Genomic DNA, 228,312 nt, shown 5'->3' with positions numbered 1-228,312 from the left:
CTCAACCGGTGGCAGCAGCGCCTCGAGGTCGCCGATCTTCACCTGCACCATATGCGCCGAGTAGCCCTGCTGGATCACGCCGGAGATCAAGGTGCCCACGCGTGCGGAGAATTCCCCGACAACCTGTGCGTCCTCGGCTTCGCGCAGTCGCTGCATGATGACCTGGCGTGCGGTCGAGGCGGCAATGCGGCCAAAACCGTGTGGAGTGTCATCGAATTCGCCGAGCAGAACACCAGCGTTGTCGCGGTCCTCCACCATGATGGCTACATGGCCGGTGCTGCGCTCAATGTGGGCGCGAGCCCCCGGCATAGCGCCTTCGGTCTTGTTGTAGGCCAGCAGCAACGCCGACTCGATGGTCGGAATCAGGACATCCATGGGGATGTCGCGGTCTTTTTCCAGAATGCGCAGTGCGTTGAGATCAATATCCACGCTTAGCCCTCCAAATCTTCAGAATCAACGGTGTCTAATAGTGCGTCATCGAAGTTCAGTTCTGGATCGACAACAGCTTTACGGATATTTTCAAAAGCATGGAGGGCCGGGTCAAGAACCTTGGACTTCATGCCTTTTTTGGCCGGCTCGCGGTGCTCGGCAACCAGGACATCAGCATCGTTGACTTCAAGCAGGCGTCCGCGCAGCTTGGTTCCATCGCTGAGCGAGATTTTGACCATGCGGTTGATGGCTCGCACCCAGTGGCGATGCGCCGTCAGCGGGCGGGAGAGGCCAGGCGAGCTCACTTCAAGTTCATATGGATCTGCGGATGCGTAGGCAGCATCTTTGTCCAGTGCATTGGAGATGGTGGTGGTTACTTCACCGAGTTCATCGAGATTCACCGAATCGCGGCCGTCGGCCTTGTCGACGATGATCTGAACGATCATCTGCTTGCCGGAAGGGCGCAAAGCGACTTCTTCTAAGAGAAGCCCGTGGGATTCTACTTCCTTGGAAAGCAATGCAGTCAGTCGCTGCGCTTCCTGTTCGGTATCGGCCGGCATTCCGGTCATGGATATCCTCCCACGCTATTCGATGTTGTCCTTTAAGCGTATAGTGCCTTTCGCTCGTTGAGAACTGCCAAACCGTCTCAGGTGAAAGAACTCACGCACTTTTTCTTTCACTGGTGGCGCGCAACACCACTATTGCCTGAAATCACCGGCCGATCATGGCATGATCGAATCGCTATGGCTGAAAATTCTCCTCATAATTCCCGCCGCAGGAAGACAACAGCGCACCGCGCACCGGGCTGGATCGCTCCTGCACTGGCGGGAGCAGTGGCGGTTGCCGTGACGTGGGGAATCGGCAGTACCTTGTTCCATGGCGCATTGGTCGATCACGGGCTGCCGGAACAAGTCAAAGATGCATCCGACGACGAACGCACCATGTGGGTTCAAGGCGCCACGTTGGCCGATCTGGCTGCGCGGGCCAACAAGCTGGCCGAACTGGCCCAAGGCCAGGAATCCGAAGCGCTCGCGATCCTGGGAACCTCCTTGTCCCAGGGCGCTGCCCTGCTTGGCGAATTGCAATTCGAAGAAGAGTCTCCCGCGCCGGTTGCGCAAAGCTACTCCCCCGAACTGGTTGAAGCCCTGGTGCAGGACGTAGCGAATTTCTCCGCTTCGATGCCCGCTTTTGAGGATCCGTCCATGGAACGCAATGAGTTGCTCGCGCAGATCGCGTTCCAAACGAACTTTGACGCGCGCGATGCCCTGGAAGCCCTCGACGAGAAAGACGCTCCCAATCTCGCCAAGCCGCTGAGCAGTTCAGCAGACGAGGGCAATTCCGATCAGGTCGGCTGCTTGCCTTCCCCGGATTTGCTTGATCCGGCCGGCAAGGCCGGTGAACCGGACGACTTTGAACCGGTCGCCGTTGCCCGCGCATTGGATCGTGGCTACGCATTGGACTTTGTCCTCCAGCTGCACGCGGCACGTGGCACGTCCTCGCAAGTTGACGGAATTGAAGAACAACGCACCGCGCTGGGCAAGCAGCTAAACAGCCTGCGATCGGTGGTCGACCAGAAATGCGGCGATCTGCGCCAGCCAGCCTATGCCCTGCCCGAAAACGGGCTGGAGGACCTGGACAAAGTCGTTGCCAACGCGCAAGAAGACTTTGACCGGGCTCTGGTCACCGCAGCGGGCAACGCCGATGGAGAAGCTGGGAAGCGCATCGCAACACTGGCGTATGAGGTACTCAGCGGCCCCTCGGCTGCCACTTCGGATCAGCGCATCCTGGAATCCGGAACGGGCGTTAACTGACCCTGTGAGCATGCGGGATTCCTTTCACGCTGGCACTGACGTCCGTATTACAAAATAATCACAACGGTATTTTTCTGCTTCATACGTCGAGGAATGAACAGGATTAAATCCGAACAAATTCGACCACCGGCGTGACGGAATATCGAAGGTGAACCACCAAGCCAACCTACGATTTTCCACTCCACCCAGGCCCGCATTCCGCGTCGAATAGGACGGCGCATTGCCGGTTCATGCGAAAAATAAAAATTACGCAAATTCTCTCCAGACATTCGCCCCTCGCAATTCATCCAATAAACAGCTATGGTGAAATCAAGTGCCGGAGGTTCGAGATTTGACTCCCCCATTTAGCCAGGGAGAAAAAGTCCGTATCGAGGCATCAGCATGGGGATCCAGACACTCGTTACAACTTCGTACACAGGAGGATGGATAATGCCAGGTCGATTTGTGCGATCAAGAATTGCGCAACAAGTCAGCGAAATCATCAGTTCGAGGCAAGGTCGCGCCCAGCTCAGCGCTCACGGTTGGGTACAGGGAATGCCTATCGTCATCGCGCAGCAAGACGAACAGCTCAGCGATGTCATGTCCCTCGTCGCCGCGCACCAGCCACCGGTACTGGTTGCCACCACCGATCCAGAGAATGGCGACCTGTGGTTCATGTATGTGTCCATTGGCTGCACTGACCTGCAAGTTGTTGATCCGCTGCCGCAGAACACCAGCATTGGGGAGCTGTACCGCTCGGCATCGCGGTCGAGTTTCTTGACATTCCGCATTGACCAGATGACAGCCAGCTCGGTAGTCCATGCCATTGAGCCACAGCACGTGAGGCACCACGCAGGTTATACGACCGTCGAGGCCTCTACCTCGCCCACCGTCTAGAGCGGGCGCTTTCCCGGCTCACTGTCCGGCAAAAATCATGTCTGCACCGAGCTTGACGATTAGCGCGCTGACTACGACGACAAATACGATGCGAATAAATGCACTGCCCTTGGAGATGGCCATGCGTGCTCCAAGGTAGCCACCGATCATGTTCATCACGCCCATGGCCACTCCCAGGCCGACCAGCACATGTCCGGTAGGGACGAACAACAGCAAGGCGCCGAGATTCGTGCACAAGTTGACGATTTTGGCCTTTGCAGAGGATTGCAAGAAGTTGTAGCCAAGAACTGTCACCATGGCAATGATCAGGAAAGAGCCGGTGCCCGGGCCAACCATGCCGTCATAGCCACCGATAATCAGGCCGATCAAGATAGCCCTGAGATAGTGCTGGTGCCCGGTGTAGCGAAGGCGGGAAAGCTCTCCGGCTTTTGGCTTAAAAATCGTGAATAGCAGAACCGCAATCAACGCGGCGATAATGATCGGCTTGATTGCTTCAGAAGGCAGCAATGTAGCCAGGGCCGCCCCGCCAAAAGCACCGATTAGTGCTGTCAGCGCCATCGGTATCGCGGTTTTCAAGTCCGGGCTGGTCCGCCGGTAGTAGGTAATGGCACTGGTAGTGGTGCCAAAGATCGACCCCAGTTTATTGGTGGCCAGCGCTTGAACCGGGGTAATTCCGGGAAAAAGAAGCAGCGCGGGCAATTGAATTAGGCCTCCGCCGCCAACTACCGCGTCGATCCATCCCGCCCCCAAGGCTGCCAGTAAAAGCAGGGCCAAGGGCCAGAAGGATACGGGTTCACCGTTGACGGACAGGAATTCCACTATCTCTTGCACCGCGCTACTCCCCTATTCAGTTATTTTCAAGGCGCTCAGGCAGTCAGCTCTTCAACAACATCCTCGACCTTGACGTCGCGGCGTTCGCCGGTGGCTCGGTCCTTGACCTCAACCACGCCATCAGCCAAGCCACGGCCAACAACCACGATGGTTGGAATGCCGATCAGCTCGGCATCCGAGAACTTCACGCCCGCCGAAAGCTTTGGACGGTCGTCAAGGATGACATCCTGGCCCGAAGCTTCAAGTTCGGCAGCCAGCTTTTCAGCGGCCTCGAGCATCTCTGCCCCCTTGCCGGTGACAACAATGTGCACGTCGGCCGGCGCGATCTGCTTAGGCCAGGCCAGACCGTTCTCATCGTGGTAAGCCTCAGCCAGGGCAGCCACAGCGCGGGTGACACCGATGCCGTAGGAACCCATGGTGACAACCTGCAGCTTGCCGTTCTGGTCCAGCACCTTCAGATCCAGTGCCTTGGCATACTTGCGGCCAAGCTGGAAGATGTGTCCCATTTCGATACCGCGCTCGGTGCGCAGCGGGCCGGAGCCATCCGGTGCCGGATCGCCTTCGAGGACGTTGACCGCTTCGATGGTTCCATCAAAAGCGAAGTCGCGCCTGGCTACCAGGCCAAAGACGTGCTTGCCGTGCTCGTTGGCGCCGGTGATCCAGGTGCTGCCGGAAACCACGCGTGGATCAACCAGGTAGGTGATTCCGCCTTCAGTTTCCTTGCCCAGCAGCTGCTGGTCCAGTCCAAGAGCTGGGCCCAGGTAACCGGTGACGATCTCCGGGTGGCTCTTGAGGTCTTCTGCGGTGGCCTGCTCAACGGAAACCTCGCCGTTGATGCCCAGGGCGACACCGATGGTTGCTTCCAGACGCTTCTCGTCCACCTGGCGGTCGCCTGGCACGCCAAGAACGACCAAGTGGCGGTTGCCCTCTGGATCGATGACAGCCAGCACCACGTTCTTCAGGGTGTCCTTGGCTTCCCATGCACGATCCTGGCGGGGGCGCAGCTCATTGGCGGCCGCAACCAGGGTATCGATGGTCGGGGTGTTAGGCGTCTCGACGACTTCGAAGGCAGGAGCCGCTGTGTAGTCGATGGCGTCCGGCACCACAGTGGTGACAGCTTCAACGTTGGCCGCGTAGCCACCGGGCGAGCGGACAAAGGTGTCCTCGCCGATGGCGGTTGGGTGCAAGAACTCTTCGGACTTCGAACCGCCCATGGCACCTGCCTGGGCGAAAACAGGAACAACTTCCAGGCCAAGGCGCTGGAAAATCTTCAGGTAGGCACCGCGGTGAGCCATGTAGGCCTCGTCCAGTCCGGCATCATCAATGTTGAAGGAGTAGGAGTCCTTCATGATGAATTCGCGGCCGCGCAGCAGGCCCGCGCGCGGGCGAGCTTCGTCGCGGTACTTGTTCTGGATCTGGTAGAGGTATACCGGCAGGTCCTTGTAGGAGTTGTACAGGTCCTTGACCAGAAGGGTGAACATTTCCTCGTGGGTCGGTGCCAAGAGGTAGTCGGCTTCTTTGCGGTCCTTCAGACGGAACAGGCCATCACCGTACTCAGTCCAACGGCCGGTCTGCTCATATGGTTCGCGCGGCAGCAGCGCAGGGAAATGCACTTCCTGGCCGCCGATGGCGTTCATTTCCTCGCGCACAATAGCTTCAACGCGCGCAAGGACTTTCAAACCCAGCGGCAACCAGGTGTAGATGCCCGGGGCCGCACGGCGGATATAACCGGCGCGTACCAACAGCTTGTGGCTGGCGACTTCGGCGTCAACCGGATCTTCACGCAAGGTGCGCAAGAAGGTAGTGGAAAGCTTCAAAACCACTCGGGGGCGTCCTATTCCGTCCGTCGACGACCGAAAAGTATTTTCGGTGTCGACTAGCTATGCAAAATCAATGGGTTTTCGGCCGTAAAGTCGACCGATTCCAATGCTACCGCTTCGGGCCACTTCCCAATAAATTCAAGGGCTGCGAGCTAGCTCGTGTTGCGAAAAGCGCCAATAGGAATCAGGACCTGCACGATCCAAAAAACGGTTTTTCCCAGCCAGAAGGCAATCGCCGGCCGCACTACCGCGATTCACGGTGAGGATGGCAGATCTCGGCGAACGCGTCCACCGACACACAGGGGCAGTGAAGTGGCCAGGAAAGCCGAAAGGCTCCCGCCGGTCCCTTGAGGAAACCGGAGAGAGCCAAACGTATGGGGAGTTCCTACTTAGCTGCCGACTTAACTTCAGCAACAGCCTTGTTCAATTCACCCGTGAGCTTGTCCAGCACTTCTGCCTCAGATGTGTCTCCGCCACCTGAGTAAACGACCATCACAGCATTAGCCCCGACCAGGCCCTGCATCTGGTAAGAACCGCCCGGGACCTCGGTACCGTTAACGGTCATGCTGGTCTGGGTGGCAATGGTGGTATCGGCATCAGAGCTGGCGTCAAGGACCTTGGCCGAAGCTGAAATCTCCTGGCCCGACATGGACATCGTGAACTTGTCGCAGCCCTGCAAATCCTTGCTTTCGGCCATGGACTTTGCTTGCTCAAGCTTGGCTGAATCCTCGTAGCCGAGCACCGAGTACGTCGTGGACTCCATGCCCTCGCCGGGGACGATCGCGACAGCCATGTTGGTGCCTTCAAGATCCTGTGTCCCCTGCTGTGCCACGAATTCGGCGCACTTTTCCGGGCTGATGTTCATTTGCTCAATCAATTTCTTCGATTCAGGCAATGACGCCTTAATCGTGTCGCCATCCAGAACCTGCGCCTTGGAGTTATCGCCCACTAGCGACTTGACCACCGCAGAGACCTGTTCAGCGGTCAGCGCCGCGGTTTCAGTCGACTGTTCTTGCGCAGCACCCGAACCGTCGGAGCTACCCGAAGATTCGTTACCCGAGCTGCCGCAACCGCTCAAAGCGAGTGCTGCCGCCATCGGCAGCACCCAGAAAGCTTGCTTCTTCATGGTGTAATCCTCACGTTGATGGTGAAAAGCCATCTCTAGTATTACACAACACGTTCGAAATAAAACCACATACCGGAACTATTGCGCCGCTTTGATTTCATCAAACGCTTGATCTGCAAGCTCCACTGCCTGAGTCGCCAATTCTGCAGGTTGCATCGACCCCGTTTGCAAGGTGACTAGAACAAAATTGTTTCCGTCCAACGCTTGAACGGCGACCGAACTCAATGTTTGCCCACCACCGGCATCCATGATGGTCGACATGCTCAACGATCTCTCGGCTTTGACAGCCAGCGGCAAGATCTGGCGCTGGGCCTTGACTTCTTGTCCGCCCTGTTCAATGGTGACAGTTTCGCAGTCCTCAAGATCATCCAGTGCCAGTGCATCGTGCACGTTTTTTCGCGTGGCTTCGTCAGTCAACGAAAAAATCTGCACGACTTTACCCATTTGCTCGGAGCTGCTCGTCGAAGTGGCAGCCACTGAGCCGGTCAGGTCAGTGACCGTATATTTGGCGTTAAGTTCTGCGCATTTCTCCGGCTTGATTCCGTCAGGCACCTTGGCGTTCTTGGCTGCGGAAAGCTGCGGTTGCATCTGTTCGTTGCCGATCACCTGCGCCGCGGGGTCGCCTTCAAGCAATTTGGAGGCGATGTTTTCGACTTGCGCTGCGTCTAGTGTTTTACCCGTAGCCGGTTCATCAGCATTACCTTGCTGGTCCGATGGGCTCGTGGACTCGGATGAATTCGGCACCTGATCAGATGAGCCGGCGGAGCAACCAGCCAGGGCGAGCGATGTCGCCAGCGGCAATGCCCAAAATACCAATCGCTTGGTCATGAAGTTTTCCTTTGTTGTCCTTGCAGAGAAAGTTGAGAGCACGCCGCTAATTTCTCTAGGTCAGCTCGCTCAGCAATTCGTTGATCGTCGCTGCTGCGCCGTGGACTTGCTGCTGTGTTTGCCCTTGAGACGTGGGTTGCTGGATGCCGATCAACACGTTAGACCTGGCGGCACGAACCATGAGCTGTTGCTGGGTGGTTTTCCCGTCACTGCTGGTAACCACGTAGCTTTCATCTTGTTCGGCTTCAGAGTCCATTGGCTGCTTTGCCAGATGGTAGGCGAGAGATTCATTGCCCGAGGTGACAGAGTAGCGACAGCATTGCTCATTGGCCGAGGCATTTGCGTCCCACTGCTTTTTCAAAACTTGTGGATCTTTGTAGATGGCCACTGTGAGATAGCGGTCCTCGAATTCGATGGCGCCCATCGTGGAATTCTGCAGTTGGTCCGCTACTGGCTCAGCAAAGGCAACTCCGCATCTACTCGGGTTGACTTTGACGCTTTCAATCCATTCTTGGGCCTTCGGGATAGTGGCCCGCAACTTCTTATCGGTGATGACCGCGGCGTTTGCATCTGTTTTAGAGAAGTCTTCAAGGATTTTCTGCAATTGGTCAGCGTTGATCTTCACTGGCCCTTGAGGAGTCGGTTCAGGTGCAGGTTGAGCAGCGCTGCAGCTTGCCAATGTCATCGTTGCTAGGCAAAAAGCAACGGCCAGATACGACTTGAAACCATTGGCTTGGGGCACAAAATTTCCTATCCCATTTAGCTTTACTCTCTAGAGTCTAGAAGATCATCGACAAATACGACGAGATTGCGACCAAAGTGGTCCTGCGCGTCCGCAAGTACAAGCTGCCGTTGCCTAGAACAAGATCGTTGCAAAGGTGCCAACCTGCTCAAACCCAATACGTTGATAGGTCTTCAAAGCAGGCACATTAAAATCATTCACGTACAAGCTGGCTATCGGCGCGAATTGCATGGCGTAATCCACCGTTGCGCTCATATACCCAGAGGCTAAGCCGACCCCCCGGTATTTGGGATTAACCCACACACCCTGGATCTGGACAACTTCGTCAGTCACGGTGCCCAAATCGGCTTTGAAGACGACCTCGCCGTTGTCATCGCAGTCGATGAGGGTATGTGCGTCGCGGATCAGTTGTCTGACTCGGCTTCGATAAAAACTTCCACCGTTTTCCAATGGGGAATAACCCAGTTCTTCTTCAAACATGGCGGCACTGGCTGGGAGCACCAGATCGAATTCGTGAATTCGCGCAGGACGAAGATTGTTGCGCCGGATTCCAGCGGGCTGCTGCGAAATAGTCAGCAGAGGTTGGTTCTCCCGGACATCGAAGATCTCTTGCGGGCCCTCGAGTAGTACCTCATGCATGGCCAGCACAGATTGCGCCGGACCAAAGACGGAGGCGAAGCGCTGCCGAGATTCCAAGGCATACTGCGCATATTTTTTAGCCTCGTCCTCGGTCATGAGGGTAGGCGCCACATTGGCACCTACCCAACATGCCGATTCGAGGCCGGCGTCACCATCGAGCCCGACGATACGGGCGTAGCCATCCGGCGCAGCTGAACGGTGCAAGTTCACCTGAGAACGGGTGAAAATATTAGCGACGGGGTCGCGGTCGAGCAGCTCGATGAGCGCCGTCGTGTCACGGCGGTTCAGAGTCCGCGGCACCCTTTTGTCGCTTCGCCGGCTGTCTTTAGCTGACGGAGACCACGGGAGAACCCGAGGCAGGATTCTCGTCATCGTTCAGTCCCATTTCGTCAGCCAAACGGTTGGCTTCTTCAATCAGCGTCTCAACAATCTGGTCTTCTGGCACTGTCTTGATGACTTCGCCCTTGACAAAAATCTGGCCCTTGCCATTGCCAGAAGCCACTCCAAGATCAGCGTCGCGGGCCTCGCCAGGCCCGTTAACAACGCAGCCCATAACGGCCACACGCAATGGAGCCTTCATGCCTTCAAGGCCCTCGGTGACCTGTTCAGCCAAGGTGTAAACGTCTACCTGGGCGCGTCCGCAGGATGGGCAAGAGACGATGTCCAGCTTGCGAGGACGCAGATTCAGCGATTCAAGAATCTGGTTACCGACTTTAACTTCCTCAACCGGAGGAGCGGAAAGCGAAACGCGAATCGTGTCGCCGATGCCTTTGGAAAGTAGCGCACCGAAAGCCGTGGCGGACTTGATGGTTCCCTGGAACGCCGGACCTGCTTCGGTCACGCCCAGGTGCAGTGGCCAGTCGCCGCGCTCAGCCAGCAGTTCGTAGGCACGAACCATGATGACCGGGTCGTTGTGCTTCACCGAGATCTTGAAGTCGTGGAAACCGTGCTCCTCAAACAGCGATGCTTCCCAAACTGCCGATTCGACCAATGCCTCAGGCGTCGCCTTGCCGTACTTCTGCAGCAAACGCCGGTCCAGCGAACCCGCATTAACACCGATTCGAATCGAGGTGCCGTGATCCTTGGCCGCCTGGGCGATTTCCTTGACCTGGTCATCGAACTGGCGGATATTGCCCGGATTCACTCGAACGGCGCCGCATCCGGCTTCAATGGCCGCAAAGACGTACTTTGGTTGGAAGTGGATATCGGCAATGACTGGGATCTGAGACTTCATCGCAATAATGCTCAGAGCCTCCGCATCCTTGTCGGTGGGGCAAGCTACACGCACGATGTCACAACCGGCAGCAGTCAGCTCAGCGATTTGCTGCAGCGTCGCGTTGATGTCGTGAGTCTTGGTGGTGGTCATCGACTGGACCGAAATCGGCGATTCAGAGCCGACCCCGACCGACCCGACCTGGAATTGGCGAGTCTTGCGACGTGGTGCGAGTACCGGCGGTGGGCCTGCCGGCATACCTAGGCTGACCGAAGTCAATGGACGCCTCCGAATAAATTGTGGGTAAATCTCTTAGTCCAAGTATGTCACCGTATCGAGGTGAGCGGGTACTCATGCGAGAAAGGCCACGGGGTCGCCGTGGCCTTTCTCGCAACTTCAAAGCCGTTCAGCCATTAAGCGCCTAGTTGGCTTCAGCAATTTCCTTGATGCTGTTGAGCACCGTAGTAACCTGCTCAACGACTTCAGCGTCGTCCTTCGGGTGCAGCTCGGCGAAGCGAACGACCGAGTTCGGAATGGCCAGCTTGACGTCTTCCAGAACCTTCGCACCTGCGATGTTCAGTGCCTTGCGAGCCTCGTTCTGAGCCCATACGCCACCATACTGGCCGAATGCGGTGCCAACAACAACGGTTGGCATACCCGAAACCGCACCAGCTCCGAACGGGCGGGACAGCCAATCAATTGCGTTCTTCAATACAGCTGGCATGGTGCCGTTGTACTCCGGGGTGACCAGCATCAGCGCGTCTGCCTCGGCTGCTGCGTCGCGCAATGCCTGGGCGGCAGCTGGAACGCCACCCTCAACGTCGGTGTCCTCGTTGTAAAAAGGGATGTTCTCCAGGCCACTGAATACGGAAACTTCCATGCCTTCAGGGGCGTTATGCGAGGTTGCTTCTGCCAACTGCTGGTTGGTCGAACCGTTACGCAGGGATCCGACGAGGGTGAGGACCTTAGTGGCCATGGGATGTACTCCTAAATCAGAAAATCAAAACAAGCTGACGCTTCATCTATTTTCAACTATCGGTGATTCCCATCAATTCCGCGAATTAAAGTGATCTAGAACACGATTGCCAATATCCTCTACTCCTGCCCCGGTTTTCTCCGAAGTTGCTTGGTGATGGATCGGCTGGATTTCGCATTCAGCCGTCTGCGTTGCGACCCTCTGGTTGGCTTGGTGGCCTTTCGCTGCGGAGCATCCGCGGCAAGTCCCTGGTCGACAAGTCGTCCCAGCTTCTCCATCGCAATCTGCCGGTTTCGCCACTGGGACCGTTCTTCCGAAGCCGTCACCACTATGGATCCGGCGACTAGTCGAGCTGCATACTTGTCGAGCAGCCGCTGACGCTGCCATGCAGATAGCGAGCGCGATGCACTGATGGACCAAGATAGTTCGACCCTGGAATCCGAAGTATTCACGTGTTGGCCACCGGGACCTGAGGAACGGGTGAAGTGCCAGGCAAGCTCGGCGGAAGGAATGCTCAAGCTGTCGTTGACGTGCAGATCCATAATTCTCCCTCCCGGATCCGTGGCGCCTGTCACGTGATCATTTCAAAAAAATTCTTAAATTGATAAGCTCCCGCCCTTCTGCGAAAGAAGAGCGGGAGCTTAGCTCGCTGACGCGCTAGGCCGAGAATTCCTGAAGCAACCCGATGACCGGGTTCCATTCTGTGATATTGGCCTGAGCAATCGCACCGACCTTGTTGAACGGATCATTGGCCAGCAGCTCGTTCAACACGGCTTCAGATTCAGCGGCAATGATCAACAACGCGCCATCGGTAGCAGGAGTCGGTCCCGATGCCAGGACTCGGGCCGGGCCCTCGTTGACGAATCCTACGAGGTACTCGCGGTGCGCCGGACGGTGTTCATTACGCAGCTCAACTGAGTCCTCGGCGTAAACGTATTCAACAGCAAAAACAGTCATGGCTACAGCTTATTTCCCTAGGGTCAGAACAGTTGTATTGGCTTAAAGATGTCTGCGTATATTAAGAGGCCGCCCATAACCAACATGGCCACCACAACAACGTAAGTCAGTGGCAACAGCTTGACCGTGTCCACAGGCTTAACTTTTTTCAGCTTGAAGATCCGGGCAAACATTCGTTTGATGCCATCGTAGAGGGCGCCAATCACATGTCCGCCATCCAATGGCAGCAGCGGAATCAAGTTGAATGCGAACAAGGCGAGGTTCAATCCCCCGACCAGTGAAAGCAAGGTCGCGAATTTATCGCCAACAGAAATGGAATCTTCGGCGCTGATTTCCCCGGCAATTCGTCCCACGCCAACAATTGACACAGGACCATTTGGATCACGCTGGCTATCGCCAAACGCTGCCTGGGCCACATCCACCATGCGCTGCGGCAGGTGCAGTATGACGTTTCCAATGGTCAGCAACTGGTTGCCAATAACTCCAGGCACGGCGCTCAGCGGCTGCGTCAGGTCCTGCTGCAACGAGCTCATCCCAACAAACCCGACCTTGGTCATGATGTAATTGCCCTGGTCGTCGGTGAGCACATAGCCATTTTCATCGGTAGCTGGCCGATCAGTAAGGTACGGGGTCAACGTGGTGGTGCGTTTTTGACCGTCTCGCTGGTAATCGAGCGTAATCGATTGCCCCGGGTTCACCCGGATTACGTCGGTCAGCTTGTTCCACTCGCCCTGCTCTACGGCATTGCCGTTGATGGCAGTGATGGTATCGCCTGGGCGCAGTCCAGCTTCATAGGCCGGCGCAGGAACATCCTTGTCCGTGCATTCGGTCTGCTCGGCATTCTGCGCGCTGGCGATGCACTGATACACCTCGGAAACGGTTGTCGTCGGTGTAGCCTGCCCGAAGCTGGTGAGAACAATGGCAATGACAACAAAACCGATCACCAAGTTCATTAACGGTCCGCCAAGCATGATGATCACGCGTTTGTAGACCGGAAGCTGGTAGAACAGGCGGCCTTCATCGCTCGGCCGGACATTTTCATTGGCTTGGGAACGAGCGTCATCGACCATCTGCCCGAAGACTTTTTGGAACAGGCCCGGCTTCTTGGCTGGCTGCTCGTCTGCGGCCTCCGGGCGTGGTGGATACATGCCCACCATCGAGATGTAGCCGCCCAGCGGTAGCGCCTTGATCCCGTATTGGGTTTCCCCTCGCTTGAAAGAAACCAGTGTCTTGCCAAAGCCGATCATGTACTGCGGTACTCGCAACTTGAAGAGCTTTGCCGGGACAAGGTGCCCAATTTCGTGCAGCGCGATGGAAAGGCCCACGGCGACCACCATGAAAAGAACGCCGGCAATGAACAGAATTACGCTCATGCTTTTGCCTCCACAATCTTCGCAGCGTGCGCCCTCGCCCAGCGGTCGGTTTCCAGAACCGTCTCGACGCTGAGTGCAGCGTTCACCGGAGTGTAGTCATCGAGCACGTGCTCGATAGTTTCGACGATGTCGTTGAATCGAATCTTTCCATCGTGGAAGGCTTCCACGGCAACTTCGTTGGATGCGTTGTAGACGGCCATGTGGGTACCCGAAGCCGCAGCGGCTTGCTTCGCCAATTTGACTGCCGAGAACACTTCTTCGTCCAAAGGCTCGAAAGTCCAGTTGGAGGACTTGGAGAAATCACAGGCCTTGGCGGCGCCAGCAACGCGATGCGGCCAATTGATGCCCAAGGCAATCGGCAGGCGCATATCTGGCGGAGATGCCTGGGCAATCACCGAGCCGTCAATGAATTCCACCATGGAATGAATGATTGATTGGCGGTGAACCACCGGCTCTATTCGCTCCAACGGAACGTCGAAGAGCAGATGCGCTTCGATTACTTCCAATGCCTTGTTGACCATGGTCGCTGAGTTCGTCGTGACCATGCGGCCCATATCCCAGGTGGGGTGCGCTAGAGCCTGGGCAGGGGTCACCTCGCGCAATTGATCATAGGTGTAACCAAAGAAAGGTCCCCCCGATGCGGTCACCAATAATTTGGATACTTCCTCTGGCGTACCTGAGCGAAGGGCCTGAGCCAAGGCCGAGTGTTCAGAATCAACGGGGGAAATTTGCCCGGGCGCAGCGATCTGCTTGACGACCTGCCCGCCGATAATCAAGGATTCCTTGTTGGCCAGAGCCAGCAAGTGTCCAGCTTCCAACGCGGCAATGGTAGGAGCCAGCCCGATGGCACCGGTGATGCCATTGAGCACCACGTCTGCTTCGCTGAACGCGGCAACTGTTGTCGCCGCCTGCGCCCCCGCCACCAGCTCTGGCTCGTAGCCGCTGACCGAGGCTTGGCTGGCTGCACGTTTTATGGCGGCGGCAAGTTCATCCACAGAGTCACTGGCACATCCAACCAATGCCGGGCGGTATTTGACCGCTTGCTGCGCGAGCAATTCCAAGTTGTATCCGCCAGAAAGGGCGGCCACCGAGAATTTTTCCGGCGCCTGGCTAATGACGTCCAAGCCTTGGGTGCCGATTGATCCTGTAGAACCGATCAGGGAGATCCTGCGGGGGTGTCCGGCCGGGGTAAAAGTTTTTTGGAAGCTCACCCATCCATTATGGTTCGTCTAACTGTGAGCGCCCAAAGCGCGCCACGCCCTGTGCATGGCACGGCGCGCTCTGCGGCAAAACTACAGCCCCAAGCTGCGGGCAATGAGCATCTGCTGGACCTGGGTTGTCCCTTCTCCGATTTCCAGGATCTTGGAGTCGCGGTAATGACGGGCCACCAGGGATTCGTTCATGAATCCATATCCGCCAAAGATCTGCGTCGCGTCGCGGGCATTGTCCATGGCAGCTTCGCTGGCAATCAGTTTGGCGTGGGCGGCCTCAATTTTGAAGTCCTTCCCAGCGAGCATTTTGGCAGCGGCTGCATAGTAGGCCAAGCGCGCGGTATGTGCACGAGAAGCCATGCGGGCAATCATGAATGAAACACCCTGGTTCTTGCCAATGGCAGTGCCAAAGGTCGTGCGCGTCTTGGCATACTTGACGGCTTCATCCAGGCAGCCTTGCGCCGCGCCGGTAGCTAACGCGGCAATGGCGATGCGTCCCTCGTCCAGGATTTCAAGGAAGTAGGCATAACCGCGTCCGCGCTCTCCCAAAAGATTCTCCTCGGGTACCCGCGCAGAATTAAAACTCAACGGATGGGTATCGCTGGCGCGCCAGCCCACCTTGTCGTAGGCCTTCTCGGCGGTAAACCCCTCGGTTCCGGTAGGCACGATGATGGCCGAGATTTCCTTCTTCCCCGTCGCCTCATCGACCCCCGTGACGGCCGTAGCCGTGACATGCGAAGTGATATCGGTGCCGGAGTTGGTGATGAATTCTTTTGCTCCGTCAATCACCCACTGTCCATCTTCCAGCTTTGCTTTGGTGAGCGCAGCCGAGGCATCCGAGCCGGCGCCCGGTTCGGTAAGTCCAAATCCAGCAATGCGTTCGCCGGTGGCCAGCGGCGCTAGCCACTGCCGTTTTTGAGCTTCGCTGCCAAATCGGTAAATGGGCATGGCGCCAAGAGAAACGCCGGCTTCCAGGGTGATGGCTACGGACTGGTCAACCTTGCCCAGTTCTTCCAACGCGAGCGCCAGGTGGAAATAGTCGCCTCCTGAGCCGCCATATTCCTCGGAGATCGGCAAGCCGAAAAGCCCCATCTGCCCCATTTGCTTGACGATGTCATAGGGAAAGGAATGATTGGCATCATTGGCAGCGCTTTGTGGCGCGACTACTTCTTGAGCGAATTCTCGGACCATGTTGACCAGGTCTTGGTACTGTTCATCGAGTTCGAGGTTAATCATCAGGCTCTCTCTTCGTTGAGGGACGGACCGATATCGAATTATTGGATCTGCAATATGTCGATATTGGACTTTTTCTGAGACCAGCGCGCGAGCGTCTTGGAAGCAAGAGTCACGGCGCGTATGGTTAATTATTATTAACTGATTACCGCCTACTGGTGCGTAAACAGCTTCATTTTTGACAGTAGTGGCACCCGTCACACTTGTCCAGAGTTCAACTTGGCAATCGTAAGGAGATGATGGTGATGGCGAGCAGGTACCAGCCACTCAACGAGCCAACTGACCGCGAACGCGCCAAGGCAGAACGGCGTGATGCTCTGTTAAGGGAAGCCACCAGGCTCTTCGCCCAGCACGGCTATGCAGGGGTGTCCCTGGAAGACCTCGGCGCGGCCTGCGGCATATCCGGTCCAGCGGTCTACCGGCACTTTGCTGGCAAGCAGGCAGTGCTTATCGCTTTGCTGGTTGACATGTCCAAGGACATCTATGCCGGTGGCCAAAAGGCCTGCGAAGCGGGTGGGTCACCGCTTGAGGTCCTCTCGCGCCTAGTTGATTTCCATACCGACTTTTCCCTTTCGCGCCCGGATATCCTGCAGGTCCAAGACCGCGATCTCAAGTCGCTGCCGAAAGCCGAATTGTTGTTGGTCCGCAAGCTCCAGAACTCCTACATCGAGTTATGGACCAATGAACTGGCGAAATTGCATCCGGCCGGTAGCAAGCAGTCCCACCGTTTCCGGGCCCACGCAGTCTTCGGTTTGCTCAACTCAACCGCTCACTCGGCGCACTCGCCCAGAACCAAAAAATCAGGCTTGAAACCACTATTGTCGAATATGGCACTCGCCGCGTTGACTTCCCCGGTAGTGTAGATCCCAAGCCATTGTTCCGCAGCGTTCCGAAACCGGCATGCTGACCCACCCGATTGAAAGGCCTTTATCGTGCAGCTACGTGAAGTCCGCCCTTCCGACTTGGACGCATTCTTCGCTCACCAGCAAGAACCCGAGGCGAACCTCATGGCCGCTTATCAGGCGCGTAACCCAGCCGACCGCGCGGTATTCGACCACCACTGGAACTCGATCTTGAACGATCCGACCGTTCTGGTTCGCACCATCGAGCACGAAGGCGACGTGGTGGGTTCCATCTTGGTATTTGACGGTGAAACCCCAGAGATCAATTTCTGGACTTCCACCAAGTACTGGGGCAAGGGAATTACCACCAGCGCTGTGGATGCCTTCTTGGCCGAGTACACCAAGCGCCCGCTGACGGCACACGTTGTCCAGGACAATCTGGGATCCATCAAGGTCCTGGAACGCCGCGGATTCAAGACCATCGGCACCGAGCAAATCTTCTCAAACGCCCGTGCCGAAGTAGTGACCGAAAACGTAATGCAGCTGGACTAGAACTTACGCTCTATTCAGCCTGAGACCGCAGGAGCTGGCCCATGAGGGCCGGCTCCTGCGGTCGTTTACCCGTGATTATTGCCGAGGTCCGTAATACCCCTTGCCGCGGTCAATGTCTTCACGTGCTTTGCGCAATGCTTTCGACGTTTCCGGGTCACGGCTTTCCAACTCGTCGGCCTTTCGATCGAGTCCCCTGAATGCGCCGATGATAAAAGGAAACGCGCACAGCACAATCAACGCTGCGACGATGAAAATGGAAGCTAAATCCATAAAATCTCCCGGAGAGTCAGTGCGGTCCAAGGCAAAACTACTCAAAAAACAGGCAAGGAGCCAGAAATAATCCCGGCTCCTTGCTTGCATGCACGTAGTTACTTGCTGTTATTCAGCAAGCGCCATGCCGCGCGGCGTTCAGCCTGTATATGTGGATCAGGCACCGGAGCGGCGGCAAGCAATCGCTTGGTGTAGTCATGGGATGGCGCATGGAGGACGGTCTCAACCATTCCCTGTTCCACGGCCTTTCCAGATTGCATCACGACAATGGCATCAGCCAGCATGTCCACCACGGCCAAGTCGTGGCTGACAAACAGGCAAGCAAAATTAAAGTCCCGTTGCAGATCCTGGAGCATTTCCAGCACCAATGCCTGTACCGAAACATCCAGCGCGCTGGTTGGCTCGTCGGCAATCAGCAATTCTGGATTCAAGGTCAACGCGCGGGCAATGCACACGCGCTGACGCTGGCCCCCGGAAAGTTCGTGCGGGTAGCGATTGATGACGTTGCGAGGCAGCTTAACCGCATCGAGCAATTCCTCGGCACGCTTGATGCGAGATGCCTTAGTTCCCACCTTGTGCACCACCATTGGCTCGGTGATGCATTCGCCAATCGGGAAGCGGGGGTTGAGCGAAGCAGCGGGGTCCTGGAAGATAACGCCGATCTGCTTGCGCACTGCGCGCGCCTGCCTAGTAGACAACTTAGGGAGGTTCTGCCCCTTGACCGCCAAAGTCCCTTCAGCCACCGGCAACAGGCCGAGTACAGCCTTGGCGATGGTCGACTTGCCGGATCCGGATTCTCCCACGATGCCCAGAACTTCGCCCTTGGCAACATCAAAGCTCACGTTCTCCACGGCGCGGAAAACTGTTCCGCGCATGTCATATTCCAGCACCAGGTTCTTGGCTTCCAGCACCAGTTCACGTCCGGCCGGTGCCGTCGCCGTGCTGTGCGGAGCATGCTCGGCGATATCGATGGGAGCCGATAGACGCGGTACGGCAGCCAGAAGCCGCTGTGTGTATTCATGCCGCGGGTGTAACAAGACCTGGTCCACAGTCCCGGTCTCCACCAGGTTGCCCTGGAACATCACGGCGACTTCATCGGCCATGTCAGCAACTACACCCATATTGTGGGTGATCAACAGGATCCCTGTATTCAGCCGGTCCTTCAATTCACGAAGCAGATCTAGGATCTCGGCCTGCACTGTTACGTCCAGTGCGGTAGTGGGCTCATCAGCAATGATCACCTTGGGATCACAGGAGATGGCCATGGCAATCACGATGCGCTGGCGCTGGCCGCCGGAGAACTGGTGCGGATACTGCTTGATCCGCTTGGCTGGTTCGGGAATGCCTACCATATCCAGGAGCTCGATAGCCCGGTCGGTGGCTTCTTTGCCGTAGGCAATGTCATGGAGTTCCAAGGCCTCGGTTAGCTGGCGTTCAATGGTCAATACCGGGTTCAGCGCCGTCATCGGTTCCTGGAACACCATCGCGATGTCGGTGGCGCGCATCTTGCGGATCTTGCCCTCATCCAGGCCGACCACGTTGATGTTTCCGACCTTGGCGGAGCCTGCGATGGTTGCATTATCAGGCAGCAGCCCCATTGCGGCCGTGGAGGTCACGGACTTGCCGGAACCGGACTCGCCGACCAATGCGACCACCTGGCCGGGACGCACTGTCAAGGACAGGCCCTTGACCGCGTGAACATCGGGACCGGAAGTTTCAAAGGTGACGTTGAGGTTTTCGAAGCTCAGTGCGTAGCCTTCTGAGCCCTGGTTTTCAGTTGGTGCTACGTGGCTCATGGCTTCTCCTTGCGAGTTGGCAGGGCAAATAATCCGGCGCGACGGCGACGCTTCTTGCCCAGCTGACGAGGGTCAAAGGCATCGCGCAGGCCATCGCCGAGGAAGTTGACGGCCAAGGCGATCATCACAATGATCATGCCCGGCCACCAGAACAGCCATGGACGAGTGGTAAAGGCGTTCTGGTACTGGCTAATCAGCAAGCCTAGGGAGGACTCTGGAGCCTTGACCCCGAAGCCGAGGTAGGACAGCGAGGATTCGAGAAGGATGGCGCCGGCAATGGCAAAGGTCGCGTTGACCACGATCACGCCCATGGTGTTTGGAATTAGGTGCTTGAAGATGACGCGGCTGGTTTTTGAGCCCATGGCCTGTGCAGCAGCGACATACTCGCGTTCGCGCAGGCTGAGGATTTCACCACGCACCAGACGAGCCAAACCGGTCCACGTCACCAGTCCAAGGACCAGAGCCAGCGTGATGATCGATCCAGTGGAAGCGCCGGCAATCTTTCCCAGCACTGCGGCAAGCACCAGCAGCGGGATCACGATAAACAGGTCGGTGATGCGCATTAGAACTTCGTCGACCCAGCCACGGAAGTAGCCTGCCACAGCACCGATAATCGTGCCCAGCACGGTTGACACCACGCCCACGACAACACCGATGATGATGGACTTCTGAGTGCCGTTCATAACGAGGGCAAAATAGTCCTTGCCCACGGAGTCTTGGCCAAAGGGGTGCTCACCCCATCGAATGCCTTCTCCCCCAAGCCAGGTTGGAACCAGGCTCATGGTCGGCTTGCCGCCGTTGACGACGAGTCCGGCTTCATAGAAGGACTGATGCCACCAACCCGGCAGGGGGCCCCAACCGATGGAGCTGAAGGCAAAGATGGTAATGAAGACCAGAATGACGGCTGACACCATCGCCGGCTTGTGGCCCATGAATCGTTCAAGAACGATGCGGCCCTGGCTCTTGGAGGTCTCGTCTGCCCGAGCCAGCTTGGCATCTTCCACCTCGGCGACCGAGGTCAGGTTCTCCGGTAGTTGCTCATTGGGATTTTTGTTCGTGGTGCTCATCGATATTCCTTAGGGTTGCAGACATGAATGTTTTGCATTGCTTCATGCCTCCTAAACGCGGATACGCGGGTCAAGCATGGCGTATACGATATCCGCCAGCAGATTGAACAGAATTGCAGCACTGCCGGTCACGAGGAAGAACGCCATCACCGGCGCCGGGTCGACATGGTCCAGACCGGTTGAGAACATTTCGCCCATGCCTTTCCACCCGAAGACGCGTTCGGTGATGACCGCACCGCCAATCAGGCCGGCGAAGTCGAAGGCGGCGATGGTGGCGATGGGAATCATCGCGTTTCGGAAAGCGTGACGGAAAATCACGGTGCGTTCGGACAGTCCCTTGGAGCGAGCCGTACGAATGTAGTCCTGGCGCTGCACTTCGAGCATCGAGGAACGTGTGTAGCGGGAGTAGCTGGCCAGGGAAATGACGGCCAAGATGATAGTCGGCATTAACAGCTGGGTGGCATTGTCCAGGAAGTGATCCCAGAAGCCGCCCTCAAAGTTTGCGGTCGAAGAGCCAATCGTGGCGATCGGGCGTCCCTTGAGATCAAGGAATCCAGGCCATGCCCTGAACAAGTGGTCCATTACGGTCAGCATTGCACCGACGACTGCGGTGAGGATGGATACCGTCATGGCGGCCTTGCGCAGGCGGCCTCCCATGAACCGCCCAACCGCGCCGGGGATGACCACAGCGAGGATCAAGCCGATCAATAGCACCCAGGCGTTCGGGGTCGCGAGCATCCAGAACGTTGCGTAATACGCGGCCAAGACCAGGGCGACGGAAATCAGTGCCGGATAAAGCACTCTCTTTTCCTTCAGGCCAACGCTCATGGCGGTGGCGCTCAAGGCGACCAAAGCGGTCAGTATGACGATCACCGCCGGGCCCATTTGCGGGAAACGATAGAAGTTCAGCCATACGCTGTACTGCAAAAGAAGCGGGATGAAGACGGCAGCGATAACAAAGGTCAGCAGGCGGCGCTTGGCCGAACCGCCAAGGAACATTTGAAGGAGCACAGCAATAACGAGGCCAACAACGATGGACGTCCCCACCGATATCTGCGGATCAGCCAACCAGTCGTTGTAGCTAATTGCAAGGTATTCCTTGAGCAATACTGCTGCCCAGAAAACCGGGAGCGAGAAAAACAGGAAGGTCATGAACGTGATCAGGTAATCCAGGCCCGAATACTGGCGGATCGCGGTGAGCACACCAATGGCAATACCCAGGATCGCTGCAATGACGGTCGCCAGCACCACGAGGCGCAATGTGGAAGATGCCGCGTTGGCAAGCAATCCGGAAACTTCAACACCGTTGATGTTCTGGCCGAGGTCGCATTGGCCGATGAAGCACTTGCTCACACCGGTCAGCCAATCCCAATACCGCCCGTACCACGGTTGATCCAGGTTCATATACTGGGTGCGCTGGGCCATCAGGTACTCTCGGTTATCCGCGTTACTTTCGCGAAGGTCCTTGAGCGGGTCGCCAGCATTGATCACCAACACGTAAAGCAAGAGCGAGGCAGCTAACAGCACGGCGAGTGCCGATCCCAGTCTCTTAGCAATAAATTTCCACACGGTTCTTATGTCCTACTTTCATCTCACGGTTGCGAGCAGACCCTGTAGATTCGGGGCCAATGAACACACTGCGGGGCCCGACTCTTGATCGGGCCCCGCAAGTGATCACTCACGTTGAGCAACTTTTCGCCTAGGGGCGATTACTCGGCACGTGCCCACTGCTCCGCGTTCCAGACGATCTGGTCCTGCGTTGCGGTATGGCGGACATTTTGAATATCTGAACCCGAAGCGCTCAGCCCAGGGTGCGCGAAGACTGGAATGCCAAAGAGGTCATCCCACAGCAGCTTCTCGATCTTCTTGGTCTGCTCTGCGTGGACCGCTGGATCCAGCGAATTAGTCAAGGTGTCCCAGGCTGCGTCTACTTCCTTGTTCGAGTACTTGCCGAAGTTCTGCGGCTTACCCGTTGCGTAGATGTTCTCGCCGGAGCTGATCTGTCCCGAACCAGCCCATGCGAACAGTGCTACTTCGTAGTCGCCTCGATCCTGAGCGCCGTTAGGCGAGAAGAAGTCAGCGGAGCCTTCATCGGAGATCTTGAATCCAGCTTCGTCGCAAGAGGACTTGATGGCGGCGACTTCGTTGGCGCGGCGCTCGTTCGGTGCCGAGTAGCCAATGCGGATCTCGGTGCCGACGGCATCTTGCTCTTCGAGGATCTTTTTGGCGCCTTCGATGTCGACCTGATCGTAACGTCCGTCATAGGCCGAATCAACTACTTCCTGGTAGTTATCCTGGAACGGGAAGACTTCGCGAGCGTTCATCACGATGGCGTCCGGGTTCAGCGGCTTAATCAGGTTGTCAACGATCTGCTGGCGTGGAACACACATGGCGAAGGCCTTGCGTAGTTCCAGATTGGTCATGGCGTTGCCTTCGGCGAAGTTGAAGTCCAGGTGTTCCCAGGTCAGGGTGTCACCCTTTTGGATGTTGATGGCCGAACCCAAATTCTCCAGCTGGGCCAAGGTATCAACCGTTGGCTGCGGGTTAATGACGTCAACGTCCTTGTTCTGCAATGCCTGTACCATGCCTGCATCTTCGAGGAATCGGAAAGTCAATTCCTTTGTTGCAGGAGGGGTGCCATAGTAGTTTTCATTGGCTACCAAAGTCACCGATTCTCCGGCCTTCCAGCTACCCAACTTGTAGGGGCCAGAAACTGGGCTGATCTTCTCATCTGGAAGCTTGCCCGGATCAGTCACCCAGCCTTCGTTCCAGAACTTCGCTGCCTTCTTCAGCTTGTCAGAATCGCCGTCGCGTACAGCCTTGACGAATTCCTCCGTGCTCAGGCCGCCTTCCGTGGCGACAACGTGAGCGGGCTGGAGCATCCATGACTGCAGCGCCCAGTCCGGGTCCGACTCAGCAAACTCAACTGTGAATTCCTTGCCATCCCAATCGCCCTGTGGGCCCTCTGGAACGGTGTCACCCAAGTCAACTGATACGGAGTTGAACAGCGGCTTGTCCTTGGAACCTTCGTTGAGGTTCAGATTCTGTACTGCCCATGCCAGAACCGAGTCTGCGACGGTGATTGGTGTTCCGTCCGACCACTTGGCGTCCTCATTGATCGTGTACTTGATCGTCAGTGGGTCTTCGCTGACCTTTTCGTAGCTGCCCAGGGCTTCGTTCTGGTACAGCGTGCCATCGGTGCCGAAGTAGCTAAAGCCAGCGAACATGCGGTCCACAATGGACGAGTTGTAAGTGGAGTAGGTGTTTGGAGTGAAGCCGTTGTAGCTGATGAACTCCGGTGCGCCAACGGTCACGTTGATGGTGCCGTCCTTGGTGGTGACATCGCCGAGATCAGCCTTGCCGCTGTTGACTGCTTCAGCTGAACCGTTGCCCGATCCTTCACTTTGCGAAGTATTGCTGTCGGAATTGCTTCCACCTGGGGCACATGCAGACAGTGCCAATGCCAGGGCAGCGCCCGCAACTACTGCTTTCGAAACGCGCTGAAACCGCATTTCGCCTCCTTGAGATCGTGATGATACGAGTTGTGAATCGGTGTGATTCCTTGTGGACCAAATCACATGACCGATCCATTGAGGAATACACTAACCCGAATTTTCTGGCTTGGATAGAGAAAGACTCGTTTCACATCTCCCCGCTTGAACTGTTCTTGAGAGCCATTTGCAACGAGCTTGTTACCGACGAGTTGATGCGACGCGCGCCACATCCGCGAGATTTCAAGGGTTTCTTTCAGATTGGGAAAAATCAATCAGAACGCGTGCGTTACGACTATGTTTCAAGGATGGTTTTATAACAGTTTTGCAACGTTTGCTTCAGTTTGAAAAAATCTGAAATATTCGTTGAATATGACGAAGCCTGAAGTTCCCGAAAACGAAAATGGGCCGTCGAAACCTTCCGGTTTCGACGGCCCATCAAGGCGTTCTGTGAATCTGGCTAGATCAGGGAAGCACCTGGAATCGCACCCAGCAGGTTGCGGGTGTATTCGCTCTTGGGAGCATTGAAAATCTCGTCGGCAGTTCCCTGCTCGACGATCTTTCCATGTTCCATCACGCAGACATTGTCCGCGATCTGGCGAACTACTGCCAGGTCATGGGTGATGAACAGGTAGGTCAGTCCCATATCCCGCTGCAGTTCATCCAGAAGCTCCAGGACCTGCGCCTGGACCAAGACGTCCAACGCAGATACTGCCTCGTCGCAGACGATCATCTCAGGCTGCAAAGCCAGTGCACGGGCGATGGCAATACGCTGGCGCTGGCCACCGGAGAGCTCATTCGGGAATCTGTGCATGGTCGAAGCCGGCATGGATACCTGCTCCAGCAGTTCCTTGACCTTCTTCTGGCGCGACGCGCTGTTGCCAATCCCGTGGATTCGCAGAGGCTCCTCGATCGTTCGATAAATAGAATACATCGGATCTAGCGAACCATAAGGATCCTGGAAGATCGGCTGCACGCGGCGACGGTACTTGAACAATTTCTTTTCGCTCAAATTCCCGATCTGTTCGCCGTCGAAGACGATCTCACCCTCGGTCTTGTCCAAGAGATTCAGCACCATCTGGGCGATGGTGGACTTTCCGGAACCGGATTCGCCCACCACTGCCGTCGTGGTGCCCTTCGGAATTTCGAAGGATACGTTGTCCACCGCGGTGAACTTGTCCTTCTTGCCGAAGCCCTTGCGGATGTCATAGACCTTGGTCAGGTTGCTCACCTTCAGCAGGGGCTCGGCCCGGCCCGGAACGATTTGGTCAACAATGGCCTCATGCTTGTCGCCACGCTGTGCAGACAAGGACGGAGCAGAGTTGATCAGCCGTTTGGTGTATGGATGCTGCGGGTTGCGCAGGATATCCAGCGCCGGGCCGTATTCAACGACGCGACCCTTGTACATCACTACAACTTTTTCCGCGCGCTCGGCAGCAAGCCCGAGGTCATGGGTGATCAACAGGACCGCGGTGCCCAGCTCGGTGGTCATCGTATCCAGATGATCCAGAATCTGCTGCTGGACGGTTACGTCCAAGGCACTGGTGGGCTCATCGGCAATCAGCAGGCGCGGACGGCATGCCAGTCCAATAGCGATCAGTGCACGCTGGCGCATGCCACCGGAGAACTCGTGCGGGTATTGTCCTGCGCGAACCTCCGGGTTGGGCAAGCCTGCATCAGCCAGGACCTGGGCGACGCGTTCTTTGGGGTTATCCCCCGCAAGGCCGTTGGCCTTCAGAGTTTCCTTAACCTGGAAGCCAATCTTCCACACCGGGTTCAAGTTGGACATTGGATCTTGGGGAACCATGCCAATGTGATTGCCGCGCAGTTCAACGAATCGTTTTTCGCTGGCGTGCGAAATGTCCTCGCCATCGAACAGGATCTGGCCTGAAGAAACCGAACCGTTGCCGGCCAGCAGACCGATAGCGGCCAGTGCCGAGGTTGACTTGCCGGAACCGGACTCGCCCACAATGGCCACGGTCTCCCCTGGCATCACGGTGAAGTTTGCATCGCGCACAGCGTGTACTGGTCCATCAGGAGTGGAGAAGGTAATCGCCAAGTCCTTGATTTCCAGCAACGGCTTCGGTGTTGCAGTTTCAGTCATCGTCTAGGCTCCCTTCCGGGCCTTGGGATCCAGTGCGTCTCGCACTGCATCGCCGAGCATGATGAAGCTCAAGACTGTCACCGACAGGAACAGGGCAGGCCACATCAGCATCATCGGGTTATTGCGAAGCTGGGTCTGCGCGGATGAAATATCGTTGCCCCAGCTCATCACGTTGCCAGGCAATCCGACACCGAGGAAGGACAGCGTCGCTTCGGCAACGATGTACACGCCCAGGTTCACGGTCGCCACAACAATGATCGGTGCCAGCGAGTTTGGAATAACGTGCTTGAGCAGCGAATTGAACTTGGACAGCCCCAAAGCGCGCGATGCTTTCACATAATCGGCGCTCCGCGCTTCGATCACAGCACCACGGGTAATTCGAGCCAGCTGCGGCCAGCCGAAAATCGCCAGCGTGATAATAACGGTCCACACGCTTCGGTAGTCTCGGAATGCAGGAAGCTGCATCACGATGATGGCTCCGAGGATCAGTGGCAGCGCGAAGAAGATATCGCCCAAACGTGCCAGAACGGCATCAATCCATCCGCCATAGAAGCCGGCCAGCGCACCCAGCGCGCCGCCGACGATGACAACGATCAGAGTGGTGAAGATGCCAACCAGCAGCGATGCGCGCGTGCCGTAGATGACGCGTGAATAGATATCGCAGCCCTGGAGGTTGAAGCCCATGATATGCCCGGCCCGGCCAGGTTCATTCGAGTTTTCAAGGGCGCAATAGGTTGGGTCCTGGGAGCTGAACAGCTGCGGGAAAGCCGCGACGACAATGATCGCAAGAATCAGGATCGCGGAAATGATGAACAGCGGCTGCTTGCGCAGTGAACGCCAAGCCTCGGCCCACATGGACAGCGGCTTGCCGGTTTCCTTGACGGAGTCGACGGCCTGCAGCGGCGTCTCGTCCAAGGGAGCGACAAAATGCTCGATCTTGTACTTGGAAACTTTGCCGGCGCGGACCTTGCTGATGGGCAGGCCGTCTTCCGGATTAAAATTCTGGTTCTCAGGCATAACGGATCCTTGGGTCAAGCAGTGCGTACAGCATATCCACGATCAGGTTGGCGACGACGAAGACGATCACCAGAACACCGACGATGGCGACAACGGTCGGGGTTTCGCCCTTCTGAATTGCCTGGTACAGCAGGTGTCCAACACCGGGCACGTTGAAAATGCCTTCGGTGACAATTGCGCCACCCATCAGCGAGCCGAGGTCCGCTCCGAGGAATGTCACGACAGGAATCAGCGAGTTGCGAAGGATGTGCACGGTGACAACGCGATTGCGGCTCAAGCCCTTGGCAGTGGCGGTTCGCACAAAATCGGCAGTTTTGTTCTCAATGACCGAGGTTCGGGTCAAGCGGACCACGTAGGCCAGCGAAACCAGGCCTAGCACGAGGGCCGGCAAGAAGAGTTCGCCCCAGGTTGCCGCGCCGGAAACGGTGGGCTTGGCCCATTCCAGTTTCACGCCAACAACGAACTGCAGAACGAAGCCGAGCACGAAGGTTGGCACAGCGATCACGATCAGCGAAGCAACCAGAATGGTCGAGTCGAACCACTTGCCCTTGCGCATACCAGCGATGACACCGAAGATGATGCCGAAAATGCCTTCAATCAGCAGGGCCAGAATCGCAAGGCGTGCGGTGACTGGGAAGGCGCGGCCCAGCAGGGCGCTGACTTCCTGACCGGAGAACGAGGTTCCAAGATCGAAGGTCACCAGGTTCTTCAGGTACAGGCCATACTGAACCCAGAATGGCTTGTCCAAATTGTATTGGGCTTCGAGGGCTGCACGAGTCGCATCGGACATCGGCTTGCCACCGGAGAGCGCGGCGATAGGATCACCGGGCGTGGCAAAAACCAAGAAGTACACCAGCAGTGTTGCACCGATAAATACCGGGATCAGCTGGGCAATTCTCTTGAGCATGAAACTTAACATGCGTGCACCTCACCTCGAGATGCTGGACGGCACTTGGCCATTATTTCCCTCTTCCCGTCGATAAGTATCTCGACGTTTATTTTTGGGAGGCAGATCAAACATGCCAAAGGGAGACCCTTTGTACCTTGGGTCTCCCTTGACATGCCTTTCAGCCAATTTCGGACTTGAACAGTCCGAATGCTGAAATTACTTACTTACCAGTGATTTCGTTGTAGATCGGAACGCCGTTCCAACCGAACTCAACGTTGGCGACGTTCTCGCTCCAACCACCCTGGACTGCTTGGTACCACAGCGGGATGGCAGGAAGATCCTTGAACAGGATCTCCTGGGATTCGTTGAAGATCTTTGCGCCCTCAGCTGGGTCGGTTGCAGCAAGGCCCTTGGCCAGCGACTCGTCAAATTCCTTGCTGGAGTACTTGCCATCGTTCGAACCTGCACCAGTGCCAAACAGCGGGCCCAGGAAGTTGTAGAGCGATGGGTAGTCGGCCTGCCAGCCCGTGCGGAAGGCACCGGTCATGGTGTAGGCGGTAACCTTGGCGCGCAGTTCCTTGAAGGAGCTGAACGACTTTGCGGTTGCGTTGATGCCAAGGTTGTTCTTCAGCTGGTTGACAATTGCCTCAACGAATTCCTTGTTGCCGGCGCCATCAACGTTGTAGCCGATGGAGAATTCCTTGTCAGCGTCCCACTTGCTGATCTTGTCAGCGTCAGCCCAGAGCTTCTTGGCTTCGGCATCGTCGAATTCGAGGACTTCGCTGCCAGGCAGCTTGTCGTCGTAGCCTTCGAGCACTGGAGCGGTGAAGTCCTTGGCGATAACCTTGCCGCCCTGGTACACCTTGTCGATGATCAGCTGGCGGTCAATTGCACGCGAGATCGCTGCACGGCGAAGGTTGCCCTCTTCGTCCTGCTTGAAGTGATCCAGGTAGCCGGGAATGGTGATGGTCGCGTTACCAGCGTATGGCGAGTTGACCGAGCGGTCGCCCAGGTCAGACTGGTAGGAAGCAAGCTGGCTCGGTGGAATCTGGTCCAGCACATCCAGGTTGCCGGAAACCAGGTCCTGGTAAGCCGAGTCGGTGGACTGGTAGACCTTGAAGTCGATGCCGCCGTTCGCAGCCTTGCGTGGGCCGTCGTACTTCTCGTTGACGTCCATCTTCAGGTTGACGTCGTGGTTCCATTCGGTCAGCTTGTACGGACCATTGCCAACTGGCTTTTCGCCGAAGGCCTTGGGATCCTCGAAGGCTGCCTCTGGCAACGGCATGAAGGCGGTGTAGCCCAGACGCAGCGGGAAGTCGGATTCCGGCTGGGAAAGCTCGACGGTGAAGGTGGTGTCATCAACAACCTTCAGGCCTTCCATCTTGTCTTCCTTGGACTTCTCGGCGTTGACCTTGTCGAAGCCCTTGATGGACTCGAAGAAGTAGGAGTTCAGCTGAGCGTTCTTGGCTGCGGCACCGAAGTTCCAGGCATCCACGAACGAAGCAGCGGTTACTGGGGATCCATCGGAGAAAGTCTGGCCCGACTTGATCTTGATGGTGTAGTTCTGGGAATCCTTGGTCTCGATGGACTCTGCGAGTTCATTGACCGGAGCGCCCTTTGCGTCATAGCTGACCAGGCCCGTGAAGAGCAGGTCCATAACGCGACCGCCACCAACTTCGTTGGTGTTGGCCGGCAGTAGGCCGTTTTGTGGTTCGGTGGTGTTTGCGGTGACGACGTACGAGCCGTCTGCTTCGCCGCCTGCGGAATCATCCGAACCGCCGCCACAAGCCGACAGGGTCAGTGCCAAGGCTGCTGATAGAACGACAGCCTTAGATGCGTGCGAGTATCGCATCCTATTTCTCCTCAACATAAGGTTGCTGCTTCTGCATTTCGCAGAGCCGTGCAGGCAAGCGTGAGCTGTAGCACGTAGTGAATGAGATTACATCAAATATTGCGAAACAACCAATGAATATTCATGAAAGCAATGCTTGAAATCCATTTTGTCATTCGTTCAAAATTATTCTTAGCTAGTCAAAATCTCTGGTTTCTCAAATAAAAATATTCATCAATCCTGGGTCCTCCAAAACCGAACCGACACCTGCGAGGAACTCGCTTGCTTCTTTGCCGTCAACGACTCTGTGGTCAAATGACAAAGCCAAAGTCATGGTATGGCGAAGAGCTACTCCATCCTGGTACTCCCAAGGGCGCCGCTTCACCTGGCCCAGGGCCAAGATCCCGGCCTGCCCAGGCGGCAGGATTGGCGTTCCAGCATCCACGCCAAAAACACCGACGTTCGTGATTGAGAAGGTGCCGCCCGACAACTGGGCAGGAGCAAGAGTTCCGGCACGCCCCTGGGCAATAATCCCGCTCAACGCCGTGGCCAATTGAGGCAGCGGCAAGTCCTGGGCATTTTTCACCACGGGAACCAGCAGACCCCGGTCAGTAGCTACCGCCATTCCCAAATTCACCGAACCGAATTCGATAATTTCGTCGGCTTTCTCGTCCCACGTTGAATTCAACGCTGGATAGGTACGCAACAAGCGGGTCACGACCAGGGCCGCCAGCGTCGTGATATTCAGCTTGATGTCCTTCAACAGGGGATGGGAACGCAACCGCTCAACCAGGGCCATGGATTCCGTGACATCCACAGTCAAGAATTCGGTGGCATGCGGGGCGGTAAAGGCCGACTGCACCATCGCCTTGGCTGTGGCACGACGCACCGCAGTGATCTTTACATGCTTGTCCCCTATGCCGCCCGGCTGGACCGGGGCAACAGGTGCGGCAGGTGACGCTGCGGCCGTTGGCCCATTCCCGGCATCAATCGCCTGCTGGACATCGCGGCGTAGCACTAGCCCGTCTTCGCCGCTGCCGGTGAGCGTCGAAATATCCACACCGTGATCACGGGCGAGCTTGCGGACCGGCGGAGTGCATCGGGTCACCGCCTGGCGCTGTTCGTCATGGTGTTCGACCACAGCTGCACCCGAGGCGCGCACCGAGCGGGACTTTCGCTGGGGCCGGGCTCCAGTTGCCGCCGGTGCGCCATAGCCGACGAGAGTAGGCGTGCGCTCCCCCGCGCCGGGTTGCGGTGCTGGATCTTTTCCCTGCGCTGGCTCATCACCGCCAAAGGTGACCAGCGGGCCGCCAACCTGGACGACCTGGCCTTGGGCGGCATGAATCTGCTGGACTACCCCGGCATAAGGCGAAGGCAGTTCAACTACAGCCTTGGCAGTTTCCACCTCGGCGATCACCTGGTTCAGCGCCACATGCTCGCCGACCTTGATTTTCCAGTTCAACACCTCGGATTCGGTCAGCCCCTCGCCAAGATCCGGAAGCTTAAAAGTTTGATCCGTCATCACTGGGCAGCTCCTTCGCTTGCCTCATGGTGTCGCATCACGGTATCCACCGCGTGCATCACTCGATCCAGGTCGGGTAAATGGTGGCTTTCAAGCCGTGAGGGCGGATAGGGAACATCGAACCCTGTCACGCGCAGCGGCGCATGTTCCAAGTAGTCGAAGCAGCGCTCGGTGATCTCGGCACATATTTCCGCGCCCAAACCGCTGGTGCGGCTGGCCTCATGGACCACGACGAGCTTCCCGGTGCGCTGCACCGACTGCGCGACAGTGTCGATATCCAGCGGGTCCAGGCTGCGCAGATCAATGACCTCCAGGCTGATGCCTTCATCTTCGGCAGCCAGGGCCGCATCGATCAGCGTGTAGGTGGTTGGGCCATAGCCGACCATGGTGACATCAGTACCGGAGCGGATGATCTTCGCCTTAGGCGAGGCATCGGGCTGAACGACGCCCAGTTCCGCCTCGGTCTTCTCGTGGTAACGGCGCTTTGGCTCAAAGAAAATCACCGGGTCATCGCAGGTGATCGCCTGGCGCAGCATCGCGTAAGCATCTTCAACGCTGGAGGGTGCAAACACGCGAAGCCCGGCGGTGTGCGCGAAGTAGGCTTCTGGCGACTCGGAATGGTGCTCCGGAGAACCGATGCCACCGCCGTACGGGATGCGGACGGTCACCGGCATCTTCACCCGCCCGCGGGACCGGTAGTGCAACTTGGCCAGCTGCGAGACCAGCTGGTCAAAAGCGGGATAGGTGAATCCATCAAATTGGATCTCGACCACCGGGCGGTAGCCGCGATAGGCCAGGCCGATGGCCGTGCCGACGATTCCTGATTCGGCCAGCGGGGTATCGACGACTCGATGCTCCCCGAATTCGGCCTTCAGCCCGTCGGTCACGCGGAAGACTCCGCCAAGTGTTCCGATGTCTTCACCAAGCAGGATGACCTTCTCGTCCTCGCTCAGGGCATCATGCAGCGACTTGTTCAGCGCTTTGAGCATGGTGGTAGCCACGGCTATTCACCACCCTCGAAGTCGGCCAGGTAATCGAGGTAGTTCTTCGCTGCCCGCTCGGTGGGTTCGTGCGGCTGGGCATAAACGTTGGAGAACAGTTCTTCCACCTTCGGATCTTCCATCGTGGTGATCGCGGCACGCAGCTTGGCGGCCATGTCATCGGCCGCGTTCTGGGCGCGCTGCTCATAGGACTGCACATCGGCGCCCATTTCGTGCAGGTATTTCACCAAGCGGTCGATCGGGTCCTTGGCTTTCCATTCTTCGAGCTGCTCGGCCTTGCGGTAGCGGGTGGGGTCATCGGCGGTGGTGTGCGAACCCATGCGGTAGGTGACAGCTTCGATGAACGTTGGCCCCAGGCCGTGCCGGGCGTGGGCCAGGGCCGCCTTGGTTGCCGCGTACACTGCGAGGATGTCGTTGCCATCAACCCGCCAGGTCTTCAGCCCGAAGCCGTGGGCCCGGTCAGCGATATGGGTGCGGCTTTGCAGTGCCACCGGTTCCGAGATCGCCCACTGGTTGTTCTGGCAGAAGAACAGGACCGGTGCCTGGTAGCTGGCCGCAAAAACCATCGCCTCATTAACGTCGCCCTGGCTGGTGGCGCCATCGCCAAAGTAGGCCACGGAGACTTGCTCGCCTCCATCGAATTTGATGCCCATGCCATAGCCGGCCGCATGCAGGGCCTGCGAACCGATGACAATTTGCTGGCAGGCGATATTCACTTCATTCGGATCCCAGCCGCTGGCCTGGGCTCCGCGCCAAACGCTGAGCAGGTCCTCGGCCTGGACTCCCCTGGCCCACGCCACCCCATGCTCGCGATAGGAAGGGAAAATGAAATCATCGTCTTCGGTAGCCCGCACCGATCCGATTTGCGCGGCCTCCTGGCCAAGCAATGGCGCCCAGAGGCCCAATTGCCCCTGGCGCTGCAGGGCGGTGGCCTCATTGTCCATGCGCCGAAGCACGACCATGTCGCGCAGAAAATCTGCAAGGTCCGCTTCCTTGAGGTCCTTGAGATAGTGGTCAAGTTCTTCGTCCGGAATTCGTTTCCCGTCGACGTTCAGCAGCTGGTGCGTTGGTAGGCTTCCAGCGGCTACGTCCATGTGCTGTGTGGACACGATCGGCATCCTTACTCTCACGTAGTCTGTGGCAGAATTCTTCGTCGAACCCCGCTTAATGTGATGCTACTCACGCAACGCAAGACGCACAATGGTGATTCGAAAATTAGCGCAAAACGCCCTATTTATACCCTCGATCCAGTGCTAACGTGCTCATTATGCACCTCTTGGACATCACAGACCGGCGAATCCTGCTCGCCATGGCCAGCGCTAAAAAACGCACCGGCTCGGCCATCGCCACGGCCCTGAACCTGGGGCGCAATACGGTGCAATCGCGGATGACCCGATTGGAGAACGAAATCCTGGAATCCCCGGACCGCCGGATTCCGCCAGCCGCCCTGGGCTACGGGCTGCTGTCATTTATCGAGCTTCACGTTGACCAGCGATACCTCGAAGAAATCTCGGCCAAGCTGGCCGCCATCCCCGAAGTCCTCGAAGCCCACGGGCTGACCGGCAATGCCGATATTCTGGTGCGCGTGGCAGCCAAGGATGCCGAGCAGCTCTTCAGGGTCCACGGCCAGCTCTTGCATATCGATGGGGTGAACCGCGCGGATTCAGCGCTGGCCATGGCACAACTGGTCCCCTACCGGACCACCGCCCTGCTGCGGCATTCGCTGAAATCCCCCGCCCAGTAAAAGCCAATGGCAAAGCCCTGGGGACCAACGGTAGCTGGTCCCCAAGGCTTTGCCTCTTCAGTTCTTGCCTGCCGCCCCTAGTGGTCGACGGCCTTTTCCGCACCGACCCCGGTCAGCGAGCGGACTTCCATTTCTGCCTGCTTGGCTGCATCCTCGGTGCCCCGATCGGTCACCGAGCCCAACCAGCCCAGGAAGAAGGCCAGCGGAATCGAAACGATGCCCGGGTTGGCCAGCGGGAAGATCGACATGTCGATGCTCGGGATCATCGCGGTCTCCGATCCGGAGAACACCGGCGAGAAGATGATCAGAAGCAGCGCGGAGCCCAAGCCGCCGTACATCGACCAGACGGCACCGCGGGTCTTGAAGCCCTTCCAGAACAGCGAGTACAGGATGGTTGGCAGGTTGGCCGAGGCGGCGACCGCGAAGGCCAGTGCCACCAGGAAGGCCACATTCTGGCCCTGGGCGCCGATGCCGCCGGCGATGGCGAAGACGCCGATCACCAGCACGGTGCGCCGGGCCACCTTCATTTCCTTCTCGGGAGTGGACTTGCCCTTGGCGATCACCGAAGCGTACACGTCGTGGGCGAAGGATGCCGCTGCGGTGATGGTCAGGCCGGCGACCACCGCGAGGATGGTTGCGAAGGCCACCGCCGAGATCAGCCCCAGCAACACGGTGCCGCCCAATTCATAGGCCAGCAGCGGAGCAGCCGAGTTCACCCCGCCCGGTGCGGCGGTGATCTTCTCCGGGCCGATCAGCGCGCCGGCGCCGAAGCCCAGCACCAGGGTGAACAGGTAGAAGGCGCCGATCAGCCAGATCGCCCAGACCACCGACTTGCGGGCTTCCTTGGCGGTGGGCACCGTGTAGAAGCGCATCAGCACGTGGGGCAGGCCGGCGGTGCCCAGCACCAGGGCCAGGGCCAGCGAGATGAAGTCCAGCTTGGAGGTTTCGGACTTGCCGTACTTCTGGCCGGGATTCAGGATCTCCGGGTTGCCGGCCACCTCGGCGGCCTTGCCCAGCAGTTCGGAGAAGTTGAAGCCGAAGATCGCCAGGGTCCAGACGGTCATGATCAGCGCACCGGCGATCAGCAGGCAAGCCTTGATGATCTGCACCCAGGTGGTGCCCTTCATGCCGCCGACCAGCACGTAGAGGATCATCAGCGCGCCGACGATCACGATCACCAGCGACTGGCCGAGCTTCTCGTCAATGCCCAGCAGCAGCGACACCAGCGCGCCGGCACCCGCCATCTGCGCCAGCAGGTAGAACACGCAGACTGCCAGGGTGGAAATGGCCGCGGCGATGCGCACCGGGCGCTGCTTGAGCCGGAAGGAAAGCACGTCGGCCATGGTGAACTTGCCGGTATTGCGCAGCAGCTCGGCGACCAGCAGCAGGGCCACCAGCCAGGCGACCAGGAAGCCAATGGAGTAGAGGAAGCCGTCATAGCCGTTGATGGCGATGGCACCGACAATGCCGAGGAAGGATGCCGCCGAAAGGTAGTCGCCGGCGATGGCGGTGCCGTTCTGCGTTCCGGTGAAGGAACGGCCACCGGCATAGTAGTCGGCCGCGGTCTTGTTGTTTTTCGAAGCACGCAGCACGATCACCAGGGTGATGCCCACGAAGGCGATGAAGATGCCGATATTCACCAGCGGGTTGCCGACCTGGGTCGACTCTGCGGCGGCCTGGGCCGCAATCGAGAGCTGATTCATTTATTTCACTCCCTTTTGCTCTAGGCGTTCGCGGATGGCGGTGGCCTTCGGGTCCAGCTTCTTGTTGGAGAAGCTGACGTAGGCTGCGGTAATCAGGAAGGTCGAGACAAACTGCAGCAGCCCAAGGAGGATGCCCATGTTGATATTGCCCAAAACCTTGATCGACATGAAGTCATGGAAGTAGTCGGCCAGCAAGACGTAGGCGAAATACCAGACGAGGAAGAAGATGGCCATCGGGAAAACGAAACTGCGGTGGGTTCGGCGCAGCTCCTGGAATTCCCCGGATTGGCTCTCCGTAACAAAATCGACGTCTTCGGTGACGTCGCGTTCCGGGTTGGCACTCATTGATGCCCTCCTTGAGCGAGTTAATGATGTGATCGAGCACACATCTGTTGCGTGACTAAGTTCACTATTGGCGAAGAATTCTTCCGCGACTAGGGGTATCCGGAGGCTCGTGGCTCAACGGGGCGAATTCTGCGCTCAACGGCGCACTGGGCGGCGTTGAGCGGTCGGCCCGAATCAGGGCCCTAAGATGGGAGCATGTCCCCAGCGCTGCAAGCCACCCTGATCGCGGCCATCGTGGTGCTTGGCATAGCCGTCGTCGGCTATTTCGGTTTCAGGATCTCGCGTTCGACCCGGGAGATGGGCACCGATGCCGAAGAAGCCACCTACAAGACGTTGCACCACATGTCGGTGGCGGTCCCGCACCTGGAGCGCGGGCTCACCGAAGAAGGCGCGGCCAAGAGCGCCAAGGCACTGCGCCGGCTGCTGAACTGCCAGGTGCTGCTGATCAGCGATACCTCGCGGACCCTGGCCGCAGATGCCGGGATCGAGTTCACCGCGCAGCTCGAAGAGGACGCCTCCGAGGCGTCGGCCAGCACCCTGGCCAGCGGCAAAACCCAGGTCAGGCATTCGGCGGGAATGGATATCGTGGCCGCGCCCATCACCGTGGGAGACCAGAGCGTGGGCACCGTGGTGGCCCTGTCCGTGCGGGCCGGGGCGGGCTTTGTGCGCGCGGTATCCGAGGTGGCGGTTTTTGTCTCCGCACAGGTCTCCACCGCGCAGCTCGATGAGTCCAAGGCGATGCTGCTCGAAGCCCAGATGCGGGCCCTTCGCGCGCAGATCTCCCCGCATTTCATCTACAACTCGTTGAACGCCATCGCCTCCTTCATCAATACCGACCCGGCCCGCGCCCGCGAATTGGTGATCGAGTTCGCCGATTTCACCCGCTACTCCTTCCGGCGCCGCGGGGAATTCACCACCGTGGCCGAAGAGCTTGAAGCGATCGACCGGTACCTGCTGCTGGAGAAGGCCCGCTTCGGCGACCGCATCAAGGTGTCCTTGCAGATTGCGCCCGAGGTGCTGCCGACCCAGATTCCCTTTTTGGCCCTCCAGCCGCTGGTGGAAAATGCGGTGCGCCATGGCCTGGAGGCGCGTCCCGATGGCGGCGTCATCTCGATTACCGCCACCGAGGATGGCCTGCATGCGGTGATTTCGGTGGAGGATGATGGCATGGGCATGGATCCCGAGCAGCTGGCCAGCGTCCTGGCGGGCACCACCACCACCATGCATGTGGGGCTGCGCAATGTCGACCTGCGCCTGCGCCAGCTCTACGGGAACTCCAACGGGCTGGTGATCGAGACCGCTCCGGGGGCCGGAACGCTAATCACCCTGCGTGTTCCCAAATTCCGCGCGCCAGACACCAGCGGCCCGGATATCTAGACAAGCCGGGGAAACGGTAGAATTTTTGCATGATCAATGTGGTGGTGGCCGATGATGAACTCCCTGCAGTAGAAGAGATCTCCTTTCTGCTGAGCCAAGATTCGCGGATTGGCAAAATCCACCGGGCCACTTCCGGGGCCGCGGCCCTGAAGGCGCTGGAAGAAAATGATGTTGATGCGCTGTTCCTGGACATCCACATGCCCGCGCTCTCCGGCCTGGACATCGCCCGGGTCATTTCCCGCTTCACCCATCCGCCGCTGATTGTTTTTGTCACCGCCGACGAGGACCAGGCCCTGCAGGCTTTCGAGCTGGCCGCCATCGACTACGTGCTCAAGCCCATTCGCCCGCAGCGCCTGGCCGAATCCGTGCGCCGCATCTGCGAGCTGGTGGAAGAAACCCCCGCCAAGCCGGAAATGATCACCGTCGACCAGGGCGGCATCACCAAGCTGATCCCGCGCAGCGATATCGCCTACGTGCAGGCCCAGGGCGACTACGCCCGGCTGCACACCCAGGATTCGAGCTACCTGATCCGCGTGCCGCTCAACGACCTGGAACAGCAGTGGGGAGAATCCGGCTTTGTCCGCATCCACCGCTCCTATTTGGTGTGCATGGACAAAATCGAAACGGTCCGCCTGCAGACCGGCAAGGCTGCCGTGGTCGTCCACGGCGCGGAACTGCCAATTTCCCGGCGCGCCCTGCCCTACCTGCGCGAGCGCCTGGCCGCCAACCGCGTTCGCCCGCTGTAGGAACCCGGGCCCCAAGTGCACTCCCCCGATGCCGGCCAGCAGCGCCGGCCCCCAGAGCCTCCCGGGCGTTTTGCCCAGCAGCGTCCGCAACGCGTGCGCGTGCAAGCGCCGCAGGACGCGTCGCTGGCGCCCCCGAGCCAGCGCCCAGAGCATACCGCCGAAGAGTTCTACGTCCGCCAGCTGATCCGTTCCCAGTTGCGCCTGGCTTGTGCGGTGGCCGCCGGGCTTCTGGCCCTGCTGGTGGGCATCTGCTCGCTGCTGGTGCTCTGGCCGGTGGTCTCGAATATCCAGCTGTTCAGCATTCCCCTGCCATGGTGGGTTTTGGGGGTGGGCATGTACCCGCTGATCATTGTCGCCGGCATGCTGTACAACCGGGCGGCGGCACGCAACGAGCGGCGCTACCGGAGCATCAGCCGTGGATAGCCTGCTTTCTGTTTCCGCGCTAGTCGTTGTCTGCCTGGCCACGATGCTGATCGCCTTTCATGGACTGCGCCTCTCGCGCACCACCTCCGACTTCTACGTGGCTTCGCGCACCGTGCGCCCGTGGTGGAACGCCTCGGCCATTGGCGGCGAATACCTCTCCGCGGCCTCCTTCCTCGGGGTGGCCGGGCTCATCGTGCTCTCGGGGCAATCCGGGTTGTGGTTCCCGATCGGCTACACCGCCGGCTACCTGATGCTGCTGCTCTTCGTGGCCGCGCCCTTGCGCCGCTCCCGCGCCTACACGATCCCGGATTTTGCGCAGATACGCTTCGAGAATTCCCCCGTGCTGCGCAAGCTGACCACCTATCTCGTGGTGGTGATCTGCTGGCTGTACATCGTCCCGCAGATGCATGGGGCCGCGCTCACCCTGTCGATCGCCACCGGTCTTCCCGGCTGGGTCGGTCCGGTCGTGGTGGCGGCGGTCGTCTGCGTGACGGTGCTTTCGGGCGGCATGCGGTCGGTGACCTTTGTCCAGGCCTTCCAATACTGGTTCAAGCTCGCCGCCCTGGTGGTGCCAACGATTTTCCTCTTGGTGCGCGCCATCCCCGAACAGTCCGCCGGCGAACGCGCCCAGAATCTTTTCGCGCAGCTGGAATCGGTCACGACCATGAACCTGTACGAGACCGTGTCGATTATTCTCGCGCTGCTCTTCGGCACCTTGGGCCTGCCCCATGTGCTGGTGCGCTTCTACACCAACCCCACCGGCCAGACCGCGCGCACCACCACGGTGATCGTGCTCTGCCTGCTCTCCGTGTTCTACCTTTTGCCCACCACCTTGGGCGTGCTGGGGATCTTGTATACCCCGGAGCTCGGTGCCAGCAATGAAACCGATGCCACCATCTTGCTCTTGCCGGCCCGGCTCTTTGACGGCTTCCTCGCCGACGCGCTGACCGCCATCGTGGTCGGCGGCGCCTTTGCCGCATTCCTGTCCACCACCTCGGGCCTGGTGGTATCGCTGGCCGGTGCGATCTCCCAGGAGTTCTTCTCTGGAACGGTGCGCGGATTCCGGATTTCCACGGTGCTGGCCACCGCCCTGCCTGTGCTGATCGCGGTGCTCACCAGCTCGCTGGCCCTGGCCGGGGCCATCGGCAATGTTTTCGCCTTCACCGCCTCGACGATCTGCCCGCTGCTGCTGCTGGGGATTTGGTGGCGTTCGCTCACTGCCCGGGGCGCCATCGCGGGCCTTTTGGTGGGGGCGATCACCTGCGGCACGTCCCTGGCGATCGGGATCTTCCTGCCCGCGATGGATCACTGGTGGATCCACCTCTTGCGCCAGCCGGCCGCGTGGAGCGTGCCGCTGGCCTTTGCCGTGATGGTCGCGGTCTCGCGCGGCACCCAAAGGGCGGTTCCAGGCAACGTGGACCGGGTTATGGCGTTGCTGCATGTACCCGATCGCGAGGCGAAGTTCTAGGCTGGGCCCGATTGGCCAGCAGCCCCAGCAGCACCCCGCTGAGCACCAGGGCCATGCCGCCCAGGCTTTGGATGCCAAGGCTCTCGGCGGCGAGCAAGGTTCCCAGGATCACCCCGGCCACCGGGTTCAGCAGCCCCAGCAGCCCCACCGTGCCCGAAGGAAGATGGCGCAGGCCGCTGAACCAGGCCAGGAACGCTATCGCCGTGGCAACCACGCTCAGGTAGCCGAATCCCAGCACCGCCTGCCTGTCCAGGGCCGGCGGCGGTCCCTGGATCAGCCAGGCGAAGGGCAGGAGCAGCAGCCCGCCGGCGACCAGCTGCCAGGCGGTGGTATCCACGATCGGCTGCCCGCTGGACCATTTTTTGGCCAGGATGAAGCCCACGCTCGAGATGCCCATGGCGGTGAGCGACAAGAGAATTCCGAGCATGCTGATTTTGCTTTGCCCGTCGAAGACCATGATGGCCACGCCCAAAAAGCCCAATGCGGCTCCGATCAGTGGCCAGCGTTTGGGCCGCTCCCCCAGCAGCGGCCAGGCCAGGAGCATCAGCACCCCTGCGGAAACAGCCATGGTGGTTGCCGCAATGCTGGAGGGCAGCAGCTGCGCCACCGCGTAGACCAGTGCGAAGAAGGCGCCAATGTTCAAGGTGCCAAGCACCAGGGATTTCCACCACCAGCTGCCTCGCGGAAGCCGGCGGCAGATCAGCAGCAGGATGAGACCTGCGGGCAGCGCCCGGAAAACCCCGCCCCATAGTGCCGCATCGCCAGGCAGATACTCCCGGGTGACGTAGTAGGTTGATCCCCATGCGACGGGGGCGATGGCGGTGAGGGCCAGCCTGCCCAGCGGGAGGCGAAGAGCGCGCCCGGGCATTAAATTAGTTTCCATGGAAACTATATTAGCTTCCGTGGAAACTATAATAAAGGCATGGAGCATTTAGACCACGTCGCACGCATCCAGCAGCAGTGGGCCGCCGAGCGCCCCGATCTGGATCCACGGCCCCAGGGAATCATCGGCAGGCTGCATCGGCTGGCAATTTTCCTGCGGGAAGAAGTCTGCGCCGTGTATGCAGAGCATGGGCTGACCGAGGCCGAGTTCGATGTCCTGGCGACCCTGCGCCGCAGCGGAGCGCCCTATTCGCTGGCACCTGGCGAGCTGGCCGCCCAGACCATGGTCACCTCGGGAGCCACCACCAAGCGGCTGGATCGGCTGGTTTCGGCCGGCTACGTCTCGCGCCACAGCGAGGATGGCGATCAGCGCCGGCGGCGCATCTCGCTAAGCCCCGAGGGCAAGAAGAAGATTGATGAGGTGATGACCGACCACCTGGCCAATGAGGCCCGCCTGATCGCCCAGCTTTCGGCCGCGGAGCAATCCGCGCTCGAAGGCGCCCTGAAGAGCTGGCTGAGGCACTACGAGCCGCCGCAAGGCTGACCGGCAGGGTGTTGCGCCTGCGGCACACGCACAAAGGGCGGGCAGGAAATATTTCCTGCCCGCCCTCGCGGCTAGAATCCAGCGAACCTTGCGGCGCGCTAGTCGATGGAAGCCATCAGCTCGACCACGCGATCGAGGAAGGCGTCGACCTGGGACTCCTCGTATCCATCGGTGCCCTGGGCCGAGCGGAACTCGACGCGGCGCACAGCATCCACGGCCATCGGCACATCATTTTCGAAGTAGTCGATGAGCTGGTCGCAGAGCCGATCGACATCTTCAACGTTGTAGCTTGAGGCATTGGTGCGCGACGGGCGGCGGAAGCGCTCGCCCTTGGCACGGTGCAGCCGGCCTCGCAGAATAGCGGCCAGGCGCCCGACCTGCTGCAGCCAGACTTCCTCGCCCTGGTGGGAGATGAGGTCATCGCGTTCCCGCTTGGCGAAAACATCCTCGAGGCGATCCAGCGCACCGTCAACTTCGCGGGCCTGGTAGCCGCCCTTCTGCGGGGCGAAGGTCGTTCGGCGGATCAGGTGGCTGGTAACCACGCTGTCGTCGTTTCCCCCGTCGTTAAAGGTTGCCCGGGCCCGGCTGAGGAACGCATCGACCTGCTTTGCGTTGTAGCCGAATTCCGAATCCGGTACGCGGGAAAACGGAGCATCTTGCTGCTGCGACACGACAGTTCCTTTTTCTCTAGAGAGATGTCAGTGGCGTGCCGCCCGACGGCGGCACCCCATCCATTCTATTTGCTCGAGCCCCACTTGGCTCAATGGCCACACCAGCGGCGGTGCCGTTGGCAGATCACAAGACCGCAACGCTCCAGGCCAGCAGGTGCGAAATCAGGTATCCCAGGGGGATCACGAAGAGCACCGAATCCAATCGATCCATGATTCCGCCGTGGCCCGGGAGCAGGTTGCTCATGTCCTTGATGCCCAATTCACGCTTCACCATCGACTCCGCGAAGTCGCCGGTGGTGGCCGCAATGGTGGTGAACAAGGCCAGGATGACACCGGTCCACCAAGGCATGTCGAGCCAGAACACCATGGCGCATGCGCCGATGGCCATGGAACCGGCCATCGAGCCGCCAAAGCCCTCCCAGGACTTCTTGGGCGAGATCTTCGGCGCCATCGGGTGCTTGCCGATCAGCACTCCCACGATGTACCCGAAGGTATCGTTGGCCACTGCCAGCAGCAGGATCGTGGCAATCAGCCACTGGCCGTTCTCCCCTTCGAGCATCAGCAGCGCGAAGGACAAGAGCAACGGGATCCAGCTGATGATGAAGACGCTGCTCATCACCGAGGCGACCGCGCCCTTGAGCCCCTCCATGAGCCTGAAGAGCAGGGCGACGAGGATGCAGGCCACAAAGCTGAAGCCCAGGGCCTCGACATCACCGAGCACGGCGCTGACCGGAAGCAGCAGCGAGGCCAGGTACAACGGCACCTGGGGAACCGCGGTTTTGGCGTGGGTCGTGGCCCGGGCAACTTCCCAGCAGCCGATGCCGCTGAGCGCAACGACCGCAAAGACCAGCAGCGGCTCGTAAAGGAACAATCCCGCGAGCACCACACCGAGCAGCACCACACCCACGCCGATAGCTGCCGGCAGGTTGCGTCCTGCGCGCGAGGCCTTGGGCTCCGGGTTGCCGATCAAAAGCTCGGGCGGGATCGCCGCTTCTTGCGCATCGGGCTCGCCGGTCTCAGCCAGGTCCTCGGAATCGCTGTGCGGCGGCGCCGGATTCGAGCGCACCGAGTCGGCTTCGAAAACTATTCTGGCGCGCCGCTTGGCATGGGCGGCATGAGCCTTGTCTTCGGCCTCATGCTCCGTGACAGCGGCGGGCTGGAGCTTGGCAACGCCGGGCTTCGATGCTCCTGCCGAATCCGATGCAGGCTCGTTGCCGCCGGTCGTGGCCAGCTCCTGGCCGGCGTCGCGACGGGTCTTGCCAGCGCGCTTTAAGGCCTTGGCCTCGGCTTCACGCAGTGCACGAGCCTCACGCCGAGTCATCGGCTGGAGATTACCGGATGCCACTGAGGGCACCGCCGAAGCGTTGCCCTCAGTGTTCTCTGTCGAGCCTGGCATTAGACGTCCAGCAGCTCGGCTTCTTTTTTCTTCACGATCTCGTCGACTGAATCAACGTGCTTCTTGGTCAGCGCGTCGAGGTCCTTTTCTGCACGGGTGCCTTCGTCTTCGCCGATTTCGCCATCCTTGACCAGCTTGTCGATGGCGTCCTTGGCCTTGCGACGGTGGTTGCGCAGCGCAACTCGTGCGTCCTCGCCCTTGGCCTTGGCCAGCTTGACGTATTCCTTGCGGCGTTCCTCGGTCAAGACCGGAAGGGTCACGCGGATCATCTTGCCGTCGGAGGAAGGGTTGGCACCAACCTCGGGATCGCCCAGCGCCTTTTCGATTTCACGCATGGCGGTGACGTCAAATGGGGTGATGGTGATGGTGCGTGCTTCGGGAACAGCGAAGGATGCCAGCTGCTGCAGCGGGGTTGGCGAACCGTAGTAGTCGACCATGACCTTCGAGTACATGCCCGGGTGGGCGCGACCGGTACGAATCGTCGCGAAGTCCTCCTTGGCGGCGTCAATGGTGCGTTCCATCTTTTCGGCGGTTTCCGCCAGCGTTTCCTCAATCACCGGTACTCCTCAAGTACTTCATCTGTGCTTCCGCAACGGGAAATTAAATCTACTTCAATCCTAGGCCACGATCACCGATTAAACGGTGACGGTGGTGCCGATCCGCTCGCCGCGAATAGCCGCGGCGACGTTTCCTTCGCCTTCCATGCCGAAGACGAGCATGTCCAGCTTGTTGTCCTGGCACATGGTCATGGCGGTCTGGTCCATCACGCGGATGTTCTTCAGCAGGGCCTCGTTGTAGGTCAGGGTGTCCAGCTTGGTTGCGGTTGGATCGGTCTTCGGGTCGGCGGTGTATACGCCGTCAACACCCGACTTTGCCATCAGCACCTCGTCGGCGTCCACTTCCAGCGCACGCTGAGCGGCGACGGTATCGGTGGAGAAGTAAGGCAAGCCGGCGCCTGCACCGAAGATGACAACGCGGTCCTTCTCCATGTGGCGGATGGCCCGGCGCGGAATGTAGTTCTCGGCAACCTGTGCCATGGCGATGGCCGACTGCACGCGGGTTTCAACGCCGCACTGCTCCAGGAAGTCCTGCAGGGCCAGGCAGTTCATGACCGTGCCGAGCATGCCCATGTAGTCGGCGCGGGAGCGGTCCATGCCTGCGGCTGACAGCTCGGCGCCGCGGAAGAAGTTGCCGCCGCCAACAACGATGGCTACTTCTACTTCGCCTACGGTCTGGGCGATCTGCTGGGCAACGCCACGCACGGTGTCCGGGTCAACGCCGACCTTGCCACCGCCGAACACCTCACCGGAGAGCTTGAGCAGGACGCGACGACGTTTGGTTTCTGGGGTGGCTGGCATAAGTTGTCTTACTCCTGGAGGTCGGAATCAAGCTGGGGGTAGTACGTCCCGGTTCCCAAGTTATCTTGTGATCCGGGCTCAAGAAAAGGGAGGCGAGCCACCGAGTTATTTCTCGGTGCCCACCTCCCTTTGATCCTGGGCACTCAGATTCCTCTGAGCGCGTGCCGCTTAGTGCGTGTTATTCAGTGCCTGAAGCTTTAAAGCTTAGGCGCCGACGCGGAAGCGAGCGAAAGCAACTGGCTTGGTGCCAGCTTCTTCGAAGACCTTGGCAACGGACTTCTTGGCATCCTTGGCGAAAGCCTGGTCAACCAGGACGATCTCCTTGAAGAAGCCGGTCAGGCGGCCTTCAACGATCTTGGCCAAGGCAGCTTCTGGCTTGCCCTCTGCGCGAGCGGTTTCGTCAGCGATACGGCGCTCGTCGGCGACCTTATCTGCTGGAACCTCTTCGCGGGACAGGTAGGTTGGAGCCATTGCAGCGGTGTGCACAGCAACGTCGTGCGCAACGGTTGCAGCAGCTTCGCTGTCTGCATCCACAGCCATCAGAACGCCAACCTGCGCTGGCAGGTCCTTGCTGGTCTTGTGCAGGTAAGCGGCAACCTTGGCACCCTCGATGCGGGCAACGCGGCGGACAACGATCTTCTCGCCGAGGATTGCGCCCTCTTCGATGACGGTGTCGCCGATGGTCTTGCCGTCCAGCTCGTAAGCCAGCAGTGCTTCTGCATCTGCAGCGCCGGAAGCCACAGCGGCATCCAGGACCTTGGCAGCCAGAGCGATGAACTTCTCGTTCTTTGCGACGAAGTCGGTCTCGCAGTTGATCTCGACCATGACGCCGACGTTGCCTTCGACCTTGGCAGCAACCAGGCCTTCAGCGGTCGAACGGCCTTCGCGCTTGGTAGCGCCCTTCAGGCCCTTGACGCGAATGATCTCGATGGCCTTCTCGGCGTCGCCGTTGGCCTCGTCCAGAGCCTTCTTAACGTCCATCATGCCGGCGCCAGTGCGCTCGCGCAGTGCCTTGATATCAGCAGCGGTGTAGTTTGCCACGTGCAATCCCATTCAGCTAGGAGTTTCAAGTTTGATTTGCTTGTGGGACGGGTCGGTTCTCCGGCCCGTCCCACAAGACTTGGCGGAGCTTGCCTCAATCAACACGCTAGTGCCCCGAGGCAAACTCCTAGAGTCACGCAGGTGACTACTTGGCTTCGCCAGCCTCGGTTGCAGCTTCCTCAGCAGGAGCCTCAGCCTTGGCCTTTTCGCCCTCAAGCAGTTCGCGCTCCCACTCAGCCATTGGCTCAGCGGCACCCTCGGTCTTGCCTGCAGCCTTGTTGTTCTTGGCGATGAGGCCTTCGGCCACAGCGTCAGCAACAACGCGGGTCAGCAGGTTGACGGAGCGGATAGCGTCGTCGTTGCCTGGGATTGGGTAGGTAACCTCGTCTGGATCGCAGTTGGTGTCCAGGATGGCCACAACTGGGATGCCCAGCTTCTGGGCTTCGTCGATAGCCAAGTGTTCCTTCTTGGTGTCAACGATCCAGATAGCGGAAGGGGTGCGGGTCAAGTTGCGGATACCACCGAGGTTGTTCTGCAGCTTGGTCAGCTCGCGCTTGAGCAGCAGCAGTTCCTTCTTGGTGTGACCGGAGCCAGCAACGTCCTCGAAGTTGATCTCTTCCAGTTCCTTCATGCGCTGAACGCGCTTGGAGACGGTCTGGAAGTTGGTCAGCATACCGCCGAGCCAGCGCTGGTTCACGTATGGCTGGCCAACGCGGTTAGCCTGCTCAGCAATGGATTCCTGAGCCTGCTTCTTGGTACCAACGAACAGTACGGTGCCGCCGTGAGCAACAGTCTGCTTCACGAACTCGTAAGCGCGGTCGATGAACGACAGCGACTGCTGCAGGTCGATGATGTAGATGCCGTTGCGCTCGGTGAAGATGAAGCGCTTCATCTTTGGGTTCCAGCGACGGGTCTGGTGGCCGAAGTGGACGCCGCTGTCAAGCAGCTCTCGCATGGTTACGACTGGCATGTCGCAACTCCTTTCAGCAGTGGCGGACCGGGCACACGTGCGCCCGCGGTAACTGCTCTTGTTTGTTCGGGTTGATGCAGATAGCCATTGTGGTTACCCGCCCTAGTATGAGAGCCGAAGATGCTTGGCATCTCGCCGTCAGTCCACCGATTCTCTCGGACCACTGGAACCTCGGGCCACAGCCCTAGTTGGCCATGGAACCTCATACGCGAAGTCAATCTCTTGCCTGCTGAATCCAATTTTGGACACACCTATGACAGGAAACTGCTGTTTAAAGTGTACTACACCCCGCGCTTCGCACAGCACGCAGAACCGTGATCTGGAGCCCATCGGATTACCCACATTTCGGCTCGACTTCTTATCCACCCGGTGGACGACGCCGGACGCTGAATAGATGAAAACCCAAGCCGCATTAAAACAAGCCAAATTCCTGTTGCTCGCCATCAGCCTCGCGCTCGCTGCCAGCGGTGCCTCACTGCCAGAACAACTCCCGCCACTGCCTCATGCTTCGCTCGCAACAGCCAACGGCTGGCGGTGGCCGCTAGCGGGTGAGCCAAAGATCACTGAACCCTTCGATAAGCCAGCGGAAAATTGGCTGCCCGGACATCGTGGCGTTGATCTGGCGGCAAGCGATGGCGACAAGGTTTTTGCTCCACAGCGAGGGCAGGTCACCTTCGCATCAACTGTGGTGGATCGCCCCGTGATGGTTATCGATCATGGGAACGGATTCAAAACCAGCCTCGAACCGGTTCAGGCAATCGCCAAAGCGGGCGATTGGGTTGATGCCGGAGCGCAGGTAGGCACCGTGTCCACCGGGGCCCACTGCTCGGCGCGATGCATCCACTGGGGTGTGCGCTTGAATGGCGAATACATTGATCCGGTCCTGCTCATTCGCGATATGCGACCGTCAATCCTGTTGCCGCTGCACCCATAGGCAGCAGTGTTCCTGCTGTTTTCCTTGACGAGCGCCGTACGATGGAAGGAATCTGGGCAGAGGCGAGGAGGAGTCGGGCGGGCCATGAAAAAAGCGCTGATCCTCACCGGGTGCGCCATCGCCTTGCTCCTTGGCGTTATCTACGGCTTGTGGCAAGACGGGGACAAACCTGATTTCGGGATGATTGCCTGGATTCTTTTTGGCCTGGCACTGGTAGCCGGCTTCACCCGCAGGCTCATCGTTGCACGCCGCGCTGGCAAACTTCGCGAAGGCTTCGAACCGCTGCGCGATGCCAGCACGACTTTTGAGAATATGGCTATGGGCAGAGCCCCAGACGCCCGCCCTGATTTTTTCCCAAACCAGGGCCAGCGCCTTCCCAAAGATCACGGGGACTGAAATGCAAATCGCCCGACAACTCGTTGACACGAATTATCGGGCGACTTTCATCAGTAGGGAGTATGGGACTTGAACCCATGACCAAGGGATTATGAGTCCCCTGCTCTAACCAACTGAGCTAACTCCCCACATGTGTTCGCAACGCATTGCTACAACCACACTCGAAATATTCTAGGGCATTACTAGCCCAAACACCGATTTGGCTCACCGCAACCGGTCGCACGCGTCAGTGCGTTGAGACTTCTTCGCCTCGATAAAGCGCTTCGAAGGAGTTCATGGTTTTCTTTTGCGCGTGGTTCAGCACCTTGCGGTGTCCGGCCTCGCCGAACTTCATGCGCTGCGCCTCATCCATGGACAGAACCCTGTCCAGCTTCTCCGCCAGGTCCTGCCGATCCCCTGGCTTGAACATGTAGCCGTTGACACCTTCATCAACAAGATGCGGCAGGGCCATCGCGTTGGCCAAGACAACAGGCTTGGAAGCCGAGAGCGCTTCAAGTGTCACCAGCGACTGCAGTTCAGCGGTGCCTGGCTGGCAGAAAACGTCGCAGCGCAGGTAAGCCTGGCGCAGCTCTTCATCACTGACGTGACCAAGGAAGCGCACCCGGTCGCGAATCTTGAGCTCATCAGCGATCTTTTCAAGGATGCCCCGCTGCTCGCCACCGCCAACGATCTCGATGATTGCATTGGGCACTTCGCGCATCAGGGGCAATGCCTCGATCAGTTCGTTAATATTCTTCTCAACCGCTAGCCGCCCAGCGAAAAGGATCGTTGGAAAATCATTCTTCATGATCTCCTCCCCCGGGGCCAGCTCATAATTGCCGACTTCAATGCCGTTGGACAGGGGCAGAACATTCATCAGCTTCGCCCGTTCGCGCATTGCTTTGGCGGCCAGGGGAGTCGGCGTGGTGACTGCATTGGCCCGGCCGAAAATCTTGCCCATGTCCTTCCAGGAATTATGGGCCACGATGCGCTTGAACCAGCGCGGGAAAGGCAGGAATGGATCAAGATTCTCCGGCATGAAGTGATTGGTCGCCACCGAGCGGACCTTGTTTTTTCGAGCCCAGCCGATGGCGCGCTGGCCGATCATGTAGTGGCTTTGCGCGTGGATAACATCCGGCTTGATCTCGGAAAGCAGCTTGTCGATCTGCTTGTTCACTTCCCATGGGAAGGCGATTCGGAAATACTCGTGGGTTGGCACCGAATGGGATTCCAACCGGTGCACGATGGCCTCGTCCCGGATTTCCGTGAAGGTTTTGCCCTTGTTTCCGCGTACCGCAAGCACGTGCACCCGGTGACCACGTGCATGCATCTCGGTGGCGAGACGGTAGCAAAATATCGCTGCGCCATTCACATCCGGAGGATAGGTGTCAGCTGCAATGACAATGGTCAGTGGTTTTTCCTTGGCCACGGGCATCCTTAGTCGTTCACAAGAATTTGGGTTTGATGAAAAGTCTGGATCTTCAGTCTATTTCGACTCTGGCAGTTGTTTATCAGCTTCAGCCCGGTTGCGCCGCTCGATAACGTCCGGGTGGTGGCGGGACAAGGCAGCTACACCCACAATGGCAAGAGCCGCGGCAACGAGCATCAGCACCGTGACAAGCACTGGGACATCGGGGCGCAATTCGCCGAGGATACTGGCCCCAATAGCAATGCCGATGATCGGGTCAATAACGGTCAAGCCCGCAATCACCAATTCGGGAGGCCCCTTTGAGTAGGCCTTTTGAACAAAATAAGAACCGAGAAGACCTGCTACGACAACAGCTAAACCTGCGATCCATGGCAACTGCAGGAAGCTGCTGTTGCCAATTCCCAGAACCGCGATGGCGATGGTTCGCACCAGGACTGCGACGAATCCAAAGAGCACGCCTGCGCCCACGATAAAGAAGATTGCGCCGAGCTTTCGATGGAAGAGGATCGTGGCCAATCCCACGATTGCCACCACCCCAGCGAGGATCATTTCGATCAGGTGCGATTGCTCTTCGGTGACTGCATGATTGCTATTGGTTGCGGTCACTGCCAGAAGAACGAATCCGACTGAACCAAGCATGCAGCTGATGATCGCCATCACCGTAGGGCGATTCATCGTAATGCCCGTTTCCCTGGCATTGACCATCGCTGTAATGACCAGAGCGATGGCACCAATTGGCTGCACCACCGTCAGTGGCGCGCTGGCCAAGGCGAAGACGTTCAATGCCATGCCCAGGATCATCAGAAGCAGTCCGCCCATCCAGCCCTTATTGGTGGCGAGCTTTCCAGCGTTCTTGAGGGTCAGTTCCAGCCCATCAACGGAATTGCGAACCGCGATGGATTGGAAGTGGGCGCCAAACGCAAGACAAAAGGCACTGCATAGTGCCGCTGCAATAGCGATCCAGACCATGTCAGTGCCTTTCTAGCCTAAATTCTTCGTACATGACGGGGCAGCTCAGTTCCAGTAGACTCCGTAGCGCTGCTCCGCCAGCCGATAACTCAGGAGCGCTTGAATAGGGCGCGAATAACTGCACCCAGTGCCAGCGTTGAACCTGCCATCACAAGGTACGGTCGTGCCTGTTCTAGGCGTTGGCCATTGGCTCTGTCAGCCTCCGATTGATCTTCGGAAGACGAAGACGCAGGTCGGACGAATCCACGAGCCTTGGCGGCCGCACCGGAAACTTTGTCTCCGGCGCTTTGCGTAAAGGAGCGTACTTTATCGATCTTGGCCAGAGGCGCCTGAACGCTCTCGCCAAGGTTGTCGCGCAGCGCCTGAATCTGGCGGCGACGACGACGGGTCCGGAGGATCAGTTCGTCAGCACTTGGTGCCGGCGGCTTTGGTTCCTTCTTCTTGTCGCTTTCTTCGGCATCTTCAGGCTTCTTCTTCAGCGGTTCATCGAGCGTGCTGACGTCGAACTCGCTACCATCCTTGAGCACGCCCAAGTCATGGCGAATACCTCTAATGGCTGCTTCTGGCTTAAGCGGCAGCGCCTTCTTGACCTTGGCGTATCCAACCAAGCCCAAAATGGCTGCGACTAGCAGGAAGAAGCCAGCAACGATCAACGCCGCAGCCCATCCAGGCAGCCAAATAGCCAAAACATTTACCAAGGTCACTACGACGGCAATAACAAAAAGCGAAACTACGACGAGTGCAGCACCAGCGAGTGCTGCTGCCATGCCAAGGCTGATTCCCTTGCCCTTGAGTACAGTTGTCGCGAGCTTGATTTCATCCGAGAGCTGTTGCGGAACAAGCTCCTTGAGTCCTTCAACCTGCGCCTTAGCACTCTTGACGCTCGACTTCAGGCTTTCGTCAGCTTGCGTCGATTCAGCTTCAGTCATGGTTTCTCCATATTCTCGATCGCGCAGCAACCGGTGTATCTCACGCTAACACCCCGGCTACCTCAATCGACTCAGTCTTCAGGCGTAAAACCCACAGCCCGAACTCATGCTATGGGTGTAACTGTTAACGATTCGAAAGTCTATCGTCTAATCACCTGAGGTTATAGGAGATCCAGCCTGTGACGGGATTTCAGTTTAAATACGTCAGCCGCACTCAACGCGGGGAAAACAAAAAACTTCCCAGCTACCTAAGTAACTGGGAAGTTTTTTCTTGGCTCCTCCAACTGGACTTGAACCAGTAACCCTTCGATTAACAGTCGAATGCTCTGCCAATTGAGCTATGGAGGAATGCAACGAGTAATACTTTAGCACTGGCCAAGTCAGGTTTTCAAATCGGGAGGCTGCCGGATCGCAGGGCCTGAATTATCGCCAATTTTCCGCGCTTTAAGCTGTCTGAACCCACTTTCATACGGGTTGAATCAAGAATTTATTTCCTGTGATCTGACGCATACTTCGCGAGTTCCAGCAATTGTTGTGCAGAGCGTTCCCACGAGTAGTGCTCAGCGCGTTGAACTGCACGGTGAGAGTACTCCATCCAGGTGGCAGACTCATCCAACGTGCGCACCTGTTCAGCGAATCCTCTCGCATCATCTGGCGAGGCATAGAGCGCCGCGTCTTCGGCAACTTCCCTGAAGATCGGCATGTCGGTGACAACCACAGGAGTTCCCATGCTCATGGCTTCCACCAGTGGCAGCCCATACCCTTCTTCGCGCGAGAGCGTGACCAACGCGGTGCACTCGCTGAGCAACTGCTCATACTCATGGTCGCTAACCCCATCGTGGAATACGACAGCCGCCCCATTTGGAATCAGTTCCATTAGCTCCTGGCGACGCGGTTCTTTGATGCCGCTGAGCAAGTGCAGCTCGTGCTCCGGCAGGTAGGCCATGGCCCGCACCAAAGTCTCGACGTTCTTGTATTCCATGAAGGACCCCATATAGAGCAGGGTTTTCTTGGGTTTCGCGCTTGGATCCCGCCGTGCGAAGTCTCCTGTCGGCGCATTGGACACCAGGCCGATGCGCTGCCTGGTCAAGCGATGCTTGCGCATGAGCCCAGCAGTCGTATTCGAGACGGTTGCCACCGCGTCGGCTCGATTCAGCAGCAGCCGTTGCGGCCAGTAGACCTGGTGGAAAAGGAACCATCCGATACGGATCGGCATCGGCAGGAATTTTGGCGCGTGCGGATGCGCGTAGTAAATCAGGTCATGAAGGGTCAAGATAACCGGGAATTTTCGGCCCAGGGTCCCCATGGTTTGCATCGGCGAAAACACCACGTCGGCATCCAGCTTGTTGATCTGCAAGGCGACAAATGGCTCAAGGACACTGGTCGGAGCCGAGATCTTCAGGTAGGGCACATCGGGAAGCATGGCCAGCTGGCGGGTGTCATTAATGAGCATGGTGACATCAGCCAACTTGCTGGTGGCCGCAATCAGCCCAGCCGTATAGCGGCTGATTCCGTCATGGTGGGTAATGCGGGTGTATCGTGCGTCGATAACAAGTTTCACGTGCGCAGTTGCCTTAGGTTTCTCGGATCCAATAGCTTCCAGCCTAGCTGTTCGATGCGTCGCGCAGGATCACAAAACCGAGCACCGCGAGCATACTCGCAATCACCCAGGCAGCCAGCGCAGCTTGTGTTCCTGCGGCGGTTCCCAAGGCCCCGCCGAGCATGCTGCCAACGGGAACTGCGCCGAAAGTCAAGAGGCGGCGAGCGCTGAGCACCCGTCCCAGCACGTGTTCGGGCACAATTTCAACCAGCCATGACGAAGCCGAGACGTTGAGGATCAGAGCAGCACTCCCCCACCCCAGCGCATGGACACCCAGCAATCCGATGCTCCACGCGTCGCTCGTAAATGCAGCGGCCAGCACCATCGAGGCCAGCGCTATTTGGGCAAGTCCGGTGCGCAGCAGCAGGGCCGGTGATGAAAACTTTCCGCTGATCCTGGTAGCCACGAGCGCTCCAATGAGCCCGCCCGCACCCGAGATCGAGGCATAAAGCCCGAACCCCGCTTCGCCATAGCCGAGGTCGTTGATGACAAAGATCGCCTCCACGGATGACCCGATGGCCAGGCCGAGATTAGACAAGGCCACGGCGACAGTGGCGGCGAGCAGTTGCCGGTTCGCGGCCAGGTAGCGAAGGCCGGCCAGCATTGAGCTGGAACGGGCGCTTTTGCACGGAACCGGATCGGCCCTTTGGTTCTCGCGATAGTCGCGAATTCTCCACGCCATCATCAACGCCAAGGCGCACAGGGCCGCGGCGGCACTGAGCAGCGCTGGCGCACCAAATAGGGCAAAGCCGGTACCGGCGAGCGCTGGAATAATCACCGTCATGCTTTGGTCCGCGGCGCTGAGCCGGGCGATGAGCTTGCTGATGCCCAGGGGCCGCGATTCGGAGTCGTCGCCGATCATTCTGGGCACTGCCGAAGTTTGCGCCGTCTCCGAAAAGACGTTGCAGATTCCCAACAGCGTGCACAGCACCAGCCCCATGGCGATGTTCAAGGCGCCGCTCATTGCGAGCACTGCGAGACATGCCAGGACAGCAAGTTTTCCCGCCATGCCGATGCGCAATACCTTCAGCGCCGAGCTTGTATCAACAAGGTGCCCGGCCGGGATGCTGGCAAAAACGAAGGCGAGCGATCCGAGCGTGTTCAGCAGGCCCATCTGCATGGCTGTTGCGCCCAAGGTTCCGACAAAGAGCAGGTCAATGGTGATGTCGGTCAGCGTGCGCCCAGCAGCATCGGTGGTATTCGAGCCCACCAGATAACGCTGGCTCTGCACATGCCGTTCGGGCTCATCCATTGCGGCTAGTTCTCCCTTGCTCTAACTGCTTGAGCATATAGAATTGCCCGCCATTTGCAATCGAACGATTAGCGTTACTTCACAAAGTGGCAAACCAGAGGATTCTACTCCACTTTGCCGCGCTCGCCATAAAAATTTGAACCTTCAAACTTCAGGTCAGCAGGCAATCTACCACAAGAGGCGCAGGGCGCACCGCAAAATGTCTAAAAAATCTCGTCCACTCAAAAGTTGAGTTTCTCGGCTTGCATTAACTAATTGCTTTGTGTTGTTAATAGATTCTTGTTAGGTGAGCCTGACCAAATATCTATTGACTCTATCTGAGGAGCATGCTCTTGGGTGCCTCACTACCTACCCTGCAAATCCCTGATGTCCCCCTCCCGCTCTACGACGACGCGCTGCTCTGCGCAGACACCGCAGGCGCGTACGAAGAGGCTTCACATCGCGCGGTGTCCCTCGTTGCCGACAAGTTCGCAACCGTCAACGCCCCCACTACCGGGCCGAGCCCGCAGCAGATGGCGGCCAAGATCGACCACGTCGATCTGCGCTCGCCATTGGGTTCAACGGAACAGTCCTTCAGCGAACTCAATGACCTCTACCTCAACGACGCGGTCTACTTCCACGACACGAAGTACGCGGCTCACCTGAACTGCCCCGTTGCCATCCCCGCGGTCGTTGCCGAAAACTTCGTCACCAGCGTCAATACGTCGATGGACACCTTCGACCAGAGCGCCGGCGCCACCCTGATCGAACGCAAACTGATCGGCTTCACTGCCGAGCTCATTGGTTTTGATCCTGGCAAGGCCGACGGGATCTTCACATCCGGTGGCACCCAGTCAAACCTGCAGGCCATGCTCATCGCGCGGAACACTGCGACGGCCCAGCTCCAGGGTTCCCTGCCCGAACGCCTGGCCAAGCTGCGGATCTACTGCTCCGAAGACGCGCACTTCTCGATCCGCAACGCCGCGATGCTTCTGGGAATGGGCTACGAAGCGGCTGTTGCCATCCCTACCGATGCCCAGCACCGCATGGATGCCCAGGCGCTGCGCAGCCGCCTTGCCGAAGACCTCAACGCGGGCCTTGTCCCCATGGCCATATCGGCCACCAGCGGCACCACCGATTTCGGCGCCATCGATCCGCTGAACCAGCTGCGGGCCATCGCCACCGAGGTCGGGGCCTGGCTGCATGTTGATGCGGCCTACGGCTGCGGATTGCTCGTCTCGAACCGGCACCGCCACCGCCTTGATGGAATTGAGCAGGCTGACTCGGTCACCGTGGACTACCACAAGTCCTTCTTCCAGCCCATCGGCTCCAGCGCCCTGGTCGTCCGTTCAGGTTCAAACTTCGAGTCCATCGCGCACTACGCCGAATACCTGAACCCGGCCGCCGAAGCCGCCGCCACCCCCAATCAGGTATCAAAATCCCTGCAGACCACGCGCCGATTCGACGCGCTGAAATTGTGGGTCACGCTGCGCACGCTCGGGGCCTCGCGGCTGGGCGAAATGTTCGACCAGGTCATCGCGCTGGCCGAAGATGCGCAACAAGAAGTGGCGATGCGCGCCCAGCTCCATTTGGTGGCAGATGTCCAGCTAAGCACCCTGGTCTTCTCATTCGAGGATCCAGAGCACCGCCTGGAGCTGGCCGAGCATAATGCCCTGGCCAACCAGATCCGCCACCGCCTGTACTCCAGTGGCGAAGCAATGATCGCGGCCACCACGGTGGCCGGAAAGCGCCTGCTCAAGCTCACCCTGCTCAACCCGAACACAACGCTGGCCGACATCAGCGAAATCCTCGATGCCATCTGCCGCATCGGAACCGAAATTCTTGCCGAACGCACCACCGGAGACAAAAAATGAATCAACCTAGCGAGCACTTCGACGTCATCGCCATCGGGGCCGGGCCCTTCAACCTGGGTTTTGCCGCCTTGACCGAGGGCATCGAGGACCTGAAGGTAGCGGTCCTCGACGCCGCTGAAAAGTTCGTCTGGCACCCGGGGATGATGCTTCCCGGAACGCATCTGCAGGTCCCTTTCATGGCGGACCTGGTCACCCTGGCCGACCCCACCAACAAGTATTCGTTCCTGAATTACTTGAAGCGCCAGCAGCGCATCTACCCGTTTTACATCCGCGAAGACTTCTACGCGCTGCGCCAGGAGTACTCCAACTACTTGGCCTGGGCCGCCGAAAGCATTCAGAGCGTGCGTTTTGGGCACCGGGTGCTCGAGGTCGAATACCGCGAGGGCCTGTACCATCTCTCGGTGCTCACCGAGGCCGGGATGGGCCACTTCACCGCGCAGAAACTGGTGCTTGGCACCGGCACCCAGCCCTACCTCCCGCCGGTGATCAGCGACGAGGCCATGAACACCGGCAAGGTGGTGCATTCGAGCAACTACCTCTTCGGGCGCGATGCGCTCTTGGCATCGAGCGAAGCCACCCGGGCCAAGGCCATCTGCGTTCTAGGCAGCGGGCAAAGCGCCGCTGAAATCTTCCTGGATCTGCTGCGCAACCTGGAGGAGGAAGACCACCTGATCTGGGCCACCCGCTCGGAACGCTACTTCCCGCTGGAATACACCAAGCTCACCTTGGAAATGACGTCGCCAGAATATATCGACCACTTCCACGCCCTGCCGATGGCCAAGCGCGACGAGCTCTCCGCCGAGCAAAAGGGCCTGTACAAGGGCATTAATGCGGACTTGATCAACGAGATCCACGAGGAACTCTACGAACGCAGCATCAGCCAGGCCGCCAACGTCCACCTGCGCACCGGTTGCGCGGCCACCAGCATCACCGCTGCAGACCAGGGCATCTCGGTCAGCCTGCGCCATGACCGCACCGGGCAGGACTTGGATTTCGTGGTCGATGATCTGGTGATGGCCACCGGTTACCGGGCAGGTGTTCCGGACTTCCTCGGCGGCATCGCCCAGCGCATCGACTACCTGGCCGATGGCCGGTTCAACGTGGACCGCGAATACTCGATCGGCCTGGGCCAGGACATCTTCGTGCAGAACGCCGAACTGCATACCCACGGCTTCACCGCACCGGACCTCGGCATGGGCGCCTACCGCAATTCGGTGATCATCAACCGGATTGCCGGGCGCGAAATCTACCCCGTTGAAGAACGCATCGCCTTCCAGGAATTCGGCGCCGCGGAACTGACCGGACTGCCTACCGCCGCCCCTGCCACCTCGCATGCCTAAGGACACACACTTTATGAGCACCTTTACCTTCCGTTCTGTCGAATTGCCCCAGGACACCGCCTTGCTGCACTCCTGGATCGCCACCGAGCACGCCGCTTTCTGGGGCATGCCCACCGCGACCGAAACAGAAATTGCCGCCGAATACAGCTCGTTGCTGGCCACCGAAGACTATGAAGTCCTCCTCGGACTCGATGGCTCCGGGGCCGCCCGTTTCCTTCTCGAGCTGTACAACCCGGCCGCCTCGCCACTGGCCGGGGCCTACAACTACGTCCGCGGTGATCGCGGCCTGCATTTCCTGGCCCCAGCCAGTGATCACCCGCAGCCAGGATTCACCCTTGAAGCGATGACCGCCGCGGTGAATCATGCATTCGCCCGGCCCGGCATCGAGCGGATTATCGTTGAACCAGATCTGCGCAACAAGGCCATCCATGCGCTCAACGCCCGCGTCGGTTTCACCCCAATCCGCCCCATTGAGCTTGCCGAGCACGATGGATCGATCAAGCAGGCGCTGCTCTCGATCTGCACCCGCAATGATTTCGAGACAGCGACCGGCCAACGCCTTGAGCCCTGCTTCCTCTCCCCCGAGCGCTGGGACATCGCCAATCGCCATGTGCTGGCCAAAGCCCTGGGCGAGTTCTCCCACGAACGCTTGCTGGAGCCCGCCGATCTTGGCGAGGGCAGCTACTTGGTGCAGAAGGATGGACACCGCTATCTCTTTGCCGCACGCCAGTTCCAGCTCAATCACTGGCTGGTGGAGCCAGGCAGCCTGGAGCACCAGGAACTTATCGATGGGCACTGGCAGCCTGCAGAAGTGGATGCCATCGACTTCGTGACACGCTTCTATCGCGAGCTGACCCTCTCCGAGACGCAGTTGCCCACCTACTTGGAAGAACTGTCTTCTACGCTCTCCAGCCATTGCTACAAGCAGGTTCATGCCACTCACGACTCCGCCGCCCTGGCGCAGTTCCCAGGCACCGCGGCACAGTCCTTCCAGCTCGTCGAATCCTCCATGACCGAAGGCCATCCGTGCTTCGTGGCGAATAATGGCCGCATGGGTGTGGGCCGCAGCGACTACCTGCGGTATGCGCCGGAAACCGGTGCGGCCCTGAACCTCGGGTGGGCGGCCGCGCACAAATCCCGTGCCCAGTTCGACTCCATCGACACCCTGGATTACGATTCGCTGCTTGGCAGCCAGCTGGGCGCCGGCGAACGCGAACAGCTGGAGCTGGCGCTGGACCGGTCGTTGTTCGGCACTGGCTACCGCGCCGAGGACTACCTGTTCATCCCGGTGCACCCATGGCAATGGGAAAACCGCCTGTCCATCACCTTCGCCAACGACATTGCCCGCAAGCAGCTGATCTGGCTTGGCACCAGCGGCGACGAGTACCAGGCCCAGCAGTCGATCCGCACCTTCTTCAATCTTTCCGATCCGACGCGCCACTACGTCAAGACCGCGATGTCCATATTGAATATGGGCTTCATGCGCGGCTTGAGCGCTGAATACATGAAGGTCACTCCAGCCATCAACCAGTGGCTGGGCGAGCTGTTCGAGAGCGATCCGGTGCTCTCTACCCAGCCGGTTGCCCTGCTGCGGGAAATTGCTGCCGTTGGCTACCGCAATCCGCAGTTCGAAGCGGCGACCGACAAGAGCGCAGCGCAACGCAAAATGCTCGCGGCCCTCTGGCGCGAGTCGCCGATCAACCTGCTGGAAGAGGGCCAGACCCTGGCCACCATGGCCAGCCTCTTGCATGTGGATTCACAGGGCAAGTCCTTCGCCGCGGCGCTGATCCGGCGCAGCGGTTTGGACCCTGCCCAATGGCTGGCCCAATACTTCGACGCCTATCTGGTGCCTTTGGTGCACTGCTTGGCCGCTTACGACCTGGTCTTCATGCCGCACGGCGAGAACGTGATCATGATCCTGGAAAACGGCGCGGTGAAGAAGGTGCTGCTCAAGGATCTGGGCGAAGAAATTGCGGTGCTTTCCGACCGGGTTCAGTTGCCAGAAGAAATCCGCCGGGTGCGCACCGGTGGAGATCCGGTGCTCTCGGTCTTCACCGACGTATTCGATTCCTTCTTCCGCTTCCTGGCACCGCTGCTGGATGTCGAAGGCATCCTGCCCGAAGAAGACTTCTGGAAGATCGTGGTTGAACGACTGCTGGATTACCGTGCCGAGCATCCTGAATTTGCGCAGCGCTTTGACGAGCTGGGGCTCTTTGAAAAATCGTTCCCGCTCTCTTGCCTGAACCGGTTGCAGCTTCGCAACAACCAGCAAATGCTGGACCTGACCGACCAGTCCGGCGGCTTGCTCTACGCCGGCGACCTGGAGAACCCGTTGGCGTTTGCGGTGCTGGCCGCCAACTAGCGCTCATCAAAATTTGCATCGCGTCGCACAGTATTCGTGCGGCGCGATGCTTTTTGCGCTCCCGACCTTACACAAGCCTCAAGCGCAGTTCCTCGACTGCCTCGCCCTCCAGCTGCTGCAGGAATGCTGGCCTGCCTGCCATAACCATCACCAGATCCAGTAGCGGGCCGCGCACCACAGCTCCGTGCCCGGCAGTGAAGGAGTCGTCCGTGGCGATGAGCTTGAGGCCTTTGATCAAGGTTTTGCTGTTAACGGCAAAATCCTGTGTGGAATAGAACCGGGCAACTTCATGAACCGCGGCAGGGTCTGGTTCCAGATTCAGGCCCAGCGCGACGGCAACGTCCTGGCCGTGGACCACGATTTCTCCCAGCAAACCCGGCACCGAATTGAAAACCGCCCTGGATTGATTGCAAGATCTATTGAAGTTTTCCAGGGTTTGTTTTGCCGAGGTTCCCCAATATTTTTTCAAGAGCCGATCGTTGTGCCGATCAGCATTGAATCCGCTGAGCAGCATATTCAGCAGCCATTGGCCAGTCCCGGTTGAACCTGCCGCTGCGAGGTGCGCGGCTACATGGCGAACGCTCCAATCCTGGCTCAACGTTGTGGTTTGCCACTGGTCCGGGTCGAGGTCCTTCAAGAGCAGCGAAAGCCTTTGGCGCTCGCTTCTCACCAATTCCCAAAGCTGTGTGGATTGCATGCGGCGGCTTTCTCCTCGGTGGTTGCCTGTTTCCTACCCTACCGACCTAGTTGTTCTTGCAGCGCTTTTGATTTGCGCTTGTCACGCCGTTCTTTGGAAACGCGCACCAGGCCTCTGCAAAAAAATTTTCGGTACTAAGTGTTGCTAAATACCGCTACTTAGTTCTACTATCTACTTGTACTCAATAACACTAAGTAGATAGGAGGTTCGCAATGGCATCACAAATGACCGAGATGCTCAAAGGAACCCTGGAAGGGATCGTCTTGGCCATCTTGGCCGAACGTCCGGCCTACGGCTACGAGATCACCACCGGATTGCGGGATCGCGGTTTCACAGATCTCGCTGAAGGAACCATTTATGCGCTCCTGGTGCGCATTGAGCAGAAGAAATTGGTTTCAGTTGAAAAAGTGCCCTCCGAAAAGGGGCCGCCACGCAAGGTCTTCACCTTGAACGACACCGGACAACAGCAGCTCTCCGACTTTTGGGCTACCTGGAACGTACTAGTCTCCCGCATCAATGCCCTGCCCCAACCCGACAGCAACGACGAAAGCAAAAAATCATGACCGCCAAATGGATTGAAAACATCACCGGCTCCCTCGAGCAAAAGAAGCAGTACAAGGCACAGAGCACTCGCCTCAAATCATTGCCCCAGCCCTACGCCAAGGCCGCCCTCGGCATCCATCGATACCTGCTGGCCCAAAGCGGGATCACCGATGGGGACACCATGGTCACGATGTTCACCGACCTCGCCGACCTATTTGAACAGGCGGCCGCAAATGGCACCGCCCTGCGTGAAATCACAGGCAGCGATCCTGCTGATTTTGCCGACGATTTCGCATCTGCCTACGGCGGCCAGCGCTGGACCGACAAGGAACGCAAGCGCCTGGCAGAAACCATCAACGAAGCCGAACAAGACACCTGAGGTGAATGATCATGAACGCAACCCTCGCTAAGAGTCCCGCTGTCGAGGTCCATGGAATGGCCAAATCATTCAAGGACCACCAAGTCCTCGACGGAGTTGAATTTTCCGTCCCAGCGGGCAGCATTTTTGCCTTGCTAGGTTCCAACGGCGCCGGGAAAACCACACTTGTGCGCATTCTCGCGACCCTGCTTCCCGCAGATTCAGGGTCGATCAAGGTCTGCGGGAACGATGTTTCCCAATCCCCGGGGAAAGTACGCAAGTCCATCAGCCTGACCGGACAGTTCGCAGCGGTCGATGACGTTCTTACAGGTCGCGAAAACCTCACCCTCATCGCCCGGCTGCGTCGGGTAGCAGACGCGACGGCCGCCGCCGACGCGCTGCTGGAACGCTTTGGCCTCGCCGAAGCCTCGAACCGACCCGCTGGCACCTACTCGGGTGGCATGCGGCGAAGGCTGGATATTGCCATGAGCCTTATCGGCTCCCCCGATCTCATCCTCCTCGATGAGCCAACCACCGGGCTGGATCCGCAGGCACGTCGCGAAACCTGGGAATCCATCCGCAACTTGGCGGCGGGCGGAACAACCATCCTGCTCACCACGCAATACCTCGATGAAGCCGAGGCCCTGGCGGACTGGATTGCAATCCTGCACGAGGGATCGATCATCCATCAAGGAACGCTCCCCCAGCTTCAGGCATTGCTACCGCCAGCGCCAACGGAGCTGATCACCAAAAAACCCACGCTTGAGGAGATTTTCCTCGAGCTCATCAGCCGCGCACCGCGGCCAGAGCGGAGCGAATCATGAGCATCGCGTCCTTGCACGAAACCCGAATTCTCACCGGCCGCTCAATGCGACACATCTTGCGCAGCCCCGACACCATCATCACCACCGCGGTGACACCGGTTGCCATGCTGCTGCTGTTTGCCTACGTCTTCGGCGGTGCTATAAATACGCAAACCACCGGGCCCTATGTGAATTACCTGCTGCCTGGAATCCTGATTATCACGATCGCCTCAGGTGTTGCCTACACTTCTTACCGGCTATTTCTGGACGTGCGTGACGGGCTGGTGCAGCGCCTGCGCGCCATGCCCATCTCGCGCTCAAGCGTCCTGTGGAGCCATGTGGCTACGTCCTTGATATCCAATTTGGTCTCGATGGCTTTGGTGCTGGCCGTAGCTCTCATCATGGGGTTTCGCACGAGCGCCTCGTTCGCCCAGTGGCTGGCGGTCATTGGATTGCTGTGCCTTGTCACCTTGTCGATGACTTGGATTGCAGTCCTTGCTGGGCTCAGTGCAAAATCCGTTGATGGAGCAAGCGCCTTCAGCTATCCGCTCATCTTCCTGCCCTTTATCTCATCAGCATTCGTGCCCACCGATTCCATGCCAGCTCCGGTGGCATGGTTTGCCGAGCATCAGCCGATCACCGCAATCGTCGAGTCCCTCAGAGCCCTGTTGGCGCAGGAGCCAGTGGGAACCAATCTCCCGATCGCCTTGGCTTGGCTCGTTGCCATCGCGCTGCTGAGCTGGGGCGCAGCGACCCGTGCCTTTCGAACCAAAATCTCCAGCTAGGGCAATTCAATAACCGGCGGAACGCCAACCCGCCGGCCGAGGGCGCAGTAGAAACCGCTGAATGGGGCAATGCTGTGCACAGCGGCTCATACCGAACATTGCCGCTCGCATCGGGCCGGTGTGCTTTCCCATGGCCGGCGGTCCCCGTACAGGCCGCAGGGCCCGAAGGCCTGGTGGATCTAGGCGCGAGGCAGGGTCAGAATTTCTGCGCCGGTTTCGGTGATGGCGATGGTGTGTTCGGTATGCGCGGTCCGGCATCCGGTGGAGCTGCGCAATGTCCACCCATCCTTGTCCATGATGAGCTTGTCGGTATTCGTCATGACCCATGGCTCCAATGCCAGCAACAGCCCGGCACGCAACTTGTAGCCTCGGCCAGGGCGGCCGTCGTTGGAAACATGCGGGTCCTGGTGCATGGTCGAACCAATGCCATGACCGCCGAATTCGAGGTTCACCTTGTAGCCAGCGGCTTTGAGCACCGCCCCCATTGCATAAGAAAGATCGCCGATCTTTGCCTCCGGAGAAGCCGCTGCAATGCCTGCCGCCAGTGCGCGCTGGGTGGTTTCGATCAGTTTCCGGTCTTCGGCAGTTCCCTCGGAACCCACCACAAAGCTGATCGCTGCATCCGCTGCAAATCCGCGCAGCTTGATGGCCAAGTCCAAGCTCAGCAGGTCTCCCTCCGCCAAGGCGTAGTCGCGGGGCAGGCCGTGCAGCACGGCATCATTGACTCCGGTGCAGATATAGTGCCCGAACGGGCCGTTGCCGAAGGAGGGAGCGTAATCGACGTAGCAGGACTCTGCGCCTGCTTCCAGGATCATCTCCTTGGTCCAGGCATCAATCTCCAACAGGTTCGTACCGGCCTTGACCCGCTGCTTGAGCGTCGCAAGTATGGTTCCGACCAGCGCCCCGGTATCGCGGGCCCGGTCAACTTCTGCAGGTGTGAGAATTTCAATCATGCCAATAACTATACCGGTCATATAGTACCGGTACTATAATTTTCTTATGGTCAGATTACCGCTCACCGCCAAAGAACTTGAACAAGGGAAGGTCCTTGGGTCCATCCTGCGACGCGCGCGCGGCGAACGCACCATCCTCGATGTTGCCCTGGAAGCCGGCCTCTCCCCTGAAACCCTGCGGAAAATCGAAACCGGCCGGGTAGCCACCCCGGCGTTTTCCACCATTGCCGCAGTGGCGGCCGTGCTGAATCTGTCGCTCGATAGCATCTGGTCATCGCTCAACCAGCCGAGCGAAATCAATCCCCCTTCGCCTCGTTCCGGGCAGCTCGCTCACCGCTAGGGCAGGAATAACCTCCCGAAACTACTTGTTGGCTCAAGTATGAAGAATATCGGATTCTTGTCCTTCGGTCACTGGACCGACCATCCCCAGTCCGGCACGCGCAGCGCCTCGGACGCGCTGCTGCAGGCCATCGACCTCGCGGTCGCCGCCGAAGAGCTCGGCGCGGATGGGGCCTATTTCCGGGTGCACCATTTCGCTCAGCAATATGCCTCGCCGTTCCCGCTATTAGCCGCCATCGGCGCCCGGACCAATCGCATTGAAATTGGCACCGGCGTGATCGACATGCGCTACGAGAATCCCCTGTATATGGCCGAGGACGCCGGATCAGCAGACCTGATTTCCAATCGCCGTCTGCAGCTGGGCATCAGCCGAGGCTCGCCCGAGCAGGTCATCGACGGGTGGCGCCACTTCGGATTCGAGCCGGAAGACGGCGAATCCGATGCGGATATGGGCCGACGCCACACAGAGCGCCTGCTCGAAGTCCTCTCCGGCGAAGGGTTCGCCCAGCCAAGCCCCAATCCGATGTTCCCCAATCCGCCGGGCCTGTTGCGCATCGAACCGCATTCGGAGACTTTGCGCGATCGGATCTGGTGGGGTTCGGGATCCAACGCCACCGCCGTCTGGGCTGCCAAACTGGGCATGAACCTGCAAAGCTCCACGTTGAAGGATGACGAATCCGGAAAGCCCTTCCATGTCCAGCAGGCGGAGCAGATCCAGCTCTACCGCGATGCCTGGAAAGAAGCCGGCCACGAGCGCGAACCACGCGTCTCGGTGAGCCGAAGCATCTTTGCGCTCACCGACGAGCGGGACTGGCAGTACTTTGGCCGCGACCGCTACAGCTCGGATCAGATCGGCAATATCGATGAGAAAACCCGTGCGGTCTTCGGAAAGTCCTATGCCGGCGAACCTGATGAACTGGCCAAGAAGCTGGCCGAAGATGAAGCCATCGCTGCGGCCGACACCTTATTGCTGACCGTTCCCAACCAACTGGGTGTCGAGTACAACGCCCACGTCATCGAGTCGATCCTCACCCACGTCGCCCCGAAACTCGGCTGGCGCTAAATACGGTAATAGTTACGCCGTTTCGCCGGGCTATTAAGCCAGCTGGTCGCTGGTCACTAGGCTAGGGCCATAGGAACTGAACTTTAAGACTAGGAATAGAGAGAAATTCATGAGCAACCCATTGAAGGTCGCCTTCATCAAGGCCAGCTGGCACGCAGATATCGTCGATCAGGCACTAGCCGGATTCACCGCAGACATGGACGCCTCCGGGACCGAGTACACCATCGAAACCATCAGCGTTCCAGGTGCCTACGAAATGCCATTGCAGGCGCAGCGCCTGGCCAAGACCGGAAAATATGATGCGATTGTCGCTGCGGCGCTGGTCGTCGATGGCGGCATCTACCGCCACGATTTTGTTGCCCAAGCAGTGGTCGACGGACTGATGCGCGTTCAGCTGGATACCGATGTGCCAACCTTCTCGGTCAGCCTGACCCCGCACCACTTCCACTCCAACGATGAGCACCAGAACTTCTACTTCGAGCACTTCCTCAAGAAGGGCGCCGAAGCAGCTCGCGCTGTTCGAGCCGTAGCCGCCATTCAGTTCTAGGCTCCGGCAGACCACCGCCAGGCGTGTTGACCAGCCCCAATAACCAGGGCGATCAGCACGCCTGAGGTGTATCCCAGCTACCACGCAGCGCGCGGGCTCAGTCGAGCCGCCGCTTCCTGCAACGTCACCGGAATCGGCCTGATCGATGCAATGGCGCCAATGCCGATGTCCTGCACGTCGCGGCAGCCCCTGCCCAATGTTCCGGCGAGCGCCACCACCGGAACCACATTCAGTGATGCTCTTCGTGCAGTTTTGGCCGGCACTTTGCCCTTGGGCGTTTGAACATCGATCGCATCCTTGGCGGTAATCACCAGGTCGACCCCGGATGGGCCCGAGTCCAAGTTCGCTTCAAATCGGGGCATGAGGATCGCGCTGATCACATCGTTTTCGGATGCATTAAAAGCCCAGGCCCCATAACCCGTTATCGGGGCATGGGGCCTGAGTTGCGTGCGCTGCTTACGCTGGGTTATTTAGTCGCCCAAAGCACCGATTCGTCGTTGAAGGACATGGTTTCGGTCATTCTGATCTTGGCGTCAGCCACGGCTTCTGCGGGGACGTCAAAGACCACCTGGTAGCTGGCTTTGCCGCCCTTGGACAGCGTAGGCGCATCCGTTGCCGGCTTGGCCGGCACCACCATGGCGGTGCTGGTGTCATAAATGCTCGCGTCTGAACCAACAAGTTCCGGGTTCAAGTCCAACCAGGCATCGCCTTCTTCATCGCCGTTGTAGACGACGGAAATATCGACGAGCACGTATTGGCCCTTCGCCTTCTCATTGAACTCATTGACCTTGGCAATCGCCTTGCCAGCATCCAGGTTCACCGTGCTGACGTTGACCGAGTAGTCGCCGACCGTCGCGGCCTCGCCGAGGGCAAGAACCTGGGATTCGTCCTCGGCCTGTTCTACCACTTCAGCCGGAGCGGCAACTTCACCATCGGCAGCATCCTCGATGCCACTGGTGACCTCGTCGATGGCCTTGACATAGAAGGACTGGGTGACAAACACCAAAACAATGGCAACAATGGCGATAACGCTTGAAGCGATTCCCAGTCCCTTGCTGCCTTTGCGCTTGAGCGCGATGACCAGGGATACGAGGCCCAAGACGAGTGCGACAACGCCCAGGATGGCTGCAACGTTGTTGACGATCGGGACCCAGCACAAGACGAGCGCAACAATTGCGATCACCAGGGCCGCGATGCCCAGGCCTCGTCCAGCGGTGGACTTCGGGGATGGAGACGGAATCGGAGTTCCGGGATCCATCGGTGTATGGATGCTCATGAGTGCTTCCTTCGAGTGACGGCAGAACACAACGCTCTGCGATGACGATTGACCTAAACGGATGACAGCCCCAGGTGCAACCGGAGCCTTTATTGACTCTTCAATGATCATGTCAATCGATACCGACAGTTTGGCTTGCTGCAATATTCGCTGCGGATGGATGCGCAGGCTTCCACAAGCCAGGCCAGCGGATAATGGCCAAGTCCTAAACCATCGAATTCGCTGAAGATCTTTCCTGGCTGGGCAAGCCTCTTTCCCAAAACCAGTGCCCGCATTACAGAATGCTGATATGCTCCCACCTGCTGAACGCTTCCAAGGTCGCGATACCCTGCGCTACGTGCGCCTCATGCTGCTCGTCGTTCCCCTGCTTTTGGTGGTGGCCATCGTCATTTACGGAATCGTCAACCAGCGGATCGAAGACTCGCTCAGCTCCTACTACTTGGGCCCAGCGCGAGACCTGTTTGTCGCCATGCTCGTGACTACCGGAGCATTGCTGGTGGTGTACAGCGGCGAAGCCCTGGAGGACTATGCGCTGAATCTGGCCGGGTTCTACGCCATGTTTGTCGCGCTGGTTCCCACCAGGCTGGGCGAAACCCTGGCCACGCTTGCACCGGCCGAACAGGGCAAGTTGATCCTTTCGGTCCGCGTAGCCATCGTTGCCGTATTGATCGTTAGCGCCGCATTCGTCTGGCTGGGCATCAGAACTAGCAACTGGCCGCACAAAGCGCTCATGCACAGCGCGTTGACCAGGGCCTTGGGATGGATCAGCACCGGCCTGCTCGCGGTCTTCATCCTGCTATTGATCTGGCGTGCCTTCGAAGGAAAAACCTTCGCCTGGGTTCATGCCAGCGCTGCGTTCTTGTTGATCTTCTCCATGGGCATCGCCATTGCCAGCCATCTGGGCCACGCGCCAATGTGCCATCAAGACACCAGCGGCGGTTCCCCGAACCGCTATCGGATCATCCTGGGACTGATGGCGCTGGGCTTGGTCGCCTGGCCGATTCTGCTTGTCGCTGGCGTTGACGAAGCCCTGTTCATCGTCGAGTGGTTCCAGATCGGGCTATTCGCCTACTTCTGGTACCTGGAGTCCCGGCGGCTCTGGAACCCTGTTGCCTAAAAAGAACCAAGCGGCCCGGTTCGATTGTCGAACCGGGCCGCTATGAACAGGCACCCCGCTAGGCGCGATCGGCTAGTTGCCCAGTAGCATGCCAAGCTCAACCGCATTCGGTGGATTGGCGCCAGCGCGCGAGCAGGTAATGCCCGCAGCCCGGATGGCATATGAAACAACCTCGCGAGCTTGATCCAAAGTCAAGGCATTCAAGACAGGCCTTGCCTCGGCCCCAGGACCGCCCAACACGACTACGCCGCCAGTGCGAACACCGAATGAGCTACCACCTCGGCATTCTCCGCAGCACCGTCGAACGCGTCCTGACCCGCTACCGAATGCCCAAGCTGGCGCATCTGGACCAGACCACTGGGCTGCCGGTGTGCAAGCCGATCAGCGTGCGGTACGAGAAGTAGGCACCGGGCGAGCTGGTGCATGTGGACATCAAGAAACTGGGCCGCATCCCAGAAGGCGGAGGCTGGCGTGCCCATGGGCGCGGATCTGTCCAAGGCCGCCAGGCCAGCAACGCGCGGAACCGCGCGGCACGCCAGGGCGCCGCGGCATCATGAGGCTACTTGTACCTGCATCACGCGGTCGATGACTATTCGAGGTTGGCCCATTCCGAGATCCTCAATGACGAGAAGGAGGAAACCGTGGCTGGGTTCTGGGAACGAGCCCGAGGTTTCTTTGCGGCAGCGGGCATTGCGGTGACCGAGGTGATGACCGATAACGGTGCCTGCTACCGTTCCACGGCGTTCGCTCAGGCGCTGGGGCTGGATGTGAAGCACCGGCGCACCAGGCCGTACAGACGGCAGATCAACGGAAAAGTTGAAAGGTTCAATCGGACGTTGGTGTAGGGATGGGCGTGCACGAGGTCTTATGGCAGAGAGGAAGCCAGGGCTGCAGCCTACAGCACCTGGCTTCATCACTATAATCATCATCGACCCCACGCCGGGATCGGTGGTCTTATTCCGTCAGATCGTGTTTGCAACCTCACGGGGAACTACACCTAAATCTCAAAGGCCCGGATCACCCTGTCACTGAGCAAGACCTGGTAAGGCATCTCCTTCAACGTTTCAGCATCAACATCGATACCACGGCTTCGGGCTGCTGCAGCAATCCCTTCCCACGGATGCTCCCCGGGCTTTTCGGGATCATCAACCCTCACCAGATCAAGAATTTCACTAATCAGCGCATCCGACGATTGTCTCCACCTAGCAGGCCCGGGCCCATGGGATATGGCAGTGAATCCACGGCCCAGATCCAAACTGATCATCGACCCATCGCTCATCAAAATGCACTGCGTGATCTTCACGCTGATGCTTGGCCGCGAATTATCCGTCGGGGTGTCATCCAGGTCGCACAGCGCTGCAATCGAGGTTGCCTTCAGGTTGCTGGCCATTTCCCCCGACAGAGCAGGAAAGGCATCAGATTCGTGATCGCCGTGCAGAGGAGCGTAATGGAACCCCTTTTCGTCATAATCACTCATAGCGAAGGCGTGCAACTCAGATCCACCTCCGCCGAGTAGTCATACCCAAGTGGATCAACTTGACCACTCAGGTCCACATCGACTCGGCCCCTCCAACCAATTTTGCCAGTGGTCACGCAAGGTTCATGAGGTGTTGCCCAGCGACCAGTTCCGCTACCAGGTTCATAAGTGCCGGATGCGGATTTCTGGTTGAGCCACCCACACCCATAAACACTAGAACAAGCCCAAGCCTGAAGCGTCGCAGTCACTTTGGCAGTCGATGGGCAAGACCCGGAGTCAACAACCCAATAACCATGAACAGATGCCTCCCCATTAGTCACATGCGGGTAATCGGCACGGCCACCATAATGGCAGCTTCCCGACGTCCACATGGGAGAAATCTCCGGCATCGTGGACTTGAATAGGGCTTCTTTCGGAGAGCCTGCGTCTCTAGGCGCAGGTGCAAAATGGAAGCCCGGGGAGTTCACGAATTCTTCATAAGCTTCCGTGCCTTCGGAAAGTCCAGAAGGAAACTCCTGAGCAATCTCTTGATCCGAAAGTATGGCCGATTTGCTGGGTGCTTCCAATGCATTGGAGGGCATGGCGCCAACTAGCAACAGGCTCAACACGGCGCAAGTCGATAGCACTGAACGACTTATTCTTACTGGAATATTTCTCATCGCTCCCCTACGTACGGTAGAAGTCGCAGGTGCTTGCCTTGCCACAAATTTTGCGCAAGAGCACTGCGGGGCAGCCCTGCAGGTGCAATGCTGACTAGCACTTAATCTCATGGATTTACCTACTGGGCTACTTAACATCCTGCTCCGAAATATTTGCATGTCAAGTATTTGACACCATCCGGTATGAATCAAAGATGCTCCCCGCTGAATGACATGATGAGTGGCAGCGACCCTTGGAATAGGAATAGTCCAGTTCGCGTCCCCAAAAGGTGGCTTGAACTCCAATGGTGGCCCAGGCATACGCCCAGGCCACCATTTTCAATGTTCTTCTGTTTCCCTAGTACCACTCGAAGGCGATCATTTCCAACGGCTTCTCCGGCTCCGACAACAACCAAACCAACTCCTTCTGCACATCCATCTCAGCCTCCTCCAACAAACCAATGGCCGTTAGCTCAGTCCACGAATAGTCCTTCGCCAGCATCTCAGGAACCAGTGCAGCTAACAACTCCCGCTGCGCCTCATTGAACTGACCCGCAATGTACAGACCCTGGACTTTGCCGAGAAAAGGCACGTCCCCAGGTGTGCCTGGAACGAGATCAAGCTGCATTAGCGGCCGCATACCTACGAGCTGCTGCGCCTGCTTCCACGCATTGCGTATTGAGTCCAGACTTGGATTGCCTGAGTCAACGAACTCATCGATCACTACTTCAAATCATCGTGCTGCTCGGCCAACCAAAACCAATCCTCTGCAGATGGCCACAAATGCGCCAGACTCGGCGCATTGGTCCAGTCGTTGCCCCAATGCACTGGCAAGAAATCATTCATCCAGTCAGGAAGTACCGGGTGCGGAAGTCCACGGCCGCCTGCCTTTATGGAAGTTGCCCAGACACGCCCTTTCTCCCCCGACCACTGGGCAAATATGCTCATCCGGGCTCATCCGTGAACCCGTTGAATCTTAAATGAAAATTGTTTTCTCTCGGGACATCGGTGATCTTAAATGAAAAATCTTAAATGAAAAAGGCCCCGATCCTCGCAATGAGAACCGGGGCACTGATGAGCTCCTCCAACTGGACTTGAACCAGTAACCCTTCGATTAACAGTCGAATGCTCTGCCAATTGAGCTATGGAGGATTGCAACGAGATATAACTTTACCGAAGATTTCCGCTAATGCAAAATCGATCCCCTAGCTGCCCCGCAGGATCCTCCGGCGCATCTCCAGCTCCATCAATTCCCTATTGATCTGGGCATATTCCTCGCCTTCCGGCTCCATCTCGGCGCGCTGCAAGCGCCCGATCAGCTCTGCTTTCCGGTGTGTGATTTGAAGCTCAATCAGGCCATTGATGATGTCGGCGCAATAGCGGTTCAGGCTGTGCTCATCAGAGGCCGGAATGCTGGTCACCGCCAGTTCCGAAACGAAGCTGCGCAACTGCTCTGGCACCTCATCGCGGATCACCTCGACCCACGAGGTGGCAGAAGCGCCAGCGCTCGAAGCGGCAACAATTCCGTCATGCACCGCGGCGTGCGCCGGGGCCATGAAACGGGCCTCATAAAATGCCTGCCACTGCTCATCCTGCAAGCGCTGCGGCTGCTGGATCACCACTTCCAGTGCCTGGCGCTCCAGGCGCATCACCGGATCGCGATGATCCGGACGTTCAAAAGCTGGTGCGGCCACGGGTTGTTCAGCGCCCTGCGCCGGGGCCGGCAGTTGCTGCTCGGCATTCTTCGGCAGCCGGGCGCGCTTGATCGACGCCCCCACCGACCGGTTGACGTCCTCGTTGTTCATGCCGAGCCAGCCCGCCAATTCACGGGCATAGGCCGGGCGGATGGCCGAGTCCTTGATCTGGGCGACGATCGGAGCGGTTTGGCGCAGCGCCTGCACGCGGCCCTCCACCGTGTTGAGGTTGAACTTCTTCAGCTCGGCCCGGATCGCGAATTCGAACAGCGGGCGCTTGAGCTCGATCAGCTCGCGCACCGCCTCGTCCCCGCGATGCAGGCGCAGGTCGCAGGGATCAGCCCCGCTGGGCTCCACGCAGACATAGGTCTGGGCGATGAAGCGCTGGTCTTCCTCGAAGGCGCGCAGGGCCGCCTTCTGCCCGGCGGCATCGCCGTCGAAGGTGAAAATCACTTCTCCCCCGGTGCCGTCATCCTGCAGCAGCCGGCGGGCGATCTTGATGTGGTCGGTGCCAAAGGCGGTGCCGCAGGTGGCCACCGCGGTGGTGATCCCTGCCAGGTGGCAGGCCATCACGTCGGTGTACCCTTCCACCACCACGATCTGCCGGCTCTTGGAAATATGCTTCTTGGCCAGATCCAGACCGTAGAGCACCTGCGACTTCTTGTAGAGCCCGGTTTCCGGGGTGTTCAGGTACTTCGGGCCCTGGTCGTCGTCGTAGAGCTTGCGGGCGCCGAAACCGATGGTTGCCCCGGACAGATCGCGGATCGGCCACATGACCCGGCCGCGGAAACGGTCGTAGATCCCGCGATTGCCCTCGGAAAACATGCCGGTCAGCTTCAGCTCGTCATCGGCAAAGCCCTTGGAGCGCAGGTGCTTGAGCAGTGCGTCCCATCCCTTGGGCGCGTAGCCGACGGAGAACTGGGCGGTCACTTCCGGGTCGAAGCCGCGGCCGGCCAGGAACTCGCGTCCGGCGGCCCCTTCGTCGGTGGCCAGCTGGGCGCGGAAGAACTCCTCGGCCACCTTGTGGGCATCGACCAGGCGCTGGCGCTTGCCATAGTCTTCGCGGCGCGGGCCCGGTCCCCCGTCCTCATAATGCAGCTCGTAGTTGATCCGGGCCGCGAGCAGTTCCACGGTCTCGGTGAACGAGGAGTGGTCCATCTTCTGGATGAAGGCGATCACGTCGCCGGATTCGCCGCAGCCGAAGCAGTGGAAGGTGCCCAGCTGCGGGCGGATGTGGAAGGAAGGGCTGCGCTCGTCATGGAAAGGGCACAGGCCCTTGTACGAGCCGATGCCCGCGGATTTGAGCGTGACATAGGATTCGACGACCTCGCGCAGGTCGGTGCGGTTGCGCACCTCGTCGATATCTTCGCGCTTGATCAGCCCTGCCATGATTCCCTTCTAGAACAGTTGTGCTTCAGGGGCTTCGCCCTTGACCAGATATGAATGCCACTCGGTCGCCGAGACGTCGGTGAGCGAGGCGACCTGGTCGATCACCACGCGCAGCTGGGCTGCCTCATCGGCGGCGTCCTCCCAGTCCGCGGCGAAGATCGGCTCCAGGTTGTCCCGGCCGGTCTCCACCAGCAGCTCAACCAGCTCGGCCAGCAGCGTGCGCTGGTCCAGATACAGCGGCTGGCGCACCTCGGAGGTCATCACATAGCTGGCGGCAATGCCCTTCATCACCGCGATTTCATGCTCGGTCTGCTCGGGCACGATCAGGCTCGCGTTGTAGCGGGTCAGCTTGCCGGTGCCATAGCGGGCGCGGGTGGCATCCATGGCCGCAGCCGCAAAGCGGCCGATGAACTGGCTGGTCATGTCCTTCAGCCCGGCCATCGAACGGCGCGACCCGTCAAAGTGCGACACCCATTCGTCGCTGGCTTCCAGCCGGCGCAAGGCCGCCTCGATATCAGCCTCGCCGGTGGCCGGCAGGTACCAGTCCTTCGTGACCTGCAGGGCCCGTTCGCGCTGCAGATCCTGCTTCAGCCAGCGCAGCTGCAGCTGGCCGCCGACAATTGCGTCTTCCACGTCGTGCACGGAGTAGGAGATGTCATCGGCCAGGTCCATGACCTGGCCTTCCATGCAGACCACTCCGGCTCTCGCCTCCGGGACATTGCGCAGCCAGTTGAAGATCGGGGCATCGTCCTGGTACACGCCGAACTTCTTGGTCTTCTTGCCGTTGACCTCGGGCGCATCGGCCTTGAGCCATGGGTATTTGCAGGCCGCATCCAGCGAGGCGCGCGAGAGATTCAGCCCGGCCGAATGCCCGTTGTGCCTGAAGGTCTTGGTTTCCAGCCGGGTGAGCAGGCGCAGGGTCTGGGCGTTGCCCTCGAATCCGCCGATATCCGCAGCGATTTTGTCCAGCGCCTTTTCCCCGTTGTGGCCAAAGGGCGGGTGGCCCAGATCGTGGGCCAGGCAGGCGGTATCCACGACATCCGGATCGCAGCCCAGGGCCGCCCCGAGCTCGCGGCCCACCTGGGCCACTTCCAGCGAGTGGGTGAGCCGGTTGCGCACAAAGTCGTTCTGGTTGGGAGCCACCACCTGGGTTTTGGCGCTCAGCCGGCGCAGCGCCGAGGAGTGCAGCACCCGGGCGCGGTCGCGCTCAAAGGCGGTGCGGTAGGACTTCTTGGCTGGCTCGGGCACCCACCGTTGCGTATCGGCTTCGGCATATCCGGGGATCTGAGTCATGATACCTAGTCTAGTGACATTTTAGGGTGCTCGGCGGTTATCCACTTCGAGCGCTTAGCCTCCGGAAATATCCAGCTCAGCGGCCTTGATCATTTCGCGGTGGGCCTCGCTCATTTCGCGGTTGTCCAGCCATCCGTCGGGCACATGGGTTTTCTTCGGATGGCCGGCTCGCCCGCGGGTGCCTTCGGCAGCCTCGCCGGGGTACGGCAAATCCAGGTCCAGCTGGTCAAGCAGTTCGCGCAGCACCGCCAAGGATGGCACCTGGGCCAGCTGCGAGCGGATTTCCCCGCCGACCGGGTAGCCCTTGAAGTACCAGGCGATGTGCTTGCGGATATCGCGCATCCCCTTGCCCTCGTCCTCGAAGAACTCGCTGAGCAGCTCGCCGTGGCGGTACACGGTGTCGGCCACCTTGCGCACGCCGGGGCGGAAGCGGTCCGCGCGGCCTTCGAAGGCCGCCTGCAGGTCGCCGAAAATCCACGGGCGGCCCTGGCAGCCGCGGCCGACCATGACCCCGGCGGCTCCGGTCTGCTCGACCATGCTGATCGCATCTTCGGCACTGAAAATATCGCCGTTGCCCAGCACCGGCAGGTCGTCCATGGCCTCACGCAGGGTGGTGATGGCCTCCCAATCCGAGTGGCCGGCGTAGTACTGGCCCGCGGTGCGGGCGTGCAGGGTCACTGCCGCGGCCCCGTGATCGCGGGCGATCTTGGCGGACTCCAGGTAGGTCAGGTGGTCCTTGTCGATTCCGGTGCGGACCTTCACGGTCAGCGGGATATCGCCCTTGGCCGCCTCGGAGGTCGCTGCCTCGATGATCGAGGTGAACAGGTCGGTCTTCCAGGGCAGGGCCGAGCCTCCGCCCTTGCGGGTCACCTTGGGGACCGGGCAGCCGAAGTTCAAGTCCACGTGATCGGCCAGGTTCTCGTCAACCACCATGCGCACCGCGGCGCGCACGGTGCCCGGGTCCACGCCGTAGATCTGGATCGAGCGGATCTCTTCGTCGGGGTCGTGCGAGATGATGCGCAGGGATTCCGGGTTGCGTTCCACCAGGGCGCGGGCGGTGACCATTTCGGTGACGAACAGCCCGCCGCCGTATTCGCGGCACAGCCGGCGGAAGGCGCGGTTGGTCACCCCGGCCATGGGTGCAAGAACCACCGGGGTATCGATGGTGAGCTTGCCCAGCTGCAAGGGCGGCAGCTTCAAGGTGGGGGTGTTATTCGGCGCATCAGTCAGGGTCGTCACCTGTCCATTATCGCGCATGCAGGCAAATCGGTAACTGAGATCTTGATCAAATCGTGCCCTGCAGCATCTGGCTTCTGCCCTGCTGCAGGCGGAAAATAGGGCAATGACAAGTAATTTTTCGGTCGCCAGGGTGGCGCTTGTCGCGGTAGCCGCCACCTGTGTGGCCTTGGTTATAGCCGCGTTGCTGGTGGTTGCCCTGCGGCCTTCGGCGCCCTTGCACGAAGAATCAACCCCCGAAGGCGTGGTGCAGCGCTACCTGCTGGCCTATGAGGCCGGGGACCTGGCCGCCGTGCGGGATTACACCGTGGACGGCGAATCCCGCCAGCTGTGCAATCCCGAGTCCCTGGGCAGCGGGCAGCTGGACATCCAGCTGGTCCGCTCCACGGCCAGCGGCTCCCGGGCCAGCGTCCATGCCAGGATCGAAGGCGGCGATTCCACGATTCTTCCGCTGCTCGATGGCTCCAGCTACGAGGATGTGTTCGAGCTGCGCATGGCCCAGGACCGGTGGCTGATCGAGCGCATGCCCTGGCAGGTCGGGCTGTGCACCGAAAAGGAGCTGGGATACTGATGGGCTCCGCGACTTCGGCCAGCAAGGCACCGGCCACCAGCGTGCTGCGCCCGCTGATCATGCACGGCCTGCTGTTTGTGCTGCTGATGCTATTCCCGGCGGGCCTGTCCACGCTGCTGGAGGCGCTGTTCAACGGGTTTGACGGCGAACGGGTTTCCGCCCAGCAGCTGGCGGTGGCCTACTCCTACACCCTGGTCGCCGGGCCGCTGGCCTGGCTGCTGTGGCGGGCGATCCGCAGGACATTGGCCCGGCCTTCAGCCGCCGACTCCGCGATCTGGTCCCTGCAAGCCTCCGGGGTCTACCTGGTTTCACTCATCGCTGCCAGCTGCTCGGTCCTGGGCCTGCTGGCCGGGCTGGTCAACCGGGCGCCGGAGGGCGCCTGGCAATCCTCGCTGGGCACCGCGCTGGGCTGGGGTGCCCTCTGCGCCTGGCAGCACCGGCAGCTGGCCGCCCCGAAAACCGCGCCGCAGCAGCTGGGGCAGCTGGCCGGCACGCTGGGCAATGCCTTCAGCATGCTGCTGTTCGCCCTGTCGCTGGTCTGGGCGCTGCGCGTCGCGGTGCTGATCCTGATCCGCCCGGACACCACGCTGGCCGGCCCTTCCGATCTGGATCGGCTGCTTGCCGCGGTCATCTGGCTGGCCGGTTCCGCGGCCCTGTGGTTCTGGCACTGGAAGTTGCGCCGCGTGCAGGAGCAGGCCGATGGCTTCAGTTCCCTGGCCTTTGTGGTGCTGGCCATCGCGGCCCCCGCGGCCGCCTGTTTGCTGGCCACCGCGGCGCTGGTGTCCTGGGCCCTGCCGCTGCCCTGGGATCCGGCGGCCCAAGCCGAAGAATTCCGGGCCGAGGTCCCGTTGCAGGGCGCGATCATGCTGGCAGCCGGGCTCATCTGGCTCTACCACCAGCTTCAGCTGCGCTCCGGGATGCATGTGGCCGCCACGGCCAGCGCGGCCCGGTTGGCGGTCAGCGGCATCAGCCTGGCGCTGCTGGCCACCGGACTGGGCATGGTGATCAACGCGTTGCTGGCATCCATCTCCGCCCTTCCGGGCAGCAATGCATCGGCCGAGGTGCTCGGCGAGGGCCTGGGCCTGCTGCTGGTCGGCGCCGTCAGCTGGTTCGCGTTCTTCCGCCCGCTGCAACCGGCCTGGCCTGCCTCGCGCGGCGCCTACCTGGTGCTGTTCTTCGGGGCCAGCTCGGTGGTGGCGCTGATTGCGCTGCTGGTGCTGGGTTACCGGATCTTCGCCTACTTCCTGGAACCGGGCACCGGCTACGGGACAATGCTCGATGCCGTGCGCGGACCGCTGGGCTGGCTGGTGTCCACCGCCGCGGTCGCCGCCTACCACTATGCGCTGTGGCGTTCGGGCAGGTCGCAGCGGGCCGAGTCCGCCGCGCAGGATCCGGCCCGATCGCACGCGACGCCACAGCTGCGGACACTGGTGCTGCTCGCCCCGGCCGGATCTGAACGCCTCTTCACGCAGCTCAGGGCCCTCGGGGACCTGAAGGTGCAATGGATCCGCGCCGCCGGCCCGGCACTGGATGACGAGGCCGACGCGGCCGTGTTCGCACGGATCGTTGAACGCCTGGCCACCGAGCCGAGCTCCTTCTTGGCCATCGCCGGATCGGACGGAGCCGTCCAATTCACCGAGCTGGCCTAGGCCTGCTGCCATGTCTACAAGGCAACCTGATCGCCCGCCCTTCAGAACGCGCATCGCCGCACTGCTGGTGGACTACGCGCTGATCCTCGGATGGATGGCGCTGCTTGGCGGTGCGAGCCTGATCCTGGCCCGGGCCACCGGCAGCTTCTACAACTGGCTTGAGCTCGGCGCAATCGGCGCACAGCTGCTGGGTTTTGCCGTATTGGTCCTGCCGGTGGGCATCTACCTGTTCTCCACCGAAGCATCACCGCACCAAGCTACGGTGGGCAAGCGACTGCGCAGGCTGAAGGTCATCGATGCGGGCACCGGCGGCCGGCCGGCCCGTGGACAGGTTCTGGTGCGCACCATCATCAAGCTGCTGCCCTGGGAATTGGCCCATTTCTCGATATGGCACAGTGCGGCACTGGCCGCTGACGGCGCGCAGCAGTGGCCCGGCTGGCTGCTGGCGGTCACCGTGGCCGCCAATCTCCTGCCGGTGGCCTATATCTTGATGGCCGGACTGCAGCGCCATGGCCGAGGTCCGCACGATCTGGCCGCCGGAACCCGGGTGGTTCAGGTTGAAGCAGGCTAGGGCAGCAGGCCCAGCAGCACCCCGCCGGCGGCGGCCATCACGACTACTATCCAAGGGGCCGTTTTCCAGGCCGTCAGCAGCACCAGGCACAGCAGCGCCAGCATGAAGGAAGCCGCCGAGGTGATGGCCGAGGTGAAGACCGGATCATAGAGTGCAGCGGCGAGCACGCCCACCACCGCGGCATTCGCCCCGCGCATCGCCGCGCGTGCCCTGGGCCAGCTGCTGATCCGGTTCCAGAAGGGCAGCACCCCCAGCAGCAGCAGGAAGCCAGGCAGGAAGACCGCCAGCAGCGCCAGGGCCGATCCCAGCAGCCCGCCCGGGCCGGACTCGGCCAGCACCCCCAGGAAGGCGGCGAAGGTGAACAGCGGTCCGGGCACCGCCTGGGCCGCCCCATAGCCGGTGAGGAACTGCTGTTCGCTGACCCATCCGGGTTCCACCAGCGCGCTTTGCAGCAGCGGCAGCACCACATGCCCGCCGCCGAAGACCAGCGCGCCCGAGCGGTAGAAGGCGTCGAGGAAGGCGAGCAGATCGGAGCCGGTAGCCAGGGCCAGCATCGGCAGGCCCACCAGCAGCAGGGCAAAGGCGCACAGGCACGTGATGCCCAGCGCCCGGCTGACCGGCAGGCTGAGCCCTGCCCCGGCGGCCCCATCCTTCTCGCGGCAGAAGCAGTACCCCGCCACCGCGCCGAAGGCAATCGCCGCGATCTGCCCGAGGGAACCGGCCAGCAGCAACGCCGAACCGGCCGCGACCACCGCGATCGAAGCCCTGGTCCGATCCGGTGCCAGGGACTTGGCCATGCCCATCACCGCCTGGGCGATAATGGCCACCGCCACGATCTTCAGCCCGGTGAGCAGGCCGGTGCCCAGCTGCCCGGTGAACAGCGACGCCCCGTAGGCGAAGACCGCCAGCAGCACCGCGGAGGGAAGGGTGAAGGCCAGGAATGCGGCCAGCGCCCCGCGCAGCCCGGCACGATGCAGGCCCAGACCGAAGCCGACCTGGCTGGAGGCGGGTCCGGGAAGGAACTGGCTCAGCGCCACCAATTGCGCATACTGCTGGTCATCGAGCCAGCGGCGGCGGTCGACAAGTTCTGCGCGGAAGTACCCCAGATGGGCGATCGGCCCGCCGAAGGAGGTCACCCCGAGCTTGAGGAAGACCCGGAAGACTTCGCTCGCCGATCCCTGGGTGAGGTGCTGTGGTTCCATGGATTCCAGCATAGGGGCAGCAGGAAAACGGCAGGTAAACGCGTGACCTGCCGCGAACTCTCAGTTCAGGGCCGGGGTTTTTTCCCTGCTCCCTGCCGTCGACTTTCGGTGGCCTGCCAGCGAAGCCAGGGCCACGGCCAGCAGCGTCAGGATCGTGCCCATGACGGTCGCCGGGGAAACCGAGGAACCTGCGGCCGGGGCGAGGACATCGAGCAGCAGCGATCCGATCAGCTGCCCGCCCACGGCCGCCAGGCTGGTGACCAGCACGCCCAGGCGCTTGATCGCCATGACGGTGATGCCCACAAACAGGCAGCCCAGCAGCCCGCCGCTGTAGTACCACCAGTGCGCCGGAAAGGGGTTCAGCCCGATCCCTGCCGGCAGGCGCAGCAGCATCAGCGCCACCAGCACGACAAAGCCGGTGGCGAAGTTCACCAGTGCCGCCGCGGCGGCCGTGCCGTAGGCCGCTGCCTGCACCCCGTTGGAGGCCGATTGGAAGCCCATGAGCACGCCCACCACCGCCGAAAAGATCATCGGCAGCAGCAGGGCCAAGAGGTCGGTGCCGGCACCGCGCGGACTGGCCGCCCAGATCACCCCGGCGATGGTCAGCACGGCGCCAAGCAGGCGCAGTGCGCTGATCTTGCGCGGCGGCGCCCCGCCAAAGCCGATCCGGTCCAGGGCCATGGATCCGATGCACTGCCCGGTGACCAGGCAGACGGTGAACAGCGCCACGCCAACCAGCGCAATCGCGGTGGCCTGGCTGAACACGACCAGCGCGCCCACGACTCCCGCCGCCAGGTACCAGCGCGGGAAATCACCCCGGGCCAGCGCGCCGGGCACCTGTGCCACCGAAGCGCGCACCGGCGGGCTCAGCAGCGCCAGCAGGACCAGGGCCGCCAGGCCCACCCCGAAGCTGATGGTGGATGCGGTGATCGCATCCCCGAGCGCCGCGCCCAGCGCCCCGTTGATGCGCGATTGGGTCGACAGCAGCAGGCCGGCGGCGATGGAGAGCAGCACGAAGAAGAACGTGCCGCCGGTGCGCCGCTGCGCTGCGGTGCCGGGTTTCGGAAGGGTGCTGGGTTTCACGCAAGCTGCTTTCGTGCCGGAGGGCGGAAGGGGCCGGGAGGAGGCAAAAGCGGGACCCGGCGAACCGGGTCCCGCTTGGGCTGGCACTACTTGGCTGCGTCGCTGGCCAGGATGTGCGTGGTCGAAATGACCGTGGCCTGCTCGACGCCGGCCAAGGCATCAATCAGCGACGCCAGGATGAACATCGAGGAGTCCACCTCCAGCTTCACCGGGTACTGGTGGATCAGCATCGCGACCATATCGCGCACCGCCTCGGCCACCTCGTCATCGCTGAAGGCCGGGTTGTGGCCCACCAGCACATCCGAGGGGGCGTCTTCGCGGGCCGGGACATAGCTGACCGCAAAGGCCAGCGGAACCCCGCCCTGGCTCTTGGGCTTATCGCGCAGCACCAGCGCCGCCTGGGCGCCGGTGTGCTCGTCGAGCAGCATGCGCTGGGCCGAACCCACCGTCATCTTGGCCGGATCCCACTGCTCATGGACCTTGTTGTAGAAGTCCATGACCAGCTTGGTCAGCTCGACGCTGCCCGTGGACAGCTCCTCGATCACCCGGTCGTTGGTGTCGAACACCGGCTCGGCCAAGGCGCCGGGCTCCAGGATGACATCGCGCGAGACCTGGATTTCGCCCAGGCCCAGTGCCTTGCAGAAGCCGGCTGCCGCGGTGGCCGGGTCGCCCGGGGTCACCGTGTAGCGGGCCTTGAGCTGCTGGGCCTGATCGGCCGGAATCTGCTGGCGCAGCTTGGCGACCAGCGCGGTGCCCACGCCACTGCGGCGCTGCTCGGCGGCTACCTCGACATACAGCCACAGGCGCTGCGGGTGCAGCGAAGAAGCGAAGACCACGCCGGCGCCGATGGCCACGCCATCAACGCTGGCCACCAGCGTGCGGGAGAACGGCGCATCGCTATTCTCCCGCAGCATGGTGCGATCCTGGTGGGCCTGCGGCGAGCGCGGATCGCCAAAAACCTGCAGCAGCTCCAGGTCGTCCCCGGAGCGCCAATCGCGGAATTCCAGTTCGTTCATCGGGCTCTAGGCTCCGTTCAGGCGCTCGGAAAGGTAGGTGGTGACCTGGTCCAGGGACACGCGTTCCTGGGCCATCGTGTCGCGCTCGCGGATGGTCACTGCCTGGTCTTCGAGGGTGTCGAAGTCCACGGTGATGCAGAATGGGGTGCCGATCTCATCCTGGCGGCGGTAGCGGCGGCCGATGGCGCCGGCATCATCGAAGTCGATGTTCCAGCGCTTGCGCAGCTCGTTGGCCAGGTCCTTGGCCTTCGGCGAGAGGTTCTCGTTGCGCGAGAGCGGCAGCACGGCGGCCTTGACCGGAGCCAGGCGCGGATCGAGCTTGAGCACGGTGCGCTTGTCCACGCCGCCCTTGGTGTTCGGTGCCTCGTCCTCGGTGTAGGCATCGACCAGGAAGGCCATCATGGAACGGGTCAGGCCGAAGGAAGGCTCGATCACGTATGGGGTATAGCGCTCGCCGGTGGCCTGGTTGAAGTAGGACAGCTCGGCGCCCGAAGCCTTGGCATGGCTGGACAGGTCGTAGTCGGTGCGGTTGGCAACGCCCATGAGCTCGCCCCACTCCGAACCCTGGAAGCCGAAGCGGTACTCGAAGTCGATGGTGCCGGCCGAGTAGTGCGCGCGCTCGTCTTCTGGCACGTCGAACTGGCGCAGGTTTTCTTCCTTGATGCCCAGGTCCAGGAACCATGCCCAGCAATCCTTGACCCACTGGTCGAAGAACTTCGGCGCATCTTCCGGCGCGGTGAAGAACTCGATTTCCATCTGCTCGAACTCGCGGGTGCGGAAGATGAAGTTGCCCGGGGTGATCTCGTTGCGGAAGGCCTTGCCAACCTGGCCGATGCCGAATGGCGGCTTCTTGCGGCTCGCGGTGAGCACGTTGGCGAAGTTCACGAAGATGCCCTGCGCGGTTTCTGGGCGCATGAAGGCCAGGCCCGCTTCAGAATCCACTGGACCCAGGAAGGTCTTCATCAGACCGGAGAACATCTGGGGTTCGGTGAACTGGCCCTTGGTTCCGCAATCCGGGCAAGCGATCTCGCTCATGCCGTCCTTGGCCGGACGGCCCTTCTTTGCTTCAAAGGCCTCGATCAGGTGATCCTGGCGGTGGCGCTTGTGGCACTGGATGCACTCGACCAGCGGGTCGGTGAAGGTCGCAACGTGTCCGGATGCTTCCCAGACAGCCTTTGGCAGGATGATCGACGAGTCCAGGCCAACCATGTCTTCGCGGCCGCGAACGAAGTTCTGCCACCACTCGCGCTTGATGTTTTCCTTCAGCTCGGTGCCCAGGGGTCCGTAATCCCATGCGGAACGGGAACCACCGTAAATCTCACCAGCCTGGAAAACGAAGCCTCGACGCTTTGCGAGGGAAATTACCTGATCTAGCTTGGACTGTGGCGCCATATCAACTCCAATGGAAATTACGAGGCCGCTGGTTGCGGTCCGTAGAAAAATACATACCGTTCAAGGGTATCGTTTCCACGGCTCTGAGACTAAGCGGATGCGGGTAACGCGAAAGTGAACTTCCCCGCTCTTCGCTGCATCATGGCACCTTCCTCTCCCAGATAGGGAAGAATGGAAGCCATGAGTGCCAATGAAGCTTTTGACCTAGAAATCCGCGACGAATCCATCCGCTTGGGCCAGCTGCTTAAACTGGCATCCCTCGCCGAGGACGGAATCCATGCCAAGGAGCTCATTTCTGAGGGCATCGTCACTGTTAATGGCAAGGTCGACACCCGCCGCGGAGCTCAGATTCGCCCGGGCGACGTCGTCTGCGTCAATGGCGAGTGCGTGAAGGTCGCGTCGCAGCAGTAGTCACTTCTGCCCGAGAACGACCTTCTTGAGAAACGCGTTAACGTCTTCAAGTTCTTCCATGCTGACCGAGTGCCCGATCTGCGGATAGGTTTCGCTGGTCAGCTCGGCGTGCTTGGACACCCATCCAAGGGTGTATTCAATCTTGTCCCGGGTGATCACCGGATCTGCCAGATCCCTGCCCCAGAACAGTGGAATGGGATTGCGTTGCACTACTGCGTCGTCGAAAATCTCTAGATCGCGCGGTTCAACGGCAAAACCGGAAAGTCCCACCACCGCGGTGATAGCGTCGCGCTGGAATCGGGCCAACGAAGTTGCCATCGCCATGCCTTGCGAGAACCCCAGCAGCGTCACCGACGAATGTTGCTTGCTCAGAGGTTCCAGCAGCGCCCATAGCGCCACCACGCTTTGTGAGACTGCCTCGGCCGAGTAATCAATTTCTTGGGTCAGCGGGAACCAGCAGTATCCCGGACCGGTTTGCAAGGGTGCGCGCACCGATAGATAAGTGAACTCTTCCGGAAGGTATTGCGAGAGCCCCATCAGATCTTGTTCATTTGATCCGTACCCGTGCAGGAACACCAGAAGTGGCGTGCCCAATCGAGAATCGTCGTTGCGGGAAATGATGGCGACCGGCGCGGTCTCGGATGAAGTCATGTGCTCAAGATTAGCGAATACCGCAGTCGGCGGTCGGCCGCATTGCCCAGTAATCACCGGCAGATGAAAGAATTTTCCTTTCAACGAACATTGTGAACGACGTTTTTCATTCGGGCAGCATTGAACTTGTTGGCTGAATTGCGCGCACAAAGAGCGCGCGAGATTCGCGGCGACTGAAAAATCTTGTCACTCTGGATATGTTGATGGTTTCTAAGCCGGCGTCTGGTCAATTCAGTAGGAACTGACTGAAAAAAAATTTTCATTCCCGGACGCAGCAGGTGTCCTCTATGCCGAAGAAGACGGCCAGAAGTCGCGTTGGGCTTAGGCAATCAGCATCGATGCTGTCACCGTTCCGTGCTTATGGGTGGTTTGAAATTCCGTAGTGACAGAAAATTTTTGTCACTCAACGATTCACAGATGATCCGTGCCGGTCAGGCAGAGTCAGCTAGTGGGTCCGGTTCTACCGGATAGCCGAGAACTCTCCTGATGTCTGAGTTCAATTGAACCTGTGGGATAGAGCGCGGATCAGGTCTCTGCGGGCAATGATCGTTCACGTGATCCAAGCTCTCCACAACATCAACGCTCTCTGGAGTAACAATTACATGCAGCCCATGTGGCGTTAGCCAAGATCTAGTTCCATCGGGCCGAGCCTGAATTTTCCAACCTAATGCATGCTTGAACATTTGATGCTGCTTGCACAACAGGTGCATATTGTCTCGATCGGTTTTGCCACCATGGGCCCAATCGTCAATATGATCCATTTCTGAACGGTCAGCACTGCGACGGCAGCCGGGGAAACAACAGTGAACATCCCTGTGCCGAAGCAAATCCTTCATTCCCTGAGTGGGTTTGTACTTTTTGCGTTCAACATCAATAACTGCGCCTGTCCACGGGTCAGTCAGCACGCGTTGGAAAGACGGCGCATCCTGAGCCAATTGCAGCGCCAGGCCTGCAGGGATAGGTCCTACGCCTTCCAAATCAGCAAGGGCTCTGGTGGGATCTACCAACATGTCCAGCGCCGGAATAGTAATCGACAAACGCGGCTTCAGTGGAGTTCCTTCGCTGCCTGGCCAACCGTTGATCAATGCGTCAGCGTACAAATCCGCCATCAGCTGATCGCTGGTGCGCTCGTCATCGGGGTCATTAACCTGGTCCGCCGCCCAGCGAAGCGTACTGGCTATTGACTTGATTACGTCTGCACGGTGATTGAGCTTGATGGTGCCCATTCCGCTGTCATCATCTATCCAGTACGAGACTTTGCGCGAAGCTTCTGATTTCCTGTGGCGTTCTTCAGCTGACTCCGGGTTCATCCGATCGTGAAACCGCCGGGCCCTTTGATAAATGGAATCATCACTAGCCGTTTTAGCAGCGGGCAGCAGGATGTGCTCCATGATCTCGATTTGTTCTGGAGTGAGATCCTGGGCGCTTTTTACCAAGAAGCGAGCGGCTTTCAAGGTAATCTCCCCAGCAGCTAACGCCATCAGGGTGTCTTTGCAGACGTAGCGCAATCCCTTTGCATAGAACATTCGCTTGCTAACCATCTGCGGAGTTTCCCTCAAGGCGATGGCTGCTTCAGCAATGAAGTTGGAGTTGATCATCTGCTCATCGCCGGGGTCGACACGATAGTATCCGGCGCTGCGCTCAGCTTCGCGAGCCTCCTCAGGCGAGTCGGATCGCAATTCAGCAAGGGTGTCGGAGAATCCTTCACCAATCTGTTCAACTGTGTCAGCCAGCAAAGTGGCAGTAAGCCCTTCAAGATGGCTGTGCATCCGCTGAATCTTCTTCAACCGACCCAGGGCATCGGCAGCCCCGGAAACCGGGCCGGCATCAAAAAGCTCGGCCGCTGTATTCATCATCGGTCCATTAAACAGTTGATGCTCAATATGGCTCGCAAAGAATGAATCCGCGTGCGATTCCTTGCGTGCGCCCGGAGGCAGCAACGGCAGACGATGTTCATCGTCATATTCTTCTGTAAATTCTGGATTTCCCATATTTAATTTTCCCGCCAGGCACCGACAGTTTGGCCCTGATTATCACGGAATGTGGACAGAGATCAGAAATTTTTTTCTTGAATTTCTCGTCATGAATTCGGGCGTTGCCACGGCTAGCCAGTCGGCAGGTCTCCAGTGCCCAGTCATGTGTGATTGCGAAATGGTAAATCTTTCACCCATCGAGTGTTCGAAGCTACTTTTCATGTTTGGCTAGTAATAAGATGCAATTAATCACGCCAATGAATTTTCCTCAGCAGAGTGCTGGGTATCTACGAATGAAGGTGCAACGAAAAATAGTGAGATCCTCAACGATTTCGATGAGTCGATTCCTGATGATGGGATCAATTTTGGATATATCGAGGACGAGTTTTCCACAGGATCCAATTTTATTGATATGTCCTTCTCAGTGATGCCGATACTCCTGGGTTTGTTTGTGGTGGTCTTCGTCGCCGCGGTGATATTCACCGTCTACGTTCAGACGCGAAATTACCGCAAGATCAAAAGCGCTGGAATGGATCCGATTACTTTCGAATCCGACCTGAAGACTAAATTGGCTCAATCCAGCCTGTTGGCACCCAAGCAGTCCCTGGAAGCTAAATTGGAGGAGCTCTCCGGCCTCCGGTCCCGTGGAGTGATTACAGCCGAAGAATACGCGCAGGCTCGCCAGGATCTACTCAGGGACTGGCGCGACGGGTGAAGTAGATCATCCCGGAGGCTGATTGACGGACAGTTACCATAGGGTAACAATGTAGATTGTGCCTAAAGATCTAGACCTTGAAACTCCCGATTCCACAACAGAGACACTTCATCCATGGCGTCGCTTCGTCGCTTTGGGCGACTCTTTCACCGAAGGAATCGGTGACCCCGATCCATCAAATCCCGGCCGGCATTTGGGCTGGGCCGACCGTCTGGCCCAGGAGCTGAGCAGCACGGTTCCGGACTTTTCCTATGCAAATCTGGCGATCCGCGGCCGGTTGATCGGGCAGATCGTCTCGGAGCAGGTTGCTCCGGCCATTGATTTGAAGCCGGATCTGATTTCACTGTGTGCAGGCGGCAATGACGTGCTGCGCCCGGGCGGGGATCCGGACAAGATCGCCGATATTCTCGACGGAGCGGTGGCCGAGCTGAGCGCGACGGGTGCGACGCTGCTGATCGTCACCGGTCCGGATATTCGCGATACGCCGGTGCTGGGCAGCATCCGCGGCAAGGTGGCGATCTACAACGAGAATATCCGCACCGTGGCAGCGCGCTATGACGCGATCGTGGCCGACATGTGGGCTTTGCGCGAACTGCACCAGTCGCAGATGTGGGCACCGGATCGCCTGCACTTCTCCCCCTTGGGCCATCAGCGGATTGCGGCCATGGCCCTGGATTCCCTGAACGTGCCCCACTCGATCGACACCGAGGTGGCACCCGTGGCGGATGTTCGAAGCTGGCGGGAGGCGCGGATCGAAGACCTGCAGTGGGCACGCGAGCACCTGGCTCCGTGGGTCTTGCGCCGGTTGCGCCATCAGTCCTCGGGCGACGGAATCACCCCGAAGCGCCCTTCTGCGGTGCCGTTCACCGCGCCAAAACCCAACGATTCCCTGGGCGCCGGCGACAGCGCGCAGTAGTAGCACTGCAGCAGCACTGTGGCAGTACAGCATGAAGGGACAGCGTCCACCGAAAACTGGTGGGGCTGTCCCTTCGCGGTGCTGATCTAGCGGCTGAAAACCAGGCCGCGCAAAACGCCTTCGAGCTGGCTTGCATCGGTGAGGAAGCCATCGTGGCCGATCGGCGAATCGATGTAGTGCACCGGCGTGGGGGTGGCCAGGGAAGCGGCCAGCTGTTCGGATTGCTCCGGGAAGTACAACCGGTCCGAGCTCACCGCGGCCACCACCACATTGACCTTTTCAAGCCGAGCCAGTGCGACGCCCAGCGATTCGTAGCCACGAGCCACGTCATGGCTCATCAGCGCCTCGGTGAGCAGCAGGTAGCTGTTGGCATCAAAACGATTCACCAGCTTGGCCGCCTGGTGATCCAGGTAGCTTTCCACCTGGTAGCGCCCGCGCGAGCCGTCGAACTGGCCGGCAGGCTGCTCGCCGGGCTGCGCGGCCCGGCCAAAGCGGGCCTGGAGCTCGGCCTCGGAACGATAGGTGATGTGCGCCAGGCGCCGGGCCAGGCCCAGGCCTTCATCCGGCCGCGCACCGCTGGAGTAGTAATCGCCGCCGTTGAAGTTCGGATCCAGCCGGATGGACTGGGTCTGCACCTGGGCAAAAGCGATTTGTTCCGCGGTGGCCTGGGCGCACGAGGCCATCACCACCAGGTTCTTGACCTGTTCGGGGAACTCGACGGCGTATTCCAAGGCGCGCGCCCCGCCCATCGACCCGCCAATCACCGCATGCCAGGAGGTGATGCCCAGCAATTGTGCGAGGCGCGCTTCGAGGCGCACCGCGTCCTTGATGGTGACAAAGGGGAAGCGCGATCCATAGGGCACGCCATGCTCGTCGGGCGACGACGGGCCGGTGGAACCATTGCAGCCGCCGATCATGTTCACGGCGAGAACGAAGTACTTGCTGGTATCGATGGTGGCCCCGGGGCCGACAAACCCGTCCCACCAGCCGGCGCTGCGCGAATCGCCCTGGGCGACGTGGGCGTCGCCGGTCAGCGCATGCATCACCAGCACGGCGTTGGAGCCGTCGGCATCGAGGGTGCCCCAGCTTTCGTAGGCCAGCTCTACCTGTGGCAGGTAGCCGCCGAATTCGAAGTGGTGCCCGCCGACGGCCCTGCGGCGCATCATGCCGTCCCGGCCCTCGGCGAGCTGTGGTTCTTCGGTGGTTGCAATGGATGCCATGCCTAGAGGGTTTCCTGCAATTCCTTGTTAGCCCCGGCCGAGTCGCCCAGGGCGGCAACAGCATTGAAGCCCAGTTCCAGGTCGGCCAGGATGTCCTTGATATTTTCCAGACCCACGCTGATCCGGACCAGTCCCGGGCTCACCCCGGCGGCGATCTGGTCGGCCTCGGACAGCTGCGCATGGGTGGTGGAGGCCGGGTGGATGGCCAGCGAGCGGACATCGCCGATGTTGGCCACGTGGGAGTGCAGCTCAAGCGCGTCCACAAACGCCTGGCCGGCCGCCGCGCCGCCAGCCAGTTCGAAGGCGATGATCGAGCCGGCACCGTGATCGCTGTACTTCTTGGCGCGCTCGAACCATGGCGAGGAGGCCAGGCCGGCATAGGCGACCTTCTGCACCTCGGCGCGGGCCTCGAGCCAGCTGGCGGCCTCGCGCGCATTTTCGCCATGGCGCTCGATGCGCAGGGACAGGGTTTCCAGCCCCTGGGCGATCAGGAAGGCGTTGAATGGGGAGACCGAGGCGCCCAGGTCGCGCAGCAGCTGCACGCGCGCCTTGAGGATGTAGGCCAAGTTGGCACCGAGAATGCCGTTCACGCCCAGATCGCGGGCGAATACCAGGGAATTGTAGGACTCGTCCGGGGTGTTGAAGCCCGGGAAGCGCTCCGGGTCCTGGGCGAAGTCGAAGTTGCCCGAGTCCACGATCACCCCGGCGATCGCATTGCCGTGCCCGCCCAGGAACTTGGTGGCCGAGTGGATGACGATGTCGGCGCCGAATTCGATCGGGCGAATCAGGTACGGGGTGGCCAGGGTGTTGTCCACCAGCAGCGGCACGCCATTTTCGTGGGCGATCTTGGCGACTTCCTCGATATCCAGCACGTCCTGGCGCGGGTTGGAAATGGTTTCGCCGAAGAAGGCCTTGGTGTTCGGGCGGACCGCGTCGCGCCAGTCCTGCAGGTTATCCGGGTCGGCCACGAAGGTGACCTCGATGCCCAGGCGCTTGAGCGTGTGCTTGAGCAGGTTCTGGGTTCCGCCGTAGAGGCTGGGGCTGGCCACCAGGTGGTCGCCGGCCTCGGCCAGGTTCAGGATCGCGAAGGTGGTGGCTGCCTGGCCCGAGGAGAGCAGCAGGGCACCTACGCCGCCTTCCAGATCGGCGATCCGGGTTTCCACCGCGTCGGTGGTCGGGTTGCCGATGCGGGTGTAGATCGGTTCCAGCTCCTGCAGCGCGAAGCGCGCGGCAGCGCTCTGCGCGGTCGGGAAGACAAAGGAAGTGGTCTGGAAGATCGGCAAGGCCCGCGCTCCGGTGGCGGGATCCGGGGTCTGCCCGGAGTGGATCTGACGGGTTTCAAATGACCAGTTGCTGCTCATGGTTTCCTCCAAAATAGTTCATGCGACTTTGGGGGTAGACCACTGAGAAGACACCGAGAGGAAAGACCTCGCCACGAAGCCTTCCAGGGTTACCCGCGCTTGTCCCCAGCTGCCTTGTGCACCTGGGGGCCAGGTCTTCACCCGGGGCACCCCACCGCGGTTGGAGGGTTGCCGCCCAGTAAGCCGGGGCTTGTTACTGGGACTCATGACCTGTTTCCAGTGTGCCCGAAAACCGAAGATTTTTGCAATGCGGGCACTGCAAAATGGTCTCAATCGGTCATATTTCACATCCATGGCGCTTTTGCCGCAGGGAATTCGATTCCGCCAAAAATCTTAGGGTCGCCTAAGTAGAGACTGCGGTCACATGTTGTCATGATGGGCACATGATGAGGCTAGATCACGTTAGTTATGCCTGTGGCCCGGATGGGCTGCTGCCAACCGCGCAAAGAATCTCCGAGTCGCTCGGCCTGGAATTCGTCAAGGGAGGCGTGCATTCCAGGTTCGGGACACGCAATGTCATCTTCCCGCTCAAGCATGGCCAGTACCTCGAAGTGGTCGAGGTGCTCAACCACCCGGCCAGCGACAAGGCCCCCTTCGGCCAGGCGGTGCGGGCCCGTTCGGAGCTCGGCGGCGGCTGGATGGGCTGGTGCGTTTCGGTGGACGATCTATCCAGCGCCGAAGACCGCCTGGGCCGCAAGTCGGTTCCGGGCAACCGCAAATTCCCCGACGGCCGAGAGCTGACCTGGCAGCAGATCGGCATCAAGGGCCTGATCGCCGACCCGCAGTGCCCCTACCTGATCTCCTGGGACGAGGAAGCCAAGGACCTGCATCCTTCCAAGGCCCTGGAGCCCACCGGGGAGATCAGCGGGATCTCGATCGCCGGGTCGCGCGATCGGGTCCTGGAATGGCTGGGCCAGCCCCAGAACGTGCACCTCGGCGCGGTGACCATGGACTACCAGGCGCCCAATGGCACCCCGGGCATCTTGTCGGTGACCTTTGAAACGCAGAACGGTCCTGTGGTGTTGTAGTACGTCGGCAGGCGGGGACAATGGCGTCCCCGCCTGCCATTTTTTATGCGCTGGCATCAAGGCGCTTGCCCAGGACCAGGACGTGCTGGTCTTCAAATCCCAGCCGCTCGTAAAAGCCGCGCACCGCGGCATTTTCCTCGCGCACCATCAGCTGCACCTTGGGCACGCCGCACTGCGTGAGCCAATCACTGGCGGCCTGGACCATCTGGGCGCCCAGTCCGCTGCCCTGCCGCCGCGGGTCCACTGCCACATAATAGAGCCAGCCGCGGTGCCCATCATGTCCGACCATCGCGGTGGCGATCACCTGTGAACCCTCGCTCGCCGCCAGCACCGTCGAGGTAGAGGTTTCCAAGGCTCGAAGGGTATCGGCGCAGGGGTCGTTCCACGGCCGGGTCAGCTCGGTGGCGTCCCAGAGCGCAACGGCTTCGGGAATCTGCTGCGCAGCCAGCACTGAAATCTTCATTCCTGCAGTGTATCCGCGCTAGGCGCCGATCCCGATCGCCGGGCCGATCAGGGCATATCCGACAAAGCCGATGGCGTCGAGCATAAAGTGCGCGATCACCAGCGGCATCACCCGCCCGTACTTGTGGTAGACCCAGCCGAAGACCACGCCCATGAGCATATTGCCGATCATCGGCCCCGCGCCCTGGTACAGGTGGTAGCTGCCGCGGATCACCGCCGAGGCAATGATCGTGGTCCACAACCCCAGGTTCAGCTTCTTCGCATAGCTGAACAGGAAGCCGAGCATCAGCACTTCTTCAAGCACCGCATGGCGCACCGCGGAGAGCAGCAGCACCGGCACACTCCACCAGTAGTCCCCCAGGTTGGCCGCGGAAATCGCGGTGGTGATGCCCAGCCCCCGGCCTGCCGCGTAGACGCCCAGGGTGCCAAGCCCCATGGCCAGAAACAGCCCGGCGCCGAACAAGGCGTCCTTGCCCGGGGCGCGCAGGTCAAAACCGATCTCCCGCACTCCCCGCCCGGTGCTGCGTTTCATCAGGTACAGGGCCAGCAGCACCGGAACCAGCGCAAAGACGATGTCCAGCAGCTGATAGGAGAAGTCGAAAAATTCGCGGGTGCTCAACGGGTTGTTCAGCGAGGTCGTCTGCTCGCGCAGCGGCGCCCTGGTGGCCTTGTCGGCAAAACTCAGGATCGAATAGATCGCGCTTTGCCCCAGGGACAGGGCCAGCACCAGGGCGATCTCGAATTTCAGGATCTTGGCATTCACGTTCTCGATCATAGGCTGATCAGGCTGTGCGCGGGCTGAGGTAGCCTGAAGACAGCGAATTAAAGGAGCATCAGTGAGCCGTCCTGCCACCATGGAAGAACTGTCCATTGCCCGCCAGCTATGTCCCGAGCTGTCCTGGGAAAATGCCGGAGTCAACGAGGGCGGGCAGTTCCACAAGGTGGTGATCGCCAACCCGCATTCGGTGATCCGCATGGCACGCACCGAAGAAGCCACCGGGCAGATGCCGCGCTCGGTGAAGCTGCTGCAGCGGCTCGAAGGCCAGCTGGATTACCGGATTCCGGTGGCCACTTCCCGGATCCTGCAGGTCGGCGGCCTGGGCTCGGTGGCGATGTCCTTCATCCCGGGCAGTGCCCATGAGCCGCATTACGGGGATCCGAAGGTCTTGGGGAAGCTGGTCAACGATTTGGCGGCCATTAGCCTGGAACCGATCAGCGAATACCTGGCGGCGCCCTTTGCCTTCCGCGGCCCGTGGACCGATGAACGCCAGCAGCGGTGTTTCGACGCCTTGCCCGATCCACTGCGTGGCGCGGCTACAACCCTGTGGGCCCAGCTTGATTCGCTGGCCCAGGTGCCGCCGGGGCTGGTCCACGGCGATCTGGCCGGGCACAATATGCACTGGGTTGCCCAGGAGCTGGTCGGCATCCTGGACTGGGATCTGGCTGCCGCCTGGGATCCGGCGCTGAACACCGCCTACCTGAGCCTGTGGCATGGCCTGGAGATGGCCGATCTGATCGCGCCGACTCCCGACGAAGCCCATCGGGCGAAGATCTGGCTTGGGCTGATGAGCCTGGAGCGGCTCTCCGATACCCTGTCGCGCACCGACAATCCCAGAATCGACAAGCTCATGCGCAAGATCGGGCCGCGGATTTTGAACGCCGCGCAGGCTGCCGGGAACTGATGCCCGATCATTGGCACCCCTCCCTCGGGGACAGCAAAGGCCCATCCAAGCTCGATGCTCGGATGGGCCTTGGCAAGCATCACCAGTGATGCAAAAGGCGATTAGCCCAGGGCTGCGATAGCTGCATCGTAGTCTGGCTCGGTGGTGATTTCCGGAACGACCTGGGTGTAGGCCACCTTTCCGGTCTCATCCAGGACGATTACCGAACGGGCCAGCAGGCCAGCGAGCGGGCCGTCGATCTGGGTGACGCCGTAGTCCGAACCGAAGTCCGAACGGAAGACCGAAGCGGCGGTGACGTTCTCGATGTCCTCGGCACCGCAGAAGCGGCCCAGCGCGAATGGCAGGTCAGCGGATACGCACACAACGGTGGTGTTCTCCAGGCCGGCAGCCAGTTCGTTGAAGCGGCGAACGCTGGCAGCGCATACGCCGGTATCAACCGATGGGAAGATGTTCAGGACAACGCGGCGGCCAGCCAGCGACTCGCTGGTGACATCAGCAAGGCCGGTGTCGGTGAGGGTGAATGATGGTGCCTGCGAGCCTACGGCTGGCAGTTCACCAATGGTCTGTACGGGAGTTCCCTTAAAAGCAGTATTAGCCATGGTTCTTGTTTATCACGAATGCCTATTTGACTGCCAGATTTTCCGTGAACCGGCATGAACAAGTCGAAGGCTGGCAGCTCATGGAATACTTGCGACCATGAGTTTGAGCAAGGACTACGATTCCTATGCAGCGAAGATGCGCAACATGACCCTAACGGGGACGGATCTTGAGACTGCAGCACGTTTTGTAGATATGTTGTGTCCACGTGGCTCAAGAATCCTGGACATCGGTTGCGGCATCGGCAATACGGTCAACGCCCTACGCCAAAGAGGTCACCAAGCATTCGGAATTGATCCGACACCACAGGTTCTCAAGGTGGCTGGTGAACTCTTTAACGATGCATGGTTTACCCAACTGGCCGTTGATGAACTGCAAGCCGAGGTCAGGCATGCACACGGCCTACCGATCAGTTTTGACGCCATTGTGCTCGCCGGTAACGTACCCGCATTCTTGTCCACCAAAGAGTTTCGCAAGCTGTCCGCCATTGCTCAAGAGCTGCTCAACGACACTGGAGTTATGGTCATCGGATCCACCGCACGGGCACGAGGTGGAACAGTCGATCAAGACGACCTGTTCGCTGATTCACGATTGCAACTCGTTGGTCGGTTCTCCGATTGGCATCTTTCGCCATTTGATTCGACAGCCGAATGGTCCGTCAGTATCTATGCCCAAGATCAGAAGCGAACCGGTTTCAAGGCACCGGATGGAATCTTCGTCTTGCCTGCCTGACCGAGCTACTTGTCATTAGGATCGATACCATTGATGATGTGCGTTTGATAGACAAGTGGTTCGATGACAGTGACTGGCCACGAAATCCCGAGTTGGATACTTTTCGAGACGCGGTCTGGGAACTGAAGCAAGATGGCCAGCTCCGAGGATGGTTGACGACTTCAGTAAGTATTATGCGCTCATTCCCCATTTTCTGGGAGAAGCAAGAACAGATGTGGTGGCAAACGCACTGGATAGATGGCCAGCACGATTTCGTTGAAGAAGACTACGGCCCAGGCTGGTACACAGCCAATGAACTACGCGATGGCTACGTATTGGTGATCGATCCAAAAACGCAAGTCGAAGCAAGTTTTGAAGCAAATCTCATGGCGGGCGCTGAACGCGACCGCCTGTGGAAGATTCTGGGCCATGGCTCTATAGGCTAGGACCTTCCAAACCAGATCGACAATAGTCTGCGGAACTACACTCCGACGTCTATTTGGAAAAACAGGTGCCTAGGCAGTTTCGGCACCGCAGCGCCAATCCGGAGAGTAGAAGCCAACGCCATCGATCATCTGATATCCCTGCAAAGCGGGATACCAAGCGATCTACATCGGTTGCAAGAAGTCGTTCAATGCGGACATTGTTTCAAACCAATGTTCGCTCTCCCCCGACGACATTTCTTCCTGACTGTCAGAAATCCTCAAGAACACCAGCCAATAGCCATTAATTTGTCTTAAAAGTTCTGCCTGCTCTGCTTCAACCCAATCAATCGTGCGTTCCCGTCGTCCGCTTTGAGTGGGCAGCCCATCGACATCTAAGACAATGTAATGATCTGCGAACCTACTTTTTGCAGCATAGCCCATGAACCCGGCCTGCCCTTTGCCAATATTTTTAGCGAGGGACCCCAGTCTTCGGGGCCGAGAGCCGAAGCTTCGATTTCTTGTAAGCGACGAAGATAAGCTTCCTCGCTTTGAGCGAAGATATTGCGCCTATTTGTTTTTTGGCCACATTCCGATCATTGTCCGTTTCAGGTGAAATGCCACTATTATCTACATCTCAAATTTGGCGAGCGCCAAAGTCGTAGTAGAACTGATCGCGGAAAATATTCGAGCAGAGATCTACGGTAAATAACGCGTAACAATCACTATGCACTTCCAAAAATTGGTTGCAACCCTCTGGCCTACATCTCAGCTAACCAGCTCCCCAGCCCGGTAGACACTATGGGTCAGGTTCATTCCCGGACGGTAGGCCAGATGCGCAGCTGCCGGCGCATCAAGAACATGCAGGTCAGCGCGCTTGCCCACCTCGATGGAGCCCACCTGGTCGGCGATGCCCAGTGCGAGCGCTCCGCCGTAGGTGGCGGCCTCGATGGCCTCGGCCAGGGACAGGTTCATTTGCAACACCGCGGTGGCCACGCAGAAGTTCATGTTGCTGGTGTAGCTGGTTCCGGGATTGCAATTGCTGGCCAGCGCGATGCCCACCCCGGCATCCAGCAGCTCGCGCCCTGGCGCCAGCGGCTGCCGGGTCGACAAGTCGCAGGCCGGCAGGCAGGTGGCGACGGTCCCGGGCTTTCCGGAACGAGTCGTGCGGTCCCAATCGGCCCAGCTTCCGGCGAGCGCCTGGATATCCGAGTCCTCAAGGTAATTGACGTGGTCCACCGAATGGCTGCCGAATTCCACGGCAAGCTTCACTCCCGGGCCTGGGCCCAGCTGGTTTCCGTGGACCTTGGTTGCCAGATTCCGATCTTGCGCTGCTTGCAGAACGCGGCGGGTCTGGTCTTCATTGAAGGCACCGCGCTCGCAGAAGATATCAACAAAGTCGATGTCCTGTGCGACGGCCTCAAGCATGGGGCCGGAGACAAGGTCGGTATATTCATCGGCATCAGCGCCAGCGGGAACCAGATGGGCGCCGAGGAAGGTCAGGGTATCGACAATGGGTGCGCCCAGGCGCGCATGGCGGCTTTCCTCCGATAGTTCCAGGCCATAACCGGTCTTGGTTTCCATCCATGTGGTCCCCATGGACAGGGCCTCGGCGCGGCGGGCGGCAACAAGGCCAGTCAGTTCCTCATCGCTGAGGCTCCTGGTGGCCGAGGTGGTCACCGCGATTCCGCCGGCTGCATAGGATTGGCCGGCCATGCGGGCAACAAACTCTTCGGCGCGGTCGCCCCCGAAAATCAGGTGGCTGTGCGAGTCGACCCAGCCTGGCAGCACGGTGCGGCCCGACAGGTCGTGAACGGTATCGGCCGCTGGTGCATCGGCTGCCACGCCGATCCATTCGATCCGGTCCTCGCGGATCAGCATGGCGGCATGCTCCAGCACGCTGCCCGCGGCATCAACGGTGACCAGTTGCCCGATATTCGTCAGCAATGTCGTACCCATATGGCGACCTCTCTTGTTCAGCGCAGCCCGTTGCGAGGGCATCGCAAAATCCGTGGATGTTCTCCTTTGACGAGCCTACTGGCCCGAGCCTCGGCTGCGGCCTCTGCGATGGCCATTGAGATCCGGGATTTCAGACAGAATGAGGGCCCCGGGGATCCGGGGCCCTCGCTGCAGCTGCGGTTTCGGCTAGCCCTTGGTGGCACCCGCCAGCAGTCCACGCACGAAGTAGCGCTGCAAGGCGAAGAAGACCACCAGCGGAATGATCATCGAGATGAACGCACCGGCGGTGAGCAGCTCCCAGGATTGCCCATAGGTTCCCGAGAGATCCTGGAGCGCCTTGGTGATCGGCAGTCCCCCGCCCGAGGTGAACACCGTTGCCACCAGCAGGTCATTCCACACCCAGAGGAACTGGAAGATGCCGAAAGAAGCGATCGCCGGCATCGACAGCGGCAGGACGATCTTCGAGAAGATCTTTCCGTGACCTGCACCGTCCACGCGAGCCGCCTCGATCACCTCGTCGGGGATCTCCGAGATGAAGTTGTGCAGCATGAAAATCGCCAAGGGCAGCGCGAAGATCGTATGCGCGATCCACACCTTCGCATAGGCGCCATCCAATCCGTTGACGCCCAGCCCCGGCAGGATATACAGCCCGCCGATTTTCACGCCGTCCGAGAACAGCTGGAGCAGCGGAACCAGGGCCATCTGGATCGGAACAATCTGCAGGGCAAAAACCAGGACGAACAGCGTATTGCGCCCCTTGAAATTGATCCAGGCAAAGGCGTAGGCGGCCAGGCTGGCGATGATGATCGGGACGATCGCCGCTGGAATGGTGATGACCAGCGAATTCAAAAACGCCTTGGACAGCGGAAGGCTGTCGCCCGAGGAGAAGGCCTGTGCGTAGTTCTCCAGCGTGAATGACGGGTTGGACAGGGCCGTCCACCAGCCCGAGGTCTTGATGTCATCAGCCTGCCTGAAGGAGGAGACAAAGAGGCCGAAAGTGGGGATGGTCCACACCGCGGCAATGATGAATGCCGCAATGGTGGCCCCGCGGGATGTGGTCGCCTTGCGCAGCTTCCCGCTGGTTTTTTCGGTAGCCGCCAAGAGGCGGCGAGAGGATTCGCCAACGGCGCTCATCGGATGCCCCTTTGCTTCTTATGCTGGCTCACGTTGTAGATGATGATCGGCAGCACCAGGATGAACAGGATGACCGCCAGGGCCGAGCTGTAGCCGGTGCGAGCCCCGAGCTGGAACTGGCGCACCATTTCGAAGGCGAGGACCGTTGTATCCGAGCGGCCGCCGGTCATTGATGAAACGATGTCGAAGACCTTGAGCGAGGCAATGGAAATGGTGGTCAAGACGACGACTACGGAGGATCGAATCCCTGGCAGCGTGACGTTGGCAAAGCGCTGCCACGGGCTGGCCCCATCGAGGGCTGCCGCTTCCAGCTGCTCGGCCGGCACGCCCTTGATGGCCGCGGAGAGAATGACCATGGCGAACCCTGCCTGGGTCCAGATCAGGATGATGACCAGGAACAGGGTGTTCCATGGTTCGAGCCCGAGCCAGTCGACCGGCTTGGCGCCGAAGGCCGTGATGACCGCGTTGAGCACGCCAATCTGATCGCCCTGGCGTGTGTCGTAGAAGAACTTGAAGATGATCGATGCGCCAACGAAGGAAATCGCCATGGGCATGAACACCATCAGCTTGAAGAATTTCTCGCCGCGGCTCTTGTCGATGAACACCGCATAGGCCAAGCCAATGATGGTGGAAATAATGGGCGCCACCAGCACCCACACCAGGGTATTGAGCAGGGCGGTCACCCCGTCAGGGCTGGTGAACACCCAGGCGAAGTTCCCCAGGCCGACGAATCCTGATCCATCATTGGCCATGAACGCGGCGATCGCGGTTTTCACCGTGGGGTAGATCAAGCCGATGGCCAGCAATAACAGCGCAGGAACCAGGAAACCGGAGAGCTGCAGCAGCGAGCCGGCGCCCTCGCGGGAACGACGGTCGGCTAAAAACAGCACGGCGCCGAGCGCTGCGGCGATCGCCGCCACCCACATGACCGAGTTGTACAGGCCCAGGATCAGCAAGATGGCCACTGGAACTACCACTGCGGCGGCAAAACGCACCACGGTGAATCCGCGTCCGCCCTTGGTGGCTGTCTCGACAAAGGCAAGGATCGCCGCAATCAGGATTGCGAAGGCAATCAAGACGATCGGCACCTGGACTAGCGGCGGCACGCCCGCCAGCCACTGGAAAAATTGGGACATGGCTTCAGGCTCCTACAATCCCGCCAACGGCCGGGAGTCCCGGCCGTTGGCGACGAACAAGGCAGTGACTAGGAGTCATAACCGGACTGGATATTTTCAAGCACTTCCTTGGTTGGCTTGCCATCGATCCAATCAACCAGGCCCTTCCAGAAGGAGTCGGAACCGACGCTCTTGGGCATCAGATCAGAACCGTCAAAGCGGAAGGTGGTGTTCGGGTCCTGCAGCAGTTCGACGGCGGAGCGCAACAGGTCGCTGCTGGCGTTCTTCGGATCAAGGCCGGAGTTGGCCGAAATCACGCCACCGAGTCCGACGCGGCTGTTGGCCCAATCCGCGCTGGCCAGGTATTCCTGGACCTTGGCGGTGTCTTCATCGTTGGAGAAGGCGGCAACAAATTCGCCGCCGCCCACGACGGACACGGGATCATCGGCCTTGGCCGGCGGGGCGACAAAGGCCCAGACATCTCCGTCAGGGGCGACGGTGGCCTTCTTGCCATCGGCATTCTTGGAGTCAAGCACATAGCCTTCGAGGAAGGAAGCCTGGTGGGTCAGCGGGCAGGTTCCCTTGGCAACGGCCGTTCCCATGTCGCCGAAGGCGGTGGCGTTGATCGACTTCACGCCTCCATAGCCGGCGTTGACTTGCTGGGGATCGAGCAGGATTTTTCCAACGGAGTCAAAGGCGCTGGTGATCTCCGGGGAGGTGAATTCCAGTTCGCCGGACACCCACTTGTCGTAGGCCTCGGTTCCGGATTGGCGCAGCACGGCGTCTTCAATCCAGTCCGTGCCCGGCCACCCCGAGGCCTCGCCGGATGCGAATCCGGCGCACCAGGCAGGCTCGCTGGTCTTCTTCGAGATCTCGGTGCCGAGGTCGGTCATTTCGTCCCAGGTCTTCGGAACGCTCACGCCCCACTGCTCGAACTGCTTGGGCGAGTACCAGATGTAGCCCTTGACGCTGGCCATCAGGGGAACGCCGTACTGCACGCCATCGACCTTGCCGTAGTTCTGCCAGTCTTCGGACCAGTTCTGCTGAAGCTGGGCCTGCACGGCTTCAGGAAGCTTCTGGACCTTGCCCTGGGCCACGGTGGCCTGCAGCAGCCCGGGCTGCGGGAAGACCGCCAGATCCGGGGTGTCGCCGCCCTGGACCTTGATGCCGATCTGCGATTCGAAGTTCTTGTCGCCGGTGTAGCGGATCTTGATGTCGTTGTCCTCGGACCACTTGGCCCAGGATTTTTCAAGAAGTTCCGCTTCGATGCCGGTGACCGGGCCGTAGATGTCGACGACGCCGTCCGCCTTGCCTACCTGGGCTTCGCCGCCGCCGGAGGCGTTGGGGTCATTGGGGTCCGCCCCGCCGGAGCAGCCGGCCAGGAGCATGCTGATTGCTGCCACCGAGATCACCGGCGCGAACTTCAGCCCGCGTTTTGCTTTCTTCATGTTGCCCTCCACGTTGAGTGGTGCCCTGCCAGTTCAGATGGCCCGGCACGAATGATCCCCTCAATAGTGACGCAGGTCATCGACGCGCGTCAACAGTTGGCGGAGAACCACTCGGAGAAATTGCCGGATCCGCTCAGTGCGGGGCTGGGCCCGAGCTGTCCCGGACCACCATCAGCGGGGCGATCAGCTCCTGCACCGCCGCCTGGGCACGCCCCTCGATTTTTTGCACCAGGGCATTCACCGCCGCATGGGAAATGCGCTCCCCCGGAGGGGCAACGGTGGTCAGCGCCGGAGCGACCATCTCTGCCGAACGATCCCCCACGCCCAGCGCTATCACGGAGAGGTCCCCGGGAATCCGCAGCGAAGCCATGCCCGCGGCGTTGACAAAACCTGCGGTGGCAAATTCCTTCAGGGCGAGCACTGCCGTGGGCCGCTGATCCATTTTCAGGTACGCGTCCAGGGCCTGGCGGCCGCCTCGGGCATTGTTCTCCACCGGGACTTCCTGCAGGATCATGCCGCGCCCGCGCACCGCATCCGAGATCGCCCGGGCCGTGCGGATGGCCGGGCCATTTCCGGCCATCTGGTCTTCGACCGACACGTTGATGTACATGATCGACTGGTGCCCGAGGCTGGCCAGGTAATCCACCGCGATACGCCCGGCCTCGGCAAAATCATTATCGACGTAGGACAGGTCGTCGCTGTCATCGGGGCGGCCGATGGATGCGAAGGGGATGCTGGCACGGCGCAGGACGTCAAAGCGCGGATCGTTGATCGACACTTCCATGAGCAGCACCCCGGCCACCAGCTTCTGGCCGACCAGGCTTTCCAAGCCCATCACGTCGGTCATCGGGTTGGACCACAAGAGCATGTGATAGCCCAGTGCGCGGGCACGCTCCATGGCCGCGGTGACGTACTCGAATTCGGTGGAGGAATAGCCGTCCACGCTGGTGGGAAAGTGCAGGGCCAGGATGCCGCGGCGCGACCCGGCCAGGCCCTGGGCAAAGGCATCCGGGGTGTAATTCAGCTCCCGCATGGCCGCCAGGACCTTGGCCTTGGTCGCATCGGATATCGTGCGCCGGCCGCTGATCACGTAGGACACGGTACTGGGAGATACGCCGGCCAAGCGCGCCACATCATCCCTGGTAGCCATGAGTCCTCCGCCGTTGGTAGTGCCGAAACGTAATTCCTATTGAAACACGCCGTCAGGCAACTTCCCCGGTCAGCGGCTGGCGACGAACGCTTGAACGCAGGCCTCGATATCCTGTGCCGAGTGGGCTGCGGAGAGCTGCACGCGGATGCGGGCGGCCCCCTTGGGAACCACCGGGTAGCTGAAGGCGGTGACGAAGACGCCGCGTTCGAGCATATTCGCTGCCACTTCGGCCGCCTTGATGGCATCGCCGAACATCACCGGGATGATGGCGTGCTCGCCCTTCAGCAGCTCGAAGCCTTCCTCGCTCATCCGGCGGCGGAAGTGCGCCGCGTTCTCGAAGAGCTTGTCGCGCAGGTCCCCGGAGCCCGCCACCAGTTCCAGCGCCTTGAGGGTTGCGGCCACGATCGACGGGGCCAGCGAGTTGGAGAACAGGTAGGGGCGGGCCTTCTGGCGCAGCATCGCCACGATTTCGCCGCGTCCCGAGACGTAGCCGCCCGAGGCGCCGCCCAGGGCCTTGCCGAAGGTTCCGGTGTAGATGTCCACGCGGTCCGAAACGCCGGCATGCTCCGGGGTGCCGGCACCGGTGGCGCCCATGAAGCCCACGGCGTGGGAGTCATCGACCATCACCAGCGCGTTGTACTTGTCGGCCAGATCGCAGATGGCCTCGAGCGGAGCCAGGTAGCCGTCCATGGAGAACACGCCGTCGGTGACGATGATGGTGCGGCGGGCGCCCGCCCCGTCGTTCAGCTGAGCGGCGGCCTGCAGCTGGGTTTCCAAATCCGCCATGTCCTGGTTGGCGTAGCGGAAGCGGGCGGCCTTGGACAACCGGATGCCGTCGATGATCGAGGCGTGGTTCAGCGCGTCGGAGATGATGGCATCTTCCTTGCCGAACAGCGACTCGAAAACGCCGCCATTGGCATCGAAGCAGCTGGAGAACAGGATGGTGTCCTCGGTGCCCAGGAACTTTGAGAGCTTGGCCTCCAGTTCCAGGTGCGCATCCTGGGTGCCGCAGATGAAGCGGACCGAGGCCATGCCGAAGCCGCGCTCGTCCATGGCGGTCTTGGCGGCGTCGATGATCTGCTGGTTATCGGCCAGGCCAAGGTAATTGTTGGCGCAGAAGTTCAACACCTGGCGCGCTTCGGCGCCCAGCGAGCCGGCCATGATGGAGGCGGACTGCGCGGAGTCGATGTGGCGTTCGGCCTTGAACAGCCCGGAGGCCTTCAGCTCGTCGAGCTCGGCGGCCAGCTGGTCTTTGAGGTCGGTATACATGGGGGTTGCTCCTTGTTGGTGCGGGGAATTCCTAGTCTGCGAAAACGGTCCAGTCGAGCACGACCTTGCCGCCGTGGCCGCTGCGGGCGGCTTCGAAGCCCTGCTGCCATTCAGTGGCCGGAAGGAAGTCGGTGACTACCGAGGAGATGCGCTCGCGCATCTCCTCCGAGGAGGTGAGCATGGCGCTCATGGCGTACCAGGTTTCGAACATTTCGCGGCCGTAGATGCCGCGCAGGGTGAGCATGTGGGTGACGACCTTGCCCCAGTTGATATCGATCGAGGTGCTGGGCAGTCCAAGCATGCAGATCTTGCCGCCGTGGTTCATGTTTTCGATCATTTCCGGCAGGGCGGTCTTGTGGCCGGACATTTCCATGCCGTAGTCGAAGCCCTCGACCATGCCCAGCTGCTGCTGGGCTTCCTTGATCCGGGTGGTGGCCACGTTCACGGCCAGGTCGATGCCCATGGACTGCGCCAGTTCCAGGCGCTGTTCGGAGACGTCCGTGATGGCGATGTTGCGGGCACCGACGTGGCGAGCCACGGCGGCGGCCATCAGGCCGATGGGGCCGGCCCCGGTGATCAGCACGTCTTCGCCGACCATGGGGAACTGCAAGGCGGTGTGCACGGCGTTGCCGAACGGGTCGAAGATGGCGCCGAGCAGCGGGGTGATGCGCTCATCGCGATGGATGTAGACGTTGCTTTCGGGGATCGATACATATTCGGCGAAGGCGCCATCACGCTGGACGCCGACGGAATCAACGTTGATGCACATCTGCTTGCGGCCAGCACGGCAGTTGCGGCACATTCCGCACACCACATGGCCTTCGCCGGAGACCCGGTCCCCCACCTTGACGCCGTGCACGAAGTCGCCGATCTCCACGACTTCGCCGTAGAACTCGTGCCCGGGAACCAGCGGGGTGTTGATCATGGCCTTGGCGGCATCGTCATAGGCCTCGATGTGCAGGTCGGTGCCGCAGATGCCGGCAGTCATGACACGGATTTTTACATCGTGCACGCCTACTTCTGGTTCTGGGCGGTCCACCAGTTCCAGCCCAGCGTGCGGCCCGGACTTGTACAGTGCTTTCATGAGTGATCCTTTTCAGATGGCCGTCGGGTTCACACGCGACGGACTGTGTTGCTTCCAGTGTCGCACCGCACTCCCGGGGAAAACATATTAGAAGAAGCACGATTTGCTGATCTATTGATTTAGCATTTACTTCATGGACTTACATCAGCTGCGGATCCTGCGCGAACTTGCGGATCTGGGGAGCGTCAATGCCGTGGCCAAGGCGCTGTTCGTCTCCCCCTCGGCCGTCTCCCAGCACTTGGCCCAGTTGCAGCGCGGGTTCCCAGCACCCCTGACCCGAAAGGAAGGCCGGCGCCTGGTGCTCACTTCCGAGGGCAAGCTGCTTGCCTCCGCAGCCGCATCGGTGGCCTCGACGCTGGCCGAAGCCTCGGCAAGAATACGCACCGTGGAGCAGGACAAGAATGTGCCCATCAACGTCGCCGGCTTCCACTCCATCGGGCAGACCATTTTTGCGCCGCTGCTATCCCTGCCCGAAGGCCAACTGCCGCCCCTGCATTTTTCCGATGAGGATGTTTCGCAGCAGGATTTCCCGGCACTGACCTCGACCTACGATTTGGTCCTGGCCCACCGCATGCCGCATACCGCACCGTGGCCCGAAGAGCGCATCACGGTGATCCCGCTGGCCTTCGAACCGCTGGATATCGCCATCCACAAGGATCACCCGTTGGCCGAATTCGATGAGCTCTCCCCCGAGCAGGTCATCGATGAACGCTGGGTCGTTTCCCGCTCCGGATATTCGCCGGCCGATGTCCTGGAAACCATCGCCGCGCTGGCAGGGAAGGCTCCGCAAATCGAGCACCGGGTGAACGACTATGCAACAGCTGGCGCGCTCGTCGAAGCCAGCGATTGCCTGGGGATATTGCCTCGATTCACGGCGCGGAAAACCCTGGATGAATCGGTGACTTTACGACCAATTAAAGGCATTAACTCCGGTCGACAAATCGACCTTTTATTGAGGGCAGAACACTTGCACCGAAAGACCGTCAATGACGTCATCGAGGCAATCAGAAGCACCGTAAAACGCTTGGTCATCAGCTGATTCCGACATTAGGGAAAACGGGATTTTTGCCGGTCCGTGTATCCGGGAACTCAAAATATTTGAAAACTCGGAGTTACTGTCAGTTTTCGAAGTCCTCATGACTTTTGTGCATAGTTCTCGGCACTGCGCTGAGCCGCACGCAAAGGACCTCGTAGGGCAACAAAAGCACAGCCTAGTTCTGATTGGAGCGTATCGGTATGATCGCGATATGAATTCATCGCGTGAGATTCTGCCTTCAACGGTCCGCATGTTTCCAGACTATGCAGACACAGTGCTGTGGTTTAACGAGCCTATTGACTATGCCACCGCCCGACTATCTGCTGCGCTGACTCACGAACTCTCGCGGTGGGAACAGTCTTACTATGACGGTTTGAACCGAGATTATGAGTGGAAATCTCCAGGTTTGGCCCGTCAGTTCGGTGTTGCGGGTGAACGATTAGCACAGCGTGTCGCTGATGAACTTGGTGATGGGTTTGAAATTGAATTGGTCGCAAGCGTAGGTGATATGCCGGACCGCAAGTTTCGGTCAAACGGGCCCGCTCTTAACCCTCAAGCTGCACAAGTGTTTGATGCTTTAGCCATCGAGATCAAAGCACTAGAAGAAGAGGTGGCGCATGCGCTGGAGGCAACACGGCGTGGAGAAAGCACTGGGTGGTACGCCTATGCGCCACGATCCAATACCGTATTTACACCTCGACAACCAAAAGATTGATAATCGGCTATTAAGCACAATGAGCCAGCATTCAAGTTGGCGATAGGCGGTGTCGCGCTCGGGGTTGGCTCCTTGGACACAAAGTGCGGGTTACAGCGACGCTATTGTCGGGTATCCAGGCACAACGAAACGAAGCCACCTTGGCGACGAAATGCAAGACGGCCTCCGGGCTGTTCTGGAGCACGGAAACAATAAACGTTAACCTGGTTGCTGGCAGTCGCGAACGTCTCAAGTTCGCCAACATCAAGCAACTACCGGAGTCGGGAATGTTCGCCGCGGAACTAGCCGCGCTGGATCCAGGTATCCTGGCCGTTGCAATCGATGTTGAAGGCAATGTGGATCTCACTGGCATTGAGTCTATGCCCTGTCTTGTTCATCTGCTGATTCATGGATCTGAGAACGCCGAATCAAGAACAATTTCTTGTCTCGTAGAGTGCCCATGCGGAGCCAATTTATGGATGAAGCCGCGCTAAACTGGCAGCGTTGCACGCAAATTCCCTGAGTCCACCAATCCGCAACCCAACAGACTGAGCCCAACGAACACATGAACAGTACCCCAAAGTTCGGGCGCACGTCAGCCCTGCCACTCATCGCCCTGGTTGTTATCTCATCACTAGCCATCGTTGGGGACGAAGCCGCCTCCATGTCCATGGTGCTCACCGCTGTCGACCAAGGCCAAACCTGGATGGTTACGTGGTTCTCCCTCAGCCTGGCCATCCCGGCGATGATTCTGGCCCCCTTTGGAGGGGCAATTGTCGATCGCTACGACCCCCGGAAGATCTGGGTCGTCTGCCTGGCACTGCAAAGCCTCTGCATCGGCATCGCTGCGCTGCAAGATGACTTCTGGTCCCGTCTAGCACTGTTAGCAGCATCAAATGTCATCAACATCCTCTCCAGCAGCGCCGCATTCGCCTTGCTGCCCAAGTTGACCGGCCCTATCCGCATCGAACGGGCCAACTCCTTAATGGCCATTGGATCGTCCTTGGCCTACTTGGTTGGGCCCGCACTATCTGCCTGGCTATTCGGCATAGTCGGTGCATCGTTGATGCTGGGTGTGAATGCCGGAACCACCGCGGTGCTCGCCGCCACGGCCCTGGTCCTGGTGCTGCGCGTGGAACGCCCTGAATCCGCCGAACCCGACTCTTGGAACATCTTTAATGGCGTGCGCGATGGCTGGCGTGCCATACGATCCTCCCCCATTGTCGCTGCCACGATGCCGCTGCTGATCCTCATTATGATCAGTACCTCCATTGAAGCCGTCGCGGGCGTATTCTGGCTAAGGCAAATCTCGGGAAGCGACACGCTCTACGGTTTGGTCCTGTCCTGCTGGGCCGTGGGATCGATCATCGGTGCCTATCTGGCCGGCACCAAGCGCCTCGCTCCACGCACCATGCTACTCATCGTGGGTGGCGGGCTATGCATGGCACTGGCGATATTGGCCGAAGGCCTGGCCCCGATCGCCAACATCATCGGCATTGCCTTCGTCATCGGCGGCATGGGCAACGGAACGCACAACGTCGGGGTCCGAAACATGATCTTCCAACAGATCCCCCAAGCCCACACGGGCAGCGCCTGGGCCTACTATCGGATGCTCACTAGCACTTCCGTGGCCATAGGCTACATCGTCGGCACCCCACGTACACCGGGAGATGCTCAAAGCATGGTGATTGTCGCCGGAGTCTGTGCGCTGGTCGGTGTCCTGGTCGCCTTTGTCGCCCTGCGTTTACTCCGGCTCCACAGAAGAATCCCCACGTCACATGTAACGCCCGCCCCGAGAGACGATGCCGATCAGTCCGCGGTAGTTTCCAACTAACCAAAAGCCTCGTTTTCCATGAAAAACACGAGAGCTAGTTCGCAGGAAATCCTGATTGCCGTCATCGAAGGCAATTCGAAAACACTGTCCCACAGAGCGTTCCCATGTGAACCGAAATTCATATCGGGCACCAGCAGGATCTTCCGCAAATCGCCAACGATTCACAAAATGACCGGCAACAAGCCAGCCTAAACCGCATACAGACTGATTATCATGGCCTCATGGCCGAACGCATTATGTATATTCAACTCAAGACTGGATACAACACAGATCGTGGACCAGCATGGATTAGTCGTGTCCGGTTCTCCAAATCTTGGAGGACAGCGTACTTCCACGATCTTGCTCTGCGTCAAGTCTCGGGACTTTTTGATGCAAATTTCGTTGACCCCGCTACTGGCGACGAGTATTGGGTGTCTGGCCCGAAAAGAGATCGTACCGACGGTCGCTACACTAACCAGCAGCCGTCCGTCGATGATGATGTGATTGATGAATACGAGGCGTTTCTCGCTGGTGCTCCATTGCCAGGAAAAGAAAAAGGCTGAACGAAAACAAGACTTCCAATGAGCTTTACCGAATCGGAACGGGGTAAATTGCCTGTTCCGCAATTTGCTGCCAAGGGTCTAACCCTGAAAGAGGACTCAGGCAGACACACCTGGGAGTAACCGATCGTGCCGGTAGAGTTCCCCATAGCGCGAGTTGGTCGCAATTGCACTTACATAACCGGGGGAACCATGAAAACGCCTAACCACGCCAGAAGCGGAGCGGGACATCGACCTCATTCGGCTGGCGCCAACGCGCTCACGCTAAAAACCAAGTCCAGGGCAGTCGCAGCAGTGATAGCACTGGCGATGGTGCTGGCCGGGTGCGCTCAGCAGCCCGCAACCGGAAGTTCCGACCCGGTCCCCGTGGAAACATCAACTACTTCCTCAATATCAGCAGAGGCCGATTCCCAGGCAACTGGAACAGCGACGATATCCCCGCCCTCGACATCAGTCGAGCCGGGGGTGCAGCTAATGGAGCAAGGCCAGTTCTGGGACATCATTAGCCGCTCGCTGGAAGTCTCAGATGGAAGCATCGAACGCCAAGCGGCTGAGCTGGAGGACATCCTTGCGGACTTGCCACCTGTACAGGTCGCATCCTTCAACGCAAGGTTCGTTTCTAAGAATCTAGAGCTCTACTCGTGGGAGTTGTGGGGTGCTGCCTATGTGCTCTACGGCGGGTGTTCCGACGACTGCTTCGAGTACCTCCGCAGCTGGGTGGTCGGCCAGGGCCAAGACTACTTCAAGGCCGTGCAGCGGGATCCGCATACGTTGGACAATGGTCGTCTAAGCTTCGCTTTCGAGAGCGATGAAGCGGAGTGGCTATCCTACGTCGGTGAGGATGCGTACCTGAGAGCCAGTGATGGCCGGGATCTGTACGAGGACTACCCGCAGAGCCCATCGACCATTGCAGTCGGTGAGCCTTCGGGGACGGCATGGGACGAAGAAACAGTCGAGAGTCTCTATCCGGATCTCTCGCCCCTTCCATGATTCGATGAATGTAGGGAGCTGATTGCCGCGCGATCCAGACGTGCCGCAATTCACCGCATTCAGCAGCAAGGGATAGGCGTTCAGATCGTCCTGCAGAGAGTTCCTCGTGCGTAAAACGTTGCCGATACGTTCCTAAGTCGCACGGCCTCCACGGGCATTTTCGGAAATTTAGAACGAGAGAAGTACCATTTTGGTTGGTTCAACTAGTACTACCGACCAAACTGGATACTATGACGTCTACCGAAGATTCTGTACTTGAATTGACTCGAATGATGCGCGAGTACGAAGCAGCAAATAACTCACGCGTACTCGATCGAGTGCTTGCACATATCTCGCCAGAGGCTAGCTATTGGTTCTCCGATGGATCCTATTACGGGCACGAGGAAATCCGAGTTGCACTGCAGAATACCTTCGATACGATCCAGAATGAGGTTTATTCAATCCATGATTTGGCTTGGGTAACAGTGAAGAGTGATATTGCTGTCTGCCGATACCATTTTTCGTGGATCGGACTAATAAACGGTCAACCGCGATCTGGAACCGGTAGAGGGACTAACGTTCTCGTCAGGCACAAGTCTGGTTGGCTTATAGAGCACGAGCAACTGACATCCGACGGATAGAGACCTGTAGATCGTTCCCTAACGGATAGCTCGGCGCAGGTCTACGGATCTTGGACAGGAATGCTAGGGACTTCACGGACCCAAAAAGTTTGTTGCTCTTTTCAATATCCGTGGATAGTGAGTGGATGATGAACGAAGCAATAAACTAGACAAATGCTTCCTGACACCACGGCGCGATTGCGCTTTCGACAGATGGATCAAACAGACTTAGATGACATAGCTGCCATGCTCGGAGACCCAGCTGTAATGACCTACTACCCTGCTCCCAAGACTCGCAATGAGGCGAGCAATTGGATCGCTTGGAATGAGGAAAACTACGCCGAATATGGATTCGGCTTGTGGATTGTTGAAACACTGGCGGGCGAGTTCCTTGGTGATTGCGGACTTACCTGGCAGGAAGTCAATGACCACTTAGAACTCGAAGTCGGATATCACATGAAAAATGAAGTCCAAGGCCACGGCTTCGCAACCGAAGCCGCTAATGCTTGTAAAGAATTCGCAAGAGACGTGCTGCAAGCGAAGACGCTAGTTGCAATTATTCACCCCGAGAATATCGCTTCTCAACGCGTTGCCGAGAAGCTAGGCATGAAACATGTAGAAGATGACTTTGGTGGATCTATTGCTGTTCGAACAGTGATGGGAATGGAGCTTTAACGCCAGACACCGTCTTGGAAACGATGCCTGTAGTTAAATTCAATAACGCTCGTTTTTGTCTTTTCCGTTTACCGCCTAGTGGGAGGATACGATGAAATTCGTTAGGGTTTCTTTTCCGAGGCCTTTTCCACGCGCAGTCAATACATTATTGTGAGGTTCAAATGCCGTCTGAAATCCGTGCGAGATGCGCGTCCTGTAGGGTTGCTTTACGTCAGGGAGACGATAAGGCTTGGTTCGGACCAGCTGGATACTCGCTTTGCTCAAAGTGCCGTTTCCAGGACGCCAGGTATGAAGCAAAAGAAACGCGATAACGTTGTTTGCACTCGCGGAAAACTGGTCCATTAGTCTAGGCCGAGTTCTTTTGGCCGGCTGAAACTGCGAGTGTGGCTGGATCATGGGTTGACCTATCGCTCCAGACGATCATGCGACCTTTTACCGTTACAAGTAAATGCGCTGAAGAGTCATAATCGATCAATAATGCATTATCGAGAGGACTGTCTTGCTATTGCATCTAGAGGTACGGATATGAGTGCAAAAGCGGCACCCTTGGATTCGAAGAGCTGCTTTCGCCCATGAAATGACGCGCAATCGGGGCTACACCCCGACCGCGAGCAGTTGCCCATCAGCCCACTTTTCTGGGCGAAAAGGCTGGTTTCAGTTGAGCCGTCGAGGACTCCTGCGCCATGGCGCCTACAGCATTCAACGATCCAGGAGGAATGCCGCGCGCTGGAGCGGAGATATCGGTGGCACAAGAATCATAGCGAAGGACACTGGCCAGAACCTGGCCGTCGTCCGGCCACGGGACGGCCGCAACGGCTAGTCCCAAATCTTTCGGCCTGCGGGCGTTGCTGTCAGTAATTTTGCATCGGTAGACGTTGCGGCCGGTGTTTCACTCTTGGTACTCGGCTCTAACTGTTAACGGGCGAATCAAGCAGGAAGAACTGCAACAGTTAGCCATGGCCGCGTGGCTTTGAACGACATAAAAGCGAATTTGAGCTTGACCTGAAATGCAAGGCAACGCACACAAACGGGGCGTCCTCCAATTGCAATTCATTGGATGGGCCAAGCCAGAGATGATGCCCGCAGCTGGCTAAGCATGCGGGCAGCATTCTGGTCGGTGTTATGAAATCAGCCGTTGAAGGTGTCCGGATTTGGACCAGTACGGCCATCGCGGTCCAGGGCATCGATGTTTGCCAGTTCATCGCTGGTCAGTTCGAAACCGAACAGATCCAGGTTGGCGATGATCCGGGATTCGGTCACCGACTTCGGAATGATCACGCGACCCTGCTGCAGGTGCCAGCGCAGGATGACCTGGGCTGCAGTGACCTCGTGCGCGTTGGCAATTGCCTCGATGGTTTCATCGGTGAGCATGGCACCCTGGGCCAGCGGGCTCCACGCTTCGGTGACGATGCCATGTCCGGTGTTCGCGGCAATGACTTCGCGGTTCTGCAAAGCGGGGTGGAGTTCAACCTGGTTCACGGCCGGGACGATGCTTCCCCCGGCGGTCAGCTTGTCCAGGTGCTCTGGCTGGAAGTTCGAAACGCCGATGGCGCGGATCTTCTTGTCGGCGTACAACTTCTCCAGTGCCTTCCAAGTCTCAACATAGAGATCCTTTTCCGGAGCTGGCCAGTGAATCAGGAACAGATCCAGGTAGTCCAGGCCCAAACGCTGCAAGCTCGCCTCGAACGCTTCCAAGGTTTGCTCGTAGCCCATGTCCGCGATCCAGATCTTGGAAGTGATGAACAGGTCTTCGCGGGCAACACCGGACTGGGCAAGTGCTTTGCCCACGCCTTCTTCATTGCCGTAGATCGCAGCGGTATCGATGCTGCGGTACCCGGCCTTAAGGGCTGAGGCCACGGCGGCGGTGGTTTCCTCGTTGGGAACCTGGAAGACTCCGAAACCGACCTGCGGCATTTCAACGCCATTGTTCAGGGTGATGGTGGGAATTGCGGTAGTCATATCTAACTCCTTGAAATTGTTGGTGGTTTGGAAAATCTTTGAGCCTAGCTGGCCGGAGCCAATTCGGGCGCAGTGGCCGACTTCTTGGCCAGGGACATGGCGACCAATACCAGCAGCAATGCGGCGACGGTAATGGCGGCACCGATCCAGATGGGCGAGGTGTAGCCCAGGCCTGCGGCGATGCCCAGTCCACCGGCCCATGCGCCCAGTGCGTTGCCGACGTTGAAGGCACCGATGTTGGCACCTGACGCCAAGGTCGGGGCCGAACCAGCGAATTGCATGATGCGGCTTTGCAGGCCTGGAACGGTGCCGAAGCCGAATCCGCCCATGAGGAACAAGGCCACAATGGTGGCAACCGGGCTGCTTGCCAGTGCTCCGAAGGCGATCAGCACTACCAGGAGGGCTGCGATGAAGAACAGCAGGGTGCGGTCGATGCTCTTGTCGGCCATGCGGCCACCGAGCCAGTTGCCCACGAACAGGCCCACGCCGAAGAGCATCAGCAGCCATGGAACGGTGGACTCATTGAATCCGGTGACCTCGGTCAGGGTGTAGGCGATGTAGGTGAAGGCGCCAAACATTCCGCCGTAGCCAAGGATGGTGACACCCAGGGAGAGCCAAACCTGCAGGGAGGTAAAGGCGCCGAGTTCTTTGCGCAGCGAGATACCTTCTGCGGCGTGCTTGATGACTGGTACCAGCACGAGGATGCCGATCAGGGCAAGGACTCCAATGCCGGAGATGGCCCAGAACGTCGAGCGCCAGCCGGCGTGCTGTCCGAGCAGGGTTCCAAATGGAACGCCCAAGACGTTGGCGGCGGTCAGGCCGGTGAACATGATAGCGATGGCGCCGGCCTTCTTGTTGGCTGGGACCAGATCGGATGCCACGACCGAGCCGATGCCGAAGAAGGCACCGTGGCACAGGGCGGCGACAACGCGGCCGATCATGGCCACTTCATAGGTCGAGGCCATGGCGGTGAGCGAGTTGCCGAGAATGAACAGAACCAGCAAGCCAACCAGCACTGGCTTACGTGGAAGACGGACAGTGGCTGCGGTCAGCCCAAGAGCCCCGACCACAACGCTCAGTGCGTATCCGGAAATGAGCCAGCCAGCGGCTGCCTCGCTGACAGCGAAGTCGGTGGCCACATCTGGCAACAGGCCCATGATGACGAACTCAGTAAGCCCAATGCCAAAGGCACCGATGGCCAACGCAATAAGACCGAGCGGCATAGCGTTACTCCTGATAGACTAGATAAATTAGTTGCACACGCTTGTTATTGCGCGATGGATACTATCGTTGCACACGCAACTAACCAGCGCAAGCAAGTATTTTTGGAGGAACCCATGGGAATCGCAGATGATGCTGTCGAAATCCGTGCTCGTGGATGGCGCACTTTGGCGTCATTGCACGGATTAATCGATGCCGCACTAGAAAAGGACCTGACCGCCCAGGTCGGACTTTCTGTGGTCGAGTACACATTATTGGACGCCTTGAACCGGCAGGACGGCTGGCACATGCGCATGGCGCAGCTGGCCCGCGCCACCGCACTGAGCCCCAGCGCAACGACGCGCCTGGTCACGAGGCTCGAAGATCGCAATCTGCTCTCGCGCGTGCTGTGCGCGGATGACCGCAGGGGCATCTACACCGAACTCACCGCCACTGGGCACGAGCTGTATCAAAAGGCCAAGCCCATCCACGATGCCACGCTGGAACGCGTGTTGAAGCAGGCCGAGGAGCAGCCCGAACTGGCGCCGCTGGCCCGCATTCTCCACGAGTTCTCGGCCGCTTAGCCAATCGATGATTCTGCAGGAAGGATCAAACTTGCCGCGTCCAAAATTCTCCGCCGTGCTCTTTGATTGCGATGGCGTACTGGTGGATTCCGAGTCCATCACGAACGCAGTGCTCCGGGAGATGCTCATTGAATTGGGATGGGACATCAGCCAGGAAGAATGCATCAGCATCTTCATCGGCAAGGCCCTCAAGGACCAGTGGGATCCCATCCTTGCACATACCGGTGTGCGGATTGACGAGCAGTGGATTGCCGGGTTCAGGCAACGCCGCGATGTGGCCTTGCGCGAAAACTTGCAAGCCGTGCCCGGTGCCTTGGAAGCCGTCAAGCAGATATCTGCCGCCTACGGCGAAAAGATCGCCTGCGCCACGGGAGCCGACCGGGCCAAGGTCGAGATGCAGCTATCGATAGCCCAGATGGCGCCATTCTTCGGCAACCGGGTCTATAGCGGCATGGAGTATGCCCAGAGCAAGCCTGCGCCCGATGTCTATCTGGCAGCTGCTTCTGGCCTGGATATTGATCCGAGCCAAGCAGCAGTTGTCGAAGATACGGTCACCGGAGTGAGCGCCGGAGTTGCGGCAGGAGCTACGGTCTTCGGTTATTGCCCTGGTGGACCCATCAGCAGCACCGAGGAAAAGCTCTTGGCGGCAGGCGCTGCTGAAGTATTTACCAACATGGATCAGCTACCGGGCCTTCTCACGTAAAAATAGCTGAGGCCAGGGCCATTTGGTGCCACAAGCGATGCAGCTCAGCCCCAGGGATCCAAGGTGAATTCCTTGCCTAGCGGACCGCGCCCGGCCAACCACGCAACCAGTTCGGTACGCGCTTCCGGGTTCGCCAAGCGTTCGGGAACCGTGGCCAGCAGGTTGCCCAGATCCCACATTGTGTATTCTTCGGGCCACTGGCTTGGCGAGTATCCCAGCCCAAGATCTACAAGATGCATCTGGACTTCGCGCAGGCGATGAGCTGGACAACCACCAACTCCGTAGTGCCCGCCGCCCATGAAATCGGCGTTAGGCCAGTGAGCCTGCTCGCTTTGCTCAAGAAGACCGTCTAAACGACGAACGCTCGATTCAAGATCCGCCAAGATTTCAGATGCTGCATTCCGCGCACCGTCCTCAATTTCTTGGCGACGCTGTTCTGCACCGTTGGCGTATTTGGGAACGTCTTCGCCGTTCAAGGCTCCTTCCAGACGCCGTGCATGTGCATCGGCATTTCTCGCAAGATGCGTCAGCACATGGCCTACGGACCATCCAGGCAATTTGCTGCCCTGTTGCATGCTCTCGTCGCTGAGACCAACCACATGCTCCAATAGCTCCGCGTGGGATTCGAGGCATAAACGTGCAGCCACGCTCGGATTCTTCTCAAGATCCATAGTGGTCCTCTCGCTGGCCGAGACACTCAATACTCGGGTGATTGAGTTCAGCTTACGGTCTGTGGCAGCTCAAGTGGTGCTCTTTCAAAGCTACTCGGAGGAGGCAAGGAGAACTTCCAGGGTCTCCCGCCCAACAATGCCCAGGAGATCATCGGTGCCAAGATTTGCGGTGAGCATGGCATACCGCAGTGCCCAACCGCGCGCTCGTTTCCACGCTGGGCTGCCGACTGCGATGCCATAGCTCTCGAAGGCTCGGCTAATGCCAGTGGGGGTGAAATGCATCCAGAACATGCCCAGATCCGAAGCGGGGTCGCCAACGCATAGATCCCCGTAATCAACCAGGGAGACTGCGGGATGCGGCAGCTCGTCGCCAACAATGGTGTTGTGCGGATGCGGATCACCATGCAGCCACACTGGAGCGCCCTGATAGTCTTCTGCCTCCACGGCTTCCTCCCACAGCGCTAGGGCGCCGGGCCGCAACGACGAATCCAAGTTCGAAATTTGCTCGCGAGTCCGTGCATCCAATAGCGCCAACGCACAACCTCGAAAGCCGCTTCGTGGTTCCGGCAAACTTGAAGGTTGATGAAGAGCTCGCAGCAGTCCAGAAAATTCTTCCGCGTATCCATCGCGGTCCTGCCGCTTGAACCGAGCCGCACTGGTACCAGGAACGTAGCGGCAAATCGAAAAGGTATAGGGGTAGATGGACGTGGGCTGCCCTTCAAAGATCGCCAGGCCAAGATCAATCCCGCAGTCCTTTGCCATTTGCGGCAGCCAGCGGCGTTCCTTGATGCCAATCTCCTCCCCCAGCTGTCGTCGGGGCAAACGAATCATCAGGGAATCCCCGAGGCGATAGACCTCGTTGTCCCACCCGGTAGCGAGGTATTTGACCTCTTCATGAGCCCACTGTGGCGCTTGTGCGGCGATCAGCTGGCGGACCATTGCCAAATCGATGTCGACTTCAGCGTCGGGCATGACGGACTTCTTAGCTGATGGCTGGCTCATCGCTCAATACTAATCTTCCGCATTGAGCTGACCGCAATTTAGCCCATTGAATCGGAATCCGTGAAGCGCCGCACCTGGTGTCACGAATTGAAGCGGGCCAGAACTCTGATGGCAAGATGACAATCAAACCCACTTGAATCCGTGAGGAAGCAGACCGCTATGCATGCACTTCCCGTTGTTCGCTATGCAGACCTGTCGGCTCAGCCCTGGAAGAACGGCAAGGGAGTGTCGCGCACCGTCCTCAGCGATTCGGATGCCTTTGGTGCGTGGTCCTGGAAAGTCAGCGTTGCTGAAATTTCCCAGGCCCAGCCCTACAGCCAATATCCGGGAATCCAGCGGATTCAGGTGGCCTTAGGTCCTGGCGAGATCGACTTGACCGTTAGTGGCCAGACGCGTCGTCTCCGAGCCGGTGAACAAGCAGCGTTTGCCGGCGACGACGAGGTTGCAGTTGTACCCCTGGGCTCTGGCTTCCTGGCCCTGAACTTGATGTTCCTCGGCGAAAAATGGGAGGCCAGCGTTTCCACGTTGGACTCGACTACCGGGAATTCGCCACGCAACGAAGTGAGAATCCTCGTGGCATTGGACAATACCTGTCGAATTGGAAATGCGGAACTGACACGCTTGGATGCACTCATGATTCCTAGAGATACCCCTGTAACCGCTGTGGGGCGTTTTCATCTTGCAACTTTGATCCCTCGGGGCACGGACACCAAATAGTTGAAACAAGGCATGCCGAGAACGCCGCGGTTTTTCCTGCTGCTGAAACCGCCAGTGATTGACTCTGCCGCTACACTGCCCACAGGTGCCCTTCGTCTGGCCGATGCGCCTTTCTGCTCTTGCCCGCGGCTCATGGCAACGCCTGCTTTCGTCTAGACTCGGGGCATGAATTCACTGTCAAGCAGCGAGCAGATCCTCGCCACACTTCTATTCGACAAGTTCGACCAGCTTTTCGAAACCGTCAAAGAAATTCCAGACGAATTGATCAACAGCTGCTTGCCGATGGAAGGCAGCAACTCGCCGGTACAGATTCTGTTGCACTGTTGCGGCATGATGCGTCGCTGGTCCTCAACGGTGAATCTCGGCATCGCAGTCCCCCGCGATCGGGATGCAGAGTTCAGCGCAAAAATGGACAAGCCCGGAGCCCTGGCGTTGGCTTCCGAGACCAGAACAGCATTCGCCGCAGATATTTCGCGCACCGAAATGCAGCAAGCTCCCGCCGTTTTGCCGCCGGGACGGGAGGCCGAGTATTGGATGTCCACCTGCGAAGGCGTCCTCCAGCATGTGTACGAAGAGCTCTGCCAGCATTTGGGCCATCTGGAAATTACTCGCGATTTCTTGTGCCGCCCTGCTCAATGAAATCGTGAACGGCGACGTCAGATTTTCAGGTCATCCCAGTCGAAGCCGGTCGTTTCGCCGCTCTCCCAATCTTGGCGGAGATTGGCGTAGGCGACCGATGCCACTCTTGTGCCTTCATCGGCGGGCCAGCTCATCCGGTAGTGGGCTTCCTTGAGGAAGCCAGCCTTCAGGAACACCTTGCGCATCGCAATATTGTCTTCTCTGGTTTGGCCCTCGAATCTCACGGCTTCCGGCTTGTTGTTGAAGACCATGGCACTTAATTCCTTCATTATCACGACACCCAGTCCTTGTCCCCGGAAGGCCTCGGCCAAGCGCAGGTCAAACATTGGCGTGTCGTCTTCCAAGTCTTCTAGAACTGCCATTCCCAGGCATTGACCATCGCCAATGATCCAGAATCCTTGGCTCTCGCTGTTCCAATATCTTCCGCCATCGACCAATTCTCTGAGTTCCGGCTTTGTCCAGTCCCGGCGAACATGAAACGGGAACTTGTTGCTCGATAAGAACGCGATATTCATGGCGCAAGCCCATGCAAACTATGTCAATTGCGGTCTGCCTGGACATTAGTATGGTTGCCATCGCAAACTGCCAGATACCCGCTGTCATTCCAGTCTTCTTTTAATGACTCCAAAACCTCTCGCGTCGAAACGACCTGCGCAAAGCCATCTCCGTGAAGATTTGTCGCTGTCACCTGCATCAAGGCGGCAGCTGGAATGACGGTGCCATCGGGCCCTGCCAGATCGAAAGTGCGTGTGGCATCCAGAGGAACAATCACATCAAACCCGAGGTTTCCGCCCATGCGGGCGGTCGTCTCCACACATAAATTGGTTTGGATTCCGCAGACTACAATCTGCTTGATCTGCTGCGATACAAGCCAACTTTTCAGATCTGGCGAACCATAAAATGATGAGTTCACTGTTTTAGTCACCAGCAAATCAGCTCTGACCGCTTGCACCGATTCGTGAAGATCATTGCCGGCTCCGTCCACGAACAAGGGCGAATTCGGATCCCGGCTATCGTGCCTGACGACCACTATCGGCATGTGCCTTGAAGACCATTCCGCAAGAAGCCGATCAACGTTGTTCTCGCATTCTGGGTAGTTGGTCGTCGGCCCCCATGAGGCGTCGTAAAAACCCTGCTGCATGTCGACCACGATTAAAGCCGTCTTGTTGTTTGCAATCATGCTTCTACTTCATCATCGAAAGAAGGAGGCAACCAGTGGCATGAATGACATGGTTCGATAAGATTACGCCATGACCATCGTGGGAATTCTTGTGGGCCCGGGACGCCGCGCCTTTGATATCGAAGTTGCGCGCGAAGTTTACGATGACCGCTCGGATCGGGGGCTGCCCCAGCCGGAGGTCCGCATCCTCGCGGCCAGAGCCATCACCGATCTTGATCCGCTCCATTCGATGCGGCGCACCCACGCACTCTCCTCGGCAGACCAGCTCGACATCCTCGTAGTCCCGGGCTGCGTCGACCCGCTCGCAGCCCCTAGAGCCGAGGAACTCTCCGCCGTAGCACGAGCAGCGGCTGCCGGAGCGCTTGTTGCCTCGTTGTGCACCGGAGCATTCACGCTGGCCGCCGCTGGCCTGCTTGACGGACGGGCAGCGACGACCCACTGGCGCTTCGCCGAAGAGCTTGCCCTGCGGCATCCGAAAGTCGAGGTCCGGTCCCGGGATTTGTACTGTGGCGGGGACAAGGTTTGGACATCTGCCGGTGTCACGGCAGGAGTTGATCTCCTGTTGCATTTGCTCCGGCTGGATTGGGGATCCAGCGCCGCGGAAACGGTCGCGAAGGCAATGGTCACCCCTGTATGCAGGCCGGGAACGCAAGCCCAATATGCGGATACCAGCCTCCCCATCAAGGCTTTGCCGTCCGTCGAGCAACTGCATTTGATGGTCAGCAAGGACCTCCGGCGGCCTTGGAACATCAAGGAACTCGCAGCTGCCTGCACCATGTCCCCGCGCACCTTTCACCGCTGGTTCGCCGCCAATCTCGGAACAACGCCTCTTGCTTGGCTCAACGACCTTCGCGTCCGCGAGGCCCAGCGTCTCCTGGAGCAAACGGATCTGTCCGTGAGCGCCATTGCCCGCGAGGTCGGCTTCGCTTCTGATGATCTGCTGCGCAAGCATTTCACCGCCCGGCTGGGGGTCGCACCTACGCACCACTCAGCAACGTTCCGCCGACAACGTCCTTGATCATCGGGGTTGTCCCCTGCCAAGCCATTTTCGCCAGTGCAGGCGGTCTCGGCTCGCCGGACAGCGCTTGGCCGGCAAGCTCTCGACCGGCACTGCCCCCTAGGCAAGTTGCTCCCATGGTTCGATGCGCCCGTTCATGATCTGGGCCGCCGAGCGAAAGCAACTCTTGCTGCTGTGCCAAGCAGGTCAGATCGTGGGCCACCACGCTTGGGCACTTCAATCCGCGTGTGGGTGTCCGGGAAGAATATGCCGTATCAGACAGGGAGCAGCAAGCAGCCGATGATTGGATCGGCACGAGGTGAAAGGATGGATTATTCGATCCCCACCACGAAAGCATGGATTCAATGGCACCCGTTCCCATCACCCGCTACGCGCAGCTGGCAGCTCAACCTTGGAAGAACGGACAAGGAATCACGCGCACGCTCTGCAGCGACAGCACTGGAATCGATGACAGCTGGACCTGGAAGATCAGCATTGCCGAAATCACCGGCACCCAGCCATACAGCCGGTACCCGGGAGTGCGGCGCGGGCAAGTGGCGCTCGGCCCTGGCTCCGTTGACCTGGTGGTCAATGGCCGCAATGTCCTGCTGCCGGTCGAAGGCACCATCGTCTTCGAAGGCGAAGACGATGTATCTGCCACTCCCGCCAGCGAAGGCTTCCTGGACCTGAACGTCATGGGGCAGCGCGGCAAGTGGGAGCCATCGGTGGAAATCGTGGACTCTCCGGCCGCCAGCTTCCGCGAATCGAGGATCCAGGTGCTGGTGGCACTGGAGGATTCCTGCTCAATCGGCGGACAGCCGTTGGCCCGGCTGGATTCAGTTTTCCTCTCAAGCCCGGAAGAGCAGCAATTTTCTGGACGATTTGTGCTGGCCACCGTCGCGAGGCACTAGGAGGCCAGGCGGGCAGGCACGTGCAGCACCGGGCAGCGCACGGATAAAACGCAGATGGCCCGCACTCGGCATGAGTGCGGGCCATCAGCGTGGTATTCAGCGAAGGGCTAGAGGCCCAGCTTCTCCAACACGATCTCGCGAACGCGGCCGGCGTCGGCCTGTCCGCGGGTAGCCTTCATGACAGGGCCCATCAGCGCACCGATGGCCTGCATCTTGCCGCCCTTGATCTTCTCGACCACATCAGGCATGGCGGCCATGGCGTCATCCACGGCCTTGCCCAGTGCGTCGTCGTCGTTCACAACTGCCAGGCTGCGCTTCTCAACGATTTCGCTCGGGGTGCCTTCGCCGTCAATGACGAACTCCAGGACCTGGCGGGCGATCTTGTCGTTGATCTTCTTGCCCTCGATCAGCGAGTTCAGCTCCACGATGGTCGCAGCGCTCACGCCCAGATCGGCGATGTCCTTCTCCGCGGCCTTCGCCAGGCGGGCGATCTCGCCCATCCACCACTTGCGGGCTACCGCTGCGGTGGCACCGGCGGCAATGGTTGCTTCGATCTCGTCGAGCACGCCGGCGTTGACCACGTCGCGGAATTCCTTGTCCGCGTAGCCCCACTCGGCCTTCAGGCGCTTGCGGCGCTCTGCTGGCGGTTCCGGCAGGCGGCCGCGCAGCTCTTCGATCCACTCGGCGGTGGTGACGATCGGCACCAGGTCGGGCTCCGGGAAGTAGCGGTAGTCATCGGCATCCGACTTCGGGCGGCCCGAGGTGGTGGAACGGGTGTCCTCATGCCAGTGGCGGGTTTCCTGGACGATCTTCGCCCCGGAATCCAGCACTGCCGCGTGGCGCTCGATTTCGAAGCGCACCGCGTGCTCCACGGCGCGCAGGGAGTTCACGTTCTTGGTTTCGGTACGGGTGCCGAACTTCTCGGCGTCCTTTGGCATCAGCGAAACGTTGGCATCGCAGCGCACGTTGCCGCGTTCCATCTTGGCATCCGAAACACCCAGGTTCTTCACGATTTCGCGCACCGCGGCCACGTAGGCCTTAGCCAGCTCGGGGGCGCGCTTGCCGGCGCCAACGATTGGCTTGGTGACGATCTCCACCAGCGGCACGCCGGCGCGGTTGTAGTCCACCAGCGAGTAGTCGGCACCCTGGATGCGGCCCGCGGCGCCACCCATGTGGGTCAGCTTGCCGGCGTCTTCTTCCATGTGGGCACGCTCGATCTCGACGCGGAAGACTTCGCCGTCTTCCAGCTCGATGTCCAGGTAGCCGTCAAAGGCAATCGGGTCATCGTACTGGGAGGTCTGGAAGTTCTTCGGGGTGTCCGGGTAGAAGTAGTTCTTCCGGGCGAATCCGCACTTTTCGGCGATCTGGCAGTTCAGGGCCAGGCCGATCAGGATGGAGTACTCCACGGCTGTCTTGTTGACCACCGGCAGCACCCCGGGCAGGCCCAGGTCCACCTCGGTGACGTTGGTGTTCGGGGCATCGCCGAAGGCGTTGGGCGCATCGGAGAACATCTTGGTCTTGGTGTTCAGCTCAACGTGGACCTCGAAGCCCAGGACCGGGTCATAGCGGTCCAGCGCCTCGTCGAAGTCGACCAGTTCATCGGTGTAGTTGCTCATGGTGCCTAGGCCTCCTGCGCGATCGAAGCGGTGTCAATGGCTGGTGCCTGCGAGATCAGCGACTGGCCCCACTGCTTTTCCAGCAGGGTTTCCAGTGCCGCGCCGGCGCGGTACAGCCGGGCGTCCTCGAAGGCCGGAGCCAGGAACTGGATGCCCACCGGCAGGTTCTCGGACAGGCCGCCGGGCACGGTGATGCCCGGAACGCCGGCGAGGTTGGCCGGGATGGTGGCCACGTCGTTGAGGTACATGGCCAGCGGGTCGTTGTCGTTCGCGCCCAGCTCGAAGGCCACGGTCGGCGCGGTTGGGGATACCAGCACGTCGGCCTGCTCGAAGGCGGCGTCGAAGTCGCGCTGGATCAGGGTGCGGACCTTCTGTGCCGAACCGTAGTAGGCGTCGTAGTAGCCAGCGGACAGCGCGTAGGTGCCCAGGATGATGCGGCGCTTGACCTCGTCGCCGAAGCCGGCGGCACGGGTTGCGGCCATGACGCGCTCGATGGTCATCGGGCCCTCCTCTGGCAGCACGCGGTGGCCGTAGCGGACACCGTCGAACTTGGCCAGGTTGGAGGAAACTTCCGAAGGCATGATCAGGTAGTAGGCGCCTAGCGCGTACTTGAAGTTCGGGCAGGACACCTCGACGATTTCAGCGCCGGCGGCCTTGAGCAGTTCCAGCGACTCGTTGAAGCGCGCCTGGACGCCCTCCTGGTAGCCCTCGCCGGTCAGTTCCTTGATAACGCCAACGCGCAGGCCCGACAGGTCCCCTGCGGCGCCGGCCTCGGCGGCAGCCACCAGGCCTTCGAGGGAGTTTGGCAGCGAGGTGGAATCCTTCGGGTCGTGCCCGCCGATCAGTTCCTGCAGGTAGGCCGAGTCCAGCACGGTGCGGGAGACCGGGCCGATCTGGTCCAGCGAGGAGGCCATGGCGATGGCGCCGTAGCGCGAGACCGCGCCGTAGGTCGGCTTCACGCCCACGGTGCCGGTGACCGCACCTGGCTGGCGGATGGATCCACCGGTGTCGGTGCCCAGCGCCAGCGGGGCTTCGAAGGAAGCCACGGCAGCGGCCGAGCCGCCGCCGGAACCGCCGGGAATGCGGTTCAGGTTCCACGGGTTGCGGGTCACGCCGTAGGCGGAGTGCTCGGTGGAGGAACCCATGGCGAATTCATCCAGGTTGGTCTTGCCCAGCATTGGCAGCTTGGCAGCGCGGATCTTCTCGATCACGGTGGCATCGTAAGGGCTCATCCAGCCTTCGAGCATCTTCGATGCCGCGGTGGTTGGCTGTCCCTTGGTGACGATCAGGTCCTTGATGGCGATGGGCACGCCGGCCAGCGGGTGCAGCGCTTCGGCTTCGGCGCCGCCGGCGGCACGAATGGCGTCAACTTCTGCGGCTACCGCGAGCGCTTCTTCGGCGTTCACATGCAGGAAGGCGTTCAGTGCGCCGTCCACCTCGGCGATGCGGTCCAGGTGGGCCTGGACAGCTTGTACGGAGGTGGCTTCGCCGGCGCGCAGCTTGGCGGCCAGCTCGGTGCCGGAAAGCTTGATCAGTTCGTTCATGGAATTATTCACCGTCCAGAATTGCAGGGACCTTGAAACGGTCCGAATCCGAATCCGGGGCGTTGAGCAGAACTTCGTCAATGCTCAGCGTCTGCCCCACCGTGTCTTCGCGCAACACATTGGTCAGCGGGATCGGGTGGCTGGTGGCTGGGACGTCGGAGGAGGCGACTTCGCTGACCGACGCGATGGCACCGACGATAGCGTCGAGCTCACCGGTCATCTTGTCCAGCTCCGCGCCGCTCATCTCGATGTGGGCAAGGTGTGCCAGATGCACAACGTCCTCACGGCTGATGGCAGACATGTATCTCCCTTTGAATGGCGGTTGGGTTTCATAGACAAGTCTATCCCGTGCATGCCCGCCATCAGACCTTTATGTGGTGCAGCAGTTATGCTGTTCGCAATACCAGGCCGGCCAGGTCCTGGCCCAGCGCGTTTTCCCAGCAGCCGATGACCCCGTCAACGCCCGATGCGCCGGAAACCGGCTTGCGGATGATCACCGCGTCCTTGCCGGCAGGGTTGCCGTTGACCTTGATCCGCGGATCGTCGGTGAAGGACTCGGAATGGTGCTGCGCTGTGGTGTTGCCGGCCAAAAGCTGGCGGGCCTGGGCGGTGAACACCGGGTCGCCCGCGGCGTCATAGATGTAGCGCTTGCCCAGAATGGCATGCTCGCTGGTGCCGATCAGGTACTTTTCGCCACCGGGCAAAGGGGCATCCCGGTAGGTCAGCGGCAGGTGGTACACCACATCCGAGGTATCCGAATGATCGGCGTAGATGCGCAGCTCCACCCCTACCTGGCCCTCGGGATCTTCCAAGCGGAAGCCGCCGATGTGCTGGAGCTTCGGGGTGCCTTTACCGGTATAGAACTCCTGCTTGGGCAGCCAAGCGGAGACCAGCTCGTTTTTGCTTGGCGACATACTGGTGTTGTAGACAATTCCCATGGGCTTAGTCTGTCAACTGTGCCATTGGCGCACAAGTCTTCCGGGAAGTTCTGTGCTGCTGCCCCCGCGCCACGCAATGAGCGCATGGTGAATTCGGGGGCAGCGGGACGAGGCTATCGAAGGCCTCGGAGCTGGCGGTGCTGATGGGGCGGGATACCAAGGGCCAAGCTTTTGTCACCGGGCACGCGGGTTGTTGAGCGGCTACTTCGCAGCAGCCTGGAGCATTGCCTTGACCAGCGGTCCTGCACTTTGCGCTCCGCCATCGCCATCCTCGACAAATGCCGCCACGGCGAGGTCGCCCTGGGCGACGATGGCCCAGGCGTGGGCGTTGCGCTCGCTGTCGTATTCCGCGGTGCCGCTCTTGCCGATGATCTTGGCGCCGGGCAGCGAGTTCAGGTCCTTGAGCGTTCCATGGTCAATGACTTCACCCATCATCGAGGCCAATTGCTCGGCCTCGTTTTCGGTGAGTTCGGACTTCGGCTTGGCTGGAGCTTTCGGCTCCGGGGAGAGCACGAGCTTGGGCTGAACGGTCGACTTGGCCTGGACCGAGGCGGCCACGGTGGCCATGCCCAGCGGGGAAGCCTGCACTACGCCCTGGCCGATCATGTTCGCGGCCTGGGTGGTTCCCTCAGAATCGTCGGGCACCGAGCCAAGCACCGCACCGACCCCAGTGCCGTCTTCGCCGGTCAGGCCGAGCGCGGCAGCGGCTTCAGCCAGCTTCTTGCCGCCAATTTCAGCTCCCTGATTCACGAACACCGTGTTGCAGGACTGGGCAATGGCTTCGGACAGCGGAATCGTGCCCAGCTGGGCGGCCGGGTATCCGTCGTAGTTCTTGAAGGTCTTTCCATCAACCACGGTGGTGGCCGGGCACTTGACCTCCGATTCCGGGGTGGATCCTTCACGCAGCATCGACAGCGCGCTGATCACCTTGAACGAGGACCCCGGGGCGTAGGCGCCCTGCAAGGCGGTATTCAGCCCAGCGTCCACGGGGCCCGAGGAGGCCGCCAGCACGCTGCCGTCCGAGGGGCGGATGGCGACGATCGCCGAATTGGAATCGGCGTCTTCCAGCAGCTGGTCGGCACTTTGCTGCAGGTCCATGTCCAAGGTTGTTTCCACGTCCTTGCCGGCTACCGGCTCAGCGGTGAAAAGTTCAGCTTCAGCCTTGTTCTCGCTGTTGTACCGGGAGACTACAACGCCGTCGGTGCCCGAAAGCGTGTCGTTGTAAGCCGACTGCAATCCAGACATGCCGACCTGGTCGCCGCTCTTGATCTTGCCCTCGGACTTCTTGATGATTTCCGCGGTGGCTTCGCCGACGGATCCCAGCAGCGGGCGGGCGAAGGAGCGGGTGGGCGCCAGGGGAATTTCGTCTTCCTGGAAGGTGGCTCCAGGGATCTTGTTGATTTCTGCGTCGGTGACTTCCCGGGTGGCGTCGTCGCGCAGCACGATGGCCTGGACCCATGCCTTGTCGCCGGCAGCGAGCACGGTTTTTGCGTACTGCTCTTCATCGATGTCCACCAGCTCGGCCAATTGCGCCGCCGATTTTTCCCAATTGGCTTTTTCGGTGCGGGTCTTGTCAATGCCGACGCGAATCACCGGGCGGTTGGTGACAATTTTTTTGCCACCGGCGGCCGTGATGCTGCCCCGGTCGGCGGCTTGGTAGCTGGCCTTGAGGTAGCCGCCGGTTTCCAGATCCGGTGCGAGCACGGACGGATCAAAGCGCAGCTTCCACTGCTCGGCGTCCTTGTCATATTCCCAGACGGCCTTGGTGGTGTAGCTCAGGTCCTTATCTGTTTCGTCGACATCCCAGACCGTGGTGATGTCGGCCGTGGCGGTTTTGACGCCGTCGGTTTCGTCCTCGTCCTCGGCCACCGAACTCACGGTGCTGTTGTGCTTGATATCGCCCATGGGGCCGAAGGCCGTTTCCTGGGCCTTGGCCACCGCCTGGGCATCGGAGCTGGCGAACTGCACCTTGGAGAAGTCGCCGGAGTTGATGGCCGTAACCAGCTCGTCGGCCACCGGAGCGGGATCGGGTGCTCCAGCGCTGCAGGCGCTCAGCGATCCCAGGGCCAGGGCAGCAACGGATAGGGCAACGGCAGAACGGCGAAGGGCACTCATAGCGCCATTCTATTCACGCGGGGAGGACAGTTGGCAATAAACACCTGGACGACACCTCATTATTTCCTGCGTTTGGGCTTTGACGCCCATTTCAGAGTTCCAGCGTGTACACCACTAGCTTGATGCCGGTCCCGGGAACGGTCCAGTCGCGCTGTGGCGCATGGGCGAAGTTCATGGACTCATAGAGGGACCTGGCCGAATGCCAGGTGGCCCCGGTGGTCAAGCTGACCGAATGGATTCCGGGCAGCCGGCGAGCGCGTTCGATGCTGGCGTTGACCAGGGCGCGGCCGACACCAGCGCGCTGGGCGGCCGGATCGACGCTGAGCATCCGGATCTCCAGTTCGCCCGGCAGGGCAATATCCGCATAGTCGCTGCCGATCTGGATCAGGGTCATTGACCCGATGATCTCCCCTTGGCGCCGCGCAACATAGATCTCGGATTGCTCGGCACGTTCCTGGACTTTGCGCACAAACTGCAGGTAGTCATGCTCGGGGGTCTCGAAGTGCCCTGCGGCGAAGTATGACTGCGCGGTCAGCTCCCCCACCCGCTCATAGTCCCCGGGCGTGGCCAGCTCAATGAGCAGGTCTGCGGTGCGGAAGGTGAAAGTTTCTGCCTCATTCATGATGATCCGATTCTTCCATGGTTGGCCGGCTGCCATCGCAGGCCGTGGCCACCAGGAGGTTACCTGAATACCAAATTATCCATATATGCAGGAATCAGGGGATGATCCTTGAATTGAAGGTAATATTTGGTATTCCATTTATGGAATTGTGGTGCGCTCCCGCGTAGGATGGGTCACAATCCGCTCCATGAAAGGCGTATCAACCATGTGCGAACACGACCACAGCACCGGCCCGGTGCCCACCGCAAAACTCGAACGCCGGCACGTCCTGGCCGGAGCCGCCGCCCTGGCTGGCCTGGGCCTGGCCGGCATGGTCCCCGGGATCGCCCAGGGGGCCGAACCCCCGGGCCGGAGCGCTGCGGCGCACCGTCCTTCCACGGTGAAGAGCGCTCCGGTCATCGTCGAGGGCGGCTCGCTCATCGACCCGGCCACCGGCCAGCTGATCGAAGACGCAGTGGTGGTACTCGCCGGCGGCATCGTGCAGTCGGTGGGCACCCGGGACGAGAACCGCAAGGCGGTAGCCAAGTACGCTGCCAGTGCCACCCGCATCAACGCCCATGGGAAGTTCATCCTTCCCGGATTCGTCGATGCCCATGTCCACGCCCAGGCCTTCGAGGATGCGGCGCTGATCCTGAGCCACGGCGCCACCACGGTGCGCAGCGGCTCGTCGAGCTTCTACCAGGACATCGCGCTGGCCAGGGTGCCGGACTTCGCGCCGGGCCTGGCCCCGCGGATGCACGCCGCGGGATTGTTCGTCTCCCCCGACCAGTCCGACTCCATCCTGGCTGATCCGGATCTGGCCCCGCTGGCTGCGCTGCGCCACCAGATCACCGACCCCAAGGACCTGGCGTACCTGACCGGCGTGAACATCGCCCGCGGCGCCACCGTGATCAAGACCCGCGCCAATCCGCGCGCCGGGCTGGCCGAGCAGGATCCGCTGGAGCTGGTGTACGGGCGCGAGCAGCTGGCCGCGATCGTGAAGGCGGCCAAGGGCGCGGGCGTGCTCTGCCACAGCTACAGTGCCGAGGGCATCGCCGGGGCCGTGGCCGCCGGAGTCAAAAGCATCGAGCATGGGGTGTTCATGGACGAGAAGACGATGGTGCGCATGGCCAAGCAGGGCACCTACTTCACCCCGACCCTGTATGGCATTGCCGGCATGGCCAATTCCAGCGATCCGGTGCTCTCCGAACGCGGGCGCGAATACGGCCCGGTGCTGGCCGAGGCCGCCAGGGCGGCCAACGAGCTGGGCGTGACGGTGATCGGCGGCACCGACTCCTTCGGCACCGACGTCACCCCGATCGGGGCCGAGGCCAAGGCCCTGTCCGATGCGGGCCTGGGCAAGCTCAAGGCCCTGCAGTCCATCACCACCGCCCCGGCCAAGCTGCTGGGCGTGGATCACCGCGGCGTGGGCCGGCTGGTCCGCCACGGCGTGGCAGACCTGGTGCTGCTGGGTTCCAACCCGCTGGAAAGCGCCGCTGCGCTGTCCGACGTGCACACGGTGGTGGCCCAGGGCTCGATCGTGCGCGGCGAGGCGGCCTAAAGCAAGAGCGGGCCGCGGGCCACGGTGCCTGCTCCGTCGCCCGCGGCCCACTGCGAAGTTGTGCCGGCAACGATGCTGGCCTCCGCGTTGATCGCAATCCATCGGGTCATTGGCCCACTAGCCGGTCCTGGAATTCCAGCCTTCTCAGCTGGCTGACCAGCCCTGGACAGCGCATCGCAAGACGTGTTGAATGCAACCATGGCTACTTACAACATCGGCTACATCGTGGGATCCCTGGCCAAGAATTCAATCAACCGGACCCTCGCCCACGCCCTGATCGGGCTGGCTCCGGCCAACTTGAGCTTCACCGAAATTCCGATCAAGGACCTGCCGCTCTACAGCTACGACTACGACGAAAACTACCCGCCGGAGGGCACCGCGCTGAAGCGGGCCATCGAGGGCTCGGATGGGCTGCTGATCGTCTCCCCCGAATACAACCGCTCCATTCCTGGCGGGCTGAAGAACGCCATCGACTGGGCCTCGCGCCCCTGGGGCACAAATTCCTTTGCCCGCAAGCCCACCGGCATCATCGGCGCCTCCCCTGGTGCCATCGGCACCGCGGTAATGCAGTCCTCGATGCGCAGCGTGCTCAGCTTCCTGAATGTGCCGCAGCTCAACGCCCCGGAGGCCTACGTGCACTATGACGCCGGCGCCTTCGACGCGCAGGGCAACGTCACTGACGCGCGCACCCGCGAGTTCCTGCAGCACTACATCGACGAATACGCGGCCTTTGTCGAGCGCGTGCTGGATACCGGCGCGGCCGGGCACATCGGCGACACGGCGTAGCGTGCGAGGCAAGGCCGGGACTATGGCACACTGATGCCATGGCCGTCTACTTCGAATGCTTCACCAGGACTACGATGCCTCGACAGGAGCTCTTCGAGAAATCCCTGAGCATCGACACGCATGCCTCTTCGATGGCGGATTCCGCGGAACAGGCCATCGGCGGGGTGACCAGCGGGCAGATTTCCCTCGGCGAACAGGTCACCTGGCGCGCCAGGCATTTTGGCGTCCCCGTGCGCATGACCTCGGAAATCAGTGAACTGGACGCTCCTGCGGCCTTCACTGATCAGCAGGTCAAAGGCCCCTTCAAGAAATTCCACCATGTCCATGAGTTCTACGACGGCAGCGAAGGCACGATCATGGTGGACAAGATCCATTTCGAAGCCCCGCTTGGCCCGCTGGGCTGGCTGGTCGAGCGCCTGGTGCTCGGCTGGTACATGCCGAAGCTGATCCGGGTGCGCAATGCCTACCTGGTGGGCGCCTCGGCGCTCTAGCGCGGATCCCTAGCGCACCGGGAAGCCCAGCGGGAACAGCTCGCTGGCGGGGCGTCGCTTGTAGTCGCTGTTGCTGAAGGACGCCATGCACTTCTCCAGGAATGACTGGGCACGCTGCTGGTAATCGCCGGTGTCCACGGTCTTGATCTGCGCCTCCTCGATGATGGCTCGCCCCGCGAGCACCACACGGGTGATGCCACGGCCATCGCAATTCATGATGAGCGTGCGGATCGGGTCGGCATGCGGGCCAATGCGAGTGCCCTGGTTGGCAGAAGTCCCAGCATTGCGCTTATTTGGCACACCTAATGGCCGATGCCTGTAAGCACGCGCCGGCCCTGGGTCCGGGCTGCTGCTGGTGATCGCCTAGGCTAGGTGCATGTCGACTTCCCTGTACTACACCGCAACCCGCGCCACCGCCCTGAGCGAGGACGAGCACCAGCAGTTGATGGCCCTGGCCCGCAGCCATAACGATGCCTTCGAATTCGACGGCGAGACGTTGTATTTCTATCCGGCCCAGCGCGACAACGAGGTGCTCAACGGCTCCACCAAGATCTCCCCGGACCCCGTGGATATGGCCCCCAGCCTGCTGCACTGGCTGGCGGCGCTGACCGCGCTGCGCCAGGCCCTGCCCGAGGCCCAATGGGACGTCTCACTCGACGAGATCGATGTCCCCTGGGATGAGCACCTCGGCTACCACCTGCCGGGCCTGGAAGACCTGGCGGCGATGCACGAAGGCTACTAGGAGGCCGGCTTCCCGCGGGACACCGCTAGAGGACCAGGTTCACCAGCGGGGTGGCAATCAGGATGCTCAACGCCACGCGCTGGAACCAGATCACCACCATCTGCCACAGCTTCACCGGGATGCTGGTGGCCAGAATGCACGGCACCAGGGCGGAGAAGAAGATGATCGCCGAGACGCAGATAATGGCGATGACCATGCGAAGTTCCAAGGACTCGTGGCCTGCGGCCAGGGTGGCGGGAAGGAACATTTCGGCGATGCCGGTGGCCGAGGCCTTGCCGGCCAGCAACGGGTCATCCAGTCCTACCACCCAGGCGAACGGCGCGAAGAGGTACCCCAGCCAGGTGAAGACCGGGGTGAACCGGGCCAGCACCAGTCCCAGCAGGCCGATGGAGAGGATCGAGGGCAGGATCGCCATCGCCATCTTCAACCCGTCCAGGATGTTCTCTCCGATATTGCGCCACAGTCCCGGCGCCCTGTGCAAAGCCAGCATGGCTTCGCCGAAGGCCTTGGCAAAGCGGTTGCCGGTGACCTTTTCTTCCGGGATGTGCTCGATGTTCTGGTAGGTGTCATCCGGGATGCGCGAGAGCGGCGGGATCCGCACCGAGATCGCGGTGACCGCAAAGGTCACCACCAGGGCGAGCCAGAAGTAGGTGCTCCAGTGCTCCATCAGATCCAGCGCCTTGGCCACGATCACCATGAAGCTGGCGGAGACCGTGGAGAACCCGGTGGCGATAATGGCCGCTTCGCGCCCGGTATAGCGCCCAGAGCGGTACATGCGGTCGGTCAGCAGCAGGCCCAGCGAGTAGGAGCCGACGAAGGAGGCCACCGCGTCAACCGCGGAACGGCCGGGCGTGCGCCACAGCGGTTTCATGATCGGCTGGCAGAAGACCCCGATGAATTCCATCAGCCCGTAGCTGACCAGCATGGCCAGGAAGATTGCGCCGATCGGCACAATCAGCCCCACCGGAACCACCAGGGAATTAAGCAGGAACGGGCCCATGTCCTTTTCCATCAGCCAGGCCGGACCGAACCCGAAGACCAGCCCCGCGCCGACGGCCAGGCCCACCACATTGGCGAAGGCAAAGACGCCGCGCAGGGGCGAGGTGCGCCAGCCGCCGGTGGCGAAGGGCATGATGGTGCCGGCGGCCAGCAGCGCCAGGATGTAATAGGGCACGCCGGCGCCAATGGCTTCGCGGACCCAGGAAACAATGTGATCCAGAGCGATAGTGCTCTTGCCGTTGAGGGTGACCGGCACGAAGAATACGGCAATGCCGACCCCGCTATAGAGGACAAACCTCAGCACATCCCACGGCTTGGTCGGTTCCCTGGTTTCTACGGTGCTCGGCATGGTGCAACCCCTTTGTGCATAGTGACTTTGAACCATCTAAGCCGATGCTCCGGGGTTAATGTGGGCCACAACGCACCTATTGTCCGGGATGCCGGATTGATGCACTTCTATCCCAGGATTTTCCCTCCGCGAGTCGGCGATTTGCCCGTATCCTGGGATCTGTTTGCCCGAAGCCCGGCCACTGGCAGCGCAGGTCCGCCAGCAAAAATGCCGCAGCGCCTAGTTCGATACCGCCCCAAGGCCCTGGCAGGTTCGGCAGGCCGGCCCTGCTTGGCCCGATGGGCCTTCCGCGGTCATCGAGTTCCGCAGTTGACGCAGATGGAAGGCGCACTGTTCCTCCGGGATTGTTGTTCAGCCTGCACCCTTGCTCTAGGGCCGGGCATCCAACCGGTTTCTCAGCGCATCATTTTCAGCTTCCAGGTCCAGAATGATGCCAATACCTGCCAAATTCACTCCGCGATCGGTCAGCACAGAAATCTGTTTCAGCCTTGCCAAATCTTCCTCGCGGTACCTTCGGGTACCGCCAGCGGTACGCCCCGGGGAGATCAAGCCACGCAGCTCATAGAGCCTGACTGTCTGCACGCTTACCCCCACGCTCCTAGCTGCCATGGCGATTGAATACGAAGGAATAACACTGCCGACAGCCGCAGAATTTTTTGCCACTTTTTCCCCTCAAGTTGCTTGCCTGCCCCTGAACTCCATGCTATAAAATCTACATCGCTAGACATAGATCTAGCGGAAAGTGAATTGCACCATCACAAACCGCCAAGCGAGAAAGGAATGAGTTCAGATGATGCAGACCGAGGTACTTCGCGATTTCGACCGCCTGGTACAGCGTGCTTTCAACACCCAGCTCAGCACCGAGCCAGTCCATCCGATGCCCATGGAGGCGTGGAGGGACAACGAAGGCTTCCATGCTGAATTCGACCTCCCGGGGGTCGACGCTGACCAGATAGACATGGCAGTGGAAAAGAACATCCTGACGATCCGCGCTGAACGTGCCAAGCCCGAAGGCCGGCAACATCTCACCGGCTCGGAACGCTTGTGGGGCCACTTCACCCGAGAGCTTGTGCTCGGCGACCACTTGGATGCCGAAAGCATTCAGGCCACCTACGTTGATGGGGTGCTGCGCCTGGACATCGCCCTCGCCGAGAGCGCCAAGCCCCGCCGCATCCAAGTCGCCGCAGCCAAGCGCACCGAGGATCCGAAAGAAATCACCAGCTAGCCCTGCGGGCTCCCTGTGAACATGTATGGAGATGATGCGCCATGCCTGATCTCACACACCCGGCGTTCCACCCGTTGGCCGTTGATGACGAACTGCTTTTGGCCATGTACGAGCTCGAGCTATCCACCGCAGTCCGTCAAGGCCAACCGCCTCGGACGCGCCAATGCAGTGCGATCGACGGTGTTCCGCGACCCAGTCAGCGGTGTCCGGAAGAAACGAGCCATTCCAGGGCCAGTGAACAGACATTGGGCAGATCCAAGCCGCTCAGGGTCTACTCCCGCTCACCTCCAGCACACCGTCCCTGATGAGCGAACCTCACCAGTGGTCATCCAGGGGTGTGCCCGAACAGCGCCGGGCGCACCCCTGATGGCACAACCAGAAAGGAGCCATGCTGTGCTTCGAAGGTGGCTGCACGTTCAGCTTGATGACGATCAGCTCGATGACCTGTTTACGTCCCTCTGCACGTACCGGGATCACTTCGTTGAGCTCATCGAATCGAACGCCAGCGCGGATACCCCGCAGATTCACGAGGGTACTAAATACTGGCAAGACAAAGCCCATCGGGTTCAAGGACTCATCGACCAGATCAGCGACGAGCTCTACGGAACAAGTCAAAGAAAAGGCGCCTAGAACCCGCACGCTCAGAGCGCCCCGATCGCTGAACATCGGGAACGAAGTGCTGCGGCGCGGCAAGGCTCCGCACTCCATCGGAAGCACGAAGGCCGCAATTAATGGGGACATGCCACTACAGGCGAGCCACGTGTGGCCAGGTGCTGTCCTTCGAAATCCGAAGCGCACGGAATCAGCGGACCTGCCGCCAGCAGCCCAAGGAAAGGTCCGGCTCCACGAATGGCGTTTAGCCCAAAAGCAGGCACCTGTGGCGGCAGGATCGGCTTCAGGTCTTGTGTGCGGTGGCATGTTCGCCAGGTCCGGTTGCAGCACTTCCAGCCTGCAACCGGAAGGCTGTGCGCGGGCCACCGTTGCCAGCGGTTGCGAGGACCAAAATGATGGCGTTGCGATCGGAGCGGCAAACGGCTCTCCCCAACTCATGAGGGCATCCAGCTCAGGCAATTTTCCCTGGTGCTTCTGAATCAAAAAGCCGGGAACCTGGCACACGCACTAGCGCAAAATCTACACCACGGGACCGATGCCGAAGTCCTGCTCCGGCAGCGGCCAACGGGACTCGCATTCCCGCCCGGCCATTGGCATTGATCCGCCTTTCCTAGTAGCTGTCCGCCACCGAGAGCACCTTCAGCCCGTCGGCGACAACGCGCCCTTCATGGATGACGGTGCGGTCGGTGCCGCGGTCCATCACGGTGGAGGCGATGCTCTCGCCGTCCACCAGCACCAGCTCGGCTCGGTCGCCCAGGGCCACGCCCGGGCGGTCGGCCACCGATGCCAGGCGCGGCACCTCGTGGCTCATGATCGAGGCGCCGCCGATGGTGGCCACGGCCAGGGCGTGCTCGATCAGCTCATCCTTGCGGAAGCCGTTGACGAAGGCCAGCTGCCAGGTCCGATCCAGCAGGTCGCAGTTGCCGTACGGGCTCCAATAGTCGCGCTGGCCGTCTTCGCCCAGGCCGAAGCGCACCCCGGCCTCGGTGAGCTGCACCAGCGGCAGGTGGTTCGAGGTGCTCGGGGCCACCGAGGTCAACGAGATGTCCAGCTCGGCGAAGGTGTCGACCAGCCGCCGGCTGGTGGCCTCGTTGACGCTGCCCAGCTCATAGGCGTGCGACAGGTTGACCTTGCCCTGCATGCCCAGCGCTCGGGTGCGCTCGGCGATCAGCTCCGCGGAGAAGACCCCCTGGGTGCCGTGCTCGTGCAGGTGGATATCGACCTCCACCTGGTACTTCTCGGCCAGGCCGAAGACCACGTCGAGGTGCCGGACCGGGTCGCGGTCCAGCTCGCAGGGGTCGATGCCGCCCATCACGTCGGCGCCGGCCTTCAGCGCGTCTTCCAGGTACCTTTCGGTGCCCGGCTCGCGCAGGATGCCGGCCTGCGGGAAGACCATGATCTGGACCTCGGCCTCGTTCGCGAACTTCTCTTTCGCCGCGACGACGGCCTCGTACTTTTCCAGCTTGGTATCCACATCCACCTGGGCGAAGGAACGCACGCGGGTGGTGCCGCGAGCGATCATCCGTTCCAGGGTGCCAGCCACGCGCTCGTTGATCCCGATTTCGGCCTCGCGCCAATTCTCCCGGTCATTGCTCATCATCCCCCAGACACCCGGCCGGCCGGTGTGCTCGCGGAAGGGCAGGCCAATGCGGGTGGAGTCCAGGTGGACGTGCACGTCCGAGAAGGCCGGGATCAGGATCCGGCCGCGGCCGTCCACATCTCCCGCGCCCAGCTGGCGCGATGGGTCGTGGGCGGTGATCGAGGCGATCTTCCCCTCCTCGACCAGGATATCGCTGGGGTCGCCGGCCCAGGGGCGGGCATTGCTGATGAGCATGGTATGGGTTCCTCTCGCTGCCATGGTGGTGTTCTGGAGCTACTTGCGCCTAGTTTGACAGGTCCACGTCCTGGCCCAGGCGCTGCTCCACGGCCCGGTCATAGGCCAGGCGCCCGATCGCCAGATCCAGCGCGCCGATGCCCACCGAATTGAACAGGGTGATTTCCTGCCGGTCGCGCCGGCCGGCCAGCTCGCCGGCAACCACTTGCCCCAGCTCCCCCGCGATGGCATCGGCGGCGATCGCGCCTTCGGCGAGCGCCATCAGATAGTCGCCAGACTTGGCCTGGGCGGTGCCCAGATGGTCGACAAAGACCCTGGATCGGGCCATGCCGATGCCATCGATCTCGCGTTCGCCCGGGCGCGGCCGGGCGCCGACGGCATTGATGTGCTGGCCGGGCTGGAACCATTGGCCCTGCACAATCGGCTCCACCGATGGGGTGAGCGTGCACAGCACATCGCAGGAGGCCACCACGGCTTCGGGGCTCGGCGCCGCCACCACCTCCAGGCCGTGGCCGGCCACGGCCTGGCTGAATTCGGCAATGCGCTGTCCGGTCCGCGACCACACCACGACCTTGGTAAAGGGCAGCACGCACAGCATGGCCTCGACGTGGGCCACCGCGAGGGCGCCGGCGCCGATCAGCCCCAGCACCGTGCTATCCGGGCGGGCCAGGTACTTCGTGGCCACCGCGGTGGCCGCGGCGGTGCGGATCCGGGTGGGGACCTTGCCATCGAGGATGGCCAGCGGGCCGCCGGTGATATGGTCGGCCAGCATGATCAGCGAGCGCTGCGAGGGAAGGCCGCGCTGGGCATTGGAGGGGATATCGGCAAGCAGCTTGACGCTGGCCAGTCCCTGCTCGGAGGCCACGCTGGGCATGATAATGAAGCTCGAATCCGCGCTTGGCACTGCCATCGCCGATGGGGTCGGTTGTGCCGCGGTGCCCCTGGCCAGATCGCCGAAGATCCGGTCGACGGATTGGACGGCGGAGCGCATATCGAGCACAGCCTGGAGCGTCGAGGCGTTGAGCATAAGGGTCATTGGTTGCTTCTTTCAAACAGCGTGATGCCTTCCAGATCACACTGTAGCCCATTTGGTATTCCAAAAGATAGCGATCTGGGCAAGAGGCCGAAGGCTCCTATGAATCTGTCGAATCCAAACGACACTATGGGTATACCAAATACCCGAGCGCGTCCAGAAGACCCAGCGACCAGGGCAAAAGAAAAGGGGCCACGGGTACGGCGCAATGCCGTACCCGTGGCCCCTCAAGGACATGGCGCTCCTAGGAACGCGGGCCTTCGGCCTGCTGGCCGACATTCTCCCCGTGCTCGGGCACCGAATCCGGATCCGCGTCGAATTCGTCGATTTCCGGTACGCGCTTGCCGCGCACGAAGAACCAGTAGCAAGCACCGAGCGCCGCAACCCAGATGGCTCCGGTGACCAGCGCGCTGCGGGTATCTGGCACCACGCCGATCATGACGATCACGAAGACCATGAAGGCCACCGCGATGTAGCTGCCCAGTGGCCAGAAAGGAATCTGGAAGCCAGCGGAGGCCAGGCCCTTGCGGGCCAGCTCGCGCTTCATGCCGATATGGGAGAGCAGGATCATCAGCCATACCACCACCGTGGCGAAGGTGGCCAGGGCCGCGATCAGGAAGAAGATCTGGTCCTCGAACCAGATATTGAGCACCACGCCGATCAGCAGGGCCACGATCATCGACAGCGAGGTCACCCACGGCACGCCGTTGGCGGTGGTCTTGGTGAAGACCATCGGGGCCTGGCCCTGCCGGGCCATGCCGTGGATCATGCGGCCTGCGCCGAAGATATCCGCATTGATCGCCGAGAGGGCTGCGGTGATCACGATGAAGTTCAGCACATGGGCGGCCGAGGACAGGCCGATGCTGGAGAAGATCGAGACGAAGGGGCTTTCCTCGCCGTTGATGGTATTCCATGGCTGGATCGACATGATCACGCCCAGGGTCAGCACGTAGAAGAGCAGGATGCGCACCGGCACCGAGTTGATGGCCTCGGGAATAACCTTGCGCGGATTCTTTGCCTCGCCCGCGGTGATGCCAATGACCTCGGTGCCGCCGAAGGCGAACATCACGATGGTGAAGGACATGAGCACGCCCATCACCCCGTGCGGCATGAAGCCGTCATGGGAGAACAGGTTGGAGATGCCCGCGGCGCCCTCGGACTGGTTGCCCAGGCCGAAGACGATGACCGCGATGCCGCCGGCGATCATCGCGATGATCGCCACGACCTTGATCAGCGAGAACCAGAACTCCAGCTCGCCGAACACCTTCACGGAGAGCAGGTTGACCGCGGCGATGAAGAAGACCACCGCCAGGATCCAGATCCAGCGTTCGACGTTGGGGAACCAGAAGCCCATATACACCCCGAAGGCCGTCACATCGGCCAGGGCCACGACGAACATCTCGAAGGTATAGGTCCACCCGGTGACAAAGCCGGCAAAGCGCCCCACGTAGCGCGTGGCGTAGGAGCCGAAGGACCCCGCGATCGGGTTGCGCACCGCCATCTCGCCCAAGGCTCGCATCACCATGAAGACCACGGCGCCGCCGATGATATAGGCCAGCAGCACCGCCGGTCCAGCCATCTGGATGGCTCCGGCGGAACCATAGAACAGCCCGGTGCCGATGGCGGATCCGAGGGCTATGAAACGGATATGCCGGGTACTTAGGCCTCGCTTGAGGCTCTGGGCTGGTTGGCTGGTTCTCACGGATCTCCTCGAAACAACGGTCATGTGCAGTAGTCCCATTCAGGACACGCTCTCCATGTAACCGCGCTCACAAGCATCGTGCAGCAGGGAATCCACAGCGATCGTCCGGTATACCGGACTATCGGATTGATATTCAGCAGTTAGTGAAGATCTTCCGTCGTTCCAGCGATGCCCTCACGGGCCCGCTTGTCGTTCAGGCTGCCCCGGCTGGTGTTCAGATGCTGCTCGGCCAGGCGCTTGACCAGCCCGACATTGCGTTCCGCGATGGCGTTATAAAGCAGCTCGTGCTCGTGCGCCATCGTCTCCAGGTCGTCGTGCTGCGCCAGCACCCAGCGCATCCGCGGGGCCAGGGAGGTCTGGAGCTCCAGCAGCAGGTCGTTGCCCGCCATGCTGATAACCACCTCATGGAAGTTCGCCCCGGCGCGGCGGGCCGTGGTGAAGTCCTGTGCCGCGGCGGCCGCGATTTCCACCTCGAGCACCTCGCGCAGCTGTGCCAGTCCTTCGCGGGTATGGCGTTGCGCGGCCAGCGCAAAGGACATCGTTTCCAGCGCGCCACGCACCTCGTGCAGGTCGGCTACATCCGAGGCGGTGAATTCGCGCACCGTGGCCCAGCTGCGCGGGCGCGGCGTCACGAGCCCCTCGGCCACCAGGACGCGCAGGGCATCGCGGATCGGCAACCGGCTGACCCCCAGATCCTCCGCAAGGTCTCGCTCGACCAGGCGGCTGCCCGGTTTGCGCACCCCGTCGATGATCTCGTTCCGAATCTGCTCGATGACGCGCACCGACTCCGGTTCGAAGTCCTTGTCTGCCAAGCCATTCACCCGCTTTCCCACATGCTTTCCACTGCAATTGTCGCTTAAATGAGACCGGCCTAGTTGGAACAGGAAATGGAGTCGCTCATAAACCTCTGCCGCGTTCCCGTTGTTCTTGAACTGGCGTTCTGGAAGCGCCCTTGAAGGCACGTGCCGCAAGCAGCTCTTGCTAGTGTTGAAGGGGCGAGTCGCCGATCGCCAAACCCTATCGAGCAAGGCTACCAACCTTTATGCAGCAGGTTTCCGCACCAAGCCAGCCAGCCGCCGCGAAGAACGCTGCGCTGCTGATTTCGCACATCCTCTCGCCTATTGTCCTGGGCACGCTCTTGCTGGCGCTCTCGCCCTTGCGCGATGCACGCATCAGGTGGGCCGGGGCGATCGTGGCCGCCCTGTTCACCACGGTGATCCCGTGGCTGCTGCTGGTGACGGCAAAACTGCGCGGCAGGGTCACGGATTTGCATGTCACCGTGCGCCGCCAGCGCCACGGAATTTATGCGATGACTTCCGGCTTGATCCTCTGCGGCTTGCTGGTGTTGTGGCTGATGGACGCCGGCGCCGGCATTTTCCGCGAGGTCCTGTGCATGTTGCTGGGACTGCTGGTGGTGGCCATCATCAACATCTGGTGGAAAGTCTCGGTGCACCTGGCTGTGGGCACGTATGCCATCTTGCAAGTTGCCGGGCAGAGCCCGCAACTGACGCCATGGGTGCTCTTGTTCATCGCGGTGCTTTCCTGGTCCCGCATTCGAAGCTTCCAGCACACCGCCACCCAGGTGTGTGGCGGTGTAGCCGTAGGCATAGCCATCCACTACGCGCATGAAGCGATGGCCCTGGTGCTGTACTAGCTACCCGGTACGCTCAGCTTTGCGGTATCCACAAGCCCGGCATACTGCCATCCGGGATTTGACGCCGGACGGCCCACCTGGCATCCGGCCTCCTCGGCAATCAACGCGCCGGCTGCCCAGTCGTACTCCTGGGTGCCGTATTCGGCGTAGGCGTCCAATGCGCCCTCGGCAACGAGGCACAGGTCCAAGGCGGCAGAGCCGATTCGGCGAACGTTGACGTAGTCTTCGAGCATGCCTTCCAAGACGCGGGCCTGGAACTGGCGGCGTTCGGCATCGTAGCCGAACCCGGTGCCAAGAATTTTTGTTGCCGACTCGACTGGGCCGGTGAGCTGGGTCAGCTTTCCGGTGCGCAGGTCGTGCTTCCATGCGCCCAGGGACTTGCCCGCGAAATACTCCACTTGCAAGGCCGGGGCAACAATAGCGGCGGCCACCCAGGTTTCGGTGCCGTCCTCTTCCAGCTGGCAGGCTCCTACCGAAGAACAGTAGTAGGCGATATTGCGGACGAAGTTGGTCGTTCCGTCCAGGGGATCGATGCTCCAGCGCACACCGCTGGGGTGGCTCGGCTTGGCGCTGGGGAACTCCTCGCCGGTCAATTCGTCATTGGGGCGCGAGGTCAAAATGGTGGCTCGGATGGCTTCTTCCGAGGCACGGTCGAAATCGGTGACCCAGTCCCCCGCTGCCGACTTGTCGTTGAGGTTGAATTGCGATTCGTCGCGTCGAGAAAGCACCTCGGCGCCGGCAGCGGCGGCGCGGCGCGCCACCAGTACCAGCGGGTCGTGACTGATTGACTTGTCCATGTATTAGCCTTCCGTAGGTGCGGCGAGGGCTGCCTCGCGCGCGGCGTCTGGTCCTTGTTCCAGGAGCACTCCAAAGCCGGCTTCGTCGAGCACCGGAACTCCCAGTGACTGTGCCTTGTCCAGTTTCGAGCCGGCGGCTTCGCCGGCGACCAGGAAGTCGGTCTTCTTCGACACGCTGCCGGTGGCTTTGCCGCCGCGCACGATAATTGCTTCCTTGGCGGTGTCCCGCGAATAATTCTCCAGCGTTCCGGTCACGACGATGGCAAGGTTTTCCAGATTTTTCGGGATGTTCTCGTCCTGCTCATCTTTCATCTTCACGCCGGCGGCTTGCCATGCGGAGACGATCTCGCGATGCCAGTCCACCTTGAACCATTCCACCAGCGCCTCGGCAATGATGGATCCGACCGAATCGATTTCGCTCAATTCGGCCACGGCGTCGCCGGAGTCCAGGACGGCAAGCAACGCGTCCATGGACCCATAGCGAGTGGCGATGGCCCGTGATGCGTTAGGGCCGACATGGCGGATGGACAGCGCCACCAGCACGCGCCACAGCGGGTTCTCCTTGGCCTTTTCCAGTTCGTCCAGCAGTTTGAGCGTGCTGCGGGTCGGTGCGGATGGCTTTTTGGCGGTGGCCTTGGAATAGAAATACGGGACCAGCTCGAATTTTCCGGTGCCCTCGCCCTTGGCGCGCTTTTCACGCCAGACCTTGACCTCGCCCAGTTCTTCCAGCTTGTCCTTGAGGTTGAACAGTTCTGCTTCGTTATGCAGGGGGCCGGGACCTGCTGGAAGGATGACGCCGCCTTGGGTCTGCGGGTCCTGCCCGGGGCCACTGGTCAACGCGGCGGCGGCTTCATAGCCCAGGGCTTCGATATCCAGCGCGCTGCGCCCGCCAAGGTAGGCGACGCGTTCGGTGAGCTGCGCCGGGCAGGATTCGGCGTTGAGGCAGCGGATGTCCACATCCCCTTCCTTCGCCGGCGCCAATGGCTGGCCGCAGGATGGGCAGTGGGTGGGCATGACAAAATCGCGCAGGCCGGTGTTTCCTTCACGCAGCGGCAAGACCGGTCCGACGATTTCCGGAATCACATCGCCGGCCTTGCGCAGGATGATGGTGTCGCCGATTTTCACGTTTTTGGCCTTGACCACTTCCTGGTTGTGCAAGGTGGCACGGGCTACGGTGGAGCCGGCTACGAGCACCGGTTCCATCACCCCAAAGGGGGTGACACGTCCGGTGCGGCCCACCTGGACCTGGATGTCCAGGAGCTTGGTGTGGACCTCTTCCGGAGGGTACTTGTAGGCGACCGCCCAGCGTGGAACGCGGGAGGTGTAGCCCAGTTGCTCCTGGGTGGCCAGGTCATTGACCTTGATGACGATGCCGTCGATGTCATGGATGAGGTCATGGCGTTTTTCGCCATGCTCCGAAATGTAGTCCTTGGCTTCGGCCCGTCTGCCCACGACCCTGCCGTAGGGGGACACCGGAAGGCCCCAGCCGCGCATGAGCTCATAGGCCTCGGACTGCTCGGTCATCTGGAAGTCGCGGCTTCGCCCCAGGCCGTGGACAAACATCCGCAGCGGGCGCTTGGCGGTCTGTTCGGGATCCTTTTGCCGCAGGCTGCCAGCGGCAGCATTGCGCGGGTTGGCCAAGGGCGCCTTGCCCTGGGCAATCAGCGCTTCGTTATAGGCATTAAAGTCATCGGTGGCTATGAAGACTTCACCGCGCACCTCGAATTCTGCCGGCCAGCCCGAGCCGGTCAATTCCTGGGGGATGTCGCTGATGGTCAGGGCGTTGTGGGTGACGTCTTCACCGGTGGTGCCATCGCCGCGGGTGGCGGCGCGCACCAGTTTGCCTTCGCGGTAGGTCAGGTTGAGGGCCAGGCCATCGATCTTGACTTCGCACAGCCACTTGACCGGTGTCTGCGGATGCAGGCGCTCGGCGTTGGCCTGGGCGCGTTCCAGCCACGCGTCGAGTTCTTCGAGCGAGAAAACATCTTCCAGCGAGTACATGCGGCTGGCGTGAGTGACCGAGGCGAAGGCAGCGGAGACCTCGCCGCCCACCTCTTGCGTGGGTGAATCCTGCCCGGCCAGGATCGGATACTGGGCTTCGAGCAACTGCAATTCATGGAACAGCGCATCGTATTCGACGTCGGAAACCAGCGGGGCGTCATTTTGGTAGTACGCGTCGCGGTGGGTGCGGATTTGTTCGACCAGCTGTTCATAGCGGGCCTTGTCAGCTTCCGGCGGAGCATTGGTGGTCTCAACGGGGGTTACGGCATTTTCACTCACGTATCCAATTGTGCCCCACCAGCTGCCAGAATCGCAGGCTTGAAAGCTCAGTTCTCCTCTGCGTCCGGCTCCGGATTTCCTGCAGCCACCACGTCGATCACGATCACCGCGATATTGTCCCGGCCACCGGCTTCCAGGGCCGCCCCGGTCAGTACCCGCACTGCTTCGCTGCGGTCCTTGAAGTTCACCAAGATGGTCTGCAAGATGTCTTCGGTCAGCTCGCCGGATAGCCCATCGCTGCACAACAGGTAGCGGTCGCCGATGCGCGGCTGCAGCACCGTGACATCGGGCTGGCTTTCGGCACCTGCCCCCAGGGCACGGGTGATCAGGTTGCGATGCGGATGATTGCGGGCCTCGAATTCGGTGATCTGCCCGGCGTCCACCATTTCCTGGACGGCCGAGTGGTCCCGGGTCAGCTGCTGCAGGGCTCCGTCGCGCAACCGGTAGCCGCGGGAATCTCCCACGTTGACGAGCAACAGGTTGGGTATCTCTTCGGCAACCACCGGCAGGGGCGCCGTGCCCGGAGTTGCCGGGTCCCGGTGGTCCTTGAGCATTTCCGGGGTGATCTTGGCGATCACGTCGGTGTTGACATTCATGGAAAAGCTGGAGGTCCACGGTGGCACTGCGGAGATCGGCGCGGTGACATTGTCCCGGCCCTGGTCAGGGGCCTTGATCTGCAGCAGCGCGCACAAGGTGGTGCCGCCGCGGGCTTCCAGGGCTTCGCGGATCCGGTCATCGGCCAATTGGACCTGGCGCTGGACCTCGGCGACGGTGGGCAGCTTGCGCACCGACGTCTTGTTTGCGAAGGTGCAAATTTCCTGCATGGTTTCGACCGCGAGCTGGCTGGCTACTTCCCCGGCCTCGTGCCCGCCCATTCCGTCGGCCACCGCATAAACGATGTCATGCAGCAAGATGCGGTCCTGGTTCTCGCTGCGGCGCCGTCCAACGTCGGTCATTCCGGCGGCAGCCAGGTTGAACGGCACGGGTGTCGGTTCATTATTCATTAATCAATCACCAGTCCGGCTCCCTCGCCTGGCGAGAGTTCGTAAGGTTGGATGTCGCCAAAGCCGCGCACGGCCGTAATTTCCTGGGCGGTCAGCACAAAGCGGGCATCATTGCGCAGGGTATTTGCAGTCAGGGCATCGGTGAGCACCGATCCGGGTTCGGCCAGCGAGGTGAGACGGGCGGCCATGTTCACGGTCGGCCCGTAGATGTCGCCGAGCCGGGACAGCACGCGGCCCCAGACCACGGCTCCCCGGGTTTGCGGGAACAGTTCGTCCTTGGCCAGTTCGCGGGAGAGCGACAAGGCAATGAGCGCGCCAGCCTGCGGGGTTTCCGCCACGTAGAGCACTTCATCGCCGATGGTCTTGACCAGGCGCCCGCCGCCAACGGAAATGATTTCCGCGCATTTTGCTTCGAAGCGCTGCACCAGCTGGGCGAGGGTTCGCTCGTTCATGCGGCGCGAGAGCGAGGTGTAGGAGACCAGATCCGCGAAGCCCACGGCTCGGGCCAAGGGCAGCGGCGTTCCGCCGTCTGCCTCGGGGCTGTCCTGCTTGTAGGCGGCGACACCGGTTTCCACGCGCAGTGCCATGCGGTGCACTGCCGAGTTCAGCTGCCGGCGCCAGGAGTAGAGGAGCAAATCCTCAATGGCCGGAATGATGTCGGGCAGCATGCTGAACAGCTGGCGGCGGGCCTGGCGGTCGGACATGTTCTGGTTGGCGATCATGTCCTCGACCAGGGCCTCGATTTGCCAGACGACCATGCGGTCGGTCATCTGCCCGACCGAGCGCATCAGCGAGATCGCTGTTTCCTCGGTGAGCTTGCCTTCGCGCACCATGTCCACCATGGTACCCAGCGCTGCCTTGTCGGCCTTGGTGAAGAACACCTCGTCATCGCCGAGTTCCGGGAAGCCGATGGCGCGCCAGAGCTTGCGGGCGGAGTGCAGGGAAATTCCGGCTTCGGCCGCTACCTCGCGGCGGCGGAACTCGCGCTGGCCGCCGATAAGCCGGTGTTCCAGCGAGGCGACGTTATCGCGCACGGCATCCGGGGTGTGGGCCGGGATGCGCAGCGGGCCCTCCATGGCCTGGGCCAGTTCGAAAATAGGATCGGACTGGTCGGGGATGTCGGCGGCAGGATGCTGACGAGCTTCGCGGGCGGCCTGCGCGGCCGACTGCGGGGAGTCGGCCCGGGGTGGATTGTTGTGCTCGGTGCTCATGCCCCCATGCCCTCACTGTTCGTCGTTTCGGTGTGTGCCGCGTCCCGGCTTCCGCGCAGATTCGCCATGGCTTCCATGGCCAGCGAACGGAAATACGGGACGGATGGAACGTGCGCGATTCGCACATATCCCTGGTTCAAGACGATATCCAAGGTTCCCGCGCGCGTCATCGCATTGTGCTGCTTAGCGTAGGCGACCAGATCGCGAACCGTAAATAATCCTACAGATTGCAGCTGTCCCTGGCTGTAGGCGGACCTGTACATGATCCGCTCGCTGGTCAGCACGATCAGGCTGCGGGTCCAGCGGATCCACGGAACGATGCTCCAGATCAGCACCAAGGCGGCCCAGAGAACCACGGCCACGATCATCCAGACGTCGGCGTTGTCGGCCAGCCAATCGGAGAGGTCATCACGCGAGAGGTAGCCAATGGCGAACGTGCACAAGGCGGTGAGGATGAGAAAGGCGCTGATCGGCTGTCGCAATACTCGGGAGTGCTCGCGAGTTTTGATAATCACTCGCTCCCGTTCATGTAGCGGCAACTTCATCGTTAAGGTCCTCGTCCCTCCTGTCTGGACACAGTTCTTCGGTCTGTGTATTCAATAATAGTCCCGGTGCTAGGCACGATGCTGGTTAGGCATACTTTCCATCGGCGCGCCGCACGTGGTGCACGTCCCCGGCCAGCACATTGGTCCGCTGCCCGTTCCGGTCCTCCAAAACCAGTGCTCCGTCAGGCGCCAGCTGGACTGCGGTGGCTTCCAGGGTTGAGCCGTCGGGGAATTCGACCCGCACCTCGTGGCCCAGGGTGGCCAGTTTTTCGCTGGCCATTTCGCGCAGGGACCGGCCCTCGAATCCCGGCAGCGGCACTTGAACGGACCCGGAGACCTGGCGGAAACCGCGGTCGAGGTTCACCAGTTCCTTGAGGTACTCGGCCAGCAATTGGGTGCGGTCGATGGCGTGCGAACTGGCCAGCCGCAGCGACGTGGCCGTGGGGACCGGAAGTTCTTCGCGGCTCTGGTCCACGTTCATCCCGGTGCCAACAACCACCCCGTATCCGGAGCCGGCCGGGACCATTTGGGCCAGGATGCCGCAAATCTTGAACTCCCCGGCCAGCAGGTCATTGGGCCATTTGATGCGGACCGGGACTTTGGCGACGCGTTCTGCAGCTCGGCTCCAGGCCAAGGCGGCCAGCATGGTGTACCAGGATAGCGCTTCGGTGGGAACGCTCGCTCCGGGGGCCATCATCACGCTCACGGTGATCGAGGAGCCGGACGGCGTCACCCAGGCACGGCCGAGCCGGCCTTTGCCTGCTTGCTGGTGCTCCGTGTAGTACACGCTCAGATGGCCAGCCAGGCCCCGGCTGGCCAGATCCGCTAATTCGGCATTCGTTGACCCCGAGGTCTCTTTGAATTCCACCGCTCCGAGCGAAAGCTGCTGAGTGAGCTGGGCAAAACGCGTGGGGTCGATGGCTGCGCGGGCGGCGCCCTGGGAAGTGTCCATAGCTAAAACCCTATGGCACCGGCACGCCGATCCGCTCTTGGCGAAGTCTCCTTAAAGGAATATGTCCTCGACCAGCGGCACGTCGGGGTTGAGCGAATATTTCTCCAGATCCGCCACGCCAGCCAAGTTCAGCACCTGCGAGTCGGTGAAGAAGTTGCCGCTGAGCTTTCGGGGATCGCTGCTCAAAATGGCCATGGCCGCATCGGCAACAATTTGCGCATCGCGGGCGCCCTGGATCATCTTCTGCCCACCGGGCAGATTTCGGATTGCCGCGGTATCAATCAGGGTTTCTGGCCACAGCGAATTCACGCCAACGCCTTGGTCCTTGAGCTCTTCGGCCAATCCAAGGGTGGTCAGGGACATGCCGTACTTGGCCATCGTGTAGGCCAGGTGCTCCCCTGCCCAGCGCGGGTCCAGATTCAGCGGTGGCGACAGCGTCAGAATATGGGCATGCTGCGAGGCGCGAAGGTAGGGCAGCGCGGTTTTGGATAGCAGGAAGGTTCCGCGCACGTTGATGTCCTGCATCAAGTCATAGCGCTTCATGTCCACTTGCTCGGTCTTGGCCAGGTTAATCGCCGAGGCGTTATTCACCACGATGTCGATGCCGCCGAAGGCGGCCACGGCTTCGGCCACTGCGCGTTGCACGTCCTCGTCGATGCGCACATCGCCCACCACTGCCAGGCCGCGTCCGCCGGCCTGGTTGATTTCTTCAACTGCGGTGTGAATGGTGCCTTCGAGGCTGGGATGCGGGTCGTTGGTTTTCGAGAGCAGCACGACGTTGGCTCCGAGTGCTCCGGCTGCTTTGGCTATGGCCAATCCGATGCCGCGGCTTCCGCCGCTCATCAAGATGGTGCGGTTCTTGAGGCTCGCCGCGACCGGGGCGAGTTCAGTGCGGGGTTCACTAGTCATGTGATACAGATTACGCGAACTCCCCCGGCTAAGCTACTCTTCAGTAACTTATTCTGGCGTGCCACCCACTGGATATTGGCCCATTTTGTAAGTTTCCTACAACCAGAAGTCCTGTTTACCCAGCTAGACTGACTTGGATGGCATTTTTCTTGTGCTATTCCTACACATTGAAAACAACTCGAGGGAGTCGAAGGCATGACGCAGGGCAGAACCGAGGCAGACGAAGCAATCGACCTGTCCACCACCGCCGGCAAGCTTGCTGAATTCCGCCGCCGCCAGAAGCTCTCCGAAGCACCTAGCGGCCAGGCAGCAATCGAAAAACAGCACTCCCGCGGAAAGCACACCGCCCGTGAACGCATCGAAATGCTCATGGACGAGGACTCCTTCGTGGAATTCGACGCCCTCGCTGTTCACCGCTCCACTGCCTTCGGCATGGAAAAGAAGAAGCCAATGGGCGATGGCCTGGTTTCCGGCTACGGCACCGTTGATGGCCGCCTTGTGGCCGTCTACTCCCAGGACTTCACCGTCTACGGCGGCTCGCTGTCCCAGGTCAACGGCGAGAAGATCGTCAAGGTCCAGGAATTCGCGCTGCGCAATGGCTGCCCGGTAGTAGGCATCCTCGACGGCGGCGGCGCCCGCATCCAGGAAGGCGTGGCCTCCCTGGCCATGTTCGCCGACATCTTCCGCAACAACGTCCACGCCTCGGGCGTGGTCCCGCAGATCTCGCTGATCATGGGCCCATCGGCTGGTGGAGCCGCCTACTCCCCTGCCCTGACCGACTACGTGATCATGGTTGACAAGACCAGCCACATGTTCATCACCGGGCCAGATGTCATCAAGACCGTCACCGGCGAAGAAATCGACATGGAAACCCTCGGCGGCGCGCGCCAGCACAATGCCAACACCGGTACGGCAACGTACCTGGCCAGCGACGAGGAAGACGCTGTGGAGTTCTGCAAGGAACTGCTGGATTTCCTCCCCTCCTCCAACCTTTCCGATGCCTTGATCGCCGAGTTCGATGAAGAGCTGGAAATCACCGCGGATGACCTGGCGCTGGATACCTTGATTCCGGATTCCGCAAACCAGCCTTATGACATGCGCAAGATCATCGAATCCGTCGTCGATGACGCGCACTTCTTCGAGATGCAGTCGCTGTACGCGCCGAACGTGATGATCGGCTACGCCCGCGTCGAGGGACGCACCGTGGGCATCGTGGCCAACCAGCCAATGCAGTTTGCCGGCACCTTGGACATTGCCGCTTCGGAAAAGGCTGCCCGCTTTGTGCGCAACTGCGATGCCTTCAACATCCCGATCCTCACCTTCGTGGACGTGCCCGGCTTCCTGCCCGGCAAGGACCAGGAATTCCAGGGGATCATCCGCCGCGGCGCGAAGCTGCTCTACGCCTACGCCGAGGCCACCGTGCCGAAGCTGACCGTGATCACCCGCAAGGCCTACGGCGGAGCGTACATCGTGATGGGCTCCAAGAAGCTCGGCGCGGATTTGAACCTGGCCTGGCCCACCGCGCAGATCGGCGTGATGGGCGCGCAGGGCGCAGTGAACATCCTGTACCGCCGCGATCTTGCGGCAGTGGAAGCCGAAGGCGGAGACGTCGAGGCCCGCCGCAAGCAGATCATCGACGACTACGAGGCCGAGCTGCTCAACCCGTACCAGGCCGCCGAGCTGGGCTACGTGGATGCGGTCATCGCCCCGAGCGACACCCGCGTGCAGCTGGTTCGCGGATTGCGCGCACTGCGTGAAAAGCATGCAGTGCTGCCACCGAAGAAGCACGGCAACATCCCGCTGTAGCCAGGGCCCGCACCGCCTATTCGAGTACTAACGAGGAGCAAAGCCAATGGAACAGGACACCGCGACGCCTGCCGCCCCGCAGATCCAGGTGACCAAGGGCAATCCCAGCGCCGAGGAACTGGCAGCAGTCACCGCATTGCTGTGCGCCTTGGGCAATGCACCTGCCGAGCAGCCCGACGAAGCGGCACCAGCCAAGAAGCGCGTAACGCGCCTGCGCAAACGCCGCGCGCTCACCCCGCGCCTGGGCTGGGCCGTCGGACGCCGCTAAAGGCCCATTGCCGATGCAGCAGACCAAGTGAGATGGCTTGTTGTTCCCCGAGGGAACAACAAGCCATCTCATTTTTGAAGCGCTGCACGCTGCCTATTCGTCGTCCGGGATCCCGGCCTCAAGCATGTCCAAGTCTGCCCGGGTGACCAAATGCGAACTCACCGCATGCTCAACGAGCCGAGCCTTGCGATTGGTGGCCAGTTTTCCTGGCCCGCCACGCAATCCGGCAATGCCGGCTCGATCCAATTTGTCGCAGACATTATCGAGCTTGCGATTGAACTTGGTGATGCCCCAGCCAAGGCGCTCGGCCGCCGCGGCGCTGGTGGGGATGGCACTGAGCCCAGTCCCGTCGCGTTTCAGCATCGGCTCGCTGAGGGCAACGATCAAGGCCCTTTGCGCCTGGGTCAAAATCACCGGCCCGATGGTGGTCTCCCCATCGCTGTCGCTATCAACATGGTCCTGCCGGAACGCCGGCTGGGCCACATGGATGGACAGTTCATAGGTGGTCGGTCCGGCGGTGAAAACCACCGATACCCGGTTCAGCACCAGGGGCAGGCTGGACTGCGGGGAAAGCCAGGCTTGCAATCCACCAGTCTTATCCGCAATGGTGGCAGTCAAGCGGGTGCCAATATTGTTCAGCCACCACAGGCCAGCATGTTTTGAAATGGTCAGGAACTGGCGGTGGAGGTAGGGGTTTTCGTCAATTGCCAAGTCGCCTTCGCGTCCGATGACAAAGGTCTTATCCTCTACTACTGGATAGTACTGGCCGCAATACTCAACGTAGAGCTCGTTCAAGGATTTCGCCTTCTCTCCCGATCATTAACCCGTACAGAACTTTGACGCATCGGAGATGCGGCCGTCATCGCGAACCAGTTTGACTTCAATGCACGTCTGTCCGCCTTCAGCGATAGCGGTCGTCGCGCTGGTTGACTTGGTCTGCTCGACTTCGCCCTTATCCGTTGCCGTGATAGGCGCCCACCGGTAGAAATCACCCTGGTTAGGTTCCGGGTTTTCCCAGCGGAAGGTCACTGTCTCACCCACCGTAGAGTACTTGAAATTTTCCACCATCGGCACGGTGCCGCCCAGCAGGGGATCTTTTGGATCGCCGGAAGCGGTGATGGGAAGTCCGCCTTCAGTGGTTCTTTCATCCTGCGGCAGCAGCCGATTGACCGCCACTGCACCGCCAATCAGCAAAACCAGGATGATCCCGACAACAATGAATATTTTCGGGAAACTCCTAGCTTCATTTTCCGCCGCTGGCGCGTCGGCCTGATCCCCAGCAGGCGATTGCGAGGAATCCGCGGCGTCGCTGGGGGCAGCAACAAATCGCTCGGCCACCTTGGGCTTGGCGGGCCTGCTGCTGCCCGAATCCTTGGGACGCTGCCCCGGAACGAAGGAAATCATCGGGCCTGCCGACAGCGGGCGCTGGGCGTCGCTGATCGAGGTGACGCTCCGAACGCGGGTTGCCTCCCCTTCCTCTTCCGGAGCCGCCTCAGCAGCGGGATCTTCCATCACCTCGAACTCGGTGACGGAAAAACCCAACTCCATTTGGATCCGCTGCAAGGTCCGCGCAAGTTCTGCGGCCGTGCCAAATCGGCTCTCTGGATCCTTGGCCATGGCTACCGCCAGGGCCTGATTCAGCGAATCCGGGATGTCGGCCCGGGTCAACGCCCGCAGCTGGGTGTTGCAGATTCGCTCGATGAGGACTGCTTGCGAATTGTCCTGTCCGGGATGCACGAATGGCGAGTGCCCGGCCAGCACCGTGTAGATGGTGGCGCCCAGCGAGTAGACATCCATGCGCACCCCCGGCGGGAGGCCCTCTTCAAAGGCCTCAGGTGCCGACCATGGCACGGACATCCCGGCAGCATGGGACCCCACGGTGCCCGAAATGCCAAAGTCGGTCAATGCCGGGCGGTTGTAATCGGTGGTCAGCACGTTGGCCGGCTTGATATCGCGATGCACGATGCCCGCCAAGTGCGCGGTGTGCACCGCAGAGCAAAGCTGGATTGCCAGGGTCAGCGCCTCATCAACGCTGAGCACGCCGCGACGGTACCGGGCATCAAGGGAGGGACGGGAGCAATACTCCATCGCCAGGTACGAGCGGCCATCCTCGGTGGTCTCCGCCTGATAAATGGTCACAATGTACGGATGCGACGAGAGCTGGGCCATCAAGTTGGCTTCAGTTTCAAAGAGCTTCCGGGCATCGTCCTTGCTGACATCAGCCAGGAGCACTTTGATGGCCACCTTGCGCTGGGGCCGATGCTGTTCGTAGAGGTACACGTCGGAGAAGCCGCCGGTACCCAGTGGCTTGACCAGGGTGAAGCCGGGGATCTGCGGCGCGGGCGACGAGGGGCGCCGTGGGCTCACGGCACATCCTCGAAACGCAGGCTGACACCATCGCCGAGGTCCGCCACATCGCCGCTTTTCAGCATGACTTCCTGGTTCCGGGAGAGGCGTCGCGGTGCCTGGCCCTCGCGCAAGAGCATCGTTCCATTGGTCGCGCCCAGGTCAACGAGCTGCACATGCCAGCCTTCCAAGCGCACCAGCAGGTGCGAGCGGGAAATGTCGCCGCTCGGGCTGTCAATCTGCAGCAAGCGCGGTGGATTCGGTTCCTTGACCGCCGAGGCGCTGGGCTGGCGGCCCAGCACCACGGAGCGGTTCAGTTCATGCGAATACTCGCGGATGCCCCCGCGGTCGCGCACCGTCATGCGGCCCATGGCCGGCTTGCGAACCTGGCGCGCCGGACCGGACAGGGTTGCCCCGCAGGTATGGCAGGTGGAGGCCGTCGGCGGGTTGGGGTGGCGCTGTTCGCAGGAACGCGCCAAGATGTACTCGGTGGGGCCGGAATGGCTGTCATCGCCGGCCTCTGGTTCTGGGCGTGGCGGGGTTTGCGGCTTCATGGCCTTGATCCCGCGAATGATCGTGTGCTCGTCCGCCGCGGAAGCCGAGGTGGCGGCAGCACGAGATTTGATGATCGTATCCAGATCGTCGCCGTCACCGGTTTCGTATTCGGTGCCGGTTGCTCCGCGGATGCCCAGCAGCTGGCTAGCCAGCGAGAATTCGGCGGAGTGCAGGTGCTGTTCGTAGTCCTCCGGGTCCTGGGTCTGTTCGTTCACCCCGGAAGAGGTGTGCCCGCGATCCGAAGAAGGAATGAAGGTGTCTTCGTTGTCGGCGTCCTGCGCGGCAACCTTCTTGGCCTTGGCTTCCGTATGCTCTGTGGCAAGCGGCCCCTGGGCAGCAGGCGCCGCTGGCTTTGGAGCCTGGCTCGGGCTTGCGGCCTTGGCGGGTGCAGGTGCCTGGAATGGCGCAGGCTTTTGAGCTGCGGCGGGAGCACTTGGCGCATCAGGTGCTTCAGGCTTTGGCTCTTGTGCAGCTATTTCTTCCGTGGCCGGAGCAGGATCTGCAGCTGCCGCTGGGGCCGGCTTGCTGTCCGCCACCGCAGCACTGGTTGGCGCCGGAGCTTCCGGCACCTCGGGCTTCGGAGCCTCGGCAACGCTCTTCTGCTCGGACACTGCAGGAGCGGCCGCTGGGGCGGGCTTGCTGTCCGCCACCGGAACACTGGCAGGCGCCGGAGCTTCCGGCACCTCGGGCTTCGGAGCCTCGGCAACGCTCTTCTGCTCGGACTGGGCCGGAGCCTTGACCGCGCTCGAGGCAGCAGCTGCAGAAGCGGCAGCCGATGCATTCGCTGCTTGCTTGGCACGCTCCGCTGCAGCTGGGGATGGTCCTTGGCCGCTATCCCACGACAGTGCTGAAACACGGACAATGCCTTCCTGGATTGGCAACGCCGCGGCCTTGGTGGAAGTTTCGGCAGCAGCGCCCAGAGTCCAGCCTTGCGAGTCAGCCAGTTGTCGCTCAGCCCAGGTGGCAATGCCGGCGCCACTGACCAATTCTTCGCCCTTCTGGCTACGCGAGCGCAATTCGAGGCTGCCGCGCAATACCGTGTGCGGTGCGGCTTCCCGGGAGACCAGGGCAAAATTTGGCAGGGATGCGATATTCATCTGGTAAATGGACAGCAGCTCGGAGAGCAACGACTCGACGGTGACGGCATCTTGGAGCTTGTCCCAGAAGGCGGTTACCTGCTCGGTGCTGGTGTCGGCAGGCAGAAGTACGGCATGCTCGTCATTGACCAGGGCGTACCATTCGCCGGGGATGTAACGCAGGCTGTTCATGATGTCTCCTCTGTGTGGCTCATGGTCGATAGTCGCGGGACGGTCACTTCGACGTCGTCTGGATGCCCGTATTGAACATCGGCTACGATCACGCTGATATTATCGCGTCCTCCGGCGGTGAGGGCTGCTTGGACCAATTCTTCGGCAGCCTGTTGCGGGTCCGGGAAGTACGCCAGAATCTCTTCTATTTTTTCATCGCCCACTTCGCTGCTCAAGCCATCTGAGCACACCAGGATCCTTTCCGTGCCCGCAACGGGCAATAGCCAGAAGTCCGGATGGCTATCGGCATTGATGCCAAGGGCACGGGTAATAACGTGGCGGCGCGGGTAATTGGCAGCTTCGTCCGGGCTCAGCTGACCGCTGTCGACCATTTCCTGGACTTCCGAGTGGTCGATGCTGACCTGTTGCAGCTGGTCATGCGACCACAGATAGGTACGCGAGTCGCCGACATTAAAGACCAGGAGCTGGGGCTGCGCCGCTGCTGTGCTGGCCATTTCGTCCACCAGCACCGCCCCGGTGAGGGTCGTTCCGGCCCGGCCAGCGCCCACGTCGATGATCTGCTGATCGGTGCGCTCAAGCAGCGCCCCGAGCTGGTCCGGATCAGTGCGCCCAGGCACGGTGCCCAGCCCCTCGCCAAGCAGCTTCAGGCACAAGGCGCTGGCTACTTCGCCGGCTTCATGCCCGCCCATGCCATCGGCGATGGCGACCAGCCGGTCCGTGGCCAGCAGGCTGTCTTCATTCAGCGCACGGCGCAGCCCGCGATCGGTGGCGTAGCCGTATCTGAAGCTCGGGACAGTGCTGGGTGCCGGGCCGTTCAAGGTTGCTCCACGTGGAAGTACCTGTCGCCCAGGTAGACAGTCTGCCCGGCCAAGGCCTGTTCGGGTTTGCCCGGTTCCAGTGCGCGAACCGCGCCCTGTGCGTCAACAATGGATGAGCCATTGGCCGAACCGCGGTCGGTGACCCAAATGCAGCCGGCACCGGGCTGAACCAGCAGGTGGGTTTTGGACACGCTGCGCTCGGGATCATCCAGGACAACCAGTCGCACGCCGATGTCGCCCTCGCCGTGCGAGGGGTTGCGACCGAGCAGAATAGTGCCATCGAGCTCGATGCACTTCTGGTCATCAAATTCCAGGTGCAGGCCCGCAGGCGCTGCGGAACGAATTCGGGTGTAGCCTTCTTCTTCATCCGCGTCGGCGCCCGAAACGTGCTGGTCAGAGAGCTCGGCCTGCGGTTGTGGTTCTGGCTGTGGTTCTGGTTCTGGCAGTGGAGAACGGACGGCTCCTGGAACCGAATCGATGACGGCCACCTCCTTCTCCAACGGACCGTCGGCTTTCTGGACCGGGACGTTGGTGACGGCCGGAGCCTGCTCAGCCGCTGGCTGTCGGACATTAGCCACCGCCGAATCCTGCCCTGCTGCCGGCTGCGGGGCAAATGATTCTGGCCCTTGTTTGCCGCCAGTGCTCAATGGATCACGTCCGGCCTTGATATCCAGAACCAATGTGCCTGCGGCCTTGTCGTGCCATCCCTGCTTTTTTCCATTGGAATCGAACTGGTTGGAAATGACCATCAGGATGGAACCGGCCAGGGGAATGATGCCGGCGACAGCAATCAGCAAGCGGCGGCCAATGGTTTTGCCCCAACCGGGGGCACCGCCTTCGAGGTTCGTGGTGCGCACGCCCAGAACGAGGTTGCCCGGGGTCTTGCCAGCGGTGGCTTCCCACCACCACACGAACACCGTGTAGGCCAAAGAGAGCAAGGCATACGTGGCATAGATTCCCATGATGTCGCCCATGACTTCTGGGACGGTGAGGGCTTGGAGCATCTTGGCTGAGATCATCGGCAAGAAAATCACCGAGAGGATCAGCACCGGCACCATATCCACCAGCCATGACAGCAGTCGTTGGGTGGTCGTGGCGTCCACCAAGTTCATTTTCACTGCCATGGGAATTTCCTACTCTTCCGTTTGAATGTTCTTGCTGTGATGACTGTCTTGGCCGCCAATTCGTGGATCAGCGAACGCGGCGAGAAGTTCACCCGCATACGCCTGAAGAAGCTCAGCGGCTCTTGCATCTTGCGGGTATGCGCCATCACTTCATCCCAGTACTTCTGCACCTGTTCCTCGGTTGGTTGCTCGCGAGAGAAGTTCGCGGCGTCGGCCTGTTGGGACAACGTGGCTACCGATGATGCCAGGGCGGGGAATCCGGTGGCAAGCACCGCAGCATTTTCCCTGCGGGTCGCACCGTTGGCCGTGGATATCCGGTGGTCGGTGGCGTAGCTCAGCAGTTCCTGCCAGCCACCGCTCATGCGTTCAGCCCGGTTTCCGGTACCTGAGCGTTTTTTGCGGCGTTGAAGTTTCAACAGCGCAATCAGCGCCAGTGGCGAGAGCAGAACCAGCAGGGAGCCAAGCGAAATGCCTGCCACCTTGATCACCATGCCCCAGCGTTCCCAGAAGCTCTTGGGTTCTTCCTCGATTTCCTGGGGCTCGGGTGCAGTCTGCGGGGGCAGGTCCGCTTCGTCCTGGGCCGGCGGAGGCGGCTGCAACACCTGGGGCTGCGGCACCGACTTCGGTTCCTGCTCTGGCGGGGTAGGCTGCTCATCCTCATTTGGCGTGGGGTTGAAAGCTACCCATCCCTCCCCCTCGAAGGCGATTTCCACCCAGGCGTGCACATCGGAACCGGTCAGGTTCACCGCTTGGTCGGGACGGTATTCTTCGGGATAGAAGCCCATGACCACACGTGCTGGCATGCCTTGCTCGCGTGCCATCAAGGCCATGGCCACCGCATACTGCTCATCGTCGCCAATCATCTGGTCGGCATCCAGCAGGCTGGTGATGCGCCCGGCTCCGTGTCCGGAAAGCGAAGGGACCTGGCCCTCGGTTCCATTGGAGAAGAATCCGGTTCCAGACAGCGTCGCTTCCAGGCCGCGCGCCCGCTCCAGGTCGCTGCGTGCAGACCCGGTAAAGTCCGCGGCCTTGGCTCCAGCTATCGCTGGCACGTTGGCCAATTCCGGCATGCGCAATTGCGCGAAGTCCAGCTTGGCAAGCTGATCATCCGTTGGCTGGGCCGGGAATTGCACCTTGGCTGTGTAGGAATCGCCCTTGCGCACTCCGGTGGAGCTCAGCACGCTCTCGGAGGTATCGGAGTAGAACAGCGATCGGGCCAGTTCGTCTTCGCGGGCTCCGGTGATGTCCATGCCCAGCAATTTTCCGCCGGCAGGAACCCAGACTCCGTCATAGTCTTCGATTTTAATGGCCAGATCGGCCGTTTCGCGCCCTTCGGCTGAATCCGTGGAACGAATATCGCTGGCATCGCCGACCGGGGAAAAGCTTCCGCCGGCGGCCGGGTCCACGTTCGCCACCATGCCGTTGTAGGAATCCAGCGCCGCCAAGCGGATGCGCTGGCCTTTGGGAAGGCCTGTAACGGTCAAGAGGGTGTCATCGGCCATGGTTTTCACATATTTGCGGAAACGGGTCAGCGGGCTGGGGTAATCGTAGAGATCCACCGGCGGTTCCAGCGCATCGCGCAGCACTTGGCGGGGGTTTTCCGGGGCCAGGATCGGGGTGGCTGCCGCGGTGATGGTGCCCGCGCCGGCCAGTACCAGCGCCCCGGCGATCACACGGCGCACGAGCAGCTGCTGGCCGCCGCGTGATTCTCCGTGCCCGGACTCCAGCCCATTAAAGGCGCCGGTGATCCGCGAGGACATGAAGGTCCGCCACGCCAGCCAGCCCACCAGAACGGCGATCAAGGCCACGCCGCGGGCAATCGGCAGCGGCACGTCGCGGGTGCCGAAGGCGATTCCCAGGACGAACATGGCCAAGAGCGGGATCAGCGTCCAGTACGGCGAGCGCAGCCGCCAAGCAACCAGTCCGGCCAGCACCGCGGTGAGCAAGGTGGAGAAGAACGCCACAATGAGCACCCCTCCATAGGTTCCCACCGGCGGGGCGACGGTGAGCATGTCCTTCCAGCTGAAGACCAGTCCGGCCAGCAAAGTGCGCAGCGAAGATGCGGTGGGCAAAACGCCGAAGGCCGCTTCACGCGGTGTCGCCAGCGGGGTGCCCAACAGCAGGTAGAGCAGCGCAAAGACTCCGACGGTGCGCCAAGTGCCCCAGCGGAAATAGACATTCGCCCAGGCCAGAGCAAGGCCGGCGAGGATGCCGCCGGCAGCAGCCAGCATGAAATTGGGGCTGGCGCCATAGGCATCAAGCAGACCCAGGGCACCAAGCAGCAGCGCCAAGGCCAGGCAGGCGGCATCAACGCCAAAACGCCACAGCGGGAGCTTATTCATGCCACCGCCTTTCGCAGCATCAAGCCCAGTTCATCAAGTTTTCCCAGGCTGAGAACGGTCAATTCGCCAATATTCGAACGGGTCGGCTCGATCCCCGACTCGCAGCGGATCGCGATGGCCCGCACCCCGGCGGGCACGTGCATCCAGGCCGCGCGCAGGGCCTTGGCGCTGGTGCGGGTGCCGGTCAGGAAAAACACCACCGAGGCCCCTGGCACGGTATCGGCGGTATGGCGGACCACGTCCACGAGATTCTCGCGCAGTACCGGGGAGGCTTCAATCCGGGTCAGCCCGTCCATCATCATCCGGCCGCTGTCGGTGCGCACCGGCCCTTCCTGGGTGAGGATGGCCAATTTGCGCTGCTCGGCGACAGCCTGCTGGCCGATGGAGGCAGCCACCGAAACCGCCAGCTCGAAGTCTTCTTCGGCGTGGGCTTCGGAGTACTCCTCCAAATTGGTTGAAAGGCTCAAGGCCAGATGGGAGCGCCGGGTTTCCTCGAACTGGCGAACCATCAGCTGGCCGGTGCGTGCCGTGGACTTCCAGTGGATGTGCCGGCGGTCATCGCCGGGCTGGTAGTCGCGCAGTGCATGGAAGGAGACGTCCGAGTTGGACAGATCCGAGGTGGGCATGCCTTCGAGGTCGCGGATGAAGCCTGCGGAGGAACCATCGAGCCCGGTGGTTTTCGGATGGATGAACAGCTCGTAGGTTTCGGTCCACTTCACCTGGCGGCGCAGAATCGCGAAGGGGTCCTGGCGCACCGAGCGCACCGGTCCGACGTTGAGCACCTGGCGCCGCTGGGTGGGAATGGTGAAGAGTTCTTCATGCTCCTGCGCAGTAGCCAGGCGCGGGATCCGGAAGGCGGTGGCGCCATGGCCCACCGGCAATTCCATCATCACCGGGGCTGCACTGCGCGATGCCTTGTTGGTGACCTGCAGGGCGCCCACAGCCCGGTCCCCGACCGCGACACGGGTGCGGTGGAGATCCAGCTGGACGCTGAAGTCGTTGCGACCGAGGATGAAGCCGACGGCGGCCAGCAGCAAAACAGTGGCCATGAATGCGCCAAGGACCGCTTCCTGCCAGCCGAAGACGGCGCCGAGGATCCACAGGAGAACCGTGGTTCCCAGCACGGCGAAGCCCAAGGGCGAAATCACCGAGCCCAGCGGGCCGAGGAACCGGTCGCTGTAGGTGCGCGCCCTGCTGGCGGCGGGGCGCAGATATTCGCGCAGGACCTGCAGCGCTTCGCTGGCCATGCTCAGCGATTGGCCTGCCCTGCGGTTCAGCGCGCTGCGCCGGGAGGAACGCCTGGCTTTTCGGTTCATTAATGCGCTTCCTGGCCGGAGCCGGAGTCCTGGTTTTCCGCCGCCGCTACCGAGTCTTCGCTTCCGCGGCGGGTCGGGGCGGGAACCTTGGCGAGCACCGAGGTGATGACCTGGGATGCGGTGGTGCCGGTGAACTCGGCTTCCGGATCCAGGACCAGTCGGTGGGTGAAGATGTGCGGGGCCAGTTCCTTGATGTCATCCGGGAGCACGTAGTTGCGCCCCTGGCTGGCGGCCCAGACCTTGGACGCGCGCACCATGGCCAGCGCGCCACGCACCGAGACGCCCAGGCGGGTTTCGGGTACCTCGCGGGTCAGCTCGCACAGCGCGGCCACATAGTCGAGCACCGCGGCATCCACGTGCACGGTGGTGGCCAGCTGCGCCATTTCCACCACGGCTTCGGTGGTGATCACCGGGCGCAGGCTGGCCGAGCGGTCGCGCTGGGCGCTGCCCGAGAGCAGGGCCACGGTGGCGGCGCGATCCGGGTAACCGATGGAGGTCTTGATCAGGAAGCGGTCCAGCTGGGCTTCGGGCAGCCGGTAGGTGCCGGCCTGCTCGATCGGGTTCTGGGTGGCGATCACCATGAAGGGGCGGGCCTGCGGGTAGGTCACGCCATCGACGGTGACGCGTCCTTCTTCCATGACCTCCAGCAGCGCCGACTGGGTCTTTGGCGAGGCGCGGTTGATTTCATCGGCCAGCACCAGGTTGGCGAAGATCGGGCCATGATGGAATTCGAACTGGCCGGTGCGCTGGTCGTAGATGGTGATGCCGGTGACGTCCGAGGGCAGCAGGTCGGGGGTGAACTGGATGCGCGAGTTGCTGCCCTTCACGGTGGCGGCCAGCGAGCGGGCCAGCATCGTCTTGCCGGTGCCCGGCGCGTCTTCGAGCAGCACGTGCCCCTCGGAAAGCATGGCAGTCAGCACCAGCTTGATGGTCTGGTCCTTGCCCAAGACGGACTGGCCCACATTGGAGACCAGGGTGGAGAAGGTATCGCAGAACCAGCTGGCCTGCTCGGTGCTCATGGTCGTTGGCATAGTGCCCTTTCAGTGCATTGCGCTGCGCTCGCCGCGCGTGGCTAGAAGGTGGTCTTGTTGGATTGCGTGCCATCGATGACGGCGTAGTACGGCTCGGACCAGCCCGGCTCGATCACGCAAGGCAGGTCCGCGGAGGCCCGGCCGTTGCCGTTGACGTTGAAGGTCACGTTGTTATCGGAGAACATGCCGCCGGAGTGGTAGCACTGGGCCAGATAGGTATGCGTGCCTGGCGCGAAGTTGTAGAGCTCCACGTGGTACTTGTAGCAATCCGGGTCGCAGGTCGAGTTGGAGTAGCCGTTGTAGTTCGGCCCCTTGGACAGGGTCACCGAACGAGCCGGCTTCGGGTTGGTCTTTTCGGTCTTGGACCAGGAGCGCGACTGCCCAGCGTTATCGCTGGCGATGACCTTGATGGTCCGATCGGTGGAGTAGCCAAGGCCGGTCACCTTTTGCGTGCCGTCATTCTTGGTATTGTTTCCGCCGATCTTCACGGTCTGGCTGACGGTGCGGCCATTGTCCTCGCCTGCATTGGTGTTCCAATTGAAGGTGATCCAGTCATCTCCGTGCGAAGCGGAGATATTGGCGTTGTCGCGCAACGGGCCGTAGGCGCTTTCCTGGTTGCTGGCCGGGCTCGGCGACGCCGCGCCGGCAGCGTTGAGCGCCCGGACGCGCCAGGTGTGGGCGTTGCCGTTCGATCCGGTGTCGATCACCGCGCCGGGGCCGCCGAAGGACTTCCATGCCCCGCCGTCGGTGGAGTACTGGTATCCGGTGATCTTCGAGCCGTTGGATCCCGGAGCCTGGAAGTTCAGCTGCACCATCCGATAGGCGCCGGTGGCCTTGGCGGCCACCGACGAGATGGTCTTGGGCCGCCCGTAGGGGGTGACCGCTGCCGAAGGCGAGCTCTGTGCAGAGGCGCCGACCCGGTTGCTCGCGGCAATGGTGAAGGTGTAGGAGCCGGAGGTGCTCAAGCCGGTGACGCTCTGGCTGCGCTGGTCGGCCGAGATCGAGCCCACGGTCTTGACCAGGGTGCCCGACTTGAATACGCGCAGGGTGTACCCGGTGATCGGGGCACCGTTGTTTCCCGGTGCAGTCCACGCCACGTTGACCACGCCGCCGTCCACCGCGGATTCCTTGCGGGCCGCGGTCGGCGCCGATGGCTTGAACGGCTTTCCGGCCGGGGTGACCGCAGCAGAGTAGGCGCTGAAGACCGAGGGCTTTGCGGCCTTGTTGACCGCGCGCACCCGGACTTGGTAGTCGGTGCCGTTTTTCAGGCCCTTCCAGACATACGAGGTTCCGGTGATTCCGGTGACCTGGGTGATCCCGTTGCCGGGGGCCGGGGAGATTTCCAGCGTATAGCTCTGGATCGCCGAACCGCGGCTGACCGGAGCGGTCCACTTGAACGCGGCCTGCGTATCGCCGCTGGTGCCGGTCGGCGCAGCGGGCTGCTCTGGCTCGACATCCGGGCGCGCATCGGCGGACTGGGCGGAGGCCGGGGATTCGCCGACCGCATTGGTGGCGGTCACGGTGAAGTTGTAGACCTTGTCGTTGGTCAAGCCGGTGATGGTGCAGGTGGTGGTGGCGCACTGCTGGGTGTGCCCGCCGCCGGTGACGGTGTAGTGCGTGATGGCCGAGCCGTTGTTGGCTGGCGGATCCCACTGCAGCACGGCCTTTTCATCGCCGGTGGATTGCACGCGCGGCAGGCCCGGTGCTTCCGGTGCGCCCTTGACGTTCAGGGTCACGGTGCCGATGACATTGCGGGCCACATCCTCGGTGACATCGCCAATGGTGTATTCCACGCGCATCGTTCCCACGAAGTCGTCCTTCGGGGTGATCGCCACCTTGTCGCCCTTGACCTCGACATTCCCGGTGTCCTGCAGCGCGCGGGCATTGATCAGGCGCAAGGGGCCCTGGTCGGCGTACGGGTTGTGGTCATTGGCCAGGACGTCAACCACTTCGGTTTTGCCCTGTGCCGCATCGGCGACGTTATCGGCCACTGCCACCGGCAATTCGCGGTTGGAGCCGGTGACGGTCACCCTCATATTCGCTGCCACCGGCGGGTTCACCCCGTCGCTGACCGTCACCGAGACGGTGCCGCTGGTGCCCTTGGGCGTGGAGGCGTCGGCGCTGACCTTCAGCGTGTGGCCATCCACCAGCTGGGCGTCAACGCCCTGGATTTCCACCGAGCCGACAGCGAACTTCAGCTTCGGGACATCTTCTTCATTGGCGTCGTTGGCGGCCATGCGAAGATCCAGGAGGGCAGGTTCCTCGCCCTGTCCGACGGACAGCGAGTTGGACTGCAGCGTTGGCGCGAAGTTCTTCTCGTCGGGCTGCTTTTCTTCCTCTTCTTCCTCTTCTTCTTCCTTGCTCTTGCCGTCCTCGTTCTGGTCTTGTTCTTCGTCGCTATTGTCCTGGCCCGGGGCCGGGGTGACGTTGATTGGCACGGTGAGCTTGGACTTCAGGCCCTTTTCATCGTCAGGTCCCTCGCCATCGGTCACCTCGAAGCTCACCGTGGCCGAACCGTCGAAATCAACCGGTGCGCGGAAGGAGAGCTCGGTGGCGGATTTGACCAATTCGCCATCGTTTTCCGGCATGGAAGCCACCGATTCCTCAGTGGTCAGCCGCGGGCTGCGCCCCTCGCGGACCAGAACCAGGTCTTCGAGGTTCAGCGGCAGGGTTTCACCGGCCTGCACTTCGAGCTTCAGGCCGCTGCGCAGGATCGGGCGGGCGCCAGCGGTTCCCGGAACATGCACGAAGGCGGTGGAGGTCAAGCCATCCGCGTCTTCCAATGAATAGGCAATGACCTGGGGCTGTTCACCGGCGGTGATCGCCAGGCCATCCTCGGTCACCTTGGCGCTGCCCGGGTTATCCGGCAGGCTGACCTTGAGTTCATCGGCGCTGCCATCGGGGTCCTCGTCATTGCGCAGGATGTCCACGGTGATCTCGTCGTTTTCGATGACCTGTTCCAGGGACACGCGGTCGTCGCGGGCAATAGGCGCGAGCAGCTGGGCCTGCGGATCGGATTTGATGCTCAGCGTTCCGGCCGCCGTGCCGCCACGGCCGTCGGAAATCATGTAGCGCACCGAAATGCTGCCGTCATCCGGTGGCGAGGTCAGCAGCACACGGCCATCGGCAACGCTCACATCGGTGCCTGATTCGCTGGAAACATCGCTCATCAGGGCGATCGGATCCCCATCGGGGTCGGTGTCGTTGTCCATGACGTCCACAGCCACGGGGCGGTCCGGGCGCACGGTGAGGAAGTCGTTGACCGCGACCGGGGAGTTATTGGTTTCGGCCAGCGGAGCCACGCCAATCTTGATGGTTCCGGTGGCGCGGGCGCCGAGGCGGTCTTCCACGACGTAGCTGAACTCATCGGTGCCCGAAGCATCGGGGCTGGCGGTGTAGTCGATGGAGCCATCGCGGATCTTGGCGGTTCCCAGGCGCGGCGAGTCGCCGAACTGCACCAGGGACACCGAGTCGCCGTCCGGATCGATGTCGTCGATTGGCACCTGCACGTTGGTGCTGGAGCCGGCAAATACGCGGCCGGTGACCGGTTCCGGATTTGGCGGGCTGTTCTTTTCCAGGTCGCTGGCTTCGGCCGCGGGCTGGATATTGAAGGTCACGGTGGCGCTGGTTTCCTGGCCATCGGGGCCTGCGACCGTATATACGGCAGAAACCTGCTTGGCCTTGCCGCCGAAGTCGCCTGCGCGGAAGCGGACGGTGTCATCGGCGACGGAAATGATGGACCCTTCGCCCAGGCCCTCGGTTTCTTCCAGCTTCGGGCGCAGGGTGAGTTCTCCGCCGTTGGGGTGGATGTCGTTTTCCAGCACCTTGACGGTGGCCACGTCGTTTTCACGAACGGTGACGGTATCCGGGTTGGCCTGCGGCGGGTCCATGCGCGGCGGCGCGGGAATCGGGATGACCCGGATGGAACCGGTGGCTTCGTGGCTGCCGTTGGAGACGGTGTAGCTGATGGTGGTGGGGTCGGTCAGTCCGCGCACGTCGGTAATGCGCACAAAGGTGTTGCGTTCAATGCTCGTGGAGAACGGCTTGTCCGTGGCGCTTTGCACGCCGGTGGCCACCAGCACGCCGCCGGCCGGGTCGGTATCGTTGCCCAGGACGTTGACCAGCACGTCTTGGCCTGCCGGCAGCAGGGCGACATCGCGCACGGCGATCGGGTCGGCGGCCTGCTCTTCGGGTTTCTTCACGTCGATGCGGGCCAGGCCCGGAGCGCTGGCCGGGCCGTTGGTGGCCATGTATTCCACGTAGTAGGTTCCGGCACGCTCGGCCTTGACGGTGACGGCTCCGGTTTGGGCGTTGGAGGCCAGTTCCAATCCGGGAACATCATCAACGCCGGCCAGGCGCAGTCCGTCCCCGGTGGGGTCGGTGTCGTTCTCCAGCGGGCTGAAGCTTGCCGATTCGCCGATATTGGTGACCACGTGGTCGGTGGCGGTCACCGGCTTGATGGTGGATTCCGCCATCACCTCCACCAGGACACGGCCCTTGGTGCTTTCCTGGCCGTCGGAGACCTGGATGGCGACTTCCTTTTGCCCCAGCTTCTTGCCATCGTCCTGGAAGGTCATGGTGCCATCGGGCTGGACGCGGATCACGTCGTCGCCCTCGGAGGTCCCGCCCAGCAGACGCAGGTCATCGCCTTCTGCATCGGTCCAGTCGGTGAGCAGGTTGTGGCTTACCGATTCGCCCTGCTGCACGCGCAGCACCGTGGTGCGCTGCTGTTCCGGTGCCTTGTTGGTGTCATCGCCGACCACATTGAGCTTCACGGAGGCGGTGTCCTGCCCGCCGCGGCCATCTTTGGTGGTGTAGTTGAAGCTGGCCGATCCCTTGGCATCCTCGGGGACCACAATCTGGAAGCCGGTGCCATCATGCACTGGCTGGATGGCCCCCAAGGACGGGGAGGATCCTTCAATGGCCGCGGTCAGCAAATCGCCGTCCGGGTCCACATCGTTGTAGAGCACCGGCAGCAAGGTGGTGCGCCCGGGGCGCACCGAGTACTGGTCGTTTTCGGCGATCGGCTTCTTGTTTTCCTCGGTGCGGTTGGGCAGCTCGATGGCGTCGGTGATTTCCTTGGTTTCTTCTTCCTTGGCTTCGCCTTCGCCGGCCGGTGGTTCCAGGTCGCTCCAGTTGCTGACGATTTCCATGCCCTCGTTGGCCAGCCACACCTGGCCCGAATGAACATCGTTGAGCACAACAACATCGCGGTTGACGCGGAAGGCCAGTTCTGCACCCTCGGTCATTTCCGGGATGAGGGTGCGCTGGTTTCCGGCGGGATCATCGCAGAATCGCACGTATTCGCCGCTGGTCTGCCAGGCGGCGTAGGTGCACGAGCCAACGCGCACTGGTGCAATCGGGGTGCCGGCGGTGTCGACCTGTTCGTAGTTGGTGTCCTTGCCGGACAGCGAGACGGTGGCCAGCGATTGGTCCAGGGCAATGGCGACGTTGCCGGAGTCCGGTCCCGGGGCCTGGATGCGGGCATTGGCTGCATTCTCCAAGGTGGCCTTGCCGCCTTCGGAGGTGACCAGCTCTCCGCTGGTGTCGTCGAAGACCACCGCAGTGTCTCCCACTGCGGAAAGCTGCGGCTTCTTCATGGACGTCAGCTCGGAGATTTCAAACTGTTCGCCGGCGACGGCCGCGCCGTCGTTGTCCAGGGTGAAGCTGGAAAGGATGCCGGCGGCATAATCGGCCGCCCAAATGGTGTCGTCGGTGCCCACCACGGCTCCGACGTCGCCTTCGGAGTCGATCAGGGGTTCAGCGCCTTCGCCTTTGAAGTCGCCGATATGTTCCAGGGAGCTGGCTTGCACCGTGCCGTGTTCTGCATCGGTGACCGCGACGACGGATGAGCCGAAGGAGAAGGTCGAGTTCGCGGGCAGGTTGTTGTCGCCGGCAAATTGAACCATGGATGGGTCAATGGTGGTCAGTGATGCCTGCTCCAGATTGCGGACCATCACGTTTTCCTCGTGCTGGACCAGGTCGTAGCTGGCCAGTGGCGTAGCTACGCCGCCATCGATGGTGCGCGACTGGTAATTGACGTGGCCAATTTTGCCTTCGGACTGGTTAACCACCCAGACGCCGCCGTCGTTGAGTTCAACGTCAGCGGTTTCGAATCCGGGGTAGATAATGGCCCCGGTGACGGCGAGGGCCGCAGCTACCGGTATGGCAGTTGCTTTGAAACCGGTGCTTTTCAGCATGCCGGTCCAACCGGATGAGGCAGTTCTGGCCATTAAAGGTCATTCCTTGAATTGCTGGTACGAGTGCGCGCCGGCTGATGGTTTTTAATCACCGTATGCATAGTCAACGCCAACCAATTCTATCGATGCGATAAAAAGCGCGCCATGGTGACTTCTCCCCATGCGGGTGACTAGGCCGTTCGCTCACGAAATATTTTAACGGAACCTGCGGATATCCAGGTTTGGGGGTTCCAGGGAAAAACTCTTCAACAAATCTTTCATATCAACTACTCTTAGCTACATGACATCTCCCGCACCGCACCGCGAACCATCTGCGATCGACAAGATCGCCGAGGAGTTCTATCGCAAAAGCCTCGAGCTCACCCCGGAATGGGGAGTCTCCCTTGGCCTTCCCGGCTACGAATCCGCCTATGGCGATTACTCCCCCGCCGGCACTACCGGGCAAATCCGGCTCCTGAGCGACACCCTTAGTTCCCTGGCCAATGCCGCACCCGTTGATTCCGTGGACGAGGTCACCCTCGATGCCATGACCGAGCGCCTCGGGCTCGAATTGGAAATCCTGTTCACCGGCCGCACGGAACTGAATAACATTGCCAGCCCGGCCCAGGAAATCCGCTCGATCATCGATTTGATGCCCCAGGAGTCAGCAGAGGATTTCGCCTTTATCGCCCAGCGGCTCGAAAACCTGCCGGCAGCCATTGACGGCTATATTGCATCATTGCGTGATTCGGCAGCCAACTCGATGGTTCCCGCCAAGCGCCAGGTCCGGATTGTCACCACCCAATCAATTGACTACGCCAAGGACGGCGGATTCTTTGATCAGCTCGCTGTCGCTGGCAGCGCCATTGATCCCTCCTTGGCCCAGCGCCTGGAACGCGGTTCCGAAGGCTCGAAACTCGCCTATCGCCGTTTAGCCGAATATCTGGATGCCGAGCTCCTGGCTCAGGCTCCGGAACAAGACGCCGTGGGGCGCGAATACTATGCCCTCATGTCCCGGCGCTTCCTTGGCGCAACCGTCGACTTGGAAGAGACCTACGCCTGGGGCATTGCCGAGCTCGATGGCATCATCGCTGAACAGCAGCGTGTCGCCCAGCAAATCAAGCCGGGCTCGACCATCGACAAGGCGAAGCGCGTACTGAACGAGGATCCGGCCCGGAAGCTCAACGGCACCGATGCCTTGCGCGAGTGGATGCAGGACAAGGCCGACCAGGCCATCGCCGATTTAGCGGGAACGCACTTCGAAATCCCGGCGCCGATGGACCGCATCGAATGCATGATCGCCCCGACCCAGGACGGAGGGGTCTACTACACCGGACCGTCCGAGGATTTCACCCGTCCCGGGCGCATGTGGTGGTCGGTGCCACCAGGCGAGGACCAGTTCACCACTTGGGCCGAGCTGACCACGGTGTACCACGAAGGCGTGCCAGGACATCACTTGCAGATTGGCACGGCGCAGCTGCAAGCCGCGACCTTGAACAGCTGGCGCCGGTTGATGTGCTGGGTTTCGGGCCAAGGCGAAGGGTGGGCGCTGTATTCAGAACGGCTCATGCACCAGCTCGGCTATCTCGATGACCCCGGCGACTACATGGGAATGCTCGATGCACAGCGCCTGCGCGCGGCTCGAGTTGTTTTTGATATCGGCGTGCACCTCGGATTGCAGATGCCGCCACAGTGGGGCAAGGGCGCCTGGGACGCAGAGAAGGGCTACGAATTCCTGGAGCGGAACCTGGATCTTTCCAAGGGCCAGCTGGACTTCGAATACAACCGCTACCTGGGCTGGCCGGGACAGGCCCCATCCTACAAAATCGGCCAGAGGCTGTGGGAACAAATCCGTGATGAGTACGCGGCCACGGAAGGTGATGCCTTCTCGCTCAAGGAATTCCACACCGCCGCCCTGAAATTGGGATCGGTTGGCTTGGATACCCTCAAGCGCGCACTGCTGAAATAACCCGGATGGCAAAAACTGGGCCCGACTCACGTCGGGCCCAGTTTTTCATCCCTGGTAGCTGGAAATCTGGATCAGGTTGCCACAGGTATCGTCGAATGTCGCGACAGTGACCGGGCCACCCTCGGTAGGGTCCTGGGTGAATTCCACTCCCAAGCCGATCAGGCGCTCGTATTCAGCCTGGACATCATCAACTGCAAAGGACGCCACCGGGATCCCGTCGGCTTTTAGCGCTTCGCGATACGGGGCAACGGCTCGGTGTTCAGCCGGCTCAAGCAGAAGTTCCGTTCCGCCTTCTTGCTCGGGTGAAACGAGTGTCAGCCAGCTGAAGGGGCCCATGGGGATGTCGTGCTTGACCTTAAAACCCAGGACACTGGTGTAGAACTCTTTGGCTTTCTCTTGGTCGGAGACAAAAACGCTGGTGATGTATACACGCATTGGCAAAAGTCCTTTAGGTTGTTGACGGCCCACTGGCGGCGCAGCCAATTGGAGTACTTGCGACCATGTCCCACTCTTCCATATCGATTCCGAAGGTCAAGTGGGACTCGGGCCCGGGTTTTAGCGGAAGAAGCGCAGGTGGAATCCGCATGGTTATCTATTGAAAAACGATAGAAATTGATTGAGAATCAATGCATGTCACGTTTCGCAATCCCCTTGCTTCGAATAGCCCTAGCCATCACGATCTGTGGATCGGTGCTCGTTCAGCTTCTTGTACTCCCCATTTACATCGGTGAAGTCGTAGCCATGCACCCTGAGGCTTCCACCCTGGCTACGCCCTACAGATGGGTCGTCACCTTGGGCATCGCATGCATCCAGGTTTCCCTCGTTGCAATCTGGGCACTGTTGAATAAAGTTCAGAAACAGGAAATTTTCTCCGGGCAGGCACTGTCATGGGTCGAGACATTCATCTGGTCCACCACAACGACTAGCCTTCTGGTGATGGCACTGGGTTTCCATCTCTTGAATGCCGTCAAGGCTGGCGGACCGGGCGTGGTGCTGGCGGTTGCTGGCGGTGCGGTGATCATGGCTACCTTGGCCTTGCTCATGCTGGTCATGCGCGGAGTCCTGGTTTCGGCAACCAAGCTTGACGCGCAGTCATCGATGCCGGCCTGAGTGCACAGCCGGTGCCGCAAGCCATATGCCATATGTTGCACCCGGGAATCCACTTGAAGCGCAGGAGCGCATCTTGGCGCTGCTCACCAGCGCGTTTTTTGTTGGCGACCGGACATGACGATTCTTTGCGGAATATCACTGAAATCCACCGCTGCCGCGCGGCAATTCGGTGGGCAAAAACACATTCGGGCCAGATTTGTCATTTTGCGTAACATCGACTGCGCTCGGCGTTGAAACCCCGCCTAGCCTTGAAAGCATGTCAAACGCCGCACCTTCATCTAAACTTCCCCGTTGGATGACCAGCTTCGGGCCGCAAATCATTGCCGCGCTGATTGCAGGTCTCATCCTGGGACTCGTAGCCAAGTACACCGGCAGCACCGCCGAAGAACCCAATGGCTTGGGCCGCGCCCTGTCGATTATCGGATCCAGCTACGTTTCACTGCTGCGCACTGCTGTCATCCCGCTGATTTTCTTTGCGGTAGTTGCTTCCATTGCCAACCTTTCGAAGGTCACCAATGCAGCCCGGCTGGCCTGGCAGACCCTCCTGTGGTTCGGCATTACCGCGCTGATCTCGGTAACCATTGGCATGATTCTGGGTGTTGCCTTCCAGCCCGGAGCAAATACCGGGCAGGAGGCTCCAGCGGAATATGCAGGCAAGACCGGCGATTGGCTCGGATTCTTGACCGGCCTGGTTCCTTCGAATTTCCTTGGCCTCGGTGCCAGCACTTCACTTGACGACGGAGCAGCCACGACCTCGGTCAGCTTCAACGTATTGCAGATCCTCGTGGTCGCAATCGCTGTTGGCGTTGCAGCCCTGAAGGTCGGCAAGGCCGCCGAACCGTTCCTGGCATTCTCTGCCTCGGCCCTGGCAATTATCCAGAAGGTCCTTTGGTGGATCATCCGTGTTGCCCCTATCGGCACAGTTGGCCTGATCGGCAACGCAGTGGCCACCTACGGCTGGGACACCATCGGCGCGCTGGGCAAGTTCACGGTGGCCATCTACGTTGGGCTGGCACTGGTCCTCTTTGCCTTGTACCCGGTCCTGGTACGCAGCCACGGCCTGTCGGTCAAGCAGTACTTCTCCGGTGTTTGGCCAGCTGTTCAGCTGGGCTTCGTTTCCCGCTCCTCCATCGGCACCCTGCCGCTCACCCAGCGAGTGACCGAACGAAACCTGGGTGTTCCTTCGGGATACGCTTCGTTTGCCGTTCCGCTGGGAGCCACCACGAAGATGGATGGCTGCGCGGCAATCTACCCAGCGGTTTCCGCAGTATTTGTCGCCCAGTTCTTCAACATTGATCTGAGCATCACCGACTACGTCTTGATCGCTATCGTTTCGGTGCTCGGCTCCGCAGCCACCGCCGGCACCACCGGTGCTGTCGTCATGCTGACGCTGACGCTCTCCACCCTGGGCCTGCCGCTTGCCGGTGTTGGCCTACTGATGGCCGTTGACCCGATCATCGACATGGGTCGCACCGCGGTGAACGTTGCCGGACAGGCGCTGGTTCCGACCATTGTGGCCAAGCGCGAAGGCATTTTGGATCTGGACATGTACAACGCCCCTCGCAACGGCAACCCATTTGCCGACGAGTCAGCGCTGGCAGAAGATTCAATCGCGGAACCTGCCACCGCCCAGTAGCCTTGACTCAAGGCCAGCAGGCGTCCGAGCTCCTTGGCTCGGGCGCCTGCTTATTTTAACTGAACCAGCGAATCCCGGCGGCAAGAGAACAGCAACTTGCACAGCGTGCAAGTTTGCACGTAGTGTAAGCATGTGACTTCTCTCAGCACCGGTACCCGCCGAGAACAAAATAAACGGGCGACAAAACAGGCGATCGTCGACGCCGTTGCACAGCTTTTGCGCCAAGGCACCGATTCCGCGCTGACCGCTCATCAAATCTCCGACGCCGCGGGGATTTCACGGCGCACCCTGTTCAACTACTTCCCCACTGTGGATGCCATCTATTCCTATCCCCTGCATCAGGTGCTCGACTCCATGGTGGAGTCCATGGGCATGGCTTCCAATTCAATTCCGCTGCTTGAGTCAATCATCCAAGCCCTGAAATCAGATGAAGTTACACAGCAGCTAGGCCAGGTGGCGCACTTTGGCGCATACGTCATTGGGAATGAAGCCAATGGCTGCATCACAGCGAATGTGAACGAGTGGCAGCAAGCCACCATGGACGTTCTTGAGAAGCTTGGGCACAGATATCCCCAAGCCGACAGCTTCTCCATCCGGGTTCTCACCCATGCGCTTCTGGGAGCCGGCCAAGCCGCCTTTGATGAATGGATGGAACACATCCCAGCCAATCAAAACCAGAGCATGGACATCTCCCCAGAACTGCTTGCCACCTTCCATACGCTGGTCACAAAGGCCATGCACACCCTGGAACTAGGCTTCAACCATTTCCCGCTGACCAACACCTGCACTAGCACCTCGAAGGACATCTAAGCTCATGGCATCAATCCTTTACCGCCTGGCGCGATGGGCGCACCGCCACCGTTTGCGCGTCATTTCGATGTGGCTCGCGGCATTCATCTTCATTGGCGTTTGCGCCAGCTTGTTCATGGGACAGCTTTCAAATACGTTCACGCTGCCTGGCACGGAAACCCAGCGCACGCTGGACCGAATGAAGGAAGAACTCCCGGATCTGGCCGGTGGTTCAGGGTCGATCGTCTTCCGCGAGAGCACCGACAAGGCACTGAGCGAAGGACAGCAGAAGTCCATCGCCGAAGCCCTGGAACAGCTTTCCCTGCATCCGCAGGTTGTCGATGCAATGAGCCCGTTCGACCTGCAAAAGCAGCTCGACAAGGCGCAACCAGAAATCGACAAGAATGAGAAGAAACTGGTTGATGGCCAGAAGAAACTCGATGATGCCAAAAAGCAGATTGCTGACGGCAAGGTCCAGCTCGAAGACGGCCGCAAGGACCTGACCAACGGATGGGCCCAGTACTTTGACGGCGAGAAGAAGATCAAGGATGCCGAGCCGCAGATTGCAGCTGGCGAAAAGAAGCTGGCTGACAGCGGCGCACAGCTGGACGCCGGCCAAAAGAAGCTTGACTCGGGTGCCTCGCAGCTGGCTGCCGGCGAAGCCAAGTACAACGATGGCCTTGCCCAGTACAAGTCAGGCAAGAAGGCCTACGACTCGGGCCAGGCCCAATACAACGCCGGCGAGCAAAAGCTTGATGCTGCGCAAAAGGAAATCACCAGCGGAGAGCAAGAATACAAGTCCGGCATGCAGCAACTGCTTGGCGGCGCATCCCGCTCGGAATTCGAGTCCTCGCTTGCCACGGGCAAGACCAAGGCAACGACCGGCCTGAAAGAAGCAGAGGACGGCATGGCCCAGGCCAAGGCCGGGATCGCCAAGGCCGAATCCGCCATTGCCGCGCTGGGCCCGCGGATCCAGTCCACCGAACAGGCCCTTGAACAAGCCAAAGCCGACGGCAATGAACAAGCCGTAGCTGAATACACCGAAACCCTGAACCAGCTCAAGACCAGTCTGGCCGAGGCAGAAAAGGGCAAGGCCGCCGCCGAAGCTGGACTTTCAAAAGCCCAGGCCGGCAAGGACCAGGCCACGGCCGCGTTGGCGAAGATCGCCCAGGGCGAGGCCGGGTTGAAGCAGCTGGATGCTGCGCGCAAGAAGCTCGATGATGGCCAGGCCCAGGTAGATTCCGGCCGCAAGGAGCTGAAGGCCAACAGCAGCAAGCTCAGCGCGGCTAAAACGCAGCTCGCCGGCGCCAAGAAACAGCTGGACCAGGCGAAGTCGGAGATTGATGCCAACAAGGCCAAGCTGGCACAAGGCCAAGCCGAACTGGATGCCGGGCGAGCACAGCTGAATGCCGGGCAGAAGGAATTCGATCAGAAGAAGGCCGAATTCCTCAAGGGCAAGGCCGACTTGGCCAAGGCCAAGGAGAAGCTCGAAGCCGGCGAAAAAACCATCAAGGAAAAGACCGCCGAGCTGGAACAGGCCGAAAAGGACGTTGAAAAGGGCCAGAAGGACCTGGAAGCCGCCCATGCCGAGTTGCAGTTTGCTGCGCGCCAGGTAGGCGCCAACTCCGACATGCGTTTTGTCTCCGAAGATCAGAGCACCGCTGTCTCGCAAGTGAGTTTCAAGATTCAAACCGATGCGTTGACGCCCGCTGACCGCGAACAGATCAAGGCCATTGCCGCCGGCCCGCAAGCCAATGGTGTCGAAGTCCTCTTCTCCAAAGAGATCATGCAAGACATGTCCCAGGTCTTTGGCTCATCGGAAATCATTGGCGTGGTGATCGCCGCCATCGTCCTGGTGGTCATGCTCGGCACATTGATTGCCGCCGGCTTGCCGCTGCTCTTGGCCCTGCTGGGCGTGGGAGCCGGCGTGGGCACAACCATGGCCTTCTCATCGCTGATCGACATGGCCTCGATTACCCCGGCCCTGGCGCTGATGCTTGGCCTTGCCGTGGGTATCGACTATGCGTTGTTCATCATCCACCGGCACCGCACCCAGTTGCTGGCCGGAATGGACGTGGGCGAATCGATCGCACGCTCCGTGGGCACCAGCGGCAACGCGGTGGTCTTTGCCGGCTTGACCGTGATCATCGCCTTGGCTGCGCTGGCTGTGCCGGGCCTTCCATTCTTGACCGTGCTGGGCCTCTCGGCAGCCTTCACCGTCTTCTGCTCGGTGCTGTTGAACATCACCCTGCTGCCGGCCTTGTTGTCGCTGGCCGGCACCCGGCTGGTCTCCAAGCGCGCCCGCCGCAAGGCTGCAGCATTGGCGGAGAACCCGGTCATCAAGGAACCATTCTCGGCCCGCTGGGTGCGCATGGTGACCAAGGTGGCCGTACCGGTGACCCTGCTGGTGGTCATTGTTCTTGGAGCCATTGCGCTCCCCGCGACCCAGATGCGTACCGCCCTGCCTGATGGCAGCGCGGAACCTGCGGACTCGCAGGCTTTCCAGGCCTTCGAACAGACCAGCGACAAGTTCGGCGCCGGCTACAACGGGCCGTTGCTGGTCCTGGCTGATCTGCCCGAGACCCTGACCAAGCGCCAAGCTGAGTCCAAGGCGCTGGATGTCGCCGACAAGCTTCGCGGCTATGACGGCGTGGTTGCCGCAATCCCGGTCGCCTTGACTGACAACCACCGGCTCTCAGCAATCCAGGTCATCCCGACCGATGGCCCATCTTCGGAACAGACCGAAGCCCTGGTTCACCAATTGCGTGAAGATTACTCGGAGTTCTCCGAGGCCACCGGAGCAGATATCGCGGTAACCGGCCAGGTTGCTGCCCAGATTGACGTCTCCGAGAAGGTTACGGCCGCGCTGGTGCCCTACCTGAGCATTGTGGTTGGCCTGTCGCTGATCCTGCTGTTGCTGGTCTTCCGCTCGATCGTCGTTCCCTTGCTGGCCACAGGCGGCTTCCTGTTGTCCCTGGCAGCAGCCTTCGGCGCCAGCGTCATGGTTTACCAGTTCGGCTGGTTCTCCGGCTTCTTCGACGTCAATGTTCCCGGACCGCTGCTCAGCTTCCTGCCGATCCTGCTCACCGGCATCCTCTTCGGCCTGGCCATGGACTACCAGGTATTCCTCGTGTCGGCGATGCGCGAACGCTACGCGCATGGCGAGCCAGCGAAGGATGCGGTGCGCTCCGGATTCTCCATGGCGGCCCCGGTGGTCACCGCGGCGGCGTTGATCATGATTTCGGTCTTTGCCGGATTCGTCTTCTCGCACCTGGCCATGATCCGGCCGCTGGGCTTCGCGTTGGCCTTCGGCGTGCTCTTCGATGCGTTCATCATCCGCATGACGCTGATCCCGGCAGTGATGCATCTGCTGGGAGACAAGGCCTGGTACCTGCCGAAATGGCTGGATAGGATTCTTCCAGACGTTGATGTGGAAGGATCGAAGTTGAATGAGCTGCTTGATTCCGAGGAATCAGCCTCTGACGATGACTACGACCAGGATTACACCAAGGAGAACGCCACCGTATGAGCACGCAGACCCGGACTCCCGCCCGGCTAGTACTGGCCTCCGCCTCGTGGGGACGCAAAAAAGTGCTCACCGACGCGGGCCTGCAATTCTCCACCCAGGTTTCGGCGGTGGATGAGGATGCAGTGCTGGCCACGGCCGTTGCCCGGCACGGCCAGCAGTCCCCTGCGCAGACAGCTCAGCTGCTGGCCCGAGCCAAGGCTGAAGATGTCGCCCACGCCGGGCATCCTGCCGGGACGATGGTGCTCGGTTGCGATTCGGTCTTCGAACTCGACGGCGTCGCCTACGGCAAACCTCATACCGAGCAGGTGGCCCGCGAACGCTGGCAGCAATTGAGCGGCTCGACCGGCGTGCTGCATTCGGGACATTGGCTGATTGACACGGCCAATCCGGAACAGGCCCGAGGCCAGGTCTCCTCCACCGTGGTTCACTTCTCCACCGTCAGCGATGCCGAGATCGAGGCCTACGTTGCCAGCGGGGAGCCGCTGCCCTGCGCTGGGGCATTTACCATCGATGGCCTGGCTGCCGCCTTCATCGAGTCCATTGAAGGCAACTTCCAGAACGTCGTGGGCCTGGACGTTTTTGTTCTTCGCAGCCTGCTGGACCACGCCGGAGTCAGCATCGTGGACCTCTGGAAATAGCCGCTGGAAGCGCGCCTGGGAACTATGTTCCTAGGCGCGTACTTCTTTGCTGGACAAAGTTGCCTCGTGGCTGAAGCCAAGCTGGCGCATCTGGTGGGTTTTGCACTGCCGGCACTGCAGATAGTGGACGATTCCGGTCGAGGTGTTGTGGCTTGATTCGATTTCCCAGCTGTGTTCATGTTCGCCGGATGAAACCGTCTGCCCGGTCATGGAAATGCATTCTGTGGTGGTCATGAAATCAGCATGATGTAATGTCCTTATGCAACTCAACCCTTACGGAGAATATGCGGTGCTCCTCGCTGCATCCTTGGCCAATAATTGGCCTGGCGATCGCGATGAGATTGAGCAACGCACCAGGGACGTGGGCATGACCATGCCTTTTCCCGAACGGCGTAATGACCATGGCGAAACCCGAGAGGTGATCGATGACTGGCTGCGCATCGTGGACGCGTCAACGGACGAGCAGCGTGCCGAACTGCTGAACCGGCAAATGGCCCGCGCCTCGGCATACCCGCGCATGGTGGATCACGACGGCGAAGGCTGGCATCTGCATTATCGCGATGACGGGCAGAGCCTGCCGCAGGTTCTGCGATCGGTCATCGCCGTGGGCACGGCCTTGCATCTGACCACCCGCGGCATGCAGCGGCTGCGTCGATGCGAGGCGGAACCCTGCACCCAAGTAGTGGTGGACGTGACTCGCAACGGCCGCCAGCGCTACTGCTCGGTGCGTTGCGCCAACAGGGCCGCGGTGCGGCGGCATCGAAATCGGCAGCTCTAGCTTCTAGAAAACCATGATGTTTTCGTGGATGCGCATCCAGCCTGCCTGTTCCAGTTCTGCGGTATCCGCACCCGAGTGCACCAGCATCATATTGGTATTCGGCGTGCTCACCTCAACGATGACATCGGAGCCACCGGTTGCACCGCAACCGCCGATGCTCCCCTGGCTGGAATCCTCCTCGAACTTATACAGGCAAGCGGTCAACTGATCGGCCGAAACCACGGCAAAGTACTCGGCACTGCCTTGGGAGAAAAGCAGCCTCACCGACCCGGCATCCAGGCCTTCCAGCTGCTCATCAGCACCAGGCCAGTGATCGGCTTCGCCGGCCGGCCTATCCACGGCAGGAATGCCCAAGGTCTGGGAACAAGCGGTGATCGGCAGCAAACCGCCGAAGATCAGCGGTACGGCCATGAGCATTCGACGTTTCACGTGCAAGTCCTTTACTGGAGGCTTGCTCCCACCCTAATCCAGGGGATGCTTTCGCGCGAGAGCCGGCAGCCGTGGAAGATCGACGCAGATATTTTGTAGGATTCCTCCAAACTTTTCGAGCAAACACCCGGGTTTGACCGCTTAACTACATATAGTTCCCACAAAAACGATAGGCTCCTAGGTGAGAAACCCTATTTTTGAAGACAAGGTTCATGATGAATCCATTGACGAAGGTGCTAATCGCCAACCGCGGCGAGATTGCAGTGCGCATTATCCGTGCCGCACGCGATGAAGGAATCGAGTCCGTAGCGGTCTACGCTGACTCCGACCGCGATGCACTGCATGTGCGTTTGGCTGACGAAGCCTACGCGCTGGGAGGCACCACCGCCGCCGAGTCGTACCTTCGCATTGAGAAAATCCTGGATGCCGCAGAACGCTCCGGCGCAGACGCCATCCACCCGGGCTACGGCTTCCTCTCGGAAAACGCCGAATTCGCCCAGGCCGTGATCGACGCTGGCCTGACCTGGATCGGCCCTTCGCCGCAGTCCATCGACCAGCTGGGCGACAAGGTCAAAGCCCGCCATATTGCCGAAAAGGTTGGCGCTCCCCTGGTCCCTGGAACCAAGGATCCGGTGGCCTCGGCGGAAGAGGTCTACACCTTCGCCGACGAGCATGGCCTGCCACTGGCCATCAAGGCCGCCTACGGTGGCGGCGGGCGCGGCATCAAGGTCGTTCGCAACCGCGAAGAAATCGGCGAGCTCTATGACTCGGCAGTTCGCGAAGCAGTGGCCGCCTTTGGCCGCGGCGAATGCTTCATCGAACGCTTCCTGGATGCACCACGCCACGTGGAAACCCAGTGCCTGGCGGACGCACACGGCAATGTCGTGGTCGTCTCCACGCGCGACTGCTCGCTGCAGCGCCGCAACCAGAAGCTGGTTGAAGAAGCACCAGCGCCATTCTTGAGCGAAGAGCAGATCACCCGCCTCTACGAGGCCTCCAAGGCGATCCTGCGTGAAGCCAAGTACACCGGCGCCGGCACCTGCGAGTTCCTGGTGGGCCAGGACGGCGTGATTTCCTTCCTTGAGGTCAACACCCGCCTGCAGGTGGAGCACCCGGTGTCCGAGGAAGTCACCGGGCTGGATCTGGTCCGCGAGCAGTTCCGCATCGCCCGTGGCGAAGAACTCGGCTACACCGATCCAGAAGTTCGTGGCCACTCCTTCGAATTCCGCATCAACGGCGAGGATGCCGGTCGCAACTTCATGCCAACCCCGGGCACCATCACCAAGATGAACCTGCCTTCCGGTCCAGGCGTTCGAGTTGACTCCGGGATCGAGCAGGGCGAGAGCGTCTCGGGGAACTTCGACTCGATGATCTCCAAGCTGATCGTTACTGGCGGCACCCGCGAGGTCGCTGCCGCGCGTGCGCGCCGCGCGCTGGAAGAATTCCAGATCGAAGGCATGGCCACCGTTCTGCCATTCCACCGGGCCGTGATGAGCGACCCGGCTTTTGTTCCTGCAAAGGGCCCCTTCAAGGTCCACACTCGCTGGATCGAAACCGAATTCAACACCGCCATTGAACCTCACCCCATGCCAGGGGCAGAGGCTGAGGCCGAGGACAACGAGCGCACCAGCGTCACCGTTGAGGTGGATGGCAAGCGCTTGGAAGTGACCCTGCCCTCGTCCCTGGGCTCGTTGTCCTCCAATGGCGCGGAACGCGCTGCGGGCAAGAAGAAGCGCAAATCCAGCCGCAAGGCTGCTGCAGGCTCCAGCGCCAACAGCGCCGAGCTGCGCTCGCCAATGCAGGGCACCATCGTCAAGGTGGCCGTGGAAAACGGCACCGAAGTTGCCCAGGGCGACCTGATTGTCGTGCTGGAGGCCATGAAGATGGAACAGCCAATCACGGCCCACCGCGATGGCGTGGTCAACGGATTGGCAGTAGCTGCTGGCGAGACCCTGTCCTCGGGCGCTGTGATCGCCACGATCGACGACGCCAGCTAGAGGCCTTCACTACAAGCTGCGGGTTGCTCCCAGTGCATTTGCACGGGGAGCAACCCGCAGCTTTTTTGTGCACTACGGCGCGCCGCTTATTCGGCGGTTGTTCCGTGCCGGGCCCAATGCTCCATGGACGTTCTCAGATGGTCCGGCATGAGCAAGAATTTTGGCTCAAGTTCTTCCCACCCAGCCATCTTTGCTTGCCTCGCATAGCCCTGGTGGACGGCATCAATTTCCTGTTGTTCATTCAGTCCGCCGCCGTCCTCCCCCACCAGGCTCAAATGATAGATCCACACGGAGCCATCGGCCTCGACATGGCGGAACGTGGCCTCGAACGCTGCACGCTGCCCGGACAAGGTGGCCTCGCGCTCCTCATAGCGCTCATTCAGGGTATTCATCCATGCTTGGAACGTCTGGTTCTGTCCGTCGAGAATCCGCGAGCGGCTCAACTCCAAGCGCATTCCCGGCGGCACCGAGGAAGGCATGGAAAATCCCGGGAAGTCTCGCGGCGTCGGGGCCAACTCGATGCCGGGCTGGTCCTCTTCCATGGCCTGGACCTTTCTGCTCCTGGGATTTTCCGACCGTGAAAGCTACTGGCGAGCAAGCCAATGAGTGAAAGTTTCTTGCCCGAGACGAGCGGAGCTATCTGGAAGGATTCCGCCATTGCGCATCGCCTTGCCCATGGCTCCGGGAATCGGAACTTCAATGATCTTCGAGTTTTTCCCCTGGTGTTTCAGATACTGGGCAAAAAGCTCTGGCATTTCTTCTTTCTTCGGACCGGCAAGGTCCTGTACCACTCCCTGGGCCGGCGCGAGGGCCAGTTCAATCAGGGCGGCCGCAACTTCGGCTCCTGCGATCGGCTGCAGGCTCATTTTCGGGGCCATCTGCACCGGCCCTGCGCCGAGCCGGTCGATATTCTGTCCCACGAATTCGTGGAATTGGGTGGCGCGCAAGATCGTGTAGCCTCCTTCGAGGATCTGCAGCATGCGCTCCTGCGCCGCCTTGCCGGCATAGTATCCAGAGTCGATCTTGGCAGCGCCCACGATTGAGAGCGCCACGTGGTTTTGCACGCCGGCCTCGCGCCCGACCCGGATGAGGTTCGCGGTGGACTGCGTGAAATAGCGCATTGATGCAGAAGCGCTCGTGGTTGAAGAGCCAGAGACGTCAATGACCGCCTCGCAGTCGACCAGCCACTGCTTCACCGAGTGGTAGTTGGTCAAATCGCAGCCTGCTGACCGTGCGAGCACCACCGGCTCGTGGCCCAGGGCGGCGAGCTTCTCCACGACTTGCCGGCCGAGAACTCCGGTTCCTCCTGCAACTGCAATGCGCATGGCTGCTCCCTTTCGAAAGAATTGGCTTACCCGCCCATACTTGCACACTAATTTTTAGATGCAATAGGGCAAGGCCTGGCAGATCATCTGATGATCTGCCAGGCCTTGCCCTAGTCAATGCGCAATCTATTTACTCGATGTACTCTTCCAAGTCGACATCCGAGGTGTCGCGAGTCAGGAACAGTGCGACCAAAGTCAGCGCGGCGCCCAGGGCCAGGTAGAGTCCCACGCCCATGGTGTTGCCGCCTCCGGCCTTCCAAAGGGCCACTGCGACGAAGGAGGCAGGAGCCGCACCGATCACCGAGGACAGGTTGTAGGCCACAGCCGACCCCGTGTAGCGCACGTTCGATGGGAACAGCTCTGGAAGGTAGGCAGCCATCGGGCCGAAGGTCAGTCCCATCAGGGTGAAGCCGATGATCAGACCTGCCATGGCGGCAGCCTGTCCTGGTCCGAAGAACAGGGTCCAGGCCAGGCCGAAGACCAAGATGCCGGCCGAAACCCAGATCAGGAACTTGCGGCGTCCGAATTTCTCGGCCAAGGGACCGGAAACCACGGTGAAGATGCCGAAGAAGACTACGCCGATGATCAGCATGGTCAAGAAGGTCGGGCGTTCAATGCCCAGGCCTGGAACGAATCCGGTAGCGTCGAAGGCCTTGCCCTTGGCCTCCGCGGCGGCGGTGGCCTGCTCGACGCTGGCCGGCTGGGTGCCGTAGGTCAGGGTGAAGGAGGTCATCAGGTAGAACAGCACGTAGGTTGCCAGCATGATGAAGGTACCAGCCAGAGTTGGGCGCCAGTGCTTCTTCATGGTGACCGCGAATGGCGACTTGACGACCTTCTTCTGATCCAGGACCTTCTGGAAGGACGCGGATTCAACCAGTTTCAGGCGGACCCACAGGCCGATGATCACCATCACCGCGGAGAAGAAGAATGGAATGCGCCAGCCCCATGCCTGGAACTGTTCCGGGGTGCTCCAGGTTTGCAGCGCTACGAACATCAGGTTGGCAATGATGAAGCCAATCGGAGCTCCCAGCTGCGGGAAGGTGCCGTAGATGGCCCGCTTGTTCTTCGGGGCGTTCTCGGTGGCCAGCAGCGCGGCTCCGGACCATTCGCCGCCCAGCGCCAGGCCCTGGGCGAAGCGCAGGAGCACCAGAGCCGTCGGAGCCAGCACCGTCCAGCTGCCGGCCGCAGGCGGCAGGAAGCCAATGAGGAAGGTGGCAATACCCATCAGCAGCAGCGATGCAACCAGGGTTCCCTTGCGACCCAGCTTGTCGCCGTAGTGGCCGAAGATAATCGAGCCAAGCGGGCGGGCGACGAAAGCGACACCGAAGATCGCAAACGAGGAGAGGATCGCGTTGATGGCGGTGGCGTTCGGGAAGAACAGCGCCGGGAACACGAGCACCGACGCAGTGGCGTAGGCGTAGAAATCGAAGAATTCGACCGTAGTGCCGATCATGCTGGCAAACAGCACGCGTCCGCGTGAGTTCTCCTTTGGCACCACCGTCTGGTTAGCCTGCGACATTGAGGCTGCTCCTTAGAGTGGAAGTACGAGTGAGTCGTTCATTTACGAATGTCACAATCTTAAACCTCAATGACCAGTATTCGGATATTCATGTCCGCTATTTGGACACCAAAGGCTCCGTTTGCGATCGCCAGCACGCCATTCCCCATCTAACTAGCGGGTATTTAGGCGTTCACATAATGAGACATGGCAAGCTTGAACGGGAACTCAACTTATACCAAATAGCGGGCCAAATGTGAATACCGTCACAATATCCCAGCAATGCGCAGTTAACACAGCAACGGCGGCATCTGGCGTGAAAACGCCGATGCCGCCGTTGCTGAAAGCGGTAATTAGCTGTGACGGTGCAGGCGGCGCGCCGCCTCTGCCAATGAGCCAGACAGCGATGGATACACGGTGAACGTCTCAGCCACATCGTCCACGTGCAGGCCGTTCTGGACCGCGAGAGCCAGGGAGTAGATCAGCTCACTGGCTCGTGGAGCGACTACCACGCCGCCAATAACGGTGCCCGAGCCCTTGCGCGAAACGATCTTCACGAAGCCGTGCTCCACGTTCATCATCTTTGCGCGGGCGTTGGCGTTCAAATCAACCTTGATGATATTCGCCTGGTACTTGCCTTCCGCTACCGCACGCTGGGTCACGCCAACGGTTGCGATTTCAGGAGACGTGAAAACGTTGGACGCCACCAGGTCGAGGTTCAAGGGCTTGACCGAGTCACCAAGCAGGTGGGCTACGGCAATGCGGCCCTGCATCGCGGCCACGGAGGCCAGTGCAAAGACGCCGGTGCAGTCACCGGTGGCGTAGATGTTGGTGGCGGTAGTGCGCGAAACACCATCGACCTTGATATGCCCGGACTCGGTAAGCTGCACGCCAGCTTCTTCCAAGCCGAGATTTGCGGTGTTCGGGATGCCGCCGACCGCTACCAGGCAGTGGCTTCCTTCCAGCACGCGCCCGTCAGCCAGGGTCACGAAAACCTTGTCGCCCTTGCGCTCCACGCCATCTGCGCGAGCCTGGGATACAACGTTGACCCCGTTTTCCTTGAATGCGTCTTCCAGCACGCCAGCCGCGTCGGCATCCTCGCCAGGCAGCACGCGGTCGCGCGAGGAGACCAGGGTGACCTTGGCGCCGAGCAGGTTGTAGGCCGAGGCGAACTCGGCACCGGTAACACCGGAGCCGACAACGATCAGGTGCTCTGGCACCTCGTTCATGTTGTAGATCTGGGTCCAGTTGAAAATGCGTTCGCCGTCAGGCTTGGCAGTGGACAGCTCGCGGGGGTGGGCGCCAACCGCAACCAGGATGGCATCAGCGTCAATGGTCTGCTCCGAGCCATCCGGGTGGGAAACAGCCACGGTGTTCCGGTCGAGCAGGCGGCCTTCGCCGATGACGATGCGAACGCCATTGCGCTCCAGTCCAGTGCGGATATCCGAGGACTGCTCCTTGGCAAGGTCCAGCAGGCGGTGGTTGACGACCGAGAAGTCGGTCACTGCCGAGTCCAGCCCATCAACATGGACGCCAAAGGCCTCGGCCTGCTTCACGCGGCGCACAGCGTCGGCGGTGGCAATCAGGGTCTTGGACGGTACGACATCGGTCAGCACAGCTGAACCGCCCATGCCGGCACGCTCTACCACGGTGACATTTGCGCCCAATTGGGCTGCGCCCATGGCAGCTTCATAGCCGCCTGGTCCGCCACCGAGAATAACTAAACGGGTTGCTTCATTCGTACGATCTGCGCTCACAAATTCCATTGTTCACCATGTCGGTTCAATGCGCACATCGAAAGCCCTTATTTGGACGTGATATTGGTTCTGAAGCACTAGCTTCACCTGACAAAGAGCCCCGCTACCGGTAGCGTATTGCCCGTGACTGATATGCAAAATGACCCACAGGCCCTAGCCGCACAGGCGGCACAGGCAATCGCCGAGCAGACCAACGTTGAAAAACACGATATTGCGCTCGTGCTGGGCTCCGGATGGGGCCAGGCCGCCGAACTGATCGGCGAGACCACCCACACCCTGGATGCCGCCACCATCCCCGGCTTCCACGCCCCGGCCGTACCTGGCCACAAAGGCAGCATTTCCTCGATCCTGACCGCCACCGGCAAGCGCGTGCTGGTCCTCGGCGCGCGGACCCACTACTACGAAGGCCGCGGCGTGCGCGCTGTGGTCCACCCGATCCGCACCGCGGCGGCTACCGGCTGCCAGCAGCTGGTGCTGACCAACGGTTGCGGCGGCTTGAACGAGAACTGGGCTCCGGGCACCCCGGTCATGATCTCGGATCACATCAACCTCACGGCCACTTCCCCATTGGAAGGCGCCACCTTCGTCGACCTGACCGACCTCTACTCCTCGCGCATTCGCGAGATCGCCCGGGAGGTGGACTCGAGCCTTGATGAAGGCGTCTACGCACAGTTCACCGGACCGCATTACGAAACCCCTGCCGAGGTCCAGTACGCCAAGACCATCGGCGCCGACCTGGTTGGCATGTCCACCGCGCTGGAGGCCATTGCCGCACGCCACGCAGGCATGGAGATCTTCGGCATGTCCTTGGTGACCAACCTGGCAGCTGGCATCAGCCCGGTACCGCTGAGCCATGAAGAAGTCATCGAAGCCGGCCAGGCCGCGGGCCCGCGCATTTCCCAGCTGCTCGCACAGATCATCGCCAAGCTCTAAGCGGCACCGCGCAGCACCGGGAATCGCCGGCGTTCTTCTCCAAAGGAAAACAGTGAATCACACACAAAAGATCCAGCTCCTCGATGCAGCTGGCAAATGGGCGGCCCAGGATCCGGATCCGGAAACCCAGGCCGAGCTGCAACAGCTCATCGAGCGTGTCACCCAGGGCGACGCCCGGGCCTTTGACGACATCGCCGACCGGTTCAGCGGTGTGCTCGAGTTCGGCACGGCAGGCTTGCGTGCCGAACTCGGAGCTGGCCCGATGCGCATGAACCGGGTTGTGGTCATGCGCACCGCAGCGGGCATCGCCCGTTTCCTCAGCGAGAAGGCCGCCGGCCAGTACACTCCCAAGGTGGTCATCGGCTTTGACGCGCGCTTCAACTCGGATATCTTCGCCCAGGACTCCGCAGGAGTTTTCACCGCCGCGGGATTTGACGTGCTGCTGATGCCTTCGCCTTTGCCCACCCCGGTGCTGGCCTGGGCCGTGCGCGAATTCTCTGCCGAAGCAGGGGTGATGGTCACGGCCAGCCACAACCCTCCCCGCGATAACGGGTACAAGGTCTACGTGGGCGGACGAATCACCGATGACTCGGGACGTGGAGCGCAGATCGTCTCCCCTATCGACGCGCAGATCGCCGGCCTCATCGACCATCGGCAACCGGTAGCCCAGATCGAGCGCGCAGCCTCCGGCTGGGAAGTTCTTCCTGCCCCCGGCACGGCAGGTGACATCGAAGCTGCCTACCTTGCAGCCATCAACCCGGTGATCGCCGCGCCAAAGAGCGACGAGGACCCCCGCAAGAACCTGCGCGTTGTCGTCTCGGCCATGCACGGAGTGGGCGGGCACACCATGAAGCAGGCACTGCTCAATGCCGGATTCAGCGACATCCACATGGTTGCCGAGCAGGAACAACCAGATCCGCTCTTCCCCACCGTGGCCTTCCCCAACCCGGAAGAACCCGGAGCCATCGACTTGTCGCTGAAGCTGGCGCGCACGGTCGACGCGGATCTGGTCATCGCCAATGACCCGGATGCCGACCGCTGCGCCGCCGCGATCCTTGACGGCGGATCGTGGCGGATGCTGCGCGGCGACGAAGTGGGATGGCTGCTTGGCGACCAAATTGCCAAGAGCCTGCCGGAAGGCAAGAAGCTGGCCAATTCGATCGTTTCCTCGCGCATGCTGGCGGCCATCGCCAAAGATGCAGGGCGCGAGCACGAAGAAACCCTGACCGGTTTCAAATGGATTTCGCGAGTAGAGGACTTGGGCTTCGGCTACGAAGAGGCCCTGGGCTACTGCGTCGCCCCCGATTTGGTCCGCGACAAGGACGGGATTTCCGCAGGAATCGTCTTGGCCGATTTGGCATCCGAGCTCAAGGCAGCAGGCGCTTCGCTGGCCGGCCGCCTTGACGAGCTGGCAGCAAGGCACGGAGTGCACGTGACCGATCAGCTCTCGCTTCGCTTCACCGACCTGGCCCAGATCCCCGTATTGATGGATCGCTTCCGCCGTCAGGCCCCCGAATCATTGGGCGGTTCCGAGGTTTCCGAGGTCACCGACCTGTCCGCGGGCACCGAAAAGCTCCCGGCCACCAACGCCATTATTTTGCATACTTTCAGTGGTGCACGCGTGATCGTTCGCCCATCGGGCACCGAGCCAAAACTCAAGTGCTACTTGGAAACCATTGAACCGGTTGACGACATTCACGGCGTACCGGCGGCCCGCCAACGAGCCACCGAACAGATCCAAGCCATCAAGAAGGAATTGGCAGCCTACCTGAATGCCAACTAGGCTTGCCCTTTCGAGACTTTCATTTGAATTGCTTGAGATCTTAATTGTTAGAGGAAAAGATGACTGAACTTACCGCCCGCGAAATCGCCGGCTACATAGATCACACCCTGCTGGCGCCAAATGCCTCGCGGGAACAGATTGTCCAAATCTGCGATGAAGCCAAGAAGTACGAATTCAAGTCGGTCTGCGTGAACCCGCTGTGGGTTTCCACCCTGGCTCGCGAGCTGGAAGGCACAGATGTGCTGACCTGCTCGGTGATCGGATTCCCGCTGGGGGCCTCCGCAACTGACACCAAGGTCTTTGAAACCAATCATGCGGTGGCCGATGGCGCCAACGAAATCGATATGGTCATCGACATCGCCGCAGCATTGCGCGGAGATCGTGATGCTCTGGTCAACGAGATCTTTGCTATTGCCCAAGCCGCCCACGAGGGCGGTGCCATCTTGAAGGTCATCATCGAAACCTGCCTGCTCACCGAGGAAGCCAAGGTGCTGGCCTGCGAGGCTGCCAAGGCCGCGGGTGCCGATTTCGTGAAGACCTCCACCGGATTCTCCACCGGCGGTGCCACTGTTGAAGACGTGGCCTTGATGCGCCGCACCGTGGGACCGGAATTGGGTGTCAAGGCCTCCGGCGGAGTGCGCAGCGTGGAGACCGCTCGTGCCATGATTGCCGCCGGCGCTACCCGACTGGGATCCAGCTCAGGAGTTGCTATCCTAGAAGGAGAGCAAAGCGGTTCCAGCTACTAGGACATCGCCCCTATCTGTTTCCCAAGGAGAAAAAGTGTACTCGAACGGCAAGAACACTGCCCATTCCGGTGAAGGCCGCCTTGTCGGCAACATCATCAACTTTGTGATCTTCTTCGTGATCTTCGCAGCAGGCATCTACACCCTGGGCTACTGGGAATTGGACAATGCCTGGTGGCCAACCCTGGCGGGCTTCGCGCTGATGTTCCTGGCTTTTGCCATTCCGATGCACCTGATGGGCCGCTCGGAAAAGTCCGAGGACCTGGTTGCAGCCAGCACTGCAAGCCAGAAGTAGCTTGTAGGCTTCTTGCGAAAGGTTGTCAGGCCCGCTGGGCCTGGCAGCCTTTCCTGTTTAAACGCATTCCCTGCCCCCGGGGCATAGTCCGCATAAACTGGGCCCATGAGTGAGACGTGGGAACAACGGGTGGAAGCCTTCTGGGATACGAGTGCGGGCAAAAGCGCGGAAGAGCTTCGTGAAGAGCTTGGGGAGCTGCTCCAAGGCCGTGACCCCGCCGATCCGCGGGTGCTCTTTGAAATGGCTTCGCTGCATGACTTCCTGGGCGAAGAGGAACAGGCGGTTCTGCCTTATCAGCAGGCCTTGCAGGCCGGGCTAGGCGGTCAAAAGCAGGAAGAAGCGCTCATCCAGCTGACAAGCACCCTGCGCAATCTGGGAGAGCCTGGGCAGGCGGTGGCCTTGCTGGAACAGATTCCGCCGTCCTCGCTTCTTCATGCAGACGCCCAGGGGTTTTTGGCCTTGGCGCTGCTGGATGCCGGCCGCAGCACCGAAGCGCTGCGCATCGCCATCACCGCGCTGGCGCCGCATGCCCGGCTCTATGGCCGGGCACTGGCTGCCTACGCCCAGGACCTTGACGTCCCGGGCGCAGCACAGCGCTAGTGCCCTCAAACAGCTAGGCAGTTGCCGGAGCAGGGGTCGGCTCAAAGATCGCGTAGAGCAGCTTTTCAGCCCATTCGAGGATCTCTTCATCCGCCAAGTCGCGGCCGCCAATCGGCGAGGTCTTGGGCTTGGGCAGGAAGATCGAATTCAGCGCCGGCTTGTTTGCAGCACCAGGGTACAGCCGTTCCAGGCGCACCTGGCGTGATGCCGGAAGGTCCTCGATCTTCGCTGGCGACAGCTTGATATTGTTGCCGATCTGCTGGATATCGTGCAGCCCTACGGCGCGTGCGCGAATACGCAGCGCGGCAACCCGCATGAGGTTCTCCACCGGCTGCGGCAACTTGCCATAGCGGTCCACCAGTTCCTCCCGCACTTCGGCGAGCGCCTCGGTGGTTTCCGCCGAGGCGATATTGCGGTAGGCCTCCAGGCGCAGCCGTTCGCCGGGCACATAGTCGTGCGGCAGGTGGGCATTGACCGGCAGGTCGATCTTCATCTCGGTGGCTTCCTCTTCGCCCTCGCCCTTGTAGTCGGCCACGGCTTCGCCCACAAGCCGCAGGTACAGGTCGAAGCCCACACCGGCTATGTGCCCGGACTGCTCGCCGCCGAGCAGGTTGCCCGCGCCACGCAGTTCCAGGTCCTTCATCGCCAGCTGATAGCCGGAGCCGAGCTCGTTGTGCGCTGCGACGGCTTTCAGCCGCTCCAGGGCCACTTCGCCCAGCGGCTTCTCGACATCCCAGAGGAAGTACGCATAGGCGCGTTCGCGGCCTCGGCCCACGCGTCCACGCAGCTGGTGAAGCTGAGAGAGGCCGTAGTTGTTGGCCCGGTCCACGATCAGCGTGTTGGCGTTGGAAATATCCAGGCCGGTTTCGATGATGGTGGTGGAGACCAGGACGTCGAACTTCTTCTCCCAGAAGTCCTGGATGATCCGCTCCAGCCGCGATTCGCTCATCTTGCCGTGGGCCACTTCCACGCGTGCTTCAGGGACAAGCTCGCGAAGTTCGGCGGCCACCCGGTCGATGGAGCTCACGCGGTTGTGCACAAAGAACACCTGTCCATCGCGCATGAGCTCGCGCTTGATGGCAGCGGAGATCTGCTTGTCGCTGCGTGGACCCACATAGGTGAGCACTGGATGGCGTTCTTCCGGAGGCGTTGCCAAGGTGGAGGTCTCGCGGATGCCAGTCAATGACATTTCCAAGGTACGCGGGATCGGGGTGGCGCTCATGGCCAGCACATCCACATTGGTGCGCATCTTCTTGAGCTCTTCCTTGTGCTCGACGCCAAAGCGCTGTTCCTCGTCGACTATCACCAGGCCCAAGTTCTTGAACTCGACATTTTTGGACAAGAGCCGGTGCGTGCCGATGACGATATCCACGCTGCCATCCTTCAGCCCGGCCAGGATTTCCTTGGATTCCTTGGCGGTCTGGAAACGCGAGAGGGTTTTCACGCGCACCGGGAAGCCGGAATAGCGTTCGGTGAACGTCTGGTAGTGCTGGGAAGCGAGCAACGTGGTGGGCACCAATACTGCGACCTGGCGGGAATCCTGCACCGCCTTGAAGGCAGCACGCACCGCAATTTCGGTTTTGCCAAAGCCCACGTCGCCGGAAATCAGCCGGTCCATCGGGATTTCCTTCTCCATGTCGGACTTCACCTCGTTGATGGCGGTGAGCTGATCCGGGGTCTCGATGAAGGCGAAGGCCTCTTCCAGCTCATGCTGCCATGGGGTGTCCTGCCCGAAGGCATGGCCGCGGCTGGCCATGCGCGCCGAGTACAGCTTGATCAGGTCGCCAGCGATTTCCTTGACCGCTTTGCGGGCCTTGGACTTGGTGCTGGCCCAATCCGAGCCACCCATCTTGGACAGGGTCGGGGCTTCGCCGCCGACATAGCGGGTGACCATGTGCAACTGGTCCATCGGCACAAAGAGCCGGTCCCCCGGCGCCCCGCGCTTGGAAGACGCGTATTCCACCACAAGGTATTCGCGCTTGGCGTCCTTGCCTGAACCGTTGACCTTGCGCGCCATCAGCTCCACGAACTTGCCGATGCCGTGCTGCTCGTGGACGATGTAGTCCCCGGCTTGCAGGCTCAGCGGGTCCACTGCATTGCGCTTTCGCTTGACGGTGAGCTTGCGGCCCTTGCGATTCGGGTAGGCGCTGGAACGCCCCAGCAGGTCGGCCTCGGTCAGCAATCCGAGTTTGAGCTCTTCGAAAACGAACCCGCGTCCGGCGGTTGCCTGGGTGATCTCAATCAGGCCCGGGGTTGGCGCCTGGGCGATATTCTCCACGCGATGGGCCGGGATGCTGAACTCTGCGAACAATTCAGCAAGGCGCTGTGCCGGGCCTGGACCCTCGGTAGCCACCACGAAGCGCCATTGGTCCTTGACTCGTCCTGCGATGAATTCCATCATCGCTTCGATATCACCCTGGTAGCCGTGGGGTTCGCGGGCCGGGATGCGAATGGTCGAAGCGCCAAGATCGAGTTCTTCATCCGCGCCCATGGCCGTCAGTGCCCACCAGGACACCTTGGCTGCCTTGGCGTGGTTCAGGGTTTCTGCCAGTGACGCAAAGTCGCCGGTGGCGAGCTTGCGCTCGGAGTTGGCGGTGTTCAGATCCAGTGGCGCGCTGGCGCCGTCAGAAGCGGAGGCCCAGGCGGCTGCCAGGAATTCCGCGTTGGTGGCGTTGAGGTCCTGGGCGCGGGCGCGAACCCTTTCAGGCTCCATGATCAGGGCGATGGACGACTCTGGCAAAAGCGAGAGCAGGGGAACCATCTTGTCCACCAGCAGCGGTGCCAGCGATTCCATGCCTTCTACAGCGATGCCGCCGGCAATTTTGGTGAGCATTTCCTCGGCGGCGGGGAAATGGTTCTTCAAATTGGCTGCCCGGCTCATCACCTGTGGAGTGATCAGCATTTCACGGCAGGGGGTGGCAATGATTTTCTGCGGCCCTGCGTCATCGGTGGAGCGCTGGTCGGCGATGGCGAAGTAGCGCATGGAATCGATCTGGTCGCCGAAGAAATCGATGCGCACCGGGTGGTCAAGGGTTGGCGGGAAGACATCGATGATGCCGCCGCGGACCGCGAATTCGCCTCGGTGGGTCACCATGTCGACACGGGCGTAGGCGGCAGCGGCCAAATCCTTGATGACCTGGTCGAAACCTGGTTCGTCGTCGAGCTCCAAGGCGACCGGGCGCAGTTCTCCCAGGCCGGCAACCAGCGGCTGGAGCACGGCGCGGATTGGCGCGATCACTACGCTGAGGCTTTCATCCCGCTGATGCAGCCTGCGCAGCACCTCCAGCCGGCGCCCCACGGTGTCGCTGCGCGGCGAGAGGCGTTCGTGCGGCAGGGTTTCCCACGATGGGAATTCGGCAATCTGCTCTGCAGGGACATAGGCGCTGAGCGAACTGGACACTTCTTCTGCTTCGCGTCCGGTCGCGGTGACAATGAGCGTCACCCCAGAGTGATTGCTCTCGTGCAGTGCCTGGCTGATATGGGCCGAGAGGATAGCGCGCATGCCCTGCGGGGCCGCGATCTCCAGGTCTTCGCTTCGCGTGGAGAAGCCATTGGCTGCACTGTGCTGGATGCGGCGGAAGGATGGCTCCTCGCGCAGGAAGTCATGAAGTCCATTCAGGCTCATGGGGATTTCGTATCCTCTCGTGCAGGCGCTTGGAGCAGTGCGCCCAGTGGTGGATCTGGGCGGAAACGACACCACGAACACCGACCGCAAATGTTTTCCGCGGCCGGCTCAACGCCAATATGTTGTTTTAGGTGCAGTCCTAGCCTACCTAATACATCCCACCGGATAGGGTTAATAGTGTCCGTCCCCGGGCGAGCAATCCTTGCTTGCCCGGCCAGCCAAATTTCCAGATTGGGATTAGCTTTTATGGCATTGAATGCAAGCACTCAGATCAGCCACCCTGCACAGCAGGTTATCGCTACCTTGAGCGATCGTGGCTTCGCCGAGCATCTGACCAAGGTTGCCAACGGCACTTTGAATGAATTCACCGTAGATGGCGATATCGCTGGTGCCTTTACCTTGACGACGGTCCGCTCAGTGCCTACCGACCGAGTCCCGGATATTGCGCGAAAGTTTGTCGGCTCTTCCATCGAGATCACCCAGGTCGAGAAGTGGAGCGCACCAGATGCTGCCGGAAGCCGGTCTGCGACAGTGCAGATCACCGTTGGCGGTGTTCCAGTGTCGGTCAGCGGCACCGAGCAGCTCACCGGCCAGGGGGAGGTTTCCGAGCTCGCTGTGGATGCCAAGGTCTCCTCGTCGATTCCTTTTATCGGGGGCAAGCTGGCCTCCGCCGCCGAGCCATACATTGGCAAGGCGTTGAACCTGCAGGCTGCCCAGGTCAACGCCTGGCTTTCAAAGTAAGCCGCAGCAGCTGTAGCTTGATCCCCCATAGATCCCCGGATGTGCGATTTTCGCAATACGTCCGGGGATTTGTGGTCCCCAGCACTGATCGCGATAGGGTGGAAACAGGTGTGCCGGGAAGTCTGGTCGGCGAGAAATATTCATTTAACGAACTAAGCGAGTTAAACGCATGAGCCAAACTCCGTCTTCGGGTTCCGGCAAGAACCTGTTTTCACGCCCAAGCTACAGAGAGTCAGTGCGCATCGGAGATATCCTGCGCAAGGAGACCGTCGGTGGCATGGTGCTCATCGCCGGCGCCCTGCTGGCCTTGATCTGGGCAAATACTCCCCTGCGCGAATCCTATTTTGCGCTTCGCGATTTCCACTTTGGCCCGACCCTCTTCGGTGTCGACCTGAACCTGTCCATCGGCCACTGGGCTGCCGACGCGCTGCTCGCGGTGTTCTTCTTCCTCACCGGCCTTGAGCTGAAAAAAGAATTTGTCATCGGCGACCTGCGCAATGTCAAGACTGCTGCGGTTCCCGTGGCCGCTGCCTTTGGCGGCGTGCTGGTACCAGCCCTGATTTTCATTGCAGTGGCGGCCGGTTCCGGGGGCGGTGCAGAACTGCTTCGCGGCTGGGCCATCCCGACGGCTACCGACATTGCCTTTGCGGTTGCCGTTCTCGCCGTAATTGGTTCAGCACTGCCTGCGGCGCTGCGCATCTTCCTGCTGACGCTGGCGGTCGTGGACGATTTGATCGCCATTGTGATCATTGCTGTGGTCTTCACCGATGAGCTCAAGCTGTCCTACTTGGGTCTCGCGCTGATTCCGATCATCCTGTTTACCGTCCTGGCCCGCTACCTTGGCAAGTTCTTCGCCAAGCATGCTTGGGGCGCCTGGGTCATCTTGTTGCCGCTGGGCATCATCACCTGGATCTTCGTCTTCGGTTCCGGAATTCACGCCACGATCGCTGGCGTGGTCCTGGGCTTCTGCGTCCCGGTCAAGCGCACCGATGGACGCGAAGGCGTCGGGTTGGCGGAACAGTTCGAACACCGTTTCCGTCCGTTGTCTTCCGGTTTTTGCATCCCCATCTTCGCCTTCTTTGCCGCGGGAGTGACCGTGGTTTCCTCTGATCCCGGCAGCGGCAATGTCTTGGCCGACCCGGTCTTCTGGGGCATCGTCCTGGGCCTGGTTATCGGCAAGCCGATTGGCATCATGGGCTTCACCTGGTTGCTGACCAAGTTCACGAAGGCTTCCTTGGACAAAGACGCCCAGTGGGGCGACCTGCTCGGCGTGACGCTGCTGGCGGGCATTGGCTTCACGGTCTCGCTCCTGGTTTCCGAGCTGTCCTTCGGCTTGGAATCGCCGCACTACGAGCATGCCAAGGTGGCCATCCTCAGCGGTTCGTTCCTCGCTGCGATCCTCGGCGCCCTCTGGCTGGTGCCGCGTAACCGCCGCTACAAGGTCATCAACGAGCGCGAGACGCGCGATGACAACAAGGACGGCGTTCCCGACGTCTACCAGGATGAGGACAACAACTAGGTTTCGGCCCATCTGGCATGCATTAAAGGACTGTGGCGCTTGACCTCCGCGAAGGAGGGCAAGCGCCACAGTTCTATGCAGGCTGGCTACTTGTTGGCACCGAGCATCGCCGCCTCAGCGGCAACCCACGCCAGCATCGCGCACTTGACGCGTGCAGGGAACTTGGAGACGCCCACGAATGCGGCAGCATCCTCCAGCACCTCTTCATCCGGCTCGAAGTTTCCCTTGGAGCGCATCATTTCGCGGAAGATCTCCAGCTTGTCCAAGAACTCGTCCTTGGTCATCTCTGGAAGCATCTCGCTGAGCACCGAAGCGGAAGCCATGGAGATGGAGCAGCCTTCGCCTTCCCAGCTCATGGATTCAAAATGGTCTTCATCGTTCAACTCCACGCGGACCCGGATCTGGTCGCCACAGATGGGGTTGTGCTGGTGCGATTCACCGTGCAGGTGCCCCGCGGTGGCCTCCACCAGCGGCGAGCCGATGCGCCGCTTGGAATGATCCAGGATGACCTGTTGGTACAGCTGATCTAATTCGTTCACTTAGACTCCAAAGTATTCGCGCACGGTGCCCAAGGCATCGATAAGCGCCTTGATGTCTTCTTCCGTGTTGTACAGATAAGTGCTTGCCCGGGTGGTGGCAGTGACGCCCAGGGCGCGGTGCAGCGGCTGGGCGCAGTGGTGGCCCACACGCACGGCGATGCCTCGCGAATCCAGGTACTGTCCGACGTCGTGCGGGTGCACGCCGAGAACTTCAAATGGCACGGTGCCGATGCGAGGGGCATCGCTCGGGCCGAACACCCGGACACCGTCAATCTTGGACAGGCCTTCATAGAGCATTGCGCCGAGGTGCTCTTCCCACTGCGCAATGCGGTCCATGCCGATCTCCTGCAGGTAGCTGACCGCCGTGGCCAGTCCGTGGGTCTGCGCGATGCGTTGGGTTCCGGCTTCGAAGCGCTGCGGAGCAGGCAAGAATTGAGCGTGTTCCATGTCTACAACGGTGATCATTGAACCGCCGGTGAGGAATGGCGGCATGGCGTTCAGCAATTCTTCGCGGCCGTACAGGGCGCCGATACCAGTCGGGCCGAGCATCTTGTGGCCGGAGAAGGCCATGAAGTCCACGTCGAGTTCCTTGACGTCTACCGGCAGGTGCGGCACCGACTGGCAGCCATCGAGCACGGTCAAAGCGCCAACCTTGCGGGCCGCATCAACGAAACGCCGGGTGTCGGTGATGGTTCCCAGCACGTTGGAAACGTGGGTGAAAGCCACCAGCTTGGTTTTCTCGGTGACCAGTTCATCAAGCAGGTCATAGCGAAGTGCGCCATCTTCGGCTACCGGGACATAGCGCAACGTAGCACCGGTGCGGAAGGCCAGTTCCTGCCAGGGGATCAGGTTGGCGTGGTGCTCGATTTCGGTGGTGAGGATTTCGTCGCCCGGTCCGATGCGGAAGCGGGCTGCTTCTTCGCCCCCTCGCCCCAAAGAGGCATTGGACATCGAGTAGCTGATCAGGTTCAGCGCCTCGGTGGCATTAGAGGTCCACACCAGCTCGTTGGTGCGTGCTCCGATGAACTTGGCTACGGTCTCGCGTGCCTCTTCATAAATCTCGGTGGCTTCAACGGCCAGGGTGTGAGCGCCACGGTGCACTGCGGCATTGGCGTTCTCGTAGAAGTGCTGCTCCGCTTCATAGACGCAGCGCGGCTTCTGGCTGGTGGCTCCTGAGTCCAAGTACACGACGTCGGTACCGTTGACTTGGTGCTCCAGAATTTCAAAATCTGCCTTGATGCGCTGAACCTCGACGGCACTGAGCGATACCTGGGCTTCTGGCTGACCGGTCATCGTCTGCACGTGGTCCTCCGAATAATTGTCATGGGCTGCCTTTCAGTCTTGGCGATCAAGCGCCAATGACGGATTAGGCAAGGTGTACATTGGGTAATTATTCCACTCCGGAGCAAGAAGCACATCTAAGTTTGGCCTTAGTAAGTAACACCTCAAACGGTGCCATTAACTCATCAAGGACCGCGGTGAGCCGGTTGGGCCTTTCCGCGATCCTCGATAATTCATCCGCACGCTGCACGGCAGCGTCCTGCGAATCAGCTGGTATGAAATTTGGTTTGGGCCGCTTCAAGCCCTGAGCTCATCAGCAGCTCAACTGCGTCAGCACAGTTATCTATCAAGAACGGGAGATCTTGCTTCTCGGTCTTGGAGAAATCCTGCAAGACCCATTTAGCCGTATCCATGCGCCCTGGTGGACGTCCAACACCCGCGCGTACACGCAGGTAGTCCTTGGAGCCCATGGCCTTGGAGATATCGCGCAGGCCGTTATGGCCGCCTTCTCCCCCGCCGCGCTTGAGCTTGATGGTGTCAAAAGGAATATCGATTTCATCATGCACAACGATCAGGCGATCAACGCCGATGCTGAAGAACTTCGCGGCATTGGCTACCGGCCCGCCGGAGAGGTTCATGAAAACCATCGGCTTGGCCAGCACGATCCGCGGACCGCCAACACCCATGCGCCCCTCGACTACCTGCGAGCGGGAAGAGTGCGTTTTGAATTTCGAGCCGATCCGATTGGCCAGCTCATCGAGCACCATCTGCCCGATATTGTGTCTATTGCCAGCGTAGCCGGACCCGGGGTTCCCGAGTCCGGCTACGAGCCAAGTGCCATCACTCATGATGCTTAGCTAATGCCTATTTCGCTGGAATTAGGCAGCGATGATCAGGTCAAGGTGATCAACGGTGCGGTTCAGCGCGTGGATCTGGATGTCCTTGATGGCGGTCTTGACGGTCTTGCCGTCGATGTTCAGAACCAGCTCCACACCGCGGTCGCGAACGGCCAGGGTGGTTTCGCGGGCTGGAAGCAGCACGTGCTGTGGCTCGGAGCCTGCACCGTAAACAACTGCTGGGATCTGGCCGTCGCGGCGAGCCTGGCGGGCAGCGCCCTTGCCGAAATCGCTACGTACAACGGCGTCAAGGTTGACAGATGCCATGATAATTCTCCTTAGGAAATGAATGCTTCGTTAAGGCCCTTGCGTGGACTCGGGAAGCATCCAACATCTAGGAGATGAAAGAGCTTGTCCGGCCTTGTCGATAACGGTCCCACCATCTCTGGTGTTTCCCTCGCCTGGGCACAGTCAACAATTCTACCAGCTGTGATCGCCAGCGAGAAAACCTGTAGCGAACGCCACTAAACCCGGCCTTTGCTCACCGGTCCTGGAAAACAAAAGTATCGGCCAGCGCAAAACCGTGGGTGTCATCGCAGCGATAGCCGCGCAACCACACCGCGCCTTCCACCACCCGCAGATAGAATCCTCGCGGAAAGTCCTGGTCTCCCAGGGCTGCGGAAGCGATGGTCAGTGAATCATCCGGTTTCTTTCCAGCACTGAGCGCCGAATCCCTTGAAGCCGCTTGGTCCAGGAATTCCAGTCGCAGATAAGGCCCGGTAATGGCAGGGCACAGGCCCAATCCACTGCTGATCGCGCACTCGAAGATTTCTGGCAAAGTTGCTCCGGCGTCCAGCCCCAGCTGTTGCACAGTGCGGCTAACCAGGTTCAGCGTGCGGACTGGCGCTATGCGCTCAAAGATCTCATGGGCCAGCAGGACCTTGGCATAGTCATTGAGCTGCACACCGGCTTCGGCCATTCGCTGCTGCAGGTGGGCACGTTCGAGCCCTCCGAGGGTGACCTGCCGTGTTCCGAATTCCATGCTTGGCCTTCCGGGAAATTGATCCGCCACGGGTGATGGCTTAACCGCCTCTGGCCGGCACCCGAAGGTACCGGCCAGAGGCGTTGCGAAACGAGGGCTGCTAGGCGCGGCCGTCAAACAGGTTCGTGACCGAACCGTCGTGGAATACTTCCGAGATCGCGCGAGCGATCGTCGGTGCAATGGAAAGCACCGTCAGGTTCTCAAAACGCTTCTCTTCAGGGATCGGCAGGGTGTTGGTGACAACAACCTCGCGGGCACCGCACTCAGCCAGGCGCTGGGCAGCCGGGTCCGAGAAGACCGCGTGGGTCGCGGCAATGATGACATCCTTGGCGCCAGCTTCCTTCAGCACGCGCACTGCGCCTGCGATGGTTCCTCCGGTGTCGATCATGTCGTCAATCAGGATCGCGGTGCGGCCCTCGACCTGGCCAACCACGGTCTTGGACTCTGCCTGGTTAGGCACGGTCAAGTCGCGGGACTTGTGCACGAAGGCAAGCGGTGCGCCGCCCAAGCGGTCTGCCCACTGCTCGGCCACGCGAACGCGTCCGGTATCCGGGGAAACCACGGTGACTTCGTTGACGTCAACCTTGGACTTGATGTAGTCAGCCAGCAGCGGGAAGCCGAAGAGGTGGTCGACCGGGCCGTCGAAGAAGCCCTGGATCTGCGCGGTGTGCAGGTCGCAGGAAATCACGCGATCCGCGCCGGCGGTCTTGAACAGGTCGGCAACCAGGCGGGCCGAGATCGGCTCGCGGCCACGGCCCTTCTTGTCCTGGCGTGCGTAGGGGTAGAACGGTGCCACCACGGTGATGCGGCGGGCCGAGGCACGCTTCATCGAGTCGATCATGATCAGCTGTTCCATCAGCCAGTTGTTCAGCGGTGCTGGGTAGGACTGCAGCAGGAAGACATCCTTGCCGCGGACCGACTCATCCGAGCGAACGTAGATCTCGCCATTGGCGAAGTCGTAGGCGTTCAGCGGCAGCAGTTCGGTGCCCAGTTCCTTGGAGACCTCGGCGGCTAGTTCCGGGTGTGCGCGACCGCTGGCCAGCACCAGCTTTTTGTCGACGTTATGGCTGATTTCACTCATTGGGTATGCTTTCTCGCTCGCTTCGCTATCACGTATGAGGTTGTTGTCGAGGAAATTAAGTCCGTGGCCGGATTACTCGGTGCCCGAGGAATTCAGGGAGGACTTGAATGCGGCGTCAGCCGAAGGGGTCCCCGGACGCTTTTCAAGCGTCCAGCCCTCGGTATTGCGCTGCGGAGCCACAGACAGTGCCAAAGCACCGGCCGGGACGTTCTTGCGGACGATGGCGCCTGCACCAGTGTACGCGCCATCCCCGATTTCAACCGGGGCGACAAATACCGTGTTGGAGCTGGTGCGCACATGCGAACCGATCTTGGTTCGGTGCTTCTTTTCACCATCGTAGTTCGCGGTGATATTGCCGCACCCGATGTTGGTGAATTCACCGATTTCAGCGTCCCCGGCGTAGCCGAGGTGCGAGAGCTTGGAGCCGCGGCCAATCGTGACGTTCTTGGTTTCGTAGAAGGCGCCGATCTTGCCATCGGTGCCCAGCTCGGTGCCCGGGCGCAGGTAGGCGAAGGGGCCAACCGAGGCGCCTTCGGAGATCCGCGAATCGGTGGCGTCGCTGCGCTTGACGGTGGCCCGCTGGCCGACGACAACATTGGTCAAGGTGGTGTCCGGGCCCACGGTGGCGTTATCGCCAATGATGGTCCGGCCGTGCAGCTGGGTTCCCGGCTTCAGCGTGGCGTCGCGGCCGATGATCACCTCGGCATCAATCCAGGTGGTGGCCGGGTCGACGATGGTCACGCCCTCGCGCATCCAGAATTCGGCTTTGCGCTGGTTGTAGATGCGGGCCAAGTTGGAAATCTGGACGCGGTCGTTCGCGCCTTCGATCTGCCAGCGGTCCGAGATCTGCGAGGAAGCCACCCGGCCGCCGCGAGCGCGGGCGATGGCCAGCACGTCGGTCAGGTACATTTCGCCCTGCGCGTTCTCGGTGGTGACCTCGGTCAGCGCCGAACGCAGCATCTTGGTGTCGAAGGCGTAGATGCCGGAGTTAATTTCCTTGATCAACAGCTCGTCAGCCGAGGCGTCCTTCTGCTCGCGGATGCCGGCGACGTCGCCGTTCCCATCGCGCAGGATGCGCCCGTACCCGTTGGGGTCTTCAAGCGAGGTGGTCAGCACGGTCACCGAGTTGCGGTTGGCCTCGTGGGTGGCCACCAGATCCAGCAGCACTTCGCCGGTGAGCAATGGCACATCGCCATAGGTCACAACGGTGGTGCCTTCAAGGGCTGGATCGATGGCGTCCAGGCCCTGCTGGACTGCGCGGCCGGTGCCTGGAATCTCATCCTGGTCGGCGATGGTGATGGACGGGAACTGGCCGAGAATGTGCTCGGCAACCAGGTCTCGCTGGTGGCGGACGACGGCCACAAGGTTTTTTGGCTGCAGTGCCGAGGCAGCATGAAGCGCATGGGCAATCATGGAGCGACCTGCGATTTCGTGCATGATCTTCGGCTTGGCCGACTTCATCCGGGTACCGGCCCCGGCGGCTAGGACGATGACAGCAACTGGTGCATTGGCCTGATCGCTCAAGTGCGCTCTCCTGCAGATTAGATTCAAGGTTTTGGGCAGAGAAGAAAACCCTTAGACAAGTCTAACGTGCGCAGCGAGCGGGGCTGAACTGGTTAAAGAATAAAAGCGCCACCTGCGCGACGCTTTATCTGTAGTTCCGCCCCTAGGATTCGAACCTAGAATACACAGCTCCAAAGGCTGGAGTGTTGCCATTACACCAGGGCGGAAAATGGCTTATGCAGGTCATGCCCGACAAGCACGCTAATTATTCTGCCATGTTCGCCCCCATTGAGCGAAATCGCAAAACGCCATGGCTGAATAGAGGTGCGCCATGGCGGTTGCCGTCCACCAGTCCACGCCGATTTGCACTCGGAACGTAAAATGGAAATCGTGGCTCATTTACTCGGGGGCGAAGCCCTACATCTGGAATATCCCACCCATACCGTCTTCGACTCGGTCACCATCGGCATTTCCGATGGCGACCGCATCGGCCTGGTGGGACGCAACGGCGAAGGCAAATCCTCGCTGCTCGGCATGCTCTCGGGCAAGATCGAGCCCAATTCCGGACGGGTCACCCTGCGCAACGGACTTCGCGTGGGCGTGCTGGACCAGTCCGACACCCTGGATCCGGAAGCCACCGTGCACTACAGCGTGGTCGGCGAGATGGACGACCACGAGTGGGCCGGCGAAGCGCGCATCCGCGACATTATTTCGGGCCTGGTTGCCGACCTTGATTGGGAGGCCACCATCGGCACCCTCTCCGGCGGCCAGCGCCGCCGTGTGGCCCTGGCCGCCCTGCTGGTGCAGGACTGGGATGTCGTCATCCTCGATGAGCCAACCAACCACTTGGATGTCGAAGGCATCTCCTGGCTGGCTGGCCACATCAACAACCGCTGGTCCAAGAATGCCGGCGGCCTGATGGTTGTCACCCACGACCGCTGGTTCCTCGACGCGGTCTGCACCACCACCTGGGAAGTGCACGACCGGCTGGTTGAGCCTTTTGAAGGCGGCTACGCCGCCTACGTATTGCAGCGCGTGGAACGCGACCGCATTGCCGCGGTCACCGAGAACAAGCGCCAGAACATGATGAAGAAGGAACTGGCCTGGTTGCGCCGCGGCGCCCCGGCCCGTACGTCCAAGCCGAAGTTCCGCATCGAGGCCGCCAACCAGCTGATCGCCGATGTGCCACCGGCACGCAACCCGCTGGAACTTCAGAAGATGGCCACCAGCCGTTTGGGCAAGGACGTCATCGACCTGCTGGATACCGAGGTGTCCTTCGGAGCCAAGCAGGTGCTCAAGCCGTTCACCTGGCGGATCGGGCCTGGCGAGCGCACCGGCCTGCTCGGAGCCAACGGCGCAGGAAAGTCCACGCTGCTGGGCTTGATTGCCGGCACCGTGGAGCCAACCGGCGGCAAGATCAAGCGCGGCCAGACCGTGAAGCTGGCGGTGCTCGACCAGCAGTTCCGCGAGCTGGAGACCATTGGCCAGGACAAGGTCCGCGAAATCCTGGGCCGCTACCGCACCACCTTCAACGTCGACGGCAAGGACCTGACCCCGGCCCAGCTGCTGGAGCGGCTCGGTTTCTCCTCGGCGCACCTGTCCACCAAGGTCGCCGAGCTCTCCGGCGGCCAGCGCCGCCGCTTGCAGCTGCTGATGATCCTGATGGACGAGCCGAATGTGATGATCCTCGATGAGCCGACCAACGATGTCGATACCGACATGCTGGCAGCCCTGGAAGACCTCTTGGATTCCTGGCCAGGCACGTTGATCGTGGTCTCCCACGACCGCTACCTGCTGGAACGTGTCACCGACCAGCAATACGCCATCCTTGGCGGGCACTTCCGCCATGTGCCCGGCGGCGTGGATGAATACCTCAAGCTGCGTGCCGCTGAAAGTTCGACCGGTGGTTCCAACCCCTCGCAGTCGCAGGGCTCCTCTTCGTCCGCCAAGCCTGCAGGCCCATCGGGCGCCGAACTGCGCGCAGCGCAAAAAGAGCTGAACGCCAATGAGCGCAAGGTCGGCCAGCTGAACGAAAAGATCGCCAAGGTCCACGCCAAGATGGCCGATCACGACCAGAGCGACTACGAGGGCCTGGGCAAATTCACCGCGGAAATCGATGAATACCAGAGCCAGATTGACCAGCTGGAAGAGCGCTGGCTGGAATTGACGGAAATGCTTGAGTAGCCCCAGTTAGCCCCAAAAGTATTATGTGTTGGCCCGGAATCCTGACGACAGGTTCCGGGCCAGCGTCGCATTTGGCCATCGGTGCCCCTGATCCGGCAACAGCATGGCACACTCGATTCATGGGAATTGTGAGCCTGACCGGGCGCCTTGTCTGCGCCAGCCAATCAGAAGCAGACGCCGTCGCTGAGCTGTTGCCGGTCCATATGCAGCTGACCCGGGCGGAAGCCGGATGCCTGTCATTCCAGGTGACACCCACCGGCGATCCTTGGATATGGGATGTCGCCGAGCAATTCGCCACCGCTGAAGCCTTCGAAGCTCATCAGCAACGTGTGCGTGCAAGTTCTTGGGGCCAAGGAACCATGGGCATCAAGCGCGAATACAGCATCGAGGGGCTGCAGCCTGGCACAACCAGCTAACCCCATTCCCTAGGGTTTGCCGGTGATCCTATCGGCGATGAGGGCCAGCGGCGATGAGCTCTCCCGCCCCTTGAATTCGTTTCGGTCGGCCTGGCCGTAGGCGGCATATAGCCCTTTGGTCGCCAGCCAGCGCAGTGGTTCCGGCTCCCATTTGCGCACTTCGTGATTGACCCACGGCAAGCGGGCCAGTTCAGTTTCCTGGCCCAGGATCAGATCGCGCAATGTGCGCCCCGAGAGATTTGTGGTTGCCACGCCAGTGCCGACATAGCCTCCGGCCCAGCCAATGCCTGTTAGCGGATCCAAGCCGACGGTGGCCGCCCAGTCGCGCGGTACGCCGAGCACCCCGGACCACGCATGATCAATTTTTGCGTGCCTTGCCTGCGGAAACATCCGATGCAGGACTTCTTGAAGACCGCTGATGGTGCGCTGCGGTGTCTGCCCATCGGCATCAGTTCGCGAACCGTATTTGTACGGAACCCCTCGGCCGCCAATGGCGATGCGGTTATCTGCGGTTCGCTGGGCGTACATGTAGACATGGGCGTAATCCCCCAGCACTTCGCCCTGGCTCCAATTGAGCTCATCCCACAGCCTGTCCGCCAACGGCTCGGTGGCAATCATGGACGAGTTCATCGGCAGCCACAACCGCCTATGGCCGGGCAACTGGGCCGTGAATCCCTCGGTGGCCCGCACAATGTATTGCGCGTTGACCGTTCCGCCATCAAGCTCCAGTTGCCTCGGGCGGATGGTTTTCACGGTGGTATCTTCAAAGATTTCCACCCCGAGCCGTTCCAAGGCTTCGGCCAGCCCGCGCACGAGCTTCGCCGGATGGATCCTGGCCGCATGCGGGTGCCATAGCGCGGCCCTTGTTCCAGCAACATTGATCTGGCTTCGGGCTTCATCCGCGTCCAGGAGCTTGGTGCCGGTGTGCTCCCAGGCGCTATTCGCCGCAGCGTGTGCGCGCAGGCGCTGCTCCTGGGCCGGGGTGCAGGCGACTTCGAATTCTCCTCCACGCAGGATATCGGCGTTGATGTTTTCGGCAGCACAGACGTTGATGACTTCATCAACGGTTTGGTTCATGGCCAGTTGGAAGTCATTGATCGCTTGCACCGAGTGCGTCTTGAGGTAGTGTTCCCGGCCAGCGGTGATGGTGTTAGTCAGCCAACCGCCATTGCGCCCTGAGGCGCCATAGCCAACATGCCGGGCTTCCACGACCGCGATGGACAACCCCGGATTGGCTTTCGCCAGGTAATAGGCGGTCCATAACCCGGTAAATCCGGCCCCGATAATGGCGACATCCACGGTGCTGTGGCCGCGAAGTTTCGGGCGTGGTTCCGGGATGCCAATTTCTTGCCACCAATGCGATACCTGGCCGTTGAGCATGCTTGGACCACCCGTGCTTCCTAAATGAATCACTTTCACCTTGCGCTTGGAAATCAGCCTATGGCCAGTTCCATTGCACGACAAGAGCAATCAAGAAAGTCAGCTTTGTGGTTAGCTGCGGGAGCCGCGGAACCCAGTGGCTGCGCCTAGGCCTACTCGCTCAGCGTGATGTGCGCACCGGCAGCCGGAGCATTCACCGGAATGGTCGCCACGCCAACCTCGTCACCAAGCTGCGCCATCACTTCTTCGGCGTGCTCATGATCATTGACCAGCAGGGCCAGGGTTGGCCCCGAGCCGGAAACCATGGCACGCAGGGCGCCGGCACCTTCAGCAAGGTCCCGCATGGTGCCCAGTTCCGGAGCCAGGGCCAGCGACGCTTGCGTCAGGTCATTGGCCAGCACCTGGGCCAAGGCTGGAGCGTCCGAAGCCATCAGGGCCTCAATGACCGCCGGATCGATTTCCTTCGGGACTTCGACGTCCGCACCGGATCGCAGGCGATCAAGCATTCCATACACCCGCGGCGTGGACAGCCCGTAGCTGGCAGGAATCAGCACCCAGTGCGTCTTGGCCCGGGTGAGCAAGGGAGCCAGCTGGTCCCCCACTCCAAGGCCGATCGCGGCCCCGCCCATGAGCGCAAAAGGCACGTCCGCACCAAGCCGCGCGCCTAGCCGGCCAAGTTCCTCGCGGTCCAGATGGGTTTCCCACAATTCATTGCAGGCCACCAAGGTGGCCGCAGCATCCGCTGACCCGCCTCCCATGCCGCCAGCGATGGGGACACGCTTGGTGATGTGCAGGTCCGCGCCCAATGCGGTTCCGGTGTGCTCACGCAGCAGTTGGGCCGCTTGGAAGACAAGGTTGCCTTCGCCCAATGGGAAATTCTCCGGGTCATGGACCACCGGTGAATCAGGTTCCAGGCTCAGCTGCAGCTCGCCATCGGTGCGCAGGGTGGCTTCGATCTGTTCGGTCAGAGATACCGCGACATACAGGCTCGCTACTTCGTGGTAGCCGTCCTCGCGGGGCGGGCCTACCTTGAAATAGCAGTTGATCTTGCCGGGAGCGGTGGCGATGACTCGCTGCTTTGCCATGCCTAGGCCTCGCTGGCCGACGGTTCAGCCGGCACGCCCTGGGCTGCGCGGGCGATGTCGATGTACTGCTCGATATCCAGCTTCTCGCCGCGTTCCTTCGGGTCGATGCCAGCAGCCACCAGGATCTTTTCGGCGCGGACACCGGAGCCAGCCCAGCCTGAAAGCGCTGCGCGCAGGGTTTTGCGGCGCTGGGCAAAAGCGGCGTCAACGATGGCGAAAACTTCTTTGCGATCCGGGGCGTCGCTGCGGTCCTTGTCGCGGGTGAAGGACACCAGACCGGAATGGATCTTCGGCGCTGGCCAGAAGACGTTCATGCCGATGACCCCGGCTTTGCGCATGGTGCCATACCAGGCGCCCTTGACCGACGGGATGCCGTAGATCTTGTTGCCCGGGGTGGCGCTCATGCGGTCGGCGACTTCGTCTTGGACCATCACCAGGCCGTTGCGGATGGACGGGAAGTGTTCCAACAGGTGCAGGACGACCGGCACCGCAACGTTGTAAGGAAGGTTTGCCACCAGCGATGTCGGATTGCCGGGTAATTCGGTGACCTTCATGGCGTCGCTGAGGATGACGGTGAGGTCTTCTTCGCGCCCTGGCCGGAACTCGGCCATGGTCTGCGGCAGGCGCTGGGCCAGCGGCGGATCGATTTCCACGGCAACAACTTTGGCCGCTGCATCCATGATGCCAAGGGTCAGCGAACCGAGCCCCGGGCCAACCTCCAGCACAGTCTCGGCGGGGTCGACATTGGCGGCGGCGACAATGCGGCGGATGGTGTTCCCATCAATCACAAAGTTCTGCCCCAACGTCTTGGTAGGGCGGATTCCCAGCTCTTCGGCCAGACGACGGATTTCGGTGGCCCCAAGCAGCGGCAAAGATTCCTTAGACATCACAAATCCAATTCTAGTTCAGCCAGATTGATCCAAACATAACAACGCGACGCGTCCACCGTGATGGTGGACGCGTCGCGTGGTTATAGATCTTCGGTTTTTAGCGCAGGCCCAGCTTGGACGAGCAGGCCGGCCAGTGGCCCCAGCCACCGGAGGCTCGCAGCACCTCGGCTGCGGCGATCTGTTCTTGCGGGCTGGCCTGGTGTGGCAATGGCGCGTACTTGGTGCCGCCGACTGCTCGCCAGGAGGAGGCAGAGAACTGCAGTCCGCCGTAGTAGCCGTTACCGGAGTTGATCGACCAGTTGCCACCGGATTCGCACTTTGCCAGTGCCTTCCAGGTTGCGGAGATGTTGCCGGTGCTGGTCGAAGGCTTCGAAGAGGATTCTTCCTTCTTCTCTTCCTTGGTGCCCACGCGGATAACTTCTGCGACTGGTTGCTTGGTGACCTTGGACTTGAGGACTTCTTCCTCGCCCTTCTCGCCGTTGCGGGTTTCCTGGCGCAGGGTGAGTTCGCGTTCGCCCTTCTTGCCCTCGGTCTTGACCTTAGTTTCGCCCTTGTCCAGGGACTTGTCGTTGACCTTCTCGACATCGAAGTCGATGTCGCGGGTTTCGTCCCAGGTCTTGACGTTGACCTCGATAACTTCAACTTCTACGCCGGCCTTGATACCGGTGCTGTCCTTGACGTTCTTGTCGGTTTCGTCGTCAACCTTGACGTTGATTTCATCATTGTCATCAACTTTGACGTTCTGCTCGGCGAGCAGTTCCTTGACGGTCGATGCGGTGGTGGCGACGGTCTTTTTCTTGTCGTCCACAATCAAGGTGAGGTCCTTGGGCGTGATTACTTCAAGCTCGTCGCTCAAAGCGCTCAACTGCATATCCTCATCGAGGGACACCTCGGAGCCTTTTTCAAGGTCCAGCTGATTGACAACATCTGCCACGGTCATGCCGGTGGTGTGGACCACGCGCTCGGCGCCGTCAACCGTCACCTCAACAGACTTGTTGCGCTTGATATCGATCTTCTGGTCATCCGAAAGGTTCGAATCCAGGGAAGCGGAGATCTCATCGCGCTCGTCCAGCGAGATTTCCTGCTGATCCAGCAGCGCGCTGACGGTGGCAGCGCGGGTGGTGACTTCCTGGGCTTCTCCATCGACGGAGATCACTACCGACTTCTGGCCAGCAACATAGAACACGGCACCGGCGATAACCACGGCCACGGCGAGCGCCTGAGCCAGGTATTTAACCCAGCTTTTCTTGAGCAAGTGAGTCACAGTAGTGAGATCCTCATCGTTTATTGGCTCAAACCCTGAAACCTATTCCAGGAATTCATGTTGAGCCCAGCAGCACCCGCTGCCTGCTTATCAATCTGACTTATGCCGTCTTTCCCGGACGCAGCGAGGTGCGAGGATCAGGCTGCCGAGTCCCGTCGCTGGCCCGCAAAGGGCAGGAAGGACCTCAAACATCTCATCCACCGTAACCGAATTGTTATATTCATGGCAAGTGTCCTGTAACGAGAGGCACAGCCTGCGAGTCTAAAATTCTCCGTACACTTCGCGGGTATTCGCATCGATTCGGGCACAGAATTCAGCGAGCTCAACACCTTTGGTTTCCGCCATGAACCTAGTCGTATAGGGAATCATGTAACTGGCATTGGGGCGTCCGCGGAATGGATGAGGGGTCAAGAACGGAGCATCGGTCTCCACCAGCAGCAACTGCGGATCGGCCAGATTCAAGGCAGCTCGCAAATCGTGGGAGTTCTTAAACGTGACCGTTCCCGAGAATGACATGTACCAGCCATTGTCATTGCAGATCTTTGCCAATCGCTCATCCCCGGAGAAGCAATGGAACACGACTTTAGGTGGCAGCTGGGAGCTCTTGAGAATACGCACAACGTCATCATGCGCATCACGATCATGGATCTGGACAGCCTTGCCCAGCCCAGCAGCAATGCGCAGATGTTCGCGGAATGACTGCTCCTGGGCACCCCGGCCGTCTTCACCCGTGCGGAAGTAATCAAGCCCGGTCTCCCCCAGCGCTCGCACGCGAGGGTCTGAAGCCAGCTCTTCAATGCGCTCAAGGGCGCTTTCGAGTTCCCCGGCCTCGGCTAGCCGCGCGGCGTCATTCGGGTGGATAGCCACAGCGGCCAGGATGCTGGCGTATTCATTGGCAACCTGCACCGCATATTCGGAGGACGGCACATCACAGCCCACCTGGATCAGCCCTTTTACTCCGACTGCTTCAGCAGCTGCCAAGGCATCGCGCGCAGAAACATTAACCGTGCCGTCAAGAAAGTCCAAATGGGTATGGTTGTCGACCACCGCGATTGGAAGGGCTTCAGGCGCTTCGGGATAGTGCAAGTTTCGCTTGCTGCCGCCCTGTTCATTGCGAGTCTTGCGCGCGCGGCCTTCTGGCCCTGCAGATTCCTCAGCCTCGCTGGGGCGGTAGGCCTCCGGTACCCGGTTAACGTCGGTGTCCGACTTCTTCTTTGACACGCTGATCCTTTGCACTTAATTACTACAGCCCATTGCTCATTTTATTGTGTCATCACCCGGTACTTTAACCCCAACCGCCCTGCACCCCGGGCCAGATTAGCCTCTGTTGTTGGACAAAAGATGCCCATATGATGGTGAGCAAGAGTCTATTGAATGTCTCAGGATGCGAAGTGTCTCGCGGCTGACCCATTGCGCAGGAGGAACTTCGAATGAGTGCGAACCCGACGATGCCATCGCTGGATTCAACGTTCCAAACGAATTGCCAACGAATTTTCGACGCCGTGCAGAGCGTGATCAACGGAAAACCCGAGGCCATCATCAGCGCGCTCACGGTACTGCTGGCGCAAGGACATTTGTTGCTGGAAGACGTTCCAGGCGTTGGCAAGACCATGCTGGCCAAGTCGCTGGCCAAAAGCGTGAATGGATCTGTGCATCGCATCCAGTTCACCCCGGACCTGCTGCCCAGTGATGTCACCGGCGTTTCCGTATATTCGCCGCAGACTCACGAGTTCACTTTTCACCCCGGCCCGATTTTCGCCAATATCGTCATTGCCGATGAGATCAACCGCGCCAATGCCAAAACGCAATCCGCGTTGCTTGAATGCATGGAGGAATCCCAGGTCACCGTAGATTCCATCACCCACAGCCTGGAACAGCCTTTTATGGTTATTGCCACCCAGAACCCCGTGGATTCTGAAGGAACCTTCGCGCTGCCCGAGGCGCAACGCGATCGCTTCATGGGGCGGATCTCTTTGGGCTATCCGCAACGCGAAGCCGAAATATCCATGATTGCCGGACATCACCATCATGAGCCGCTGGAAACCCTGGCCTCGGTGTTGCAGCTTGCAGACCTGCGGCAAATGATCGAACAGGTCAGCTCCATCACTGTCACCGCAAGATTAAGCTCCTATGTCGTGGATTTGGGCCGAGCATCGCGAAATCATCCACAGGTTGAGCTCGGGGCTTCACCGCGTGCCCTGATCCAATGGGTTCGAGCCGCCAAGGCACATGCCGCCGTTAACGGCCGCGACCACGTGCTCCCGGAAGACGTGCGAAGCGTGGCGCAAATGGTGCTGAACCACCGGCTGATTCTTACTCGACGCGCTATCGCTGATGGGGTGGAAGTCCAGGACCTCATTCAAGAACTGCTCTCCAGCACCCCAGTCAGCTAGTTGGCATCGCATGGAGAAGATACCTCGTTTCGACTCCCGCAATGCTTTGTCGTGGGTTCGTTCAGAAAATTCGACACCTGCAATTCTGCGCCGGTTGCGGCTGGACCTGTTCACCGTGCGCGGATGGTGCGTGCTCGGCGCAGGAATCTTCCTGGTATTCCTCGCCTTCATGTTCGGCCGCCATGAATTGATGGCATTGGGCATCAGCCTCGTTGTGCTGGCCGGCATTAGCTGGGCCCTCGCACTGGGCCTGCGAGGGCGCACGCGAATCCAGCGACAGCTGCTATCCACGGTTCCCAGTGCTGGCGAAGTATGCAAAGTGCAATTGCATTGCCTGGAACCGGCAACCATCCAGGAACAGCTTCCAGAAGGTTTCGGGCGCGGCCCGATGCTCGACACCCCTGGCGAACTGGAATATGAATTGATCTTTGGCAGGCGCGGCATCCATCAGCTGGGCCCGGCACAGCAAATCGTTTCTGACACGTTGGGATTGGTCCGGGGAATGGTCAACACCGGCGACACCCTGGAGGTCCCGGTCCGCGCGGAACTCATGGATCTGCACCGCTTGGCTTCCCTTGGAGAGCAGATGCTCACCGGTGATGCGCGGCATTCGCGCAGCACCACCGCCGATTACTATGACGTTGCCATTCGCGACTACCAGCAAGGTGATTCGATCCGGCAGGTCCATTGGAAGGCCAGCGCCCGGCAAGGCAAGCTCATGGTTCGGCAGGAGAACCATGTCGCCACCGCTCAAGCGCTCCTGATCCTGGACACAAAATTTGAGCATTGGTGCCACAGCGGGGTGGATCTTCGGCTGTCCATCCCCGGCGGGTCGAACGAAGACTTGCCAAGTAGCCGCCGTTTTGAAACGGCCTTGTCGCTGGCCAGCGGCATCGGACTGCGCTATTCGACCGGTGGCTACCAGCTGTCTTTCCGCGATCTCAGTGGAGCGCCGCTGACCAGCCAGCATCGGCAAGCAACATCGGATGCCGCAGCTGACTCAGACTTTGATTCATTCCATGCTGCCACCGCCGAATTGGCCCTCGACGCCAGCGGCCCCGATACCGACGCCTCAGAGCTATTCGGCGACGGATTGCACAAGGAGCTGCTGGGATTCCGGGACGAACCAGTCATCATGATTTTTGGCGAGCTCACCGTTGCCCAGGCTCGATGGCTTGCCACTCTGGCCCGCACGGTACGCCTTGCCGAAGTTTTTATTCTCGTGGCGCATCCGGAAAGGTACGATTCGGTGCAACAAGAGCTCGCCGGCACCGGGTGGAAAGTTCACCTGCTCCCAGGAACCATGGGCGCAGCTGGGATGTGGGGCGGATAATGACCTCCCAGCTAGCCGGCGCCCCATCGCCTCGCGAGACAGAAGAACAAAAGAGCCTCACGCTGGAGCAAGCTCCGCCAGTTGAGAATTTGCTCCCCCGCATCTTGGCTTCATTGTGCCTGGCTTTAGCCGTCTTGGCCGGAATGGCATCGCTCACCGGTGTCGTTGAGGGCACCTCGTGGTTCCCCTACCTCGTCCTGCCGAACATTGCCCTGCACCTGGCTTGCGGGGCGATCCGGAGCGTACGCGTCGTTCGCTGGCTGGCGATCCCGGCCGCAGTCCTCATCGCCGTCGCTGCCATCATGCGCCACGACGTCATGACCGCAAATTCCTATGGATTTCCTGCCTTGCAATGGTTCCGCTCTTCGCTGTCCGAAGCAGGACTCCAATTGGCCACGCAAGTCCCGCCGGTAGCCAGCTCCATCCATGTGGACTTCGGCATTTTGGTCCTGTCACTGGGCGTGAGCCTTGCGGTGGAACTTCTGGCCAGTTTCCGCCGCACTGCCCTGCTGGTGATCATCCCGCTGTCTTTCGCCCCGATTGTTGCTTCGCTGTTCAAGCAGCAAGGTGCCGGGATTGGCTACCTGTCACTTATGGTCCTAGGGATATTGGCGTACGCTGCCCTGGTGCCCCACGCCTTCGCCAAGGCTTCGCCTCGCCCGGGCAGGCGCAAGCTCCTCGAGCCAAAGACCTTGGGAGTCTTTGGCATCACCGCCCTGGCCTGCGTTGGATCGTTGATTGCCGCGAGCCTGTGGATGCCGGGGTTCCGCACCGGCATGTTCCCCGAGGGGCAACGCCCGTCCGGGGACCTGCTGGCCAACAATGTTGACCCGCTGATCAATCTCGGACGGGATCTCCGCTCGAATGGGTCAGATCCGTTCTTGACCTATTACACCAGCGCCTCGAAGGCGCCTTATTTGCGCACCCAGGTCATCATGGAACTGACCAATGAACGCTGGGAACCGACCGAGGACCTGTTCCATACCGACTATTCGGGCGACGTGGCTGTCAACAATAATTTTTCGCTATTATCCAGCTCCGAGGAAATTGTGCAGATGACTTGGCCGAGGGGCAATAGGAATCCGCTATTGCCGTTGCCCGACCGCAGTAATCTGGTCAGTGGTATCCAGGGAGATTGGCAATGGACCCTTGAAACCTCGGTAGCCCGGCTCAGCGGTGATGCGCTTGGCGCGACCGGCGACATTACCGTTGCCTATGCGCCCTTGAATATCACCCCGGAGATGGTTGAGTACCTCGATCAGCGGCGCATTGGCACGAACGATTTCATATCGTCGGACTACACGCAGCTCCCCCAGAACTCGGACAACGCCCTGCAGCCAATGCTCGAACAGGCTTTGGAGGAAGCCTACGACCAGGGAAGCACGCCGAGGACCAATTTGGAAAAGGCTGTGGCCCTCCAGGATTTCTTCCGCTCCGGGAACTTCGTTTACTCCGAGCGCACTCCTTTGCGAGAAGGCTACGACGGTGCCAACGCCGAGGTAGTCAAAGCTTTCCTGAACCGCCGCCAGGGGTATTGCGTGCACTTCGCCTCGGCCATGGCTCTGCTGGCGCGTGAGGCGGGGATCCCTTCGCGAATTGCCGTGGGCTACGCCCCTGGCGTGGCCACCGGCGAAACCATCACGGTTGATAATTCTGATGCTGCAACCTCGCTCGCCAGCTTGCTGGAGCCGGGCACCGAGCTCAAGGGCTATGAGGTCAGCGGGCAGCAGGCACATGCCTGGCCAGAGTTGTATCTTGACGGGCTGGGCTGGGTGCCTTTCGAACCGACTCCGGGCCGAGGCTACACGCCAACCTATGCGCCGGGACCAACCAGTACCGCAGCGCCTCAAGAGAGTACGGCGCCTGAGGTCCCCACGTCGCGCAGCACTCCGCCTCGTTCCGAGTCTCCCGATCCAACGCCTCAGGCGACGACGGGTTCTTCTGCACGTGATGGCAGTACCGCCATCTGGTTGGCGCCCTTGGCTATCTTGTTGGCGGCCGCCGGATTATGCGTTGGTCCTTGGCTCCGGCAACGCACCCGGCAAAAGCGCCTGGACCTGGTCCGTTCCGGCGCCCCTGATGCGGCACAAGCATTGTGGGCCGAACTGCTCAGTGTTGGAATGGATGCTGGAGTTGAAGCAGGCGTCCATGAATCAGTGGGCGACTATCTCGTGCGCCTGGCCGATGACCACCCGCGGCTCGCCAAGCCGCTGCAATTGCTCCAGGCCGCTATTGAGCAGAGCTTCTACGCAGGTCGGCATGTACCTGCAGGTGATGCGCCTGAATTGTTGGACGCATTGCACGAGGTTCAAAGCCAGCTTCGCGGGGAACTGCCCGCAGGACGCCGGATCCTCAGTTTCCTTTTCCCGCGCTCGTTGCGTTCAACGCCAGGAAAAAGAGCCACGGCAGATGGTGCCAAAAAATAGCCTGCAGACAGTTGATGCCCGGCCACTTGGCCGGGCATCAATTATCTGCGACCCATCGTTGGATGCTTAGATCTACTTCTTTGCAGCGTATGGATCGGCGATGCCGATGTACTGCACGGTGGTGTATTCGCCCAAACCTTCAGCGCCGCCTTCGCGGCCCAAACCGGACTGCTTCACGCCGCCGAATGGTGCTGCTGCGTTGGAGATAACGCCGGCGTTGAAGCCAACCAGGCCGAATTCGATCTGCTCCGAAACGCGGAACATGCGGTTGAAGTCCTGCGAGTAGATGTAGGAGGCCAGACCGTACTCGGTGGAGTTGGCCAGCTTGATGGCCTCTTCCTCGGAAGTGAACGTGGTCACCGGAGCAACCGGGCCGAAGATCTCCTGGGTCAGGATCTTCGCGTCGTTGGCTACGTTGGCCAGAACGGTTGGCTGGTAGAAGTAGCCTGGGCCCTCGACCGGTGCGCCACCGGTAACAGCAGTTGCGCCAGCGCTGACTGCGGCCTCGACCAGTGCGTGAACTTCGTCGCGAGCCTTTTCCTCCACCAGTGGTCCCACGGTGGTGCCTTCTTCGGTGCCACGGCCTGGCTTCAGTGCCTTCATCGCTTCGGCGAACTTTGCGGTGAACTCTTCGGCAACATCAGCGTGGACCAGGAAGCGGTTGGCTGCGGTGCAGGCTTCGCCCATGTTGCGCATCTTGGCAGCCATGGCGCCCTCGACTGCGGCATCCAGGTCGGCATCTTCGAAGACGATGAACGGCGCGTTGCCGCCCAGTTCCATCGAGGTGCGCAGCACCTTGTCGGCGGCGTCCTTCATCAGCTGCTTGCCCACTGGGGTCGAACCGGTGAAGGAGACCTTGCGCAGGCGGTCGTCCTGCATCAATGGGCCGGAGATCTTCGAAGCCGAGGCTCCGGAAACAACGTTCAGCACGCCTGCCGGAAGGCCAGCTTCCATCATCGTGGCAGCGAACAGCTGGGAAGTCAGCGGGGTCAGCTTGGCTGGCTTGAGCACCATGGTGCAACCTGCAGCAACTGCTGGGCCGACCTTGCGGGTAGCCATGGCCAATGGGAAGTTCCACGGGGTGATCAGCAGGCATGGGCCCACCGGCTTGTGGTGGACCAGAACCTTGTTCTTGCCCTCGGGGGTGGTCACGTAGCGGCCGTAGTGGCGCACGGTTTCTTCGGAGAACCAGCGCAGGAATTCGGCACCGTAGGTCACTTCGCCGTAGGCCTCGGCCAGTGGCTTGCCCATTTCCAGGCTCATCAGCAGGGCGAAGTCATCCTTGCGCTCGGTGACCAGATCGAAGGCGCGGCGCAGAATCTCAGCCCGTTCGCGTGGTGCGGTCAAGGCCCATTCGGCCTGCACGGCATCCGCTGCATCCAAAGCGGCCATGGCATCTTCGCTCGTGGCGCTGGCAAGGGTCAGCAGCTTTTCTCCGGTGGCTGGATCCAGCACGTCGAAGGTGCCGCCATCCGAGGCATCGCGCCATTCGCCATTGATCAAAAGACCGGTTGGAACCTTTGCAAGCAGTTCTGCTTCGCGCTGGGCAGTGATCGACATACGCGCATCTCCTGAAACTATAAATGAAACTAATCGTCGTTGATGCCTACGCTATTCTCGGCACAAGCGAACTGTAAATCGCCCTGTGCACTATAAAAGCGCAGATTCATTGTGCAATCAGCCTATGCGAATTCCGCTATTTATCCGCTTCGTGACGTTCGGCCAAGACAGCCTCATAAAGATCGCGTTTCTTCACGCCAAATTTTTCGGCAACTTCAGCCACGGCTTGTTTCATTCGAGTGCCCTGTTCCACGAGTGCCGCAACCTTGGGCAGCAACTCATCCACCGTGGCCGGTTCTGCTTCTTCAGCGCCGTGGATCACCACGACGATTTCGCCACGCACGCCATCCTCGGACCACTGCTTCAAGGCACCGAGCGAGTCTCGACGGACTTCCTCAAATTTTTTGGTCAATTCCCGGGCCACGGCTGCCTGGCGGTTTTCGCCAAAGGCTTCGACGGCGCCCTCCAGGAAATCGCCCAGGCGATGCGGCGCTTCGAAGAAGACCATGGTGCGTTCTTCGGCCAGCAACGATTCCAGCCTTTTGCGCCGCTCCCCTGCCTTGCGTGGCAAGAACCCCTCGAAGGTGAAGCGCCCTGTCGGCAGGCCCGAAAGCGAGAGCGCGGTCAACACGGCTGAAGGGCCTGGCACGGCGGTGACGCGAATGCCTGCGCTGAGCGCGGCCGCCACCAGCGGGTAGCCCGGATCCGAAACAGCTGGCATTCCCGCGTCGGAGACGACCAGGATTGTTGCCCCCTGGGCTGCCAAGACGATGACTTCAGAAAGCTTGTGTGCTTCGTTGTGCTCATGAAGGCTCATCACCTTGGCGGTGATCTTGATTCCCAGCGCATGGGCGAGGTGGTGGAAGTTTCTCGTGTCCTCCGCGGCGATGATATCCGCGGTCGCCATCATTTCCCGCAACCGCGGGGAAGCATCGGATAAATTGCCAATTGGGGTAGCGCCGAGGACGATTACGCCCTCATTCTCTGAGATCTGCACATTCTTAAGCCTACGCGAAGTATGAAAAGCCCACATTCCTCCCTTCACGCCGGTAGCATGATCTGGTGATGGGCATCTCGACACCTAACTCCGCGATTATTGGCCACGTCCGTTCAACGCGGCAGGCCTTCACTTTCGAGAGCCTGAAACAGCGGCTCCTGCCCACGGTAGCGCTCAGCGGACCGCTGCTGTGGATCATTCCGCTGGCGGTGACGTTGCTTGCCGGTTTGCTGCGTTTCATCAACCTTGCTCATCCGCACATGTTGATCTTTGACGAAACCTACTACGTCAAAGACGCGTTTTCGCTGCTGCAAAGCGGTTACGAACGCGAATGGGCCGATGACAGCGACGCGCAATTCATCGCCGGGGATCCCCAGCTCACCACGGATTCTTCCTTCGTGGTCCATCCGCCACTGGGCAAATGGCTCATCGGCATTGGAATGCTGCTCTTTGGCGATTTCAACGGCTTCGGCTGGCGTTTCAGCACGGCGCTGTTCGGCACCCTTTCGGTGCTGCTGGTCACCCTCTGCGCCCGGCTGCTCTTCGGATCGCATATCCTGGCTGGCATCGCCGGACTGTTGATGGCCATCGATGGCCATTCCATCGTGATGTCACGCACCGCGCTTCTGGATATCTTCCTCATGTTCTTCGTCCTGGCCGCGTTTTACGCGTTGCTCAAGGACCGGATCCATGGACGGACCCAACTGGCTCGCAAGCTCAGTGTCCCCCGGGGCAACAGGCCCGATGAATTCCTCCTGGGGTACGGGCCGATGCTGTGGTGGCGCCCGTGGCGCCTGGTTGCAGCTGTCATGCTCGGCGGGGCGGTCGGCATCAAGTGGTCAGCGCTGTCCTTTGTGGCTGTTTTCTGCATCATGGCCGTGCTGTGGGACTTCGCCGCGCGCCGCACCGCAGGCATTCATCACTGGCAGCGTGCCGCTTTCACCCGCGACGGCATCTACTCGTTCTTCACGATGATCCCGCTCGCGCTGCTCACCTACCTGTCCACGTGGACCAGTTGGCTGATCACTGCCGGCGGGCGCTACCGGCAATGGGCTGAAGAAAATCCCGGCGACGGCGTCAGCTGGCTGCCCGCTCCGCTGCGCTCGCTCTGGCATTATCATCAGGCTGGCTACGAATTCCACACGGGACTCAGTTCAGAACACGGATGGCAATCCTCGCCATGGACGTGGCCTTTCGCTGGCCGTCCGGTGCTGTTCTACTTCGAAGGCTACGACAAGGGCGTCAACGGCTGCGATCTGAAGCGCTGCACCGAAGTCATCACCGACCTTCCCAACCCGCTGCTGTGGTGGGCCTGCTCGATCAGCATGTTCCTGTTGATCCTGTGGTGGATCGGAGCCCGCGACTGGCGTGCCGGGGCCATTCTTTCCTCGGCCGTGGCCGGTTTCCTGCCATGGCTGATGTACCCGGAACGCACGATGTTCTTCTTCTACACCCTGCCGCTGGTTCCGTTCATGATCCTTTCATTGACGTATATGATTGGCAGGTTCATTCCGCGTGAGCCGAATTCCGGACTCGTATACCGCTCACGCATTATCGTGGTCACCCTGGTTATTGCGTTATTCCTAGTCACATCGGCCTTCTTTTGGTCGATTTGGTCTGGGGAAATGATTGCAGATGAGCTCTGGCGCCTGCACGTGTGGATCCCCAGCTGGGGCTAGGCACCGGGGCAGATCGGCGCTTGATGCCATGAACCAGGCCACGTTGACGATTATCGATTCCCGAAGGGTTCAGCTTCCATGCACGAAGTAACCGTCGAGCTGCTTACTGAATTAGCGCCAGAAGTTAATACGACGAATCTTCTCCTCGACCGCGTCGCCCGCGGTTCGGACCAGCCGTTGTTCAGCGTGCAGCGCGAGGGCTCCTGGCACGATGTGAGCGCCGGAGATTTCCTCGCCGACGTGAAGCGCCTGGCAACCACCTTGATCAATGATGGGCTCCAGCCAGGCGACAAGGTCGCGATCGTCTCGAGAACGCGCTACGAGTGGGCGCTGGCGGAAGAAGCCATCTGGTTTGCCGGCGGCGTCTCGGTTCCCATCTACGAGACCTCCAGCCCTTTTCAGATCGAATGGATCCTCCGCGATTCAGGCGCCCGCGTTGTCTTCGCCGAGGACCACGCGCTGCGGGCCAATGTGCGGCAGGCCGCCGCGCAGCTGGGCGAAGAGATCCTCATCCATATTTTCGAGGGTTCGGACCAGTCCGACAAGGCGCTGATACCTTCAGCAGGATTGCACCGGCTGCTCGTGGAGCCTGGCGAAGTCAACGAGCAGGCCATCGAGTCCCGCCGCTCGTCCATGAAGCTCGAAGACGTAGCCACCATGGTGTACACCTCGGGCACGACCGGCCGCCCCAAGGGCTGCAATATGACCCACGCCAATTTCGCCATGGTCGCCCACAACCTGGCCGGGCACATGCGCGAAGTTCTCGGCGACCAGCGCCGCACCCTGATGTTCCTGCCGCTGGCCCACGTGCTCGCCCGCGCCGTCCAGCAGACCTGCATCCACGGCGGCTCCATCATCGCCCATTCAAGTTCCATTGCTCATCTGGTCCAGGACATGGCAGCCGTCAAGCCCGGCTTCCTGTTGGCCGTTCCACGCGTCTTCGAGAAGATTCGCACCACCGCGCTGGCAACAGCTGAGAGCAGCGGCAAGGCCGGCCTGTTCTTGAAGGCCGAGCAGACTGCCATCGATGTTTCCAAGATCCGCGATGCACGTGCCCGTGGACTCAAGGCACGCCTGCCCCTGGGCCTGCGCGCCCGGCATGCGCTGTTCAACAAGGTGCTCTATCCAAAACTGCGCGGCATTTTTGGCGGCGAATGCGGCTACGCAATTTCGGGGGCCAGCGCGCTCAACCAGGATCTGGCGCACTTCTTCCGGGGCGCCGGCATCCAGCTGGTGGAAGGCTACGGCTTGACCGAGACCACCGCGCCGGCCACGGTGAACCAGGCCTCGCATACCCGCGTAGGCACGGTGGGGCGTCCCATCCCCGGAACCAGCGTCAGGATCGCCGACGATGGCGAGATCCTGGTCAAGGGCATCGGCGTCTTCTCCGGCTACCACAACAATCCCCAGGCTACCGCGGAAGCCTTCGACGCTGGCGGCTATTTCAAGACCGGTGATACCGGCGTCCTGGATGAATCCGGGTACTTGAAGGTCACCGGCCGCAAGAAGGAACTGATTGTCACGGCCGGCGGCAAAAACGTCTCCCCCGGTCCCTTGGAGGAGATGGTTCGTGCCGGGCGCATTGTGGCCCAGTGCGTCCTGGTCGGCGAACAGCGTCCGTTTATTTCAGCCTTGGTGACCCTGGATCATGAGGAACTCGTCCTGTGGGGCAAAGCCAAGGGGCTAGGCGAATTGTCGCTGGCGCAAGCGGCAGTTCATCCCGAAGTCATTGCCGAAATCCAGCAATATGTGGACACGGCGAACCTGACGGTGTCCAAGGCCGAATCGATTCGCAAGTTCGTGGTCCTCGATGCGGAATTCACCGAGGCCTCAGGCCACCTGACCAGCTCGCTGAAACTCAAGCGGCAGAGCGTCCTCGACCAGTTCGAAGACCGGATCCAGGAGTTCTACTCCAAGTAGGAGGCCAATTAAACAGTTCAGGCGCCGCAGATGCGGCGCCTGAACCAGTTTGTTGAGCTGGTGCCTAGTTGCCGATGCCGAAGGCGCGGGCTTCCTGGCGCAGCCGGGAGGACTCGCGGCGGCGCCCTGTCGGCCAGCAGCTGACCAGAACCACGAGAACCGTTGCCAGCACCAGGGCGGCAATGCCAATGGCGCTATCAACCCAGAACTGCTCGGGGTACAGGCGGATGAGGGTGTCCCTGACGCTGAAGGTCCAAGTTCCTTCGGAGAAGAACAGCGCGTGGAACTGGGTGAAGAAGGTTTCCCACCCCATCAGCGCTGCCACAGCGAGCACCGCAATCATTGCCAGGGTCACGATGGCGCCGGAGAACAGGGCCCTGCGCACACCGCCGGCATAGCGCTTGGCGAGGTACCAGACGCCGATGACCAGGATGATTGCCAAGACCACGCCAAGCACGTAGGCGAAGCCAATCAGGTGTTTCACATCGACCATATGCTGCACCTCGCCTTCGGTGAACATGCTCGAACCCGTGGAGAGCTTGAGCCCGGCCAGGTACTCTCGCCCGGCGAAGTTGTTCAGGTAGTCCACGCCGTAGCTGCCGTAGGTCAGGCGTTCGGCATCGGTGAATCCGAAGCTGTCGCTGGGGAATCCGGGGCGTGCGTAGGACAGCGCCAAGAAGGCAGGGGTGGCGATCAGACGGATGGCAGCGATCAGGGTCAGCAGCGGGAAGACCAGTGCTACTATCACCTGCGCGGTGCGGCCCAGGGGCGGCTTGGAGTTCAGGGCGCGTTCACGGGCGACACGGCGCTTGACGGCCGCCTCCGAAGGTTCTGGCTCCGGCTCGTAGCTGCCGAAGACGCGATTGCGGGCCTGTGCCACAGCGGCTTTCGTGGTGGGCAGCGATCCTGTTTTCGGAGCCGCCGAAACCGGCGGTACCTGCTGTGCGGTGTTCGTGGCTGGCTCCTCTGCCTGAGGCTGCACGCTCGTTGCCGGTGCTTCGGGCTGGCTTGCAGTCTTCTTTTCGGCTTCAAGTTCATGGGGAAGCTTGATTGCGCGAATCACGTCTTCAACTGGCTCTTTGGCCTGCGGCTTGGCCGCTGGCTTCGCCGCTGCGGGCTTGGCTGGAGCGGTTTTGGCAGCCACGGTTTTCCCCTCCGCTTTCCCCTCCGCGGGCTTATTCGCCGCGGCAGGAGCTGCTGGCTTGGCTGCGGCTGGCTTCTGCGCCGGCGGGGCCGCGGCTGGCTTGGCAGGCGCTGCTTTCTGGGCTGCAGGCTTGCTGGCTTCGGGCTGCGCAGGAGTCTCGGATTTGCCGGACATCGCCAAGCGAACTGCTTCCTTGCGGGCGGCTTCCCGGGCAACGGTTTCCTTGGCCGCCTCAGCCTGCGCTTGGTTCTTGTGGGCTTCCAAACGCGCTGCCAGCTCCTCGGCCTTTTGGCTCAGGGATGCCTTGGGACTTGGCGCGCCTTCCGGGCCAGCCGATGCGGGCTGGCCCGCATTTCCTTGCCCTCCGGAAGGGTTTTTCGCCGCCTCAGCCATGAGCAGACCTCCTGCAATTCGCGCGATGGTGTGATGTTTTGGGGTAATTGGCAAGCCTCGAAGGGCTCACGCGCCTTCAGCATATCCACCCGAAAGGCTCTTGCGACGGATTACCACACCTAAAACATGTTTCGGCTAAGACACAGGCGCGAAGTGCTGGGAAAAGTTCTTGGAACGGTACTTACTGTTCCTTATCCGGCAAAACGGCCAGGCGCACACGAGAGTCAAAGCGCTGGCCGCGGTTTTCGCGAGCACGCACCGAATCCACCGGGGAAGTTGAGGCGTGCCGCGGCTCGCGGGCCGCCGGCTGCTTGTCGCGCACCGCATTCACCAGCGCATTCAGTTCGTCTTCGGGCTCCAGCACATCCGGCATGGCTCCGCGAATCAGGTTCCAGCCGCTGGGGACGGTCAGGCGATTGGCGTGCCGCGCGCACAGGTCGTAGCAGTGCGGCTCCGGATAGGTCGCGAGCGGACCCAGTACAGCAGTTGAATCCGCGTATACGTAGGTGAGGGTTGCACGAGCTGCTTCACGGCAAGCTGGGCGAGAACAAAGACGAAGACCTTCCACGGTTCCCATTCTACTCGTGCCATTGGCGCTAACCGGGGATCTAGCGGTGTTTACGGGCCGATGCGCGGCCAGAGGCCATCCGGGGCGATAGGCTGGGGTGATGAACTCCAAGGTGCCGAATCAGCCCAGCGGGCCGCGGCGCAATCGCCACGGCCGGGGGCGCCGCGGGCCGTTGCTGCCGATGCATCTTCCTGCCTACCGAGGCAGGCAAGAGCGGTTCGATGACGCAGTGATGGCCAGTGCCCAGCGGCTTTCCGAGCGCTGGCCGCAGAAGATTGAGCTTATCGACTTCTTGATCGAGCCGGTTCCCAGCGACACTCTCATCAACCAGGCCCAGGCCGTTGGTGACCGGATCCCGCTGGCGTCCTCCGTGGCGGCCACCGCCAGCGAGCGAGCAAAAATCATCATTTTCCGCCTGCCCATCGAGCAGATTGCCGACAGCCCTGGAGAGCTGCTGGACCTGGTCCATCAATGCGTGGTGCACGAGGTGTCCCAGCTGTGGGTCAAGCCAATCAACGAGATCGACCCGTCGTATTTCCCCGACGACCCTGATTACGAGTGAGCCGCCGCGGCGGCCGAGCGCTGCGGTGCATGGCTGGCCAGCAGCAGGCGTATCGCGCCAATCCAGACCAGCGCAGAACCGACCAGGTGGCAGACCACCAATAGCTCGGGAAGGTGCGTGAGCGCCTGGACGATGCCGATCAGGCCCTGCCCGGCGAAGACCAGCACATACATTTTCGCCTTGCGGGACACGCTGGCTAGTTGTTGCTGATTCGCCGTGCGCCACATGACCACCACCGTTGCCAGGGCCAGCACCGCCACCAAGGCGTGGAAAACTGTAATGCCCAGCCAGTCAAAGCCCATGCGCGGCACGTCGGCCGAGTCCCCGGCGTGCGGTCCGGAGCCGGTTACTGCGGTGCCTGCGATGACCAATACGGCATTGGCTGCAAGCATGATGGTGCCAAGGGCCTTGAGCTTGCCGGTGCTGGCCGGATGCTCCCCGGTTATCAGGTTCTGCGTCTTGTCCCAGGTGATGGCCGCGGCCGTGAGCAGCAATGTAGCAGCCAGGAAATGCCCTGCCACCATGAAGGGATTGAGCTTCACCCACACCGTGACCCCGCCGATCACGGCGTTGAGCACCACGAGCCAAAACTGCACCCAGGCCCAGCGGGTAATGGCTGGCACCGGTTCGCGCTGCAGGCGAGCGGCAATGATCACCCATCCCACCGCAGCGCAGAGCACCGTGGTGAGCAACCGGTTGGCAAATTCGATGGTCGCATGAATGCCCATCTGCGCCGTGGGCGCCAACGACCCGTCGGTGCAGGCCGGCCAGTCGGGACAGCCCAGGCCCGAACCGGTCACGCGCACGACACCGCCGCCAACGATGATCAAGATGGCGGCAATCATTGCGGTCAGGCTGGCCGCGCGCAAGCTGCGGCGCTCCAGTGAGATTCGGCTGGCAAGCCAGCCGAAGGGGGTAACCATAAAACTATTCCTTGGTGGCGGGAGGCTACCCGCCGATATTCACCACGATGCCGTCGCGACCGGCATTGGCCTGGGGCATGGCAGCCCAGGCAATAGAACGTTCAGAACCCAGGGTCAGCTGTCCAATATACGTGTTCGCGTCGGTTGAGAAAATCACAGCCTGTGCGTCATCCGCAACGGTTTTCGGGTCGAAGACGATGCTGGAGCCGGCGTTGATCGCCAACTTCTTGACCTTGTTGAGCTTGCCATTTTTGCCCACCACGGTGGCTTCCACGGTGGAGTCGGAATCAACAGCGGCCAAAGCGAATTTTCCGGTCCCATTGGCCGAGAGCGGCATGGCCTGGGTTCCGGCCAGCACGTTGGAACTGGCGGCCCATGCGGTATCCGAGGAGTCCTTCGGATCGCTGCCGCGGACCATGCGCACCGCTGCGGTCACCGGAGCATCCGATTCAACCACGATGGTGTAATAGCCGCTTGCCAGCTGCTTCAGGCTCTGCACGCCGGTGGCATTGGAGGATACGGCAAGGTTGTCATCGAAGCTGGCAGCTACTTCGCCGTCCTTGCCGAGCACCTTGACCTTGTATCCGGCACCGGAGGAACCTGTGGCCGAGACGTGCAGCTGCGGAACCAAAGTGCCATCGTCCTTGCTCAGCGCATCGGAATTCGATTTCTCGTCAATCCAAACACCGGGAATCACCTGGGTGTTCGAGGCCGAGGCGTTGGCTGCCACGAGATCGACTCCCGATGGGGTCAGCCCGCGCAGGGCAGCCTGCTGCACCGACGCGGTGATCTTGCCGCCAAGGCTGGTGACCTCGGCAGAGACCGAGTCCATATCCTGGGCGTAGCCGCCAAGTACGAGAGCGCGGCTCTCCCCTGGCGCCAACACGATGCTCTGCAGGGTCGGGGTGTCGATCAGGCCTTCGGGCCCGCGCAGGCGCAAGGAAACCTGGGCCGTGGTATGCGTCGGATTGGCCAGGTTCATCACGCTGGTGGAACCGGTGCTGGTTTGCAGTCCGGTGAACCTCCAGGTTGATGCCGGCGCCTGGCAGGTGCCCGTCGCCAAGCCCGCCAGGTCGCCGTCCTTGGCCTGGTAGCTGCGCAGGGCGCTGCCTTCAGAGGCCAGGCCGCCCAGCGGCTGCAGCGAGTACACCTGGGCGTCGTCGACGCCATTAACCGTCGAGACCTTGCTGGTGCGCCCGGTCTGGCCATCATCATCCGATCCGCGGGCTTCAAGCGCCTGGGCTTCTGCGATGCGCTCGGTCAGCGGCCGTTCCGAGGTTCCATCGAGTTTGGCGAAGGATGATCCCGGGATGCGCTTTGCCAAGTCGGAGACGGCGATGCTGCGCAGGTTGCTGGAGATTTCCTTGCCGCCCGCGGCAAATTGCGGATCTGTTCCGTCAACGCCCTTCAGCAATTTCGGGGTGGGCGCGCAGACGCTGCTGGCATCGCCGGCTGGCAGATTGGTCACCGCGGCCGGCAGGGTCTTTTCAGCAGCCTTAGGGGCAACCAGGGATCCTGCGCCCACTGCGGCGCTGGCGGCAAGCACAGCGGCCAGGCTCAACAGCACTGCACCAGTTTTCTTGCGGGTGGATGCGGTGGCAGCATCCTTGCTGGCAGCAGCTCGCGCCTTGTCCAGCTTCTTGCGGCGTGCGTTCACGCTGCCGGCTGCGGATTCGCTGGCAATGCCAGCTTCGGTGGCCTGGGCTTGTTGAGCCTGCTCTTCCTTAGCCGCCTCTGCGGCGCGAATCTTTTCCAGCTTGCGGCGGCGCTTGGCGGCCTTGGCGTTTTCTGGTTCCTTGGCTATCGGCGCAGGTTCCTTCGAAGCAGCCTCCGTCGATGGCGAAGCCGAAGCTGCTGCCGTTCCAGCGTCTTCGGCAGCTTTTGCAGTCGGGCTGTCTGCCGCCGCGTCCTTGCTGCTTTCCGCCGGCTTTTGCTTCTCCGGCGTGGCAGCCTGTTCGGGCTCGGCCTTGTGGGCGGCCTTGGGCTCGTGAGCTGCCGCGGGCACAGCTGGTGCTGCTGGGTCGGTGCTCTTATGAGCCGGATGCGCGACAGCAGAATTTTGCTGGGCTGCCTGGGCCGGCTGGTCTTTTGCTTCCGGCTTGGCCTCGGGCGCACCGGCCGCAGCCGTGGTGGCGTTTGGCTGGCTGTTGCCCGATGGCCCGGATTTCTCTTCGGCTTCGGCCTTGCTGCCCTGATCGGCCTGGCCGGTTTTTGCCGAGCCAGCAGTGGCTGGCTCAACTGCCGGGGCTGGCTCGGCCCCGGGCTTGGCAGGTGCTGGGGATGCGTTCTTCTTCTGGGCCTTTGCCGCGGCCTTGGCCGCCGATTCCTGCTCGGCTTCCAGGGACTTCTGTTCCCTGGCCGCATTCTTGGCGTCGGCCTTGGCACGCAGCTGCGCTTCCTTGGCCCGTGCTTTCTCGAGCTTGGCATCAACCTTGGCTTTGGCCTTGGCGGCTTTTTGCTCGGCACGCGAGAGCGCCGCGGATACCTGTTCCCCGGATCCTGCAGCGCCCTGGGAGCTGGCCGCTGGCTTTGGCGCGGGTACCTGTTCGGCAGGCTTGTCAGCAGAATCCGCTGAGTT

208 protein-coding genes, 4 tRNA genes, 2 pseudogenes and 1 riboswitch (2 of these 215 only partly in view) are annotated in these 228,312 nt (G+C 60.7%); of the genes and pseudogenes, 79 read left to right on the top strand and 135 right to left on the bottom strand.

Annotated elements, in window-relative coordinates:
- Both nusA and AOZ07_RS05355 read right to left on the bottom strand, forming a co-directional pair.
- Window positions 1–429 carry the 5' portion of a transcription termination factor NusA gene (gene nusA, locus AOZ07_RS05360; RefSeq protein ID WP_060701056.1) on the bottom strand. The gene continues 555 nt to the left of window position 1, outside the view, so 429 of the gene's 984 nt are visible here — the first part of the coding sequence; it begins with the start codon at window positions 427–429; its stop codon lies beyond the left edge, outside the window.
- A 2-nt stretch (window positions 430–431) separates the two neighbouring features.
- Complete coding sequence (locus AOZ07_RS05355; RefSeq protein WP_060701055.1) at window positions 432–998, bottom strand: ribosome maturation factor RimP; 567 nt, start codon at window positions 996–998, stop codon at window positions 432–434.
- 174 nt (window positions 999–1,172) lie between these two features.
- On the opposite strand from AOZ07_RS05355, the gene AOZ07_RS05350 reads away from it, so the two are divergent.
- Both AOZ07_RS05350 and AOZ07_RS05345 read left to right on the top strand, forming a co-directional pair.
- Entirely contained in the window at window positions 1,173–2,240 is a 1,068-nt protein-coding gene (locus AOZ07_RS05350; RefSeq protein ID WP_194943809.1) for a hypothetical protein, read from the top strand.
- A gap of 534 nt (window positions 2,241–2,774) precedes the next feature.
- Window positions 2,775–3,116: a hypothetical protein gene (locus tag AOZ07_RS05345; RefSeq protein WP_060701053.1), complete on the top strand. Its 342-nt coding sequence runs from the start codon at window positions 2,775–2,777 to the stop codon at window positions 3,114–3,116.
- Window positions 3,117–3,134: 18 nt separating this feature from the next.
- Here the strand turns inward: AOZ07_RS05345 and AOZ07_RS05340 are convergent, their stop codons facing one another.
- From AOZ07_RS05340 to AOZ07_RS05280, 13 genes are all read right to left on the bottom strand, one after another.
- Window positions 3,135–3,926 carry a sulfite exporter TauE/SafE family protein gene (locus AOZ07_RS05340; RefSeq protein ID WP_060703314.1) on the bottom strand — a complete coding sequence of 264 codons (792 nt, stop codon included), beginning with the start codon at window positions 3,924–3,926 and terminating at the stop codon, window positions 3,135–3,137.
- A gap of 56 nt (window positions 3,927–3,982) precedes the next feature.
- Window positions 3,983–5,770 (bottom strand): proline--tRNA ligase, encoded by a 1,788-nt coding sequence (locus AOZ07_RS05335; protein ID WP_060701052.1) that lies wholly within the window; start codon window positions 5,768–5,770, stop codon window positions 3,983–3,985.
- Window positions 5,771–6,152: 382 nt separating this feature from the next.
- The gene (locus tag AOZ07_RS05330; RefSeq protein ID WP_060701051.1) at window positions 6,153–6,893 is read right to left on the bottom strand and encodes a hypothetical protein; all 741 of its coding nucleotides are present in this window, start codon (window positions 6,891–6,893) and stop codon (window positions 6,153–6,155) included.
- Between the two features lie 78 nt (window positions 6,894–6,971).
- Window positions 6,972–7,721 carry a hypothetical protein gene (locus AOZ07_RS05325; protein ID WP_060701050.1) on the bottom strand — a complete coding sequence of 250 codons (750 nt, stop codon included), beginning with the start codon at window positions 7,719–7,721 and terminating at the stop codon, window positions 6,972–6,974.
- Between the two features lie 55 nt (window positions 7,722–7,776).
- Window positions 7,777–8,463: a hypothetical protein gene (locus AOZ07_RS05320; RefSeq protein ID WP_194943808.1), complete on the bottom strand. Its 687-nt coding sequence runs from the start codon at window positions 8,461–8,463 to the stop codon at window positions 7,777–7,779.
- Between the two features lie 114 nt (window positions 8,464–8,577).
- On the bottom strand, window positions 8,578–9,402 hold the full coding sequence (locus AOZ07_RS05315; RefSeq protein ID WP_236995274.1) for a GNAT family N-acetyltransferase: 825 nt from the start codon (window positions 9,400–9,402) through the stop codon (window positions 8,578–8,580).
- A 25-nt stretch (window positions 9,403–9,427) separates the two neighbouring features.
- Window positions 9,428–10,594, bottom strand: a complete 1,167-nt coding sequence (gene ispG / locus AOZ07_RS05310; protein ID WP_060701048.1) for a flavodoxin-dependent (E)-4-hydroxy-3-methylbut-2-enyl-diphosphate synthase — start codon at window positions 10,592–10,594, stop codon at window positions 9,428–9,430.
- A 142-nt stretch (window positions 10,595–10,736) separates the two neighbouring features.
- Complete coding sequence (locus AOZ07_RS05305; protein ID WP_060701047.1) at window positions 10,737–11,291, bottom strand: NAD(P)H-dependent oxidoreductase; 555 nt, start codon at window positions 11,289–11,291, stop codon at window positions 10,737–10,739.
- A gap of 119 nt (window positions 11,292–11,410) precedes the next feature.
- Window positions 11,411–11,833, bottom strand: coding sequence for an alternative ribosome rescue aminoacyl-tRNA hydrolase ArfB (arfB, locus tag AOZ07_RS05300; protein ID WP_060701046.1), 423 nt, complete (start codon window positions 11,831–11,833; stop codon window positions 11,411–11,413).
- Between the two features lie 115 nt (window positions 11,834–11,948).
- Window positions 11,949–12,248: a YciI family protein gene (locus tag AOZ07_RS05295; protein WP_060701045.1), complete on the bottom strand. Its 300-nt coding sequence runs from the start codon at window positions 12,246–12,248 to the stop codon at window positions 11,949–11,951.
- 23 nt (window positions 12,249–12,271) lie between these two features.
- Window positions 12,272–13,621 carry a M50 family metallopeptidase gene (locus AOZ07_RS05290; RefSeq protein WP_060701044.1) on the bottom strand — a complete coding sequence of 450 codons (1,350 nt, stop codon included), beginning with the start codon at window positions 13,619–13,621 and terminating at the stop codon, window positions 12,272–12,274.
- A complete protein-coding gene (gene dxr, locus AOZ07_RS05285) occupies window positions 13,618–14,832 on the bottom strand; it encodes a 1-deoxy-D-xylulose-5-phosphate reductoisomerase (RefSeq protein ID WP_060701043.1) in 1,215 nt (404 codons plus the stop codon). The genes AOZ07_RS05290 and dxr overlap by 4 nt, the downstream gene beginning before the upstream one ends.
- An 81-nt stretch (window positions 14,833–14,913) precedes the next feature.
- On the bottom strand, window positions 14,914–16,068 hold the full coding sequence (locus AOZ07_RS05280; RefSeq protein ID WP_060701042.1) for an acyl-CoA dehydrogenase family protein: 1,155 nt from the start codon (window positions 16,066–16,068) through the stop codon (window positions 14,914–14,916).
- Between the two features lie 242 nt (window positions 16,069–16,310).
- Between AOZ07_RS05280 and AOZ07_RS05275 the strand changes: the two genes are divergently transcribed.
- A complete protein-coding gene (locus AOZ07_RS05275; RefSeq protein ID WP_236995273.1) occupies window positions 16,311–16,928 on the top strand; it encodes a TetR/AcrR family transcriptional regulator in 618 nt (205 codons plus the stop codon).
- A 69-nt stretch (window positions 16,929–16,997) separates the two neighbouring features.
- Window positions 16,998–17,459 carry a GNAT family N-acetyltransferase gene (locus tag AOZ07_RS05270; protein WP_060701040.1) on the top strand — a complete coding sequence of 154 codons (462 nt, stop codon included), beginning with the start codon at window positions 16,998–17,000 and terminating at the stop codon, window positions 17,457–17,459.
- Window positions 17,460–17,534: 75 nt separating this feature from the next.
- Here the strand turns inward: AOZ07_RS05270 and AOZ07_RS05265 are convergent, their stop codons facing one another.
- From AOZ07_RS05265 to pdhA, 12 genes are all read right to left on the bottom strand, one after another.
- Window positions 17,535–17,819, bottom strand: a complete 285-nt coding sequence (locus AOZ07_RS05265; protein ID WP_060701039.1) for a hypothetical protein — start codon at window positions 17,817–17,819, stop codon at window positions 17,535–17,537.
- An 8-nt stretch (window positions 17,820–17,827) separates the two neighbouring features.
- A complete protein-coding gene (locus AOZ07_RS05260; RefSeq protein WP_060701038.1) occupies window positions 17,828–19,525 on the bottom strand; it encodes an ABC transporter ATP-binding protein in 1,698 nt (565 codons plus the stop codon).
- Complete coding sequence (locus AOZ07_RS05255) at window positions 19,522–20,592, bottom strand: ABC transporter permease (protein WP_060701037.1); 1,071 nt, start codon at window positions 20,590–20,592, stop codon at window positions 19,522–19,524. Before AOZ07_RS05255 ends, AOZ07_RS05260 begins: the two co-directional genes overlap by 4 nt.
- 51 nt (window positions 20,593–20,643) lie before the next feature.
- Window positions 20,644–22,161 carry an ABC transporter permease gene (locus tag AOZ07_RS05250; protein ID WP_060701036.1) on the bottom strand — a complete coding sequence of 506 codons (1,518 nt, stop codon included), beginning with the start codon at window positions 22,159–22,161 and terminating at the stop codon, window positions 20,644–20,646.
- A 140-nt stretch (window positions 22,162–22,301) separates the two neighbouring features.
- Window positions 22,302–24,104 (bottom strand): ABC transporter family substrate-binding protein, encoded by a 1,803-nt coding sequence (locus AOZ07_RS05245; RefSeq protein WP_060701035.1) that lies wholly within the window; start codon window positions 24,102–24,104, stop codon window positions 22,302–22,304.
- Window positions 24,105–24,543: 439 nt separating this feature from the next.
- On the bottom strand, window positions 24,544–26,187 hold the full coding sequence (locus AOZ07_RS05235) for an ABC transporter ATP-binding protein (RefSeq protein WP_060701033.1): 1,644 nt from the start codon (window positions 26,185–26,187) through the stop codon (window positions 24,544–24,546).
- A gap of 3 nt (window positions 26,188–26,190) precedes the next feature.
- Window positions 26,191–27,204 carry an ABC transporter permease gene (locus AOZ07_RS05230; RefSeq protein ID WP_084793141.1) on the bottom strand — a complete coding sequence of 338 codons (1,014 nt, stop codon included), beginning with the start codon at window positions 27,202–27,204 and terminating at the stop codon, window positions 26,191–26,193.
- Window positions 27,197–28,123 (bottom strand): ABC transporter permease, encoded by a 927-nt coding sequence (locus AOZ07_RS05225; protein ID WP_060701032.1) that lies wholly within the window; start codon window positions 28,121–28,123, stop codon window positions 27,197–27,199. Before AOZ07_RS05225 ends, AOZ07_RS05230 begins: the two co-directional genes overlap by 8 nt.
- 190 nt (window positions 28,124–28,313) lie before the next feature.
- Complete coding sequence (locus AOZ07_RS05220; protein WP_060701031.1) at window positions 28,314–29,945, bottom strand: peptide ABC transporter substrate-binding protein; 1,632 nt, start codon at window positions 29,943–29,945, stop codon at window positions 28,314–28,316.
- A 196-nt stretch (window positions 29,946–30,141) separates the two neighbouring features.
- The gene (locus AOZ07_RS05215) at window positions 30,142–31,446 is read right to left on the bottom strand and encodes a dihydrolipoamide acetyltransferase family protein (protein WP_194943807.1); all 1,305 of its coding nucleotides are present in this window, start codon (window positions 31,444–31,446) and stop codon (window positions 30,142–30,144) included.
- The gene (locus AOZ07_RS05210) at window positions 31,446–32,435 is read right to left on the bottom strand and encodes an alpha-ketoacid dehydrogenase subunit beta (protein WP_060703311.1); all 990 of its coding nucleotides are present in this window, start codon (window positions 32,433–32,435) and stop codon (window positions 31,446–31,448) included. Before AOZ07_RS05210 ends, AOZ07_RS05215 begins: the two co-directional genes overlap by 1 nt.
- A gap of 14 nt (window positions 32,436–32,449) precedes the next feature.
- Entirely contained in the window at window positions 32,450–33,565 is a 1,116-nt protein-coding gene (gene pdhA, locus AOZ07_RS05205) for a pyruvate dehydrogenase (acetyl-transferring) E1 component subunit alpha (RefSeq protein ID WP_060701029.1), read from the bottom strand.
- Window positions 33,566–33,714: 149 nt separating this feature from the next.
- Between pdhA and AOZ07_RS05200 the strand changes: the two genes are divergently transcribed.
- Complete coding sequence (locus AOZ07_RS05200) at window positions 33,715–34,191, top strand: Lrp/AsnC family transcriptional regulator (RefSeq protein ID WP_060701028.1); 477 nt, start codon at window positions 33,715–33,717, stop codon at window positions 34,189–34,191.
- Window positions 34,192–34,268: 77 nt separating this feature from the next.
- On the opposite strand, the gene AOZ07_RS05195 is transcribed toward AOZ07_RS05200, so the two are convergent.
- Together AOZ07_RS05195 and AOZ07_RS05190 are read right to left on the bottom strand one after the other, a co-directional pair.
- Entirely contained in the window at window positions 34,269–35,894 is a 1,626-nt protein-coding gene (locus tag AOZ07_RS05195) for a solute symporter family protein (RefSeq protein ID WP_060701027.1), read from the bottom strand.
- The gene (locus AOZ07_RS05190) at window positions 35,895–36,239 is read right to left on the bottom strand and encodes a DUF485 domain-containing protein (RefSeq protein WP_060701026.1); all 345 of its coding nucleotides are present in this window, start codon (window positions 36,237–36,239) and stop codon (window positions 35,895–35,897) included.
- A gap of 195 nt (window positions 36,240–36,434) precedes the next feature.
- On the opposite strand from AOZ07_RS05190, the gene AOZ07_RS05185 reads away from it, so the two are divergent.
- Genes AOZ07_RS05185 through AOZ07_RS05170 form a run of 4 tightly spaced genes read left to right on the top strand, consistent with a single transcriptional unit; the run spans window position 36,435 to window position 40,253 of the window.
- Window positions 36,435–37,616 carry a sensor histidine kinase gene (locus AOZ07_RS05185; protein ID WP_060701025.1) on the top strand — a complete coding sequence of 394 codons (1,182 nt, stop codon included), beginning with the start codon at window positions 36,435–36,437 and terminating at the stop codon, window positions 37,614–37,616.
- Between the two features lie 29 nt (window positions 37,617–37,645).
- Entirely contained in the window at window positions 37,646–38,362 is a 717-nt protein-coding gene (locus AOZ07_RS05180; protein WP_060701024.1) for a LytR/AlgR family response regulator transcription factor, read from the top strand.
- A 15-nt stretch (window positions 38,363–38,377) separates the two neighbouring features.
- Window positions 38,378–38,785 carry a hypothetical protein gene (locus tag AOZ07_RS05175; protein WP_060701023.1) on the top strand — a complete coding sequence of 136 codons (408 nt, stop codon included), beginning with the start codon at window positions 38,378–38,380 and terminating at the stop codon, window positions 38,783–38,785.
- The gene (locus AOZ07_RS05170) at window positions 38,778–40,253 is read left to right on the top strand and encodes a sodium/solute symporter (protein ID WP_060701022.1); all 1,476 of its coding nucleotides are present in this window, start codon (window positions 38,778–38,780) and stop codon (window positions 40,251–40,253) included. The genes AOZ07_RS05175 and AOZ07_RS05170 overlap by 8 nt, the downstream gene beginning before the upstream one ends.
- Here AOZ07_RS05170 and AOZ07_RS05165 read toward each other — a convergent pair.
- Entirely contained in the window at window positions 40,210–41,136 is a 927-nt protein-coding gene (locus AOZ07_RS05165) for an EamA family transporter (protein ID WP_236995272.1), read from the bottom strand. The genes AOZ07_RS05170 and AOZ07_RS05165 overlap by 44 nt on opposite strands.
- 39 nt (window positions 41,137–41,175) lie before the next feature.
- On the opposite strand from AOZ07_RS05165, the gene AOZ07_RS05160 reads away from it, so the two are divergent.
- Window positions 41,176–41,679 (top strand): MarR family winged helix-turn-helix transcriptional regulator, encoded by a 504-nt coding sequence (locus AOZ07_RS05160; RefSeq protein ID WP_060701020.1) that lies wholly within the window; start codon window positions 41,176–41,178, stop codon window positions 41,677–41,679.
- A 98-nt stretch (window positions 41,680–41,777) separates the two neighbouring features.
- Here AOZ07_RS05160 and AOZ07_RS05155 read toward each other — a convergent pair whose 3' ends face one another.
- From AOZ07_RS05155 to rpsB, 6 genes are all read right to left on the bottom strand, one after another.
- Entirely contained in the window at window positions 41,778–42,350 is a 573-nt protein-coding gene (locus tag AOZ07_RS05155; RefSeq protein WP_060701019.1) for a DivIVA domain-containing protein, read from the bottom strand.
- Between the two features lie 124 nt (window positions 42,351–42,474).
- Window positions 42,475–43,671, bottom strand: coding sequence for a phosphatidate cytidylyltransferase (locus AOZ07_RS05150; RefSeq protein ID WP_084793366.1), 1,197 nt, complete (start codon window positions 43,669–43,671; stop codon window positions 42,475–42,477).
- A 74-nt stretch (window positions 43,672–43,745) separates the two neighbouring features.
- On the bottom strand, window positions 43,746–44,303 hold the full coding sequence (gene frr, locus AOZ07_RS05145) for a ribosome recycling factor (RefSeq protein WP_060701018.1): 558 nt from the start codon (window positions 44,301–44,303) through the stop codon (window positions 43,746–43,748).
- 78 nt (window positions 44,304–44,381) lie between these two features.
- Entirely contained in the window at window positions 44,382–45,104 is a 723-nt protein-coding gene (gene pyrH, locus AOZ07_RS05140) for a UMP kinase (protein ID WP_060701017.1), read from the bottom strand.
- A 204-nt stretch (window positions 45,105–45,308) separates the two neighbouring features.
- Entirely contained in the window at window positions 45,309–46,145 is an 837-nt protein-coding gene (gene tsf, locus AOZ07_RS05135) for a translation elongation factor Ts (protein WP_060703309.1), read from the bottom strand.
- A 145-nt stretch (window positions 46,146–46,290) separates the two neighbouring features.
- Window positions 46,291–47,115, bottom strand: a complete 825-nt coding sequence (gene rpsB, locus AOZ07_RS05130; protein WP_060701016.1) for a 30S ribosomal protein S2 — start codon at window positions 47,113–47,115, stop codon at window positions 46,291–46,293.
- 394 nt (window positions 47,116–47,509) lie between these two features.
- Between rpsB and AOZ07_RS05125 the strand changes: the two genes are divergently transcribed.
- Both AOZ07_RS05125 and AOZ07_RS05120 read left to right on the top strand, forming a co-directional pair.
- On the top strand, window positions 47,510–48,049 hold the full coding sequence (locus AOZ07_RS05125) for a M23 family metallopeptidase (RefSeq protein WP_075972422.1): 540 nt from the start codon (window positions 47,510–47,512) through the stop codon (window positions 48,047–48,049).
- 84 nt (window positions 48,050–48,133) lie between these two features.
- The gene (locus tag AOZ07_RS05120; RefSeq protein WP_060701015.1) at window positions 48,134–48,445 is read left to right on the top strand and encodes a hypothetical protein; all 312 of its coding nucleotides are present in this window, start codon (window positions 48,134–48,136) and stop codon (window positions 48,443–48,445) included.
- A 54-nt stretch (window positions 48,446–48,499) separates the two neighbouring features.
- Here AOZ07_RS05120 and AOZ07_RS05115 read toward each other — a convergent pair.
- The 7 genes from AOZ07_RS05115 to AOZ07_RS05085 all read right to left on the bottom strand — a co-directional run bounded on the left by AOZ07_RS05115 (window position 48,500) and on the right by AOZ07_RS05085 (window position 54,603).
- Window positions 48,500–48,573, bottom strand: a tRNA-Ile gene (locus AOZ07_RS05115).
- 98 nt (window positions 48,574–48,671) lie between these two features.
- Window positions 48,672–49,859 carry a glycosyltransferase gene (locus AOZ07_RS05110; RefSeq protein ID WP_060701014.1) on the bottom strand — a complete coding sequence of 396 codons (1,188 nt, stop codon included), beginning with the start codon at window positions 49,857–49,859 and terminating at the stop codon, window positions 48,672–48,674.
- 51 nt (window positions 49,860–49,910) lie between these two features.
- Window positions 49,911–50,822, bottom strand: a complete 912-nt coding sequence (locus AOZ07_RS05105; RefSeq protein WP_060701013.1) for a DMT family transporter — start codon at window positions 50,820–50,822, stop codon at window positions 49,911–49,913.
- Between the two features lie 89 nt (window positions 50,823–50,911).
- On the bottom strand, window positions 50,912–51,751 hold the full coding sequence (locus AOZ07_RS05100) for a phage holin family protein (protein ID WP_060701012.1): 840 nt from the start codon (window positions 51,749–51,751) through the stop codon (window positions 50,912–50,914).
- Window positions 51,752–52,023: 272 nt separating this feature from the next.
- Window positions 52,024–52,099 (bottom strand) — tRNA-Asn (locus AOZ07_RS05095).
- Between the two features lie 139 nt (window positions 52,100–52,238).
- On the bottom strand, window positions 52,239–53,312 hold the full coding sequence (locus AOZ07_RS05090; RefSeq protein WP_060701011.1) for a glycosyltransferase family 4 protein: 1,074 nt from the start codon (window positions 53,310–53,312) through the stop codon (window positions 52,239–52,241).
- Between the two features lie 43 nt (window positions 53,313–53,355).
- Window positions 53,356–54,603, bottom strand: a complete 1,248-nt coding sequence (locus tag AOZ07_RS05085) for an MFS transporter (protein ID WP_060701010.1) — start codon at window positions 54,601–54,603, stop codon at window positions 53,356–53,358.
- Window positions 54,604–54,935: 332 nt separating this feature from the next.
- Between AOZ07_RS05085 and AOZ07_RS05080 the strand changes: the two genes are divergently transcribed.
- Genes AOZ07_RS05080 through AOZ07_RS05070 form a run of 3 tightly spaced genes read left to right on the top strand, consistent with a single transcriptional unit; the run spans window position 54,936 to window position 60,158 of the window.
- On the top strand, window positions 54,936–56,456 hold the full coding sequence (locus AOZ07_RS05080) for a pyridoxal phosphate-dependent decarboxylase family protein (protein WP_060703307.1): 1,521 nt from the start codon (window positions 54,936–54,938) through the stop codon (window positions 56,454–56,456).
- Window positions 56,453–57,796 carry a lysine N(6)-hydroxylase/L-ornithine N(5)-oxygenase family protein gene (locus AOZ07_RS05075; RefSeq protein ID WP_060701009.1) on the top strand — a complete coding sequence of 448 codons (1,344 nt, stop codon included), beginning with the start codon at window positions 56,453–56,455 and terminating at the stop codon, window positions 57,794–57,796. The genes AOZ07_RS05080 and AOZ07_RS05075 overlap by 4 nt, the downstream gene beginning before the upstream one ends.
- Window positions 57,797–57,809: 13 nt before the next feature.
- Window positions 57,810–60,158: a GNAT family N-acetyltransferase gene (locus tag AOZ07_RS05070; protein WP_060701008.1), complete on the top strand. Its 2,349-nt coding sequence runs from the start codon at window positions 57,810–57,812 to the stop codon at window positions 60,156–60,158.
- 67 nt (window positions 60,159–60,225) lie between these two features.
- On the opposite strand, the gene AOZ07_RS05065 is transcribed toward AOZ07_RS05070, so the two are convergent.
- Window positions 60,226–60,855 (bottom strand): maleylpyruvate isomerase family mycothiol-dependent enzyme, encoded by a 630-nt coding sequence (locus AOZ07_RS05065; RefSeq protein WP_060701007.1) that lies wholly within the window; start codon window positions 60,853–60,855, stop codon window positions 60,226–60,228.
- A gap of 212 nt (window positions 60,856–61,067) precedes the next feature.
- Here AOZ07_RS05065 and AOZ07_RS05060 point away from each other — a divergent pair, with 212 nt between their 5' ends.
- The 4 genes from AOZ07_RS05060 to AOZ07_RS05045 are packed head-to-tail and all read left to right on the top strand — an operon-like array spanning window position 61,068 to window position 63,344.
- Window positions 61,068–61,418, top strand: a complete 351-nt coding sequence (locus tag AOZ07_RS05060; protein WP_060701006.1) for a PadR family transcriptional regulator — start codon at window positions 61,068–61,070, stop codon at window positions 61,416–61,418.
- Window positions 61,415–61,777: a DUF1048 domain-containing protein gene (locus tag AOZ07_RS05055; protein ID WP_060701005.1), complete on the top strand. Its 363-nt coding sequence runs from the start codon at window positions 61,415–61,417 to the stop codon at window positions 61,775–61,777. Before AOZ07_RS05060 ends, AOZ07_RS05055 begins: the two co-directional genes overlap by 4 nt.
- A gap of 11 nt (window positions 61,778–61,788) precedes the next feature.
- On the top strand, window positions 61,789–62,580 hold the full coding sequence (locus tag AOZ07_RS05050; protein ID WP_060703306.1) for an ABC transporter ATP-binding protein: 792 nt from the start codon (window positions 61,789–61,791) through the stop codon (window positions 62,578–62,580).
- On the top strand, window positions 62,577–63,344 hold the full coding sequence (locus tag AOZ07_RS05045; RefSeq protein ID WP_060701004.1) for an ABC transporter permease: 768 nt from the start codon (window positions 62,577–62,579) through the stop codon (window positions 63,342–63,344). The genes AOZ07_RS05050 and AOZ07_RS05045 overlap by 4 nt, the downstream gene beginning before the upstream one ends.
- A 179-nt stretch (window positions 63,345–63,523) precedes the next feature.
- On the opposite strand, the gene map is transcribed toward AOZ07_RS05045, so the two are convergent.
- A complete protein-coding gene (map, locus tag AOZ07_RS05040) occupies window positions 63,524–64,297 on the bottom strand; it encodes a type I methionyl aminopeptidase (RefSeq protein WP_060701003.1) in 774 nt (257 codons plus the stop codon).
- A gap of 46 nt (window positions 64,298–64,343) precedes the next feature.
- Between map and AOZ07_RS05035 the strand changes: the two genes are divergently transcribed.
- From AOZ07_RS05035 to AOZ07_RS05025, 3 genes are all read left to right on the top strand, one after another.
- Window positions 64,344–64,637: a helix-turn-helix domain-containing protein gene (locus tag AOZ07_RS05035; protein ID WP_060701002.1), complete on the top strand. Its 294-nt coding sequence runs from the start codon at window positions 64,344–64,346 to the stop codon at window positions 64,635–64,637.
- A 39-nt stretch (window positions 64,638–64,676) separates the two neighbouring features.
- Window positions 64,677–65,699 carry an LLM class flavin-dependent oxidoreductase gene (locus AOZ07_RS05030; RefSeq protein WP_060701001.1) on the top strand — a complete coding sequence of 341 codons (1,023 nt, stop codon included), beginning with the start codon at window positions 64,677–64,679 and terminating at the stop codon, window positions 65,697–65,699.
- Window positions 65,700–65,808: 109 nt separating this feature from the next.
- On the top strand, window positions 65,809–66,246 hold the full coding sequence (locus tag AOZ07_RS05025) for a 6,7-dimethyl-8-ribityllumazine synthase (protein ID WP_060701000.1): 438 nt from the start codon (window positions 65,809–65,811) through the stop codon (window positions 66,244–66,246).
- A gap of 77 nt (window positions 66,247–66,323) precedes the next feature.
- Here AOZ07_RS05025 and AOZ07_RS05020 read toward each other — a convergent pair whose 3' ends face one another.
- Complete coding sequence (locus AOZ07_RS05020; protein WP_084793364.1) at window positions 66,324–66,608, bottom strand: glycerate kinase; 285 nt, start codon at window positions 66,606–66,608, stop codon at window positions 66,324–66,326.
- 104 nt (window positions 66,609–66,712) lie between these two features.
- A complete protein-coding gene (locus AOZ07_RS05015) occupies window positions 66,713–67,522 on the bottom strand; it encodes a DUF4352 domain-containing protein (RefSeq protein ID WP_060700998.1) in 810 nt (269 codons plus the stop codon).
- A gap of 289 nt (window positions 67,523–67,811) precedes the next feature.
- Here AOZ07_RS05015 and AOZ07_RS05010 point away from each other — a divergent pair, with 289 nt between their 5' ends.
- Together AOZ07_RS05010 and AOZ07_RS19040 are read left to right on the top strand one after the other, a co-directional pair.
- The gene (locus tag AOZ07_RS05010) at window positions 67,812–68,639 is read left to right on the top strand and encodes a hypothetical protein (protein ID WP_060700997.1); all 828 of its coding nucleotides are present in this window, start codon (window positions 67,812–67,814) and stop codon (window positions 68,637–68,639) included.
- 245 nt (window positions 68,640–68,884) lie between these two features.
- Window positions 68,885–69,640: pseudogene (locus AOZ07_RS19040) on the top strand (integrase core domain-containing protein); the annotation flags it as partial.
- On the opposite strand, the gene AOZ07_RS05000 reads toward AOZ07_RS19040, so the two are convergent.
- From AOZ07_RS05000 to dusB, 6 genes are all read right to left on the bottom strand, one after another.
- Window positions 69,637–70,116 carry a hypothetical protein gene (locus AOZ07_RS05000; protein ID WP_194943804.1) on the bottom strand — a complete coding sequence of 160 codons (480 nt, stop codon included), beginning with the start codon at window positions 70,114–70,116 and terminating at the stop codon, window positions 69,637–69,639. The pseudogene AOZ07_RS19040 and the gene AOZ07_RS05000 overlap by 4 nt on opposite strands.
- A 996-nt stretch (window positions 70,117–71,112) precedes the next feature.
- Window positions 71,113–71,478 carry a hypothetical protein gene (locus AOZ07_RS04990; protein WP_060700993.1) on the bottom strand — a complete coding sequence of 122 codons (366 nt, stop codon included), beginning with the start codon at window positions 71,476–71,478 and terminating at the stop codon, window positions 71,113–71,115.
- Window positions 71,479–71,833: 355 nt separating this feature from the next.
- Window positions 71,834–71,906: transfer RNA gene (locus AOZ07_RS04980), tRNA-Asn, on the bottom strand.
- Between the two features lie 53 nt (window positions 71,907–71,959).
- Window positions 71,960–73,837, bottom strand: coding sequence for a DNA primase (gene dnaG / locus AOZ07_RS04975; RefSeq protein ID WP_060700991.1), 1,878 nt, complete (start codon window positions 73,835–73,837; stop codon window positions 71,960–71,962).
- Between the two features lie 9 nt (window positions 73,838–73,846).
- Window positions 73,847–75,130, bottom strand: a complete 1,284-nt coding sequence (locus tag AOZ07_RS04970; RefSeq protein WP_060700990.1) for a deoxyguanosinetriphosphate triphosphohydrolase — start codon at window positions 75,128–75,130, stop codon at window positions 73,847–73,849.
- Between the two features lie 54 nt (window positions 75,131–75,184).
- Window positions 75,185–76,387 carry a tRNA dihydrouridine synthase DusB gene (dusB, locus tag AOZ07_RS04965; protein WP_060700989.1) on the bottom strand — a complete coding sequence of 401 codons (1,203 nt, stop codon included), beginning with the start codon at window positions 76,385–76,387 and terminating at the stop codon, window positions 75,185–75,187.
- Between the two features lie 85 nt (window positions 76,388–76,472).
- Here dusB and AOZ07_RS04960 point away from each other — a divergent pair, with 85 nt between their 5' ends.
- Genes AOZ07_RS04960 through AOZ07_RS04950 form a run of 3 tightly spaced genes read left to right on the top strand, consistent with a single transcriptional unit; the run spans window position 76,473 to window position 79,157 of the window.
- Window positions 76,473–76,937, top strand: a complete 465-nt coding sequence (locus AOZ07_RS04960; protein ID WP_194943803.1) for a hypothetical protein — start codon at window positions 76,473–76,475, stop codon at window positions 76,935–76,937.
- Window positions 76,937–78,586: a DUF5671 domain-containing protein gene (locus AOZ07_RS18715; protein WP_060700987.1), complete on the top strand. Its 1,650-nt coding sequence runs from the start codon at window positions 76,937–76,939 to the stop codon at window positions 78,584–78,586. Before AOZ07_RS04960 ends, AOZ07_RS18715 begins: the two co-directional genes overlap by 1 nt.
- A gap of 10 nt (window positions 78,587–78,596) precedes the next feature.
- Window positions 78,597–79,157 carry an RDD family protein gene (locus AOZ07_RS04950; protein ID WP_075972421.1) on the top strand — a complete coding sequence of 187 codons (561 nt, stop codon included), beginning with the start codon at window positions 78,597–78,599 and terminating at the stop codon, window positions 79,155–79,157.
- On the opposite strand, the gene chrA is transcribed toward AOZ07_RS04950, so the two are convergent.
- The 4 genes from chrA to AOZ07_RS04930 form a co-directional block, all read right to left on the bottom strand.
- Window positions 79,154–80,359 (bottom strand): chromate efflux transporter, encoded by a 1,206-nt coding sequence (gene chrA / locus AOZ07_RS04945; protein ID WP_084793138.1) that lies wholly within the window; start codon window positions 80,357–80,359, stop codon window positions 79,154–79,156. The genes AOZ07_RS04950 and chrA overlap by 4 nt on opposite strands.
- 60 nt (window positions 80,360–80,419) lie before the next feature.
- Entirely contained in the window at window positions 80,420–81,442 is a 1,023-nt protein-coding gene (locus tag AOZ07_RS04940; RefSeq protein WP_084793137.1) for a DMT family transporter, read from the bottom strand.
- Window positions 81,443–81,528: 86 nt separating this feature from the next.
- A complete protein-coding gene (locus AOZ07_RS04935; protein WP_060700984.1) occupies window positions 81,529–82,458 on the bottom strand; it encodes a GNAT family N-acetyltransferase in 930 nt (309 codons plus the stop codon).
- 6 nt (window positions 82,459–82,464) lie between these two features.
- On the bottom strand, window positions 82,465–83,850 hold the full coding sequence (locus AOZ07_RS04930; RefSeq protein ID WP_060700983.1) for a glycine--tRNA ligase: 1,386 nt from the start codon (window positions 83,848–83,850) through the stop codon (window positions 82,465–82,467).
- 180 nt (window positions 83,851–84,030) lie between these two features.
- Here AOZ07_RS04930 and AOZ07_RS04925 point away from each other — a divergent pair, with 180 nt between their 5' ends.
- On the top strand, window positions 84,031–84,261 hold the full coding sequence (locus AOZ07_RS04925; protein ID WP_060703304.1) for an RNA-binding S4 domain-containing protein: 231 nt from the start codon (window positions 84,031–84,033) through the stop codon (window positions 84,259–84,261).
- On the opposite strand, the gene AOZ07_RS04920 is transcribed toward AOZ07_RS04925, so the two are convergent.
- On the bottom strand, window positions 84,262–84,912 hold the full coding sequence (locus AOZ07_RS04920) for an alpha/beta hydrolase (RefSeq protein ID WP_060700982.1): 651 nt from the start codon (window positions 84,910–84,912) through the stop codon (window positions 84,262–84,264).
- Between the two features lie 431 nt (window positions 84,913–85,343).
- Window positions 85,344–86,903, bottom strand: coding sequence for an HNH endonuclease signature motif containing protein (locus AOZ07_RS04915; RefSeq protein WP_084793136.1), 1,560 nt, complete (start codon window positions 86,901–86,903; stop codon window positions 85,344–85,346).
- Window positions 86,904–87,297: 394 nt separating this feature from the next.
- Here AOZ07_RS04915 and AOZ07_RS04910 point away from each other — a divergent pair, with 394 nt between their 5' ends.
- Together AOZ07_RS04910 and AOZ07_RS04905 are read left to right on the top strand one after the other, a co-directional pair.
- The gene (locus tag AOZ07_RS04910; RefSeq protein WP_060700980.1) at window positions 87,298–87,600 is read left to right on the top strand and encodes an SHOCT domain-containing protein; all 303 of its coding nucleotides are present in this window, start codon (window positions 87,298–87,300) and stop codon (window positions 87,598–87,600) included.
- 58 nt (window positions 87,601–87,658) lie between these two features.
- Window positions 87,659–88,516, top strand: coding sequence for an SGNH/GDSL hydrolase family protein (locus tag AOZ07_RS04905; protein WP_060700979.1), 858 nt, complete (start codon window positions 87,659–87,661; stop codon window positions 88,514–88,516).
- An 86-nt stretch (window positions 88,517–88,602) separates the two neighbouring features.
- Here AOZ07_RS04905 and metX read toward each other — a convergent pair whose 3' ends face one another.
- Together metX and AOZ07_RS04895 are read right to left on the bottom strand one after the other, a co-directional pair.
- On the bottom strand, window positions 88,603–89,736 hold the full coding sequence (gene metX, locus AOZ07_RS04900) for a homoserine O-acetyltransferase MetX (protein ID WP_060700978.1): 1,134 nt from the start codon (window positions 89,734–89,736) through the stop codon (window positions 88,603–88,605).
- Window positions 89,737–89,738: 2 nt separating this feature from the next.
- A complete protein-coding gene (locus AOZ07_RS04895; RefSeq protein WP_060703303.1) occupies window positions 89,739–91,097 on the bottom strand; it encodes a bifunctional o-acetylhomoserine/o-acetylserine sulfhydrylase in 1,359 nt (452 codons plus the stop codon).
- Between the two features lie 90 nt (window positions 91,098–91,187).
- Window positions 91,188–91,308: riboswitch (SAM riboswitch) on the bottom strand.
- A gap of 172 nt (window positions 91,309–91,480) precedes the next feature.
- On the opposite strand from AOZ07_RS04895, the gene AOZ07_RS04890 reads away from it, so the two are divergent.
- A complete protein-coding gene (locus AOZ07_RS04890) occupies window positions 91,481–92,125 on the top strand; it encodes a VOC family protein (protein ID WP_060700977.1) in 645 nt (214 codons plus the stop codon).
- A gap of 43 nt (window positions 92,126–92,168) precedes the next feature.
- Here AOZ07_RS04890 and AOZ07_RS04885 read toward each other — a convergent pair whose 3' ends face one another.
- Window positions 92,169–92,588, bottom strand: coding sequence for a GNAT family acetyltransferase (locus tag AOZ07_RS04885; protein WP_060700976.1), 420 nt, complete (start codon window positions 92,586–92,588; stop codon window positions 92,169–92,171).
- A gap of 18 nt (window positions 92,589–92,606) precedes the next feature.
- Complete coding sequence (locus AOZ07_RS04880) at window positions 92,607–93,362, bottom strand: CPBP family intramembrane glutamic endopeptidase (RefSeq protein WP_060700975.1); 756 nt, start codon at window positions 93,360–93,362, stop codon at window positions 92,607–92,609.
- 61 nt (window positions 93,363–93,423) lie between these two features.
- Between AOZ07_RS04880 and AOZ07_RS04875 the strand changes: the two genes are divergently transcribed.
- Window positions 93,424–94,269: an aminoglycoside phosphotransferase family protein gene (locus AOZ07_RS04875; RefSeq protein WP_194943802.1), complete on the top strand. Its 846-nt coding sequence runs from the start codon at window positions 93,424–93,426 to the stop codon at window positions 94,267–94,269.
- 101 nt (window positions 94,270–94,370) lie between these two features.
- Here the strand turns inward: AOZ07_RS04875 and tpx are convergent, their stop codons facing one another.
- Window positions 94,371–94,868: a thiol peroxidase gene (tpx, locus tag AOZ07_RS04870; RefSeq protein ID WP_060700973.1), complete on the bottom strand. Its 498-nt coding sequence runs from the start codon at window positions 94,866–94,868 to the stop codon at window positions 94,371–94,373.
- Between the two features lie 97 nt (window positions 94,869–94,965).
- Between tpx and AOZ07_RS04865 the strand changes: the two genes are divergently transcribed.
- On the top strand, window positions 94,966–95,598 hold the full coding sequence (locus tag AOZ07_RS04865) for a class I SAM-dependent methyltransferase (protein ID WP_060700972.1): 633 nt from the start codon (window positions 94,966–94,968) through the stop codon (window positions 95,596–95,598).
- A gap of 38 nt (window positions 95,599–95,636) precedes the next feature.
- Window positions 95,637–96,023: a hypothetical protein gene (locus AOZ07_RS04860; RefSeq protein WP_194943801.1), complete on the top strand. Its 387-nt coding sequence runs from the start codon at window positions 95,637–95,639 to the stop codon at window positions 96,021–96,023.
- 162 nt (window positions 96,024–96,185) lie between these two features.
- Here AOZ07_RS04860 and AOZ07_RS04855 read toward each other — a convergent pair whose 3' ends face one another.
- From AOZ07_RS04855 to tdh, 8 genes are all read right to left on the bottom strand, one after another.
- Window positions 96,186–96,443 carry a hypothetical protein gene (locus tag AOZ07_RS04855; protein ID WP_060700970.1) on the bottom strand — a complete coding sequence of 86 codons (258 nt, stop codon included), beginning with the start codon at window positions 96,441–96,443 and terminating at the stop codon, window positions 96,186–96,188.
- A 324-nt stretch (window positions 96,444–96,767) separates the two neighbouring features.
- Window positions 96,768–97,958, bottom strand: a complete 1,191-nt coding sequence (hutI, locus tag AOZ07_RS04850) for an imidazolonepropionase (RefSeq protein WP_060700969.1) — start codon at window positions 97,956–97,958, stop codon at window positions 96,768–96,770.
- A gap of 186 nt (window positions 97,959–98,144) precedes the next feature.
- Window positions 98,145–99,092 carry a carbohydrate ABC transporter permease gene (locus AOZ07_RS04845; protein WP_060700968.1) on the bottom strand — a complete coding sequence of 316 codons (948 nt, stop codon included), beginning with the start codon at window positions 99,090–99,092 and terminating at the stop codon, window positions 98,145–98,147.
- Window positions 99,089–100,228: a carbohydrate ABC transporter permease gene (locus AOZ07_RS04840; RefSeq protein ID WP_060700967.1), complete on the bottom strand. Its 1,140-nt coding sequence runs from the start codon at window positions 100,226–100,228 to the stop codon at window positions 99,089–99,091. The genes AOZ07_RS04845 and AOZ07_RS04840 overlap by 4 nt, the downstream gene beginning before the upstream one ends.
- 68 nt (window positions 100,229–100,296) lie before the next feature.
- Entirely contained in the window at window positions 100,297–101,655 is a 1,359-nt protein-coding gene (locus tag AOZ07_RS04835; RefSeq protein WP_060700966.1) for an ABC transporter substrate-binding protein, read from the bottom strand.
- Between the two features lie 133 nt (window positions 101,656–101,788).
- Window positions 101,789–102,805 carry a LacI family DNA-binding transcriptional regulator gene (locus AOZ07_RS04830; protein ID WP_060700965.1) on the bottom strand — a complete coding sequence of 339 codons (1,017 nt, stop codon included), beginning with the start codon at window positions 102,803–102,805 and terminating at the stop codon, window positions 101,789–101,791.
- A 69-nt stretch (window positions 102,806–102,874) separates the two neighbouring features.
- On the bottom strand, window positions 102,875–104,074 hold the full coding sequence (locus AOZ07_RS04825) for a glycine C-acetyltransferase (RefSeq protein ID WP_060700964.1): 1,200 nt from the start codon (window positions 104,072–104,074) through the stop codon (window positions 102,875–102,877).
- A 31-nt stretch (window positions 104,075–104,105) separates the two neighbouring features.
- On the bottom strand, window positions 104,106–105,158 hold the full coding sequence (tdh, locus tag AOZ07_RS04820; protein WP_060700963.1) for an L-threonine 3-dehydrogenase: 1,053 nt from the start codon (window positions 105,156–105,158) through the stop codon (window positions 104,106–104,108).
- Window positions 105,159–105,291: 133 nt separating this feature from the next.
- On the opposite strand from tdh, the gene AOZ07_RS04815 reads away from it, so the two are divergent.
- From AOZ07_RS04815 to AOZ07_RS04800, 8 genes are all read left to right on the top strand, one after another.
- The gene (locus tag AOZ07_RS04815; protein ID WP_060700962.1) at window positions 105,292–106,197 is read left to right on the top strand and encodes a LysR family transcriptional regulator; all 906 of its coding nucleotides are present in this window, start codon (window positions 105,292–105,294) and stop codon (window positions 106,195–106,197) included.
- A 208-nt stretch (window positions 106,198–106,405) separates the two neighbouring features.
- Window positions 106,406–106,909, top strand: coding sequence for a hypothetical protein (locus tag AOZ07_RS18710; protein WP_146277926.1), 504 nt, complete (start codon window positions 106,406–106,408; stop codon window positions 106,907–106,909).
- Between the two features lie 104 nt (window positions 106,910–107,013).
- Window positions 107,014–107,382 carry a hypothetical protein gene (locus AOZ07_RS18705; protein WP_194943800.1) on the top strand — a complete coding sequence of 123 codons (369 nt, stop codon included), beginning with the start codon at window positions 107,014–107,016 and terminating at the stop codon, window positions 107,380–107,382.
- A 71-nt stretch (window positions 107,383–107,453) separates the two neighbouring features.
- Entirely contained in the window at window positions 107,454–108,722 is a 1,269-nt protein-coding gene (locus AOZ07_RS04810; protein ID WP_060700961.1) for an MFS transporter, read from the top strand.
- Window positions 108,723–108,943: 221 nt separating this feature from the next.
- Window positions 108,944–109,264 (top strand): hypothetical protein, encoded by a 321-nt coding sequence (locus AOZ07_RS18105; RefSeq protein ID WP_075972419.1) that lies wholly within the window; start codon window positions 108,944–108,946, stop codon window positions 109,262–109,264.
- Window positions 109,265–109,735: 471 nt separating this feature from the next.
- Complete coding sequence (locus AOZ07_RS18700; protein ID WP_186468027.1) at window positions 109,736–110,251, top strand: DUF4240 domain-containing protein; 516 nt, start codon at window positions 109,736–109,738, stop codon at window positions 110,249–110,251.
- 230 nt (window positions 110,252–110,481) lie between these two features.
- Window positions 110,482–110,871, top strand: coding sequence for a YybH family protein (locus AOZ07_RS19220; RefSeq protein WP_075972418.1), 390 nt, complete (start codon window positions 110,482–110,484; stop codon window positions 110,869–110,871).
- 153 nt (window positions 110,872–111,024) lie between these two features.
- Window positions 111,025–111,525 (top strand): GNAT family N-acetyltransferase, encoded by a 501-nt coding sequence (locus AOZ07_RS04800; RefSeq protein WP_060700959.1) that lies wholly within the window; start codon window positions 111,025–111,027, stop codon window positions 111,523–111,525.
- Window positions 111,526–112,653: 1,128 nt separating this feature from the next.
- Here AOZ07_RS04800 and AOZ07_RS04795 read toward each other — a convergent pair.
- A complete protein-coding gene (locus AOZ07_RS04795; protein WP_060700958.1) occupies window positions 112,654–113,484 on the bottom strand; it encodes an aldo/keto reductase in 831 nt (276 codons plus the stop codon).
- A gap of 44 nt (window positions 113,485–113,528) precedes the next feature.
- Window positions 113,529–114,707, bottom strand: coding sequence for an MFS transporter (locus AOZ07_RS04790; RefSeq protein WP_060700957.1), 1,179 nt, complete (start codon window positions 114,705–114,707; stop codon window positions 113,529–113,531).
- A 114-nt stretch (window positions 114,708–114,821) separates the two neighbouring features.
- Here AOZ07_RS04790 and AOZ07_RS04785 point away from each other — a divergent pair, with 114 nt between their 5' ends.
- Both AOZ07_RS04785 and AOZ07_RS04780 read left to right on the top strand, forming a co-directional pair.
- On the top strand, window positions 114,822–115,268 hold the full coding sequence (locus AOZ07_RS04785; RefSeq protein WP_060700956.1) for a MarR family winged helix-turn-helix transcriptional regulator: 447 nt from the start codon (window positions 114,822–114,824) through the stop codon (window positions 115,266–115,268).
- 31 nt (window positions 115,269–115,299) lie between these two features.
- A complete protein-coding gene (locus AOZ07_RS04780; RefSeq protein WP_236995271.1) occupies window positions 115,300–115,971 on the top strand; it encodes an HAD family hydrolase in 672 nt (223 codons plus the stop codon).
- Between the two features lie 44 nt (window positions 115,972–116,015).
- Here AOZ07_RS04780 and AOZ07_RS04775 read toward each other — a convergent pair whose 3' ends face one another.
- Window positions 116,016–116,618: a maleylpyruvate isomerase N-terminal domain-containing protein gene (locus AOZ07_RS04775; protein ID WP_194943799.1), complete on the bottom strand. Its 603-nt coding sequence runs from the start codon at window positions 116,616–116,618 to the stop codon at window positions 116,016–116,018.
- A 114-nt stretch (window positions 116,619–116,732) separates the two neighbouring features.
- Window positions 116,733–117,644 carry an aminoglycoside phosphotransferase family protein gene (locus AOZ07_RS04770; protein ID WP_060700953.1) on the bottom strand — a complete coding sequence of 304 codons (912 nt, stop codon included), beginning with the start codon at window positions 117,642–117,644 and terminating at the stop codon, window positions 116,733–116,735.
- A gap of 159 nt (window positions 117,645–117,803) precedes the next feature.
- Here AOZ07_RS04770 and AOZ07_RS04765 point away from each other — a divergent pair, with 159 nt between their 5' ends.
- Together AOZ07_RS04765 and AOZ07_RS04760 are read left to right on the top strand one after the other, a co-directional pair.
- Window positions 117,804–118,361 carry a HutD/Ves family protein gene (locus tag AOZ07_RS04765; RefSeq protein ID WP_060700952.1) on the top strand — a complete coding sequence of 186 codons (558 nt, stop codon included), beginning with the start codon at window positions 117,804–117,806 and terminating at the stop codon, window positions 118,359–118,361.
- Between the two features lie 165 nt (window positions 118,362–118,526).
- On the top strand, window positions 118,527–119,000 hold the full coding sequence (locus AOZ07_RS04760; RefSeq protein ID WP_060700951.1) for a mycothiol transferase: 474 nt from the start codon (window positions 118,527–118,529) through the stop codon (window positions 118,998–119,000).
- A gap of 17 nt (window positions 119,001–119,017) precedes the next feature.
- Here the strand turns inward: AOZ07_RS04760 and AOZ07_RS04755 are convergent, their stop codons facing one another.
- Together AOZ07_RS04755 and AOZ07_RS04750 are read right to left on the bottom strand one after the other, a co-directional pair.
- On the bottom strand, window positions 119,018–119,515 hold the full coding sequence (locus AOZ07_RS04755) for a GNAT family N-acetyltransferase (RefSeq protein ID WP_060700950.1): 498 nt from the start codon (window positions 119,513–119,515) through the stop codon (window positions 119,018–119,020).
- A gap of 23 nt (window positions 119,516–119,538) precedes the next feature.
- Window positions 119,539–120,180, bottom strand: a complete 642-nt coding sequence (locus AOZ07_RS04750; protein ID WP_075972417.1) for a cysteine hydrolase family protein — start codon at window positions 120,178–120,180, stop codon at window positions 119,539–119,541.
- Between the two features lie 70 nt (window positions 120,181–120,250).
- Here AOZ07_RS04750 and AOZ07_RS04745 point away from each other — a divergent pair, with 70 nt between their 5' ends.
- Both AOZ07_RS04745 and AOZ07_RS04740 read left to right on the top strand, forming a co-directional pair.
- On the top strand, window positions 120,251–121,198 hold the full coding sequence (locus AOZ07_RS04745; protein WP_060700949.1) for a GlxA family transcriptional regulator: 948 nt from the start codon (window positions 120,251–120,253) through the stop codon (window positions 121,196–121,198).
- Between the two features lie 344 nt (window positions 121,199–121,542).
- The gene (locus AOZ07_RS04740) at window positions 121,543–122,088 is read left to right on the top strand and encodes a HutD/Ves family protein (protein ID WP_194943798.1); all 546 of its coding nucleotides are present in this window, start codon (window positions 121,543–121,545) and stop codon (window positions 122,086–122,088) included.
- A gap of 107 nt (window positions 122,089–122,195) precedes the next feature.
- Here the strand turns inward: AOZ07_RS04740 and gatB are convergent, their stop codons facing one another.
- The 6 genes from gatB to AOZ07_RS04710 all read right to left on the bottom strand — a co-directional run bounded on the left by gatB (window position 122,196) and on the right by AOZ07_RS04710 (window position 128,923).
- Entirely contained in the window at window positions 122,196–123,704 is a 1,509-nt protein-coding gene (gatB, locus tag AOZ07_RS04735) for an Asp-tRNA(Asn)/Glu-tRNA(Gln) amidotransferase subunit GatB (RefSeq protein WP_060700947.1), read from the bottom strand.
- Between the two features lie 5 nt (window positions 123,705–123,709).
- Window positions 123,710–125,248, bottom strand: coding sequence for an Asp-tRNA(Asn)/Glu-tRNA(Gln) amidotransferase subunit GatA (gene gatA, locus AOZ07_RS04730; RefSeq protein ID WP_060700946.1), 1,539 nt, complete (start codon window positions 125,246–125,248; stop codon window positions 123,710–123,712).
- A 4-nt stretch (window positions 125,249–125,252) separates the two neighbouring features.
- The gene (gatC, locus tag AOZ07_RS04725) at window positions 125,253–125,549 is read right to left on the bottom strand and encodes an Asp-tRNA(Asn)/Glu-tRNA(Gln) amidotransferase subunit GatC (protein ID WP_022875011.1); all 297 of its coding nucleotides are present in this window, start codon (window positions 125,547–125,549) and stop codon (window positions 125,253–125,255) included.
- A gap of 85 nt (window positions 125,550–125,634) precedes the next feature.
- Window positions 125,635–126,186 carry a maltokinase N-terminal cap-like domain-containing protein gene (locus tag AOZ07_RS04720; protein WP_060700945.1) on the bottom strand — a complete coding sequence of 184 codons (552 nt, stop codon included), beginning with the start codon at window positions 126,184–126,186 and terminating at the stop codon, window positions 125,635–125,637.
- A gap of 201 nt (window positions 126,187–126,387) precedes the next feature.
- Window positions 126,388–128,301 (bottom strand): penicillin-binding transpeptidase domain-containing protein, encoded by a 1,914-nt coding sequence (locus AOZ07_RS04715; protein WP_060700944.1) that lies wholly within the window; start codon window positions 128,299–128,301, stop codon window positions 126,388–126,390.
- A gap of 91 nt (window positions 128,302–128,392) precedes the next feature.
- A complete protein-coding gene (locus AOZ07_RS04710; RefSeq protein ID WP_060703302.1) occupies window positions 128,393–128,923 on the bottom strand; it encodes a GNAT family N-acetyltransferase in 531 nt (176 codons plus the stop codon).
- A 187-nt stretch (window positions 128,924–129,110) separates the two neighbouring features.
- On the opposite strand from AOZ07_RS04710, the gene AOZ07_RS04705 reads away from it, so the two are divergent.
- From AOZ07_RS04705 to AOZ07_RS04695, 3 genes are all read left to right on the top strand, one after another.
- On the top strand, window positions 129,111–130,463 hold the full coding sequence (locus AOZ07_RS04705) for an amidohydrolase family protein (protein WP_236995270.1): 1,353 nt from the start codon (window positions 129,111–129,113) through the stop codon (window positions 130,461–130,463).
- Between the two features lie 198 nt (window positions 130,464–130,661).
- Complete coding sequence (locus AOZ07_RS04700; RefSeq protein WP_060700942.1) at window positions 130,662–131,249, top strand: NADPH-dependent FMN reductase; 588 nt, start codon at window positions 130,662–130,664, stop codon at window positions 131,247–131,249.
- Window positions 131,250–131,287: 38 nt separating this feature from the next.
- Window positions 131,288–131,740 carry an SRPBCC family protein gene (locus AOZ07_RS04695; RefSeq protein ID WP_060700941.1) on the top strand — a complete coding sequence of 151 codons (453 nt, stop codon included), beginning with the start codon at window positions 131,288–131,290 and terminating at the stop codon, window positions 131,738–131,740.
- A 9-nt stretch (window positions 131,741–131,749) separates the two neighbouring features.
- Here the strand turns inward: AOZ07_RS04695 and AOZ07_RS04690 are convergent, their stop codons facing one another.
- Complete coding sequence (locus AOZ07_RS04690) at window positions 131,750–132,040, bottom strand: hypothetical protein (RefSeq protein ID WP_060700940.1); 291 nt, start codon at window positions 132,038–132,040, stop codon at window positions 131,750–131,752.
- Window positions 132,041–132,116: 76 nt separating this feature from the next.
- On the opposite strand from AOZ07_RS04690, the gene AOZ07_RS04685 reads away from it, so the two are divergent.
- Complete coding sequence (locus tag AOZ07_RS04685) at window positions 132,117–132,482, top strand: hypothetical protein (protein WP_060700939.1); 366 nt, start codon at window positions 132,117–132,119, stop codon at window positions 132,480–132,482.
- Between the two features lie 25 nt (window positions 132,483–132,507).
- Here the strand turns inward: AOZ07_RS04685 and AOZ07_RS04680 are convergent, their stop codons facing one another.
- Both AOZ07_RS04680 and AOZ07_RS04675 read right to left on the bottom strand, forming a co-directional pair.
- Window positions 132,508–133,830, bottom strand: coding sequence for a YjiH family protein (locus tag AOZ07_RS04680; RefSeq protein WP_060700938.1), 1,323 nt, complete (start codon window positions 133,828–133,830; stop codon window positions 132,508–132,510).
- A gap of 369 nt (window positions 133,831–134,199) precedes the next feature.
- Window positions 134,200–134,439 carry a MerR family transcriptional regulator gene (locus AOZ07_RS04675; protein WP_060700937.1) on the bottom strand — a complete coding sequence of 80 codons (240 nt, stop codon included), beginning with the start codon at window positions 134,437–134,439 and terminating at the stop codon, window positions 134,200–134,202.
- Window positions 134,440–134,620: 181 nt separating this feature from the next.
- Between AOZ07_RS04675 and AOZ07_RS04670 the strand changes: the two genes are divergently transcribed.
- The gene (locus tag AOZ07_RS04670; protein ID WP_060700936.1) at window positions 134,621–135,055 is read left to right on the top strand and encodes an Hsp20/alpha crystallin family protein; all 435 of its coding nucleotides are present in this window, start codon (window positions 134,621–134,623) and stop codon (window positions 135,053–135,055) included.
- A gap of 315 nt (window positions 135,056–135,370) precedes the next feature.
- On the opposite strand, the gene AOZ07_RS18695 is transcribed toward AOZ07_RS04670, so the two are convergent.
- The 5 genes from AOZ07_RS18695 to AOZ07_RS04645 all read right to left on the bottom strand — a co-directional run bounded on the left by AOZ07_RS18695 (window position 135,371) and on the right by AOZ07_RS04645 (window position 141,198).
- Window positions 135,371–135,796: a hypothetical protein gene (locus AOZ07_RS18695; protein WP_146277885.1), complete on the bottom strand. Its 426-nt coding sequence runs from the start codon at window positions 135,794–135,796 to the stop codon at window positions 135,371–135,373.
- A 481-nt stretch (window positions 135,797–136,277) separates the two neighbouring features.
- On the bottom strand, window positions 136,278–137,501 hold the full coding sequence (locus AOZ07_RS04660) for an amidohydrolase family protein (protein WP_060700934.1): 1,224 nt from the start codon (window positions 137,499–137,501) through the stop codon (window positions 136,278–136,280).
- A 49-nt stretch (window positions 137,502–137,550) separates the two neighbouring features.
- Entirely contained in the window at window positions 137,551–138,537 is a 987-nt protein-coding gene (locus tag AOZ07_RS04655) for an ornithine cyclodeaminase family protein (protein WP_060700933.1), read from the bottom strand.
- 241 nt (window positions 138,538–138,778) lie between these two features.
- A complete protein-coding gene (locus AOZ07_RS04650) occupies window positions 138,779–140,260 on the bottom strand; it encodes an amino acid permease (RefSeq protein ID WP_060700932.1) in 1,482 nt (493 codons plus the stop codon).
- Between the two features lie 116 nt (window positions 140,261–140,376).
- Window positions 140,377–141,198 (bottom strand): GntR family transcriptional regulator, encoded by an 822-nt coding sequence (locus AOZ07_RS04645; protein ID WP_236995267.1) that lies wholly within the window; start codon window positions 141,196–141,198, stop codon window positions 140,377–140,379.
- Window positions 141,199–141,278: 80 nt separating this feature from the next.
- On the opposite strand from AOZ07_RS04645, the gene AOZ07_RS04640 reads away from it, so the two are divergent.
- Window positions 141,279–141,890: a hypothetical protein gene (locus AOZ07_RS04640; RefSeq protein ID WP_060700931.1), complete on the top strand. Its 612-nt coding sequence runs from the start codon at window positions 141,279–141,281 to the stop codon at window positions 141,888–141,890.
- Here the strand turns inward: AOZ07_RS04640 and AOZ07_RS04635 are convergent.
- From AOZ07_RS04635 to AOZ07_RS04605, 7 genes are all read right to left on the bottom strand, one after another.
- Window positions 141,887–142,687: an inositol monophosphatase family protein gene (locus AOZ07_RS04635; protein WP_060700930.1), complete on the bottom strand. Its 801-nt coding sequence runs from the start codon at window positions 142,685–142,687 to the stop codon at window positions 141,887–141,889. The two genes, AOZ07_RS04640 and AOZ07_RS04635, sit on opposite strands and share 4 nt — an antisense overlap.
- Before the next feature lie 3 nt (window positions 142,688–142,690).
- A complete protein-coding gene (ligA, locus tag AOZ07_RS04630; protein ID WP_060700929.1) occupies window positions 142,691–144,967 on the bottom strand; it encodes an NAD-dependent DNA ligase LigA in 2,277 nt (758 codons plus the stop codon).
- Between the two features lie 47 nt (window positions 144,968–145,014).
- The gene (locus AOZ07_RS04625; RefSeq protein WP_084793134.1) at window positions 145,015–145,971 is read right to left on the bottom strand and encodes a PP2C family protein-serine/threonine phosphatase; all 957 of its coding nucleotides are present in this window, start codon (window positions 145,969–145,971) and stop codon (window positions 145,015–145,017) included.
- Window positions 145,971–147,182 carry an adenylate/guanylate cyclase domain-containing protein gene (locus tag AOZ07_RS04620; RefSeq protein WP_060700927.1) on the bottom strand — a complete coding sequence of 404 codons (1,212 nt, stop codon included), beginning with the start codon at window positions 147,180–147,182 and terminating at the stop codon, window positions 145,971–145,973. Before AOZ07_RS04620 ends, AOZ07_RS04625 begins: the two co-directional genes overlap by 1 nt.
- Window positions 147,179–147,727 carry a hypothetical protein gene (locus AOZ07_RS04615; protein ID WP_146277879.1) on the bottom strand — a complete coding sequence of 183 codons (549 nt, stop codon included), beginning with the start codon at window positions 147,725–147,727 and terminating at the stop codon, window positions 147,179–147,181. The genes AOZ07_RS04620 and AOZ07_RS04615 overlap by 4 nt, the downstream gene beginning before the upstream one ends.
- A gap of 85 nt (window positions 147,728–147,812) precedes the next feature.
- Complete coding sequence (locus tag AOZ07_RS04610) at window positions 147,813–148,679, bottom strand: biotin--[acetyl-CoA-carboxylase] ligase (RefSeq protein ID WP_060700925.1); 867 nt, start codon at window positions 148,677–148,679, stop codon at window positions 147,813–147,815.
- A 51-nt stretch (window positions 148,680–148,730) separates the two neighbouring features.
- Window positions 148,731–149,588, bottom strand: a complete 858-nt coding sequence (locus AOZ07_RS04605) for an SDR family oxidoreductase (RefSeq protein WP_060700924.1) — start codon at window positions 149,586–149,588, stop codon at window positions 148,731–148,733.
- 195 nt (window positions 149,589–149,783) lie between these two features.
- Here AOZ07_RS04605 and AOZ07_RS04600 point away from each other — a divergent pair, with 195 nt between their 5' ends.
- Both AOZ07_RS04600 and AOZ07_RS04595 read left to right on the top strand, forming a co-directional pair.
- Window positions 149,784–151,394, top strand: a complete 1,611-nt coding sequence (locus AOZ07_RS04600) for an acyl-CoA carboxylase subunit beta (protein WP_060700923.1) — start codon at window positions 149,784–149,786, stop codon at window positions 151,392–151,394.
- Between the two features lie 46 nt (window positions 151,395–151,440).
- Window positions 151,441–151,662, top strand: a complete 222-nt coding sequence (locus tag AOZ07_RS04595; RefSeq protein ID WP_060700922.1) for an acyl-CoA carboxylase subunit epsilon — start codon at window positions 151,441–151,443, stop codon at window positions 151,660–151,662.
- Window positions 151,663–151,755: 93 nt separating this feature from the next.
- On the opposite strand, the gene AOZ07_RS04590 is transcribed toward AOZ07_RS04595, so the two are convergent.
- From AOZ07_RS04590 to AOZ07_RS04550, 9 genes are read right to left on the bottom strand one after another with little or no spacing between them, the layout of a single operon-like run.
- The gene (locus AOZ07_RS04590) at window positions 151,756–152,457 is read right to left on the bottom strand and encodes a hypothetical protein (RefSeq protein ID WP_060700921.1); all 702 of its coding nucleotides are present in this window, start codon (window positions 152,455–152,457) and stop codon (window positions 151,756–151,758) included.
- 24 nt (window positions 152,458–152,481) lie between these two features.
- Complete coding sequence (locus AOZ07_RS04585) at window positions 152,482–154,029, bottom strand: serine/threonine-protein kinase (RefSeq protein WP_060700920.1); 1,548 nt, start codon at window positions 154,027–154,029, stop codon at window positions 152,482–152,484.
- Window positions 154,026–155,831 carry an FHA domain-containing protein gene (locus AOZ07_RS04580; RefSeq protein ID WP_060700919.1) on the bottom strand — a complete coding sequence of 602 codons (1,806 nt, stop codon included), beginning with the start codon at window positions 155,829–155,831 and terminating at the stop codon, window positions 154,026–154,028. Before AOZ07_RS04580 ends, AOZ07_RS04585 begins: the two co-directional genes overlap by 4 nt.
- Complete coding sequence (locus AOZ07_RS04575) at window positions 155,828–156,649, bottom strand: PP2C family protein-serine/threonine phosphatase (RefSeq protein ID WP_060700918.1); 822 nt, start codon at window positions 156,647–156,649, stop codon at window positions 155,828–155,830. The genes AOZ07_RS04580 and AOZ07_RS04575 overlap by 4 nt, the downstream gene beginning before the upstream one ends.
- Entirely contained in the window at window positions 156,646–157,773 is a 1,128-nt protein-coding gene (locus AOZ07_RS04570; protein WP_060700917.1) for an RDD family protein, read from the bottom strand. Before AOZ07_RS04570 ends, AOZ07_RS04575 begins: the two co-directional genes overlap by 4 nt.
- The gene (locus AOZ07_RS04565; protein WP_060700916.1) at window positions 157,764–160,115 is read right to left on the bottom strand and encodes a transglutaminase-like domain-containing protein; all 2,352 of its coding nucleotides are present in this window, start codon (window positions 160,113–160,115) and stop codon (window positions 157,764–157,766) included. The genes AOZ07_RS04570 and AOZ07_RS04565 overlap by 10 nt, the downstream gene beginning before the upstream one ends.
- On the bottom strand, window positions 160,112–161,431 hold the full coding sequence (locus AOZ07_RS04560) for a DUF58 domain-containing protein (RefSeq protein WP_060700915.1): 1,320 nt from the start codon (window positions 161,429–161,431) through the stop codon (window positions 160,112–160,114). Before AOZ07_RS04560 ends, AOZ07_RS04565 begins: the two co-directional genes overlap by 4 nt.
- Window positions 161,431–162,450, bottom strand: coding sequence for an AAA family ATPase (locus AOZ07_RS04555; protein ID WP_236995266.1), 1,020 nt, complete (start codon window positions 162,448–162,450; stop codon window positions 161,431–161,433). Before AOZ07_RS04555 ends, AOZ07_RS04560 begins: the two co-directional genes overlap by 1 nt.
- 53 nt (window positions 162,451–162,503) lie before the next feature.
- Window positions 162,504–168,695 carry an Ig-like domain-containing protein gene (locus AOZ07_RS04550; protein WP_060700913.1) on the bottom strand — a complete coding sequence of 2,064 codons (6,192 nt, stop codon included), beginning with the start codon at window positions 168,693–168,695 and terminating at the stop codon, window positions 162,504–162,506.
- 247 nt (window positions 168,696–168,942) lie between these two features.
- Here AOZ07_RS04550 and AOZ07_RS04545 point away from each other — a divergent pair, with 247 nt between their 5' ends.
- The gene (locus AOZ07_RS04545; protein WP_060700912.1) at window positions 168,943–170,610 is read left to right on the top strand and encodes a DUF885 domain-containing protein; all 1,668 of its coding nucleotides are present in this window, start codon (window positions 168,943–168,945) and stop codon (window positions 170,608–170,610) included.
- Between the two features lie 45 nt (window positions 170,611–170,655).
- Here AOZ07_RS04545 and AOZ07_RS04540 read toward each other — a convergent pair whose 3' ends face one another.
- Window positions 170,656–171,045 (bottom strand): VOC family protein, encoded by a 390-nt coding sequence (locus tag AOZ07_RS04540; protein ID WP_060700911.1) that lies wholly within the window; start codon window positions 171,043–171,045, stop codon window positions 170,656–170,658.
- 195 nt (window positions 171,046–171,240) lie between these two features.
- Here AOZ07_RS04540 and AOZ07_RS04535 point away from each other — a divergent pair, with 195 nt between their 5' ends.
- From AOZ07_RS04535 to AOZ07_RS04515, 5 genes are all read left to right on the top strand, one after another.
- Window positions 171,241–171,720 carry a DUF2975 domain-containing protein gene (locus AOZ07_RS04535; protein ID WP_060700910.1) on the top strand — a complete coding sequence of 160 codons (480 nt, stop codon included), beginning with the start codon at window positions 171,241–171,243 and terminating at the stop codon, window positions 171,718–171,720.
- Window positions 171,721–171,976: 256 nt separating this feature from the next.
- Window positions 171,977–173,356, top strand: a complete 1,380-nt coding sequence (locus tag AOZ07_RS04530) for a dicarboxylate/amino acid:cation symporter (RefSeq protein ID WP_060700909.1) — start codon at window positions 171,977–171,979, stop codon at window positions 173,354–173,356.
- A gap of 132 nt (window positions 173,357–173,488) precedes the next feature.
- A complete protein-coding gene (locus AOZ07_RS04525; RefSeq protein ID WP_194943797.1) occupies window positions 173,489–174,166 on the top strand; it encodes a TetR/AcrR family transcriptional regulator in 678 nt (225 codons plus the stop codon).
- Between the two features lie 4 nt (window positions 174,167–174,170).
- Window positions 174,171–177,674: an MMPL family transporter gene (locus AOZ07_RS04520; RefSeq protein WP_060700907.1), complete on the top strand. Its 3,504-nt coding sequence runs from the start codon at window positions 174,171–174,173 to the stop codon at window positions 177,672–177,674.
- Complete coding sequence (locus AOZ07_RS04515; protein ID WP_060700906.1) at window positions 177,671–178,312, top strand: Maf family protein; 642 nt, start codon at window positions 177,671–177,673, stop codon at window positions 178,310–178,312. Before AOZ07_RS04520 ends, AOZ07_RS04515 begins: the two co-directional genes overlap by 4 nt.
- 30 nt (window positions 178,313–178,342) lie before the next feature.
- On the opposite strand, the gene AOZ07_RS04510 is transcribed toward AOZ07_RS04515, so the two are convergent.
- The gene (locus tag AOZ07_RS04510; RefSeq protein ID WP_060700905.1) at window positions 178,343–178,546 is read right to left on the bottom strand and encodes a hypothetical protein; all 204 of its coding nucleotides are present in this window, start codon (window positions 178,544–178,546) and stop codon (window positions 178,343–178,345) included.
- A 25-nt stretch (window positions 178,547–178,571) separates the two neighbouring features.
- On the opposite strand from AOZ07_RS04510, the gene AOZ07_RS04505 reads away from it, so the two are divergent.
- Window positions 178,572–179,090, top strand: a complete 519-nt coding sequence (locus AOZ07_RS04505; RefSeq protein ID WP_060700904.1) for a CGNR zinc finger domain-containing protein — start codon at window positions 178,572–178,574, stop codon at window positions 179,088–179,090.
- A 3-nt stretch (window positions 179,091–179,093) separates the two neighbouring features.
- Here the strand turns inward: AOZ07_RS04505 and AOZ07_RS04500 are convergent, their stop codons facing one another.
- Window positions 179,094–179,519, bottom strand: coding sequence for a hypothetical protein (locus tag AOZ07_RS04500; protein ID WP_194943796.1), 426 nt, complete (start codon window positions 179,517–179,519; stop codon window positions 179,094–179,096).
- Window positions 179,520–179,734: 215 nt separating this feature from the next.
- On the opposite strand from AOZ07_RS04500, the gene AOZ07_RS04495 reads away from it, so the two are divergent.
- The gene (locus tag AOZ07_RS04495; protein ID WP_060703300.1) at window positions 179,735–181,516 is read left to right on the top strand and encodes an acetyl/propionyl/methylcrotonyl-CoA carboxylase subunit alpha; all 1,782 of its coding nucleotides are present in this window, start codon (window positions 179,735–179,737) and stop codon (window positions 181,514–181,516) included.
- Between the two features lie 86 nt (window positions 181,517–181,602).
- Here AOZ07_RS04495 and AOZ07_RS04490 read toward each other — a convergent pair whose 3' ends face one another.
- The 4 genes from AOZ07_RS04490 to AOZ07_RS04475 form a co-directional block, all read right to left on the bottom strand.
- Complete coding sequence (locus AOZ07_RS04490; RefSeq protein WP_236995265.1) at window positions 181,603–182,058, bottom strand: DUF6176 family protein; 456 nt, start codon at window positions 182,056–182,058, stop codon at window positions 181,603–181,605.
- 42 nt (window positions 182,059–182,100) lie between these two features.
- Window positions 182,101–182,841 carry an SDR family oxidoreductase gene (locus tag AOZ07_RS04485; protein WP_060700902.1) on the bottom strand — a complete coding sequence of 247 codons (741 nt, stop codon included), beginning with the start codon at window positions 182,839–182,841 and terminating at the stop codon, window positions 182,101–182,103.
- 130 nt (window positions 182,842–182,971) lie between these two features.
- Complete coding sequence (locus tag AOZ07_RS04480) at window positions 182,972–184,360, bottom strand: MFS transporter (protein ID WP_060700901.1); 1,389 nt, start codon at window positions 184,358–184,360, stop codon at window positions 182,972–182,974.
- 332 nt (window positions 184,361–184,692) lie between these two features.
- Window positions 184,693–186,105, bottom strand: coding sequence for an NAD(P)H-quinone dehydrogenase (locus tag AOZ07_RS04475; RefSeq protein ID WP_060700900.1), 1,413 nt, complete (start codon window positions 186,103–186,105; stop codon window positions 184,693–184,695).
- 123 nt (window positions 186,106–186,228) lie between these two features.
- On the opposite strand from AOZ07_RS04475, the gene AOZ07_RS04470 reads away from it, so the two are divergent.
- From AOZ07_RS04470 to AOZ07_RS04450, 5 genes are all read left to right on the top strand, one after another.
- The gene (locus tag AOZ07_RS04470) at window positions 186,229–187,029 is read left to right on the top strand and encodes a purine-nucleoside phosphorylase (RefSeq protein WP_060700899.1); all 801 of its coding nucleotides are present in this window, start codon (window positions 186,229–186,231) and stop codon (window positions 187,027–187,029) included.
- A gap of 52 nt (window positions 187,030–187,081) precedes the next feature.
- Window positions 187,082–188,812, top strand: a complete 1,731-nt coding sequence (locus AOZ07_RS04465) for a phospho-sugar mutase (protein ID WP_060700898.1) — start codon at window positions 187,082–187,084, stop codon at window positions 188,810–188,812.
- Between the two features lie 59 nt (window positions 188,813–188,871).
- Entirely contained in the window at window positions 188,872–189,558 is a 687-nt protein-coding gene (gene deoC, locus AOZ07_RS04460; protein WP_060700897.1) for a deoxyribose-phosphate aldolase, read from the top strand.
- A 34-nt stretch (window positions 189,559–189,592) separates the two neighbouring features.
- Window positions 189,593–189,850, top strand: a complete 258-nt coding sequence (locus AOZ07_RS04455) for a hypothetical protein (RefSeq protein ID WP_060700896.1) — start codon at window positions 189,593–189,595, stop codon at window positions 189,848–189,850.
- Between the two features lie 105 nt (window positions 189,851–189,955).
- Window positions 189,956–190,450, top strand: a complete 495-nt coding sequence (locus tag AOZ07_RS04450) for a tetratricopeptide repeat protein (RefSeq protein WP_075972416.1) — start codon at window positions 189,956–189,958, stop codon at window positions 190,448–190,450.
- Window positions 190,451–190,463: 13 nt separating this feature from the next.
- Here the strand turns inward: AOZ07_RS04450 and mfd are convergent, their stop codons facing one another.
- Entirely contained in the window at window positions 190,464–194,075 is a 3,612-nt protein-coding gene (gene mfd / locus AOZ07_RS04445) for a transcription-repair coupling factor (protein WP_060700895.1), read from the bottom strand.
- A gap of 246 nt (window positions 194,076–194,321) precedes the next feature.
- Between mfd and AOZ07_RS04440 the strand changes: the two genes are divergently transcribed.
- Window positions 194,322–194,816, top strand: coding sequence for a DUF2505 domain-containing protein (locus AOZ07_RS04440; protein ID WP_060700894.1), 495 nt, complete (start codon window positions 194,322–194,324; stop codon window positions 194,814–194,816).
- Window positions 194,817–194,985: 169 nt separating this feature from the next.
- Window positions 194,986–196,335, top strand: coding sequence for a Na+/H+ antiporter NhaA (gene nhaA, locus AOZ07_RS04435; protein WP_060700893.1), 1,350 nt, complete (start codon window positions 194,986–194,988; stop codon window positions 196,333–196,335).
- Between the two features lie 86 nt (window positions 196,336–196,421).
- Here the strand turns inward: nhaA and sufU are convergent, their stop codons facing one another.
- From sufU to AOZ07_RS04395, 8 genes and pseudogenes are all read right to left on the bottom strand, one after another.
- Window positions 196,422–196,874, bottom strand: a complete 453-nt coding sequence (gene sufU, locus AOZ07_RS04430; protein WP_060700892.1) for a Fe-S cluster assembly sulfur transfer protein SufU — start codon at window positions 196,872–196,874, stop codon at window positions 196,422–196,424.
- Window positions 196,875–198,167: a SufS family cysteine desulfurase gene (locus tag AOZ07_RS04425; protein WP_060700891.1), complete on the bottom strand. Its 1,293-nt coding sequence runs from the start codon at window positions 198,165–198,167 to the stop codon at window positions 196,875–196,877.
- A 254-nt stretch (window positions 198,168–198,421) separates the two neighbouring features.
- Window positions 198,422–199,003 carry an aminoacyl-tRNA hydrolase gene (pth, locus tag AOZ07_RS04420; RefSeq protein ID WP_060700890.1) on the bottom strand — a complete coding sequence of 194 codons (582 nt, stop codon included), beginning with the start codon at window positions 199,001–199,003 and terminating at the stop codon, window positions 198,422–198,424.
- Window positions 199,004–199,045: 42 nt separating this feature from the next.
- A pseudogene (locus tag AOZ07_RS04415) lies at window positions 199,046–199,318 on the bottom strand (50S ribosomal protein L25); the annotation flags it as partial.
- A gap of 214 nt (window positions 199,319–199,532) precedes the next feature.
- Window positions 199,533–200,033: a hypothetical protein gene (locus AOZ07_RS04410; RefSeq protein WP_060700888.1), complete on the bottom strand. Its 501-nt coding sequence runs from the start codon at window positions 200,031–200,033 to the stop codon at window positions 199,533–199,535.
- Between the two features lie 100 nt (window positions 200,034–200,133).
- Window positions 200,134–201,114 (bottom strand): ribose-phosphate diphosphokinase, encoded by a 981-nt coding sequence (locus tag AOZ07_RS04405; RefSeq protein ID WP_060700887.1) that lies wholly within the window; start codon window positions 201,112–201,114, stop codon window positions 200,134–200,136.
- A gap of 72 nt (window positions 201,115–201,186) precedes the next feature.
- Window positions 201,187–202,638, bottom strand: a complete 1,452-nt coding sequence (glmU, locus tag AOZ07_RS04400) for a bifunctional UDP-N-acetylglucosamine diphosphorylase/glucosamine-1-phosphate N-acetyltransferase GlmU (RefSeq protein WP_060700886.1) — start codon at window positions 202,636–202,638, stop codon at window positions 201,187–201,189.
- Between the two features lie 134 nt (window positions 202,639–202,772).
- A tRNA-Gln gene (locus AOZ07_RS04395) sits at window positions 202,773–202,844 on the bottom strand.
- A gap of 163 nt (window positions 202,845–203,007) precedes the next feature.
- Between AOZ07_RS04395 and AOZ07_RS04390 the strand changes: the two genes are divergently transcribed.
- Both AOZ07_RS04390 and AOZ07_RS04385 read left to right on the top strand, forming a co-directional pair.
- Entirely contained in the window at window positions 203,008–204,801 is a 1,794-nt protein-coding gene (locus AOZ07_RS04390; protein ID WP_060703297.1) for an ABC-F family ATP-binding cassette domain-containing protein, read from the top strand.
- Between the two features lie 119 nt (window positions 204,802–204,920).
- Window positions 204,921–205,217, top strand: a complete 297-nt coding sequence (locus AOZ07_RS04385) for a putative quinol monooxygenase (protein ID WP_060700885.1) — start codon at window positions 204,921–204,923, stop codon at window positions 205,215–205,217.
- Between the two features lie 9 nt (window positions 205,218–205,226).
- On the opposite strand, the gene AOZ07_RS04380 is transcribed toward AOZ07_RS04385, so the two are convergent.
- From AOZ07_RS04380 to AOZ07_RS04360, 5 genes are all read right to left on the bottom strand, one after another.
- On the bottom strand, window positions 205,227–206,597 hold the full coding sequence (locus AOZ07_RS04380) for an NAD(P)/FAD-dependent oxidoreductase (RefSeq protein ID WP_060700884.1): 1,371 nt from the start codon (window positions 206,595–206,597) through the stop codon (window positions 205,227–205,229).
- Between the two features lie 152 nt (window positions 206,598–206,749).
- Window positions 206,750–207,682: a 4-(cytidine 5'-diphospho)-2-C-methyl-D-erythritol kinase gene (locus AOZ07_RS04375; protein ID WP_060700883.1), complete on the bottom strand. Its 933-nt coding sequence runs from the start codon at window positions 207,680–207,682 to the stop codon at window positions 206,750–206,752.
- 2 nt (window positions 207,683–207,684) lie between these two features.
- The gene (rsmA, locus tag AOZ07_RS04370) at window positions 207,685–208,569 is read right to left on the bottom strand and encodes a 16S rRNA (adenine(1518)-N(6)/adenine(1519)-N(6))-dimethyltransferase RsmA (RefSeq protein ID WP_060700882.1); all 885 of its coding nucleotides are present in this window, start codon (window positions 208,567–208,569) and stop codon (window positions 207,685–207,687) included.
- A 100-nt stretch (window positions 208,570–208,669) separates the two neighbouring features.
- Entirely contained in the window at window positions 208,670–209,836 is a 1,167-nt protein-coding gene (locus AOZ07_RS19185; RefSeq protein WP_060700881.1) for a resuscitation-promoting factor, read from the bottom strand.
- 261 nt (window positions 209,837–210,097) lie between these two features.
- Window positions 210,098–211,057, bottom strand: coding sequence for a TatD family hydrolase (locus AOZ07_RS04360; protein ID WP_060700880.1), 960 nt, complete (start codon window positions 211,055–211,057; stop codon window positions 210,098–210,100).
- 209 nt (window positions 211,058–211,266) lie between these two features.
- Here AOZ07_RS04360 and AOZ07_RS04355 point away from each other — a divergent pair, with 209 nt between their 5' ends.
- The 3 genes from AOZ07_RS04355 to AOZ07_RS04345 are packed head-to-tail and all read left to right on the top strand — an operon-like array spanning window position 211,267 to window position 215,988.
- A complete protein-coding gene (locus AOZ07_RS04355; protein ID WP_060700879.1) occupies window positions 211,267–212,229 on the top strand; it encodes an AAA family ATPase in 963 nt (320 codons plus the stop codon).
- Between the two features lie 10 nt (window positions 212,230–212,239).
- Window positions 212,240–213,562, top strand: coding sequence for a DUF58 domain-containing protein (locus AOZ07_RS04350; RefSeq protein ID WP_194943795.1), 1,323 nt, complete (start codon window positions 212,240–212,242; stop codon window positions 213,560–213,562).
- Window positions 213,562–215,988 (top strand): transglutaminase TgpA family protein, encoded by a 2,427-nt coding sequence (locus tag AOZ07_RS04345; RefSeq protein ID WP_060700877.1) that lies wholly within the window; start codon window positions 213,562–213,564, stop codon window positions 215,986–215,988. Before AOZ07_RS04350 ends, AOZ07_RS04345 begins: the two co-directional genes overlap by 1 nt.
- Window positions 215,989–216,060: 72 nt before the next feature.
- On the opposite strand, the gene AOZ07_RS04340 is transcribed toward AOZ07_RS04345, so the two are convergent.
- Complete coding sequence (locus AOZ07_RS04340) at window positions 216,061–217,548, bottom strand: NAD-dependent succinate-semialdehyde dehydrogenase (protein WP_060700876.1); 1,488 nt, start codon at window positions 217,546–217,548, stop codon at window positions 216,061–216,063.
- Between the two features lie 136 nt (window positions 217,549–217,684).
- Window positions 217,685–218,545, bottom strand: a complete 861-nt coding sequence (gene rsmI, locus AOZ07_RS04335) for a 16S rRNA (cytidine(1402)-2'-O)-methyltransferase (RefSeq protein WP_417935206.1) — start codon at window positions 218,543–218,545, stop codon at window positions 217,685–217,687.
- Window positions 218,546–218,613: 68 nt separating this feature from the next.
- Here rsmI and AOZ07_RS04330 point away from each other — a divergent pair, with 68 nt between their 5' ends.
- Both AOZ07_RS04330 and AOZ07_RS04325 read left to right on the top strand, forming a co-directional pair.
- Window positions 218,614–220,224, top strand: a complete 1,611-nt coding sequence (locus AOZ07_RS04330) for a dolichyl-phosphate-mannose--protein mannosyltransferase (RefSeq protein ID WP_060700874.1) — start codon at window positions 218,614–218,616, stop codon at window positions 220,222–220,224.
- Between the two features lie 78 nt (window positions 220,225–220,302).
- On the top strand, window positions 220,303–222,144 hold the full coding sequence (locus AOZ07_RS04325; protein ID WP_060700873.1) for an AMP-dependent synthetase/ligase: 1,842 nt from the start codon (window positions 220,303–220,305) through the stop codon (window positions 222,142–222,144).
- 64 nt (window positions 222,145–222,208) lie between these two features.
- Here the strand turns inward: AOZ07_RS04325 and AOZ07_RS04320 are convergent, their stop codons facing one another.
- Together AOZ07_RS04320 and AOZ07_RS04315 are read right to left on the bottom strand one after the other, a co-directional pair.
- Entirely contained in the window at window positions 222,209–223,681 is a 1,473-nt protein-coding gene (locus tag AOZ07_RS04320; protein ID WP_060700872.1) for a TIGR01906 family membrane protein, read from the bottom strand.
- A gap of 181 nt (window positions 223,682–223,862) precedes the next feature.
- Complete coding sequence (locus AOZ07_RS04315; protein WP_060700871.1) at window positions 223,863–224,258, bottom strand: DUF3499 domain-containing protein; 396 nt, start codon at window positions 224,256–224,258, stop codon at window positions 223,863–223,865.
- A 91-nt stretch (window positions 224,259–224,349) separates the two neighbouring features.
- Here AOZ07_RS04315 and AOZ07_RS04310 point away from each other — a divergent pair, with 91 nt between their 5' ends.
- Window positions 224,350–224,811: a metallopeptidase family protein gene (locus tag AOZ07_RS04310; protein WP_060700870.1), complete on the top strand. Its 462-nt coding sequence runs from the start codon at window positions 224,350–224,352 to the stop codon at window positions 224,809–224,811.
- Here AOZ07_RS04310 and AOZ07_RS04305 read toward each other — a convergent pair.
- Together AOZ07_RS04305 and AOZ07_RS04300 are read right to left on the bottom strand one after the other, a co-directional pair.
- Window positions 224,802–225,734, bottom strand: coding sequence for a COX15/CtaA family protein (locus AOZ07_RS04305; RefSeq protein ID WP_060700869.1), 933 nt, complete (start codon window positions 225,732–225,734; stop codon window positions 224,802–224,804). The genes AOZ07_RS04310 and AOZ07_RS04305 overlap by 10 nt on opposite strands.
- A 25-nt stretch (window positions 225,735–225,759) precedes the next feature.
- Window positions 225,760–228,312: the 3' portion of a DUF5719 family protein gene (locus AOZ07_RS04300; RefSeq protein WP_060700868.1), read on the bottom strand. It continues 21 nt past the right edge of the window; only the last 2,553 of its 2,574 coding nucleotides appear in the window; its start codon lies beyond the right edge, outside the window; its stop codon occupies window positions 225,760–225,762.

Source organism: Glutamicibacter halophytocola (assembly GCF_001302565.1).
Taxonomy (GTDB): Bacteria; Actinomycetota; Actinomycetes; order Actinomycetales; family Micrococcaceae; genus Glutamicibacter; species Glutamicibacter halophytocola.
Note: the sequence above shows the minus strand (reverse complement) of the source record. Positions and strands in the feature narration are given on the sequence as shown.

Excerpts from the sequence above, each read along its gene's own strand:
- AOZ07_RS05355 (WP_060701055.1), bottom strand. The coding sequence starts at position 998 with ATGACCGGAATGCCGGCCGATACCGAACAGGAAGCGCAGCGACTGACT.
- AOZ07_RS05350 (WP_194943809.1), top strand. The coding sequence starts at position 1,173 with ATGGCTGAAAATTCTCCTCATAATTCCCGCCGCAGGAAGACAACAGCG.
- AOZ07_RS05345 (WP_060701053.1), top strand. The coding sequence starts at position 2,775 with ATGCCTATCGTCATCGCGCAGCAAGACGAACAGCTCAGCGATGTCATG.
- AOZ07_RS05330 (WP_060701051.1), bottom strand. The coding sequence starts at position 6,893 with ATGAAGAAGCAAGCTTTCTGGGTGCTGCCGATGGCGGCAGCACTCGCT.
- AOZ07_RS05325 (WP_060701050.1), bottom strand. The coding sequence starts at position 7,721 with ATGACCAAGCGATTGGTATTTTGGGCATTGCCGCTGGCGACATCGCTC.
- AOZ07_RS05305 (WP_060701047.1), bottom strand. The coding sequence starts at position 11,291 with ATGGCCACTAAGGTCCTCACCCTCGTCGGATCCCTGCGTAACGGTTCG.
- arfB (WP_060701046.1), bottom strand. The coding sequence starts at position 11,833 with ATGGATCTGCACGTCAACGACAGCTTGAGCATTCCTTCCGCCGAGCTT.
- AOZ07_RS05295 (WP_060701045.1), bottom strand. The coding sequence starts at position 12,248 with ATGACTGTTTTTGCTGTTGAATACGTTTACGCCGAGGACTCAGTTGAG.
- AOZ07_RS05290 (WP_060701044.1), bottom strand. The coding sequence starts at position 13,621 with ATGAGCGTAATTCTGTTCATTGCCGGCGTTCTTTTCATGGTGGTCGCC.
- AOZ07_RS05280 (WP_060701042.1), bottom strand. The coding sequence starts at position 16,068 with ATGATTAACCTCGAACTCGATGAACAGTACCAAGACCTGGTCAACATG.
- AOZ07_RS05275 (WP_236995273.1), top strand. The coding sequence starts at position 16,311 with ATGGCGAGCAGGTACCAGCCACTCAACGAGCCAACTGACCGCGAACGC.
- AOZ07_RS05265 (WP_060701039.1), bottom strand. The coding sequence starts at position 17,819 with ATGCAAGCAAGGAGCCGGGATTATTTCTGGCTCCTTGCCTGTTTTTTG.
- AOZ07_RS05260 (WP_060701038.1), bottom strand. The coding sequence starts at position 19,525 with ATGAGCCACGTAGCACCAACTGAAAACCAGGGCTCAGAAGGCTACGCA.
- AOZ07_RS05255 (WP_060701037.1), bottom strand. The coding sequence starts at position 20,592 with ATGAGCACCACGAACAAAAATCCCAATGAGCAACTACCGGAGAACCTG.
- AOZ07_RS05245 (WP_060701035.1), bottom strand. The coding sequence starts at position 24,104 with ATGCGGTTTCAGCGCGTTTCGAAAGCAGTAGTTGCGGGCGCTGCCCTG.
- AOZ07_RS05235 (WP_060701033.1), bottom strand. The coding sequence starts at position 26,187 with ATGACTGAAACTGCAACACCGAAGCCGTTGCTGGAAATCAAGGACTTG.
- AOZ07_RS05230 (WP_084793141.1), bottom strand. The coding sequence starts at position 27,204 with ATGCCTGAGAACCAGAATTTTAATCCGGAAGACGGCCTGCCCATCAGC.
- AOZ07_RS05225 (WP_060701032.1), bottom strand. The coding sequence starts at position 28,123 with ATGTTAAGTTTCATGCTCAAGAGAATTGCCCAGCTGATCCCGGTATTT.
- AOZ07_RS05220 (WP_060701031.1), bottom strand. The coding sequence starts at position 29,945 with ATGCGATACTCGCACGCATCTAAGGCTGTCGTTCTATCAGCAGCCTTG.
- AOZ07_RS05215 (WP_194943807.1), bottom strand. The coding sequence starts at position 31,446 with ATGACGGATCAAACTTTTAAGCTTCCGGATCTTGGCGAGGGGCTGACC.
- AOZ07_RS05210 (WP_060703311.1), bottom strand. The coding sequence starts at position 32,435 with ATGCTCAAAGCGCTGAACAAGTCGCTGCATGATGCCCTGAGCGAGGAC.
- pdhA (WP_060701029.1), bottom strand. The coding sequence starts at position 33,565 with ATGCCGATCGTGTCCACACAGCACATGGACGTAGCCGCTGGAAGCCTA.
- AOZ07_RS05200 (WP_060701028.1), top strand. The coding sequence starts at position 33,715 with ATGCACCTCTTGGACATCACAGACCGGCGAATCCTGCTCGCCATGGCC.
- AOZ07_RS05195 (WP_060701027.1), bottom strand. The coding sequence starts at position 35,894 with ATGAATCAGCTCTCGATTGCGGCCCAGGCCGCCGCAGAGTCGACCCAG.
- AOZ07_RS05190 (WP_060701026.1), bottom strand. The coding sequence starts at position 36,239 with ATGAGTGCCAACCCGGAACGCGACGTCACCGAAGACGTCGATTTTGTT.
- AOZ07_RS05185 (WP_060701025.1), top strand. The coding sequence starts at position 36,435 with ATGTCCCCAGCGCTGCAAGCCACCCTGATCGCGGCCATCGTGGTGCTT.
- AOZ07_RS05180 (WP_060701024.1), top strand. The coding sequence starts at position 37,646 with ATGATCAATGTGGTGGTGGCCGATGATGAACTCCCTGCAGTAGAAGAG.
- AOZ07_RS05165 (WP_236995272.1), bottom strand. The coding sequence starts at position 41,136 with ATGGAAACTAATTTAATGCCCGGGCGCGCTCTTCGCCTCCCGCTGGGC.
- AOZ07_RS05160 (WP_060701020.1), top strand. The coding sequence starts at position 41,176 with ATGGAGCATTTAGACCACGTCGCACGCATCCAGCAGCAGTGGGCCGCC.
- AOZ07_RS05150 (WP_084793366.1), bottom strand. The coding sequence starts at position 43,671 with ATGACTCGGCGTGAGGCTCGTGCACTGCGTGAAGCCGAGGCCAAGGCC.
- pyrH (WP_060701017.1), bottom strand. The coding sequence starts at position 45,104 with ATGCCAGCCACCCCAGAAACCAAACGTCGTCGCGTCCTGCTCAAGCTC.
- rpsB (WP_060701016.1), bottom strand. The coding sequence starts at position 47,115 with ATGCCAGTCGTAACCATGCGAGAGCTGCTTGACAGCGGCGTCCACTTC.
- AOZ07_RS05125 (WP_075972422.1), top strand. The coding sequence starts at position 47,510 with ATGAAAACCCAAGCCGCATTAAAACAAGCCAAATTCCTGTTGCTCGCC.
- AOZ07_RS05120 (WP_060701015.1), top strand. The coding sequence starts at position 48,134 with ATGAAAAAAGCGCTGATCCTCACCGGGTGCGCCATCGCCTTGCTCCTT.
- AOZ07_RS05110 (WP_060701014.1), bottom strand. The coding sequence starts at position 49,859 with ATGCCCGTGGCCAAGGAAAAACCACTGACCATTGTCATTGCAGCTGAC.
- AOZ07_RS05105 (WP_060701013.1), bottom strand. The coding sequence starts at position 50,822 with ATGGTCTGGATCGCTATTGCAGCGGCACTATGCAGTGCCTTTTGTCTT.
- AOZ07_RS05100 (WP_060701012.1), bottom strand. The coding sequence starts at position 51,751 with ATGACTGAAGCTGAATCGACGCAAGCTGACGAAAGCCTGAAGTCGAGC.
- AOZ07_RS05085 (WP_060701010.1), bottom strand. The coding sequence starts at position 54,603 with ATGGATGAGCCCGAACGGCATGTGCAGAGCCAGCGTTATCTGGTGGGC.
- AOZ07_RS05075 (WP_060701009.1), top strand. The coding sequence starts at position 56,453 with ATGAATCAACCTAGCGAGCACTTCGACGTCATCGCCATCGGGGCCGGG.
- AOZ07_RS05070 (WP_060701008.1), top strand. The coding sequence starts at position 57,810 with ATGAGCACCTTTACCTTCCGTTCTGTCGAATTGCCCCAGGACACCGCC.
- AOZ07_RS05065 (WP_060701007.1), bottom strand. The coding sequence starts at position 60,855 with ATGCAATCCACACAGCTTTGGGAATTGGTGAGAAGCGAGCGCCAAAGG.
- AOZ07_RS05060 (WP_060701006.1), top strand. The coding sequence starts at position 61,068 with ATGGCATCACAAATGACCGAGATGCTCAAAGGAACCCTGGAAGGGATC.
- AOZ07_RS05055 (WP_060701005.1), top strand. The coding sequence starts at position 61,415 with ATGACCGCCAAATGGATTGAAAACATCACCGGCTCCCTCGAGCAAAAG.
- AOZ07_RS05050 (WP_060703306.1), top strand. The coding sequence starts at position 61,789 with ATGAACGCAACCCTCGCTAAGAGTCCCGCTGTCGAGGTCCATGGAATG.
- AOZ07_RS05045 (WP_060701004.1), top strand. The coding sequence starts at position 62,577 with ATGAGCATCGCGTCCTTGCACGAAACCCGAATTCTCACCGGCCGCTCA.
- map (WP_060701003.1), bottom strand. The coding sequence starts at position 64,297 with ATGATTGAAATTCTCACACCTGCAGAAGTTGACCGGGCCCGCGATACC.
- AOZ07_RS05035 (WP_060701002.1), top strand. The coding sequence starts at position 64,344 with ATGGTCAGATTACCGCTCACCGCCAAAGAACTTGAACAAGGGAAGGTC.
- AOZ07_RS05030 (WP_060701001.1), top strand. The coding sequence starts at position 64,677 with ATGAAGAATATCGGATTCTTGTCCTTCGGTCACTGGACCGACCATCCC.
- AOZ07_RS05025 (WP_060701000.1), top strand. The coding sequence starts at position 65,809 with ATGAGCAACCCATTGAAGGTCGCCTTCATCAAGGCCAGCTGGCACGCA.
- AOZ07_RS05020 (WP_084793364.1), bottom strand. The coding sequence starts at position 66,608 with ATGCCCCGATTTGAAGCGAACTTGGACTCGGGCCCATCCGGGGTCGAC.
- AOZ07_RS05015 (WP_060700998.1), bottom strand. The coding sequence starts at position 67,522 with ATGAGCATCCATACACCGATGGATCCCGGAACTCCGATTCCGTCTCCA.
- AOZ07_RS05010 (WP_060700997.1), top strand. The coding sequence starts at position 67,812 with ATGCTCCCACCTGCTGAACGCTTCCAAGGTCGCGATACCCTGCGCTAC.
- AOZ07_RS05000 (WP_194943804.1), bottom strand. The coding sequence starts at position 70,116 with ATGAGTGATTATGACGAAAAGGGGTTCCATTACGCTCCTCTGCACGGC.
- dnaG (WP_060700991.1), bottom strand. The coding sequence starts at position 73,837 with ATGGCAGGGCTGATCAAGCGCGAAGATATCGACGAGGTGCGCAACCGC.
- AOZ07_RS04970 (WP_060700990.1), bottom strand. The coding sequence starts at position 75,130 with ATGACTCAGATCCCCGGATATGCCGAAGCCGATACGCAACGGTGGGTG.
- dusB (WP_060700989.1), bottom strand. The coding sequence starts at position 76,387 with ATGCGCGATAATGGACAGGTGACGACCCTGACTGATGCGCCGAATAAC.
- AOZ07_RS04960 (WP_194943803.1), top strand. The coding sequence starts at position 76,473 with ATGACAAGTAATTTTTCGGTCGCCAGGGTGGCGCTTGTCGCGGTAGCC.
- AOZ07_RS18715 (WP_060700987.1), top strand. The coding sequence starts at position 76,937 with ATGGGCTCCGCGACTTCGGCCAGCAAGGCACCGGCCACCAGCGTGCTG.
- AOZ07_RS04950 (WP_075972421.1), top strand. The coding sequence starts at position 78,597 with ATGTCTACAAGGCAACCTGATCGCCCGCCCTTCAGAACGCGCATCGCC.
- chrA (WP_084793138.1), bottom strand. The coding sequence starts at position 80,359 with ATGGAACCACAGCACCTCACCCAGGGATCGGCGAGCGAAGTCTTCCGG.
- AOZ07_RS04935 (WP_060700984.1), bottom strand. The coding sequence starts at position 82,458 with ATGAACGAACTGGAATTCCGCGATTGGCGCTCCGGGGACGACCTGGAG.
- AOZ07_RS04930 (WP_060700983.1), bottom strand. The coding sequence starts at position 83,850 with ATGGCGCCACAGTCCAAGCTAGATCAGGTAATTTCCCTCGCAAAGCGT.
- AOZ07_RS04925 (WP_060703304.1), top strand. The coding sequence starts at position 84,031 with ATGAGTGCCAATGAAGCTTTTGACCTAGAAATCCGCGACGAATCCATC.
- AOZ07_RS04920 (WP_060700982.1), bottom strand. The coding sequence starts at position 84,912 with ATGACTTCATCCGAGACCGCGCCGGTCGCCATCATTTCCCGCAACGAC.
- AOZ07_RS04915 (WP_084793136.1), bottom strand. The coding sequence starts at position 86,903 with ATGGGAAATCCAGAATTTACAGAAGAATATGACGATGAACATCGTCTG.
- AOZ07_RS04910 (WP_060700980.1), top strand. The coding sequence starts at position 87,298 with ATGTCCTTCTCAGTGATGCCGATACTCCTGGGTTTGTTTGTGGTGGTC.
- metX (WP_060700978.1), bottom strand. The coding sequence starts at position 89,736 with ATGGCATCCATTGCAACCACCGAAGAACCACAGCTCGCCGAGGGCCGG.
- AOZ07_RS04895 (WP_060703303.1), bottom strand. The coding sequence starts at position 91,097 with ATGAGCAGCAACTGGTCATTTGAAACCCGTCAGATCCACTCCGGGCAG.
- AOZ07_RS04890 (WP_060700977.1), top strand. The coding sequence starts at position 91,481 with ATGATGAGGCTAGATCACGTTAGTTATGCCTGTGGCCCGGATGGGCTG.
- AOZ07_RS04885 (WP_060700976.1), bottom strand. The coding sequence starts at position 92,588 with ATGAAGATTTCAGTGCTGGCTGCGCAGCAGATTCCCGAAGCCGTTGCG.
- AOZ07_RS04880 (WP_060700975.1), bottom strand. The coding sequence starts at position 93,362 with ATGATCGAGAACGTGAATGCCAAGATCCTGAAATTCGAGATCGCCCTG.
- tpx (WP_060700973.1), bottom strand. The coding sequence starts at position 94,868 with ATGGCTAATACTGCTTTTAAGGGAACTCCCGTACAGACCATTGGTGAA.
- AOZ07_RS04865 (WP_060700972.1), top strand. The coding sequence starts at position 94,966 with ATGAGTTTGAGCAAGGACTACGATTCCTATGCAGCGAAGATGCGCAAC.
- AOZ07_RS04855 (WP_060700970.1), bottom strand. The coding sequence starts at position 96,443 with ATGGGCTATGCTGCAAAAAGTAGGTTCGCAGATCATTACATTGTCTTA.
- hutI (WP_060700969.1), bottom strand. The coding sequence starts at position 97,958 with ATGGGTACGACATTGCTGACGAATATCGGGCAACTGGTCACCGTTGAT.
- AOZ07_RS04845 (WP_060700968.1), bottom strand. The coding sequence starts at position 99,092 with ATGAGCGCCGTTGGCGAATCCTCTCGCCGCCTCTTGGCGGCTACCGAA.
- AOZ07_RS04840 (WP_060700967.1), bottom strand. The coding sequence starts at position 100,228 with ATGTCCCAATTTTTCCAGTGGCTGGCGGGCGTGCCGCCGCTAGTCCAG.
- AOZ07_RS04835 (WP_060700966.1), bottom strand. The coding sequence starts at position 101,655 with ATGAAGAAAGCAAAACGCGGGCTGAAGTTCGCGCCGGTGATCTCGGTG.
- AOZ07_RS04830 (WP_060700965.1), bottom strand. The coding sequence starts at position 102,805 with ATGGCTACCAGGGATGATGTGGCGCGCTTGGCCGGCGTATCTCCCAGT.
- AOZ07_RS04825 (WP_060700964.1), bottom strand. The coding sequence starts at position 104,074 with ATGTATACCGACCTCAAAGACCAGCTGGCCGCCGAGCTCGACGAGCTG.
- tdh (WP_060700963.1), bottom strand. The coding sequence starts at position 105,158 with ATGAAAGCACTGTACAAGTCCGGGCCGCACGCTGGGCTGGAACTGGTG.
- AOZ07_RS04815 (WP_060700962.1), top strand. The coding sequence starts at position 105,292 with ATGGACTTACATCAGCTGCGGATCCTGCGCGAACTTGCGGATCTGGGG.
- AOZ07_RS18710 (WP_146277926.1), top strand. The coding sequence starts at position 106,406 with ATGAATTCATCGCGTGAGATTCTGCCTTCAACGGTCCGCATGTTTCCA.
- AOZ07_RS04810 (WP_060700961.1), top strand. The coding sequence starts at position 107,454 with ATGAACAGTACCCCAAAGTTCGGGCGCACGTCAGCCCTGCCACTCATC.
- AOZ07_RS18105 (WP_075972419.1), top strand. The coding sequence starts at position 108,944 with ATGGCCGAACGCATTATGTATATTCAACTCAAGACTGGATACAACACA.
- AOZ07_RS18700 (WP_186468027.1), top strand. The coding sequence starts at position 109,736 with ATGGAGCAAGGCCAGTTCTGGGACATCATTAGCCGCTCGCTGGAAGTC.
- AOZ07_RS19220 (WP_075972418.1), top strand. The coding sequence starts at position 110,482 with ATGACGTCTACCGAAGATTCTGTACTTGAATTGACTCGAATGATGCGC.
- AOZ07_RS04800 (WP_060700959.1), top strand. The coding sequence starts at position 111,025 with ATGCTTCCTGACACCACGGCGCGATTGCGCTTTCGACAGATGGATCAA.
- AOZ07_RS04795 (WP_060700958.1), bottom strand. The coding sequence starts at position 113,484 with ATGACTACCGCAATTCCCACCATCACCCTGAACAATGGCGTTGAAATG.
- AOZ07_RS04790 (WP_060700957.1), bottom strand. The coding sequence starts at position 114,707 with ATGCCGCTCGGTCTTATTGCGTTGGCCATCGGTGCCTTTGGCATTGGG.
- AOZ07_RS04785 (WP_060700956.1), top strand. The coding sequence starts at position 114,822 with ATGGGAATCGCAGATGATGCTGTCGAAATCCGTGCTCGTGGATGGCGC.
- AOZ07_RS04770 (WP_060700953.1), bottom strand. The coding sequence starts at position 117,644 with ATGAGCCAGCCATCAGCTAAGAAGTCCGTCATGCCCGACGCTGAAGTC.
- AOZ07_RS04765 (WP_060700952.1), top strand. The coding sequence starts at position 117,804 with ATGCATGCACTTCCCGTTGTTCGCTATGCAGACCTGTCGGCTCAGCCC.
- AOZ07_RS04760 (WP_060700951.1), top strand. The coding sequence starts at position 118,527 with ATGAATTCACTGTCAAGCAGCGAGCAGATCCTCGCCACACTTCTATTC.
- AOZ07_RS04755 (WP_060700950.1), bottom strand. The coding sequence starts at position 119,515 with ATGAATATCGCGTTCTTATCGAGCAACAAGTTCCCGTTTCATGTTCGC.
- AOZ07_RS04750 (WP_075972417.1), bottom strand. The coding sequence starts at position 120,180 with ATGATTGCAAACAACAAGACGGCTTTAATCGTGGTCGACATGCAGCAG.
- AOZ07_RS04745 (WP_060700949.1), top strand. The coding sequence starts at position 120,251 with ATGACCATCGTGGGAATTCTTGTGGGCCCGGGACGCCGCGCCTTTGAT.
- AOZ07_RS04740 (WP_194943798.1), top strand. The coding sequence starts at position 121,543 with ATGGCACCCGTTCCCATCACCCGCTACGCGCAGCTGGCAGCTCAACCT.
- gatB (WP_060700947.1), bottom strand. The coding sequence starts at position 123,704 with ATGAGCAACTACACCGATGAACTGGTCGACTTCGACGAGGCGCTGGAC.
- gatA (WP_060700946.1), bottom strand. The coding sequence starts at position 125,248 with ATGAACGAACTGATCAAGCTTTCCGGCACCGAGCTGGCCGCCAAGCTG.
- gatC (WP_022875011.1), bottom strand. The coding sequence starts at position 125,549 with ATGTCTGCCATCAGCCGTGAGGACGTTGTGCATCTGGCACACCTTGCC.
- AOZ07_RS04720 (WP_060700945.1), bottom strand. The coding sequence starts at position 126,186 with ATGGGAATTGTCTACAACACCAGTATGTCGCCAAGCAAAAACGAGCTG.
- AOZ07_RS04715 (WP_060700944.1), bottom strand. The coding sequence starts at position 128,301 with ATGAGTGCCCTTCGCCGTTCTGCCGTTGCCCTATCCGTTGCTGCCCTG.
- AOZ07_RS04710 (WP_060703302.1), bottom strand. The coding sequence starts at position 128,923 with ATGAATGAGGCAGAAACTTTCACCTTCCGCACCGCAGACCTGCTCATT.
- AOZ07_RS04705 (WP_236995270.1), top strand. The coding sequence starts at position 129,111 with ATGAAAGGCGTATCAACCATGTGCGAACACGACCACAGCACCGGCCCG.
- AOZ07_RS04700 (WP_060700942.1), top strand. The coding sequence starts at position 130,662 with ATGGCTACTTACAACATCGGCTACATCGTGGGATCCCTGGCCAAGAAT.
- AOZ07_RS04695 (WP_060700941.1), top strand. The coding sequence starts at position 131,288 with ATGGCCGTCTACTTCGAATGCTTCACCAGGACTACGATGCCTCGACAG.
- AOZ07_RS04685 (WP_060700939.1), top strand. The coding sequence starts at position 132,117 with ATGTCGACTTCCCTGTACTACACCGCAACCCGCGCCACCGCCCTGAGC.
- AOZ07_RS04680 (WP_060700938.1), bottom strand. The coding sequence starts at position 133,830 with ATGCCGAGCACCGTAGAAACCAGGGAACCGACCAAGCCGTGGGATGTG.
- AOZ07_RS04675 (WP_060700937.1), bottom strand. The coding sequence starts at position 134,439 with ATGGCAGCTAGGAGCGTGGGGGTAAGCGTGCAGACAGTCAGGCTCTAT.
- AOZ07_RS04670 (WP_060700936.1), top strand. The coding sequence starts at position 134,621 with ATGATGCAGACCGAGGTACTTCGCGATTTCGACCGCCTGGTACAGCGT.
- AOZ07_RS18695 (WP_146277885.1), bottom strand. The coding sequence starts at position 135,796 with ATGTCCCCATTAATTGCGGCCTTCGTGCTTCCGATGGAGTGCGGAGCC.
- AOZ07_RS04660 (WP_060700934.1), bottom strand. The coding sequence starts at position 137,501 with ATGCTCATCAGCAATGCCCGCCCCTGGGCCGGCGACCCCAGCGATATC.
- AOZ07_RS04655 (WP_060700933.1), bottom strand. The coding sequence starts at position 138,537 with ATGACCCTTATGCTCAACGCCTCGACGCTCCAGGCTGTGCTCGATATG.
- AOZ07_RS04650 (WP_060700932.1), bottom strand. The coding sequence starts at position 140,260 with ATGACCGTTGTTTCGAGGAGATCCGTGAGAACCAGCCAACCAGCCCAG.
- AOZ07_RS04640 (WP_060700931.1), top strand. The coding sequence starts at position 141,279 with ATGCAGCAGGTTTCCGCACCAAGCCAGCCAGCCGCCGCGAAGAACGCT.
- AOZ07_RS04635 (WP_060700930.1), bottom strand. The coding sequence starts at position 142,687 with ATGGACAAGTCAATCAGTCACGACCCGCTGGTACTGGTGGCGCGCCGC.
- AOZ07_RS04625 (WP_084793134.1), bottom strand. The coding sequence starts at position 145,971 with ATGAATAATGAACCGACACCCGTGCCGTTCAACCTGGCTGCCGCCGGA.
- AOZ07_RS04620 (WP_060700927.1), bottom strand. The coding sequence starts at position 147,182 with ATGAGCACCGAGCACAACAATCCACCCCGGGCCGACTCCCCGCAGTCG.
- AOZ07_RS04615 (WP_146277879.1), bottom strand. The coding sequence starts at position 147,727 with ATGAAGTTGCCGCTACATGAACGGGAGCGAGTGATTATCAAAACTCGC.
- AOZ07_RS04610 (WP_060700925.1), bottom strand. The coding sequence starts at position 148,679 with ATGGACACTTCCCAGGGCGCCGCCCGCGCAGCCATCGACCCCACGCGT.
- AOZ07_RS04605 (WP_060700924.1), bottom strand. The coding sequence starts at position 149,588 with ATGACTAGTGAACCCCGCACTGAACTCGCCCCGGTCGCGGCGAGCCTC.
- AOZ07_RS04600 (WP_060700923.1), top strand. The coding sequence starts at position 149,784 with ATGACGCAGGGCAGAACCGAGGCAGACGAAGCAATCGACCTGTCCACC.
- AOZ07_RS04595 (WP_060700922.1), top strand. The coding sequence starts at position 151,441 with ATGGAACAGGACACCGCGACGCCTGCCGCCCCGCAGATCCAGGTGACC.
- AOZ07_RS04580 (WP_060700919.1), bottom strand. The coding sequence starts at position 155,831 with ATGAACAGCCTGCGTTACATCCCCGGCGAATGGTACGCCCTGGTCAAT.
- AOZ07_RS04570 (WP_060700917.1), bottom strand. The coding sequence starts at position 157,773 with ATGGCAGTGAAAATGAACTTGGTGGACGCCACGACCACCCAACGACTG.
- AOZ07_RS04565 (WP_060700916.1), bottom strand. The coding sequence starts at position 160,115 with ATGAATAAGCTCCCGCTGTGGCGTTTTGGCGTTGATGCCGCCTGCCTG.
- AOZ07_RS04560 (WP_060700915.1), bottom strand. The coding sequence starts at position 161,431 with ATGAACCGAAAAGCCAGGCGTTCCTCCCGGCGCAGCGCGCTGAACCGC.
- AOZ07_RS04555 (WP_236995266.1), bottom strand. The coding sequence starts at position 162,450 with ATGAGCACCGAGCAGGCCAGCTGGTTCTGCGATACCTTCTCCACCCTG.
- AOZ07_RS04550 (WP_060700913.1), bottom strand. The coding sequence starts at position 168,695 with ATGGCCAGAACTGCCTCATCCGGTTGGACCGGCATGCTGAAAAGCACC.
- AOZ07_RS04545 (WP_060700912.1), top strand. The coding sequence starts at position 168,943 with ATGACATCTCCCGCACCGCACCGCGAACCATCTGCGATCGACAAGATC.
- AOZ07_RS04540 (WP_060700911.1), bottom strand. The coding sequence starts at position 171,045 with ATGCGTGTATACATCACCAGCGTTTTTGTCTCCGACCAAGAGAAAGCC.
- AOZ07_RS04535 (WP_060700910.1), top strand. The coding sequence starts at position 171,241 with ATGTCACGTTTCGCAATCCCCTTGCTTCGAATAGCCCTAGCCATCACG.
- AOZ07_RS04530 (WP_060700909.1), top strand. The coding sequence starts at position 171,977 with ATGTCAAACGCCGCACCTTCATCTAAACTTCCCCGTTGGATGACCAGC.
- AOZ07_RS04520 (WP_060700907.1), top strand. The coding sequence starts at position 174,171 with ATGGCATCAATCCTTTACCGCCTGGCGCGATGGGCGCACCGCCACCGT.
- AOZ07_RS04515 (WP_060700906.1), top strand. The coding sequence starts at position 177,671 with ATGAGCACGCAGACCCGGACTCCCGCCCGGCTAGTACTGGCCTCCGCC.
- AOZ07_RS04510 (WP_060700905.1), bottom strand. The coding sequence starts at position 178,546 with ATGACCACCACAGAATGCATTTCCATGACCGGGCAGACGGTTTCATCC.
- AOZ07_RS04505 (WP_060700904.1), top strand. The coding sequence starts at position 178,572 with ATGCAACTCAACCCTTACGGAGAATATGCGGTGCTCCTCGCTGCATCC.
- AOZ07_RS04495 (WP_060703300.1), top strand. The coding sequence starts at position 179,735 with ATGAATCCATTGACGAAGGTGCTAATCGCCAACCGCGGCGAGATTGCA.
- AOZ07_RS04490 (WP_236995265.1), bottom strand. The coding sequence starts at position 182,058 with ATGGAAGAGGACCAGCCCGGCATCGAGTTGGCCCCGACGCCGCGAGAC.
- AOZ07_RS04485 (WP_060700902.1), bottom strand. The coding sequence starts at position 182,841 with ATGCGCATTGCAGTTGCAGGAGGAACCGGAGTTCTCGGCCGGCAAGTC.
- AOZ07_RS04480 (WP_060700901.1), bottom strand. The coding sequence starts at position 184,360 with ATGTCGCAGGCTAACCAGACGGTGGTGCCAAAGGAGAACTCACGCGGA.
- AOZ07_RS04475 (WP_060700900.1), bottom strand. The coding sequence starts at position 186,105 with ATGGAATTTGTGAGCGCAGATCGTACGAATGAAGCAACCCGTTTAGTT.
- AOZ07_RS04470 (WP_060700899.1), top strand. The coding sequence starts at position 186,229 with ATGCAAAATGACCCACAGGCCCTAGCCGCACAGGCGGCACAGGCAATC.
- deoC (WP_060700897.1), top strand. The coding sequence starts at position 188,872 with ATGACTGAACTTACCGCCCGCGAAATCGCCGGCTACATAGATCACACC.
- AOZ07_RS04450 (WP_075972416.1), top strand. The coding sequence starts at position 189,956 with ATGAGTGAGACGTGGGAACAACGGGTGGAAGCCTTCTGGGATACGAGT.
- mfd (WP_060700895.1), bottom strand. The coding sequence starts at position 194,075 with ATGAGCCTGAATGGACTTCATGACTTCCTGCGCGAGGAGCCATCCTTC.
- AOZ07_RS04440 (WP_060700894.1), top strand. The coding sequence starts at position 194,322 with ATGGCATTGAATGCAAGCACTCAGATCAGCCACCCTGCACAGCAGGTT.
- nhaA (WP_060700893.1), top strand. The coding sequence starts at position 194,986 with ATGAGCCAAACTCCGTCTTCGGGTTCCGGCAAGAACCTGTTTTCACGC.
- AOZ07_RS04425 (WP_060700891.1), bottom strand. The coding sequence starts at position 198,167 with ATGACCGGTCAGCCAGAAGCCCAGGTATCGCTCAGTGCCGTCGAGGTT.
- pth (WP_060700890.1), bottom strand. The coding sequence starts at position 199,003 with ATGAGTGATGGCACTTGGCTCGTAGCCGGACTCGGGAACCCCGGGTCC.
- AOZ07_RS04410 (WP_060700888.1), bottom strand. The coding sequence starts at position 200,033 with ATGGAATTCGGAACACGGCAGGTCACCCTCGGAGGGCTCGAACGTGCC.
- AOZ07_RS04405 (WP_060700887.1), bottom strand. The coding sequence starts at position 201,114 with ATGAGTGAAATCAGCCATAACGTCGACAAAAAGCTGGTGCTGGCCAGC.
- AOZ07_RS04385 (WP_060700885.1), top strand. The coding sequence starts at position 204,921 with ATGGGAATTGTGAGCCTGACCGGGCGCCTTGTCTGCGCCAGCCAATCA.
- AOZ07_RS04380 (WP_060700884.1), bottom strand. The coding sequence starts at position 206,597 with ATGCTCAACGGCCAGGTATCGCATTGGTGGCAAGAAATTGGCATCCCG.
- AOZ07_RS04375 (WP_060700883.1), bottom strand. The coding sequence starts at position 207,682 with ATGGCAAAGCAGCGAGTCATCGCCACCGCTCCCGGCAAGATCAACTGC.
- rsmA (WP_060700882.1), bottom strand. The coding sequence starts at position 208,569 with ATGTCTAAGGAATCTTTGCCGCTGCTTGGGGCCACCGAAATCCGTCGT.
- AOZ07_RS04355 (WP_060700879.1), top strand. The coding sequence starts at position 211,267 with ATGAGTGCGAACCCGACGATGCCATCGCTGGATTCAACGTTCCAAACG.
- AOZ07_RS04350 (WP_194943795.1), top strand. The coding sequence starts at position 212,240 with ATGGAGAAGATACCTCGTTTCGACTCCCGCAATGCTTTGTCGTGGGTT.
- AOZ07_RS04345 (WP_060700877.1), top strand. The coding sequence starts at position 213,562 with ATGACCTCCCAGCTAGCCGGCGCCCCATCGCCTCGCGAGACAGAAGAA.
- AOZ07_RS04340 (WP_060700876.1), bottom strand. The coding sequence starts at position 217,548 with ATGTCGATCACTGCCCAGCGCGAAGCAGAACTGCTTGCAAAGGTTCCA.
- AOZ07_RS04330 (WP_060700874.1), top strand. The coding sequence starts at position 218,614 with ATGGGCATCTCGACACCTAACTCCGCGATTATTGGCCACGTCCGTTCA.
- AOZ07_RS04325 (WP_060700873.1), top strand. The coding sequence starts at position 220,303 with ATGCACGAAGTAACCGTCGAGCTGCTTACTGAATTAGCGCCAGAAGTT.
- AOZ07_RS04320 (WP_060700872.1), bottom strand. The coding sequence starts at position 223,681 with ATGGCTGAGGCGGCGAAAAACCCTTCCGGAGGGCAAGGAAATGCGGGC.
- AOZ07_RS04315 (WP_060700871.1), bottom strand. The coding sequence starts at position 224,258 with ATGGGAACCGTGGAAGGTCTTCGTCTTTGTTCTCGCCCAGCTTGCCGT.
- AOZ07_RS04310 (WP_060700870.1), top strand. The coding sequence starts at position 224,350 with ATGAACTCCAAGGTGCCGAATCAGCCCAGCGGGCCGCGGCGCAATCGC.
- AOZ07_RS04305 (WP_060700869.1), bottom strand. The coding sequence starts at position 225,734 with ATGGTTACCCCCTTCGGCTGGCTTGCCAGCCGAATCTCACTGGAGCGC.